General features: G+C 62.7%; 209 protein-coding genes and 1 pseudogene (2 of these 210 only partly in view). 126 read left to right on the forward strand and 84 right to left on the reverse strand.

Annotation, left to right across the window (positions count from 1 at the left end):
* Together AT302_RS10850 and AT302_RS10855 are read left to right on the forward strand one after the other, a co-directional pair.
* Positions 1 to 447 carry the 3' portion of a glutathione S-transferase gene (locus AT302_RS10850; RefSeq protein WP_058378450.1) on the forward strand. 225 nt of this gene lie to the left of the window's left edge, so the window shows 447 of its 672 coding nt (coding positions 226-672); the start codon falls outside the window, past its left edge; it ends in the stop codon at positions 445 to 447.
* A 172-nt stretch (positions 448 to 619) separates the two neighbouring features.
* The gene (locus AT302_RS10855) at positions 620 to 1,084 is read left to right on the forward strand and encodes a nuclear transport factor 2 family protein (protein WP_064675211.1); all 465 of its coding nucleotides are present in this window, start codon (positions 620 to 622) and stop codon (positions 1,082 to 1,084) included.
* Positions 1,085 to 1,110: 26 nt separating this feature from the next.
* On the opposite strand, the gene AT302_RS10860 is transcribed toward AT302_RS10855, so the two are convergent.
* Both AT302_RS10860 and AT302_RS10865 read right to left on the reverse strand, forming a co-directional pair.
* Positions 1,111 to 2,427 carry a DUF2252 family protein gene (locus AT302_RS10860; protein ID WP_058378451.1) on the reverse strand — a complete coding sequence of 439 codons (1,317 nt, stop codon included), beginning with the start codon at positions 2,425 to 2,427 and terminating at the stop codon, positions 1,111 to 1,113.
* Between the two features lie 96 nt (positions 2,428 to 2,523).
* A complete protein-coding gene (locus AT302_RS10865; RefSeq protein WP_058378452.1) occupies positions 2,524 to 3,378 on the reverse strand; it encodes an NAD(P)H-binding protein in 855 nt (284 codons plus the stop codon).
* A gap of 137 nt (positions 3,379 to 3,515) precedes the next feature.
* On the opposite strand from AT302_RS10865, the gene AT302_RS10870 reads away from it, so the two are divergent.
* The gene (locus AT302_RS10870; protein WP_058378453.1) at positions 3,516 to 4,430 is read left to right on the forward strand and encodes a LysR family transcriptional regulator; all 915 of its coding nucleotides are present in this window, start codon (positions 3,516 to 3,518) and stop codon (positions 4,428 to 4,430) included.
* A gap of 9 nt (positions 4,431 to 4,439) precedes the next feature.
* On the opposite strand, the gene AT302_RS10875 is transcribed toward AT302_RS10870, so the two are convergent.
* Positions 4,440 to 5,348, reverse strand: coding sequence for a LysR family transcriptional regulator (locus AT302_RS10875; protein WP_058378454.1), 909 nt, complete (start codon positions 5,346 to 5,348; stop codon positions 4,440 to 4,442).
* Between the two features lie 109 nt (positions 5,349 to 5,457).
* Between AT302_RS10875 and AT302_RS10880 the strand changes: the two genes are divergently transcribed.
* Positions 5,458 to 5,979, forward strand: a complete 522-nt coding sequence (locus tag AT302_RS10880; RefSeq protein WP_058380254.1) for a DMT family transporter — start codon at positions 5,458 to 5,460, stop codon at positions 5,977 to 5,979.
* A 54-nt stretch (positions 5,980 to 6,033) separates the two neighbouring features.
* Here the strand turns inward: AT302_RS10880 and dapA are convergent, their stop codons facing one another.
* Positions 6,034 to 6,978 carry a 4-hydroxy-tetrahydrodipicolinate synthase gene (dapA, locus tag AT302_RS10885; protein ID WP_058380255.1) on the reverse strand — a complete coding sequence of 315 codons (945 nt, stop codon included), beginning with the start codon at positions 6,976 to 6,978 and terminating at the stop codon, positions 6,034 to 6,036.
* 515 nt (positions 6,979 to 7,493) lie between these two features.
* Between dapA and AT302_RS10890 the strand changes: the two genes are divergently transcribed.
* Complete coding sequence (locus AT302_RS10890; RefSeq protein ID WP_237172120.1) at positions 7,494 to 8,207, forward strand: DUF4142 domain-containing protein; 714 nt, start codon at positions 7,494 to 7,496, stop codon at positions 8,205 to 8,207.
* Between the two features lie 15 nt (positions 8,208 to 8,222).
* Here the strand turns inward: AT302_RS10890 and pdxR are convergent, their stop codons facing one another.
* Positions 8,223 to 9,677 carry a MocR-like pyridoxine biosynthesis transcription factor PdxR gene (gene pdxR / locus AT302_RS10895; RefSeq protein WP_058378456.1) on the reverse strand — a complete coding sequence of 485 codons (1,455 nt, stop codon included), beginning with the start codon at positions 9,675 to 9,677 and terminating at the stop codon, positions 8,223 to 8,225.
* Positions 9,678 to 9,781: 104 nt separating this feature from the next.
* On the opposite strand from pdxR, the gene AT302_RS10900 reads away from it, so the two are divergent.
* Entirely contained in the window at positions 9,782 to 10,213 is a 432-nt protein-coding gene (locus AT302_RS10900; RefSeq protein ID WP_058378457.1) for a carboxymuconolactone decarboxylase family protein, read from the forward strand.
* Positions 10,214 to 10,223: 10 nt separating this feature from the next.
* Here AT302_RS10900 and AT302_RS10905 read toward each other — a convergent pair whose 3' ends face one another.
* Both AT302_RS10905 and AT302_RS10910 read right to left on the reverse strand, forming a co-directional pair.
* Positions 10,224 to 11,009 carry an FRG domain-containing protein gene (locus AT302_RS10905; protein WP_058378458.1) on the reverse strand — a complete coding sequence of 262 codons (786 nt, stop codon included), beginning with the start codon at positions 11,007 to 11,009 and terminating at the stop codon, positions 10,224 to 10,226.
* A 149-nt stretch (positions 11,010 to 11,158) separates the two neighbouring features.
* Positions 11,159 to 11,665: a DUF2938 domain-containing protein gene (locus AT302_RS10910; protein ID WP_058378459.1), complete on the reverse strand. Its 507-nt coding sequence runs from the start codon at positions 11,663 to 11,665 to the stop codon at positions 11,159 to 11,161.
* Positions 11,666 to 11,769: 104 nt separating this feature from the next.
* On the opposite strand from AT302_RS10910, the gene AT302_RS10915 reads away from it, so the two are divergent.
* Entirely contained in the window at positions 11,770 to 12,237 is a 468-nt protein-coding gene (locus AT302_RS10915; RefSeq protein WP_058378460.1) for a helix-turn-helix domain-containing protein, read from the forward strand.
* Between the two features lie 20 nt (positions 12,238 to 12,257).
* On the opposite strand, the gene AT302_RS10920 is transcribed toward AT302_RS10915, so the two are convergent.
* The 6 genes from AT302_RS10920 to AT302_RS10945 form a co-directional block, all read right to left on the reverse strand.
* On the reverse strand, positions 12,258 to 13,763 hold the full coding sequence (locus tag AT302_RS10920; RefSeq protein ID WP_058378461.1) for an enterochelin esterase domain-containing protein: 1,506 nt from the start codon (positions 13,761 to 13,763) through the stop codon (positions 12,258 to 12,260).
* An 8-nt stretch (positions 13,764 to 13,771) separates the two neighbouring features.
* A complete protein-coding gene (locus tag AT302_RS10925) occupies positions 13,772 to 16,237 on the reverse strand; it encodes a TonB-dependent receptor (protein ID WP_058380256.1) in 2,466 nt (821 codons plus the stop codon).
* A gap of 191 nt (positions 16,238 to 16,428) precedes the next feature.
* Entirely contained in the window at positions 16,429 to 17,439 is a 1,011-nt protein-coding gene (locus AT302_RS10930) for a FecR domain-containing protein (protein ID WP_058378462.1), read from the reverse strand.
* A complete protein-coding gene (locus AT302_RS10935) occupies positions 17,436 to 17,945 on the reverse strand; it encodes a sigma-70 family RNA polymerase sigma factor (RefSeq protein ID WP_058378463.1) in 510 nt (169 codons plus the stop codon). Before AT302_RS10935 ends, AT302_RS10930 begins: the two co-directional genes overlap by 4 nt.
* Positions 17,946 to 18,146: 201 nt before the next feature.
* Complete coding sequence (locus AT302_RS28315; protein WP_157125763.1) at positions 18,147 to 18,566, reverse strand: helix-turn-helix domain-containing protein; 420 nt, start codon at positions 18,564 to 18,566, stop codon at positions 18,147 to 18,149.
* 95 nt (positions 18,567 to 18,661) lie between these two features.
* Complete coding sequence (locus AT302_RS10945) at positions 18,662 to 19,573, reverse strand: helix-turn-helix transcriptional regulator (RefSeq protein ID WP_084656161.1); 912 nt, start codon at positions 19,571 to 19,573, stop codon at positions 18,662 to 18,664.
* Between the two features lie 230 nt (positions 19,574 to 19,803).
* Between AT302_RS10945 and AT302_RS10950 the strand changes: the two genes are divergently transcribed.
* The 5 genes from AT302_RS10950 (at position 19,804) to AT302_RS10970 (ending at position 25,666) form a co-directional block, all read left to right on the forward strand.
* Positions 19,804 to 20,556 (forward strand): crotonase/enoyl-CoA hydratase family protein, encoded by a 753-nt coding sequence (locus tag AT302_RS10950; protein ID WP_058378464.1) that lies wholly within the window; start codon positions 19,804 to 19,806, stop codon positions 20,554 to 20,556.
* A 50-nt stretch (positions 20,557 to 20,606) separates the two neighbouring features.
* A complete protein-coding gene (locus AT302_RS10955; RefSeq protein WP_058378465.1) occupies positions 20,607 to 21,539 on the forward strand; it encodes a 3-hydroxyacyl-CoA dehydrogenase NAD-binding domain-containing protein in 933 nt (310 codons plus the stop codon).
* Positions 21,540 to 21,631: 92 nt separating this feature from the next.
* Positions 21,632 to 22,552 (forward strand): BKACE family enzyme, encoded by a 921-nt coding sequence (locus AT302_RS10960; protein ID WP_058378466.1) that lies wholly within the window; start codon positions 21,632 to 21,634, stop codon positions 22,550 to 22,552.
* Between the two features lie 61 nt (positions 22,553 to 22,613).
* On the forward strand, positions 22,614 to 23,810 hold the full coding sequence (locus AT302_RS10965) for an ABC transporter substrate-binding protein (protein ID WP_084656162.1): 1,197 nt from the start codon (positions 22,614 to 22,616) through the stop codon (positions 23,808 to 23,810).
* Positions 23,795 to 25,666 (forward strand): feruloyl-CoA synthase, encoded by a 1,872-nt coding sequence (locus AT302_RS10970; RefSeq protein ID WP_058378467.1) that lies wholly within the window; start codon positions 23,795 to 23,797, stop codon positions 25,664 to 25,666. Before AT302_RS10965 ends, AT302_RS10970 begins: the two co-directional genes overlap by 16 nt.
* 98 nt (positions 25,667 to 25,764) lie before the next feature.
* On the opposite strand, the gene AT302_RS10975 is transcribed toward AT302_RS10970, so the two are convergent.
* The gene (locus AT302_RS10975; protein ID WP_058378468.1) at positions 25,765 to 27,027 is read right to left on the reverse strand and encodes an MFS transporter; all 1,263 of its coding nucleotides are present in this window, start codon (positions 27,025 to 27,027) and stop codon (positions 25,765 to 25,767) included.
* A 256-nt stretch (positions 27,028 to 27,283) separates the two neighbouring features.
* Between AT302_RS10975 and AT302_RS10980 the strand changes: the two genes are divergently transcribed.
* Positions 27,284 to 27,961, forward strand: a complete 678-nt coding sequence (locus AT302_RS10980; protein WP_058378469.1) for a cupin domain-containing protein — start codon at positions 27,284 to 27,286, stop codon at positions 27,959 to 27,961.
* Positions 27,962 to 27,991: 30 nt separating this feature from the next.
* On the forward strand, positions 27,992 to 28,864 hold the full coding sequence (locus tag AT302_RS10985; RefSeq protein WP_157125764.1) for an IclR family transcriptional regulator: 873 nt from the start codon (positions 27,992 to 27,994) through the stop codon (positions 28,862 to 28,864).
* Positions 28,865 to 28,906: 42 nt separating this feature from the next.
* Here AT302_RS10985 and AT302_RS10990 read toward each other — a convergent pair whose 3' ends face one another.
* On the reverse strand, positions 28,907 to 29,398 hold the full coding sequence (locus AT302_RS10990; protein WP_058378471.1) for a DUF2165 family protein: 492 nt from the start codon (positions 29,396 to 29,398) through the stop codon (positions 28,907 to 28,909).
* 195 nt (positions 29,399 to 29,593) lie between these two features.
* Here AT302_RS10990 and AT302_RS10995 point away from each other — a divergent pair, with 195 nt between their 5' ends.
* A complete protein-coding gene (locus AT302_RS10995; RefSeq protein ID WP_157125765.1) occupies positions 29,594 to 30,235 on the forward strand; it encodes an NMCC_0638 family (lipo)protein in 642 nt (213 codons plus the stop codon).
* Here the strand turns inward: AT302_RS10995 and AT302_RS11000 are convergent.
* Positions 30,214 to 31,212, reverse strand: coding sequence for an NAD-dependent epimerase/dehydratase family protein (locus tag AT302_RS11000; protein WP_058378473.1), 999 nt, complete (start codon positions 31,210 to 31,212; stop codon positions 30,214 to 30,216). The two genes, AT302_RS10995 and AT302_RS11000, sit on opposite strands and share 22 nt — an antisense overlap.
* A 97-nt stretch (positions 31,213 to 31,309) precedes the next feature.
* On the opposite strand from AT302_RS11000, the gene AT302_RS11005 reads away from it, so the two are divergent.
* The 5 genes from AT302_RS11005 to AT302_RS11025 all read left to right on the forward strand — a co-directional run bounded on the left by AT302_RS11005 (position 31,310) and on the right by AT302_RS11025 (position 37,239).
* Positions 31,310 to 32,200, forward strand: a complete 891-nt coding sequence (locus AT302_RS11005; protein ID WP_058378474.1) for a LysR family transcriptional regulator — start codon at positions 31,310 to 31,312, stop codon at positions 32,198 to 32,200.
* 84 nt (positions 32,201 to 32,284) lie between these two features.
* A complete protein-coding gene (locus tag AT302_RS11010; protein ID WP_237172121.1) occupies positions 32,285 to 33,040 on the forward strand; it encodes an alpha/beta hydrolase in 756 nt (251 codons plus the stop codon).
* 60 nt (positions 33,041 to 33,100) lie between these two features.
* The gene (locus AT302_RS11015) at positions 33,101 to 34,726 is read left to right on the forward strand and encodes an AAA family ATPase (protein WP_058378475.1); all 1,626 of its coding nucleotides are present in this window, start codon (positions 33,101 to 33,103) and stop codon (positions 34,724 to 34,726) included.
* A gap of 212 nt (positions 34,727 to 34,938) precedes the next feature.
* Positions 34,939 to 36,489, forward strand: coding sequence for an NCS1 family nucleobase:cation symporter-1 (locus AT302_RS11020; RefSeq protein WP_058378476.1), 1,551 nt, complete (start codon positions 34,939 to 34,941; stop codon positions 36,487 to 36,489).
* A gap of 21 nt (positions 36,490 to 36,510) precedes the next feature.
* Positions 36,511 to 37,239, forward strand: coding sequence for an aspartate/glutamate racemase family protein (locus tag AT302_RS11025; RefSeq protein WP_058378477.1), 729 nt, complete (start codon positions 36,511 to 36,513; stop codon positions 37,237 to 37,239).
* Positions 37,240 to 37,274: 35 nt separating this feature from the next.
* Here AT302_RS11025 and AT302_RS11030 read toward each other — a convergent pair whose 3' ends face one another.
* A complete protein-coding gene (locus AT302_RS11030) occupies positions 37,275 to 37,937 on the reverse strand; it encodes a dihydrofolate reductase family protein (RefSeq protein ID WP_058378478.1) in 663 nt (220 codons plus the stop codon).
* A gap of 262 nt (positions 37,938 to 38,199) precedes the next feature.
* On the opposite strand from AT302_RS11030, the gene AT302_RS11035 reads away from it, so the two are divergent.
* The 6 genes from AT302_RS11035 (at position 38,200) to AT302_RS11060 (ending at position 45,014) form a co-directional block, all read left to right on the forward strand.
* Entirely contained in the window at positions 38,200 to 39,270 is a 1,071-nt protein-coding gene (locus tag AT302_RS11035; RefSeq protein WP_058378479.1) for a PAS domain-containing sensor histidine kinase, read from the forward strand.
* On the forward strand, positions 39,270 to 39,914 hold the full coding sequence (locus AT302_RS11040) for a response regulator (RefSeq protein ID WP_058378480.1): 645 nt from the start codon (positions 39,270 to 39,272) through the stop codon (positions 39,912 to 39,914). Before AT302_RS11035 ends, AT302_RS11040 begins: the two co-directional genes overlap by 1 nt.
* A 316-nt stretch (positions 39,915 to 40,230) precedes the next feature.
* The gene (locus AT302_RS11045; RefSeq protein WP_058378481.1) at positions 40,231 to 41,502 is read left to right on the forward strand and encodes an amidohydrolase family protein; all 1,272 of its coding nucleotides are present in this window, start codon (positions 40,231 to 40,233) and stop codon (positions 41,500 to 41,502) included.
* Between the two features lie 28 nt (positions 41,503 to 41,530).
* Positions 41,531 to 42,067 (forward strand): DUF1097 domain-containing protein, encoded by a 537-nt coding sequence (locus tag AT302_RS11050; RefSeq protein WP_058378482.1) that lies wholly within the window; start codon positions 41,531 to 41,533, stop codon positions 42,065 to 42,067.
* A 189-nt stretch (positions 42,068 to 42,256) separates the two neighbouring features.
* Positions 42,257 to 43,993 (forward strand): gamma-glutamyltransferase family protein, encoded by a 1,737-nt coding sequence (locus AT302_RS11055; RefSeq protein WP_058378483.1) that lies wholly within the window; start codon positions 42,257 to 42,259, stop codon positions 43,991 to 43,993.
* Positions 43,994 to 44,123: 130 nt separating this feature from the next.
* Positions 44,124 to 45,014, forward strand: coding sequence for a LysR substrate-binding domain-containing protein (locus AT302_RS11060; RefSeq protein ID WP_058378484.1), 891 nt, complete (start codon positions 44,124 to 44,126; stop codon positions 45,012 to 45,014).
* A 113-nt stretch (positions 45,015 to 45,127) separates the two neighbouring features.
* Here the strand turns inward: AT302_RS11060 and AT302_RS11065 are convergent, their stop codons facing one another.
* From AT302_RS11065 to AT302_RS11085, 5 genes are all read right to left on the reverse strand, one after another.
* Entirely contained in the window at positions 45,128 to 45,967 is an 840-nt protein-coding gene (locus tag AT302_RS11065) for a bifunctional allantoicase/(S)-ureidoglycine aminohydrolase (RefSeq protein WP_058378485.1), read from the reverse strand.
* A 161-nt stretch (positions 45,968 to 46,128) separates the two neighbouring features.
* Entirely contained in the window at positions 46,129 to 47,355 is a 1,227-nt protein-coding gene (locus AT302_RS11070) for an amidohydrolase family protein (RefSeq protein WP_058378486.1), read from the reverse strand.
* 225 nt (positions 47,356 to 47,580) lie between these two features.
* Positions 47,581 to 48,078 (reverse strand): AidA/PixA family protein, encoded by a 498-nt coding sequence (locus tag AT302_RS11075; RefSeq protein ID WP_058378487.1) that lies wholly within the window; start codon positions 48,076 to 48,078, stop codon positions 47,581 to 47,583.
* A 91-nt stretch (positions 48,079 to 48,169) separates the two neighbouring features.
* On the reverse strand, positions 48,170 to 48,670 hold the full coding sequence (locus AT302_RS11080; RefSeq protein ID WP_058380261.1) for an inclusion body family protein: 501 nt from the start codon (positions 48,668 to 48,670) through the stop codon (positions 48,170 to 48,172).
* Positions 48,671 to 48,962: 292 nt separating this feature from the next.
* Positions 48,963 to 49,613: a GntR family transcriptional regulator gene (locus tag AT302_RS11085; protein ID WP_058378488.1), complete on the reverse strand. Its 651-nt coding sequence runs from the start codon at positions 49,611 to 49,613 to the stop codon at positions 48,963 to 48,965.
* Between the two features lie 286 nt (positions 49,614 to 49,899).
* On the opposite strand from AT302_RS11085, the gene AT302_RS11090 reads away from it, so the two are divergent.
* From AT302_RS11090 to AT302_RS11100, 3 genes are all read left to right on the forward strand, one after another.
* Positions 49,900 to 50,367 (forward strand): VOC family protein, encoded by a 468-nt coding sequence (locus tag AT302_RS11090; RefSeq protein ID WP_237172122.1) that lies wholly within the window; start codon positions 49,900 to 49,902, stop codon positions 50,365 to 50,367.
* A gap of 246 nt (positions 50,368 to 50,613) precedes the next feature.
* Positions 50,614 to 51,663, forward strand: coding sequence for a porin (locus AT302_RS11095; protein WP_058378490.1), 1,050 nt, complete (start codon positions 50,614 to 50,616; stop codon positions 51,661 to 51,663).
* Positions 51,664 to 51,745: 82 nt separating this feature from the next.
* Positions 51,746 to 53,557, forward strand: a complete 1,812-nt coding sequence (locus tag AT302_RS11100) for an LVIVD repeat-containing protein (RefSeq protein ID WP_058378491.1) — start codon at positions 51,746 to 51,748, stop codon at positions 53,555 to 53,557.
* Positions 53,558 to 53,719: 162 nt separating this feature from the next.
* On the opposite strand, the gene AT302_RS11105 is transcribed toward AT302_RS11100, so the two are convergent.
* On the reverse strand, positions 53,720 to 54,709 hold the full coding sequence (locus AT302_RS11105; protein WP_058378492.1) for a 2-hydroxyacid dehydrogenase: 990 nt from the start codon (positions 54,707 to 54,709) through the stop codon (positions 53,720 to 53,722).
* Between the two features lie 180 nt (positions 54,710 to 54,889).
* On the opposite strand from AT302_RS11105, the gene AT302_RS11110 reads away from it, so the two are divergent.
* The 9 genes from AT302_RS11110 to AT302_RS11150 all read left to right on the forward strand — a co-directional run bounded on the left by AT302_RS11110 (position 54,890) and on the right by AT302_RS11150 (position 64,078).
* Positions 54,890 to 55,846, forward strand: coding sequence for a fumarylacetoacetate hydrolase family protein (locus AT302_RS11110; protein WP_058378493.1), 957 nt, complete (start codon positions 54,890 to 54,892; stop codon positions 55,844 to 55,846).
* Between the two features lie 37 nt (positions 55,847 to 55,883).
* Positions 55,884 to 56,927: an ABC transporter substrate-binding protein gene (locus tag AT302_RS11115; protein WP_058378494.1), complete on the forward strand. Its 1,044-nt coding sequence runs from the start codon at positions 55,884 to 55,886 to the stop codon at positions 56,925 to 56,927.
* Between the two features lie 76 nt (positions 56,928 to 57,003).
* Positions 57,004 to 57,549, forward strand: a complete 546-nt coding sequence (locus tag AT302_RS11120) for a VOC family protein (RefSeq protein ID WP_058378495.1) — start codon at positions 57,004 to 57,006, stop codon at positions 57,547 to 57,549.
* A gap of 28 nt (positions 57,550 to 57,577) precedes the next feature.
* The gene (locus tag AT302_RS11125) at positions 57,578 to 58,321 is read left to right on the forward strand and encodes an ABC transporter permease (protein WP_058378496.1); all 744 of its coding nucleotides are present in this window, start codon (positions 57,578 to 57,580) and stop codon (positions 58,319 to 58,321) included.
* An 86-nt stretch (positions 58,322 to 58,407) separates the two neighbouring features.
* Positions 58,408 to 59,169: an ABC transporter ATP-binding protein gene (locus tag AT302_RS11130; RefSeq protein ID WP_218919011.1), complete on the forward strand. Its 762-nt coding sequence runs from the start codon at positions 58,408 to 58,410 to the stop codon at positions 59,167 to 59,169.
* On the forward strand, positions 59,169 to 60,116 hold the full coding sequence (locus AT302_RS11135) for an alpha/beta hydrolase (RefSeq protein ID WP_058378498.1): 948 nt from the start codon (positions 59,169 to 59,171) through the stop codon (positions 60,114 to 60,116). The genes AT302_RS11130 and AT302_RS11135 overlap by 1 nt, the downstream gene beginning before the upstream one ends.
* Positions 60,117 to 60,205: 89 nt before the next feature.
* Entirely contained in the window at positions 60,206 to 61,111 is a 906-nt protein-coding gene (locus AT302_RS11140; RefSeq protein ID WP_058378499.1) for a dihydrodipicolinate synthase family protein, read from the forward strand.
* 66 nt (positions 61,112 to 61,177) lie between these two features.
* Positions 61,178 to 62,452, forward strand: coding sequence for a porin (locus AT302_RS11145; protein ID WP_058378500.1), 1,275 nt, complete (start codon positions 61,178 to 61,180; stop codon positions 62,450 to 62,452).
* Between the two features lie 210 nt (positions 62,453 to 62,662).
* Positions 62,663 to 64,078, forward strand: a complete 1,416-nt coding sequence (locus AT302_RS11150) for an amino acid permease (RefSeq protein WP_058378501.1) — start codon at positions 62,663 to 62,665, stop codon at positions 64,076 to 64,078.
* 53 nt (positions 64,079 to 64,131) lie between these two features.
* Here the strand turns inward: AT302_RS11150 and AT302_RS11155 are convergent, their stop codons facing one another.
* Positions 64,132 to 65,595, reverse strand: a complete 1,464-nt coding sequence (locus tag AT302_RS11155) for a hypothetical protein (protein ID WP_157125766.1) — start codon at positions 65,593 to 65,595, stop codon at positions 64,132 to 64,134.
* A 405-nt stretch (positions 65,596 to 66,000) separates the two neighbouring features.
* Between AT302_RS11155 and AT302_RS11160 the strand changes: the two genes are divergently transcribed.
* Together AT302_RS11160 and AT302_RS11165 are read left to right on the forward strand one after the other, a co-directional pair.
* A complete protein-coding gene (locus AT302_RS11160) occupies positions 66,001 to 66,720 on the forward strand; it encodes a class I SAM-dependent methyltransferase (protein WP_058380262.1) in 720 nt (239 codons plus the stop codon).
* A 7-nt stretch (positions 66,721 to 66,727) separates the two neighbouring features.
* A complete protein-coding gene (locus AT302_RS11165) occupies positions 66,728 to 67,183 on the forward strand; it encodes an Rrf2 family transcriptional regulator (RefSeq protein WP_058378503.1) in 456 nt (151 codons plus the stop codon).
* A gap of 25 nt (positions 67,184 to 67,208) precedes the next feature.
* Here the strand turns inward: AT302_RS11165 and AT302_RS11170 are convergent, their stop codons facing one another.
* The gene (locus AT302_RS11170; protein ID WP_058378504.1) at positions 67,209 to 67,736 is read right to left on the reverse strand and encodes a thioredoxin family protein; all 528 of its coding nucleotides are present in this window, start codon (positions 67,734 to 67,736) and stop codon (positions 67,209 to 67,211) included.
* Positions 67,737 to 67,995: 259 nt separating this feature from the next.
* On the opposite strand from AT302_RS11170, the gene AT302_RS11175 reads away from it, so the two are divergent.
* From AT302_RS11175 to AT302_RS11190, 4 genes are read left to right on the forward strand one after another with little or no spacing between them, the layout of a single operon-like run.
* Positions 67,996 to 68,367: a GFA family protein gene (locus tag AT302_RS11175; RefSeq protein ID WP_058378505.1), complete on the forward strand. Its 372-nt coding sequence runs from the start codon at positions 67,996 to 67,998 to the stop codon at positions 68,365 to 68,367.
* Positions 68,364 to 68,555, forward strand: coding sequence for a hypothetical protein (locus AT302_RS11180; RefSeq protein WP_058378506.1), 192 nt, complete (start codon positions 68,364 to 68,366; stop codon positions 68,553 to 68,555). Before AT302_RS11175 ends, AT302_RS11180 begins: the two co-directional genes overlap by 4 nt.
* 8 nt (positions 68,556 to 68,563) lie before the next feature.
* A complete protein-coding gene (locus AT302_RS11185; RefSeq protein WP_058378507.1) occupies positions 68,564 to 69,304 on the forward strand; it encodes a response regulator in 741 nt (246 codons plus the stop codon).
* The gene (locus AT302_RS11190) at positions 69,301 to 70,623 is read left to right on the forward strand and encodes an ATP-binding protein (protein WP_058378508.1); all 1,323 of its coding nucleotides are present in this window, start codon (positions 69,301 to 69,303) and stop codon (positions 70,621 to 70,623) included. The genes AT302_RS11185 and AT302_RS11190 overlap by 4 nt, the downstream gene beginning before the upstream one ends.
* A gap of 26 nt (positions 70,624 to 70,649) precedes the next feature.
* Here AT302_RS11190 and AT302_RS11195 read toward each other — a convergent pair whose 3' ends face one another.
* The 4 genes from AT302_RS11195 to AT302_RS11210 all read right to left on the reverse strand — a co-directional run bounded on the left by AT302_RS11195 (position 70,650) and on the right by AT302_RS11210 (position 76,807).
* Positions 70,650 to 71,990, reverse strand: a complete 1,341-nt coding sequence (locus AT302_RS11195) for a DEAD/DEAH box helicase (protein ID WP_058378509.1) — start codon at positions 71,988 to 71,990, stop codon at positions 70,650 to 70,652.
* Between the two features lie 96 nt (positions 71,991 to 72,086).
* Positions 72,087 to 73,751, reverse strand: a complete 1,665-nt coding sequence (locus AT302_RS11200; protein WP_058378510.1) for an ABC-F family ATP-binding cassette domain-containing protein — start codon at positions 73,749 to 73,751, stop codon at positions 72,087 to 72,089.
* A gap of 226 nt (positions 73,752 to 73,977) precedes the next feature.
* Complete coding sequence (locus AT302_RS11205) at positions 73,978 to 75,438, reverse strand: amidase (protein WP_237172123.1); 1,461 nt, start codon at positions 75,436 to 75,438, stop codon at positions 73,978 to 73,980.
* Positions 75,439 to 75,514: 76 nt separating this feature from the next.
* Positions 75,515 to 76,807, reverse strand: coding sequence for an MFS transporter (locus tag AT302_RS11210; protein ID WP_058378512.1), 1,293 nt, complete (start codon positions 76,805 to 76,807; stop codon positions 75,515 to 75,517).
* 108 nt (positions 76,808 to 76,915) lie between these two features.
* On the opposite strand from AT302_RS11210, the gene AT302_RS11215 reads away from it, so the two are divergent.
* Positions 76,916 to 77,893: an Lrp/AsnC family transcriptional regulator gene (locus AT302_RS11215; protein WP_237172124.1), complete on the forward strand. Its 978-nt coding sequence runs from the start codon at positions 76,916 to 76,918 to the stop codon at positions 77,891 to 77,893.
* Positions 77,894 to 78,452: 559 nt separating this feature from the next.
* On the opposite strand, the gene AT302_RS27590 is transcribed toward AT302_RS11215, so the two are convergent.
* On the reverse strand, positions 78,453 to 79,148 hold the full coding sequence (locus AT302_RS27590; RefSeq protein WP_157125767.1) for a hypothetical protein: 696 nt from the start codon (positions 79,146 to 79,148) through the stop codon (positions 78,453 to 78,455).
* Positions 79,149 to 79,615: 467 nt separating this feature from the next.
* Between AT302_RS27590 and AT302_RS11220 the strand changes: the two genes are divergently transcribed.
* Positions 79,616 to 79,849: a hypothetical protein gene (locus tag AT302_RS11220; protein ID WP_058378514.1), complete on the forward strand. Its 234-nt coding sequence runs from the start codon at positions 79,616 to 79,618 to the stop codon at positions 79,847 to 79,849.
* A gap of 191 nt (positions 79,850 to 80,040) precedes the next feature.
* On the opposite strand, the gene AT302_RS11225 is transcribed toward AT302_RS11220, so the two are convergent.
* Together AT302_RS11225 and AT302_RS11230 are read right to left on the reverse strand one after the other, a co-directional pair.
* Positions 80,041 to 80,460 (reverse strand): organic hydroperoxide resistance protein, encoded by a 420-nt coding sequence (locus AT302_RS11225; RefSeq protein WP_058378515.1) that lies wholly within the window; start codon positions 80,458 to 80,460, stop codon positions 80,041 to 80,043.
* A 223-nt stretch (positions 80,461 to 80,683) separates the two neighbouring features.
* On the reverse strand, positions 80,684 to 80,971 hold the full coding sequence (locus AT302_RS11230) for a YciI family protein (protein ID WP_058378516.1): 288 nt from the start codon (positions 80,969 to 80,971) through the stop codon (positions 80,684 to 80,686).
* 470 nt (positions 80,972 to 81,441) lie between these two features.
* Here AT302_RS11230 and AT302_RS11235 point away from each other — a divergent pair, with 470 nt between their 5' ends.
* Genes AT302_RS11235 through AT302_RS11245 form a run of 3 tightly spaced genes read left to right on the forward strand, consistent with a single transcriptional unit; the run spans position 81,442 to position 86,314 of the window.
* Positions 81,442 to 83,448 carry a TonB-dependent receptor plug domain-containing protein gene (locus AT302_RS11235; protein WP_058378517.1) on the forward strand — a complete coding sequence of 669 codons (2,007 nt, stop codon included), beginning with the start codon at positions 81,442 to 81,444 and terminating at the stop codon, positions 83,446 to 83,448.
* A gap of 11 nt (positions 83,449 to 83,459) precedes the next feature.
* Positions 83,460 to 84,899: an ABC transporter substrate-binding protein gene (locus tag AT302_RS11240; protein ID WP_058378518.1), complete on the forward strand. Its 1,440-nt coding sequence runs from the start codon at positions 83,460 to 83,462 to the stop codon at positions 84,897 to 84,899.
* Positions 84,900 to 84,943: 44 nt separating this feature from the next.
* Positions 84,944 to 86,314 carry a di-heme oxidoreductase family protein gene (locus AT302_RS11245; protein WP_237172125.1) on the forward strand — a complete coding sequence of 457 codons (1,371 nt, stop codon included), beginning with the start codon at positions 84,944 to 84,946 and terminating at the stop codon, positions 86,312 to 86,314.
* A gap of 20 nt (positions 86,315 to 86,334) precedes the next feature.
* Here the strand turns inward: AT302_RS11245 and AT302_RS11250 are convergent, their stop codons facing one another.
* The gene (locus AT302_RS11250; protein WP_058378519.1) at positions 86,335 to 87,270 is read right to left on the reverse strand and encodes a LysR family transcriptional regulator; all 936 of its coding nucleotides are present in this window, start codon (positions 87,268 to 87,270) and stop codon (positions 86,335 to 86,337) included.
* Positions 87,271 to 87,500: 230 nt separating this feature from the next.
* Here AT302_RS11250 and AT302_RS11255 point away from each other — a divergent pair, with 230 nt between their 5' ends.
* Together AT302_RS11255 and AT302_RS11260 are read left to right on the forward strand one after the other, a co-directional pair.
* Positions 87,501 to 88,928, forward strand: a complete 1,428-nt coding sequence (locus AT302_RS11255) for an amidohydrolase family protein (protein ID WP_058378520.1) — start codon at positions 87,501 to 87,503, stop codon at positions 88,926 to 88,928.
* Between the two features lie 25 nt (positions 88,929 to 88,953).
* The gene (locus AT302_RS11260) at positions 88,954 to 89,430 is read left to right on the forward strand and encodes a DMT family transporter (RefSeq protein WP_058378521.1); all 477 of its coding nucleotides are present in this window, start codon (positions 88,954 to 88,956) and stop codon (positions 89,428 to 89,430) included.
* A gap of 195 nt (positions 89,431 to 89,625) precedes the next feature.
* Here AT302_RS11260 and AT302_RS11265 read toward each other — a convergent pair whose 3' ends face one another.
* The gene (locus tag AT302_RS11265; protein WP_157125768.1) at positions 89,626 to 90,135 is read right to left on the reverse strand and encodes a hypothetical protein; all 510 of its coding nucleotides are present in this window, start codon (positions 90,133 to 90,135) and stop codon (positions 89,626 to 89,628) included.
* A 585-nt stretch (positions 90,136 to 90,720) separates the two neighbouring features.
* Positions 90,721 to 91,086: a hypothetical protein gene (locus AT302_RS27595; protein ID WP_157125769.1), complete on the reverse strand. Its 366-nt coding sequence runs from the start codon at positions 91,084 to 91,086 to the stop codon at positions 90,721 to 90,723.
* A 672-nt stretch (positions 91,087 to 91,758) separates the two neighbouring features.
* Here AT302_RS27595 and AT302_RS28435 point away from each other — a divergent pair.
* Positions 91,759 to 91,920 (forward strand): annotated as a pseudogene (locus AT302_RS28435) (hypothetical protein); the annotation flags it as partial.
* A gap of 230 nt (positions 91,921 to 92,150) precedes the next feature.
* On the opposite strand, the gene AT302_RS11275 reads toward AT302_RS28435, so the two are convergent.
* From AT302_RS11275 to AT302_RS11295, 5 genes are all read right to left on the reverse strand, one after another.
* A complete protein-coding gene (locus AT302_RS11275; RefSeq protein WP_058378524.1) occupies positions 92,151 to 93,479 on the reverse strand; it encodes an NAD(P)/FAD-dependent oxidoreductase in 1,329 nt (442 codons plus the stop codon).
* 96 nt (positions 93,480 to 93,575) lie between these two features.
* The gene (locus tag AT302_RS11280; protein WP_058380264.1) at positions 93,576 to 94,343 is read right to left on the reverse strand and encodes an ABC transporter ATP-binding protein; all 768 of its coding nucleotides are present in this window, start codon (positions 94,341 to 94,343) and stop codon (positions 93,576 to 93,578) included.
* Positions 94,344 to 94,414: 71 nt separating this feature from the next.
* A complete protein-coding gene (locus tag AT302_RS11285; RefSeq protein WP_058378525.1) occupies positions 94,415 to 95,182 on the reverse strand; it encodes an ABC transporter permease in 768 nt (255 codons plus the stop codon).
* Positions 95,183 to 95,254: 72 nt separating this feature from the next.
* On the reverse strand, positions 95,255 to 96,259 hold the full coding sequence (locus AT302_RS11290) for an ABC transporter substrate-binding protein (protein ID WP_058378526.1): 1,005 nt from the start codon (positions 96,257 to 96,259) through the stop codon (positions 95,255 to 95,257).
* A 126-nt stretch (positions 96,260 to 96,385) separates the two neighbouring features.
* Positions 96,386 to 97,348: a LysR family transcriptional regulator gene (locus tag AT302_RS11295; protein WP_058378527.1), complete on the reverse strand. Its 963-nt coding sequence runs from the start codon at positions 97,346 to 97,348 to the stop codon at positions 96,386 to 96,388.
* A gap of 338 nt (positions 97,349 to 97,686) precedes the next feature.
* Here AT302_RS11295 and AT302_RS11300 point away from each other — a divergent pair, with 338 nt between their 5' ends.
* Together AT302_RS11300 and AT302_RS11305 are read left to right on the forward strand one after the other, a co-directional pair.
* On the forward strand, positions 97,687 to 98,268 hold the full coding sequence (locus AT302_RS11300) for an RNA polymerase sigma factor (RefSeq protein WP_237172126.1): 582 nt from the start codon (positions 97,687 to 97,689) through the stop codon (positions 98,266 to 98,268).
* The gene (locus tag AT302_RS11305) at positions 98,268 to 98,918 is read left to right on the forward strand and encodes an anti-sigma factor family protein (RefSeq protein WP_058378528.1); all 651 of its coding nucleotides are present in this window, start codon (positions 98,268 to 98,270) and stop codon (positions 98,916 to 98,918) included. The genes AT302_RS11300 and AT302_RS11305 overlap by 1 nt, the downstream gene beginning before the upstream one ends.
* Positions 98,919 to 98,961: 43 nt before the next feature.
* Here AT302_RS11305 and AT302_RS11310 read toward each other — a convergent pair whose 3' ends face one another.
* Positions 98,962 to 99,699, reverse strand: a complete 738-nt coding sequence (locus AT302_RS11310) for a response regulator transcription factor (protein ID WP_058378529.1) — start codon at positions 99,697 to 99,699, stop codon at positions 98,962 to 98,964.
* Between the two features lie 194 nt (positions 99,700 to 99,893).
* On the opposite strand from AT302_RS11310, the gene AT302_RS11315 reads away from it, so the two are divergent.
* The 3 genes from AT302_RS11315 to AT302_RS11325 all read left to right on the forward strand — a co-directional run bounded on the left by AT302_RS11315 (position 99,894) and on the right by AT302_RS11325 (position 102,699).
* Complete coding sequence (locus tag AT302_RS11315) at positions 99,894 to 101,393, forward strand: helix-turn-helix transcriptional regulator (RefSeq protein ID WP_058378530.1); 1,500 nt, start codon at positions 99,894 to 99,896, stop codon at positions 101,391 to 101,393.
* A gap of 152 nt (positions 101,394 to 101,545) precedes the next feature.
* Positions 101,546 to 102,253 (forward strand): response regulator transcription factor, encoded by a 708-nt coding sequence (locus AT302_RS11320; RefSeq protein ID WP_058378531.1) that lies wholly within the window; start codon positions 101,546 to 101,548, stop codon positions 102,251 to 102,253.
* Between the two features lie 44 nt (positions 102,254 to 102,297).
* Positions 102,298 to 102,699, forward strand: coding sequence for a lysozyme inhibitor LprI family protein (locus tag AT302_RS11325; protein ID WP_058378532.1), 402 nt, complete (start codon positions 102,298 to 102,300; stop codon positions 102,697 to 102,699).
* A 29-nt stretch (positions 102,700 to 102,728) separates the two neighbouring features.
* Here the strand turns inward: AT302_RS11325 and hutG are convergent, their stop codons facing one another.
* The 5 genes from hutG to hutU form a co-directional block, all read right to left on the reverse strand.
* Positions 102,729 to 103,679 (reverse strand): formimidoylglutamase, encoded by a 951-nt coding sequence (hutG, locus tag AT302_RS11330; protein ID WP_058378533.1) that lies wholly within the window; start codon positions 103,677 to 103,679, stop codon positions 102,729 to 102,731.
* Between the two features lie 53 nt (positions 103,680 to 103,732).
* Positions 103,733 to 104,950 carry an imidazolonepropionase gene (hutI, locus tag AT302_RS11335; RefSeq protein WP_058378534.1) on the reverse strand — a complete coding sequence of 406 codons (1,218 nt, stop codon included), beginning with the start codon at positions 104,948 to 104,950 and terminating at the stop codon, positions 103,733 to 103,735.
* The gene (locus tag AT302_RS11340) at positions 104,947 to 106,338 is read right to left on the reverse strand and encodes an amino acid permease (RefSeq protein WP_058378535.1); all 1,392 of its coding nucleotides are present in this window, start codon (positions 106,336 to 106,338) and stop codon (positions 104,947 to 104,949) included. Before AT302_RS11340 ends, hutI begins: the two co-directional genes overlap by 4 nt.
* 145 nt (positions 106,339 to 106,483) lie before the next feature.
* Entirely contained in the window at positions 106,484 to 108,040 is a 1,557-nt protein-coding gene (gene hutH / locus AT302_RS11345; RefSeq protein WP_058380266.1) for a histidine ammonia-lyase, read from the reverse strand.
* 8 nt (positions 108,041 to 108,048) lie between these two features.
* A complete protein-coding gene (gene hutU / locus AT302_RS11350; protein WP_058378536.1) occupies positions 108,049 to 109,728 on the reverse strand; it encodes a urocanate hydratase in 1,680 nt (559 codons plus the stop codon).
* A 156-nt stretch (positions 109,729 to 109,884) separates the two neighbouring features.
* On the opposite strand from hutU, the gene AT302_RS11355 reads away from it, so the two are divergent.
* Entirely contained in the window at positions 109,885 to 110,226 is a 342-nt protein-coding gene (locus AT302_RS11355) for a YciI family protein (RefSeq protein ID WP_058378537.1), read from the forward strand.
* A 192-nt stretch (positions 110,227 to 110,418) separates the two neighbouring features.
* Here the strand turns inward: AT302_RS11355 and AT302_RS11360 are convergent, their stop codons facing one another.
* From AT302_RS11360 to AT302_RS11385, 6 genes are all read right to left on the reverse strand, one after another.
* Positions 110,419 to 111,618 carry a porin gene (locus tag AT302_RS11360; protein WP_058378538.1) on the reverse strand — a complete coding sequence of 400 codons (1,200 nt, stop codon included), beginning with the start codon at positions 111,616 to 111,618 and terminating at the stop codon, positions 110,419 to 110,421.
* A 115-nt stretch (positions 111,619 to 111,733) separates the two neighbouring features.
* Entirely contained in the window at positions 111,734 to 112,306 is a 573-nt protein-coding gene (locus AT302_RS11365) for a TIGR00725 family protein (RefSeq protein WP_058378539.1), read from the reverse strand.
* Positions 112,284 to 113,168: an ABC transporter permease gene (locus AT302_RS11370; RefSeq protein WP_084656166.1), complete on the reverse strand. Its 885-nt coding sequence runs from the start codon at positions 113,166 to 113,168 to the stop codon at positions 112,284 to 112,286. Before AT302_RS11370 ends, AT302_RS11365 begins: the two co-directional genes overlap by 23 nt.
* 11 nt (positions 113,169 to 113,179) lie before the next feature.
* Positions 113,180 to 114,223 carry an extracellular solute-binding protein gene (locus AT302_RS11375; RefSeq protein ID WP_058380267.1) on the reverse strand — a complete coding sequence of 348 codons (1,044 nt, stop codon included), beginning with the start codon at positions 114,221 to 114,223 and terminating at the stop codon, positions 113,180 to 113,182.
* Positions 114,224 to 114,348: 125 nt separating this feature from the next.
* The gene (locus tag AT302_RS11380; RefSeq protein ID WP_058378541.1) at positions 114,349 to 115,386 is read right to left on the reverse strand and encodes an ABC transporter ATP-binding protein; all 1,038 of its coding nucleotides are present in this window, start codon (positions 115,384 to 115,386) and stop codon (positions 114,349 to 114,351) included.
* Complete coding sequence (locus AT302_RS11385; protein ID WP_084656168.1) at positions 115,383 to 116,282, reverse strand: ABC transporter permease; 900 nt, start codon at positions 116,280 to 116,282, stop codon at positions 115,383 to 115,385. The genes AT302_RS11380 and AT302_RS11385 overlap by 4 nt, the downstream gene beginning before the upstream one ends.
* Before the next feature lie 130 nt (positions 116,283 to 116,412).
* Here AT302_RS11385 and AT302_RS27855 point away from each other — a divergent pair, with 130 nt between their 5' ends.
* From AT302_RS27855 to AT302_RS11395, 3 genes are all read left to right on the forward strand, one after another.
* Positions 116,413 to 116,607: a hypothetical protein gene (locus AT302_RS27855; protein WP_167365762.1), complete on the forward strand. Its 195-nt coding sequence runs from the start codon at positions 116,413 to 116,415 to the stop codon at positions 116,605 to 116,607.
* Positions 116,535 to 117,446: a LysR substrate-binding domain-containing protein gene (locus AT302_RS11390; protein WP_058378543.1), complete on the forward strand. Its 912-nt coding sequence runs from the start codon at positions 116,535 to 116,537 to the stop codon at positions 117,444 to 117,446. The genes AT302_RS27855 and AT302_RS11390 overlap by 73 nt, the downstream gene beginning before the upstream one ends.
* 71 nt (positions 117,447 to 117,517) lie before the next feature.
* A complete protein-coding gene (locus tag AT302_RS11395; protein ID WP_058380268.1) occupies positions 117,518 to 118,498 on the forward strand; it encodes an alginate lyase family protein in 981 nt (326 codons plus the stop codon).
* 62 nt (positions 118,499 to 118,560) lie between these two features.
* On the opposite strand, the gene AT302_RS11400 is transcribed toward AT302_RS11395, so the two are convergent.
* Positions 118,561 to 119,448, reverse strand: coding sequence for a LysR family transcriptional regulator (locus tag AT302_RS11400; RefSeq protein ID WP_058378544.1), 888 nt, complete (start codon positions 119,446 to 119,448; stop codon positions 118,561 to 118,563).
* 129 nt (positions 119,449 to 119,577) lie between these two features.
* Between AT302_RS11400 and AT302_RS11405 the strand changes: the two genes are divergently transcribed.
* On the forward strand, positions 119,578 to 121,881 hold the full coding sequence (locus tag AT302_RS11405) for an aconitate hydratase (RefSeq protein WP_058378545.1): 2,304 nt from the start codon (positions 119,578 to 119,580) through the stop codon (positions 121,879 to 121,881).
* Between the two features lie 108 nt (positions 121,882 to 121,989).
* Here AT302_RS11405 and AT302_RS11410 read toward each other — a convergent pair whose 3' ends face one another.
* On the reverse strand, positions 121,990 to 122,862 hold the full coding sequence (locus AT302_RS11410) for an SDR family oxidoreductase (protein ID WP_058378546.1): 873 nt from the start codon (positions 122,860 to 122,862) through the stop codon (positions 121,990 to 121,992).
* A 10-nt stretch (positions 122,863 to 122,872) separates the two neighbouring features.
* A complete protein-coding gene (locus AT302_RS11415; RefSeq protein WP_058378547.1) occupies positions 122,873 to 123,541 on the reverse strand; it encodes an O-methyltransferase in 669 nt (222 codons plus the stop codon).
* An 80-nt stretch (positions 123,542 to 123,621) separates the two neighbouring features.
* On the opposite strand from AT302_RS11415, the gene AT302_RS11420 reads away from it, so the two are divergent.
* Positions 123,622 to 124,254 carry a TetR family transcriptional regulator gene (locus AT302_RS11420; protein WP_058378548.1) on the forward strand — a complete coding sequence of 211 codons (633 nt, stop codon included), beginning with the start codon at positions 123,622 to 123,624 and terminating at the stop codon, positions 124,252 to 124,254.
* 22 nt (positions 124,255 to 124,276) lie between these two features.
* Here AT302_RS11420 and AT302_RS11425 read toward each other — a convergent pair whose 3' ends face one another.
* The 4 genes from AT302_RS11425 to AT302_RS11440 all read right to left on the reverse strand — a co-directional run bounded on the left by AT302_RS11425 (position 124,277) and on the right by AT302_RS11440 (position 128,438).
* On the reverse strand, positions 124,277 to 125,290 hold the full coding sequence (locus AT302_RS11425; RefSeq protein ID WP_084656169.1) for an ABC transporter substrate-binding protein: 1,014 nt from the start codon (positions 125,288 to 125,290) through the stop codon (positions 124,277 to 124,279).
* A gap of 34 nt (positions 125,291 to 125,324) precedes the next feature.
* A complete protein-coding gene (locus AT302_RS11430; protein WP_058378549.1) occupies positions 125,325 to 126,416 on the reverse strand; it encodes an LLM class flavin-dependent oxidoreductase in 1,092 nt (363 codons plus the stop codon).
* Between the two features lie 181 nt (positions 126,417 to 126,597).
* A complete protein-coding gene (locus AT302_RS11435) occupies positions 126,598 to 127,746 on the reverse strand; it encodes a DSD1 family PLP-dependent enzyme (protein WP_058380270.1) in 1,149 nt (382 codons plus the stop codon).
* Positions 127,747 to 127,772: 26 nt separating this feature from the next.
* A complete protein-coding gene (locus tag AT302_RS11440) occupies positions 127,773 to 128,438 on the reverse strand; it encodes an HAD family hydrolase (protein WP_058378550.1) in 666 nt (221 codons plus the stop codon).
* A 142-nt stretch (positions 128,439 to 128,580) separates the two neighbouring features.
* Between AT302_RS11440 and AT302_RS11445 the strand changes: the two genes are divergently transcribed.
* Positions 128,581 to 129,510: a LysR family transcriptional regulator gene (locus AT302_RS11445; RefSeq protein WP_058378551.1), complete on the forward strand. Its 930-nt coding sequence runs from the start codon at positions 128,581 to 128,583 to the stop codon at positions 129,508 to 129,510.
* On the opposite strand, the gene AT302_RS11450 is transcribed toward AT302_RS11445, so the two are convergent.
* Entirely contained in the window at positions 129,499 to 130,461 is a 963-nt protein-coding gene (locus AT302_RS11450) for a LysR family transcriptional regulator (RefSeq protein ID WP_058378552.1), read from the reverse strand. The two genes, AT302_RS11445 and AT302_RS11450, sit on opposite strands and share 12 nt — an antisense overlap.
* Positions 130,462 to 130,598: 137 nt before the next feature.
* On the opposite strand from AT302_RS11450, the gene AT302_RS11455 reads away from it, so the two are divergent.
* Together AT302_RS11455 and AT302_RS11460 are read left to right on the forward strand one after the other, a co-directional pair.
* Positions 130,599 to 131,333, forward strand: coding sequence for an SDR family NAD(P)-dependent oxidoreductase (locus AT302_RS11455; protein ID WP_058378553.1), 735 nt, complete (start codon positions 130,599 to 130,601; stop codon positions 131,331 to 131,333).
* Between the two features lie 18 nt (positions 131,334 to 131,351).
* The gene (locus AT302_RS11460; RefSeq protein ID WP_058378554.1) at positions 131,352 to 131,561 is read left to right on the forward strand and encodes a tautomerase family protein; all 210 of its coding nucleotides are present in this window, start codon (positions 131,352 to 131,354) and stop codon (positions 131,559 to 131,561) included.
* 98 nt (positions 131,562 to 131,659) lie between these two features.
* Here the strand turns inward: AT302_RS11460 and AT302_RS11465 are convergent, their stop codons facing one another.
* The gene (locus tag AT302_RS11465) at positions 131,660 to 132,997 is read right to left on the reverse strand and encodes a S1C family serine protease (RefSeq protein WP_058378555.1); all 1,338 of its coding nucleotides are present in this window, start codon (positions 132,995 to 132,997) and stop codon (positions 131,660 to 131,662) included.
* 258 nt (positions 132,998 to 133,255) lie between these two features.
* Here AT302_RS11465 and AT302_RS11470 point away from each other — a divergent pair, with 258 nt between their 5' ends.
* Complete coding sequence (locus AT302_RS11470) at positions 133,256 to 134,173, forward strand: hypothetical protein (protein ID WP_157125770.1); 918 nt, start codon at positions 133,256 to 133,258, stop codon at positions 134,171 to 134,173.
* A gap of 70 nt (positions 134,174 to 134,243) precedes the next feature.
* Here the strand turns inward: AT302_RS11470 and AT302_RS11475 are convergent, their stop codons facing one another.
* The 5 genes from AT302_RS11475 to AT302_RS11495 all read right to left on the reverse strand — a co-directional run bounded on the left by AT302_RS11475 (position 134,244) and on the right by AT302_RS11495 (position 140,437).
* On the reverse strand, positions 134,244 to 136,445 hold the full coding sequence (locus AT302_RS11475; protein WP_058378557.1) for a TonB-dependent receptor: 2,202 nt from the start codon (positions 136,443 to 136,445) through the stop codon (positions 134,244 to 134,246).
* 87 nt (positions 136,446 to 136,532) lie between these two features.
* A complete protein-coding gene (locus AT302_RS11480; RefSeq protein WP_157125771.1) occupies positions 136,533 to 136,925 on the reverse strand; it encodes a hypothetical protein in 393 nt (130 codons plus the stop codon).
* Between the two features lie 161 nt (positions 136,926 to 137,086).
* Complete coding sequence (locus AT302_RS11485) at positions 137,087 to 138,067, reverse strand: aliphatic sulfonate ABC transporter substrate-binding protein (RefSeq protein ID WP_058378559.1); 981 nt, start codon at positions 138,065 to 138,067, stop codon at positions 137,087 to 137,089.
* Positions 138,068 to 138,155: 88 nt separating this feature from the next.
* Complete coding sequence (locus tag AT302_RS11490) at positions 138,156 to 139,778, reverse strand: glycosyltransferase family 39 protein (RefSeq protein WP_218918997.1); 1,623 nt, start codon at positions 139,776 to 139,778, stop codon at positions 138,156 to 138,158.
* 233 nt (positions 139,779 to 140,011) lie between these two features.
* Positions 140,012 to 140,437: a hypothetical protein gene (locus AT302_RS11495; RefSeq protein WP_058378561.1), complete on the reverse strand. Its 426-nt coding sequence runs from the start codon at positions 140,435 to 140,437 to the stop codon at positions 140,012 to 140,014.
* A gap of 56 nt (positions 140,438 to 140,493) precedes the next feature.
* On the opposite strand from AT302_RS11495, the gene AT302_RS11500 reads away from it, so the two are divergent.
* The 4 genes from AT302_RS11500 (at position 140,494) to AT302_RS11510 (ending at position 143,312) form a co-directional block, all read left to right on the forward strand.
* Positions 140,494 to 141,456: an extracellular solute-binding protein gene (locus AT302_RS11500; RefSeq protein ID WP_237172127.1), complete on the forward strand. Its 963-nt coding sequence runs from the start codon at positions 140,494 to 140,496 to the stop codon at positions 141,454 to 141,456.
* Between the two features lie 15 nt (positions 141,457 to 141,471).
* Positions 141,472 to 142,278, forward strand: a complete 807-nt coding sequence (locus tag AT302_RS11505; RefSeq protein ID WP_237172128.1) for a molybdate ABC transporter permease subunit — start codon at positions 141,472 to 141,474, stop codon at positions 142,276 to 142,278.
* Positions 142,279 to 142,406: 128 nt separating this feature from the next.
* Entirely contained in the window at positions 142,407 to 142,562 is a 156-nt protein-coding gene (locus AT302_RS28120) for a hypothetical protein (RefSeq protein ID WP_237172129.1), read from the forward strand.
* Between the two features lie 9 nt (positions 142,563 to 142,571).
* Complete coding sequence (locus tag AT302_RS11510; protein WP_257786050.1) at positions 142,572 to 143,312, forward strand: alpha/beta hydrolase; 741 nt, start codon at positions 142,572 to 142,574, stop codon at positions 143,310 to 143,312.
* Positions 143,313 to 143,405: 93 nt separating this feature from the next.
* Here the strand turns inward: AT302_RS11510 and AT302_RS11515 are convergent, their stop codons facing one another.
* On the reverse strand, positions 143,406 to 144,707 hold the full coding sequence (locus AT302_RS11515; RefSeq protein WP_058378562.1) for an aspartate aminotransferase family protein: 1,302 nt from the start codon (positions 144,705 to 144,707) through the stop codon (positions 143,406 to 143,408).
* A gap of 93 nt (positions 144,708 to 144,800) precedes the next feature.
* Between AT302_RS11515 and AT302_RS11520 the strand changes: the two genes are divergently transcribed.
* The 12 genes from AT302_RS11520 (at position 144,801) to AT302_RS11565 (ending at position 156,386) form a co-directional block, all read left to right on the forward strand.
* Entirely contained in the window at positions 144,801 to 145,721 is a 921-nt protein-coding gene (locus AT302_RS11520; RefSeq protein ID WP_174554607.1) for a LysR family transcriptional regulator, read from the forward strand.
* A gap of 161 nt (positions 145,722 to 145,882) precedes the next feature.
* Positions 145,883 to 146,011: a hypothetical protein gene (locus tag AT302_RS28260; protein WP_254916211.1), complete on the forward strand. Its 129-nt coding sequence runs from the start codon at positions 145,883 to 145,885 to the stop codon at positions 146,009 to 146,011.
* A gap of 214 nt (positions 146,012 to 146,225) precedes the next feature.
* Entirely contained in the window at positions 146,226 to 147,554 is a 1,329-nt protein-coding gene (locus AT302_RS11525) for an LLM class flavin-dependent oxidoreductase (RefSeq protein ID WP_058378564.1), read from the forward strand.
* Between the two features lie 63 nt (positions 147,555 to 147,617).
* Positions 147,618 to 148,598 carry an aliphatic sulfonate ABC transporter substrate-binding protein gene (locus AT302_RS11530; protein ID WP_084656170.1) on the forward strand — a complete coding sequence of 327 codons (981 nt, stop codon included), beginning with the start codon at positions 147,618 to 147,620 and terminating at the stop codon, positions 148,596 to 148,598.
* Between the two features lie 77 nt (positions 148,599 to 148,675).
* Positions 148,676 to 150,145: a putative sulfate exporter family transporter gene (locus tag AT302_RS11535; RefSeq protein ID WP_058378565.1), complete on the forward strand. Its 1,470-nt coding sequence runs from the start codon at positions 148,676 to 148,678 to the stop codon at positions 150,143 to 150,145.
* 41 nt (positions 150,146 to 150,186) lie between these two features.
* Positions 150,187 to 150,348, forward strand: a complete 162-nt coding sequence (locus AT302_RS27860; RefSeq protein ID WP_167365797.1) for a hypothetical protein — start codon at positions 150,187 to 150,189, stop codon at positions 150,346 to 150,348.
* Between the two features lie 212 nt (positions 150,349 to 150,560).
* Positions 150,561 to 151,895, forward strand: a complete 1,335-nt coding sequence (locus AT302_RS11540; RefSeq protein WP_218918998.1) for an LLM class flavin-dependent oxidoreductase — start codon at positions 150,561 to 150,563, stop codon at positions 151,893 to 151,895.
* 63 nt (positions 151,896 to 151,958) lie between these two features.
* Positions 151,959 to 153,011 (forward strand): ABC transporter substrate-binding protein, encoded by a 1,053-nt coding sequence (locus AT302_RS11545; protein WP_058378567.1) that lies wholly within the window; start codon positions 151,959 to 151,961, stop codon positions 153,009 to 153,011.
* Positions 153,008 to 153,823, forward strand: coding sequence for an ABC transporter ATP-binding protein (locus AT302_RS11550; RefSeq protein ID WP_058378568.1), 816 nt, complete (start codon positions 153,008 to 153,010; stop codon positions 153,821 to 153,823). The genes AT302_RS11545 and AT302_RS11550 overlap by 4 nt, the downstream gene beginning before the upstream one ends.
* On the forward strand, positions 153,820 to 154,626 hold the full coding sequence (locus tag AT302_RS11555) for an ABC transporter permease (RefSeq protein WP_058378569.1): 807 nt from the start codon (positions 153,820 to 153,822) through the stop codon (positions 154,624 to 154,626). Before AT302_RS11550 ends, AT302_RS11555 begins: the two co-directional genes overlap by 4 nt.
* A complete protein-coding gene (locus AT302_RS11560; RefSeq protein WP_167365798.1) occupies positions 154,619 to 155,449 on the forward strand; it encodes an ABC transporter permease in 831 nt (276 codons plus the stop codon). The genes AT302_RS11555 and AT302_RS11560 overlap by 8 nt, the downstream gene beginning before the upstream one ends.
* Positions 155,450 to 155,492: 43 nt before the next feature.
* The gene (locus tag AT302_RS11565) at positions 155,493 to 156,386 is read left to right on the forward strand and encodes a sulfurtransferase (protein WP_064675072.1); all 894 of its coding nucleotides are present in this window, start codon (positions 155,493 to 155,495) and stop codon (positions 156,384 to 156,386) included.
* Between the two features lie 63 nt (positions 156,387 to 156,449).
* Here AT302_RS11565 and AT302_RS11570 read toward each other — a convergent pair whose 3' ends face one another.
* A complete protein-coding gene (locus AT302_RS11570) occupies positions 156,450 to 157,427 on the reverse strand; it encodes a LysR family transcriptional regulator (protein WP_058378572.1) in 978 nt (325 codons plus the stop codon).
* Positions 157,428 to 157,640: 213 nt separating this feature from the next.
* On the opposite strand from AT302_RS11570, the gene AT302_RS11575 reads away from it, so the two are divergent.
* Together AT302_RS11575 and AT302_RS11580 are read left to right on the forward strand one after the other, a co-directional pair.
* A complete protein-coding gene (locus AT302_RS11575) occupies positions 157,641 to 160,100 on the forward strand; it encodes a penicillin-binding protein 1A (RefSeq protein WP_058378573.1) in 2,460 nt (819 codons plus the stop codon).
* 43 nt (positions 160,101 to 160,143) lie between these two features.
* Positions 160,144 to 161,178: a D-cysteine desulfhydrase family protein gene (locus AT302_RS11580; RefSeq protein WP_058378574.1), complete on the forward strand. Its 1,035-nt coding sequence runs from the start codon at positions 160,144 to 160,146 to the stop codon at positions 161,176 to 161,178.
* A gap of 48 nt (positions 161,179 to 161,226) precedes the next feature.
* Here the strand turns inward: AT302_RS11580 and AT302_RS11585 are convergent, their stop codons facing one another.
* On the reverse strand, positions 161,227 to 161,880 hold the full coding sequence (locus AT302_RS11585) for a GntR family transcriptional regulator (protein ID WP_058378575.1): 654 nt from the start codon (positions 161,878 to 161,880) through the stop codon (positions 161,227 to 161,229).
* Between the two features lie 65 nt (positions 161,881 to 161,945).
* Complete coding sequence (locus tag AT302_RS11590; protein ID WP_058378576.1) at positions 161,946 to 162,713, reverse strand: HpcH/HpaI aldolase family protein; 768 nt, start codon at positions 162,711 to 162,713, stop codon at positions 161,946 to 161,948.
* A gap of 95 nt (positions 162,714 to 162,808) precedes the next feature.
* Between AT302_RS11590 and AT302_RS11595 the strand changes: the two genes are divergently transcribed.
* Both AT302_RS11595 and AT302_RS11600 read left to right on the forward strand, forming a co-directional pair.
* Positions 162,809 to 163,684, forward strand: a complete 876-nt coding sequence (locus AT302_RS11595; protein ID WP_084656173.1) for a carbon-nitrogen hydrolase family protein — start codon at positions 162,809 to 162,811, stop codon at positions 163,682 to 163,684.
* Positions 163,681 to 164,574 carry a proline iminopeptidase-family hydrolase gene (locus AT302_RS11600; RefSeq protein WP_058378577.1) on the forward strand — a complete coding sequence of 298 codons (894 nt, stop codon included), beginning with the start codon at positions 163,681 to 163,683 and terminating at the stop codon, positions 164,572 to 164,574. Before AT302_RS11595 ends, AT302_RS11600 begins: the two co-directional genes overlap by 4 nt.
* A gap of 41 nt (positions 164,575 to 164,615) precedes the next feature.
* Here AT302_RS11600 and AT302_RS11605 read toward each other — a convergent pair whose 3' ends face one another.
* Positions 164,616 to 165,425: a hypothetical protein gene (locus tag AT302_RS11605; RefSeq protein WP_064675073.1), complete on the reverse strand. Its 810-nt coding sequence runs from the start codon at positions 165,423 to 165,425 to the stop codon at positions 164,616 to 164,618.
* A 197-nt stretch (positions 165,426 to 165,622) separates the two neighbouring features.
* Between AT302_RS11605 and AT302_RS11610 the strand changes: the two genes are divergently transcribed.
* The 4 genes from AT302_RS11610 (at position 165,623) to AT302_RS11625 (ending at position 170,981) form a co-directional block, all read left to right on the forward strand.
* On the forward strand, positions 165,623 to 166,846 hold the full coding sequence (locus AT302_RS11610) for an ABC transporter substrate-binding protein (protein ID WP_058378578.1): 1,224 nt from the start codon (positions 165,623 to 165,625) through the stop codon (positions 166,844 to 166,846).
* 2 nt (positions 166,847 to 166,848) lie between these two features.
* Positions 166,849 to 168,564, forward strand: a complete 1,716-nt coding sequence (locus tag AT302_RS11615) for an ABC transporter permease (RefSeq protein WP_058378579.1) — start codon at positions 166,849 to 166,851, stop codon at positions 168,562 to 168,564.
* Between the two features lies 1 nt (position 168,565).
* Positions 168,566 to 169,651, forward strand: a complete 1,086-nt coding sequence (locus AT302_RS11620) for an ABC transporter ATP-binding protein (RefSeq protein WP_058378580.1) — start codon at positions 168,566 to 168,568, stop codon at positions 169,649 to 169,651.
* A 226-nt stretch (positions 169,652 to 169,877) separates the two neighbouring features.
* Positions 169,878 to 170,981 carry a porin gene (locus AT302_RS11625; RefSeq protein WP_058378581.1) on the forward strand — a complete coding sequence of 368 codons (1,104 nt, stop codon included), beginning with the start codon at positions 169,878 to 169,880 and terminating at the stop codon, positions 170,979 to 170,981.
* 64 nt (positions 170,982 to 171,045) lie between these two features.
* Here the strand turns inward: AT302_RS11625 and AT302_RS11630 are convergent, their stop codons facing one another.
* Entirely contained in the window at positions 171,046 to 171,441 is a 396-nt protein-coding gene (locus AT302_RS11630; protein ID WP_058378582.1) for a RidA family protein, read from the reverse strand.
* Positions 171,442 to 171,606: 165 nt separating this feature from the next.
* On the opposite strand from AT302_RS11630, the gene AT302_RS11635 reads away from it, so the two are divergent.
* Both AT302_RS11635 and AT302_RS28320 read left to right on the forward strand, forming a co-directional pair.
* Positions 171,607 to 172,536, forward strand: a complete 930-nt coding sequence (locus tag AT302_RS11635) for a LysR family transcriptional regulator (protein WP_058378583.1) — start codon at positions 171,607 to 171,609, stop codon at positions 172,534 to 172,536.
* A 255-nt stretch (positions 172,537 to 172,791) separates the two neighbouring features.
* Positions 172,792 to 174,426: a methyl-accepting chemotaxis protein gene (locus AT302_RS28320; protein ID WP_058378584.1), complete on the forward strand. Its 1,635-nt coding sequence runs from the start codon at positions 172,792 to 172,794 to the stop codon at positions 174,424 to 174,426.
* A gap of 61 nt (positions 174,427 to 174,487) precedes the next feature.
* Here AT302_RS28320 and AT302_RS11645 read toward each other — a convergent pair whose 3' ends face one another.
* From AT302_RS11645 to AT302_RS11655, 3 genes are all read right to left on the reverse strand, one after another.
* On the reverse strand, positions 174,488 to 176,695 hold the full coding sequence (locus AT302_RS11645) for a putative bifunctional diguanylate cyclase/phosphodiesterase (protein WP_058378585.1): 2,208 nt from the start codon (positions 176,693 to 176,695) through the stop codon (positions 174,488 to 174,490).
* A 333-nt stretch (positions 176,696 to 177,028) separates the two neighbouring features.
* A complete protein-coding gene (locus AT302_RS11650) occupies positions 177,029 to 177,598 on the reverse strand; it encodes an isochorismatase family cysteine hydrolase (RefSeq protein WP_058378586.1) in 570 nt (189 codons plus the stop codon).
* Positions 177,599 to 177,743: 145 nt separating this feature from the next.
* A complete protein-coding gene (locus AT302_RS11655; protein WP_058378587.1) occupies positions 177,744 to 178,361 on the reverse strand; it encodes a nitroreductase family protein in 618 nt (205 codons plus the stop codon).
* Between the two features lie 175 nt (positions 178,362 to 178,536).
* Between AT302_RS11655 and AT302_RS11660 the strand changes: the two genes are divergently transcribed.
* Positions 178,537 to 178,938: a carboxymuconolactone decarboxylase family protein gene (locus tag AT302_RS11660; protein ID WP_058378588.1), complete on the forward strand. Its 402-nt coding sequence runs from the start codon at positions 178,537 to 178,539 to the stop codon at positions 178,936 to 178,938.
* Between the two features lie 4 nt (positions 178,939 to 178,942).
* Here the strand turns inward: AT302_RS11660 and AT302_RS11665 are convergent, their stop codons facing one another.
* Positions 178,943 to 180,178 carry an NADH:flavin oxidoreductase/NADH oxidase family protein gene (locus AT302_RS11665; RefSeq protein WP_058378589.1) on the reverse strand — a complete coding sequence of 412 codons (1,236 nt, stop codon included), beginning with the start codon at positions 180,176 to 180,178 and terminating at the stop codon, positions 178,943 to 178,945.
* Positions 180,179 to 180,256: 78 nt separating this feature from the next.
* Here AT302_RS11665 and AT302_RS11670 point away from each other — a divergent pair, with 78 nt between their 5' ends.
* Both AT302_RS11670 and AT302_RS11675 read left to right on the forward strand, forming a co-directional pair.
* The gene (locus AT302_RS11670; protein WP_058380276.1) at positions 180,257 to 180,706 is read left to right on the forward strand and encodes a MerR family transcriptional regulator; all 450 of its coding nucleotides are present in this window, start codon (positions 180,257 to 180,259) and stop codon (positions 180,704 to 180,706) included.
* A 141-nt stretch (positions 180,707 to 180,847) separates the two neighbouring features.
* Complete coding sequence (locus AT302_RS11675; RefSeq protein ID WP_058378590.1) at positions 180,848 to 181,717, forward strand: slipin family protein; 870 nt, start codon at positions 180,848 to 180,850, stop codon at positions 181,715 to 181,717.
* A gap of 20 nt (positions 181,718 to 181,737) precedes the next feature.
* Here the strand turns inward: AT302_RS11675 and AT302_RS11680 are convergent, their stop codons facing one another.
* From AT302_RS11680 to AT302_RS11700, 5 genes are all read right to left on the reverse strand, one after another.
* The gene (locus AT302_RS11680; protein WP_058378591.1) at positions 181,738 to 182,457 is read right to left on the reverse strand and encodes a Crp/Fnr family transcriptional regulator; all 720 of its coding nucleotides are present in this window, start codon (positions 182,455 to 182,457) and stop codon (positions 181,738 to 181,740) included.
* A 134-nt stretch (positions 182,458 to 182,591) separates the two neighbouring features.
* Positions 182,592 to 183,713, reverse strand: a complete 1,122-nt coding sequence (locus tag AT302_RS11685) for an amidohydrolase family protein (RefSeq protein ID WP_058378592.1) — start codon at positions 183,711 to 183,713, stop codon at positions 182,592 to 182,594.
* Positions 183,713 to 185,023 (reverse strand): MFS transporter, encoded by a 1,311-nt coding sequence (locus AT302_RS11690; RefSeq protein ID WP_058378593.1) that lies wholly within the window; start codon positions 185,021 to 185,023, stop codon positions 183,713 to 183,715. Before AT302_RS11690 ends, AT302_RS11685 begins: the two co-directional genes overlap by 1 nt.
* 91 nt (positions 185,024 to 185,114) lie before the next feature.
* Entirely contained in the window at positions 185,115 to 186,395 is a 1,281-nt protein-coding gene (locus AT302_RS11695) for a CaiB/BaiF CoA transferase family protein (protein ID WP_058378594.1), read from the reverse strand.
* Positions 186,392 to 187,378 (reverse strand): hydroxymethylglutaryl-CoA lyase, encoded by a 987-nt coding sequence (locus AT302_RS11700; protein WP_058378595.1) that lies wholly within the window; start codon positions 187,376 to 187,378, stop codon positions 186,392 to 186,394. Before AT302_RS11700 ends, AT302_RS11695 begins: the two co-directional genes overlap by 4 nt.
* A 201-nt stretch (positions 187,379 to 187,579) precedes the next feature.
* On the opposite strand from AT302_RS11700, the gene AT302_RS11705 reads away from it, so the two are divergent.
* Positions 187,580 to 188,359, forward strand: coding sequence for an IclR family transcriptional regulator (locus tag AT302_RS11705; RefSeq protein WP_058378596.1), 780 nt, complete (start codon positions 187,580 to 187,582; stop codon positions 188,357 to 188,359).
* Between the two features lie 28 nt (positions 188,360 to 188,387).
* Here AT302_RS11705 and AT302_RS11710 read toward each other — a convergent pair whose 3' ends face one another.
* The gene (locus AT302_RS11710) at positions 188,388 to 189,032 is read right to left on the reverse strand and encodes a GntR family transcriptional regulator (protein ID WP_084656175.1); all 645 of its coding nucleotides are present in this window, start codon (positions 189,030 to 189,032) and stop codon (positions 188,388 to 188,390) included.
* Between the two features lie 221 nt (positions 189,033 to 189,253).
* Here AT302_RS11710 and AT302_RS11715 point away from each other — a divergent pair, with 221 nt between their 5' ends.
* The 21 genes from AT302_RS11715 (at position 189,254) to AT302_RS11820 (ending at position 219,598) form a co-directional block, all read left to right on the forward strand.
* Positions 189,254 to 190,552 (forward strand): MFS transporter, encoded by a 1,299-nt coding sequence (locus tag AT302_RS11715; protein ID WP_058378598.1) that lies wholly within the window; start codon positions 189,254 to 189,256, stop codon positions 190,550 to 190,552.
* Between the two features lie 75 nt (positions 190,553 to 190,627).
* Positions 190,628 to 191,362, forward strand: coding sequence for a maleate cis-trans isomerase family protein (locus AT302_RS11720; RefSeq protein ID WP_058378599.1), 735 nt, complete (start codon positions 190,628 to 190,630; stop codon positions 191,360 to 191,362).
* A 4-nt stretch (positions 191,363 to 191,366) separates the two neighbouring features.
* A complete protein-coding gene (gene hydA / locus AT302_RS11725; RefSeq protein WP_058378600.1) occupies positions 191,367 to 192,800 on the forward strand; it encodes a dihydropyrimidinase in 1,434 nt (477 codons plus the stop codon).
* 23 nt (positions 192,801 to 192,823) lie between these two features.
* Positions 192,824 to 193,561 (forward strand): aspartate/glutamate racemase family protein, encoded by a 738-nt coding sequence (locus AT302_RS11730; protein WP_058378601.1) that lies wholly within the window; start codon positions 192,824 to 192,826, stop codon positions 193,559 to 193,561.
* A gap of 291 nt (positions 193,562 to 193,852) precedes the next feature.
* Positions 193,853 to 194,428, forward strand: coding sequence for a DUF4255 domain-containing protein (locus tag AT302_RS11735; protein ID WP_058378602.1), 576 nt, complete (start codon positions 193,853 to 193,855; stop codon positions 194,426 to 194,428).
* Positions 194,429 to 194,448: 20 nt separating this feature from the next.
* Positions 194,449 to 195,384 carry a hypothetical protein gene (locus tag AT302_RS11740; RefSeq protein ID WP_058378603.1) on the forward strand — a complete coding sequence of 312 codons (936 nt, stop codon included), beginning with the start codon at positions 194,449 to 194,451 and terminating at the stop codon, positions 195,382 to 195,384.
* A gap of 21 nt (positions 195,385 to 195,405) precedes the next feature.
* Entirely contained in the window at positions 195,406 to 197,175 is a 1,770-nt protein-coding gene (locus tag AT302_RS28135; RefSeq protein ID WP_058378604.1) for a phage tail sheath family protein, read from the forward strand.
* Between the two features lie 127 nt (positions 197,176 to 197,302).
* Positions 197,303 to 197,761, forward strand: a complete 459-nt coding sequence (locus AT302_RS11750; protein ID WP_039398341.1) for a phage tail protein — start codon at positions 197,303 to 197,305, stop codon at positions 197,759 to 197,761.
* A gap of 65 nt (positions 197,762 to 197,826) precedes the next feature.
* Positions 197,827 to 198,291: a phage tail protein gene (locus tag AT302_RS11755; protein WP_058378605.1), complete on the forward strand. Its 465-nt coding sequence runs from the start codon at positions 197,827 to 197,829 to the stop codon at positions 198,289 to 198,291.
* A 4-nt stretch (positions 198,292 to 198,295) separates the two neighbouring features.
* The gene (locus AT302_RS11760) at positions 198,296 to 198,490 is read left to right on the forward strand and encodes a DUF5908 family protein (protein WP_058378606.1); all 195 of its coding nucleotides are present in this window, start codon (positions 198,296 to 198,298) and stop codon (positions 198,488 to 198,490) included.
* Positions 198,491 to 198,493: 3 nt separating this feature from the next.
* Positions 198,494 to 199,177 (forward strand): CIS tube protein, encoded by a 684-nt coding sequence (locus AT302_RS11765; RefSeq protein WP_058378607.1) that lies wholly within the window; start codon positions 198,494 to 198,496, stop codon positions 199,175 to 199,177.
* Between the two features lie 4 nt (positions 199,178 to 199,181).
* Positions 199,182 to 200,972: a type VI secretion system tip protein VgrG gene (gene vgrG, locus AT302_RS11770; RefSeq protein WP_058378608.1), complete on the forward strand. Its 1,791-nt coding sequence runs from the start codon at positions 199,182 to 199,184 to the stop codon at positions 200,970 to 200,972.
* A gap of 59 nt (positions 200,973 to 201,031) precedes the next feature.
* Entirely contained in the window at positions 201,032 to 201,334 is a 303-nt protein-coding gene (locus AT302_RS11775) for a PAAR domain-containing protein (protein WP_058378609.1), read from the forward strand.
* Positions 201,335 to 201,401: 67 nt separating this feature from the next.
* On the forward strand, positions 201,402 to 201,839 hold the full coding sequence (locus tag AT302_RS11780; protein ID WP_058378610.1) for a GPW/gp25 family protein: 438 nt from the start codon (positions 201,402 to 201,404) through the stop codon (positions 201,837 to 201,839).
* Positions 201,840 to 201,888: 49 nt separating this feature from the next.
* Positions 201,889 to 205,788 (forward strand): baseplate J/gp47 family protein, encoded by a 3,900-nt coding sequence (locus AT302_RS11785; protein ID WP_058378611.1) that lies wholly within the window; start codon positions 201,889 to 201,891, stop codon positions 205,786 to 205,788.
* Positions 205,778 to 206,602 carry a hypothetical protein gene (locus AT302_RS11790; RefSeq protein WP_058378612.1) on the forward strand — a complete coding sequence of 275 codons (825 nt, stop codon included), beginning with the start codon at positions 205,778 to 205,780 and terminating at the stop codon, positions 206,600 to 206,602. The genes AT302_RS11785 and AT302_RS11790 overlap by 11 nt, the downstream gene beginning before the upstream one ends.
* Positions 206,599 to 206,940, forward strand: a complete 342-nt coding sequence (locus AT302_RS11795; RefSeq protein WP_058378613.1) for a hypothetical protein — start codon at positions 206,599 to 206,601, stop codon at positions 206,938 to 206,940. The genes AT302_RS11790 and AT302_RS11795 overlap by 4 nt, the downstream gene beginning before the upstream one ends.
* Positions 206,937 to 209,498 (forward strand): hypothetical protein, encoded by a 2,562-nt coding sequence (locus AT302_RS11800; protein ID WP_058378614.1) that lies wholly within the window; start codon positions 206,937 to 206,939, stop codon positions 209,496 to 209,498. Before AT302_RS11795 ends, AT302_RS11800 begins: the two co-directional genes overlap by 4 nt.
* A 68-nt stretch (positions 209,499 to 209,566) precedes the next feature.
* Positions 209,567 to 214,963, forward strand: a complete 5,397-nt coding sequence (locus AT302_RS27600) for a contractile injection system tape measure protein (RefSeq protein ID WP_237172182.1) — start codon at positions 209,567 to 209,569, stop codon at positions 214,961 to 214,963.
* Entirely contained in the window at positions 214,927 to 216,348 is a 1,422-nt protein-coding gene (locus AT302_RS11810) for an ATP-binding protein (protein WP_237172131.1), read from the forward strand. Before AT302_RS27600 ends, AT302_RS11810 begins: the two co-directional genes overlap by 37 nt.
* Position 216,349: 1 nt before the next feature.
* Entirely contained in the window at positions 216,350 to 219,598 is a 3,249-nt protein-coding gene (locus tag AT302_RS11820; protein ID WP_157125773.1) for a hypothetical protein, read from the forward strand.
* Between the two features lie 37 nt (positions 219,599 to 219,635).
* Here AT302_RS11820 and AT302_RS11825 read toward each other — a convergent pair whose 3' ends face one another.
* On the reverse strand, positions 219,636 to 220,199 hold the full coding sequence (locus AT302_RS11825; RefSeq protein WP_058378618.1) for a flavodoxin family protein: 564 nt from the start codon (positions 220,197 to 220,199) through the stop codon (positions 219,636 to 219,638).
* A gap of 116 nt (positions 220,200 to 220,315) precedes the next feature.
* Between AT302_RS11825 and AT302_RS11830 the strand changes: the two genes are divergently transcribed.
* Entirely contained in the window at positions 220,316 to 220,711 is a 396-nt protein-coding gene (locus AT302_RS11830) for a winged helix-turn-helix transcriptional regulator (protein ID WP_157125774.1), read from the forward strand.
* 72 nt (positions 220,712 to 220,783) lie between these two features.
* Complete coding sequence (locus tag AT302_RS11835) at positions 220,784 to 221,404, forward strand: GNAT family N-acetyltransferase (protein ID WP_058378619.1); 621 nt, start codon at positions 220,784 to 220,786, stop codon at positions 221,402 to 221,404.
* A gap of 18 nt (positions 221,405 to 221,422) precedes the next feature.
* Here the strand turns inward: AT302_RS11835 and AT302_RS11840 are convergent, their stop codons facing one another.
* Complete coding sequence (locus AT302_RS11840) at positions 221,423 to 222,331, reverse strand: LysR substrate-binding domain-containing protein (RefSeq protein ID WP_058378620.1); 909 nt, start codon at positions 222,329 to 222,331, stop codon at positions 221,423 to 221,425.
* A 180-nt stretch (positions 222,332 to 222,511) separates the two neighbouring features.
* Here AT302_RS11840 and AT302_RS11845 point away from each other — a divergent pair, with 180 nt between their 5' ends.
* The 6 genes from AT302_RS11845 to AT302_RS11870 all read left to right on the forward strand — a co-directional run.
* On the forward strand, positions 222,512 to 223,405 hold the full coding sequence (locus AT302_RS11845; RefSeq protein ID WP_084656176.1) for an amino acid ABC transporter permease: 894 nt from the start codon (positions 222,512 to 222,514) through the stop codon (positions 223,403 to 223,405).
* Complete coding sequence (locus tag AT302_RS11850; protein ID WP_084656177.1) at positions 223,402 to 224,211, forward strand: amino acid ABC transporter ATP-binding protein; 810 nt, start codon at positions 223,402 to 223,404, stop codon at positions 224,209 to 224,211. The genes AT302_RS11845 and AT302_RS11850 overlap by 4 nt, the downstream gene beginning before the upstream one ends.
* A gap of 80 nt (positions 224,212 to 224,291) precedes the next feature.
* Positions 224,292 to 225,608 (forward strand): LLM class flavin-dependent oxidoreductase, encoded by a 1,317-nt coding sequence (locus tag AT302_RS11855; RefSeq protein WP_058378621.1) that lies wholly within the window; start codon positions 224,292 to 224,294, stop codon positions 225,606 to 225,608.
* A 102-nt stretch (positions 225,609 to 225,710) separates the two neighbouring features.
* Complete coding sequence (locus AT302_RS11860; protein ID WP_058378622.1) at positions 225,711 to 226,211, forward strand: flavin reductase family protein; 501 nt, start codon at positions 225,711 to 225,713, stop codon at positions 226,209 to 226,211.
* A gap of 35 nt (positions 226,212 to 226,246) precedes the next feature.
* Positions 226,247 to 227,152, forward strand: a complete 906-nt coding sequence (locus AT302_RS11865; RefSeq protein WP_167365799.1) for an ABC transporter substrate-binding protein — start codon at positions 226,247 to 226,249, stop codon at positions 227,150 to 227,152.
* 111 nt (positions 227,153 to 227,263) lie between these two features.
* Positions 227,264 to 228,645: the 5' portion of a penicillin acylase family protein gene (locus AT302_RS11870; RefSeq protein ID WP_058378624.1), read on the forward strand. It continues 1,300 nt past the right edge of the window; only the first 1,382 of its 2,682 coding nucleotides appear in the window; the start codon lies at positions 227,264 to 227,266; the stop codon falls past the right edge of the window.

Here is a 228,645-nt window from a genome sequence, read left to right on the forward strand (position 1 = left end):
CGTTACGGAGAAGGGCGATTGGCCCCGCCGCGCGATACCCCCGAACGTCTGCGCTGGACTTACTGGCTGCACTACGCCGAAGGTTCTGCCATGCCGCCCTTGTTGCTCAAGCTTGTGGCGCTGCGCATCGCGAGCGCGCCCATGCCGTTTTTCGTCCGCCCCATTGCCCGCAAGATCAGCGGCACATTGCAGTCGAGCTTCGTCGATCCACAATTGGCGCTGCACTTCGGCTATGTGAACGACGAACTGGCGAAGACCGGCTGGTTCGTCGGCGACAGTTTCAGTGCTGCCGATGTCCAGATGAGCTTTCCGCTGGAAGCCGCAGCCGCGCGCGGCGACGCCAAGGGCCGTTGGCCGGCCATCGAAGACTTTCTCAAACGCATTCATTCACGTGAGGCTTACCAGCGCGCACTCGCGCGTGGCGGCCCCTACGAACTGTTGAGTTGACGCGGCCACGCCAAGCCGTGTCAGCCAAGCCCGAATCCGTTAGCTTTTTTCACCCCTGACATCACGACATCACTGACGTCCTACGCCACACGACATCATGAAAACCATTGTCGCTTCGTTGCTCGCCACTGCCGCCGTCGTTCTGACGCCTGTCACCCATGCGGCAGAAGGTATGCCGCCTGTGCCCGGTGCCGCGTTGTCGGCGGCCGGTGCTGAAGGTCTCAACCCGTCTGCGACGCCCGTCCCCACGGTGTCCGCTGCCCAGATGGCCGCCAACAAGCAGGCCGTCCTCGCGTTCTACGAGGCGGGTCTGAATCGCAAGGACTTCGAGGCGGCGCGTCAGTATCTGGGCACGCAGTACATTCAGCACAACCCGAACGCGGCCGACGGCGTGGAAGGCTTCGGCAAGTTTCTTGATTTCCTGCGCAAGAACCAGCCGGATTCGCACAGCGATATCGTGCGCGCCTTCGCCGACGGGGATTACGTGATTCTGCACGTGCGCAAGGTGCCGCACCCGGGCGACGCGCCGATTGCCATCGTCGACATCTTCCGTCTCGACAAAGGCAAGATCGTCGAACACTGGGACGTGTCGCAGCAGGTGCCCGCCAAGACGGTCAGCGGCAACCCGATGTTCTGATCCGTATCGCTGCGAGCGGTGACGTTTCAGGTCTCGCCTGAAATTACCCGCTTGCAGTGTTCGAGATAGGCGGCTTCGTGCTCGCTCATCAGTTGCACGACGCTATTCCATAACCATACGGGCGCGTCGATCGACTTCGAGCGGTTGCGTTGCAGTTCCGTGAGCCACGAGCGGCAGGTGGCATCGTCCATTTGCCGCGCGTGGGCTTGTCCCACCACGTGCGCGAGGTAGTGCGAAATCTCGGCGGCGTCGTTGACGGTGAGCGTTTCGATACTGAGCTTGAGATCCTGCGGCAGCAACTCGCGAATGATGATCGACCGATCCATCATGCGCGCCGCACGCATGCGGTCGCCGAGAAACGGCGAGAGATGCTGCGCCCCTTTGACGACCCGCTCGGCGTTGTCGCGCGGCATGCGAACACCGGGGTAGCGCGGCGCGGCGGCTTTCACGCCTTCCTTCAGATCCATCAGGCAAAGGTCGTCACCTTGCACGACACCGCCGTCCACATCCAGCAGCACCGCGTAGCGCAATCGTCCCAGCGAACTGCACCCCTTGACCCAATACGCAGCGTCGAGCACTTCGACATGGCCGTCGTCTGGGCGCCCACGCAACTCGGTCGCGAGACGCGCGATGGTCTCCCGCTGAAAGAGCGCGTCGATCTCGTTCGTCTCTGTCTTGCTCAGCGGCCAGAAGCGCCGGCCTAGCGGAATCGTGGGACGGATATCCTCGATACGCTCCAGCGCCAGATGTTTCCACGAGCGTTTGGTTGCCTGACGCATGATCAGATCGACCACTTTCGGGCGTTCGTAGTCATCCTCGGCGGCTGCGTTCTTCTTTCCCTTGGCGGACTTGCTGCTCGCCTTGCCGCCACGTTTTCCGTTGCGCTTGCGCCCGTTCCCACTCTCGTCATCCGGGGTATCACCGCGTTCGAACGCCGACTCGTAGCCGTGCGTGAGCGCTTCGAGCATATGGATGACGGTGAGGCCGGAGAGAGACGAACCGCGCGCAGCGCTCGCCAGCGACAACGCCAGTCGCACGAGATCGTGAACGGGGTTGCCGATGACGGTCTGATCGAGATCGCGAATATGGACTTCGACATGGCCGCGCGCGTTGGCCAGCGGCCCGAGATTGCCGGTGTGGCAGTCACCGCAGATCCAGATGGCAGGCCCCTGCGGCAAATTGACGTCCGCGTTGCTTAGCCATTCATAAAACCGGATTGTGCTGCCACGGACATAGGCGTGAGGCGAGCGCGCCATCTTGCGCGCCCGTTCGCTGGTCAGGCGCGCCAGCCGCTCGTCCGGCGTGGCCCAACTGTGCTTTTTGCGGTGCTTGCCGTTTGCCATCTCGTCAGCTCCCTGAGCGCACACCGCGCGGGCCACGGTGTTGAATCGTGGTCCCGCGCGGCGTTGCATTGCCCTCAGTGTCAGCGAAATGGCAACTCAGTGGCAAGTCACCAGCGAATTCACCACGTCGGCAAGCGTTGTGGTGCCTTGACGCGGCGTGCCCTCAAAGCTGAGCCAGCCCGCGTTGAAGCCGTCAAGCATTTGCGTGCGCGGAATCGGGTTGTGCATGCCTTGCGCTTTGAAGCGGGCTTCCCATTCGGCACGCGGCACTTCACGGGCTTCGATGGGGCGGCCGAGTGCAAGGCCCAGCGCGTCGGCCAGTATGGCTGGCGATACCAGTGCGGGGCCGGCCAACTCGATCACGCGTTTGCCCTCCCACGGCTCGCACAACAGGTGCGCCGCCGTGCTGCCGACGTCGGCGGTCGCCACCATCGGGATCGCGCGATCCAGCGGCGTGAGATAGCTTTCCAACACGCCGTCCGTGCGGGCGCGTGCCACATCCCACGCGGCGTTCTCCATGAACCATGCCGCACGCAGGAACGTGATCGGCAGCGCCAGGGCACCGAGGTGTTGCTCCAATTCCGACAACTGGGAGAGCAGGCTGGTTTGCGTGGCTTGCGCACCCACGGTCGAGAGGCAGACGACACGCGAAGGGCGAGCCGCTTGCAGTGCCTTCGATACCGCCGTGATGACGGCACGCGACTCGGCAAAGTCAGGTGACGGATCGAAGGTCGGCGGAAGCAGCACGAACACCGCCTCTGCACCGGTGAAGGCACGGGTGAGCGCGTCGGCGTCTGTCATGTCGGCGAGTGCCACATCGCAACCGCGCGCCTGCCACGCCGCACCCTTGGCGGCATTGCGCACCACGGCACGCACGGCCTCGCCTTGGGTCAGCAACGTTTCGGCGAGCGCGCCGCCGACTTGACCGGTAATTCCTGTAATGGCGTACATCTCAAATCCTCTGAACACTGCGGTCCACACCGCGTTGGACGCCATTGTCGGTATCCGCGTTACATTTCGCGATAACATGAGTGTCATTTTATTCATGCCAAAGCGGCATGTGACACAGCAGGCCGAGGAGCGACCACATGTCAGCATTCGACGAACGCATGCTCAACGGCATGAGCGTGTTCGTAGCGATCGTGGAGGCGGGGAGCTTTGCCGCCGCGGGCGAACGCCTCGATATGTCCCAGCCGGGGGTGAGCCGGGCAGTGGCCCGACTTGAAGCGCGGCTGGGCATCCGGTTGTTCGACAGAACGACGCGGGTGGTCTCGTTGACGGACGAAGGGCGGCGCTTCTATGCGCAGGTCACGCCGTTGCTGGCAGGGCTGGAAGATGCAGCGGCGACCGCGTCGGGCGGCGCCACCGCCGTGCGCGGGCGATTGCGCGTGAACATCGACCCGTTCTTCTCGCGGCTGATCCTTGGGCCGAGCCTTGAGGCGTTCCTCACGCAACACACGGCGCTTCGCCTTGAGCTGATCACGCGCGACAGTCTTGGCGATCTGATTGCCGACGGCTTCGATCTGGCGGTGCGTTTCGGTGTCCCGCCCGATTCGACGCTCGTGGCGCGCAAGCTGCTCGATACGCCCATTCGAACGGTGGCCGCGCCGAGCTATCTGAAACGTTGTGGACGTCCGCTCAAACCGCAAGACCTGTCGGGCGATGCGCACACGTGTATCGAATTCCGTGACCCGCAAACCGGCCGGCCGTATCCGTGGGAATTTCATCGCAAGCGCAAACAGCTGGTGGTTCCCACGCACGGCCGACTCGTCGTCAACGATGCCGGTACGCTGCTGAGCGCATGTCTTGCCGGTTACGGCATTGCACAGGTCATGGGGTTCGGCACCGATGTGTGGCTTGAGAGCGGCGAACTGGTCGACCTGTTTCCCGACTGGCCCGATGAACGGTTTCCGCTAAATGCCTACCATCCGTCGCGTCATCATCCACCCGCCAAAACACGGGCGTTTCTCGACCTCGTCACCTCGCTGACGGCACAAGCCTGAGTTCAGGGATCAAGCGTTGTCGCCACAAATCGTCGCGATTTGCTCGCGCAGCCAGCGATGCGCGGGGTCGACATCACGTCGCGTATGCCAGACCGCCTGAAACGCGAAGGCGGGAATCGGGAACGGCGGCGGGAAGCGTCTCAACTGCCGATCGTGACGCAGATGTGCGACCGCGCGCTCGGCGACGGTGAGCACGAGATCGGTACCGGCGATCAACTCGGTGGCAACGCTCCAATGCGGCATCGCGACGGCGACGCGGCGCGTTTGCCCCTGATCGGCGAGTGCCAGATCGATTTCGTTGGCAGTGTCCGGGCGCATCGCCACGAGCACATGAGGCCGCGCCAGCCACGCGTCGAGCGTGAGTGCGCCGCGCGCTGGCAGGGTGGCCCGATCGGCCACGCAGACGAACGATTCGTCGAACAGCGTCTGCGCCAGCAACTCGTCCGGCAGATCGTGAAACACGCCGAGCGCCAGGTCGATTTCACCATCGAGCAATTGCGTCACCATCGCCTCGCGGCTCGTCTGCGAAATCGCCAGATCCACCCCCGGTGCCTGCTCACGCAAGCATCGCGTCAACGCCGGGAGTGCCACCCGGGCACCGTAATCCGACAACGCAAGACGGAACGTGCGGCGTGCGCGCCGGGCGTCGAACGCGGGGGCATGCAGCAGCCCTTGCAGTTGGGCGAGTGCATCGTCGAGCGGGCGTTGCAGTTCCTGCGCGCGGGCGGTCAGGGCAAGGGCGCCGTCGCGCCGAACCAGCAGCGGATCGTCGAAGATTACGCGTAACTGCCCCAGCGCATGGCTGACCGCAGGCTGGCTCCGGTGCAGCCGAACCGCCGCGCGGGACACGTGGCGCTCTGCGAGCAACGCGTGCAGCGTCAACAACAGGTTGAGGTCGATCCTGCGCAGGTCATCCATTGGCTATCCATCAGACGAATAGTTTGCGTACGAATTTCGAATTTCCATTATTTGAATGGATGATGCACCCTCAAGGCAAGTCATGATTTACGCCAAAGGAGGTCACTTCATGAACGCATCCTTCGCTCCCTCGTTCTCGCCTGCGGTGTTGTTGCCGCTGGTCGTCGCCATGCTGGCGGGCGCCGTCGTGCCATTTCAGGCAGGCAGCAATGCGGCGCTCGGCCGTGCGCTGGGCCATCCGTTGTGGGCGACGGTGGCATCGTTGCTGGTGAGCCTGATCGTCATCCTGCCGGTGTTGATCGGCATGCGCGCGGGCGTGCCCGATCTCGGCCGGGCGGCCGGCGGGCCGTGGTGGCTGTGGATCGGTGGTATTGCCGGGGTCGCTTACATCACGGCAGCACTGATCCTGACACCCCGGCTCGGTGCGGCAAATTTCATCGTCTGTGTGGTGGCGGGGCAGGTCGTCGCGTCGCTCGTCATCGATCACTTCGGATTGATGGGGCTGGCGCAAAAACCTGCCAACCTTGCCCGTATCGCAGGCGTTGGCTTGATCGTCGCCGGCATGCTCGTGGTGCAGTGGGGCACGAGCGCGCCGGTGAAGTCGATGGCCGGGCAGGCCGTCGGCTCGTAAGCCTACCTGCCGCTGTCACCCATCCGCCACCCATCCGTCGTCAATCACCGGCCGTCATGCAGCATTCGCGGCGCTTGCTCCGAACTGCGCATCGACGGCCGCCACGGCATCCACCAACTGCTGTGCCAGCGCGGGCGACGCGCTGGTCATCGGTGCACGCAGTACGTCGGCCAGCAAACCCTCGCGCGCCAGCCACGCCTTCACCGGAGCGGGATTCGCCTCGGCGAAGAGCAGCCGCACCACCGGCATCAATGCGTGAAACAGCACCCGCGCCACATCGAGTTGCTGAGCCTGCACGGCGCGATATAGCGCGACGAAATGCGACGGACGGCAATGCGACGACGCGATGATCGCGCCATGGCCGCCCATCGAGAGGGTCGAGAGCAGTTGGTGATCTTCGCCTGCGAGTACCGACAAGCGTCCGTCTGCGATCAGGGCCTGCGTCGTGGTGGCATTGCCGCCGCAATCCTTGATGCCGCGAATGTTGTCATGTCCCGCCAGCGTGAGGAGGGTGTCGAGCGTCAACGTCGAGCCGGTGCGATACGGAATGTCGTAGAGCACGATCGGCGCACGCGAGCGGTCGGCCAGTGCGTGGAACCAGTCGATGAGCCCCGCCTGTGACGGCCGGATGTAATACGGTGCGGGCGCCAGCACCCCCGCGAGCGGCAGCGCATTGAAGGCATCCAGCCGCGCCAGCGTGTGTCCCAGGTGATTGCCCGCCAGTCCGGCGATCACGGGCAGGTCGCCCGCCTCAGTCAACACGGTGTCGAACACGGCGAGTTGCTCGGCGTCATCAAGCGCGGCAGCTTCGCCGGTCGTGCCGCAGATCACCAGACCGGCAATCCCAGAGCGGCGATAGTGGGCGACCAGCCGGCGCAATGCGGCGTGGTCGACCGGTGCGTCGGCGGTGTTCGCGCTACCGGGTAGAAAAGGCGTGACGAGCGGCACCCATATCCCGCGAAACGCCGGCGCTTGGCCGCGTGACGCGAGTTGTGCCATGGATTGCGAGGCCGAATGTGAAGCCGACGAGGTAGCGGCGTGCGATGTGTGTGACGGCGTGTCCTGCATGAGTGTCTCCTGACAGTTCCAAAACGACAAACGTGTGATGACCTGTACGGCAAACCGTTCAGCAGGACGACGTGAATCGCGAGACGCGTGGGGAACTACAGGGCAGGCGGGCGAGGTGCGCAAGGGCGCGGGCGGGACTGCCGGGTCCACGTGGCTATTCCGTCGCTCAACTGACGGAACAGCACGCTCCGGTCAGTTGAGCGACTGTTTTTTAGCTTTGACGAACGCGCCTGGCTGCCGCGTGGCGGCAACACTTACTGCGTTCAAGAGAAGGGCGCTGAAATTCGTCATGCGGTGACTCTATACGCAGCGCGCGGGTGACGTCAAGCGCGCCGTCTTAAAAGTTCACCGCGTGCGATGCGCCTCCCGACGCCCCGCGCAGGCACGACCCGGCATTGAAACTTTGTAGCGGCGGGCGGCACCGCATAGAAAAGTTCGATCACGTCATGACGAACGGTGCCGTTGAATACGTAGTCGAATGGGCATCTATCGTCGCCATCCGTTGTCGTCAACCTTGGGAGGACAGAATGCAGACACGACACCTCAACATGTCCGGCGCGTGCCTCGCCGCCGCAACCTTGTTGTTCAGCACCTGGACGTTTGCGCAGGAACTACCGAAAGGAGAGCCCGCACAGGGCGGTGGCGATGAGATAGGGGTCGCCGGGGGCGGCGTGGACGTAACACACGCCGCTGCACAAGCCCAACGCACCGCGCAGCCGACGGCCGGTCCTGACGCCGAGTTTGTCGACAAGGCGCAGCAGGCGGGCAAGGCCGAAGTGCAGGCCAGTCAGGTCGCGGTGCAGCGCTCCACCAACCCGGCCGTCAAGCGTTTTGCACAGCAGATGGTCACCGACCATAGCAAGGCGAATGAAGCGCTGCGGCAGCTCGCTGCGAAGAAGGGGGTGAGTGTCCCCAATGACACGGCAGTCAACCCCGACATCGAGGCGCTCAAACAGAAAAAGGGACACGCGTTCGATGTGGCCTATATGGCGCTGGCAGGGCCCGACGCGCACGAGCAGGCCGTCCAGCTTTTTTCGCTCGAAGCGGATAAGGGACAGGACGCAGACTTGCGCGGATTCGCACGTCAGACGTTGCCGACCATTCGCCATCACCTCAGCAAAGCCCGCGAAGTTTCCGCAAAAGTCGAAATGGGGAAATAAGGCGATGTCGCTGCGTCAGACACCCTGGGTAGCCGCCAGCAATTGCCCGCACAACTGCATCGCGACGTCGGGGCCAGTGATGTTGGTGAAGCCGAGGAGCAGACCCGAGCGCGCCGGAAGACGGGCACCTGATACCCCTCCCATCTGCCAATTGCTGACAGCTTGTACCGCCAGCCCCTGTTGCTGAGCGGCGGCGACCAACGCCTTGTCATCGCGTGCGCGCGGCAGGCTGGCCAAGGCATGGATGCCGCCAGCTTGCGGCGCAACGCTTAGCGTGTCGTCAAACACTTGCGACAGTGCGTCGACGAGAAAACCGCGCCGCTCGCCGTAGAGCGCGCGCATCTTGCGCAAGTGCCGGGCGAAGTGGCCTTGCGCCATGAAGTCAGCGACGGTGGCCTGCAACAGAATCGAGCCCGGGCCGGGCAGGTGCTTCGCCGCATCGCGGAAGCGGTCGATTTGCGATGCAGGCACGACCAGATACGCCAGCCGAAGTCCCGGGAACAACACCTTGCTGAAGGTGCCTGTGTAGAGCACACGGTCGTCACGGTCCAGACTCTTGAGCGCGGGCAGCGGGCGGCCATGGTAGCGAAACTCGCTGTCGTAGTCGTCTTCCACAATCCATGCATCGCGCTGGCTGGCCCACTCCAGCAGTTGGAGCCGGCGCGGCAGCGACAGCGTGACGCCCGTCGGACTCTGGTGCGTGGGCGTGACCACGGCAAAGCGTGCGTTGCCTGCCCGCTTGAGTCCTGCTGCCACGTCGAGACCTTCCTCATCGACCGGCACTGGCGCCAGACGCATACCGGCGCCTTCGAGAAAATGCCGCGCGAACAAATAACCGGGGTCTTCGTACCAGCCGGTATCGCCGGGCCTCAGCAGCGTGCGGCAGACCATTTCCAGCGTGCCAAGGTGACCTGCGGTGACGAAGACCTGCTCATGGGTGCAGGCAATGCCACGCGAGATGCCCAGATAGGTGGCAATGGCGCGGCGTAGCGGATCGTAGCCGGTGATATCCGGGTAGATCAGCGCGGCGGTGTCCATGACTCGCGCGTTGCGGCCTGCCAGTCGCGACCACGTCTTGCGCGGAAAAGCATCGAGCGCGGGCAAGCCAAGCTGGAACGGGCGGGGTGTCGCGACAGCCGGTGCGCTCCGTGGCGGGGTTGCGGGCGGCGGCGCGGCAGCGGGGCTGGCCTCCCCAAGACTCTCAAGGCGGGGCGAGATGAAAGTGCCTGCGGCGCCGCGCGCGGTGAAATAGCCCTCGCTGGTCAGCATCTGATAGGCCAGCTCGACGGTGCCTCGTGCCAGATTCAGTTCGCTGGCGAGGCTGCGCACTGACGGCACACGCTCACCCGGGCGCAGCTTGCCTGCCGCGATCACGTCGAGATAGCGCCGGTACAGTTGCAGATAAATCGGGGCGTCCTTCTCGCGGTTAGACGTCAGCCCGGTCAGCTCAGTCAGCTCATGCAGTTCCATGCGCGATGTCCTAGTCGATCAGTCGATTCTTGTATCTGTTCGACAGGACATGATTTTCCTAAAGTATGGGTTCCGCGACAAGCAAATCCCACTTGGAGTCAGTCATGAGCACCCTTCGTTTGCCGTATTACACCCTGTCCGCCGAGGCCTATCAGGGGTTCGCCGCCACCAAGAAAGCGCTGTCGAAAAGCACGCTCGGCAAGCCGCTGGTCGAATTGGTCTACCTGCGCGTTTCCCAGATCAACGGCTGTGCGTTCTGTCTGGAAATGCATTCGAAGGCGCTGCGCTCGGACGGCATGGCCGATGCCAAGATCGACAGTGTGGCCGGCTGGCGTGTGAGTTCGCATTTCGACGCGCGCGAGCGTGCCGCGCTGGCGTGGACGGAGTCGCTGGTGGATGTGGCGCATACCCATGCGCCGGATGAAGATTTCACACCGCTGAAAGCACACTTCAGCGATGCCGAAATTGCCGATCTGAGCTTTGCCGTTGCGCTGATGAGCGCGTTCAACCGTCTGGCGATCGGTATGCGTCAGTAAGTGAGGCGGCTTACCCCAGCGTCTGCGTCGGCCAGACCATCTCGATCTCGATGGCGATGGAGCGTGCCAGCCCGTCGAGATCCGGGAACAGCGAGGCGTTGGTGACGTTCATGCGGTACAGCCACTTCATCGCTTCGGCCCGCAGCGCTACGGGCAGCACGATCTTGCGCAGCAACGGCTCTTCGCTTTCGTAACCATCGAGAATGCGATGCAGCGGGCGGTCGATCACACCGGGCACGACGAACGTGCCCGATTGCGCGATCAGCCGTCCATCCATCTCTTCGGGCTCGCCGAACCACACCACCTCGTTGTCGTTACTGAGGAAGTACTTCTCCATATTGCCTTTCACGCGCGGGTCGATCGTGTCGCGCGTGAGCCACGGGGCATGACGCGGCCGGGCGCTGTCGTCATAGAGCGCGGGCGTGTTCAGCGCGAAGATGGCCGCGTCGCTGGTGGCGCGTTCCAGAGCAAAGAAGGCCGCCACGAACGGCGATTTGGTGAAGTCGAGCATGCGTGTCGGCGCGCCGTGGTGCTGCATCAGGCCGAGGCAACGCAGGTCGTCGTGCAGCATCTCCGGCAGCTTGACGTGGTTGAGCGCCTTGCGACGGAAGATGCGAATCGCCCGGGCTTCGCGGCTGCGCCATTGCTCTTTGTCGGAGACATAGGCGTGCAGATAGCGCGACAGCGAACTTTGCGGATGCCAGCGGGCGTCCTGCTGGCCGCGAAAGGCCCACCCTTCGAAGCGGGAGGACAACTCCATGAAATCCTTCCAGCTCGAAATGACGGTGGTTTCCATGGCGGACGCGATCCTTGTAGTGGCTTTCTTATTGGGGTGAAGCGCCACACCCCGGCAAGCGAGACATGGCGTCGGCCACTATAGTACGGCGCGTGTGACAGCTCAAGCGCGTTGCCTAATTTGCGTCATTTCGATGCGGCGCCCGCCCATCAGTTGCCTGCTACGGCCGAGACGATCCGCGCCCCAAGATACAGCCCGACGCCAAACACGCCGTGGGTCATCAGGCTTCGCAGACGTGCCTGCACGGGGGCGGGCGTCTTTGATGCCGCCACACCAGCGCCAAAAGCGGGCTGCATGACGAAGAACGGCACGGCGACGGTGGCGATGCCGAAAGCCAGTGCGGGCAAGATTGTCGGCACCTGAAGCCAGCCCGGCCCGGTCAGCGCAACGAGGCACACGCTAAAGCCCACGCCGATGGCGTAATGCGCGAACCATCCCAGCGCGCGCTCCCCGGTAACCGGTGTAGCTCGCCCGATACCCGCATGCGCAAATCGCCCTGCGGCCATATGCCCCAGCCAGCGCCCAACCATGGCGTAATCCAGCGATGTCATACCGAACACGCGGCGCAGCAGCCACGCCCATAAATCCACCGCGATGGTGGCGATCACACCGATCGCCACGGCTTGGACGGCCAGCGCAAGCCAAGTTGAAGTCATGTCTGAAATCTCTCTCGTAGGCGTTGATACAACGGCAACCTGCGCGCCGTGATTGAGGCACTATACGAACTCAAGTCAACTTGAAGTCAAGCGGAGTGACTGACATGACACTGGACATTGGGGAAGTGGTCGAGCGCGCGGGCGTGCCGCCGTCGACCTTGCGGTATTACGAAGAGAAGGGATTGATCGCCGCGACGGGACGTCACGGGTTGCGCCGCCAGTACGACGACTCCGTACTCCAGACGCTGGCGTTGATCGCACTGGGACGCACAGCGGGATTCTCACTCGATGAGATCGCCGGCATGTTGATGCCCAAAGGAAAAGCGAGCATCGACCGGATACGGCTGCAAGAGAAAGCCAACGAGATCGACGGCACGATCCGGCGGCTGAGTGCGTTGCGCGATGGCTTGCGTCACGCTGCGCAATGCCCGGCCACCGAGCATCTGGCATGCCCGCAGTTCCGGCGGTTGCTGAAACTGGCAGGCACGCGGCGCACGGCACATGAGCCGCAGGTACCGGCACGCGCCAAGCCCCGCGTTTCCTCCCGGGCGACAGGCACCAAGGGCGATTGATCGCCCCGGTGCCCACATCCTTATTGCATCGGGCAGACCGTCGAGAGACTCCCCGGTGCATCCGGTGCGGCATGCAATGCCTTTTGCGTGGCCGGTGTGCCAATGAGCGCCATCAACCCGCAGGCCAGCGACCCACGCCAGTGGAAGTAGTCGTGGCCCGTGGGCGTCGACGCATACATCACGCGATAGCCCTTGGCGCGCAACACGTCGCGCATGTGGCGGCCGGACGTGCCGATGCCGGTCGGCCCGCGCCGGTCTTCGAATTGCCCGGACTCCAGATAGAACGTCACCGGCAGCTTTGGCCCATTTGCATACTGACGAATCAGCCAGCCCGTCTCGCGCGTGGCTGCGTCGCCCTGCGATGGTGCCCACCAGTAGGAGCCCGACTGCGACAACACGTTGCCGAACCACTGCGGCGCTTGTGACGCCGCCCACGCCGACGCGAGGCCGCCGTAGCTCGACCCGGCCACCACTGTGCGCGCTGCGGGTGCCGACACGCCTTGCGCCTTCGCCCACGGCATCAGTTCGTCGGCAAGAAATCGGGCAAACGCCGGGTTGGGCGGCAGTTCCTTGCCACGCGTGTTGCCATCGATGACGCCGACGATCAGTGCGGCCGTGCGCGGAATCCGGCCTTCGGCAATCAGGTTGTCCAGAATCACCGGCGTGGGCACGGTGTTCACATACGCATGCGCATCGAAGACGACGAGCAGGCCTTGCGCGTCATCTCCGGCGCGATAGCCTGCCGGTCGATAGACGTAGACGTCACGTGTGTTTCCGAGCACGGCGCTGGTGAAGCGCGTCGCCTGCACCGTGCCGGCCGGCACGTCGTCACGCCGCGCGATCCACGGTTGCGGCGGCGCGCCCGGCAAGGTCACCGACGACTTGGCGTTGCGCTTGCCGTCAAAGCTCTCGACTTCGAACGGATGGCGGTTGAGCGGATCGACCTGCAACGTCTTCAGGATGGCGCGACGGCGTTCCATGGCTGTGCCCTCGATGTCCGGCTCGTCGGGCGCGAGCTGATACGACAGCCGCGTGCTGGCGGGCACGACGTAGCTGCGATACCAGACATCGCTGTTGCCGAGTTGACGCATATCGTCGTAATCGCCGGACGGCGCGCCGAGAATGCGCACGCTGCGCGGGTGGCCGCGCCAGAGGAACGTGACCAGCGACGTGTTCTCGGTCTCGCGGCCGAGCAGCGAGGCGGGTTCATCGCCAGTCACGGCGCCCGGGGGCACCGTTTCGATCAGCGGCGTTCCTTTGATGCTTACGTCCTGCCAGAAGGCATCCGTATTGGCGCCGGAGCCGCCGGCACATAGCGCCGCATTCAGCACCAGCAGACGCGGGCTCACAAGGCCCAGCCGGTATTTCGGCGCTGCCGGATCACCGGCGCAAGCACCTTGCTGCGAGGCTTGCGCCACGTTCACTGGTGCACCGTGCGCCGCATTGACGGCGAGCGAGAGAAAGAGGGCAGCGGCGGCGCTGGCGGCGAGTGCAGCACGAGGTGTCGAAGGTGTCGGATGTGTCATATCGAACCTCAGAAGTCGATGCTGGTCGAGAGCTTGACCGTGCGGGGGGCGTTCTGAATCACGTAACCGTCGTTGAACGTGCCCGACCACGCGATGCGGTTGGTCACGTTTTCAACGGCGGCACGGAACACGACGGCCTTGCCATACACGCGGGTGGCATAGCGCGCGCCGATGTCATAGCGCGTAAAGCCGCCGATGCGCTGCGTGTTCGACGAGTTCACGTATTGGGCGCTGGTCGTGATCATGCGGCCCGAGACCGTCACACCGGGCACCCACGGCAGGTCCCATTCGGTGCCGAGGTTTGCGGTCCACTTGGGCACGCCGTACGGGGTGTTGCCGTTGTAGAGATTGCCGGCCGTCTTGGTCAGCTCGCCGCGGGTGTACGCCACGCCGCCCAGCACACGCCAGTGCGGCGTGAATTCACCGAACAGATTCCATTCCACGCCCCGGTTGCGTTGTTCGCCGTCCGGGTTATAGGTGTTGGTCGCCACGTCCTTGATCATGCTTGGCTTGGTGATCTGGAAGAACGACAGCGTGTTGGAGAAGCTGCCCGCATCCCACTTCACGCCGACTTCCGCCTGCTTGCTGCGGTACGGCGCAAAGATCTCGCCGTAGTTGGCGGCGCTCACGTCGGTGACCATGCCGCCTTGGGTGAGGCCTTCGATGTAATTGGCGTAGAGCGAGACGCTCGGCCCGAACGGCTTGAGCACGACACCGAATGCCGGTGTGATGGCGTTCTCGTCATAGCTCGACGTCTGCTTGCCGGTAGCGGCCGCAAACGCCTGCGCCCGCACGCGCTGGCTGCGCACCCCGGCGATCAAGGTGACGCGGTCTTGCCAGAACGACATTGTGTCTGCCAGCCCGAAGCTCGACAGCGTGGTGGTCGAGGTCTTCGGCGCACTGCCCGGGTCTTTGGCCAGCGTCGGATTCACCGGCGCGTAGATGTTCGAGTTGTAGTTGGCGCTCGTGGTGAAGACGTTGCCGCTGGTGATATCGAGCGAGGTCGCCGAGAGCGTCAGCTCGTGCTTGACCGGCCCGGTGCGGAACTTGGTCCGCACACCCGCATCGAGCGAGAGCGTATCGGTCCAGCCGCGCTGGAAATAGGTGGCGCCGGTGTAGCTGCCGTCCGGCTTGATCGGGCCCGTGCGCGTGCCGGTAATGAACCCGGAGTAGCGGTAGCTGAGCGCCCCGACACCGGCATAGGCCGTGATCGCGTCGGTCACGTCGACTTCGCCGCGCAGTTGCACGCCGGTGCTCTCGATATCGCCGAACTCACCGCGCAGCACGTTGGTGCCGGGCGATGGCGGGGCAACGACCTTGGTCGCGAACGTCGCCATCCACGGGCTGCCGCCTCTGAACTTCTCTGTGTCGGTATAGACATCGAGGCCGAAACGCGCGCGGTCGGTTTTCAGGTCAAGCGCCAGCGAGCCGAACTGGCGTTGCTTGTTCTGGCCGTCGAGCGTAGTGCGTCCGTCGCGCAGCGAGCCGTTGAAACGGATGCCGAATTCCTCGTTGTCGCCGAAGCGGCGCCCCACGTCGGCCTGCACGCCGAACTGCGAGTCGGACAGGTAGTCGGCGGTAATGCGAGTCAGTGGCGCGCTTTCGGCCTTCTTCGTCACCACGTTGATGGCGCCGCCCACAGCGCCCGACGGCGACATGCCGTTAAGCAGTGCGTTTGGGCCCTTGAGCACTTCCACGCGTTCGATGAATTCGACGGGCAGGTGGCCGTAAGGCGACACGCCGTACATGCCGTTGAGCGAGACTTCGTCCGCCGTCAGCGGAAAACCGCGAATGCTGAAGTTCTCGTACATGTGGCCGCTCGACGTGGTGAAGCGCACCGAGGGGTCGTTATCGAGCACATCGGCGAGCGTGGTCGCCTGTTGGTCCTGAATCGTCTTCGCGGTGTAGGACGTGATGCTGAACGGCACATCCATGTAGTCCTTGTTACCGAGCAGGCCGAGGCGGCCGCCACGCGCGACCTGACCGCCGTCGTAGGCTTCCGGCAAACCGACCGCCTGCGCCACGACATGGGTGGTCGGCAGCAGCACGCCGCCCTCGGCACCGGGCGGCGCGGCGGCGGTGTCTTGGGCGGCGGCGCGCAGCGTATAGACGCCGTTGCTGCCGCGCATGGCTTGCAACTGATGCGGCGCGAGCAGTTGATGCAGCGCGTCGTTCAGCGTGTAGTCGCCGTTGATGCCCGGGCTTTGCCGTCCTTGCGTGAGTGAGGCGTCCACGGCCAGCTCGATGCCAGCCGCATTGGCGAAGCGGTTCAGCACAGCGTCAAGCGTGCCGGGCGCGACCTGCCAGGCGCGGCGCACCTCGGAGGCGGCTTGAGCCGACGGCGCAGCGGCGGGGGCCGCGCTTGCGTGTGAGGCAGCACTTGCGGCGGCAAAAGCGATGAGCAGAGCAATCGCCGGACGCAGGGCGGCGGCAGAGGCGGTAGGGCGCAAGGGAACAGCTTCGGAAATCAACATCGGCATGCCTGTTGGTTCGGATCAAGGGATACCGGCGGCGGTTGCGGTGACACGAAGTCACACGTTGCGCCGGTGCATGCTTGGTATTCCGAACGAGATCGGCAAACCCGCAATCGAAAAGGCGAAAAAGTCGAAATATTTTTTGAGAGGCGGCGCTCCCGCTCCCGCTCCCGCTTCTGCTTCTGCTCCCGCTACTTCGCCTTGACGGTCACCCAGTAGCGGGTGCGATACACCGTCTCGACGGGCAGGCCGACGGCCAGACTGGCCAGCGCGCGGTCGGTATCGGCCAGCGAGAACACGCCACTCACGCGCAGATCGGCGACGGCGGCGTCGCAGCGCAGCACGCCATGCCGGTAACGGGCAAGCGTGTCGACGAGATCGCCCAGGCGAATGCGCTCGACGATGAGCTGGGTGCGCGTCCACGCAGCCGCGTCGGCGTTGGCGGGTTCCGGCGGGTCAATCGCATCGGCCGAGAACCTCGCGAGTTGCCCGGCATCGAGTCGCTGCGTGCGACCGGTCTCGGCGGTGCGCACGAGCACGATGCCGTCATAGACGGCGACTTGCGTGCGCTCGCCTTCGTCGCGTACCGAGAAGCGGGTGCCGATGTCGCGAATTTCGCCTTGGCGCGTCGCGACGATCAGTGGCGCTCGCGAAGCGCCGGAGGCGGTCTCGATGCAGATTTGCCCCCGTCGCAACGTAATACGCCGTTCGCCCGGCGTGATGCGAACGTCTGCCGCCGATGCAGTGTCGAGCCACAGACGCGTGCCGTCGGCCAGCACGAGGCTGCGAACTTCGCCAACGCCGGTGGCGTAATCTGCGGCGGCATACTCCCAGACGGAAGACCGCTGGAGCGCATAACCAGCGCCCGCAAGCGTGAGGAAACCGCCGAACACGCGCAGTGCGCGACGGCGTCCGGCCGGGGAGACGCGCGGCGTCGGGCGGGCGGTCAGTGTGTCAAAAGCGACGCGCGGCGGCACGGCCTCGAACTTGCGGCCGATGGCGCCGAGCCGTTGCCACGCGCGCTCGTGATCGGAATGCGCAGCGCGCCAGCGCTCGCACGCGGCAATATCGTCGGCGCTTGCCGAACCGGACCAGAGTCGCGCCAGCCAGACACTCGCCCGCTCGATGACTTCTGCCGGGAGTGGTGACTGCGGGGCCTGCTGCGAAGGGGGTGTCCGGGAAGCCGGGCGTCCTGCGCTCATGCGTCGCTCCCGTATTGCACGGCGTAGCATTCGCGCAGGGCGTGCGCGATGTACTTCTCGACTGAGGAGACGGAGACCTGCAATCGTTCGGCAATCTCGCGGTATTCGAGCCCTTCGAGCTTGCATAGCAAAAAGGCGGTGCGCGCCTTCGTCGGCAGGCGATGGAGCAGGGTGTCGATTTCGATGAGGGCTTCAAGCACGAGCGCGCGGGTCTCGGGTGACGGCGCCACCGGTTCCGGCAGGGCGGCCAGCGTTTCCAGATAGGCCGCTTCGATATCACGCCGGCGAAACAGATCGATCACCAGACAGTTGGCGATCCGGGCGAGATAGCGGCGGGAGTCTTCGGGTTGCGGCGCGCGTCCGCTCGAGAGCACGCGCAGATAGGTGTCATGCGCCAGATCGGCCGCGTCGAGCGTACTGCCCAGCTTCTTGCGTAACCAGCCACGCAGCCAGCCGTGATGATCGCTATAGAGCGCACTCACCTCGCGCTGAAAATGACTTTCCATGATTCCCCGTGTTCGCATGGCGCGAATGCCTCGGACAACGCCGCAGCGTGCTCGGGACAGACCGCTTGCGCGGCCAGCCAACGGCGGGATTGCGCTTCTCTGCGAATGATAATGATTCTTATTTATTCTAATCGGGAATGACGGGGCGACGCAATAGGCGTGACAGGTGAGGCAGATGCGACGGGCGCGACGAATAGGACATTACGGCGCGATCAGGCCGAGTCCGATGGCGCGGGCGACGGCGGCGCGGCGATTGGTGGCGCCGAGCTTCTTGACCGCGTTGGTGAGGTGAAAGGTCGCCGTGCGCTCGGAGATGGCGAGAATGCGTGAGGTCTCCCATGCGGTCTTGCCCGCGGCGGCCCATTGCAGGCATTCGGTTTCACGCGGTGTGAGGTGGATCGCGGGCGGCGTACTGACGCTGGTGCCGATCATGTCCTGAAGGCGAACCAGCGTGAGGAGGGCGAGTTGTGCGAGGGCAAGGACCGGGGCGTCAGCGGTATGGGACGAGTCGGCGACACCGGACGTTTCACGCGCCAACGCCGCGATGGCTTTGTCGATGGCCGTGTCGAGCAGGCGGTATTGGGGGTATTGGCGAAGCGTCTTGCGAAGGCCGTCGGTCATGGCGTCTCACGAATCAGAGAGTGTCGATACCCTCTATTCGGAGCGATGGATGAAAAGCGGAAGCGTTTTTGCAGTGAACGTTATGTTTCTGCGCGTCACGCCGCCCGCGCCGGTGCCAACTGCTGCGTGAGCGTTGCGAGCACGTCGTCTTGCGAGAGATCTGATGTGTCCACCGTGACATCGGCCAGCTGGTACAGGGCCTCACGGGCGTCGAGCATGCGATGGATGTGGTCGAGTGCTTCTTTGCGCAGGGCTTCGGTGGCGATACGCGCGTCATTCTGCTGCATCACGCGCTGGAAGTGCACTTCGGGACGGGCCTTCATCCACACCGTTTTGAAGGTTCGAAGCACCCGTTCGTACGTGGCCGCTTCGGAGACGATGCCGCCTCCGGTGGCGAGCACCACATGCTCGTGCCCGGCAATGATTCGCTCGATGCACTGGCGCTCGATGCGACGCATGGCCGCCTGACCGTACAGCGTGATGACTTCACCGATGGCGATGCCCGCTTCGCGCTCCACTTCCTTATCCAGTTCGATGAACGGCGCGCCGATGGACGCTGCAAGCCGGGGGCCGAGCGTGGATTTGCCTGCACCGCGCAAGCCGATCAACGCGATACGGTGGCCGCGTGCGGGCACGCCGACAGGGCCGGGCGTCACGATCTGGCGTCGCAGGCGGGACAGTGCCTCGGGTGATTGCTGTCGGAGGTATTCAATCAGCATCAGCAAATCGCCGTCATAGGCCATGCGCTCGGCGACCAGCGTTTCGACGGCGACGTTCAAGGCGTCGGCCAGCTTGTGCAGCACGGTGAGCGACACGTTGCCGGTGCCGGCTTCCACGCGCGCGAGATACGGCAGCGAGACGCCCGATTGCGCCGCGAGTTGTTTGCGCGTCATGCCGCGCTGGGCACGCAACGTGCGCACGCGTTGGGCCAGCAAAGCCAGCCTTGATGCGACGGTGGCGTCGACGATTTCGTCAGTTTCGGCGGCGTCGGACAGGCGTTTGACCATGGCTAGATAAGAGGGCGATGGCCCCTCTGGGAATTTCCGATAAATATACTATGAGATATCACGCTGGCGACGCGTGATGTTACCAATAGGCGCACATGCGTTGCCTGAAAATGCATTAAATTGCCTAATATGAGAAATTATCCCTGTTAACCCTGAATTGCATTGCACAAATCGCGCAAGAGGAAAAATATCTTATAAGATACTTTTCACGATTTGGAGCTGATGCAAACATGACCTATCCCCACCTGCGAGTGCGCGTCGACGACGCCATCGCGTATGTCGAACTCGACCGCGCCGCCAAGCGCAACGCCTTGTGCAATGCCGCCATCGATTCGCTCGAAGCGGCCTTTCGCGATTTCGACGACAGTGTGCGTGCCGTTGTGCTGACGGGCGCCGGCGAACACTTCTGTGCCGGGCTCGATCTGGCGGAGAACAGCACCCGCGATCCGCTTGACGTACTGCGTGTCTCCCAGCGCTGGCACAAGGTCTTTCACGACATGCAGTTCGGTGGCCGTCCCATCGTCGCCGTGCTGCAAGGCGCCGTGATCGGCGGTGGCCTCGAACTCGCGCTGGCCGCCCATGTGCGTGTCATCGAGCGCAGCGCATTCTTCCAACTGCCTGAAGGCAAGCGCGGCATCTTTGTCGGCGGCGGCGCGTCGGTACGTGTCGCGCGTATTCTTGGTCCTGACCGGATGACGGAAATGATGCTGACCGGCCGCCGCTACGACGCCGTGGACGGCGAACGGCTCGGCCTCGGCCACTATCTGGTCGATGCGGGGGCAGGACTCGCGCTCGCATCGCAACTCGCCCGCGAGACAGCGGCCAACAGCCCGCTGTCGAACTGGGCGACGATTCACGCACTCTCGCGCATTCACGACATGTCGATGGCCGATGGCTTGTTCACCGAGTCGGTCACCAGTGCGCTGATGCTTGCCACGCCGGAAGCGCGCGAGCGGATGGAACGATTCCTCGGTGGCGCATAACGCTTGCGCCTGCCGAGCCGCCCGCACTGTGGGCGGAACGACTTCTGGAGATGAATGTGAAATACGACAGCATTGAACAGGTCGCCGTCATCGGCACCGGCGTGATCGGTGCGAGCTGGGCGGCTTACTTTCTCGCACGCGGTCTGCGTGTTTCCGCATGGGACCCGGCGCCCGGCGCGCGCGAGCGACTACGCGAAACCGTCGATGCGCATTGGCCGACGCTGGTTCGCATCGGCCTCGTCGCCGACGCGTCACGCGATGCACTCACGTTTCACGACACCCTCGAAGGGGCGCTGCAAGGTGCGGACTTCGTGCAGGAGAGCGGTCCGGAGCGCGAAGACCTGAAACAGGATCTCTTCCGTCGCATGGACGCGGCGCTGGCGCCGTCGGTGGTGATCGCATCGAGTTCGTCGGGCTTGCTGATGAGTCGTGTGCAGTCGGTGTGTCAGCACCCCGGACGCGTAGTGCTTGGCCATCCGTTCAATCCCCCGCACCTGATTCCGCTGGTCGAGGTCATTGGCGGCGAGCAATCGTCGGCCGAGGCCATCGCAACGGCGATGGCGTTCTACCTCGCGATCGGCAAGCGTCCGATCCATGTGCGCAAAGAGGTCAAGGGGCACATCGCGAATCGCTTGCAGGCGGCGCTCTGGCGCGAGGCGATTCATCTGGTCGATACCGGCGTCGCGTCGGTGGCCGACATCGATGACGCCATCGCCTACGGCCCGGGGCTGCGTTGGGCGGCATTCGGTCCGTTCCTAAATTTGCATCTCTCGGGCGGCGCAGGCGGCATCGGTCATCTGCTGGAACATCTCGGGCCGCCTATCGAATCGTGGTGGGCCGATCTGGGCGAGCCAACGCTGACCGACGAACTCAAGGCCCGCATCGTCGCTGGTGTCGACGCTGAGCTGGCCGGACGCGGCAACGCGCGCATCGAAGCGCAGCGCGACGCGGTCATTCTCGGCATTCTCGCCAACAAGCCATAAGCCGCAAGTCGAACGTGGTCGGTCAAAAACAATACGCCGTAAGCCGGGCTGCCTCGCGAAGCCGTCGCGCCCGTACACATCAGGAGACAGGCATGAGCAAACCGAAGGTCATCGTCACCATCGCCCCCACGGGCGGCATGGCGTACAAGTCGCAGAACCCCCATCTGCCCACGCAGCCAGACGAAATCGCGCGCGACGTCTACGACTGCTACAACGCCGGAGCGAGCGTCGTGGCGATTCATGCGCGGCGTCCAGGCGACGACGGCGCCACTTGCGACCCGGCGATCTATCGCGACATCAACCGCCGCATTCGCGACAAGTGCGACATCGTCATCAACAACTCCACCGGCGGTGGCGTGCACGGCGACATGATCGGGCAGCGCGACAGCGGCTATTGGGAAATCCTCTGGGAAGAGCGTCTCAAGGGCATGGATGCCGGTGCCGAAATGTGCACGCTGGACGCCACCACGATCATCGCGAGCTTCGGCGGCAAAGAGCTGCTGATGCATACCTCGCCCGAGCGCTCGAAGCATCTCGCCATCGAGATGAAGAAGCGCGGCATCAAACCCGAGTGGGAAGTCTTCAGCCCGACGCACATCGTGCAAGACCTGGCCACGCTCACGGCGGCCGGCTTCGACGATGAACCGTTCTTCGTGAATCTGGTGTTGGGCGTGCATCGCGGTTTCCAGAACGCCATGCCGTACACGCCGCGCGTGTTGCAGTCGATGGTCGATCTGTTGCCCAAGGGCAGCATCTTCTGCGTGAGCGGTATCGGTCCGGCGCAACTGCCGTCGGCGATGAACTCGCTGCTGCTCGGCGGCCATGTGCGTGTAGGGCTGGAAGACAACCTGTACTACGAGCAAGGCGTGGTCGCGACCAACCAGCAACTGACCGAGCGCGTCGTGCGTCTCGTTCGCGAGATGGGCTATGAACCGGCAACCCCGGCCGAAGCCCGCGAAATCATGGGCCTGCCGCGCAATCGCGAAGTGTTGCCGGAGTTTGCCGTGCGTTGATGTTTCGTCGCGCGTCGCACGCTGTACGGCCCCAAAAATACAAGACAAGGAGACATGTCACATGGCGGCAAACAGGTTCACACGCAGTTATTCGTTTTCGTCGGCGTTCTCGTTGGCGTTCTCGCTGAGCGCACTGTCGCTATGCGTTGCCGCGTTGACAGCGCCGACGCTGGCGCACGCACAACCTGCCACCGTCACCATCGGCGTGACGTTGTCGACGACGGGGCCGGGCGCATCGCTGGGCATTCCGGAGAAGCAGGCCATCAGCATGTTGCCACCGACACTGGGCGGCGTACCTGCGCGCTACATTGTGCTCGACGACGCCACCGATCCGACCATGGCGACGAAGAACGCGCGCCGTCTGGCGACTGAAGACAAGGCCGACGCCATCATCGGCTCGTCCACGACACCGGCGTGTCTGGCGGTGGCGGCCGTGGCGCTTGACACGCGCACGCCGCAGTTGGGGCTGTGTCCGTTCGTGCCGAGTACGGCGCAGATGCGCTATGTCTTTTCGCTGCCGCAGTCGGTGGCGGTGATGGCCGATGCCGTGCTCGACGATATGAAGGCGCACAAGGTCAAGACGCTCGGCTTCATCGGCTTCTCCGACTCGTATGGCGAGGCGTGGCTGAAGGACATTCAGACACGGGCGGCGGCGCGGCAGATTCAGGTGGCGCCGGTTGAGCGCTATGGCCGCAACGATCAGTCGGTCACGGCGCAAGTCCTCAAGCTGCAAGCGGCCAACGTCGATGCCGTGATCGTCGCCGCGAGTGGCACGCCCGGCGCGTTGCCGATGAGCACCTTGCGCGAGCGCGGCTATAAGGGACGGATCTATCAGACGCACGGCGTCGCCAATAACGACTTCCTGCGCGTGGCGGGCAAAAGTGCCGAAGGCGTGATCCTGCCGGTGGGCAACATCCTTGTCGCCGAACAACTGCCCGGCAATCACCCGGGCAAGGCCGTGGCGACCGACTTCGCCAAGCGCTACGAAGCGCAGTACGGGGCCGGGTCGCGCAACCTGTTTGCGGGCTACGCGTACGACGCTTATCTGGTGCTCGATCACGCGGTGGCGGTGGCGGCCAAGCAGGCGCAGCCGGGCACGCAGGCGTTTCGCGACGCACTGGTCACGGCCATTGAGCAGACGCGCGGGTTGGCAGCCACGCACGGCATGATCAACATCAACGCACAAGACCACTCGGCGTATGGCCAAGACGGTCGCGTGCTGGTTACGGTCAGGGGCGGCAAGTGGACGATCGACTGAGCGCACAGCAGCGGCGTCTCGCCACGCCGGACATCGAGCGCGACGTGCGTGCGGACGGCAGCTTCGTGATCCGCTCACGCGCCACGCTGGGTGAATTTTCGCGCAGTCCGGCCGACTGGCTCGTGCAGTGGGCCGGGCGCACGCCCGACGCAACGTTTGTAGCAGAGCGCTGGTTTGGCGGCGCGGACGAAGGGCGCGGGTTGTGGCGGCGTGTGACGTATGGCGAAGCCCTCACGGCCGCGCGAGGCATCGGTCAGGCGCTGCTCGATCTCGATGTGCCCCGCGACCGGCCGGTGGTGATCCTGTCGGACAACAGCGTGAACCATGCCTTGCTGGTACTGGGCGCGATGATGGCGGGCCGCCAGACGGCCATTGTGTCGTCGGTGTACTCGCGCATCGCCCGGGACATGAGCAAGTTACACGGCATTCTCGCGCGGCTCGATCCGGCGCTGATCTATGTCGAAGATGGCGAGACGTACGCCCGTGCGCTCGATGGCGCGCCGGTGCGCTGCCCGGTGGTTGCTACCCACAATGGGCGACCGGGCTGGCTGCGCTTCGACGATCTGGCGTCGACGCACGCCACCGTCGCACTCGACGCCGCCTTCGCGCAAGTCGTGCCCGACGATACCGCCAAGTTGTTGCTGACGTCGGGCTCGACCGGCAAGCCGAAGATCGTCGTCAACACGCACCGCATGCTCGCGGCGAATCAACAGATGATTGCGCAGTGCTGGCAGTTCATCGACAACGCCGCACCGGTCGTGGTCGACTGGTTGCCGTGGAGTCACACGTTCGGCGCGAATCACAACTTTCATATGGCGCTGCGCAATGGCGGGGCGTTCTATGTGGACGATGGCCGCCCGGTACCCGAGCTGATCGGCCGCTCGGTGGAAAGCCTGCGCGACGTATCGCCGACGCTGCACTTCAACGTGCCCAAGGGGTTCGAGGCGCTGGCGCCGTATCTGGAAAGCGACGACGATTTCGCCGCACGCTTTTTCGATCGCCTGCAAGTGTTGTTCTACGCGGCAGCGAGCCTGCCGCCTGCGGTGTGGCAGCGTTTCGAGCGGCTGGCGGCGCGTCATTGCCGCGAGGGCAGCGCGTTGCCGTTCTTCACCTCGGCGTGGGGCGCGACGGAAACCGCACCGCTCATCACCAGCGTGCACTTCCCGATTCCGGGGGCGGGGAACATCGGTGTCCCGGCGCCGGGCAATGAACTCAAGTTCGTCCCCAATGGCGACAAGCTGGAAATGCGCGTGCGAGGCCCATCGGTGTTTCGCCGTTATGCGGGCGACGAGCAAGCCACCGCCGACGCGTTCGACGACGAGGGCTTCTATCGCACCGGGGATGCCGGGCGTTTGAGCGACCCGGGCAATCCAAACGCCGGGGTGATCTTCGATGGCCGCGTGTCGGAAGATTTCAAATTGACGAGCGGTACATGGGTATCGGTAGGCGCTTTGCGTTTGCGCGCCGTGAGTGCGCTTGCGCCATTGGCGTCGGACGTCGTCATCACCGGTCACGACCGCGACGAAATCGGTTTGCTGATCTTTCCGTCACCCGCGCTGCGCAAGACGGCAGGCGATGCGACGGCCCAGCACACGGGCAAGTTGTTGGCGTCACACGAGGCGGTGCGGGCGCTGATACAGCAGGCGCTTGCGGGACTCGCGGAGGACGCCGGCACGTCGCAACGTGCCGCGCGCGCTGCGATTCTTTCGTCGCCGCCGTCGCTGGAGCAAGGGGAGATTACCGACAAGGGCTACGTCAATCAGCGCGCGGTGCTGAATCTTCGCGCTGAGGATGTGGCACGGCTGTATTCCGATTGCACATCGGTGATCCATCTGCCGGTGCAACTATCGGTCTGACGCAAGGTTGGGGGAAGTGGGGCGGAAGCGACAGCGCGCCGACGGCAATCTGAGCCGTCGGCGCGCGAAGTCGCTTGAAGTTGAATTAACGAAGCGTGTCAGGCCAAGGCTTCGCCGTGACTTTCCGGCAGGAAGAAGTAGACGATGATGGCCGCGAGCAGGAAGAACCCGGCCGTCGCGCCGAGGGCGGCACTCACGTTTTCACCGCGTGACAGCAGGCCGACGGCAGCCGGTGCCAGCGCACTGGCGGCACGCCCGGTGTTGTAGATGAAGCCCTGTGCCGTGGCACGCACTTGCGTCGGAAACATCTCAGCAAAGGTCGGCGCGAAACCGCTATAGAACCCCGTCCCGAAGAACGCCACGACCGGGCCGAAGGCGAGCAGCAGCATCGGTTCGCGAATCGCCACGTAAAGCGGCACCGTCACCGCCGACACCAGGAAGAAAAGCAGAAACGACTTGCGGCAACCAATGCGGTCTGCGATGTAGCCGAAGCACACGAAGCCCGCTGCCGCACCGATCTGCATGATCACGATCCACGTGGTCGAGCGCATGAGGTCGAAGCCCGGGCCGCCCTGATCAATCGGCGTCGACAAATACGCCGGAATCCACGTGAACAAGCCCCAGTAGCCGCACATGGCGGCCGCCGTGAAGGCGAGGCCGACGAAGGTACTGCGTGCATAGGGGCCGAACAACATGCTGAGCGTCTGACCGAGCGTGAGACGCACGCGCTGTTCACGCCAGATGGCGGGCTCTTCCACATGGCGGCGCACCCAGAACGCGAGCACCGTCGGCAATAGACCAAAGGCAAACACCCAGCGCCAGCCGAAGTGCGGCAGGATGACCGCCGCCACGATGGCCGCCACCGCGTAACCGACGGCAAACGCGCTCTGCACCCAAGCCATCACTTTGGCGCGATGCTCAGCAGGCCACGTTTCGGTAATGAGCGCTGCGCCGGCCGACCATTCGCCGCCAATTCCCAACCCCAGCAAAAAGCGGAACACGAGCAATTGCGTGACCGAATCGGCAAAGCCGCAAAGCGCGGTGCCGATCGAGTAGCAAAGGATCGAGAGAATCATCGAGCGCGTGCGGCCGATGCGATCGGCGAGAAAGCCGAAGAACAGGCCGCCGAACGCTGTTGCCAGCAGCGTGAGCGAGGCAATCATGCCCGCTACGCCCTTGTCGAAGTGCAGATCGACGCTGATGTAGCGAATCACCATCGCGAAAAGCATCAGATCCATGATGTCGAGCATCCAGCCGATATAGGCCGAACCGAATGCCCGCCATTGCGCCGGGCTAGCGCCGCGATACCACGCCCGGCCCGCTGCGCCCGCCGGTTTCAGGGCGGTCGTACCAGTGTCCATTCTTGTCTCCTTCATGGAACTCATCCTAATGTCATGTCTCGTGTATCGATTATCGATACGTATGGACATGATTTCGTTTGAATGGTAGCAGGTCGCTTCGAAGTGGTGTCTCGTGGTAAACCATAAATAGTGCTTTGCGTATCGATAGTCGATACTAAATGCGGAGATTGTTCCGGAAGTGGGGCAGTCAGGGTTCAGAAGGATTCAGCGCCACGCGGACGGGTTGTCTTGCGGGCAGGTCTTAGGAGATTGAGAAGTGAAGCCGTTTCAATTGCGTTTGTATGAGGATGTCATTGCGCCCAACCATCCGCCGGTTTATCTGCCGGCGGCCCGTCGGGCGATTTACGTCGTGCGTGGCGATGTGGCGATCGAATTCGACACCGGCGCGCAGCATCACGTTGCAGAAACCGCGTGGTTGGGTGAGGACGATGTCGCACTGAGCGCGGGCAGTGAGGGTGTGACGTTGTGGCGTTGGGAGTTGATGTCGGGCGATGCGCCGACGCCCGGGGAAATTGCCTCGGCACCGGGGGCGTCGTCGACGCTCAAACTCGATGCACCGATCGAGCTGGACCCGCGCCAACGCTGGCTCATGCGCTGCGACAAGGTACAATTCCCCCCCGGCGGCGTAGCGCATACGCACGTGCATCAGGGCCCCGGTGTGCGTTGCACGCTCGAAGGCGAGATCACGATCGAGACACTCGGTGCGTCGCACACGCACAAGGCGGGCGAGGCTTGGCTGGAACTTGGTCATGCCCCTGTGCTGGCGCCGACGACTGAATCGCGCGATACGACATTCATCCGCTGCTTCATCCTGCCGCGCGCGTGTCGCAATCGCAGTTCGATTCGGTACGTGCGCCCTGAGGACGCGAACAAGAACAAGCCGCAGCGCTATCACGTATTCGGCGAGCGTTTCATCTCGCTCGACGCGCAATAGCCGCCACGCGACAGTGACAAAGGACACGCAGTGAAACGATCGAAGGACACTCCGGCAGACGTCATGTCGACGCCACGCAGCACGCAATCGACGCGCCAACCCGAGCTGGGTGGTGCGATGACGGGTGTTGCCGGCGATGAACCCAACACGTCGTCGACTTCGGTCATTTCGCTGCGCATTCTGGAGTTGCTGGCTGAGCGCAATGCCGAGTGCGGCGTGACGCATCTCGCCGAAGCGCTCGGCGTGCCCAAGGCGCGCGTGCACCGGCATCTGACGGCATTGCGGCAAGAGGGCTACGTGGTGCAGAACCCGCGCTCAAGCCGGTATCGCATTGGCTGGCGTCTGTTCCTGTTGGGGCAGAAACTGGTCAAGCAGTTCGACGTGGTAGGGCTGGCGCGTCCGGTCATGGAGGAGTTGCGCGACGCGGTCGGACAGACCATCGTCATCAGCTCGTTCACCGAGACCGATGTGGTGGTGCTCGACGTGATGCGTGGGCGTAGTCCGCTGGAGATTCTGTTGCACCCGGGCACGCAGTTCAAACTGCATAGCGTGGCGCAGGGCAAGATCGCGCTGGCGTTTGGTGCGCCTGAACGGCGTGAGGCCGTGCTGGCCGGGCCGCTCGATGCTTGCACGCCGCATACGATCACCGACACGATGCGGCTCTCGCATGAGTTGGCGCTGGTGCGCGAGCGCGGCTGGGCCGATGCGCCGGAAGAGGTTTTTCTCGGCGTGAACGCGTTGGCTGCGCCGATTGTGCAGGATGATGGTTCGCTGTTCGGCACGCTCGCGATCGTGGGTTCGATCCACTATCTGCCAGCGCATCCGAATCCGCAGACGGTGGCTGCGTTGACCGACGCCGCCAAACGTATTTCACGTTTGCTGGGTGGTGAGCGCGGCGGTTGACGCTACGGCAGTGATGCGGCGCACCGGTGGCGCCGCAGTCGCTTACATCCGCAATAGGGCAGCGGTGGCAATCGTCAGCACGAGCAACATCATGTGCGTGAGTTGCAGCCCTTCCTGACGAATCCAGTACCCGAACCACAGGCCGCCGATCATCATCAGCAGCCACGCGGCAGCCAGTGCCGTGAGTCCGAACATTCCCCAATGAATTCCTGTGGCGTCCGACCCTGCGGACGCCAGCGCAATGGCCAGTTGCCCGCCGCCATAGGCGAGGCAAATCGCGGCAATCCCCTGCAAGACAATCATCGCGATCAGCGCCATTACGGCCAGCGCTTTGGCATGGACTGCGCGGCGCAATAGGGAGATGTCGATAGCGGGTGCCTCGCGCAGCGGCGACATGCTCAGCGTTCGGCCGATGGCTCCGGTGGACGCGCCGAACGCGACCAGATTATTGAGCGCCGCGATCGCAGACCAGACTGCAAGGCCGAGCGTCACTACGCATTTGAAGACGACGAAGGCATCGACGGAACCAAACATCTCAACTCACTCCTGCGGCGGGGAGGGCTCGCGCATATTGCGGCGAACGCTCGACTTTTGTGGGTAGGCCAAAGCATAGGGGAGTGATGAAAATTATGCAATACGATGCTTGGGTAATTGCTGAGGTTTGAGCATTGGGACTCAGTCCGCCTATGCCGGTGAGAGAAAAGGCGAGGGGCGTTACTAAACATCTGAATGGATGTCACAGGACGACGAGAACCGAATACGATTTGCCAAACGAATAGAAGTACAACGGGGGAGACGACGATGACTTTCGCGCGGGGTGCTCGGTGGTTGGCGGCAGTCGCTTTGATGGTGGCGACAAATGCGTTTGCAGATGCTGCATCGGATCAGGTGAGCCGATCCAATGCAGCGACGCGTTTGTTCATGGACTTTTGCCTTGGGACGACTGGTGATTTTGCGAAGGTCAACGGTCTGGCGACCCAGAATCACCTGCCGTTCGTGAGGGCGGATTTTGCACCGCACTTTTTGGGGGGGAAAGCGGGGCGCGTATGGAGTGCGACGAATTCGCTTGGCGAGTTTGTCATCATCGGGACCGAAGACAACACGTGCCAGGTATGGGCGAAGCAAGCGGATGCGCCGACCTCGATTCAACACTTCAATCGGATCGTCTCGGGGGTGCCCCGCCCGGGACTCGTCGTCAAGCTCGTTAAAGATGAAACGTTGAGTGGTAAGGACGGCGCTTATCGTGTCGTCGCGTACCTGATGCGACGCGACGATCAAGTCAATGGCATGCTCGTGAGCATCATTTCCAGCGAATCGACCACCGCCGCCGTCCAAGTGCGTCTGAAGATTCAAGCGGCTGCCGACCGGTGATTCTGCGGCAAACACCCCAACCCCTTGAGCGTCGCATGCACCGCTTCATCGAGCGGGGTATGCGGTTCACGCCCCAGCGCATTGAGAAGGTGTGTGTTGTCCATGCGCACCGGGCGCGACCACAGGTAACGCATCTCCAGCAACTCGCGCAGCGTCGTGACGAACGGCGCGGCGGCCCACACGACCCACCACGGAAAGCGGCGTGATTTGACGTCCACGCCATATCGGCGCATCACGCGTGTAATCGCCCCCGCCATTTGTGACCCGTCGCTATCCCAATGGCCGGCCATATGGAAGTTAGAAAACGTCGGCAACGTGTCGCGGCGCTCGATCAGCGCAACCATCGTGCGCGCCACGTCCGGCAGATACGACCATTGATGACCCACCCCCGGCGCATTCGGCACTTGCACGATCTTGGCCGTCTGCCCCGGCTTGACGAGCCCCTGACCAAACCAGCTATTGCCCGCGTGCGGCCCAAAGAAGTCGCCAGCGCGCACGATGATCGTCGCCACACCCTGACGGCTGGCTGCCCGCAGACGTGACTCCATTTCCACGCGAATCTTGCCCTTGCGCGTCAGCGGGCGTTGTTCTGCATCTTCACGCAGTACCGGAAAGGCATCCGGGCCGAAGTTGTAGACCGTGCCCGGCAGCACGATCGTCGCGCCATGCGCCGTGGCGGCCGCGATAGTGTTGTCGAGCATCGGCAGTACCTGTGTCGACCAGTTGCGGTAGCCCGGCGGGTTGACGGCATGCACGATCACGTCGCAATCCTGCGCAGCGCCCAGCACATCCTCGGCGCTCATGGCATCCCCGTCGGTCCATTCGATACCGAGATTCGGCGCATCGTTGTGCGGCGTGCCGCCACGACGCATGGCTCGAACTTGCCAGCCGGCCGCCAGCAATTGCACAGCCACTTCGCCGCCGATCCCGCCCGTTGCCCCCAGCACCAGTGCGCGTGACGCTTTCTCGTGGCTCATGATGTCGCTCCCAAAACGTTGTCGATGGGGGCCATTCTCCGCGCGAACGGATTCAAATAAAATTGCCTAAATACGTCCATCGGCTATACATTTTTGTATGACATCAAATCTCAGTTGGGATCTCTGCCGGACGTTTCTTACCGTGCTGACCGAAGGGTCGCTCTCGGGCGCGGCGCGCGCACTCGGTATCACGCAACCCACTGCCGGCCGTCACATTGCCGCATTGGAGGAGGCGCTTGGCCAGACGCTCTTCACGCGCTCGCAAACGGGATTGATGCCGACCGACGCGGCAGAGTCGTTGCGCCCGCATGCGCAAGCCATGCAGCACACGGCGTCAGCCTTCGAGCGCGCGGCAGCCAGTCGAGACGATGGCGTGAACGGGGTCGTGCGAATCTCCGCGAGTGAAGTGGTCGGGGTAGAGGTGCTACCGCCCATGTTGACGGCACTGCGCCGCGCCCATCCGCTGCTGTCAGTCGAACTGGTGCCGACCAACCGGATACAGGATCTGTTGCACCGCGAGGTCGACATTGCCGTGCGCATGGCACCACCGCAGCAGGACGCCCTGATTGCGCGTCGCGTCGGCAGCATCGACATCGGCCTGCATGCGCGCGACGACTATCTGGCCCGCTACGGTGCGCCGGCCACGCTGGCCGATCTGGCCAACCACACGCTGATCGGCTTCGATAGCGTGACGCCGTTCATCCGGGCCGCGACGGCGGGCGTGCCGGAATGGTCTCGCGACGCGTTTGCATTTCGTGCGGACAACGATCTGGCCCAACTGGCCATGATCCGGGCAGGGTATGGCATCGGCGGCTGTCAGGTGCCGATTGCGCGGCGTGATGCACGACTGGTGCGCGTACTGCCCAATGCGTTTCGCTTCAAGCTCGTCACGTGGGTGACCATGCACGAAGACCTGCGTCAGAGCCCGCGTTGCAAGGTCACGTTCGACGCGCTAGTGGCCGGATTGTCTGCCTACATGGCCGTTTGAGCCCAAATATCGCGTGTCAGCCGTTAAATTTGATGATATACAATATATCAATAATTTTAACGATCACGAGACACTCACTGCGCCATGTTCGATCCCGCATTGTTCGGTCGGATGTCGCCCGGGGTATTCACGCCCGGGCGTCCTTTGGCGGCGTCAGCGCAAGACGACGCCACTTCAGCCACCCCGGCGCCGGCACTCGCCGCGCCTTCATCGCTTCCCGTATCGCTACCTCCCGGACGTCATCCTCTTGGGTTGAGCGAAGTGCGTGACGCGGTGCTGTACGTGCCGCCCGATTTACCGACGGACAAGCCCGTCCCGCTTTTCGTGATGTTTCACGGCGCGGGCGGCTTTCCCGAGAAGGTGTTGCCGTTCATCGAGCCGCATGCCGACCGTCATGGGTTTCTCGTGCTCGCGCCGCATTCCACGTTTCCCACATGGGACATCGTGATCGGCGGCAACGGCCCCGATCTCGAACGCTTGCAACAGGCTTTCGGCATCGTCGCCTCGCGCTATTCGATCGACACCGCTCACGTCGCGTTTGCGGGTTTTTCGGACGGCGCAAGCTACGCGCTGTCCATCGGCGTCACCAATGGCGATATCGCCAGTCACGTCATCGCATTCTCCGGCGGCTTCATGTCGATCTTCGTGCAGGAAGGGCAGCCGCGCGTGTTCATCGCCCATGGGTTGATCGACGAACAACTGCCCATCGCTACGAGCGGGCGCAACAACGCCAACAAGCTCAAGGCATCGGGCTACGACGTCGAGTATGTCGAATTCGATGGCTTGCACATCATCGAACCGGGTGTGGTGGCACGTGCCATCGACTTCTTCCTCGCCTGATCGCACGCGGCCGGCAGGCCATGCGGGCGCGGGCTCCACGCATTACGGGGAGTGCCGTACATGGATTTCGAAATTCCGGAGTCGTTGATTCATCCACTGTTGCAGCTAATCGGTACCGACTCACCGCTCGGCAAACAGATGACCGCCTATGGCGTGTGCCGAGGCAACATTCTGGTGTCGAGCGAATGGTTCGACGCCAAGTCGCTCAACACGCTCTACGTGCTGTGCAAGTCGCAGAACGAGCGCGCGCTGATGTTCCAGATGCTGGCGCTCGATAACGTCTACAACGCCCCGCAGGCGCGCGTGATTCCGAGTCTCGACAAGTTGGTGCCGGGGCTCGTCGCCTATCTCGCGCGTGACGTCATCGACGGCTGGCTGTATCAGCGGCATCGAGATGGCGCGCTGTTGCCGTGGCTGGTGCGCCGCCTGCGTTATGTCGAGCCGGAGCAGGGCTCGCCGTATGTCGTGTTGGACATGCTGGCCAACACGATGCAATCGGCCAATTTGAATGCGTCGGAGCATCGCCCGCGTCGCTCGGGCATGACGACCTCGCTGGTGTTCACGCGCGACGACATCGTCAACCGCACCATTCCCGAGTTGCTTGCCGAGTTCGGTTTCTACAAGGAATGCGCAGAGTTCAAACACGAATACGAGCAACATGCGCAGCGCTTTCTGAAGTTGCAGCGCGCATTCGGTGCGCAGTTCGTGATGCGCCGTGCGGCGTTTTCCGTCGATCCGAAAGGGGCCACTGAACTGGTGCGCGTGGTCGAGGGCGTGACGGCCAAATGCGTGAACGACGAGGAGCGGTTGGAGCGCAATTTCGAAATGGCCTGCGATGCGGATTTCTGGCGCAATGCCGAGATCGCCTCGGCGTTCGAGACCATTCCGCTGCACTGCTATGTGCACGTCTTCCATTTGGACTGGCACCGCAATCTTTGGGTGCACGTGCAGAACATCAGCGAGTACGAATACCAGCCGGCATTGCGCGACAAGCTGGTACTGCCTGCACATCATCACGATCTGATCGACATCCTCACGTCGAACATGGACACGATGATGCCCGACTTCGTGCCGGGCAAATCGGGCGGCGCGACCATCCTGTGCCAAGGCGCGCCGGGTCTGGGCAAGACGCTCACCGCCGAGATCTATTCGGAAGTCGTCGGCAAGCCGCTGTACCGCGTGCACTCGGGGCAACTCGGCACGACGGCGGCGTCGGTGGGCGCCACGCTCATGGGCATCCTTCGGCGCGCCATGCGCTGGAACGCGATCCTGCTGCTCGATGAGGCCGACGTCTACATTCGCCGCCGCGATAACGACCTCGAACACAACGCCATCGTGGCGGAGTTTCTGCGCTCGCTGGAGTACTTCCACGGTCTGCTGTTCATGACGACAAACCGGATCGGCGACGTGGACGACGCGATTCTCTCGCGCTGTATCGCGACGATTCACTACGAGACGCCATCGCCCGCCGATGCGCGACGCCTGTGGCGCATGCAGGCGGATCAGGTCGGTGCGTATCTCGACGATGGGCTCATTGAAGTGCTGGCCAGCCGGTATCCCGACGCCAGCGGACGCGACATCAAGGAACTGATGAAACTCGCGAGCCGCTATTGCAAGGTCAGAGACCTGCCGTACACGGAGGATGTGTTCCGGCTGTGCGGGTTGTTCCGGGGATATCCGGGGTAAGCATTCAGCAGACGGGGAGGGGTGAGTGTTATCGCCGAACACTCACGCCGACCCATCCAATTTCCGAATACCTATCAACCAAACATTTAATTTCCCAATTCGAAACGCCCTGCGCATACTCCAAATCGCCAACACGCATTCAGCAGGCGAGGCAGAAAGACTGCGCCGATAAGCGGTCCGCCGATCCTGCTTCATTCAAGGAGACGATGCGGATGCAATTGGATGTTTCGAATGACGTCCTGGGCGCGATGCCCTCGACCGGGCAGGTGCACACCCATGCGCACCCTCATGTCCCTAATTCCAGCGCAAATACCCACGGCCTGAGCCCAAAGCTGCATAACGCCGATTTGGCGCCCACGAAGTCGGAGGGGCGGCGCTGGGGCCGGTACAGCATCTTTGCGTTGTGGACCAACGATGTGCACAACATCGCCAACTACTCCTTTGCCATCGGCCTGTTCGCATTGGGCCTGTCCGGCTGGCAGATGCTCGCATCGCTGGCGATCGGTGCGGCGCTGGTGTATTTCTTCATGAACCTGACCGGCTACATGGGCCACAAGACCGGTGTGCCGTTTCCGGTCATCAGCCGTATGAGCTTCGGCGTGTATGGCGCGCAGTTGCCGGCCATCATTCGTGCCGTGATTGCCATCGCGTGGTTCGGCATTCAGACCTATCTCGCGTCGGTCGTGTTGCGCGTACTGCTGGTTGCTGTCTGGCCCGCGCTCGCCGCCTTCGATCACAACGCCATCCTCGGTCTCTCGACCCTCGGCTGGGCTAGCTTTGTCGCCATCTGGCTCGTGCAGATCGCGATTCTGGCGTACGGCATGGAGATGGTGCGCAAGTACGAAGCCTTCGCCGGGCCGATCATTCTCGTCACGGTCACGTCGCTCGCCGCGTGGATGTACCACCGCGCGGGCGGGCACATCGCCATGTCCATCGGCGAGCCGCTGACCGGTGTGAAGATGTGGACCAAAGTGTTCGCGGGCGGGGCGTTGTGGCTGGCCATCTACGGCACGCTGGTACTCAATTTCTGTGATTTCACGCGGGCATCACCCAGCCGGAAAGTGATTCGCACGGGTAACTTCTGGGGCCTGCCGGTCAACATTCTGATCTTTGCCGTCATCAGCTTCGTGCTGGCCGGTGCGCAGTTCAGCCTGAACGGGCAGATCATCCACAGCCCCACGGAAATCATCGCGACCATTCCCGACAAGACGTTCCTCGTGCTGGGCTGTCTGGCGTTTCTCGTGGTGACGGTGGCCGTGAACATCATGGCGAATTTCGTTGCCCCGGCGTTCGTGCTCACGAGTCTGGCGCCGCATCGCCTGACATTCCGCCGCGCGGGGCTCATGAGTGCCACGATTGCCGTGCTGATCCTGCCGTGGAATCTCTACAACAGCCCGATCGTGATCGTGTATTTCCTCTCAGGACTCGGGGCATTGCTCGGGCCGCTGTACGGCATCATCACTGTCGATTACTGGCTGCTGCGCAAGACCTGCGTGCATGTACCGCATCTCTATACCGAAGCCCGCGAGGCGACCTATCACTACGCCCGTGGCGTGAATCCGAAAGCGATCATCGCGCTTGTGCCGTCGGCCCTTACCGCCGTCACCGTGGCGCTCGTACCTGCATTCAGCGCACTGACACCGTTCTCGTGGCTGCTGGGCGCAGCGATCGCCGGTAGCGTTTATTACGCAATTTCCGACCGTCGCCAGCCGTTCGAAGACTGCTCCGGCGAGCACTTCGCGGTCGACAGCGCTGCGCACTGAATTACCCCCAAGGAGTGCTTCATGAAAATACTCGTCGTGAACGTCAATACGACGACCGCGATCACCGACGCCATCGCGCACCATGCACGCACGGCGGCGTCTCCGGGCACTGAAATTGTCGGCTTGACGCCGCACTTCGGCGCCGAATCGGTGGAGGGCAATTTCGAGAGCTATCTCGCCGCCATTGCCGTCATGCAGCGTGTGCTCAGTTACGACCAGCCGTACGACGCCGTCATTCAGGCGGGTTATGGCGAACATGGCCGCGAGGGCTTGCAAGAGCTACTGAGTGTGCCTGTCGTCGATATCACTGAGGCGGCCGCGAGCGTTGCGATGCTGCTCGGTCATCGGTATTCGGTAGTGACGACGCTGGACCGCACTGTGCCGCTGATTGAAGACCGGCTGAAGCTGGCGGGGCTCGACGCACGTTGCGCGTCGGTACGTGCGAGCGGCATGCCGGTGCTGGAACTGGAGCGAGACCCTGTGCGCGCCGTGGAGGCTGTGGTGCAGCAGGCGGAACTCGCCGTGCGTGACGATCATGCCGAGGTGATCTGTCTGGGCTGCGGCGGCATGGCGGGGCTCGATGCGAAGATCCGCGAGCGCACCGGCGTGCCGGTCGTGGACGGCGTTTCTGCTGCCGTCGCGCTCGCCGAATCCTTGGTGCGGCTGGGACTGCGCACGTCGAAGGTGCGCACGTACGCGACGCCGCGCCGCAAGCAGATCGTCGGCTGGCCTGAAGCGTTGATGCGCTGAGCGCGCATCAGGCCCGCGCGTCCATCTTCGACCGGTCAGCCTTTCGCGGGCGCCTGTCGCCGAAGCACGACGTGCGTGGCCTTCTCCGAGGCGACAGATTTCACGCATTCGTATCCCAGCGCCCGCAAGTCCAAACCTTCGAACAGTGCTTCGCCACGGCCAAGCAAGATCGGCGAGATGGCAATGTGAAGCTCGTCGATAAGGCCCTCGCGAAGATATTGCCGAAGGGTGTCCGCGCCGCCGCCGATGCGCACGTCCTTGCCGCCGGCGGCCTCGCGTGCGCGATCCAGCGCCTCGTGAATACCGCCTGTGACGAAGTGGAACGTCGTGCCGCCTGCCATCTCGAGGGACGGGCGGGCATGATGGGTCAGAACGAAAACCGGTACGTGATACGGCGGGCTGTCGCCCCACCAGCCTTTCCAGTTCAAGTCGGGCCAGTCGCCACGAATCGGGCCGAACATGTTGCGCCCGAGAATCCATGCGCCGACATTCTCGAAGCCACGGGCGGCGAATTCATCGTCGACGCCGGTGGTCCCGCCGTCTTTGCCGAACAACTTCTGCTGGAAGGTGCGTGTCGGCAACAGCCACTGGTGCAGGTCCGTCCCGCCGATGCCGAGCGGATTGTTGATGTCCTGATCGGGCCCGGCGCCGTAGCCGTCGAGCGAAATGGTGAAACCGTTAACGCGAACTTTCGTCATCGTTTGCCTCCATTGGGCGTCTGGCAATGGCTCGCCAGCGGTGATTTGATACCTCTTTCCGGCTCATGACAATAAGTCATGAAACATCGCAACATTCTGATATGCGGGAAAACTAGAGGCGCGCGCGAGCGCAGGTCTGGATATATTGAACCCAGACCGGCGCCGGCATGACGGCCAGCTCTCGCAAGCCCCTCAGCCAGCGCCCGGACGCTCCCACAGGAGACGAGTGGCCGCCATGAGGGCGGCCCGGCGAGGAGACGCAGTGGAAACGCATGGCGAACTGCACCGGGCGATACTGAACAATATCCCGGATCAGGCGTGGCTCAAAGACACCGAGTCACGCTATATCCTCGTGAACGACGCCTTTATGGCCGCTTGCGGCCGTCCCGAGAAGGACATCATCGGCAGCACCCCCGACAAAGTCTGGTCGTCTGACTGGGGGCGTGTCTATCTGTCGACCGACCGCGCCGTGGTCATGAGCGGCGTGCGCCGCCGTTACGAGGAAAGCCGCCCCGGTGCCGATGGCGCGCCGCGCTGGTTCGATACCGTCAAGATGCCCGTGCGCGACGAACAGGGCCGCATTGTGGGCACCGTAGGCATCTCTCGCGACATCACCGACCGCAAACGCTCCGAAATGGCGTTGCTCGATTCCCGCGCCCAACTGCGGCAACTTTCGGCCTACCTGCAATCGGTGCGGGAAGCCGAGCGCACCCGGCTATCGCGCGAGCTGCACGATGAACTTGGGCAATGGCTGGGCGGACTGCGTCTCGGCCTCAATTACCTCGAAGCCCAACCGGGCACCGTGCCCCCGGATCAACCGGCCCACGTGCAGATGCTCAAGGAACTGGTCGACGCGACCATCGACGCGGTGCATCGCATTGCCGCCGACCTGCGCCCGGCCGTACTCGACGAACTTGGCCTGCATGCCGCGCTGGAATGGCTCACCGAATCGTTCACGCAGCGTCATGGTCTGCCTTGCGCACTGCATATGGCCGAAGACGTGACGACCGGGCTCGATAGCGAGTGCAGCACGGCCATCTTCCGCATCGTGCAGGAGTCGCTGACCAACGCGAGCCGCCACGGGCAGGCGTCGCAGGTGACGGTCACGCTGGATATGCGCGAAGGACACTGTCACGTCACCATTGCAGACGACGGACGCGGCATGGACACCGCTCTCGCCGGGCACAGCCAGCGACTGGGGCTGATGGGCATGCGCGAGCGCGCCCTGATGCTCGGCGGGGCGTTCGAAATTGACAGTCAGCCGGGGCAGGGCACGCGCGTCATCGCGCGCATCCCGCAGCATCCGGCGGGCGCTGACGGAGTGCCACGGTAATGCGCATCATGATCGCCGACGATCACGCGATCATTCGCGACGGCCTGAAAAAGATCATCTCAACCTCGCCCGATATGTGCGTGGTGTCCGAAGCCGTCGACGGTGCCGATGTACTCAATCGGCTTCGCCTGACCACCGTCGATGTGCTGCTGCTCGATATGTCGATGCCCGGCAAGAGCGGCATCGCTCTGATCCAGCAGATCAAGGCAACCTATCCGGCATTGCCGATATTGGTGTTGAGCATGTACCGGGAGTCGCAATACGCGGTGCAGGCCATTCGTGCGGGGGCGGCGGGTTATCTGACGAAAAACGCCGAGTCGGAGCAATTGATGGGAGCGATCCGGCGCGTGGCACGCGGCGGCACCGTCGTCTCGCCACTGGTGGCCGACAAGCTCGTGCGCCAGTTGCAGCAACCGGCGGAAGTCTTGCCGCACACGCGCCTCACAGCGCGCGAATTCCAGATCTTCCAGATGCTCGTCGAGGGCAGCGGCATCAACGACATTGCGCGTTGCCTGTCGCTCTCCAGCAAGACGGTCAGCACCCATAAGGCGAACATCCTCACCAAGATGGATATCGCCTCCACCGCCGGGCTCGTGCACTACGCCATCGAGCACGGACTGATCGTCGCCGGCACCGACGCCTGAGGGCGTTGTTCGTACGTTTTCAACGCATTGCTACGTTGCCCCGACCTCCGTCGGCGGCCAGCGTATGCACGCCCATTTCCCCCGCAAATCAATGCTGCACCGCGTCTAGGGAAATTCTTAGACGAAAACCAGCAAATCCCGATGCCCCGCGTCGAGGCACTCCCATAACCTGAGTACCAGTACAAACCCACTAAGGCCAGTCCAGTCCCGACAAGCGGGGCGAATGCCGAATGCCACCCCGGCCGCCGTTACACCGCAATTGCATCCCATATCAACAACAACATCGACAACATTCGAGACCTGAGGAGACCGCACCATGCATGTGGACCTGCTGATCAACAACGTGTGCGTGCGCGATGAAGCGCCGCTCGTGGACATCGCCATCAAAGGCGGGCGCATCGTCGCGCTGGAGCCCGGTATCGACGCCTCGGCCGACGAAATCATCGACGCGCAGGGACGGGCGGCGATCCCCGGTCTCATCGAAGCTCACCTGCATCTGGACAAGGCGCTGCTCCATCGCCGCCTGCCTGCGCGCTTCGGCACGCTCGATGAAGCCATTCGCGTGACCGGCATTCTCAAGAGCAAGCAGGAGCGCGAGGACGTACTCGACCGCTCGCGTCAGGTGCTCGACATGGCGGTGAAGCACGGCACGGTGGCCGTGCGCGCGCACCCGGACGTCGATCTGATTCAGGGGCTGATCGGCGTAGAGACGCTGCTCGCGCTCAAAGACGAGTACAACAGCCTGCTCGACTTGCAGATCGTGGCGTTTCCGCAGGAGGGCATTCTCAAGTCGAAGGGCACCTACGAGTTGATGATCGACGCGTTGCGTATGGGCGCGGATGTGGTCGGCGGGTGCCCTTACAACGAGTTGAACTGGGACGACACCAAGCGCCACATCGACATCGTGTTCGAGCTGGCGCAACGCTTCGATGCGCCCGTCGACATGCACGCCGATTTTGCCGACGACACCAGCGATCAGCGCTTCGCGGCCATCTCCTACATTGCCCAGAAGACCATCGAGACAGGCTATCAAGGCCGCGTTTCCCTCGGCCACGTCACGAGCCTGGGGGCGCTCGACAACGACACGCTCGCACCCGTCATCGAACAGATTCGGCTCGCCGGCATCAGTATCGTGACGCTGCCTGCCACCGACCTTTATCTGGGCGGCCGCAAGGACCAGCAGAACCAGCGTCGCGGGCTCACACCGGTCAAGGCACTGCACAGCGCGGGCGTGAACGTCGCGTATTCGTCGAACAACGTGCGCAACGCGTTCACGCCGTTCGGCAAGGCCGACATGCTGCTCATCGGCAACTTGCTCGCCCACGTGGCGCAGTTCGGGGTGCCGGAGCATCAGCAGGCCATCCTCGACATGGGCACGCATAACGCCGCGCGCGCCATCGGTCTGTCGCACGACTACGGCATTGCCGTGGGCAAGCAGGCCGACCTCGTCATTCTCGATACCTACAAAGTTGCCGACGCGCTGCTCGATATCCCGCCTCGCTCATGGGTGATCAAGCGCGGGCGCATCACGGTGGTGACGGAGCATCGCTGCGAAATCCACCGCCATTCATGTTGTTGTGCGCAATGAAGTTCATATAAAACTCAAGGAGACAATCATGAAGAAGCTGCCTGCGGAAGTTGTTGCCTCGCTACTTGCTGTCACAACCATCCCGATTGCCATGCTGCCGCTGCACCTGCCGCCATGGGCGATCTTCATCAGTTGGGCTGCCACGTTCGCGATGGGCGGGCCGAGTCTGGTCAATCTCAAACGCATCTGGGCCACGTTGCCGGTCGGGTCGTTCTTCGCGTTCCTGATCGTGCTCGGTTTCAAACAGGCCTCGACGCAGTTCACCGGCAACACGCTCGTGCTGGCCGAGATGGTGATTCTCTTCACCGGCAACGGCACGATGATGGCGCTCGCTCGCGTGTTCCCGGGCCTGAACTTCATTCCGGGCATGTTCTTCGGCTTTGCCACGTACTTCGCCACGCTGTTCGGCGGTTTTGGCCCGGTGCCGCAAGACCCGATGGCGGCGCTCGGTGCGGCCATCGCCATGAACGCACTCGGCCCGGTGTACGCGTGGGTGAAGGAACGCTACTCGGCCCCGGAAGTCACGCATCACCGCAACTGGAAGGGCTGGAAGGCCGAAGTCTGAAGCCCACGACTGAAGCACATCAGTCTGCATGCCATCGCATGTGGCGGCGGGGCGCTTGCCGGTGTCGGGCGCGTCTCGCCGCGAGATAACACCACGCAGGGAGGGGGTATGACGTTTGCAGGAAAAACGGCTGCAAGGCCGTCGACGACACAGGCAACGGCCGCAGGGCTGTCAGCGACACATTCAAGCATGACGGGAGACGGCGGCACCACGCGCCGCGATTTTTTGATGAGCACGGCGGCGCTGGCTGGCAGCGCAGTGTTGCCCGTCGCGACTGCCGCAACCGCAGAGGCTGCTACTGCGGCATCGGCACCGGCAGCATCCGCAGCATCCGCCACACGTGGCGATCCGCGTCTCGCGCAGTCGACGCGCGGCATGGTGACCAGCCCGCACGAACTCGCCAGCGAGGCCGGGCTTGAAGTGTTGCGCGCAGGCGGCAACGCCATCGAAGCTGCGATTGCCATCGGTGCCGTGCTGAGCGTGACGTATCCGCATTTCACCGGACTGGGCGGCGATGCGTTCATGGTCATCAGCGATCGCGATGGCAACGTGCGCACGCTCTCCGGTATCGGGCAATCGGCGGCAAAGCTGCCGGCCTATCGCGGGGAGATTCCCGTGCGCGGACCGGGCGCCGCACTGACAACGGCGGCGACCGTTGCGATCTGGGAGAAGGCGTACGAATTCGGCCGCACGCAATGGGGCGGCAAGCAGGCGTGGTCGTCGCTGTTCTCGCGGGCCACTGAATACGCGGCCAATGGCTTTCCGGTCACGCCGTCGCAGCAATTCTGGCAGACGCTGCGTGCGAACGAACTTTCGGGCTGGGAAGGCTTCGCCTCGGTGTACATGCCGAACGGCCGCATTCCGCAAGCCGGAGAACAGTTTGTCCAACCGGCACTGGCGCGCAGTCTCGACAGCATCGCGACCCACGGCGGACGTGAATTCTACGAGGGCGATCTGGCCGCGCGCGTCGCGGCGGGACTGAAACGCGTCGGCTCGCCGCTCACGCTCGACGATATCGCCAAGACGCAGGCGCGCGAGGAAGTGCCGCTGCGCGTGGCGTATCGCGACGGCGAGTTGCTGGGGCTGCGTCCGCCGACCCAAGGGGTGACGACGCTTGAGATCATGGGCATTCTCAACCGCTTCGATCTGGCGTCGATGCCGGAGGGGAGCGCGGACTATTACCACGTACTGGTCGAAGCGGTGAAGCTCGCGTTCATCGACCGCAACCGGTATGTGGCCGACCCGGACTTTGTCGATGTGCCGGTCGATCGTTTGCTGGCAAGTGCGACGCTCGACGCCCACGCGCGAAGCATCCGCATGGATCGCGCGATGCCTTGGCCGCATGTGTACAAGACGGGCGACACCGTCTATATCGGCGCCACGGACAGCGCTGGCAACTGCGTGAGCATGCTGCAAACGGTCTATTTCGACTGGGGCAGCGGCGTGGTGCTGGGCGACACGGGCGTGCTGTGGCACAACCGGGGCGCGTCGTTCAGTCTCGACGAGAGCAGTCCGAACGTGCTGCGTGCGGGCAAGCGGCCGTTCCACACGCTCAATCCGGGCATGTATCTCAAGCAGGGGCGTCCGCACCTGCTTTACGGCACACAAGGTGCCGACGGTCAGCCGCAGACGCTGGCCGCCGTGCTCACCCGCCTGATCGACTACGGCATGGATCCGTTGACCGCACTCGGCCGCCCGCGCTTTCTACTGGGCAAAACGTTCTCGGACAGTCGCGACAGCCTCAAGCTGGAACAGGATGCCGGGGCGGGCGTGTTCACCGATCTTGCGGCGCGCGGGCATGAGATGAGTCCGTTGCCCGCCCAAAGCCAACTGGCCGGGCATCCCGGTGCCATTCGGATCAGCGCGCAAGGGCAGATGAGCGGGGCGCACGACCCGCGCAGTGACGGACGCGCACTGGGGGTGTGACGCCAGACTGGTTGAGCATCAGCGGAAAGCGCAGGAATTCGTGCCCGACAACGCCGTGAAACCCCAGTTGTCGGGCACCTGCCGTGCGTGATACAAGATCGACTGCCCATCGACAATTCAAATAGCAACTATGGCTGGCAGTGCGAAATCGAATCGACCGCTTTTCGATCTGGATCTGTTGCGCTCCATCATCATGGTGGCTGACTGCGGCAGTTTTACGACGGCTGCCGCGCGGCTGCACTCGACCCAGTCCACCGTCAGTCAGAAGGTGCGCCGTCTCGAAGACATGGTCGGGCACAAGTTGCTGGATCGCGGCAATCGCGAAGTGCACGCCACCGATGCCGGTGAAATGCTGCTCGGCTACGCGCGTCAGATGCTTGCGCTCAACGATCAGATGTTCGAAGCGCTCTCCGGCGCCGTGGTCGCGGTGACGGTGCGTCTCGGGGTGCCGGAGGATTTCGCGACGGGGGCCACCACACAGGTACTCGCAGGGTTCAACCGGCAGTACCCGCAGGTCAAACTTGAAGTCACGAGCGGCCTGAGCCGCGATCTGCTCGGCAGCTACGATCACGGCGAGCTGGATCTCGTGCTGGTCAAACAACGGCGCAACAGCCGGGAATCGGTGGCATGCCGGCCGGAAAAGCTGGCGTGGATCGACAGCGCGTCCCATCCTTCGTTTCAACTCGACCCCGTACCCCTCGTCACGTTTCCGACGCGTGGCCTGTATCGCGACGACATGATCAATGCGCTCGAAGCGATGGGCCGCAACTGGCGCATCAGCTTCACGAGTTCGAGCCTGAGCGGCATTCAGGGGGCGGTGGCCGACGGCATGGGCGTGAGTCTGGTGCCGCCGCGCGCGGTGTTGCCGGGCCACGTCGTGCTGGGGCGCGCACAGGGGCTGCCAGTGGTCGATACCTTCGAGCTGGCGATCTTTCATCGGCCCACTGCGGACGCGATGGTCAAGGCACTCGCCAAGGTGCTGGTCGGTATGCTGGAATCGAAAACGCGATCCGCGAAGTAGCGCCGCAACGCATGAAAAAAAGGCCGGTGCGGCGTGTCGCCGACCGGCCTGATTCGTCGCGAGTTCGTCGCGAACTCGTTGCTAATGCGCGACGGCACCATCCTGCATGATCATTAACGCGGCTGTGCGCCCAGCGTCAGATTCATGTGGCGGTTGACATCCTTGTACAGCAGGTAGCGGAACGGGCCGGGGCCACCGGCGTAGCAAGCCTGCGGGCAGAACGCACGCAGCCACATGAAGTCACCGGCTTCGACTTCCACCCAGTCCTGATTCAGACGGTAGACGGCCTTGCCTTCGAGCACGTACAGGCCGTGCTCCATCACGTGCGTTTCGGCGAACGGGATCACGCCGCCCGGCTGGAACGTCACGATGTTTACGTGCATGTCGTGGCGCATGTCCTGCATGTCGACGAAGCGCGTGGTGACCCAGCGGCCGTCGGTGCCCGGCATGGCAATCGGTTCCACGTCCTGCTCGTTCTTCACGAACGGCTCCGGATACGGCAGACCTTCCACGGCTTGATAGTGCTTGCGAATCCAGTGGAAACGCGCCGTGCTCTGGCTGTGGTTACGCAGTTGCCAGTCGGTGGCGGGCGGGATGAACGCATAGCCGCCCGGCGTGAGCGTGTTCGCCTTGCCCTGAATCGTCACCGTGATTTCGCCTTCGACGACGAAGAGCACGCCTTCGGCCTTATCGTCCTGCTCAGGCTTGTCGCTGCCGCCACCGGCGCCCACTTCCATGATGTATTGCGCGAACGTCTCGGCGAAGCCCGAGAGCGGACGGGCCAGCACCCACAGGCGCGTGTTGTCCCAGAACGGCAGATGGCTCGTCACGATGTCGCGCATCACACCCTTGGGGATGACGGCATACGCTTCGGTGAACATGGCGCGGTCGGTGAGCAGTTCCGTTTGAGCCGGATGCCCGCCGTGCGGCGCGTAATACGTGGTCTTCGACATTGCTAGTGACTCCTGATAACGCTAGTTTTTCTCCCCATCGCTCGTCTTCGACTGCCTCGGCTACACCCTGCGCCTGGGGGCGCGCGCAGTGTGCTTCACCTCGGCGCGACGAACGCCAACGGTGCCATGACCTCGCGCAGGCCCGGCACCGCGCATGACAGTCAGGTCGGGGTGGACCCTGCTGTGTCCTTCAACAGGGCGGCGTCCAGCGCAAGCTGCGCCGGGCCACCCCAGTAACGTCCGTGGCGAATCACCGCGCGTGCGGCCGGTGCGGCGGCAACGGCGGCGGCAGCGTTGGGTGCGTCGAACACGACGAAGCTCGCTTCACTGCCCACACGAAGACCGTAGTCGGCCTTGCCGATCACGGCGGCGGCGGCATACGTGCCCATATCGAGTGCGACTTGCAGATGTTCGTCGGTGTAGAAGCCCGAGCGATAGCCGATCAGCATCGCGCGTTGCAGCATGTCGCCGTTGCCGTACGGCCACCAACTGTCCTGAATATTGTCGTTGCCCGTGAACACGCGCACGCCCGCTTCGCGCAGCCGCAGAATTGGCGGGAAGGCGCGGTCGCCGGGGGCGTTGGTCATGATCGAGACGTCTGCATCGGCCAGCGCACGGGCGATCACGTCGAGTTCTGCGGGGCCGATATCGCCCAGTCCGTAGGCATGGCTCACTGACACACGGCCTTGCAAGCCTGCGGCCTGCGTCCGCGCGGCGATGCGGTGCAGTTGCGCGAGGCCCGTTTCACCGGGCTCGTGCAGATGAATGTCGATCTTCGTGCCGTGCTTCTCAGCAATGCCGAACACGATGCTCAGTTGCCCTTGCGCGTCGCCGTCGAGCGTGGTCGGATCGATGCCGCCCACGACTTGCACGCCTTCGCGAACGGCGGCTTCGAGAACATCGGCCGTGCCGGGGCACGTCATCACGCCCGCTTGCGGGAAGGCCACGAGTTCGATGTCGAGCAGATCGCGCCATTGATCGCGCATCGCCATGACGGCGTGCAGATGCGTGAGGCCGGTGCTCGCGTCGACATCCACGTGGCAACGCATCGCCACGGTGCCGAAGGCGACGCACTGGCGCATGAGTGCGTCAGCCCGTTGGGTCATTGGCGCAGCGGCGGCGATTTCTTCTTTTTCTGCGGCCAGCCGATCGCGCAGCGTGGCGGCCGGACGATGCGGGCGCCAGCGGTCGCCGAGAAAACTCTTGTCGAGATGGATGTGACCGTCGACAAAGCCGGGCAAGACCAGCTTGCCTTGCAGATCGATGACTTGGGCACCACCGGCGTCGGGGACTTGGGGGCCGACGTACGTGAAGCGTCCGTCGCGCGTGGCGAGGTGGAGGGGACTGCCGTCGGCACCAACGGCGCCGACGAAAACGCGGTGAGTCATGGAGCGGCCTCTATGCTGCCCGGGGCCTCGCTGGCGCTGCCTTCCGTCAGGTTGGCTGGGGTTGGCGCAATGACAATGGCGCCGCGGGGTCGCGTGGGGGCGTGAAGTGCGGGGAAAGACTTACAAGATAGCGAACGGACCGCGCATCGACAAATTAAATATCAGAATGGATAGCATTCGATTTCTAAATAGATGAGTGATGCTCGAACCTCCCGGGCGATGACCTCAGCCGACAACAATGCTCAGTGGCCATTCGAACGTACCGGCGATTTCGGCGTCGCGATCCGTCACGATGGCCTTAAGCGTCAATGCCACGCTGCCTTCGGCGGCGACGTCGAGTTGCCAGAACGCATCGTGTGCGGGACGCGCCTCAACTTCGGCCGGTTCTCCCATCTGTGGCACTCGGACGGTGGCCTCCGGGTTAGTTTGCAGCGTCAGATTCGTCAGCACGTCCTCGTTAGCCAACTGCAAATTGAGCAGTACGGCGTGCTCGCCGCGTACGGCGGTCGGCGACCACCTGACGCGCACCTGTTCGCCGGCCACGGCGTTGACATGAAGTTGCCCGTCGTTGCTTGTCAGTAGCGAGTCCAAGCCGGTGCATAGTGCGTAGCAACAAGCGGGCTCGGATTCTCCGGCGAGCAGTGCGCCGGTATCGATGACGAGCAATACGTTAGCACCGGCGGTGTTCGTCTCGCGCGCGTGGGGCGGCTTGTCTTTGGCCATCGTGAATTCCTTGCCATGGGGCGTGAGGTCGCGCGATCCACCAAGCGGTGGATCGCCGCCAAATGGGGCGCAGAGGGTTCAGTCAGAGCGCTCAGTCGTTACGAATGCTGATGAACGGATCCCATTGATAGCAGCCGCAGAGATTGCCGCTGCGATCCAGAATTTGAAACTGGAAGTGATACGTCACGCGGCCGGTCTTGAGTGTTTCGCAAGACCAGAAGTAGTTCGAGACCTGTTGCTTCTTCGGCTTGGACGGGTCGTCCGGATTGGGCACGGGAATTTTGACTTCGGCCTCGCGCGGCGAGGGATCGGAGATCAACTTGACCTGACTACTCACGAATTTGTAGAAGATGCATGACTCTTCGAAGCCCAGCGAGAGCGAATTTTCCCGCCAGCGAATCACGTCGCCGATACGTGCGGCGACATCGAGCTCGCCGCCGGCCTGGCCGCTGACAACGTTCTTCTGCGTGACGATCATGAACACGTGCTTGGCGTCGATCAACGGCGGATTCGACATGCTGCTGTTCCTGCCATACCGATCGAGAACCGCCTTGGTGTCGATTGCGACGAGTACATCAGTAACTTCAGACATATAAGTCTCCACAAAAGGGTAGAGCGAGATGCCGTCGGTCCGAAAGACGACGGGCACGACGCGCGGCAAAAGCGATGCCTCGCGTTTCATTTGTGGAAGCTAGAAGGTGAGAACGAGCGCGGCAACCTCTCGGCGTTGCACTGCGCTGAGACTCATAGGTGACGATTGCGAGCAGTACGTTGAGAACGTTGGCTTCGCGAGTCGTGGCGTGAGATCCGTCAAAAACTACAAAACGGCGGATTGAAACGACGCCACCCGGACCGATGCGGCCCGGGTGGGTATTGATGAAGGATTACGGCTTGCGATTGTGTTGCAGCCGATCGAGCACATGAATGCTCAGCCGAGCCGTATGACTGCGCATGGCGTTATACGCGCCCTCGGCATCGGAGGCGAGCACCGCTTCGACGACTTTATCGTGCTCGTCGAACGACACGGTGAAACGTTCTTCGACATCCGATTGTGCGGCGCGGAACGGTGCCAGACGTTCGCGATGGCTGTCGATGAGTGCCATCAGCGTCTTGTTCTGCGTACCGGCGCTCAGCAACTGGTGAAACTCGCGGTTGAGCGCGAGATAACCGGCTTCGTCGCCGGCATCCATACACTGCTTGCTCTGAACGTGGAGCATCTCCAACTGCTTCTTCTGCATGGCGCTCATGCGTTGGGCGCTCAGACGGCAGCACAGTGCGTCGAGTTCGCACATCGCTTCGAGCATGTCGGACAGATCGTCGACGCTGATGCTGGCGACGACCCCGCCCTTATGCGGCGTGAGCTCAATCAGGCCGCGCGCGTTCAACTCGCGCAGGGCTTCGCGAATGGGCGTGCGCGAGGCCTTGAAACGTTCGGCCAGCACAACTTCTTCCAGCTTCCGTCCTGGCGGCAGGCGACCGTCGATGATCTCGTCGGTCAACTCCCGGCAGATTCGGGCGGCAATGGTTTCGGCCATGGTTAGTTATCTCGTTGCGTGGACGTGCATTATTTTTTGAATCGGCTTGCATTGGCTCGGATTGTATACATGCGGATTATAAGGGTATTTTTTCCCGAAGTTGTGGCCTGACGCCCCATTCGAAGGGAATGGCAGGGGATTTTGTTGATCGGCATCACGATGTTGTATTCAAAAATGCATTTTGGAATGCAATTCACTGAGATAGTATACATACGAGTTTGCCGGCCCCCGGCAAGCCTCTGTTCGTCACGCACGTGACCTATCGATACGAAGGAGACATTCCATCATGGCCAAACTGCGTCATATCGCGCTTTCCGTGCCCGACCCCTGGAAGGCGGCCGAGTTCTACATGCAGGCGTTCGACTTCAAGAAAGTCGGTGAAACCGACTCGTCGCTCGCCCGTGGCGTGTACCTGTCCGACGGCGTCATCAACCTCGCGCTGCTCAATTACAAGAACGATGAAGCCGCCGGCGACCGTGGCCGCGAGTTCGTGGGCCTGCATCACATCGGCATCTGGGTCGATGACGTCGAAGCCACGCGCACCAAGATCGAAGCGGCGGGCGGGCGTTACTACATGGGCGAAGTGCCGGTGAAAAGCAACATCTTCTACGAGGTCAAGTTCTTCGACACGAACGGCGTGATCTTCGACGTGACCGCCCACGGCTGGGGGGGCGCATCGAAGGACGGCACGGGCAACGATGACGCGCCCAAGCTGCGTCACGAGGGTCTGCAAGCCGACCGTAAGGGTCTTTGACCCGCGTCGCGCGCCGCCTGTTTTGGGGCGCCATTTCCCCGCCGGCCACGGTGTGCCGGCGGCGGACACCGCCTATCAGGGGTAACCCGCTATAAAAAAATAGCCCGTTTGTATAAACAAATAGCGGTAGAAATTCAATTTCTTTGCTATGTATAATCATTCGAAAGATTGTATACATACAACGGGCGAGCGGCAGACACCCAACAAGGGGCGCCGCAAATAAAACGAGAATTCTCAGGAGACGGCATGAAGAAGCGAGTGTTAGGTGCATTGCTACTGGGCGCAATGCAAGGGGGCGCATACGCGCAATCTTCCGGAGGCGTCACGCTCTCGGGTTTTGTGGACTTGAACATCGAGCAGTTGTGGCAATCGGGCGCCAACGGCGGCAAGGTCACCCGCATGTCGAGCGGCGGTCTGAACAACTCTCGCTTCAATTTGAGCGGCTTTGAAGAACTGGGCGGCGGCAATCGCGCCTTCTTCACCTACGAGCCGATGTTCTCGGCGAACAACGGCACCCAATCGGCGCAGGCGCGCCAGTCGTTTGTCGGCCTCAAGGGCCCGTGGGGTGAAATTTCGCTGGGCCGTCAATTCACGCCGTCGTACTGGATTGCCGGTTATGCCGACCCGAGCTGGGCGGCCGACTTCAGTATGGTCAACAACATGGAGTTCTTCTACGCGTCGTACCGCGTGGACAACGCCATTGCCTACAACACGCCGCGCTGGAACGGCCTGATGGCGCGCTTCATGGCGACCACGGGCGTGGGCGATACCACGCGCGCCGGGCGCTTCCTGTCGGCTGCCGTCGAATACCGCAACGGCGGCATCTTCCTTGGTGCCGTGAGCGAGCTGCAATACACGCGCGACATCTTCTCGGCGAGTCAAATCCGCTCGTCGCGAGACAACTACTTTGCCGCGACCTACAAGTTCGGCAGCGTCGAGCCGACCTTGATCTATCACACGTACAACGGCTACTACGCGTACCCGCCGTACGTCGCGTTCAACGTGCGCGGCTGGGACGTACAGGCGGGTGTTCGCTATGCGCTGACCGACCGTCACCGCTTCTACGCGAGCTTTGTCCACCGTCAGGACGACGACAACAAGGCGCTCTCGAACGCCAACGGCTTCGTGATCGGCTACATGTACGGCATGTCCAAGCGCACCACGCTTTACGCGACCTACGCGCACGTGCAGCACAGCAACGACACGACGGTGCATTACCCGGTGACGTTCCAGGTCACGCCAAACGGCAACCAGAATCCGTCGGGGGTGCAACTGGGTATCCGCCACGCATTCTGATCTACGCATCTGAATTCACCAGAATCCACGCCGCCGGCATGTGCTGTGCCGGCGAGTAGACTTTGAAACGAAGGAGGAAGACATGTTTCGCAAGCCCACACTCGGCGTATCGCTCACCGCCACGGCGGTACTTGCTGCGCTGACGATGACGCTCGCTGCCCACGCATCGGCACCGGAATCTGAACCTGCCGCGACCAATGCAGCGCCCGCAGCACAAGCCGACGCACAACCGTCGGGCACGCCCGGCACGCCGAACGTGAAAGACCCGTATCTGGCCGGCTGGCTGCGTCTGACCCCGGATCGCTCCCCCAAGCCGCTCAAGCCCGGCGTCGACTACGGCATGGACCCGGCCACCGGCAAGTTCATCTGGCCGAAGGCCACGCCCGAAGTGCACACCGGTCAGAAATTCCCGGGTGAACTGCCGTATTGGGACAAGAAGAGCTACACCAAGAACGTGAAGGTGCTCGCCTTCTACCCGGGCGTGGATTCGCCGTTCCATGCGTGGAACAACATCGCCGACTTCAACGGCAAGCGCTACCTGTACATCCACGACCGCGACTACCTGCGCATCATGGATGTGACCGACCCGGCCAACGGCAAGGTCGTCTACTCGAAGGGTGGCGTGTGGGGTCCGAAGGGTTCGAGCGAGAAGTTCGACCCGAACAACGTGCACGACTATCTGGGCGGCGCGACCATCGTCTGGAACAAGAAGCTCGGCAAGCCGATTCTCGTGGCGTCGTTCGAAATCGGCCGCTATGGCCTGATGACCGACAAGTCGAAGCAGCCGGACAAGGTTGCCGCACAGCGCAATTACAACGATCTGAAGGGCTTCAAGGTCTTCGAGATGAACGGCCCGCTGCCGTCCGACTGGAAGCTGATCGCCACGCGCACCACCGACTACACGCGTCCGAATGCCCCGGTGGGCGAACAACGCGGTTCGGGCTCGCTCGATTCGCCCGAGTTCTACGGCGGCAAGTACATGATTCTGTCGGCAGCACCCGACGACAGCTACGCGCTCACCGAATACCCGAACTATCTGTATTCGCCGGGTTATCAGGTGTGGGACATGTCGGACCCGGCCAACCCGAAGTTCGTCTCGCAGATTTCGGTGCCCGGCCAGATCCTCGGCAACGCCGAGCATGAGCAGGCGTATCTCCAGAACGCACGCGCAGGCAATCGCACGTCGTGGATGGGTTCGCGCATGCCGATCTTCCTGCCCAAACCGCTGGAGCAGGGCGGCAAGGTGGGCTTCGGTGCGATGGGCGGTCTGGGACTGTGGTCGTTTGATCTCGCCGATCCGGCGCATCCGAAGGTACTCGGCAACGTGAATACGGCGCCGAGTTTCGCAGGCACCGAATACGACAACGCGGACGTCAGCCAGTACGAGCGCACCGGTTACGTGCTCACCAGCGGCTACCCGATGAACCGCGATTGCTACGAGCCGTACAAGGACATCTTCGTCGTCGACGCGCGTAACCCCGCCAAGATGAAGGTCGCGGCCAAGCTGCCGGAGCCGGAGGTGCCCCAAGGCGCACCGTTCACCAGCTTCTGCCAGCGCGGCGGCAACTACGGTCCGAAGCGTTCGAACTCCATCGGGCAACCGGGGACGTGGCGTCAGGGCATCGTCCCGTACTCGTTCTATAGCGCGGGCGTGCAGATCTTCGACGTGAAGGACCCGGCCAAGCCGACCATTGCCGGCTACTTCGTGCCGGGACTGGCCGATGAAACCGAGCTGCCGGTGTACACGTTGGGCAAGGGCGTGTTCGCGATGTACACCGAGTACGACCGCAACATCATGTGGGCCTTCACCGAGAACGGCGCGTATGCACTGTCGAGCCCGCTGCTGGGTGAGCCGGTCATGGGCGCACCGGCCAAACCCTGGCCGGCACGGTAAGCGCAGTCTGTTTGATTGGGTGTGATTTGGCGTGACGCTGCGGCACGCGCTGGCGAAAGACTGCCAATGCGTGCCGCCACCGCTGGCGACTTCACAGGACCTCCAAGGTGAAGTGTTGAGGCGGGCAACCTCCGATGGTCTCCCGGTTGCCCGCTTCTTTTTTTATCCGGACGTTCTGTTACCTCGCACGGTGTTCACCGCAGCAGGCAACGGCAGGCGCGAGAGATGGGCGCGCACGTTGGCCAGTAATACATCGATCTGCGCTTGCAAGGCGGCAGGTGAGCGGCCCGAGATGTGCGGCGTGAGCACCACGTTCTCGAGCATGCGCAGCGCCGACGGCACCTCGGGTTCCGTCTCGTAGACATCGAGCGCGGCACCGGCGATGACGCCGTCGCACAGCGCTTCGATCAGCGCCACGGTATCGACCACGCTGCCGCGCGCCACGTTCACCAGAAAGCCTTTCGGGCCGAGTTGCGCCAGCACGTCGGTGTTGACCAGATGATGGGTCGCCGGGCCGCCGGGGCAGGCCAGTACGAGGAAGTCGCTGTCGCGGGCCAGTTCACTGACGTTGGCGTAGTGCTGCCATGCGTGGCTTGGACCGTCCGTGCGTGGCGTGCGGGTGTGATAGCCGACCGACATGCCGAAGCCTGCCGCGCGAAGGGCGATCGCCTGACCGATGTTGCCGAGACCGACGACGCCGAGTCGCGCGCCATTGAGCGTCGGACGGGGGGCGCGGTGCGATTCCCAGCCACCGGCTTTCACGGCGCGGTCGAGTGTGACGAGGCCGCGTGCCACGGCGAGCATCAGGGCCAAGGCGTGATCGGCCACCGTCTCGCCGTTCGTGTTGGGCGCATGGGCGACGGCAATGCCGCGTTCGGTGGCGGCGGCCACGTCGATGTTCTCGAACCCTGCGCCAAAGGCACAAACGAGTTCGAGCTGCGGCAGCGCCTGCATCTGTGCCGCCGTGAGTCCGGTCGTGCCGTTGGTGAGCACCAGACGTGCCGAGGCGATGGCAGCGCGATCGGCGGCATCGGTGGCATCCGCCAGCGCACGCGGATTCACGTCGTGCAGTCGCACGCCGGCGGCCAGCAATTGCGCGCGTGCCTGCGGGGCCAGTGCGATGAGATTGAGCATCAGGGGAGCGTCGTTCATGGGTGCCTTATTCGCTGGTCAATCGCAGCTTAATCGCCGCGTTGTGAAGGATTGAAAAATAAAATACAAATTAATTGCCATGTATACATATGCTATGTATTGTATGTTCATAGAGCAATCAAAAAGACAACCGATGCGCGTAAGCGACATCGAATTTCAGTAAAGAGATAGGAGGAAGGTGTGACTTGGTTTGGTATCGCAACTTATGAATCGCTGGCACCGGGGGCAGGTGCCGATCGCCGTACGGCGCTGGTGCAACATGGCCGCCTGTACGATCTGGAAGCCGTGCTGCGCCACACGGGCGCAGGCAATGACGACGGCGTACTGGCCGCGCAGAATCTGACGGCGCTGCTCTCCGACTGGTATGTGCATGGCGAGACCGTGATGGCGGCCGTGCGTCAGGCACTGGATGCCGGTGTGGTGAACAAGGTCAGCGCGCTGGAGACCAGCCAATACCGCCTGTGCGTGCCGTATCAGCCGGGCCGGATCTTCGCCACGGCGTCGAATTTCTACGAACATGCGGCCGAAATGGGCACCAAGCTCGCGCCGCGCAGCGAAAGCTCGCCGTACATGTTCATGAAAGCCGAGACCAGCGTGACGGCCACCAACACCGACGTGGTGCTGCCGCCCAATGCCGAGCGCGTTGACTGGGAGGTCGAACTGGCCGTGGTGATTGGCCGTCCGGGCCGCCACGTACCGGTAGAACAGGCCCACGAGTGGATCGCGGGTTACACGGTCATCAACGACGTGAGCGCACGAGATCTCAACCGCCGCACCGACTATCCGTTTACGCACGACTGGTTTCGCGGCAAGAGTTTCGATACCTTCGCTCCTCTGGGGCCGTGGTTTGTGCCGCGCGATGTCATTCGCGATCCCCAGAACCTGCGCATGACGCTGTCGGTCAACGGCGAGTCGATGCAGGACGACACGACGGCAGGGATGATCTTCAACATTGCGGAGCAGATCGCTTACCTGTCCGGCATCCTCACGCTCAAGCCCGGCGATCTGATCGCCACGGGCACGCCGACCGGCGTGGGCATGGGGCGTGGCGTGTATCTCAAGGCGGGTGACGTCATGGTGGCGGGCATCGAGGGCATTGGCGCCATCGAGAACCGCGTCGTGGCACAGCGCAAATAACAAAGGCCGCTAGAGCGGCGGCCAGGAGGAGGCAGCAATGCAGCAGTGGCAGTGGGCAAAGCGTTGGTGGACGGCGCTCGCATGCGTCGGATCCATTGGAACCCTCGGAAGCATCGGCGCCGTGGGCGCTGGCGCCCTGTGGGCGACGCCGGTCGCCGCGCAGGAGAAAGTGAAGTTCAACCTCTCATGGCTGCCGCAAGGCAGTACCGGCGGCGTGCTGGTCGCCATCAACAAGGGCTTTTACCGCGAGGCCGGGCTCGATGTCTCGGCCATTGCCGGTCATGGCGGTCAGCGCACCGTCAATGAAGTCGATCAGGGACTGTTCGACTTTGGCTATGGCGACCCCATCAGCGTGATGCTCAATCGCGCGCAGGGCGGCAAGACGGTGATGGTCGGTTCGGTCAACGTGGCTTGGCCCGGGGCGATCTGCTACCTCGTCAAACCCGGTCGCACGATTACTAAACCGGCCGACCTCAAGGGTCTGACGATGGGCGGCGGCGGGGCATCGCCGCTGCAAAACATCGTACCGGCTTGGCTGAAGGCCAATGGCCTGCCGCCGACGTCGGTTAAGCTGCTGCGCCTCGATCCGTCGACGATCAATCCGTCGTTCCTGCAAGGCCGAATCGACCTGACCGAGTGCTGGGAAGGGGCGAACCTGCCGGTACTGCGCGCGTTGGCCGCCAAACAGGGCCGTGAGATCGGCATGCTGCGCTATCGCGACTTCGGTCTCGACATGGTCGGCAACGGCCTCGTGACGACCGAAAAGATGGTCGCGCAGAAGCCCGACGTCGTGCGCCGCTTTGTGCAGGCGACGTATCGCGGCTATGCGTGGCTGCGTGAGCACCCGGAAGAGTCGGCCGGCATCATCGCGTCGCAATACCCGATGCTCGACAAGCAGGTCATGTTGGAACAGGTCAAGCAGATCAACGGCTTGGGCAGCGATGCGGAAACCAAGGGCCACAAGCCCGGCTGGGTGCCCGTGCCGCGCATGGAAGCCACCGCGAAGTTCGTGCGCGACGCTTTCAACCTGCCGCCTACGTTGAAGGCCACCGACATCTACACCAATCAGTTCGTCGAGTGAGGCACCGCAGCAAGCCTCTCGTAACACCGTAATACCCTTCGCAAGCCCCCGATTAGAAGCAAAGCAAGGAGTGGAGATGACAAGCCTCAAACCCAAGCGTCTCGGCCATCTGGTGTTGGTCGTGCGCGATATCCAGAAGTCGGTGAAGTTTTATACCGAAGTGCTGGGCCTGACCGTGTCCGACTGGATCGACGATCAGATGGTCTTTCTGCGTGCCGGCAGCGACCACCACGATCTGGCGCTCTCGCAAATTCCGAAGAACTCGCCCGATATCGATGACCTGCCGCGCTACAGCCGCCCGGGCATGGAGCACTTCTCGTACCTCGTCGAGAGTGTGGAGGAAATGGAGAAGGCGGTTGACGTGCTGCGCGCGCATAACGTCGAAATCGTGCGCGGTATCGGCCGCCACGGCCCGGGGGCGAACTACTTCCTCGTGTTCAAGGACCCGGACGGCAACAACGTCGAGCTGTATTGCGAGATGACCCAGATCGACGCCGAGCATCCGTACGAAGCGAAGGTGTGGGAGCGCAATATCGAGAGCTTCGACCGGTTCCGCTTCGAGCGTTTTGTGGTGCCGCCCCCGCCGGGGATGGTCAAGGATAAGTCGGGCGGCAAGTCGTAACGCGCCGGCAATCTGGAGGAGACATCACATGAAACGCATCGCACAGACGATCGTATTTTGGGGCGTACTGCTCGCCCTGTGGGAACTGGCCGTGTCGTACTTCAAGGTGCAGTCGTACCTGATGCCGCCACCGTCGGCGATCTTTCGCGCTGCTTGGGAAATCCATCCGCAGATGCTGGCCGATACGTGGGTCACGACCGTCGAAGTGCTGACCGGCTTCGTGGCAGCGGTGGCGGGCGGTCTGCTGATCGGCGTGGTGATCAGCTACAGCGCATTTGCGCGCCGCACGCTTTACCCGCTCGTCACGGCGCTGCAAAGCATGCCGAAGATTGCGCTCGCGCCGCTCATGATCGTGTGGTTCGGCTATGGCTTCGCGTCCAAGCTGGCGTCCACGTTCCTGTTCGCCTTCTTCCCGGTGGTGGTCGCCACCATGGGCGGTCTGGCCTCGGTGGCGCGCAACCTTGACGAGCACTTCCGGGCACTCGGTGCGAGCCCGTGGGACACCTTCTGGCGGCTGTACCTGCCGGCGGCGCTGCCCGCATTTGCCGACGGTCTCAAGATCGCCATGCCGCTGGCGGTGATCGGTGCCATCGTCGGCGAGTTCATCGGCTCGGAAGAAGGGCTGGGGCATCTGATCGTGTTCGCCTCGGCGGCGGCCCGCACCGACGTGATGTTCGCGGCGATCCTGATGGTGACGCTGCTGGCCGTGGTGCTGTACTGGGTGATCGAGCGTCTGGCACGCATGGTCTGGTGGCGAGGAATCAACGTATGAATACCGTGACGAAACTGCACACGGCGGCGCAGGCCGCCCCTTCGGTGGATGCCGGTCGCGCACCGGCGGCCCAAACCGATGAAGCGATGATCGAGATTCGCCACATCGACAAGACCTTCGCGGGCAAGGCGCGCAAATCGGCACCGGTCCGCATTCTCGACGACGTGTCGCTGTCGATCGCCGATCAGGAGTTCGTGTCGATTCTCGGCGCGAGCGGTTGCGGCAAGAGCACGTTGCTGCGCATCGTCGCGGGGCTGGTGCCGCACGACGGTGGTGAGATTCGCGTGGCGGGGCAGCGCGTGTCGCGTCCGGTGCCTGAGATCGGTGTGGTGTTCCAGACGAGCAACATGCTGCCGTGGCTGACCGTGCGGCAGAACCTGTTGCTTGGTACGAGCCTGCGCAAGATTCCGAAGGAGAAGAGCGAGCCGCGCGTGGCCGCGCTGCTGGAAATGCTCGGCCTGTCGCAGTTCGCCGATCACCATCCGCACGAGCTGTCGGGCGGTATGCGCCAGCGCGCGTCGATCGGTCAGATTCTCGCGCTTGAGCCGAAGGTTCTGCTGATGGACGAGCCGTTCGGTGCCCTCGACGCACTTACGCGCGACAACCTCAACGTCGAACTGCTGCGCATCTGGCAGGAGCATCGGCAGACGGTGCTGCTGGTCACGCACAGCATCGAAGAGGCGGTATTCCTGTCGGATCGCGTCATCGTGATGTCGGCACGTCCCGGCAAGATCGTGGAAGAAGTGACGATCGATCTGCCGCGTCCGCGCGCACCGCAGACGATCAAGCAGCACCCGCGCTACGCCGGCTACATCGCGCAGCTCTCGCAATTGATGGGAGTCTACTGATGTCGCAGGCAACAACCCCGGTGGCCGACTGGCAGGTCGCGCGCGAGCGGATGCGCGCCCTTGGGCCGGTCTGGACGAACGACATTGCTGCCGGCCGCCGCGCGGTGCTCGACGCTTACACGCCGCTGCTCGAAAAAGCCGACGTTGCGGCGACCGATGGCTACGACGTCGTGCGCGACGTAGCTTACGGCTCGCATACCCGTCACCGGCTCGACGTGTATCGGCCGAACCCGTTACCCGATGCGCCGATGCCGGTCGTCGTCTTCGTGCATGGGGGTGGGTTTGTGCGCGGGGACATGAACGCCAACGCGCAGATCTATGGCAACGTGCCGCGCTATTTCGCGCGTCACGGCTGTCTGGCGGTGAATGTGGAATACCGGCTCGCCCCGGAAGCGGCATTCCCGGGCGGTGCGCAGGACGTGGCCGATGCCATGCGCTGGGTGCATCGGCACCTCGGTGAGTACGCGGGAACCGCTGGTGCCGATACCTCGCGCATTCTGCTCATCGGCCATTCTGCGGGCGGCTCGCACGTCGCGAGCTATCTGTGCGATCCGCGTCTGCGTCCGGCACAACCCGAAGTGGCGGGCACGGTGTTGATCAGTGCGCGCTTGCGTGCCGATGTGCTGCCCGATAACCCGAATGCCCCGGGCGTGGTGGCGTACTACGGCGCTGACGCAGCACGTCATGAGGCGGACGCGCCCATGGCTCATGCCGATGCGTTGCCGGTGCCCGCGATGGTCGTCGTCGCGGAATTCGAGAATCCCCATCTCGATACCTACGCGCTCGAGTTTTGCCATCGACTGTCGCAGCGTGACAAGCGCGCGCCGCGTTTTGTTCAGGTGCGCGATCACAACCACACGTCGGTCGTTGCCCACATCGATACGGGGGACGACGCCCTCGGTCGCGAAATTCTGCAATTCCTGCACGAACTCAACCCATCGCCTTGATGCGGTCCGCGCCTGCCTGATGTGATGAAAAAGCGGTAGCAAACACACAGGCAGCGCAACACATCTCTCCCTACCTCCAAGGAACTGTCATGGTCGATCAAGCATTGACCGGGGCGTTTGCGCCCGTCGTCACGCCGTTTCAAGCGGATCTGACGCCGGATGCCCCCCGTTTTCTCGCGCATTGCGCATGGTTGCTGTCTCACGGCGTCGGGCTCGCCCCGTTCGGCACGAACAGCGAAGCGAACTCATTGGGCACGCAAGAGCGCATGGCCTTGCTCGATCATCTGATCGACGCTGGGCTGGACCCGCGACGCATGCTGCCGGGTACCGGCTGCTGTGCGCTGCCGGAAACCGTGGCACTGACGCGTCATGCCGTGGCACGCGGTTGTGCCGGCGTGTTGATGCTGCCGCCGTTCTTCTACAAGGGCATTACCGACGACGGTCTGTACAGCTACTACGCGCGAGTGATCGATGCCGTGGCCGACGACCGTTTGCGGCTGTACCTGTATCACATCCCCGCGCTGTCGGGCGTGCCGATCACGCTGCCGGTCATCGAGCGCCTGATTCGCGATTTCCCGAACACAGTCGTCGGCATCAAGGACAGCTCAGGCGATTGGCAGAATCTGAGCGCGATGCTCGATGCCTTCCCGGGCTTCGGCATTTTCCCTGCGTCGGAGTCGCTGGTTTCGCGTGCTTCGGCGAAGGGGGCGAAGGGCTGCATCTCGGCGACCGTCAACATCAATCCGGCCGTCATCGGTCAGCTGTGCCGCGAATGGTCTGGCGACAACGGCCCGGCACTGCAGGCGCAAGCCGATGCCGTGCGCAGCGTCGTGCAATCGTTCCCGATGATTCCGGCGCTCAAAGCTGTGCTCGCGTCACAGCGCGACGATGCCGCGTGGGCCCAACTGCGCCCGCCGCTCTCGGCGTTGAGCGAAGCACAACACGCGGCCTTGCACGCGCAATTGGCGGCGTGCGGTTTCGCGCTGCCGGGCTGAGCGGCGATGCGCGGCGCGTTGCGGTTTTCTCAAAGGCCGGGCCGGCAGCTTACGCGGCGACGGGCCATGGCCGGGCACGCGGGCGCGCGTGTGCTGGGTGTCGTGCTCGGCATGAGCGTGTATGAGATGTCGCACGCGCAGGTGCAGATCTACGGGCTACTCACACCCATGACCGATGGGGTCAGCGTGAGCGGGCGCCATGTGCCTGCCGGGACACCACGCCCGACACAAGCGCCGGCGGGCGCCATCAATGTCGGCGAGGCGACCAGCACCCGCATGATGTCGAGCATTTCGTACTTCGGCATGCGCGGCAAGGAAGACCTTGGCGACGGGTATTCGGCGATCTGGCAGATCGAGACACCGGTCGCCATCGACGGCAAGGCGTCCGGCGTCGCCATTGCGGGACGCAATACGAACGTGGGACTGGCGGGGCCGTTCGGCACGGCGTTTCTCGGCAACTGGGATACGCCGTACCAATGGTCCACGTTGTCGGTCGGCTCACCCGTGCGCAATCCGTACACGGGCGATCTGAGCACGATTCTGAGCAACCCCGGCTTCAACGTGCCCAACACGACCACGCAGTCCGGGCGCGTAAACAACGCGGCCGATGCGACCTTCAATCGTCGTCAGGGCAACAGCATTCAGTACTGGACGCCGGATTGGGCCGGTCTGCATATGCGGTTCTCGTATTCGCCGTCGCAGGGCAAGGTGGCGACACCTGCGGGGGATATCTCGCCGCAGGTGTTCGGTGCAGGCCTCGAATACCTGAATGGCCCGCTGCGCGTGCGCTACGCCTATGAACTGCACAAGGACTATTTCGGACTGGCATGGCTGGGCGCGCCCGCGTCTGGCAATCCGTCCAACGCGGGTTCGCGTGCGACGGGCTCGACCGACGACGCGCACAAGGTGCTCATCACGTTCACCTATGCGGGGACGAAATGGGTGGCCGGGTGGGATCGCCTGACGTATCGCACCGACGACGGCACCGTCGGCAACCTGAATCGCTACCGGCGCGATGCGGTCTACGCGATGGTGCAGCACTGGTTCGGTGGCGGCCAGCATTCCGTCTGGATCGGCGGTGGCTATGCGATGGACGGCGCGTGTTCACGCAGTGGCGGCGGGGCGTGCAGTACCGACGGGTTGGGCGCCACCCAAATGAATCTGGGTTATCGCTACGACTTCTCGCGCCGTACCGATGTGTATGTGGCGTATTACCAAGTGATCAACCGCGCGTGGGGCAGCTACGGATTCTCACCGCGGCCGATCTCCGGCAACGGCGGCAATGCACCGCCGGGCACGCATTATCGCGGCGTGGGTGTGGGTATCGAGCACAGTTTCTGATGGTGGAGTTTCATCCACGAAAACCATGGCGTTCAGCTATTCCCAAACCCCATACCCACCGATGATTTCTTGATTGTACATAGCGAAAACGGCTGACTAGACTTGCCAGCACGGTAGTGGGTGAATTTTGTTCGCATTCCTTATCGATGATGCGACAACCTGACGCCGCACTGGCGTGAGTACTGAAAGACAGAAGAACAGGAGACGAAATTGAGTACAACCAAACCGGGCTTCGACAGCATTGTCGAGCGGGAGAAGGGCCTGCATCGCGGCCTGACGAGCGGTCAGTTGTCGATGATCGCCATTGGCGGTGCGATCGGCACGGGGCTGTTTCTCGGCAGCGCGTTTGCCATCGGCTTTGCCGGGCCGAGCGTGCTGCTCAGTTATGCCATCGGCGGTGCGATTGCACTGTTGCTGATGGGGTGTCTGGCGGAAATGACCGTGGCGCACCCGACGTCAGGCTCGTTCGGTGCATACGCAGAACACTACATCGGGCCGCTGGCTGGCTTTCTGGTGCGTTACGCGTACTGGTCGTCGATCGTGTTCGCCGTGGGCACGGAAGTCACGGCCATCGCTGTGTACATGAAGTACTGGTTTCCCGCAGTGCCGGGCTGGTACTGGATCGTCGGTTTCTCGGCGGGGCTCATCGGTATCAATGCCGCCAGCGTGAAAGTGTTCGGCGCGGTCGAGTATGCGTTCTCGATGCTCAAGATCGTGGCCATCGTGGCCTTCCTGATGCTGGGTGCGTATGTGGTATTCCGCGCACCGGCCGAGAGCGGCATCGGTATTGCCAACTACACGTCACACGGCGGCTTCTTCCCGAAGGGCGCGTGGGGTATGTGGGTTGCCGTCATCGTGTCGATCTTCAGCTATCTGAGCATCGAAATGATTGCGGTGGCGGCGGGCGAGGCGCAGGACCCGCAGCGCGCGATCACGCAGGCATTTCGCGCGACGATGTTCCGTCTGGTGTTCTTCTATCTGCTCACGCTGGCCTTGACGCTTGCCATCGTGCCGTGGAGTGCTGCGGGTGAAGATGGCAGCCCGTTCGTGAAGGTGATGGCCGCCACGCATATCCCGGGTGCCGCAGGGGTGATCAATCTGGTGATCCTTGTCGCGGCGCTCTCCGCCATGAACAGTCAGCTCTATATCACCACGCGCATGATGTTCAGCCTGTCGCGTGCCGGTTATGCGCCGCGCCGCTTCGGTGAAGTGAGCCGCAACGGCGTGCCGGTGGCGGCACTCCTGCTCTCGACCATCGGTATCGCGCTCGCCGTCGCGCTTAACGTCATGGCGCCGCAGGCATCGTTCACGCTGATGATGTCGGTGTCGATGTTCGGCGCGATGTTCACGTGGCTGATGATCTTCGTCACGCACCTGTACTTCCGCCGCCGTCATGAGGCGAAGACGCTGAGCTTCCGCATGTGGGGCTATCCGTATGCGAGTCTCACGGGGGCCTTGTTGATGCTGGCCACGCTCGTCACGACGTACTTTACCGACGAGTTCCGTATGACGCTGGTCTACGGCGTGCCGTTCATCATCGCGCTGTCGGTGGTGTACTTCGTGTGGTATCGCGGGCGTGCTGTGGCAGCCGCGCCTGCTGCGAAGATTCAAGGGCAGGGGAACTGACCGTTCCCCTGGTCCCCGGTTTTTGCTGCTGCATCAGACAGACCCGGCAGGTCTTACGAGATCTTCGCCGGGTCGATTTCCAGCGCGATGAGTGCCTGAGCTGCCCGACGCGAGGCGTTGTCATTCTCGACGTTGGCCACGTCATTGGCCGACTTGCCTGCCTCGCGCTGCATGGCCGATTGCAGCAACGCCGTCAGGTTGCTGATGTGCGATGCCGATGCGGGCGTGGTCACGTCGCTGACCAGCTTGGCCAGTTCATAGCGTTTGACGTTCTTTGACTGGCTGGCCGAGCGGCTGGCCGTCGCGTGATCGAGCAAGCCGTCGCGATAGCCGATGTCGGTGACGCTTTGCGCCGAATCCTTCACCGTCACGTATTCGTAATTCTGCGTCTTTGGGTCCGTCGTCAGATTCAGCGGCACGCCCACCCACAACGAGCGATGGAAGCTCGCACTCAAATCCGCCTGTGTTTGCTGCTTGATCGTGCGGTTGAGCATGTCCTTCCCGCCGATCGCCGTCTGCTGCGATATCTTGTAATCGAAGCCGTCAACCTCGTTACGGTGCAGCGGGTTGGGTGAATGCTGCGTTTGCGAGATCGACGCTGTGAAGTCGGCCAAGCCGCTTAATGTGGCGCGGTCGGTGCCGCTCAGGGGAATGCGCGGCAGGGGCGGGGCAGGCGGGTAGTTGCTGTTCATCGCCGAGAAGGCCGACTTGAACATGGCCATCGTGGCCGCGTCGCCGTTACCGCGTGTCTGTGCCGTGTCGAAGCGGGTCAGCCACGCGTCGATCGCTTCGGCCTGTGCCTGCTTGCTGCCGATCACCTGAAGATTCGTCAGATCGACCTTCACATCGAACGTGCCCACTGCGCCGCTTGCGCTGAGCGAGCGCTGCGTCGCGTCGGCATGAAACGCGAACGTTTGCGGCTTACGGTTGGCGTCCAGCGTCGCATTGAGATCGACTGACGTCAGTACCGAGGTGTCGAAACCGGTCAGTCCGCTGAAATCCACTGTAGGCGGCTGCTTGGCCAGACCGGTCACAGCGCTCTGGAACGCGTCGGCGAGTTTGCCGATGGCATCGCGCTCCGCGTCGGTCAGCGTGCCGTTGGCGACCGAGAACGTTGCCGACAACCCGTCGTCGTTGCTGCCCAGATTCACAGTGACCTTGGCGCCGCTCGCGGTCATGATGGTCAGCCCGAACCGATTGTCGGCGTTGGCCTGCAATTGCGCTTGCTGCACGGCGAGATCGGTGTCGCTCGGCGGTACGGCCGAGGTCGAACGGATCACCGTCTGCGTGTAGGACGTGGTGCCCTTCGCAATGGCATTCAACATTCCCGAACCCAACTTTTCGAGGCGGTTGCCCAACGCCGACGTCGTGACGTTGCCCGACATCAGCAGCGAGAGCGAATCGGAGGGCACCTGCTGCCAGAGCAGCGTTGCGCCGTTGGCGACGGGTTGGCTGTAGGTCGGCCAGTTGGCTGCCGCCGGGGGAGGGGAAATCGTGACGCGAGTCGATTCGGACACGGAAGACGCGTTGGCATCCTGAGGGCCCGCCGTGACGGCGGTCGTGTTCGCGCGGGAAGCGACTGCGCCAGTATTCAGGGTGTTCAGTGCATTCGCGGCATTCAGCCCCGAAAGGGAAGTCAGTGACGTCATCTGGGGGGATCGTCGGAAGCGCCTCGTCTCAGCGCGCCTCACCGTGATGGTGCGGTTTTCGTAAGCTCCGGTAAGGAAACGGAGCGCCCACACGGTTTATCGACATCTCGCAGTCGTTATTTAGGGTTCGCCTGATGAAATCGATTCACTTGCGCGTGAATGCTTTGCATGAAGTTTGATGGACGGCGCGCTTGCTATGGATAATCGATGCGTGGCATTATGCAACATTCGAAGTTACGTAAACCGTACAGCGAGGGCGAAATGGACCGGACAATGCTGCAAGACGTGGATCACAAGGCCAATCAGGAGGCGACCATCGCGATGTTCGACCAGCACGCGGCGAACTACGACAACACGTGGCGCGCCATGTTGCCGTTGCGCGAGGCCATGCAACTGGTCATCGGCTACGTGTTTGCCGGGTTGCCTGCCGATGCGCATGTGCTGAGCGTGGGCACGGGGACTGGCGCCGAGATTCTTCATCTGGCCGAGCGCAATCCCGGCTGGCGCTTCACGGCGGTCGAGCCATCTGGGCCGATGTTCGATGTGTTTCGCCAGAAGGCCGAGGCGGCGGGCATTGCGGATCGGTGTGTCTTTCACCGTGGCTATCTGGACACCCTGCCGCCTAGTGAGCCGTTTGACGCGGCTACATCGCTACTTGTGTCGCAGTTCGTGACCGACCCCAGGGCGCGGCAGGGGTTCTTCCGTGGCATTGCCGAGAGGCTGCGCCCGGGAGGCTATCTGGCCAGTGCCGATCTCGCTTGCGACATGACGACAGACCCCGGGCGAAGCCTGCTGGATGTGTGGTTCAACATGTTGTCGGTGGCGCCGGAGATGCGTGAGCGCTCGCGCGAGATGTACGGTCGCCAAGTGGCGGTGGTGCCGCCCGACGTGGTGAGCGAAATCATTGCCTCGGGCGGTTTCGACGCCCCGGTGCGGTGTTTCCAGAGCGGCCTGATTCACGGCTGGTATGCCCGTCAGGCACTTGAGGCGTGATGGCACGATGAGAAGCGATAGCCGACTCTCCCGCATGTTGCACGTGCTGCTGCATATGGCGCGGCACGATGCGCCATTCACGTCCGAGCAACTCGCTCAGATGTTGCGTACGAACCCGGTGGTGGTCAGGCGGACAATGGCGGGCCTTCGCGACGCCGGTTATGTGCGCTCGGGCAAAGGGCACGGCGGCGGATGGTCGATTGCCTGCGACTTGCGCGACATCACGCTGCTCGACATTCATCGCGCCGTGGGCGGCCCGCACCTCTTTGCCATCGGCGTCGAGAGCGACAACCCCGAATGCGCCGTCGAGCGCGCCGTGAATGCGGCACTCGACGGGGCGTTGCGCGACGCGGAGGCCATCCTGATTGCGCGTCTCGGCGCGATCTCGCTGGCGGATCTGGCGCAGAACTTCGACGCCATGTGCCGTGACGGCGGCTGGACGGCCGAGGGACCAGCCGCCTAATTGGCAACCCGACTACCGGCGCGGCTTACTGCGCTGCGCTGAGTTGCGCCTTGATGGCCGCCTCGGTCTTGTCGTAATCGCCTTCGCCGAAGTGCGTGTAGACGATCTTCCCCGTCTTGTCGATGAGGTAGAAGCCCGGCCAGTACAGGTTGTCGTAGGCTTTCCACGTGGCGTAGCGATTGTCTTGCGCCACCGGGTACGTGAGACCGAAGCGGCGAATGGCATCACGCACGTTGCCGGTGTCGCGCTCGAACGCGTACTCCGGCGTGTGCACGCCGACGACGACCAGCCCCTGATCCTTGTACTTCTGATACCACTGCTGCACGTGCGGCAGCGTGTGGATGCAGTTGATGCACGAGTACGTCCAGAAATCGACGAGCACGACCTTGCCGCGCAGTTGCGACATCGTGAGCGGCGGGCTGTTGAGCCATGTGTCGATACCGGTGAACTCCGGCGCGACGGTGTTGCGTGCGGGGCCCGCAACCGAGGGCGTGCAGGCAGCGAGGCCGGTGAGGGCGAGGGCGACAAAGGCACTTCTGAGCAGGGGTAGCATGGCGTGAGCCTCCGGGGTAAGTCGGGATGAGGTGACTGCCACCGTGGATGGCAGAGCATCGATTCAGAAGAATCAGTGACGCCATTTCACCGCCCGGGCGTATCCGGCATGTGTGCGTGAGACCACGTTCCTGCAATGTCATGTATCGGGGTACCGGCCAGATACACAGTGATACAAACCGGTTTTCCGATTGGGCTATAAAGCAGACATCGAGTGCGCTGCGAGCGCACCTTCCCTATTCAACGTAAGGAGGCAAGAGATGTCGTCCCAACCGCTGCAAGGGTCCTGCCACTGCGGGGCCGTCCGTTTTGAAGTCCAGACGCCGGTCGAACCGGCCGCCCGCTGCAATTGCAGCCTTTGCCGCCGCAAGGGCGCGCTGATGTCGCCGGCCTTTCCCGAGGCGAGCCTGCGCATTCTCAGCGGCGCGGATGACTTGACCTGTTATCAGTTCAATACCCGCGTGGCCCGTCACTATTTCTGCAAACACTGCGGCATCTACACTTTCCATGCGTCGCGCACAATGCCCGGCATGTGGCGGGTGAACATTGGATGCTTGGAGGGGATCGATCCGTACGCACTCGATGCGTCCGTTGCCGATGGCCAATCGCTTTCGGTAGTGGAGGACGCATGAGACGCCTGCTGAGTCTATTCGCGTTTCTGGCGGGCGGCGTTTGCGCGGAACTTGCGCATCCGCTGCAATGCGACTTGGCACCAGCGAGCCGTGGCATGCAGCCGGTGCCAGAGCGCAGCCGTCGCCGCCTGCCGCTGGATTCGACCGGCGATGCCGACGGTCACCCGGCCGAAAACTCGTCGCTATAATCGCCCGCATGAACAAGATCGATCATGTGTTGATCGTCGACGACGATCGCGGCATTCGAGAGCTGCTCGCCGACTATCTCGAGAAGAACGGCATGCGTGTGAGCGTGGCCGCCAATGGACGCGAGATGCGCACGGTGCTGGCCGATGGCGCACCCGACCTCATCGTGCTGGACCTCATGCTGCCCGGCGAAGATGGCCTCGTGCTGTGCCGGGAACTGCGTGCGGGCAAGTTCCGCGCCGTGCCGGTGTTGATGCTCACGGCGCGCAGCGAGGAGACCGACCGCATTGTCGGGCTCGAGATGGGCGCCGACGACTATCTGGCCAAGCCGTTTGCCGTGCGCGAACTGCTCGCCCGCATCAAGTCGGTGCTGCGCCGCACGCGCATGCTGCCGCCGGGCATGCAGATCACCGAAACGGCTGAAGTGTTGGGCTTCGGCGAATGGCAACTCGACACCACGGCACGCCATCTGCTCGATACCGACGGCACGCAAGTGGCGCTCAGCGGCGCGGAATATCGGCTGCTGCGCGTGTTGCTCGATCACCCGCAACGTGTGCTGACGCGCGATCAGTTGCTGAACCTCACGCAAGGGCGGCAAGCCGATGCCTTCGACCGCTCGATCGATCTGCTGATCAGCCGTTTGCGGCAGCGCTTGCGTGACGGCGCTCGCGAGCCTCGCTATATCAAGACGCTTCGCAACGAAGGGTATGTGTTCTGCGCGAACGTCACTGTAGTCTCCGCACCGGAATGACCCAAACGACTTCGATTCGCCAGACCTTCTGGCATTGGCCGCGCTCGCTGTTCGCGCGCCTTGCGCTAATTCTCTTTGTCGGGCTGGCGTTGGCGCAGGTGCTTTCGTTCTGGCTGACGATGACCGAGCGCAATCGCGTGACGAACAACATGATGAGTATCTACATCGAGAGCGAAGTGGCCAGCTCGGTGGCGCTGCTCGATCATTTGCCAGCGGCAGAACGTGCTCAGTGGTTGCCGCGACTGGCTCGGCGTAGTTATCAGTTCGAGTTGGGGCAGGGCGTCCCGGGTGGTCACCCGGATAGCGAACTGGCTGCGCAGGTCGCACGAGTCATCGACGACGCGATTGGTGTTTCGTATCCACTGACGGTCAACAGCGTGCCGGGCGATCCTGACCGGCTGCAGGTGCATTTGCGTCTGACGGATGGCTCGCCGCTGACCATCGACGTGCTGCCGATGCCAACGATGCCGCTTTCCGGCTGGTTGCCTGCGGTGCTGGTGCTGCAACTGTTGATGATTGCCGCGTGTTGCTGGATGGCGGTGCGCGTAGCGACACGGCCGTTGAATGCGCTGGCAAAAGCGGCGGATACGTTGGGGCCCGATTTGCGGGCGGACCGATTGAGCGAGGAGGGCCCGTCTGAGGTCGCACGTGCGGCGCGAGCGTTCAATGCGATGCAGGACCGCATCGGCAGTTACATGACCGAGCGCATGCAGATTCTCGCGGCGATCTCGCACGATTTGCAGACACCGATCACTCGCATGCGCTTGCGTGTGGATACGATGGACGATCAGACGTCAGCCGTGCGATTGCAGCAAGATCTGCGCGAGATGGAAACGCTGGTCAAGGAAGGCGTGACGTACGCGCGCACGTTGCATGGTGCTTCGGAAGCACCGTGCAAGGTCGACCTCGATGCGCTGCTGGAAAGTCTCGTGTACGACTATGTCGACGCGGGCGAACCTGTCACGCTCACTGGCCAGATCGGCCGGCCGATGGTGACGCGGCCGCAAGCGTTGCGCCGTATCGTCGGCAATCTGGTCGATAACGCGCTGAAGTACGGCGGTGATGCGCAGATGGACGTCTCGACGCATGCGCAGGGTGTCGATATTGTGATTCGCGATAAGGGTCCGGGTATTCCGGACGAGATGCTCGAAGCCGTGTTTGCCCCGTTCGTGCGAATCGAGACGTCGCGCAATCGCAGTACCGGTGGCACTGGGCTGGGACTGGCCATCGCCCGGCAGTTGGCGCAGGCGATGGATGCAACGCTCACGTTGCGCAATCGCGAAGGCGGGGGGCTGGAGGCGCGGCTTTCGTTGCGTTAGTCGGGGTATTAGGGCTGTTCGGGGCGTTAGCGTTTGCCGCGCCCGCCTGCGGGTTTGCCAGCCGGTTTGCGTGAACCTGCGCCCGGCTTGCGTTGACCCTGACCAAGTTGTGGTCGCGGCTTCTTGCTCTGCACCGGTTTTGCGCTCGGCAATGGTTGCAGCACCTTGGGCTTCTTCGGCTTCTTGGGTTTCTTGATGATTTCGCCTGTCGCGCTGGTTTGCGGCACGCGGTGTTCGGCTTCGAAGCCCGGCTCTTCTTCGCGGGGCAATGTCTGCCGGATCAGTGCTTCGATCGCGGCGAGTTGCGGGGCTTCATCGGCACATACGAGGGACACCGCCACGCCGCTGGCGCCTGCGCGGCCGGTACGGCCGATACGGTGCACATAATCCTGCGCGACGATAGGCAGATCCACGTTGATCACCAGCGGCAGGTCATCAATATCCAGACCGCGCGCGGCCACATCGGTGGCGACCAGCATCGACACTTCACCCGTCTTGAAGCGCTCCAGCGCCCGCATCCGCGCGGGCTGCGGCTTGTCGCCGTGGATGGTGTCCACTGAATAGCCCGCCTCATCCAGAATGGCCGCCAGATAATCCACGCCGTTACGGGTTTTGACGAATACGAGTGCGTGCTGCCAGTTGTTTTCGGCCACCAGATGCATGAAGAGGTCCGGCTTGTTCTTCTTGTCGACCGGCACGACCCATTGCTTGATCTTGCTGGCCGTTGCATTGGGCGGACTGACGCTGATGTTGACCGGATCGCGCAGAATGCCGGCCGCCATGGTGCGAATTTCGTCGCTGAACGTGGCGGAGAACAGGAGGGTCTGGTGCTTGGCAGGAAGGCCAGCGAAGACAGCGTTGAGTTCGCGCTCGAAGCCGAGATCCAGCATGCGGTCGGCTTCGTCCAGCACCAGCGTTTGCACCTGATCGAACTGCACCGCGTTTTGGCGGTTCAGATCCAGCAGACGGCCGGGCGTGGCAACGAGTACGTCCACGCCTTTGCGCAGCTTCATCATCTGCGGGTTGATACTCACGCCGCCATAGGCCGCCAGAAAGCGCAGATCGAGGCCCTTGCCGTACTCAACAAAACTTTGCAGCACTTGTTCAGCGAGTTCGCGCGTGGGCACCAGCACGAGAACACGCGCGCGGTTACTGGCGACGGCCGGGCCGTGTTGTACCAGCCGTTGCAGCAGCGGCAGCGCGAAACCTGCTGTTTTGCCCGTGCCCGTCTGTGCCGCAGCCATGACGTCGTTGCCACCGAGCACAGCCGGAATCGCCTTGGCCTGCACCGGCGTAGGTGTCTGGTAGTTGCGTTCCTGCAAATTGCGCAGCAACGGATCGATCAGGCCAAGTGAGGCAAAAGACATGGACGTATTTCCGGCTAAAACCGTAATTCTAGCGGTTAGTCGTGGGGGCGAGCGTTCAGGCAGCTTCCACCCAGAAGCTGCCTGAAGCGTGATAACTCAGGCGAGTGCTGCCTCTTCGCGCATGCGGCGGGCTTCGTCGCGCAGGAACTGCTGGTAGTCGTCCAGATCGCCGTCGAAGGGTTCGACGCCGCCCTTGGTGACGAGCCAGAACTCATCGCACACTGCACGCAGCAGCGACCGGTCGTGGCTGACCAGCAGCACCGTGCCTTCGAATTCGTTGAGGGCCATGCCCAGCGCTTCGCGTGTGGCCAAGTCGAGGTGGTTGGTCGGCTCATCGAGCAGCAGCAGGTTGGGGCGCTGCCACACGATCATGCACAACACGAGGCGTGCCTTTTCGCCACCACTCATCGTGCCGACGGCCTGATGGACCATATCGCCACTGAAGTTGAACGTGCCGAGGAAGGTGCGAAGCGATTGCTCGGTGCCACTCTGGCCGGGGGCGCGCATGTGCGCTGGCGTATCCCGGGCGAGGCGGATCATGTGTTCCATCGGCGTGTCCAGCGGGCGCAGCACGTCGAGTTCCTGCTGGGCGAAGTAACCGATGTTCAGGCCCTTGCCTTCGCTGATTTCACCGGCAATCGGGGCCAACTGGTGCGCCACCGTTTTCACCAGAGTGGACTTGCCTTGGCCGTTGGCACCCAGAATGCCGATGCGCTGCCCAGCCAGCACGGACCGGTTGATGCCTTTGACGATGACTGTCGGCGGTGTGTTTGCCGGTGCGTCGGACGGTGCCGGGTAACCGAAGCTCGCGTCCATCATCGACAGCAGCGGGTTCGGGACGTTGAGCGGCTCCTTGAACTCGAAGGTGAACTCGGCGTCGGCAAGCACCGGCGCGATCTTCTCCATGCGTTCGAGCGCCTTGACCCGGCTCTGCGCTTGCTTGGCCTTCGAGGCCTGCGCCTTGAAGCGGTCGATAAACTTTTGCAGGTGGGCGATCTTCTCGACCTGCTTGGCCATGGCAGCTTGTTGCAACACCAGTTGCTCGGCGCGCATGTCTTCGAACTTGCTGTAGTTGCCGCCGTAACGCACGAGCTTGGCGTTATCGACGTGCACCGTCACTTGTGTCACTGCGTCAAGGAATTCGCGATCGTGGCTGATCACGACCAACGTCCCTTGATAGCGCTTGAGCCACGCTTCCAGCCAGACCAGCGCGTCGAGGTCCAAGTGGTTGGTCGGTTCGTCGAGCAGCAGCAAGTCGGATGGGCACATGAGCGCGCGCGCCAGTTGCAGACGCATGCGCCAGCCGCCGGAGAAGCTGTTGACCGGCTGGCTAAGCTGCGCATCGCTGAAGCCAAGGCCGAGGATCAGCGCTTGCGCACGGGCGGGCGCATCGTGTGCCCCGGCGTCGTGCAGTGCCATGTAGGCGTGCGCCATGCGCATGCCGTCGTCGCTGGCTTCCGCCTCGGCGACTTCGGTTTGCGCGGCCAGCAGTACGGTGTCTCCCTCGATGACGAAGTCCGTCGCGCTCTGCTCGGTCTCGGGCATGTCCTGCGCGACCTGCCCCATTTTCCATGCGGCGGGAATCGAGAATTCGCCACCGTCCTCGTGCAGCGTGCCGTTGAGCAGGCCGAAAAAGGACGATTTGCCGGCGCCGTTGCGCCCGACAAGGCCAATCTTTTCCCCGGGGGTGAAGGTGACGGACGCGCGGTCGAGCACGACGTTGACGCCGCGGCGCAGCGTGACATTACGGACGGAAATCATAGGGGGCTACTTCGAAGAGGATAGGCATGATAGCCGACTGGACGTGCAGGGCGCTGCTTTTGTGGCCGTGCGAGTGACGAGCCGGGGGGATTTTTCGGTGTCGATCGACTGGAGAGCCCCGTGGAGACTAGCGCACCGAGTGTTCCGTCTGTTGACGCCGGTTGTCGTCGTCCGGATCCTCGATGCGCTGGTTTCGACCGGTTTTGGATCGAATCAGTGCTTCTCTTTACAGTCCCCAGTGCCCCAGGTCGGGATTGACCGGCCCCGGGGCCTGCAATGCGGGTGCCAACGCGGCGGCGACAGCCAACAACTGACGGTCAGCCAGTGGCGGCGCCATCAGTTGCACGCCGACGGGCATGTGGCTGTCGTCAAAGCCCGCAGGGAGCGCAATGGCGGGCGTGCCAAGGAAATTGCCCGCCCGGCAGAAGCGACCGATGCTGACGTGAGCGCTGTCGGCCGGGTCGAGTGGCAGGGCACCGTGACCGGTGGCCGGAAGCAGCAGTACCCCTTCGGGGCCGATGGCCTCGATGAATGCAGCCGCTACCCGCGCGCGGCGGGCAATGGCCTGTTCGTACTCGGCGTGGGGAATCTTGCCGCCCGCAAGAATACGCTGGCGTACTACGTCCCACAGTGGCTGCGTGGCGTCTTCCGCCAGATGGCCGTGCAGTTGATAACCTTCGTAGCCGAGGATCACCGAGTTCGCTTCGGAGAGATCGCCGATGTCCAGTTCGGCCGGTGGCGTCCAGAATTGCAGCGTCCATCCTGCCGCGGTCAAGCGGGCGAGCGCATCGTCCCAGACACGCTGCGCACCCCCCGACAATGTTGCCGGGAAGGCGCGTTGGTCTAGTACATACAGCACAGGAAGTGTTTGCGGCGTGACGATGGGCAGCGCGTCGCGCAGGCCTTCGCTGATGGCTGAGGGAATCTGCTGCGACAGTGCATCGGCACCGTCTGGACCTGCAAGGATAGCGGTGAGTGCGTGTGCATCGGCGACGCTATGTGCGATCGGCCCGAGCACATCCAGTGTTGGCGCGAGCGGCACGACGCCCGCGCCGCTAATCACGCCGCTGGACGGTTTGAAGCCAACCAGATGATTGAGCGTGGCGGGTGCGCGTACCGAGCCGCCGGTGTCGCCGCCGACGGCAATGGGGGCGAGGCCCGCCGCGACAGCGGTGCCGCAGCCCGACGAAGAGCCGCCCGGCGCCCGATGCTGTGCGGCATCCCACGGGTTCCATGGTGTGCCACGCGTGGGATTCTGCCCGGCAAGACCAAAAGCGAATTCGGTCATGTGGGTTTTGCCAAGGACGACCATGCCCGCAGCGCACATGCGCTGCACGGCGGTGGCCGTGATGTCGCTGGTAATGTTCAGTCGGCTGAGCGAGCCGGCCGAGGCCGTGCTACCGGCGACTTCGATGCTGTCTTTGATCGCCACCGGTACGCCGTGCAGCGGGCTGCTCGGACCTGAACCACCGGGGCGCAGCGCTGCGTCGGCGGCATCGGCTTGGGCCAGTGCCTGTTCGGCGAAGACCTCCGTGAAGGCGTTGAGTCTGTCGGCGCGAGCGATGCGATCAAGGAAGTGTTGTGTAACTTCACGCGAAGTGACTTGTCCGCTGGCGATCTGACTGGCGATCGACAGGGCGCTTTGGAAATGAATAGGAGCGGAGAGTTCGCGCATAACAATTGGCATGAAATCGGAACCCGCCGCCCCGGTTTAGTGGGGCGACGGGCGGAAGGCTGGCGTCGCGATATTCGCGATGGTCGCGTTACTTCAGCGGCCGGCCGTTGGTTTCCGGCATGCGGATGAACGTGAGCAGCGTGATGACGGCGCCTGCCAGCACGTAGTAGAAGAACCAGCGCTCTTGGCCAATGCTTTGCAGCCACGTCAGCAGGTAAGGCGTTGTTCCGCCAAGCAGCGCCACCATGAAGTTGTACGGGGCGCCAATACCGACGGCGCGCACGCGGGTCGGAAATTGTTCCGACATGATGGCGGGCGCGATCGACGTATACAGTGCGTACAACACCAGACCGAACAACTCCACCGCCAAGATCGAGGCGAAGGTCGGCTGCATGCTGGTGATGACCGGGTAGAAGAACAGCAGGTAGCCAGCAGCGAACACAATCAACTGCGGCTTGCGGCCAATGCGGTCGGAGAGCATGCCGAGCAGCGGGTGCAGCAGCATGAACACGATCATCGCGATGGTGTTGGCACCGAAGGCGACCCGGGAGTCGGCGTGCAACGCGCGGATCGCATACGTCGGCACATAGGCGACAAACAGGTAGAACGCGAACGTCGTCAGCACGGAGAAGCCGATGATGCGCAGCGTCTCGCGCGGGTACTCGCGCAGCAGCGTGCGCAGCGGTTGCTTCACGGGTTGCTGCTTGAGTTGCTCGGCGGAGGCTTCCGTCTCAGGGATGGAGGTACGCAGCCACATGCCGGCCAAGCCACCCAGCGCGCCCAGCAGGAACGGGATACGCCAGCCAAACTCCTTCATCTGGTCGGCCGAGAGATAGGTGGTGAGCGTCCAGCCGATGGCCGAGGCGATAAGGATGCCGGCTGCCGAGCTGAAGAACGCGAAGCTGGAGAAGAACCCGCGGCGATTGTTGGGTGCCATCTCGGCGAGGAACGTCGAAGCCGATGCATACTCACCACCCAGCGACAGACCTTGGATCAGTCGCGCGATCACCAGCAACACGGGTGCGGCGAGGCCGATGGTTTCGTAAGTGGGTGTGATGCCGATGATCAGCGAACCGCCGGCCATCATTAGAATGGTGGCCGCGAGCGCAGCCTTACGACCGTAGCGATCCGAGAAGATGCCGAGTGCCCAGCCGCCGACGGGGCGCATGAAGAAGCCAACGGCAAAAATAGCGAAGGTTGCCAGCAGCGAGGCCGTCTCATCGGTCTTCGGGAAGAATTGCCCCGAAAAGAACACTGCGAAAGACGCATAGATGGTCCAGTCGAACCATTCCACGGCGTTGCCGATGCTGCCCGCGGCAATCTTGCGTGCGTTGGATGCCTCGGCCCGCACCGGGGGAGCCATCGAGGTTGCTTGGGTCATGGAAGGAGCCCTTGTCTCTGTTCGGTTGTTGAATTTTGTCTTTGAAATGCCAAATTACGTTTAATATCGACATTTAGTATGAATGCTACATCGAATATGGACAATCGTGTGGAGACTTTGTCAGAAGAAGGGAATGTCGAGATCGACGCCACCGATCTGGCGTGTCTGGCGGCGTTGCAGGTCAACCCGCGCGGGACGTGGCGCGATCTGAGCGCTACCTGCGACGTGCCGGAGCGCACGCTGTCGCGTCGGCTCCAGCGACTGATGGAAGGCGGTTATGCCAAGGTGATCGGCGAACTGGATCCGGTGGCGGGCGGCAGCGGCCCGGTGCTGCACGCTTGGTTGCAGGTGGAAAACGGCAAAGAGCAGCAGGTCGCCTGCCATCTCGCGAGTCTGCCGCAGACGCAGGTGGTGCTGGCGACGACTGGCGCGTCGGACTTGTTCGCGGAGATCAATACGCAGAGTCAGGATCAGTTGTCAGATCTGGTGGTGCGAGTGCTGCCGCAAGTGCCGGGGCTAAGGCAGGTGGAGTCACGCATCGTGCTGCGCTCGTTCCGGCGCGCGAGCCGCTGGCGCATTGACGGCTCGGTACCGGTGGAACCGGTGCCGCCGGGCGACGGTCGCTTCGAACTCAATGCCGAAGAGACACGTTTGCTGGCGGTGCTGGCGTCAGACGGACGGGCAAGCTTGGGCGTGTTGGCGGAAGCGTGCGGTGTTAGCGAGCCCAAGGTGCAGCGAATGATTAGCGGGCTGGTTGAACGCCATGTGCTGACGTTTCGCGTCGAGCTTGAGCCGTCGCTTGTTGGCTACGGTGTGGAAGCGATCCTGTCGGTGCAGACTCGCCCGGGACAAGCTGAATGCATTGCGATGGAACTGGCGAAGGATAAGCACACGCGCTGTTTGTTCGGCACCAGCGGCAACACGCAGCTGTTCTGGCACGTGCTGTGCCACGACATCCATGACCTTTGGACGGTTTCTACCGAGCGAATTGGTGCGCTTGAAGGCGTGCTGTCTTGTGATGTTAGTACGGTGGTTAAAGCGTATAAGCGTGCCGGGCGGTTGCGGCATGGGTTGAGGGTGGAGTAGGGGGTTATTCTTTCGAGAGGGCTTGGTGCGGCGGGTGCTGCAATTTGTATGAGATAGGCCGTGAATCGAAGCGCCGAATGCTTCTGGTTTGGAGACTGTGGAATTTTTCGTGGCTATCTGGTTTTCGGCTACAACGTTGGATTTCAAAGGTAAATTGCCGGCGTCCGGCACAGACACTTGTTGTCGGAGATGGTCTCTCGGCTGCTTTCACAGATGTGAATACGATCGGGTAAATGGAAGCAACCCCGTCTGCGTCAGTTCGTGACCGTACAGCGGTCACGAACTGAGCAAATGGGTAATGGTGGAGTCTGTGCGATTTCTGTCGTTCACCAGGATCCGTGAACGACGCACTCCGATCAATTGATTTAGTGCCGTTCGGGTGGCGATTTCCGAGGTGCGGCGACCACTTACCTTGTTTGTGATTTATGGTGGACAGAGCCGATTTACACCAAATTTCCACCAGAAATGGTGTGAATGAAATAATAATATTGCGGTGTTGTTTAAATGTAAGTGGAATAAAGCGAGATCGTGGTTGATGTGTACTGTCTTTTAGGCGGCCTCAGCTGCTGCAAGTGTCCGGCACTAAAAATTCAGGCGATTGGGGATATGTTCCAAGCTTAACGCGCGGGGCGCCGACCGCAAAGTTAACAGGAAATTTGACGGTCTCAAAAGTGAAATTAACGTCGCCAGAGAGTGGGTCGTTACGCCAAGGCGTCAAATCACCTATGAGAATTCGCTGGTGGAGAACACCTTGTGTCCTATGCACTACGTCGAAGTCGAGCATCGCTGAAAATATTGTTCTGTCAAACTCGGGGAGCGGAACTATTCGGCTATCATTTGTGTTAAAAATAACTCTATATCGAGCCATAACCGTCTCCCCGGGTTTAACTGATATTGGTTTTGTGCATTTGCCTTGCTCGAATGCTAGGGTTTGTCCAGAGCGGCGTTCTATCTGACCTATAAGCGATGTGACGCCAGCCACGATCTCCGTATAGTCACCTGCATTGCTGTAAACAACCCCGATATTAATGTATTTCCCATCTTGCTCGTAAGATGCAACCTGAATATTTAGTGCGTCGTCTTTGATTCTGAATGCGTCATAAAGCGTTTTTCCTGCCATTGGGACGGATAATATTAGACCCGCAAAGGCAGCTACAGGAGTCCATCGCTTGATTAAGCTTGGTTTTTCTGCTTTTGAAGGCCGAGTCCGATTGGATCGAAGTTTAGATGGTTGTGCTTTAATATGTTTTTTCAATTTTATTGTTGAATTTTTAGAGGTTTGTGGTAATTATGCTGTGCTGACTTATGGTGTTTGCTAGGAAGGCGCTGAAGTATGTTGGCAGGATTGAATGGCATGGCGTCCCCTTTGGGAAACTAATGTCCGTTATAAACGAGAAAGAGACCGCCCGGAAAAACTAGTGGATATCTGGTAACTGGCGGAATGTGACCGAAATCAGTCTCATGACGTCCCGCGTCGAGACTCTTTAGTCGCAACTCCAATACCATCCTGAAGGTCTTGCGTACGACACCAATCTCCCCGAATTTGTATCCCCATGTATCCCGCACGCTCTCCGGTACATACAATCACGCTCGCCAGACTCCCAGACAAACGGCAGATACCTCCCGAAGTTTAAATAGCAACAACGGCGGATCGATGCGGTGGCATCGCAAAGCAGCCCACGATCCGGGCGTTGCCCTATTTGAACCTTTTGGAGAGTCACCATGAAAGCACTGATGATCGCTGTTTCGCTTGCAACCCTTGGTACCGCAGGTGTGGCTTATGCGGCTGGCACGAACGATGTACTCACGAGCACCGGCAATGCTGTGCAAGCGGCGCATTGGACGCCGGAAAGCGGTCCGGAACTGAGCGCTTCGCAGGTTCACAATCAACTCGTCGCCGCTGAAACGTCGGGTCAGATCGATCACCTGAACATGACGCTGTACAAGGGTGCGTGAGCAACCACAGGTTTCGCAACGCAGGACATGGCTGTCGCTGACACGGCAGCCACCCGAAACAAGAAAGGGCGGGACGACATGAGAAACATGTCGTCCCGCCCTTTGTGTTTCCAACAACACTGCAATAAAACCGTCCGGTGCCGCCTCCCCATCAACCACTCAAGAGGAAGCAAGCACCGAACGATCCCACGTCACACCAGCGTAATCGTCACGTCAATATTCCCGCGCGTGGCCTTGGAGTACGGGCAGGTGTTATGCGCTGCATCCACCAAAGCCTGCGCCGTGTCCCGCGGCACGCCGGGCAAGTTCACCTTGAGACGCGCTTGCAGCGCATACCCATCGCCCACACGGCCAAGGTCGACTTCGGCATCGACCGACAGATCTTCCGGCAGCGTCACCTTGGCAGCTTGCGCCGCGAGCCCGATGGCACCGATGAAGCACGCCGACCAGCCGGCAGCGAACAATTGCTCCGGATTCGTGCCGGTGCCCTTGGTGCCCGGCGATGACAGAGCAATGTCGAGCCGTCCGTCGTCGCTGCGTGCGGTGCCGTCGCGGCCGCCCGAGGTGGTGTGGGTGCGGCCGGTGTAGAGAACTTTGTCGAGTTGGGTCATGAGGTGCCTCCGCTGAGTACTGAGTAACGAGTAGTGCGCCGTTGATCGACGCGAAACGATGTCCGTGCCGGGAAGGTCCCGGCCCTTGCAACATCGACTTCTCGCATTGAACTAAGCGGCTGTATCGGCCTTGTGTCTGCGCAACGTTCGCAGGCAACGCTTTGTGTCCGTGCCCGCGTCAGATACATGGCGATACAAACTCAGCAGGGTCAGCGGGGCTGCCTTACAGCAAATCGGTCACTTGCGGGTGCGATTTGACCGGCGAAAACTCGATGACACGGTAATCCGCCAGACCATGAATGTGGAACGGGTCCTGCGCGATGAGCGCATCGAGCTCGGCGCGAGACACCTTGCCGGAGACGATGATCACGCCGCCGTCGCGCGGGTTCTTGGGACCGGACGCGATGAACAACCCGCGCTCATATTGCGTGGCAAGAAACTCGCGATGCGCGACGAGTTGCACGTCGATCGCGCTCGTGGGTTGCAGGTAAGTCAGTTCGACGATGTACATCCTGTGATCCTGTCCGAGTGGAGGAGTGAGGTGCGGCATGGCGCCGCCGTCGGCCAGTGTATCAAGCCGGGTTGCAACGCGTGCAACCCGGGACATCATCCACCCCATGAGCCGGTTGCATTGCCCGAGCCATCGCCTCAGCACCCCAAACCGCCTTGCCTTGTTACCTTGTTAATTACTTGGCATGCCTGACGACCGTCCCGAAAACCACTATCACGGCAGATGAATGATGAACATAGGTCGTCATTCGCTTGCCAAGATTTTTACTTTCCCCTACGCTGCCTCCGCCGTTGTTTGTTTCATACGGCGCAACCGCGTTCGCGCGATCCGCTCCCGATTTGCCACCACCGGACCCCGAAGGGTTCTGGCGCGTCGTTTCGCGTCCGGCATTTCGCGCGACTATCGTTATATAAGTCGATATATAACGACTAACTACAAGACGAAGAGGGGACAAAGCAGTGCGTTTTACGATGAAGAAGTTGTCGAAGCGTAAGCTTCCGTTGATGGTGGCGGCAGCCATGTCGTCGACCATGGGGTATGCCGCAGAAGAACCGGTATTCGAGTTGGGCCGCGTCGACGTGACCGCAAAAAGCGATCGCATGCCGATCGGTACACAAACGCTCGACGCCGAGCAGATCGAGCAGGCCAACCGTGTCACGGTCGGCGCCGCCCTCGACATGATGCCCGGCGTGAACATCTCGAAGGTCGGGCCGCGCAACGAAGAGATGGTGTACGTGCGCGGTTTCGACATGCGGCAGGTGCCGGTACTCATCGATGGCATCCCCGTCTACGTCTCGTATGACGGCTACGTCGATCTCGCACGCTTTACCACCTTCGACATCGGCGCGATCGAAGTCCAGAAGGGCTACAGCACCGTGCTCGCTGGTCCGAACACGCTGGGCGGCGTGATCAATCTGGTCGGACGCCGTCCGCAAAGCACCTTCGAAGGCAACATCGGCGGTGGGCTGGTGTTCGACCGTAAGTTCGCCAACAACGGCTATCAAGGCAACTTCAACCTCGGCAGCAATCAAGGCCTGTGGTACTTCCAAGTCAGCGGCTCGTATCTGGAACGCGATTTCTACACGCTGTCCGATGCGTTCAAGGGCGCCCCCGCGCAAGCACCGGGACGCCGTAACAACTCGGATAATCGCGACAAGAAGATCAACGTCAAGATCGGCTTCACGCCGAACGCGACCGACGAATACTCGCTGAATTACATTAATCAGGTCGGCAGCAAGGGCAACCCGCCTTACGCCGGCACCGATCCGACGCAGAACGTGCGCTACTGGCGCTGGCCGTACTGGGACAAGGAAAGCCTCTACTACATCTCGCGCACGCAACTGGGCAGCGACAGCTACGTGAAAGTGCGCGCCTATTACGACCGTTACAAGAACGGTCTGAGCATGTACGACGACGCCACGTACTCGACACAGCTCAAAAAGTCGTCGTCCAACTCGTCGTATGACGATCACACGTGGGGCGCAAGCGCCGAAGTCGGCACCAAGCTCTTCACCGCCAACACGGTGAAGTTCGCGGCGCACATCAAGAACGACTTCCACCACGAAATCAATCCGGGCAAACCGGATCAGCATTTCGAAGACGCGACGCTGTCGTTCGGTCTGGAAGACACCCACGAGTTCACCGACCGGTTTGCCGTGCAGGGTGGCGTGAGTTACGACAAGCGCATCACGCGCCGCGCCGAAGACGTCAATGCCGCGAACCAGATCATCGGGTTCCCGAAGGACAACGTCGACGCGTGGAATCCGCAATTGGGCATGGTCTACAAGACCTCGCCGACCGGCAAGCTGCACCTCGGCGTCGCTGAGAAGAGCCGCTTCCCCACGATCAAGGATCGCTACTCGTATCGCATGGGCACGGCCATCCCGAATGCCAGCCTGCGCCCCGAGCACGCCACCAACGTGGAAATCGGCTACAGCGAGCGCATCGCGCCGGGCACCACAGGCGCGGTGAACCTGTTCTACAGCGACATTCGCAACCTGATTCAGGCCGCATCGCTTCCGGCCAGCGCTTGCAGCAGCCCGCCGTGCACGCAGATGCAGAACGTCGGGCACGTGGTGGCGCAGGGTATCGAAGCGTCGGTGAATAGCCAGATCGGCGACGACATCGAAGTCGGTGGCAACTACACGTACATCAACCGTCAGAACCGCAGCGATCCGTCGATTGTGCTGACCGATGTGCCGCGTCATAAGCTGTTCCTGTACGGCAAGTGGAACATCACATCGAAGGTCGCGGTGAGCGGCGATACGGAATTCACATCGTCGCGCGTCAGTTCAAGCGACGGGCGTCGCGTGGCCGCCGGGTTCGGCATCGCCAATGCGAAACTCGCGTGGAAAGTGGTGCACAACGTGACGGCCGAATTCGGCGTGCGCAATATCTTCGATCGCAACTACGCCTACACCGAGGGATACCCGGAAGCCGGTCGTAACTACTACGTGAATCTGAATTACACGTTCTGATGGAGCAGGGTATGCAGGCAGTGGCAGGCAAGACGATTCGAACGCTCGCATTCGCATCATTCGCGGCGATCACGGCATTTTCAACACTCTCGGCAACGACCGGCGTCGTGGCAACGGCCCATGCGGCCGACGCAACGGCAACGGTCGCGCCACCGAAGGCCGCGAGTGCAACACAGCGCGAAACCCTGACGGTGCTCACGAGCTATCCGGAGGAGGTGGTAGCGACCTTCGAGCGTGCGTTCGAGAAGCAGCATCCCGAGATCGCGCTGCAAATTCTGTGGCGTCAGCATCGCGACGCTTACGACTACCTGCAAGGCCCGAAGCAGGGCGGGGTCGACGTTTATTGGTCGCCCGCCGTGCGCAACTTCGCCGATCTCGGGCAGGAAGGTTCCCTGCGCAAGCTCGACGTCGATCTCACGGGCTTGCCGTCTCACGTCGGCAAGTTCCGCATCTCCGATCCGGACGGGCGATTCGTCGCGTCGGAAATTGCCGGGTTCGGCTTTATGCTCGATCCGGCGGCGCTGGCGCGGCAGGGGCTGCCCGCACCTAAAACGTGGCAGGACCTCACGCTGCCGCGTTATCGCGGACACATCATGTTTCCGGTGCCGAGCCGCGTGGGCTTCGCGCCCACGTTGCTCGATGTGGTGCTGCAAGCCGAAGGTTGGGACAAGGGCTGGGCATTGCTCTCCGAGGCCGGAGCGAACTTCGTGTTCGCGGAGACAGGCGGCGCGTTTGCCAGCTTGTCGCACGGCATGCGTGCGCCAATCTCGGTGGCCGTCACCATCGACTTCTTCGCCAGCTCCGCTATTGCGAATGGCGCGCCGCTGACCTTCGTGTACCCGCCGGGCACGGGTTATTCACCAGCGCACATCGGCATCTTGCGCGATACGCCGCATCTCGGTGCGGCGCGCACGTTTGTCAGCTTCGTGCTGTCTGACGCCGGGCAACGGCTGCTGTTCGCGCTGGACGTGCGCAAGCTACCCGTGCGCCCGAGCGTGTATCGCGATGCACCGAAGGGGACGTATGACCCGTTTGCCGCCAACGCGGCGACAGCGGGCGTGACGTATGAGGAGACGCTGGGTCTCGCGCGCTATTCACTCGACAACGCGTTGTTCGACGTATTCCTCACGCGTCGCAAGGCGGAACTGACCGAACTCTGGACGCGCTGGCATCAACTCGCGGGCACAGAAGGCAACGGTACTGCAAAGCCGGTAGCGAGCGTCGATCCCGTCTGTCTCGAGAAGGCGCGTGCGTTGCTGACGCAGCCGCCGATCGATGCCAACACCGCCGCTGACCCGGCGCTGCGAGCGATGTTCGACCGCAGACGCCAAGACCCCGCCGCACAGACGAAGGCCAGTGCGCTGGAGGCGACGTGGTCGCAGGCATTGAACGCTCGCACGGCACAAGTGCGTGAATGGCTGGCCGACGGGGCGGTATGTTCAGGCAAGTAGTGCAGGCAAAACAGCGCCGGTGGCGAGGGCGTCTGACGGCAATCGTGGCCAGCTTGATGAGTGTGATGGGCGTCGCAGGCAGTCTGATGCCGCTCGACGCCGCGTCGCAATCCGTTGCCGCGCCCATCACAGCGCCCACGGCGGCACCCGTGACACGCGAAGCGTTCGGCATGCCGATGGCGTCCGTAGTGGACGACGACGCGTCACTCGCGCAGTTTGCCGAAGGGCGCTCGCTGTTCCGTCAGAGTTGGGTGGTGTACCCGTCGGCAGATCGGCGCATTGCCGGACTCGGACCGGTCTACAACCAGATCTCGTGCATCGCGTGTCACGTGAAGTTCGGACGCGGCAACGCACCGCTTGGCCCAGACGAAGCGCCTCGCGGCCTACTCGTTCGTTTGAGCGTGCCGGGAAGCACGCCGACGGGCGCGCCGCGCGAGCATCCAAACTACGGCGACCAACTCGGCGACAAGGCGATTCCCGGCGTACCGGCGGAAGGGCAGGTGCGCGTGCAATACACAGAGCGCATCGAACGGCTGGCCGGCGGAGAAACGGTGCGCCTTCGCGTGCCGCAACTCGTGTTCAGCGATCTGGCGTTCGGACCGCTCGGGCATGGCACGATGACATCGGCGCGGGTCGGTTCTCCGGTCTATGGACTCGGCTGGCTTGAAGCCATCGACGACGCAACACTTCACGCGTTGGCGGCTCGCCGTTTGCCTGATGGGGTGCGTGGGCGCGTCAATCGCGTGTGGGACGTGGCCGCCAAGCGTCAGGTCGTCGGGCGTTTCGGCTGGAAGGCCAATCAACCGTCGATACGCCAACAGATCGCAAGCGCCTTCGTCGGCGATCTGGGCATCACCTCGCCGCTGTTTCCCGAGAAGACTTGCCCGGCAGTGCAGACCGCGTGCCGTGCGGCCCCGACCGACGGCCAGCCCGATCTGACCGCCACGCAACTCGACGCCATCGAATACTTCCAGCGCACGTTGGAAGTGCCGCCGCGTCGCGATATCGACGATGTGCAGGTCAAGCGCGGTGAACAGCTATTCGCGCAGAACGGATGCGCCGCATGCCACACGCCCAGCTTGCGCACGGGGGCGTTCCCGCCGCTGGCTGCGATGGCCAATCGCGAGATTGCGCCTTACACAGACCTGTTGTTGCACGACATGGGACATGGGCTGGCAGACGGGCGTCCGGACTTTCTCGCCGGGCCGCGCGATTGGCGTACGCCGCCGTTGTGGGGACTGGGATTGGCGGCGCTAGTGAATCCCGACGCGACCTATCTGCACGATGGCCGTGCTCGTACGGTGCAGGAAGCCATTCTGTGGCATGGCGGTGAAGGGCAGCTCGCGCGAGAGCGCTATCGTGCGATGTCGCCGCAGGCACGGGCCGATCTGCTGCGATTCCTGATGTCGCTATAAACGGCCCGGTCGCGAAGCCTTCAGGCAGAAACGGCCGGCGCCCGGTTGGCCTGCGCCATTTCCATCGACACGGTCTTCGCTACATCGATGAACGCGCGCAGTGCCGCCGGCATGCGCACGCGACTCGGGTGATAGAGGTAAAAACCCGGCGTCAGCGGTGACCACGCCTCAAGCAGCGGCACCAACCGGCCAGACTGCAAATGCGGCTTCATCCAGTCTTCGGTCCAGACGGTCACGCCAAGTCCATCGAGTGCCGCTTGCAGGGCGACCGCGCAGTCGTTGACGATCAGCGTGCCTTTGACGGAAATGTCGAACCACTGCCCGTCCTTCGCAAATTCCCAGTTGTACACGCCGCTCTGACCCGCGCGACGCCAGTTGATGCACTTGTGACGGTGCAGGTCTTGTGGCGTTTCTGGGCGGCCATGCTTGCTCAGATATTCGGGCGAAGCGACGGCAATCTGCCGCAGGTCCGGGCCAACGCGCACCGCGACCATGTCCTGATCTACGTGCCTGCCCAGTCGAATCCCGGCGTCAAAGCCACGCGCCACGATGTCGCCGAGACTCTCGTCGCTGGTCAGATCGAGCACCACGTCGGGGTACTTGTCCTGAAACACACCGAGCATTGGCTGAAGCAAATGGATGATGGCCATTTGCGGCGCGCAGACCTTGAGCGTGCCCGCCGGGCTGTCGCGATAGTGATTCACCTCGTCGAGCGCGGCGTTGAACTCGGCCAGCAACGGTTGCATGCGCTCGAACAAGGCGTTGCCCGCATCCGTGAGGCTGATGCTGCGGGTTGTCCGGTTGAAGAGACGCACGCCCAGACGTTCCTCCAATGACCGGATCGTCTGACTGAGCGCCGACGGCGAGACGGCCAGCGCATTCGCCGCGCGAGCAAACGCGCCTTGCTCGGCGACCGTCACAAATGCCCGGATATCCGCAAATTCGCTGCCTCGCATTATGTATTCCCAGCTTCACAAAGTATGAAAAGTATAGGTGATTGTCGCGCCACACGCCGGTCTTTACATTGAACCCTGTCGCCATCGCGGGACGCCGACCGATTCCCGGTGGCGCCCTCTCTCAAAGGCAAGACAGGGTTTCGCTTCTTGCAGGCCGCCACCAGTCACACAGGGTGCCACCGCCTGATGACGAAATCGCTCTCGTGCCGATTATTCGCTCAGGAAGAATAATGCCAGCCAATTCGTACCCTTCGACGTCGTGGGATGCTCTGCGTCACATCGTGGCACCGCTCACGCCGGTAGCCGCCGGTAAACGTCTCCTGATCAAGGGGGCTGCCATCGTCAGCATGGATGCCTCCGTAGGCGATCTGGCACGCGGCGATGTGTTGATCGAAGGCGACCGCATCGCCGTCATCGGTGCCGAGTTGAGCGGGGACGCGGTTGAAGGCGCTGAAGTCATCGACGCATCCAACATGATCGCGATGCCGGGTTTTGTCGACTCGCACCGCCATGCGTGGGAAGGCCAGTTGCGTCGTCTCGATCCAAACTCGCCGACGCTGCTCGACTATCTGCGCTCGACCCATTTCTCCGTGGCGACGCACTACCGCCCGGAGGACATGTACGTCGGCAATCTCCTGACGGCGCTTGGCGCACTCGACGCAGGCATCACAACGCTCGTCGACAATTCGCACAATGCGCGCAGCCCGGCGCACTCAGATGCGTCGATCGACGCGCTTCAGGATGCGGGTATTCGCGCCGTCTATGCCCCGGGCAAGCCGTTAGCCGGGGCATGGGCGCAGCACTGGCCGCAGGATCTCGCGCGCCTCAAGCAGGAGCGCTTCGAGGACGACAATGCGCTGGTCACCATGGCGATGATGTCGCAATGGGATCGCGACACATGGGCTGAAGCGCGTCGCTTGGGCTTGCGCATCGTCACCGAGTTTCTGGGCGCGGACATGGGCAAGTTGCTGCCGGAATTGCGCGACGAAGGTCTGCTTGGGCCGGACAACATCTTCAACCATTGCACCGGGTTGACCGACGAACAGTGGGAAATCTTGCGCGAGACGGGCGTGAACGTGAACGTCTGCCCGCGCTCCGACGCGCAGTATGGTCTTGAGGAAGGGCTGACGGTCTATCAGCGCGCTATCGATCACGGTATCGCGCCCGCTATCAGCATCGACGTCGAGGCGTCGTACGGTGGCGACATGTTCGGTGAAATGCGTGCCGCCTATGTCATGCAGCGCGGCTTGGTGCAGCACCGTCGATATCAGGGAGATACGTCGGCGCCGGCCCCCGTATCGGTGCGCAGCATCTTGGAGACCGCCACCATCAACGGCGCCCGCGTCGCCGGACTGTCGCACGCGACCGGATCGCTTGCGCCGGGCAAGCAGGCGGACCTCGTCCTGATTCGCGCGGACGACATCAATCTCTATCCGTCGAACAACGCTATCGGGACCATCGTCCATGCGGCGGAGCGCAGTAACGTCGACACGGTCATCGTCGGAGGCCGGATTCGCAAGTCGGGCGGCAAGCTGCTGGGACTCGATATGCAAGCGCTCAAACACGCGACGGAAGCGTCGCGTACGCATTTGTTCGCACGTGTTGGTTACGCGCCGGACATCTTTGCCGATACGCCGCCGCAACTGGCGCAGGCATGAGCTTCAGGCAAGCGAGTCAGCGACTATGAACCTCATTCTGTTTCTTCTGGCGTTTGCTGCGGGCTCGGCCATTTCCGTGCAGGCAGCCGTCAACAGCCAGCTTGCGGGTGGGCTTGGCGGCAACGTGGTAGCGGCGGGGCTCGTCTCGTTTGCCATCGGCACGGTGGCGTTGGCGGCGATTGCGATTGGCAAAGGCGGTCTTGCCGCCGCCATCGCAAGCGTGCCGTCGCAACCCGTGTGGCGTTTCGCGGGCGGGCTGTTGGGTGCGGGGGCGATCTTCTGCACCGTGCTGCTGGCGCCCCGCATCGGGCTTGCCAATATGCTGGCGCTCGTCATCGCCGGACAGTTGTTGTCGTCGCTCGCCATCGACCACTTCGGACTCATCGGCGTGGTAACGCGTCAGGTCTCCGCGATCAAGCTCGCCGGGGCGTTGGTGATGCTGGCAGGCGTGTCGCTCACGCTTTTTGGCAACACGCTAGTGCAGGCGCTGAGCAAGTCATAAAGCTCCCGCGGAAGCGCGCGTCTGACCCCCGTGCTTTTGCCGGGGCGAAAAAATAGAAGAAAGGTTTGACGCGTCCGACCAAGACAATGTCTGCCCCATACACATGATTGAGTCTAGTAACTGTCCATCGCAGAATGGATGAACCCACTCCCGGATGATCGGGATGAACAGCGAACGGCCCAAGGCAGATATGCCTCACGGGACCCCCGATTTCTTAACAACTTCCCCGCTGGCGACGCGATTGATGTCGTCAATTGACAGGCCAAACGTGTCCATCAGAAATACCACCCCGATCCAGTGCTTAGCCGACGCCGCCGTCTGCGCGCCAAAGTGGAGATAGTAGTATTTGAGCCACCACACTTGCTCATCCGCTGCCGCGTCCGCGCCGTAGTTCATTACGTGCTCTGGGTACCCACCTGGCGACGAGCTGTGATGGATAAAAGATTTCCCGGGGAGTCGTTCACATAAAAGCGCGTAGTCTTGAGTTTGAAGAATGCATTCATGCCATACTTCGTCAATCGATTTGCTGACGACAGCATATGTGTTTTTATGCTGTTTCATCCGAATTGATGCGAGAAATAGAAATTTCAAGCATTCATCAATGCGAATATTCTGCTCAATATCGGGTAGATGCGCTAGCTTGGTGTGAAGATGATTTGTAAGCGATGCCGGAGTTAGTTCTCGAATGTTTTGATTGATTTCCATAGATCCTTTTGAGATGAGAAAAGTAAAAGGCTGCCAATTTGGCAGCCTTTTACTTTCTATATTATTGGGGCGTTCGAACATTGCACGGGGGGTATTGACAATGGGACATGCTGCGGTATTCGAAGATCTTCTGGAGAACTTCTTTTTTGGCTAGCGCCGAACGCAGAGTGTCAAGGGAAATAATTCCATTCATAAATCACCTCATAGAATAAAAATCATGACCCGCCATCAATATTGACAGCGGCGACCGCCAAATCTTCCCAGAAGCTTATTGCCTTAGATGGATCCGGCAAACTCAGGCTAATGGAGTGCAGTTGGTTGAGTCAATGCCATATCTTGGTTTCGATCTATCTTGTGAATTTTGCCTTTGTAATTGCAATGATTTGTCTGGAAATATGGTGGTAACGATATGGGAAAAGTAGTGTTATAAAGAGGTGGTAATTTGACGATGGAGAATTAACGTTTCCCTAAAATTGGCGCAGGCGAGTCGGTCGCCAATCTTTGCGGAAAACGCGACATTTCGTACGCTACGTTTTGTACCCAGATGATCGGGATGAACAGCGAACGGCCCAAGGCAGATATGCCTCACGGGACCCCCGATTTCTGAACGACTTCCCCGCTGGCGACGCGATTGATGTCGTCAATTGACAGGCCAAACGTGTCCATCAGAAATACCACCCCGATCCAGTGCTTAGCCGACGCCGCCGTCTGCTCGCCAAAGTGGAGGTAGTAGTATTTGAGCCACCACACTTGCTCATCCGCTGCCGCGTCCGCGCCGTAGTTCATTACGTGCTCCGGGTACCCGCCTGGCGACGAGCTGTGATGGATAAAAGATTTCCCGGGGAGTCGTTCACATAAAAGCGCGTAGTCTTGAGTTTGAAGAATGCATTCATGCCATACTTCGTCAATCAATTTACTGACGACAGCATAAGTATTTTTATGTTGTTTCATTCGAATTGATGCGAGAAATAAAAATTTCAAGCATTCATCAATGCGAATATTCTGATTAATATCGGGTAGATGCGCTAGCTTGGTATGAAGATGATTTGTAAGTGATGCCGGCGGAAATTATCGGACATATTGATTGATCGCCATAGATCACTTTGGCATGTAAAAAGTAAAAGGCTGCCATTTTTGGCAGCCTTTGTTGTTTATATTATCGGGAGTTGGAAGCCTTGGATGGGTTGACGTTACACCAGGCCATACTGCGGTATTCGAAGATCTTCCGGAAAACTTCTTTTTGGACTAGTGCCGAATGCAGAGTATCAAGGGAAATAGTTTCATTCATAACTCGCCTCATAGAAAAAACATGATCCGCCATCAATAGCGGCGACCGCCAAATCACACCAGAAGCCCATTGCCTTAGATAGACTCGGCGAACTCAGACTACTGGAGCCCGGTTGATTGAGTCAATGCAATATCGGGTGGGCGATCGATCTTGTGAATTTTGCCTTTGTAATTTCAATGATTTGTCTGGAAATATGGTGATAACGATATGGGAAAAGTAGTGTTATGAAGAGGTCGTAATTTGACGGGGGAAGTTAATATTGCGCTAAAAGGGGCGCAGGCGAGTCGGTCGCCAATCTTTGCGGAAAACGCGACGTTTCGGACGCAACGTTTTATAAGTGGTGTAACGCTCACTGCGACCTGGAGGCCGCGCAGGCCCGGCGATTGCACCAATGGGAAGAAGCGAGCGGGGGGCTCAAACGGTTGGTCGCCGACAAAGCGCCCGACATCCAGGGCGTGATGGCTGTTCGCGGAAGCGCCGCTCCAGCAACACGGTAGCCCTGACTTGTTGTGGGCGGCAACGGCCCGGAATTCATCAGTAAAGCATTTGACGAATCGGCGCACTAACACGGCGCTAAGTTGCGATTCATCCGGCCAGTCTGCACGATGGCATCGACATCGACTCAAGGAGCTCGAAGAATTCGCTGCCCACAGTCACGCCGACTTGGGCACGTACTTCGACGAAGGCGGTTGCCCCGTTCTGGCAACCGCCGAACACCAATGCGCGATTACCGCTCCAGCCCGGCGCGATGCTTCTGATACTGGATCGCAGAGACAATCGCCACGCGCCGGATCGGCTCCGGCGGCAGCCACGAGGGGCGCTCGAACCCCAGCGCGTCGGCAAGCTCGGGCGATTGGTGTCCGCACGCCATCTCCCCCAGCAGCTTGCCGAACATGCTGCCCTTGAGCACGCCAGCGCCGTTGCAACCGAGCGACGTGTACAACCCCTTGCGTACTTCACCGAAGTACAGCGCGCCGTTGCGGGTGAGTGCCGTCACGCCGCCCCACACGTGTTCGAACTTGTGCGAGGCCATCTGCGGATATCGGCGTCGGTAAGAGTCGGTCAGCATGGCCGTTACATCGCCCATCGGGCGTTCCTTCTCGTACGAATAGGCACTGCGCACAACGAAGCGGCCGCCGAGCGTCTTGCGCAAGGTCGTACCCAGACGATTGGCCGGAATCACGCCCCATTCCTGCGCCGGACCGAGCTTTGCTAACTCGTCCGCCGCCAGCGCCGGGGTCATCGCGGCATAGGTGTAGATGGTGAAGACACGGTCGCGCGCCAAGCCCAGCTTTCGCGCAAAGCCGTTGTTGGCCACGATCACCTGTCCTGCGCTCAACTGGGTCGTTGCTGTGGTGACCGTGAACGGCCCGTTGCCGTCGAGCGCCACCACCGGCTCGTTCTCCCACAGACGCACATTCGCGGGCAAGGTGTCAGCAAGCCCGCGCACCAACGCCGCAGGCTGCACGAACACATTGTTCTCGGAGTGATAGCCGTAGCCGTAATAGTCGGTGCCGATCTCGCTGTGCAGCGCGTCGCGCGAGAGTTCGCGAAACGACACGCCCCACTCGCGATACTGCGCAAGCGTGTCGCGCAGGCGTTGCTCACCGTCGGGCGTCGCAGCCGCGTGATACTTGCCGACCGGGTTCCAGCCGCAATCGATGCCGTGTGTGGTGATCAACTCATGCAACCACTTCAGCCCGATGTCGTACAGCCGGATCTGCTTGCGCGCCACCTGTACCGGGCTGCCGTGGCCGCCCATGCCGGTGTTGTGCGGCAGGTTGATGAGAAAGCCTGAGTTGCGTCCCGACGAACCGTTGCCGGCGGTAGTGGCGTCGATCACCAGCACGCTGGCTTCGGGCCGCAGTTCGGCCACACGCCGGGCGGCAGCCAGACCAGTGAACCCGGCGCCGATGACGATGACGTCAAAACTGCGCTCGACGGGCGGTTGCGTGCGCGGGACGCGAGCGGGAAGTAAGGCATTCCAGCCGGCACCCGCCTGGTAGGCGGGAAAGCTGCTGCGAGCGGATCGGGAGGCGTTGACTTGATTAGACATGACTATACGTATGCGGGCATGCATGGGGATTCTCGCGGCAGGCCAGACTGGCCGGATGGGCCAGATAGGCCAGATAGGCCGATGAGGGCAGGCCGCCTAGGCGGCGCGACTCTCCAGACTGCGCATGACCTCCGTTTGCACGGTGTTCCAGATTTGTGATTTGAGTTCGTTGTAACGGGGCGAGAGTTGTACCTGCGCGTTGCGCGGCATCGGCAGATCATTGGGCAGATCGCAAGCCACGCGCCCGGGGCGTGCACTCATGATGACCATGCGCGTCGAGAGCATTAGCGCTTCATCGATCGAGTGCGTGATGAACACGATGGTCTTGCCGCTCTTCTGATAGATCTGCAACAGCTCTTCCTGCAACACCTGACGCGTCATCGCGTCGAGCGCGGCAAACGGCTCGTCGAGCAGAATCACGTCAGGGTCGTTGGCCAGCACGCGGGCAATCGACACTCGCTGGCGCATGCCGCCAGACAGCGCCTTCGGGTAGCGATCTTCAAAGCCGGTGAGACCGACCATTTCGATATAGCGACGCGCCGTGGCATAGCGCGTGGCCTTGTCGATGCCCTTCATCTTCAGGCCGAACGCCACGTTATCGAGCACGCTGAGCCACGGGAACAAGGCGTATTGCTGAAAGACCATGCCGCAGTGCGGATCGATGCCCTTGACCTCGCGGCCAGCGACCACGATGCGCCCGGTCGTCGGTTCATCGAAGCCGGTGATCAGGTTGAGCAGCGTCGACTTGCCGCAACCCGACGCACCGAGCAGCACCACGAACTCGCCGCGGGCGATGTTCATGTCCACACGCTCCAGCGCCTGAAAGTCGCCATAACGCTTGGAGATCCCTTCGATGGCGATCATCGTCTGCCCCCGATCGATGGCGGGCGAGGAAGAGGTCGGGGACGGGGAAACCTTCGAATCGATGCGATCGTTCATGCCTGCCACCTCAACACTTTGCGCTCGATGGCGCGAAACACCACGTCCGTCACCAGCACGGTGACACTGATCATCACCATGCCGAGCACGACGACTTCCGTCTGGAAGAACTCCTTGCCGTTCATGATGAGAAAGCCCAGCCCTTCGCGCGCGGCGACGAGTTCGGCAGAGATCACGCACGTCCACGACAGGCCGAGAATGATCTTCATGCCCGAGAGAATCTGCGGCAGGCTCGCCGGCAGAATGACTTCACGCATGACTTGCCAGTTCCCCGCGCCCAGATTGCGGGCCGCACGGATCAACAGCGGGTCGACGTTGCGTGTCGCTTCGATCACGTAGACCAGCGCCGGGGCAAACGTGCCCATGAACACGATGCTGTACTTCTGCGTCTCCGAGATACCGAACCACAGCAGCGAGAGCGGAATCCAGCTCATCGACGGCAGCGGGCGCAGGAACGACAGGATCGGATCGAACGCGGCGCGTGCATACGTCGACGTGCCGAGAATGATGCCCAGCGGAATGGCGACGACGGTGGCCGCGATAAAGCCGGTCATCACGCGACGCGTGGAGGCGAGCACGTTGGCGACGAGTGTGCCGTCGCTGAGCATGGCCATGATGCGTTCGCCGACAGCTGAGGGCGGCGGCAGAAACAGGGGGTCGATGGCCCCGGTGCGGCAGGCGAGTTCCCAGACCAGCAGGAACACCACGATGGACGCAAACCCCACGCCGAGCAACGTGGCGCGGGACGGTTGACGATGATTCACAATCAGACTCCTCGAACTTGCGCCGGCCTCGTGAGGCCCACGAACACCGGCGCGACGGCACAGCCGCAGGGCTTACAGATACGACGTGTTGATCCACTGACGCACGGCCGGCGCTTTGTCGATCTGCTTGTACGTCACGAGCATTTCCGCGAGACGCTGAAGTCCGTCGACATAGCTGCCCGGCGACTTGAGCAACTGCGTTTGCTGCGCGAGGCTGTACCACTCGGCGCCCTTGATCGTTTCGATCTGGTCGAGCGCCGACATGCCGGTCAAGCCGATCAGCGAACGGGCGGCCTCATCCGGTTTGTCGCGCAGCGTCTGGCAGGCGTCGAAATAGACCTTGAGGTATTTGCGCACCACGTCGCCATTTTTCTCGGCCCACGCGTTGCGCACGATCAGCACGTCCGGTCCGGGCGTGACGTTGTAGCGCTTGTAGAGCGAGAACTGCGTGTCGTCGGCAAGCAGCTTCATGCCCGACATGGCGCGAATACGGTTGAACTGCGGCGTCCACGCAGCGGCGGCGTCGATCTGACCCGACTGGATGGCACCGGGAAGTTCCGGGGCGGGCACGTTCAGCACCGTCACGTCGTTCGACAACCCGGCGTTGCCCAGCAGGTCGAGCACCAGCAGATGCGCGCTCGACGCGAAGGTCACACCCAGCTTCTTGCCCTTGAGGTCTTGCAGCGAATTCACGCCCTCACGCACGAACAGACCTTCAACGCGGCCGAAGCTTTCCGGCACGGCCACGATCGAGAAGTGCTTCGAACCACGCGCCATCAATGCCAGCGCCGAGACGATGCCCGTGCAGGCAATGTCAATGCCACCGGAGAGCACCGCGCTCATGCGCGCCGACGACGTACCGAACGACTGCCATTGCTGATCGATGCCGGCGGCGGTCAGTGCACCCGACTTCATCGCGAGATAGGCGGGGTAGTGACCGAGCCATGCCGAGCCCCCGTACTGGACGGTGGCGGCGTCCGCTGCGCGGCCGATACCGGGCACGGTCAGACCGGCGGTGGCGGCAACGGCTGACATGGCGGCGCTGGTGTGAAGAAACTTGCGTCGTGACGGGTTCATGCGTGTCTCCTGTTGGATATGTGTTATTTCGCGGTGAACGATGCGCGCGGGTGTTGCAGTAATGGCAGTAATGGCAGTAAGCGGTGATCGGGCGAGGGGTCGGTCAGGCGGGAACGTCAGTGCAAATCAGCACAAGGCGAGTCGCTCGCCCAGCCATGGCATGAGGCGATGCAACTCGGGGAATGCCTCTTGCGCCAGCGCGAGACGCCCGGCAAGAAAGCACTGCGAGGCCATCTCCGAGACTTCGCCTTCGCGAGAGACCTGATAAATCGTGCGCGACAACGCGGGGCCGGGCAGCGGCAGTGCGGCCACTTGCGAGAGCGACGCGCGGCCTTGCAGCAGACACAGCGGCGTGGCGATGGTGAAGCCCAGATCGGCGGCCACCATCGACATGACCACGTCGGACGTGTCGATCTCCAGATGCATGCGCGGCGAGTGACCCGTGCGGCGCAGATGGCGCTCGATGACGGCACCAAAGTGCGAGCGTCCCGAGAACCGGATCAGCGGCAGGGTGCGAATCAGTTCGCTCAGATCCGCTTGCGCAAGCTCGGCTTCGCGCGCCTTGGGCACCACGACGATGAAAGGCTCGGTGAAGATCGGACGGCGCACCAGACGCTCCATGTCGTGCATGGGATCGCTGGTGACGATCAGGTCGAGCTGGCGGGCAAGCAGCGCTTGCGCATGCCCGTTGGCGAGCCCGGACCAGAGCAGCAGTTCGCTGGTGCTGCCCGACATCTGCCGCACGATCGATGGGCCGACGGTGGCGGCAAACGAGTCGATCATGCCCACGCGCACCGCAGCACGGCTGGCGACGTCGGCGTCTTGCACCTGCGCGATGAGGCGGTCCATGTCGTCGACGATCTGGCGGGCATGACGCGAGAGCGCCAGTCCGGCGGGCGTGAGTTTGAGCGGACGGCGCGAGCGGTCGAGCACCCGTGTACCCACGGTTTGTTCGATCTGGGCGATGGCCTGCGAGATGGCCGATTGCGTGACGCCAAGCGTGTCGGCGGCGCCCGAGAGGCTGCCGGCCGACGCCACGGCTTCAAAGATCCGCAACGATCTGACGTCGAGGTCTGCACGCTTTTTCATCAACCTGTCTCCGGTCGGGCGGTGCGTGCCGGTGGCGCGAGAGGGCGTTTTCCGGTGCGCAGCGATGCATCGATATAAGAATTTCTGTGGATTGTAGGGATTAAGGCCCTAAAAACAAAAACGAATTAAGTAAAACTAATACTTTGTATTAGGCCGTGAGAATCCGGGTAGGGGAAATCGCTTAGGGGCAGCGCGGAGGGTGTCGGTGTGCGGAACGAACGCGTCCGCAGATCGGGGCGCGCGTGAGGAAGGGAACGTCAGGTGAATCTGGCGAGGGCGGCTGTTGAGGGAATCTTATTATTTCCTTTACGCGCGCACGGGAATAATCGGTGCCGTGCATGCTGCACGAGCGCTTGGTGATGACGATGCTGGACTTCGAACGCGACACGAGTTTCGCGAGCCTTTTACCCCCGATGCTGCCCAAGCTCTGGACGTTCGCATTGCGTCTGACGGGCGACCGGCACGATGCGGAAGACCTCGTCCAACGCGCCTGCGTGCGGGCGCTGGAGCGCGCAGATGCCCACTTGCGCCCTGACAGTGCGCCGCTGAACTGGCTGTATTCGATCGTCCACTCGCTGTGGGTCAACGAATTACGTGCCCGAAACGTGCGCAGCCGCAGCGGTGTGGCGTGGGACGACGAGATGCTGGAGAACGTGGCCGATGGCGTGTCGGGACTGCCCGACGAGCACGCCAGCCATCAGCAGATTGTCGACGCGGTGGAGCGCTTGCCGCAGACCCAGCGCATTGCGCTGCTGCTCGTGGCAGTCGAAGGGTTCAGCTATCGCGAAGCGGCCCAGATTCTCGATGTGCCCGTGGCGACGGTGACCGGCCGCCTGTCGGCGGCGCGTCAAACCATCGGTGCGCAGTTCGGCATTGCGCCGCGTCGCTTGCGGCCGGCGCTGGCAGAGACATCCAAGTAATGGTGATCAACGACCAGACGCTCCTGTCCTATGTCGAAGGGGCCTTGTCAGACGATGCGCGTCTACAGGTCGAAGCCGCGATTGCCCGCTCGCAGGACATGGGCGCGCGTGTGGCCGCGTTGCGGGCTTCGGCCTTGCCGTATCGCGAAGCGTTCGACGATCTCATGGCGCCGCCCGTACCGCCGGGACTGAAGGCGAGCGTGCTGGCGCTGACACGCGGACGCACCACGCATGGGTTGCCGCGCAAAGCGTCCAGCGCCAATGACGCCAGTTTCGTGCGCACACATGCGACTCGTATGTTCGGCGGCCAACTCGCGGCGGGCGCCATGCCGGGCGTGGTCCATTTCGCCGCTCCCCGTGCGCGACCGCTGGTGTGGTGGTCGGCGGGCACGTTTGCCGCCGTGGCGACTGCATGCGCCGTGTTGCTGTCGTTCGCCGGTGCGCGCTTGCTGGCCGACGAGCCATCGCCCTCGTCGTTGTCATCGCTGTTGCTGACGCCCTCGGTCGGCAATGCCGCGACGACCATGTGTAGTCAAGGACGCCCGACGCGATCGCAGTCCGGGGATTCATCCGGTCGACGATATGGACGTGGTGACATGGCGCCGCCACGGCCAGAGGTTTGCGCTGATGTCGACGGCGTGAGCGAATGATTTGCTGCCGGACGCCACCGCATCGGCGGCGTCGGCGACATAGTTATAGCAATGTGCCGATGGCACCGGGTTGGTGCGACACATGCGAGGTGTGCCGATTGCCCTGACGCTCCAGCGTGTAGCCACCACCGTAGACCGTGCGCAGCGTCAGGCCATGATCACCGCGCAACCCCAGCCGGTTGCGTAGCTTGTACACGTGCTGCTCGATACTTCGGGCGGCCACCTTTTCGTCGCTTCCCCAGATCGCTTCGGCAATTTGCTGCCGGCTGATGCGCATTTCCGGTTGGCTGAAGATCAGCCATGCCACGGCGAACTCTCGTGCCGTCAGCGGTACGTCGAGTCCGTGAATCGCAACGGTGTCGCGGCCACGATCGACGACATAGGCACCCACTTCCAGAATCTCGTTGCTACGCGCTGCGGTCGCCGTCACGCGGCGCTGCATGGCGAGCGACAGCCGGACGCTAAGCTCGCCCACATCGACCGGATACATCACCACATCGTCGCAGCCTGAGCGAAATGCGAAATCGAGCATCCATGCCGGTGTGCCGAAGCAGATGACCGGCGCCCCGTCGCCTCGCGCACCCCGGCGACGGGCCAGCACGCCCTGCATTTCATACGGGCCGAGCGCGGCGTCGATGAGGACCGCCGAATAACCGATGCGCGTCGCGGCAATCGCGTACTGCGCGGTGTCGTCGAAGTGCTGACAGGACCCGTCCGTGTTAAGGCTGGTGCGAATGGCTTCGTATAGCGCGACGTCTCTCGTCAGAATTGCAAACTTCACCGGAATCTCCAATTACCCGTCTTAAATACGTTCTTACATGCTTCGACTCACCGTGCTGTCTTGCAGCGCTCCCTACATAAACACCTGAACCGGCGATATGAAAAGTGAGGATTTCGCATCAGGTTGTTGAGAATTCAGCAGGGTATGGCGTTCTACCTTGAGTTACCTGCCATTCCCCCCGAAAAGCGAACCTCATGAACGCACGGATCTACTTCGCATTGATCGCGAGTGCGCGTATGCATAACGCAAATAACGCCATGCCACGCTGCGCCGACGCCTTGCTTGCCGGCGACTGGCCGCGTGCCTATGCGGCCATTTGCGGCACTGCCGACCAGAACGAAAAGCATTGGCAAGACGTGCAAGGTGCCAATCTCGGTGCGCTGGCCGACGTTCAGGTGTTGCGCGAACTTGAGGAGGAGGCCGAGCAGAGCTATGCGAGAGCGCAGCGCGGTTGCCGTGCCGGTGGCGATGCGCTGCGCCTGATGTCGGCGCGTAATGCGGGTTGGCAGGCGTTGCTGCGCGACCGGCTTGCCGTGGCACGCAACTGTTTCATCAGCATCATTCGTGATCGCGCGAGCGATGCCGCGCAGGAAATTGAGGCGCGTGTGGGGCTGGCCATCGTCGACTATCGGCTGGGGCGGCCGCATGCCGCCATGCAAGTGCTATTGCAAGCCGACCGGTCGGTTAATGAGCTTCTTAATGCGCTTCATCCGATCTGGGAAAGCATCGTTTCGCTATTGCTTTCGGACATCTCGCTGCATTCGCAGATTCGCCGCTCGTCGGCATTGTCCGATCATGTGTTCTGGCAATCCGCGTGGCTCAGTGCAGAGTCGGCGTCGGGCGGGGCACACCAGACCGAGGCTACGGACGGACTCGACGTGTTTGGCAATCGTGCCGCCGCGAGCGACGCTGCCTCGGCCACCGACGGCGTGCTGGTGCGCCGGTACCGCGCCTATATGCGCTATCTGGGCGAGTTGTCTGAGGGCGTGCGTGCCAATGCAGGCGCATTGAACGACTTGCTCGACGGCTTGCGTTCGTGCGGCAGCCCACAGGTGCTGATGAATCTGAGGCTGAATGCCGTGCTGGCGGCATTGGCGGGCGGACAGGGCGACGTCGCGGTGCGGCTCTTCGATGCGATCGGCGCCCGCGACGTACATCATGCCGCCCGTCACTCCGATCTCGAATGGCTGTACGTGAGCGCAAAGCTGGCGTTCCAACGCGGCCAGATCCATCAGGGCATCTCGCTGTACACCAGCTATTCATTGCAGGCGCTGTTCTGCCTGCGTTCGCAGATCGCCCCGACGCGCAGTCTCGACCCGCAGGCGGATGCGGCACAGATGGCGCGCGGCGACGATATCGCCACGCGCTTGCCCGCCAAATATCGCAAGGCGTATCGCTACATCATCGAGCACATTGCACACAGCGAACTCACCACGCGCGAAGTTGCGGCACAGGTCAACGTGACTGAACGTGCGTTGCAAATGGTGTTCAAGCGCTCGCTGGGCATGTCGCCGGGCGCGCTCATTCGCAAACTGCGTCTCGAGGGTATCCGCAACGAATTGATGGATGACGCACGCGTCATGGGGTCGGTACTGGGCACGGCGAATCGCTGGGGTGTGACGAGCCGCTCGGCGCTGGTCAAGAGCTATCGCAAGCAGTTCGACGAATCGCCTTCGGAGACGATCAACGCGTGAGCGTCATCAACGCGGGGCACTTGCGCCGTTCGGTTTCGCACAGCACCCCAATGGTGCGTGTAAGAGGACGTAATATGACGCGCTGTTGAGATTTGCGGCGTGTCCGAGGGCCTGAGGCAGACTCGCCGCTGTTTCCCTCGAAAGGCCCCGGCATGGTCATCGTGCTTTTGTCCCGCAGCAAAGCGCTTCGCGCCGTCTTCTCTGCACTTGAACAAGGAACCGGCAATTGCCGGGTCATCGATTTCGATAGCCGCGTTGAGCTGATTCGTTATCTCTCGGTGCGCGCCAATGCCGATCTGGTGGTCATCGATGCCGATACCGACGCCGAGGCGATTGCATTTCTCGCGACGTGGCGTACCTGTCACGCGCGCCATGATCTGCCCATTCTCGTCACCGGCCACTATCTGAGTGCCGCCGCCATGCGCGATGCGTTGGCTTGCGGCGGCGACGACATCGTGGCGGGCGCGCTATCGCTCGACGAGTTGCAGGCGCGGGCGTATCGCTGCGTGGCGCGGCGGCGCACGTCGGAGCTTGAGGCCACCGTCATCGAATACGGCGGCTACCGGCTGGATAAGCTGAACTGCCGCTGCACTCGGGAAGGATGTCCGATTCACCTGACCACCCGCGAGTTCGCGACGGCATGGCTGTTCTTCTCGCACCCGGGGGCGGTGCTGAGCCGCCCGCGTATCTCCGAGAAAATTTGGGGCGAGGCCGCAAAGGCTCGCGAGCCGGGCGCGCTGACGCGTTACATCAACCAGATACGCCGCAAGCTCGGGCTTTCGGGAGGTGGTCCGGTGGCACTGCGCGCCGTGTACGCCTCGGGCTATCGGCTTGACGGCCCGCAGCCCGCGAGGCTGTAAGCTTCGCTATTCGGGCTTGACCCACTGACAGGAATGGAGAACCCATGAAAAGAATCTTGATGAGCGGCGCGGCGGCGCTGATGTTGACCAGCCTGACGAGCGCCTCCGCGTGGGCTGCCGATCCCTGCGAGAACCCGCAGGATCAGACCACCATGAACGCTTGCGCGGGCAAGTCGCTCGCCGCGTCCGACAAGAAGCTCAACGAGACGTATAACGCGCTGGTCAAGAAAGTCGGTCCATCGGGCAAGAGCAAGCTCCTGAGCGCACAGCGTGCCTGGCTCGCATGGCGCGATGCCCAATGTGCGTTCGAGACCATGGGGACCGACGGGGGCAGCATTCACGCAGCGATGTACGCCTCGTGTGCCGATGAACTGACGCAGGCGCAGACCAAGCGGCTCGACGGTCAGCTTCACTGTCAGGAAGGCGACCTGTCCTGCTCGAAGTAAGACCCGCCGAGTCAGCTCACACCTGCCGGTCAAAGCAGGCGGTAGGCGAGCCGGGCCGCGACACGGGCCGCTGACCCTTGAGGGTCGAAGTGCGGGTTGTATTCCGCGAGGTCCGCCACGCGGAGTTTTCCCGAACGGCGCACGTGTGTGGCTATCGCTTCGACAACGGTCATCGGCACGCCGTAAGCTGCCGGAGCCGAGACGCCGGGCATCACCGGTGCGGGCAACACGTCCAGATCGATGGTGAGATAGACGTGATTTACATCGGCGATCAGCGCGTCGATTTGTGCGAGACGCGCGTCGAGATGCCGGTCTTGCATGTCGGTGTCTTCGACGAACGTCACGCCCAACTCGCGAGCGCGCTCGAACAGCGATGCCGTGTTGCTCAACCGGCTGACACCGAGGCAGGCATAGTCGAACAGCAAACCGGCTTGTTCGGTCGCTTGCGCAATCTGATCGAACGGCGTGCCTGATGTGCCGGGGCGGGCGGTGCGCAAGTCGAAGTGAGCGTCGAGGTTGAGAATCAGCACGCGCCCACGGTCGCCGCGAGCATCCAGATGCGCACGCAACCCTTGCCACGTTCCCCACGCGATCTCGTGGCCGCCACCAAGCACGACCGGATGTGCGGACGCATCAAGCTGCTGGCGCACGGCGGTGGCGAGGGCTTGTTGGGCGGCTTCGAGCGCATCGCCTTCACAACTGACGTCCCCCGCGTCGTAGAAGCGTTCGATCTCATGGGCGGGCAGGTTGGCGAGCGCGCGGCGGATGGCTTGCGGGCCATCCACGGCGCCCACGCGCCCCTGATTGCGTTTGACGCCGGCATCGCAGGCGAAGCCGAGCAGCACGGGCGCGCCGGCGATCGCGGCTTGCGCCGGGCCGTCGAGCACTTGCACGACATTGAAGAGCCGCCGCGTGTCACCGCGTTCGTTGGCGTCGCTGCGGCCTTGCCAGACGTTGGGCGAGGCCGTTTGCGCAGGCATTTTTGTCGTTGAAGTCAGCATGGGACGAAGGATGGAAAGTGCTGATGTGGATGTCACGCAGACGGCAAGTCGCGCCATTGCCCTTGGCGGACCGTGCGGCAGGGCAGTTCGCCGCCGAGCCAGTAGGCCAGTTCGGCGGGGCGCTCGATCTCCCACGCCACGAAGTCGGCGGCTTTGCCTGCTTCGATCGTGCCGTGGGTATCGAGCATGCCGAGTGCCTTGGCAGCGTTGCGCGTCACACCTGCCAGCGCCTCTTCAGGCGTGAGACCGAACAATGTGCACGCCATATTCATCATGAGGCGCAGCGACAGGGCAGGTGACGTACCCGGGTTCAGATCGGAGGCCACGGCAATATCGACCCCGTGCTGGCGCAGCAGATGCACCGGCGGACGGCGCGATTCCTGAAGCATGTGGAACGCGCCCGGCAGCAGCACGGCCACCGTACCGGCCCGGCCCATGGCCGCGGCATCCTCCGGTGTCATGTATTCCAGATGGTCGGCCGACAGTGCGCCTAGTTCCGCGGCAAGGCTGGCACCGCCCAAGGGCGAGAGTTGCTCGGCGTGCAGCTTCACGGGCAATTTCAGCTTCTGTGCACGCAGCAGCACGCGCATGACTTGCGCTGGCGAGAAGGCAATCGTCTCGCAGAACGCATCGACCGCATCGACCAGCCGCTCTTCGGCGAGCGTCGGCAGAATCTCCGCGCAAACGTAGTTCACATACTCGTCCGCCTTACCGGCAAACTCCGACGGCACGGCGTGCGCGGCCAGACACGTCGTCTTGACGGTAACCGGCAGCGCCTCGCCAAGGCGTCTCGCCACGCGCAGCATCTTGCGCTCGCTGTTCAGATCGAGTCCGTAGCCGGATTTGATCTCGACCGTCGTCACGCCGTCGCGCATCAGCGTGAGAAGCCGCTTGCGCGCCGACTCGAACAAGGCGTCTTCGGTAGCATCGCGTGTGTGCCGCACCGTGTACTTGATGCCGCCGCCCGCCGCCGAAATCTCAGCGTAGCTCACGCCTTGCAGGCGTTGTTCGAACTCGAGACTGCGGTTGCCGCCGAACACCAGATGCGTATGGCAGTCGATCAACCCCGGCGTAACCCACGCGCCTTGCAGATCGACGCACTCGTCGGCTGCGGTGGCGGAGCGCTCGCTGCGCGGGCCGACCCATTCGATTTGCTTGCCGTGCGTGACGATCACGGCATCTTCGATCGCGTGGTAGCGGCCGTCGCGCATCGTGGCGACATGGCAGTGCTTCCAGTGGATACGTTTCATGAGAGGCTCGTTTGGCTGGTGTCGTCGCGCGCTTCACGCGACGCCTTGGGTTTGACGCCGAAGCAGTAGGCCGCCGACATCAGCGCGATCCAGCCTGCGCCGACATACAACGCCACCCGCGTGTCTTCCATATAGCCCAGCACGCCGATCACAAACAGCATGAACGCGATGGCGAGCGCCGGGCCGACGGGCCACAAGGGCACCTTGAACTTGAGCGCAGCGACTTCTTCGGCAGACAGGCGACGACGCATGGCGACCTGCGAGAGCAGAATCATCAGCCACACCCAGACCGTTGCGAACGTGGCGATCGACGCGATGATCAGGAACACGCCTTCCGGAATCAGGTAGTTCAGCACCACGCCGCCGAGCAACGCGCCGGTCATCACCAGCACCGTTACCCACGGCACACCGTGGCGCGACGTTGCGCTGAATGCCGCCGGTGCCTGACCGTGCTCCGCCATGCCGAACATCATGCGGCCCGCGCCGAAGATATTGCTGTTGATGGCCGAGATGGCTGCCGAAATCACGATCACGTTGAGGATGGCTGCGGCCGACTTGATGCCCAGACCCGAGAAGATCTGCACGAACGGGCTGCCCTGATTGCCGATGCCGGTCCACGGGAAGATGGCCATCAGCACGCACATCGTGAGCACGTAGAACAGCAGAATGCGCAGCGGCACGGCGTTGATGGCACGCGGAATCACCTTCTCGGGGTTTTTCGCTTCGCCGCCGGTGATGCCGATGATTTCAATGCCGCCGTAGGCAAACATCACAACCGCCAGCGACGCCATCAGGCCACCCCAGCCATTCGGCAGGAAGCCGCCATGCGACCAGAGGTTGCTCACTGCCGGGGCGTGTTCGCTGTGGATATGCACGCCGGTGAACAGGATCACGGCACCGCCGACGATCATGGCCACGATGGCGAGAATCTTCACCAAGGCCAGCCAGAACTCCATTTCGCCGTACACCTTCACGTTGCACAGGTTCAGCCCGCAGATGACCATCACGATGCCGAGCACCCAGATCCATTGCGGCACATCGGGAAACCAGAACCCCATGTAGATGCCGAACGCCGTCACGTCGGCCAGACACACGATGACCATCTCGAGGATGTAGGTCCATCCGGTGAGAAAGCCGGCGAGGGGGCCGAGGTTGTCGCGGGCATAGCGGCCGAACGAGCCCGATACCGGTTGGCGCACGACCATTTCACCGAGTGCGCGCATGACCATATAGACGGCGGCGCCACCGATGATGTAGGCGAGGATGACGGCCGGACCGGCCAGTTGGATGGCGGAGGCCGAGCCATAGAACAGGCCGGTGCCGATGGCCGACCCGAGCGCCAGAAAGCGGATGTGCCGCGCGCTCAGATTGCGTTGCAGGTTTTTCAAGCTGTCTCCTGAATATGCGTAATTTGCGCAATGAACCGGCCCGCCCAAGGGGCAGGCGGCATAACGATTAGCCCGCGGTCAGGCGGGTTGCCGGTGCGCGAATCGCTGTTCGTTTCGCACCGGCAGGGCGCGAATCAAACGCGAATCAAGCGCTCGGCAGGGTGCCGGAAGGCACGAGGGCAGTCAGGTGGCGCTGCGCGATCAACACGCTTGCCCCTTCGATGTCCGGTGCGAAATAGCGGTCCTTATCGTAGAACGGGACGGCGGTGCGCAACAGGGCGCGGGCACGTTCGAGCACCGGCGTCGTCTTCACACCTTCGCGGAAGTCCAGGCCCTGACAGGCGCTGAGCCATTCGATCGCAATGATGCCCTTGACGTTATCGGCCATCTCCCAAAGCCGCTTACCGGCGTTGGGGGCCATCGAAACGTGATCTTCCTGATTTGCCGAGGTCGGGAGACTATCAACGCTGGCCGGATGTGCCAAGGCCTTGTTTTCGGAGGCGAGCGCGGCGGCGGTGACCTGCGCGATCATGAAACCGGAGTTGACCCCCCCGTTGGCGACCAGAAAAGCCGGCAACTGGGACATATGTTGGTCCATCATCAGCGAAATGCGCCGTTCGCTCAAGGCACCAATCTCAGCCAGTGCCAACGCCAAATTGTCGGCGGCCATGGCCACCGGTTCGGCGTGGAAGTTGCCACCGGAGATGACGTCGCCCTGTTCCCAGAACACCAACGGATTATCCGACACTGCGTTGGCTTCCACGCCCAGCACGTCGGCGGCCTGGCGAATCTGCGTCAGGCACGCACCCATGACTTGGGGCTGGCAGCGCAGCGAGTACGGGTCTTGCACCTTCTCGCAGTTGGCGTGCGACTGGCCGATTTCGCTGGTTTCGCCCAGCAGATGGCGATACGTGGCGGCCGCATCGATCTGACCGCGCTGGCCACGTGCTGCGTGAATACGCGGGTCGAACGGGGCACGCGAGCCGAGCATGGCTTCGACCGTCAAGGCACCGCACACGCTCGCGGCGGCGAACATATCTTCCGCTTCGAACAGGCCGCGCAGCGCATAAGCCGTGGAGACTTGCGTGCCGTTGAGCAGCGCCAGCCCTTCCTTGGCAGCTAGCGTCAGCGGTTCGAGCCCGGCGACGGCCAGTGCTTCGCGGGCGTCGAGCCATTGGCCGCGATAGCGCGCATGACCTTCGCCCAGCAACAGCAGCGACATATGCGCGAGCGGTGCGAGATCGCCCGATGCCCCCACTGAGCCTTTCAGCGGAATGCGCGGATAGACCTCCGCGTTGACCAGCGTGACCAGCGCGTCGATCACCTTGCGGCGGATACCGGACAGGCCACGGGCCAGACTGTTGATCTTGAGCACCATGATCAGGCGCACCAGTGCGTCGTCGATCGGGGCGCCCACACCGGCGGCGTGCGAGAGCACGAGCGAGCGTTGCAGGTTCTCCAGATCTTCGTGGGCGATGCGCGTTTGCGCCAGCAGCCCGAAGCCCGTGTTGATGCCGTAGGCCGTACGGCCTTCGGCGACGATGCCTTCCACGCAGGCGACGCTTTTATCGATGGCCGCGTAGGCCTTCTCGTCGAGCGTGACTTTAGTCGGCTGCTCGAAGACCGCGCGCAGTTGTGCGAGCGTGAGCGTGCCGGGCGTGATGAACAGGGAATTCAGGGGGGCGTTGTTTTGATTCGACATGGTGAGGTTCACTTCGAGGTATTCAGCATCGGCAGGTTCAGGCCGTTTTCGCGGGCGCAATTGATGGCGATGTCGTAGCCGGCGTCGGCGTGGCGCATGACGCCCGTCGCCGGATCGTTGTTCAGTACACGGGCGATGCGGGCGGCGGCGGCGTCCGTGCCGTCGCAAACGATCACCACGCCCGAATGTTGCGAGAAGCCCATGCCGACACCGCCGCCGTGGTGCAGCGACACCCACGTCGCGCCGCTGGCGGTATTGAGCAGGGCGTTGAGCAGCGGCCAGTCCGACACGGCGTCGGAGCCGTCGCGCATCGCTTCCGTCTCACGGTTGGGGCTGGCGACCGAGCCGGAGTCCAGATGGTCGCGGCCAATCACGATGGGGGCGGAGAGCTCACCCGAGCGCACCATTTCGTTGAACGCCAGACCGAGCTTGGCGCGCAGGCCGAGGCCGACCCAGCAGATACGGGCGGGCAGCCCTTGGAAGCTGATGCGCTCGCGGGCCATATCGAGCCAGCGGTGCAGGTGCGTGTCGTCGGGAATCAGTTCCTTGACCTTCGCGTCGGTCTTGTAGATATCTTCCGGGTCACCGGACAGGGCGACCCAGCGGAACGGGCCGACGCCACGGCAGAACAGTGGACGAATGTACGCCGGCACGAACCCGGGGAAGTCGAACGCCTTCTCCACGCCTTCTTCCAGCGCCATCTGACGGATGTTGTTGCCGTAGTCGAACGTCGGCACGCCCATCGCCTTGAAGGCGAGCATTGCGTTGACGTGGACGGCCATCGATTGCTTGGCGGCCTTCACGACTTCTGCGGGCTTGCTGCGGGCGCGTTCGCGGTATTCGTCCCAAGTCCAGCCGATGGGCAGATAGCCGTTGAGGGGATCGTGCGCACTGGTCTGGTCGGTAACCATATCGGGGCGTACGCCGCGACGTACCAGTTCCGGCAGAATCTCGGCCGCGTTGCCGCACAGGGCGATGGACACGGCCTTGCCGGCTGCGGTGTATTTCGCGATACGGGCCAGTGCGTCGTCGAGATCGGTAGCTTGTTCATCCACGTACCGCGTGCGCAGGCGGAAGTCGATGCTGGTTTGCTGGCATTCGATGTTCAGCGAGCAGGCACCGGCGAGGGTGGCGGCGAGCGGTTGGGCGCCGCCCATGCCACCGAGGCCGGCGGTGAGTACCCAGCGCCCGGCCAGTTTGCCGCCGTAGTGTTGGCGGCCGGCTTCCACGAAGGTTTCGTAGGTGCCTTGCACGATGCCTTGGCTGCCGATGTAGATCCACGAGCCGGCGGTCATCTGGCCGTACATGGCGAGACCTTTGGCGTCGAGTTCGTTGAAGTGTTCCCACGTGGCCCAGTGCGGCACGAGGTTGGAGTTAGCGATGAGCACGCGCGGTGCGTCGGCGTGCGTCTTGAAGACGCCGACCGGCTTGCCCGACTGGACCAGCAGCGTTTCGTCGTCACCGAGCGTCTTGAGGGTGGCGACGATGCTGTCAAAGCATTCCCAGTTGCGGGCAGCGCGCCCGATGCCGCCGTAGACGACGAGGGCATTCGGGTTCTCGGCCACGTCCGGGTCGAGGTTGTTCATGAGCATGCGCAGCGGCGCTTCAGTCAGCCAGCTACGGGCATTGAGTTGCGTGCCGCGCGGCGCGCGGATCGTCACATCGCGGTATCGGGTAGGTTGGCTCACAGCATTCCTTTCGTTCAGACCAAGTAATGACCGGTACAGTATTGTATATACAGGTAAGTATGTATTAGGGTTTGTACGAACGGTCGGTGTGAGGTGGTTGGCGGGAGTATGCGAGTGCGGCCGATGAACGCGCCGACTTCACCGAAGGACAGAGCGATGACGAAATACCTAATCTCGTTTCCCGCGCGGGCGATGGACATCCCCGCCGAGGACTTTGCTGCCGTGGGCGAAGCGGCGCACAAGGTGATACGTGAGGCGAAGGCGGCCGGCGTGTACGTGTTCGGTGGTGGAATCAACGGGCGTGTCGCCCCCCTCATGGTCGCCGCAGACGGCAGGACCACAAACGAGACGTATCCGCAGACAAGGGAGTTCGACGGCGGCTTCTGTGTCCTGCAACTCCCGTCGCGCGAAGCTGCTATCGCGTGGGCTGCGAAGATCGCCCAAGCTTGCCGCTGCTCGCAGGAACTCCGCGAGTTTGGGGACGACCCCGAGAGCTGACGGGCAGAAAAAAAACACACCACCGCACGAAACAACGTTGTGCGGGGGTGTGCCAAGGGTGAGCCGGGCCATTACGCAGTGCCACGCCATGTCGAAGGCCGAGCGCAAAGTACCGGTTCTCGCGAAGTCTCCGAGATGAGACCGATGAAACTCAAGCACCCCCTCGGCGGGCGAGGGGGGAACAACCAAAAATCAGAACGTCTGACGGATACCCATGCGCACCAGCGTTTGCGTCGAGGTGGCCGACGAGATGCCGTTGCCCACGTCGCCGACCGACGCCGTTGCGGACACCACATTGCCGAAGGTGTCGAGCGTGTTACCCGACGCCTTCTGATAGCCCACGAGCGCGTACAGCGACGTGCGCTTCGAGAACGCGTAATACGTGGCGAGGTTGACCTGCTGATACTTCGGACCGCCCGCACCCTTCACGTCGCTGCCTTGCGTGTAGTTGTACGCGGCGGCCAGTCGAATCGCCGGCGACCACTGATACGCCACCGTGGCACCGATCGAGTTGAACGTCATCGCGCTGGCAAACGTCGAGAACGAACCCGGCGTGTAGTGCACGTTGCCGTACGACAGACCCACTTGCGTGTTGCCGAACGTGTATGTACCGGCAGCGGCGAGAATGCGCTGGCTGGCGGCCGAAGCAAAGCCTTCGTTGATCGACGACGCGAACGTGCCGTCATACGCGCCGCTCCATGTGCCGCCCGTGTTGCCGTAAGCATTGGTCGCTTGCAGGTAAGCCACGCCGAGGGCGAGCGGGCCGCTGGCGTACTGACCGCCAAGACCCCATGCGTTCTGGTTCTTCACGCTGCCCGGCTGGCCACCGAAGCCATAGATCGCACCGAACTGGAAGCCGCCGTACACCGGGCTGGCCCACTTCACCGAGTTGTTCACGCGGGCTTGGTTGTCGATGTTGTCGATATCGCCCGGGTGCGCACCCATGCCGGTGACGAACGTGCCCGCGCTGATCGCGCCCACGTAATCCACGATCGGATCGTACTGACGGCCAAACGTAATCTTGCCCAGCGTGGCGCTTTGCAGACCCAGCCACGACTGACGGCCGAACTGGCGGCTGCCTTGGCCCGACTGACCCGTACCGATGTTGAAGCCGTTCTCGAGCTGGAAGATGGCCGCATTGCCGCCGCCCAGATCCTCAGTGCCTTTCAGGCCCCAACGGTCGCCCGACCACGTGCCGCTGGCAAAACCCCAGTTCGAGGCGTTGGAGTAGACGATCGGCGTGCCTACGCCACCCTTCGTGGTGGCGGTGCGCTGACCGCTGGTGTAACCCACGCCGGCGTCGACGATGCCGTACAGAGTCACGTTGCTTTGTGCTTGTGCCGCGATGGCGAAGCCGCCGAGCCCAAGCGCCGCGAGAAGAATACGCTTCATAATATTAGTAATCCTAAATATATGTGACAGGAACGTCACGAGAACGCGCCGTCGATACCCCGTTGAACCTCTTGTTTTCCGATATGGGGCGGGGGGAGGGTACCGCTGGCGTGGCTTACCGGGGGGCGTCACCTCCGGGAAGTCCGGTGACGCTGAGCCAGGTCGCAACAGCCACGACCAGCGCGTCGATATCGTCGAAGTTCTCGGCACCCGGCACGGCCGGCGCGTCGAGTACCGTGAACACCGGCTTGCGCCATTGCAGGCCAAGCGCGATTTCCGAGAGCGTGCCCAGTCCGCCGCCAATGGCGACCAGACACACCGAGGCACGCGCGATCAACGCGTTGCGCGTGATACCCAACCCCGTGGGCAACGCAACGCTCAGATGCGGGTTGGCGTCGTTCGCATGGTCTTCCGGCAACAGGCCGATTACGATGCCGCCGGCCGATGCCGCACCTGCCGACGCCGCTTCCATCACACCGCCCTTACCGCCGCACACGAGCGCAACACCGGCGGCTGCCAGCGCTTCGCCGACACAGTGCGCCGCTTCAAGTTGCGCCGCCGTAGCTTCGCGCGGGCCAATCAGCCCGACCGGCGTCACGTGCCGGTGCGTGCTTTCCTGGCGGGCCGCCAGACGATCGAGAGCGTGGCGGGCCGCAGCCGACCACTCATTGAGGATGACGCCGTACAAGACACTCTCCGAGAGCGAGCACACCGCTGCATACCGCCATCAATACGAGCGACAGCGCGGCGGCTTGTGGGAAATCCGTTTGCCCGTCCGACATCTTCAGGAACATGAGCAACGGCAGAATATTGATTTGGGTGCCGGCCAGCGCGAGCGCCGTGCCATACGTGCCCATGGCGATGGCGCTGACGAGACACCACGCGGCGGCGAGCGTCGGCCAGAGTTCGCGCAACGCCACGTCGACGATGGCCCGCAGCGGGTGCGCGCCGAGCGTGAGCGCCGCTTCGAGCGGCCGGCGGTCCAGATTGGCGATCGCCGGATAGACCATCAACGCCACACGCGGAATCAGGTAGTACGCGTAAGCCGCGATGAGCCCCGGCGCCGTGTAGATCAACGCACCGACACGTGCAGGGTCGGCACCCAGCGATGCCAGCCCGAGCGTGACGAACCCCGCACGGCCGAACGCCAGAATGAAACCGTACGCGATCACCAGCCCCGAGAACGCAAGCGGAACACCCATCGCCGCCAGCCAGAAACGGCGTCGACGCGGCGTTTGACGGGCAAGCGTGACGGCGAGCAGCGCACCGACCACCAACGACACGGTGCCTGCGCCGACCGCCAACGCTAGCGAGTTCACCAGCGCGTCGCGCACCAGCGGATCAATGGCGATGGCAAGGAACGCTTCGCCATGCCCATCGAACGCTGCCACCACAAGCGCGCCGAGCGGCAGTCCGAAACCGAGGGCAAGCAACACGGCCGCAGGCAGTCCGCCAAAGCGCCGCACCCAGCCTCGTGGGGCGAGCGCCCCACGGGGGCCTTCGGCGGCGGTCTCGTTAGCCGGGACCGGATTGGCGCGGGCGGAAGTCATCTCGTGCGATCTCACTTGGCGAGTGCCGCCGCTGCCCACAGGCGATCGACTTCCGCCTTTTGGGCCGCTGCGCGCACGACGTCGAGCGGGTGCACTTGCGGCGCGTCCGGCATGCGGGCACGCATTTCCGGCGAGAGCGGCACGCCGGGCACGGCCGGGCGCACGTAGCCTTGTGCGAACAACGCCTGACCGACCGGGCTCATGATCAGGTTCAGCCACAGCTTGGCGGCGTCCGGATTCGGGCCGTTCTTCACCAGACTGATCGCGTACGGGGCCGAGACACTGGCTTCCTTCGGAATCACGACTTGCGCTGCGTCGCCCATGCCGTCGGTGTATTTCGCCTTCAGGCCGTCGTTCTCGTAACCGATCAGAATCGGGATCTCACCCTTCACGAACTTGGCGTAGGGCGTGGTGCCCTCCACACGCATCACGTTGCCGGCTTCACGCAGCTTGCCGAAGAACTCGGCGCCCGGCTTCGGGTTGTCCACGTTGCCACCGAACGCATACGCCGCAGCAAACACCGCGACCTGTCCCTGACCCGTCGAGCGCGGGTCGAGATAGACCACCGCGTTCTTGTATTCCGGCTTGAGCAGGTCGGCCCACGACTGCGGCACATGCTTCACCAGCTTCGTATTCACGAGGAATGCGATGTTCAGCGAGTGAATCGTGAACCAGCGGCCATCGTTGTCGCGAAACACCTTGGGCAGCGTGTCGAAGTTGATCGGCTTGAACGGCGCCACCACGTCTTTCTGCACGGCATCGAGTGCGGAACCGGCGAAATAGTAGGCCGTATCGGCCTGCGGACGGCGGCGTGCCTTGTCGAGCGAGACCACCGTGGCGGCAGAACCGATGTCGTTGTAAGTGATCTCCACCTTCGGATACCGCTTGCGGAACTCGGCAAACAGCGCCTTCCAGTTGGCCCACTCGGGGCCCGTGTCGAACGACACGACGAGGCCTTCGTCGGCGGCCTTGGCGTACAACTCCGTTTCGCCGGGGTACAGCGGCGCATTGCTTTGCGTTTGCGCGTGCACGGCAGCGGTCGTGCCGGCGAGCATCGCGAACGAGACGGCCAGCGTGGAGAGTGCCGGCAGGACGGCACGAGACAGCAGGCGCGGCGAAGAGGTGAGGCGAATCATCGACATAGCTCCATCGGGGGCATGAGGTAAGGAAATCAGGGGAATCATTTCGACGCCGGGGGCAGCACCCGGAGCAGTGCCGGGTCAAGCGCTACCGCGTGCGTGGCTGGCCGACGGTGCTCGCCCAACAGCGGCGTGGTGGCGCCGTTTGGCAGAAAGTCATAGCGGCAGGTGGCACCGAAGAAGCGCACGGCACCTGCACGGCCAGCCAGCCGGTTGATCGCGTGCAGTGGCGGATCGGCGTCGATGTGCTCTGGACGAACCAGCAAGTTGACGGCATCACCCGTGCGCCACGCACCGGTATCGGCGAGCAGTTCTGCGAAGCCGACGTCGACCGCACCCGGGCGCACCACGCGCGCGGGCAGTACCGTCGACAGACCGGTGAAACTGGCGACCGTGGCACAGGCGGGGGCATCGTAGAGACGTTGCGGCGTATCGATCTGCAACAGGCGCCCGCCGTCGATGACCGCAACGCGGTCGGCAAGGCTCAGCGCTTCGTCGCGATCGTGCGTCACGATCAGCGTCGTGGCACCACTCGCCTGTTGCAGTGCACGAATTTCATCGCGCAACTGCTGGCGAATGCCAGCGTCGAGCGCGGCAAGCGGTTCGTCGAGCAGCAGCACACGGGGCGACACGGCTAGCGCGCGCGCCAACGCAACACGCTGTTGCTGTCCGCCCGATAACGACGCGGGACGGCGCAACGCACAATCCGCCAGTCCCACGCGATTGAGCATTTCCAGCGCGATACGTTGGCGCTCGGCGGCAATGATGCCACGCATGCGCAGGCCATACGCCACGTTATCGAGCACGGTGAGATGCGGGAACAGCGCGTATTGCTGAAACACCATGCCGACCTGACGTTTCCAGACCGGCACGCCCGCAACGTCTTCACCGCCGATGGCGATGCGGCCGCGATAGCCGTCGAGCAGCCCCGCGACGAGCCGAAGCACCGTCGACTTGCCCGAGCCGCTGCGGCCCATGACGGCAAGCAGTTCGCCCTGACGCACTTGCAGGCTGACGTCGTCGAGCCCCTGCGGCGCACCGGCGTAGCGGAAGCTGACGTTTTCGAGAGTAAGACTCATGAACTGACCTTCTGGCGGGATGCTGCGACGATCGATGCACCGGTCGCGATCAACGCGAGCACGAGCAGCACGACGGTGGCGGCGCAGGCAAAACCGGTGGCGCCATAAAACGCCTGAAGCAGCACCACCGGGTAGTTGCGATAGCGGAAACCCGCGATGAGATTGGAAATCTGGAACTCGCCGATCGACAGCGCGGCGACCATCACCAGCCCGGCGACGAGGCTGTGCGTGAGGTTCGGCACGGCGACGGTCAGAAACTGTTTGAGCGGCGAGGCACCGAGCGTGGCCGCGCAGTCTTCGAGACGCGCGATGTCGAGATGGCGCAGATCGGCGAGGAGCGTTTGCGTGAGATACGGCAGCGTCAGCACGGTGTGGGCCAGCACGAGCAACCAGAGCGAGCCGAGCCACGGCAACGTGTCGCCGCTGAACACAGCGATGTAACCGAAGCCGAGCGTCAGCGCCGGCACGGCCACCGGCAGCAGTGTCACGAGGCGGGCAATCGCGCCCCGGCCGCTGCGCGAACGGTGATGCAGCGCGTATGAGAGCGGCAGGCCGACCAGTGCAGTCATCACGCAGCAACTCAGGGCGACGATGAGGCTGGTGGAGAAGGCGCGCCGGAACGACGGGTCACCGGCCAGTTCGGCAAACCAGTGCAACGTGAAGCCGGTCGGCAACACCGTGTTGGTCCATGCCTGACCAAATGCGCCCACGAGCAGCAGAAGTACCGGCAGGCACAGGTAGATGAGAAACAGGGCAGCGACGGCGCGCACGATCCACAGCAATACGCTGGTGCGTGAGCGCTGCGGCGCACGTCCCGCCTGGCCGGCATCGGCAGGGGCGGGGCTGTGCCGGGATGGCACAGATCGGGCGTGGCGCTCAATGTGGACGTCGGACATCGGGTGAACTTGGTCGGCAGGTCATGACAAAAGGGTTGCTGCGACGCTGAAGCCTTTATTTCCCTTACCAAAAGGGCGAGCGACAGGTTTTGCATTGGGCGCCAGTGTCACGGGGGGACGTGTCATCGTCATGAAGAAAACACACAAATCGGGCATCGTTCTGTGCGAAAACGGAACAGTTGACGGCCTCGCCGCCGACGCTGTCATCTCTCTTTATCGCCCGCTGTTACCCGGCAAACCCACGCCAGCCCTATGCCTGCGCTACGTCATTGCTATCCCAACGTTGCTGAACTCCTCGCGTTCGCGAGTGCCGCGCGACACTTGAATTTTTCTCGTGCTGCCCGTGAGCTGGGTCTGACGCCTAGTGCCGTGAGCCGCCAGATCGCGGCGCTGGAGGCCTTGGTGGCTACACCGTTGTTCGTTCGGGAGGGCAGAAATCTGACACTGACCGATGCCGGGCGCCGCTATCATGAGCGCGTGGCCGAGCCGTTGCGCGAGATTGGCAATGCGTCGCTGGAACTGATGACTTCACGCGGGGAAAGCGACCTGCTGACCATTGCGAGCGTGCCGACGTTTACGACGAAGTGGTTGATTCCGCGACTCCCCGACTTTCTTGAGAAAACGCCGGGTGTGACACTGAGCTTCAGCCGTCATTTGTCGCATGGCGACGCGTTTCCCTTCTCGCTGGATGCCGCCATTCGTTACGGCGACGGCACGTGGGAAGGGGTGGTGAGCGACTATCTCGACGGGCGTTGCTTCGTGCCAGTGTGCGCGCCGTCGTTTCTCGAGCGTTACCCGCTGACGGATGTCGCCGACGTCGCGCGAGCGCCGCGTCTGGTGCACAGTCAGGCGGAAGATGTCTGGGGAACGTGGGCGCGTCGTCATGACGTCGGCGAACAGGCGCAACGCACCGGCCCGCGTTTCGAGCAGTATTCGGTGCTGCTTCAAGCGGCGGAGGCGGGGATGGGCGTCGGCATGGTGCCCGCGTTTCTCGCGCGCGAGGCGCTGACGGCGGGGCGTCTGGTCGAGCCGGTCGACGCCGGGGTCGACGTGCCGCATCACGGTCACTACCTGTGTTACCCGCGAGAGCGGTTGCAGCAACGCACGGCCTTGCAGCACTTTCGCGAGTGGATGCTCGCGCAGGCAGGGCAGAGTCAACGGTAAAGGGACGCATGAAACATCAACGCATCAGTCAACGACGCCTGCTCACGGCGCTCATCGCAGGCGCATTCACCATGACAGTTCACCTCAGCGCTTTCGCCGCGCCACACGAGTGCCCCGCGCCGCCGCCGGGCAACCCCGACATCCGGGCACTTGGCTACTACACCGACAAGGCAAGCTCGCAAATCGACCCGCAGCTTCAGGCGCAGAACGAAGCGGCGGTGAAGCCACTGAACGACTTTACGGCGCAAATCGCCAAGATGACCGACGCCTATGCCAACGCGGCAGGCAAGGGCGGTGAGGCTGACGGGCGTTGCACGCTTTCGTGGCTGGAGGCATGGGCCAACAGCGGTGCAATGCTCGGTCAGATGATCCATGTGAATAACGACCAGTCCGACTACATGCGCCAATGGACGCATGGGGCTGCCGCCATCGCCTATCTGCGCACGCAGGCATTGGCCACACCGCAGCAGCGGCAGGTGATCGAATCGTGGCTGCGTCAGTTGTCGAGCGCGAATCTCGCTTACTGGAACAACTCGAAGCACAAGCGCAACAATCACTACTACTGGACGGGCGTCGGCATCATGGCGACGGCACTCGCCACGCACGACGATGCATTGCTGGCGACGGCCCAAAGCATCTACCGCACCGGCATCGACGCCATTCAACCCGATGGCAGCCTGCCGATGGAGATGGCCCGCAAGCGTCGCGCGCTGCACTATCACGACTACGCTACGGCGCCGCTGGTGTTGATGGCAGAAATGGCACGGCTTCACGGCGACGACTGGTATGCCTACCGGCAGGGCGCCATCGAATTGCTGGCGGCACGCGTTGCCGATGGCTATCGCGATCCGGCGTGGTTCAACGCGCAGTCGGGTGCTGTGCAGGAGACCGCCCAACCGCGCGGATCGAGTGGCTGGGTGGAGTTTTACCGCCTTCGCTCACCGCATCCCGAGCGCTATGACGCGATGCACGCCTTCGCGCCATTCAAAGACCCGCGCATGGGTGGCAATCTGACGCTGATGGCGCAACACGGCATCGTGCCGGCGCGCTGAGGTTTTTCAAGACGTCCCCGGGCGCAACGCTTGGGGACGCTTCTCTCACGCTTCTTCCGCACCTAATGCGGAGCGGTGCTCGCGACGATCAAATCGTAAAGTGCCTGCGCCGCTGGCGATAGCTGGGCCCCCCGGCGGGTGACGAGCACGAGCGTGCGCGCAATCACCGGCTCGACCAGATCGACGACGCGTATGTGCGGGTAAGCGCCTTTCTGGATTGCCAGCCGCGGCACCACCGCCGCGGCCACACCTTCCGCCACCATCCCGACTGCTGTGGAACTGCGCTGCACTTCGAAGTGCGGTTGCAGATTCACGTCCGTCAATGCGCCATCGAGCAACGACCGATTGGCGCTCACTTGTCCGGCAAAGATCAACGGATACGACGAGAGACTGCGCCACGGCACACGCCGGCGGCGGGCGAGCGGATGTTTTTCGTGGCAGATCAGCACAAATTGATCTTCTGCTACCGGCAGACCGACCAGATCACTGTGTCCCGGTCCCGCGATATGAATGCCGAATTCGACCTCACGCCGCAGGATGGCGTCAGTCACTGCCACTGACGAGTGATCGAGCACGCGCACGCGGTTATGCGGAAATCGCTGCGCATAGGTTTGCAGAATGCTCGGCAGAAACTGCACACCCGCCGTCGGCACACACGCGATCGACACATCGCCACGCGCGGCTTGTCCGCTTTCCTTGATTTCGGTGAGCGCATCGGAAAGCTCATCGAGTAATCGTCGCGCCTGCGGCAGAAAATCCCGCCCGATCTGCGTGAGCGACACCGACCGTGTGGTGCGCTCGAAGAGCATGACGCCCAGATAGTCCTCAAGTTTGCGCAGCCGCTGGGTGATGGCGGTTTGCGTCACCGAGAGCACATCGGCTGCGCTCTGAAAGCCGCCGCGATCGGCAATCGCGACAAAGGCCTGCACGCCGAGGATGTCGATTTTCATAAGAAAAATTGAGTAATCGGACAGATAAATTCATTTTACGGGAATTGCGGAGCGTTTCAGAATCCGTCCTGCGATCGCACCCACCCACCCCACAAATGCAGTCAGAAAAGTTCAGTAAAGGAGTGATCGATGTCTCAATTCATTTCTGCGGAGACGCTCACGCGTCTCTATGCGGCCATGGACGACAAGCTTGCTATCGTCCGTCAGCGGCTTGGCCATCCGCTTACGCTGGCAGAGAAGGTGCTGCTCAGCCATCTGGCCGATCCCGACAATCAGCCGCTCGTGCCGGGTAAGAGCTATCTCGCGCTGATGGTCGACCGGGTCGTGTTTCAGGACGTGCTTGGGCAGACCGGCATGCTCCAGTTCATGCAGACGGGACGAGACCGTGTCGCCGTGGCTGCCAGCATTCATTGCGACCACCTGATTCAGGCGCGGGTTGAAGGCCGTGCCGACCTGCGGGCGTCGATCGATGAGAACCAAGAGGTCTACGCGTTTCTGCGCAGCGCTGCCGCCCGGTATGGGCTGGGCTTCTGGGAGCCCGGCGCGGGCATCATCCATCAGGTGGTGCTCGAGAACTACGCGTTTCCGGGCGCACTCATCATCGGCACCGATTCGCACACACCGAATGCCGGTGGCCTCGGTGCTTGCGCCGTGGGCGTCGGTGGTGCCGACGCCGTGGAGGCGCTGGCTGGCCTGCCGTGGGAGGTGCTCTATCCCAAGCGTATTGCGGTGTATCTCACGGGTGAATTGAACGGCTGGACCGCACCGAAGGACGTGATTCTGCGTGTCGCTGGCGAACTGACCGTCTCGGGCGGCACGAATGCCATCGTGGAGTACATCGGCCCGGGTGCCCGCACGATCAGCGCGACCGGCAAGGCGACCATCACCAACATGGGCGCTGAGTTGGGCGCGACCACGTCGATGTTCCCGGCGGACGAACGCATGCTGACGTATCTGCGTGCGAGCGGCCGCGCCGATCTGGTGCCGGTGATCGAGGCAAATCGGTCGCTGCTGGCACCGGACGCAGAGGTCGAAGCCGATCCCGAGCGCTTCTACGACCGTGTCGTGCGCATTGATCTCTCGACGCTTGAGCCTCACGTCGTTGGCCCGCATTCGCCGGATCGTGCACGCACGGTGTCGCAGCTCGCGGCGCAAATGAAGCAGGCGAAGCCGGGTGACGGACTGGCCGCACACGATGTCGAAGCCGACGCCCTGTCGGCGGCGCTCATCGGCAGTTGCACGAACTCGTCGTATGAAGACATGAGCCGTGCCGCCGACGTGGCGAAGCAGGCGCACGCGCATGGCGTGAAGGCCGCCGTGCCGTTCATGGTCACGCCGGGGTCGGAACAGGTCAGAGCGACGATTGCGCGCGACGGTCAACTCGACACACTGGCGGTGATGGGCGGGACGGTGCTCGCGAATGCTTGTGGTCCGTGCATCGGGCAGTGGCGGCGTGAGTCGGCAGTGGTGGCGGCACCCAACACTATCGTTACGTCGTACAACCGCAATTTCCCCCGTCGCAACGATGGCTCACCCAATACAGTGAACCTGATCGCCAGCCCGGAAATCGTTACTGCATGGGCACTGGCTGGCCGCATTTCGTTCGATCCGCAACACGACACGCTGACCGGTGCCGACGGCAAACCATTCCGTCTGACGCCGCCGGCCGTCGCCCCTGAAGTGCCATCGCAAGGTTTCACACGAGGCGCAACGCATTACATTGCGCCGCCCGACGATGGCACGCGCGTCGAAGTCAGCGTCGATCCGAAGAGCGAACGCATTCAGGTGCTCAAGCCGTGGCCGGCTTGGAATGGCCGCGACCCGAAGGGCATGCCCGTCCTGATCAAGACGCGCGGCAAAACCACGACGGACCATATTTCACCGGCCGGTCCGTGGTTGAAACTGCGTGGTCACCTTGAACGTTTCAGCGACAACCTGCTGAACGGCGGGACGAACGCGTTCACCGGCGCGACCGGGCGCACGATCGATCTGCTGAGCGGTGCGCAGGATGTCACCCCGGCAGAAGCGGCGCGCGCGTATCGGGCGGCAGGGGTGCCGTGGGTCATCGTGGGCGACTTCAATTACGGCGAAGGCAGCAGCCGCGAGCATGCAGCGCTCTCGCCGCGTCTGCTGGGCGGCATGGCCGTCATCGCACGCAGTTTCGCGCGGATTCACGAGACGAACCTGAAGAAGCAGGGGCTGCTGGCGTTGACCTTTGCCGACCCGGACGACTATGAGCGCGTGCGTGCCGACGACCGGATCGATTTGCTCGGATTGGCCGACCTTGCGCCGGGACGAAACGTCGAGTGCGTGCTGCATCACACGGACGGCACTCAGGAAACCGTGCAGTTGAAGCACAGCTACAGCGATGTGCAGCTTCAGTGGTTCAAGGCGGGTTCGGCGCTGAACGTCGTGCCGAAGGCAAGCAAGTAATACGAAAAAGGCAGTCGTGGGTGGCGCGGGGCATGTCGGTACGACGTTGGTGCTGCATGCCCCGCGCTTTGCTATCGAAGACAGGCTCGTGAGCCTGCAATCGCCCTGTTACACGCGGTAGTACGCCGGTTGTGCGAGATCATTGAGCAGGCCGGGGGCCGCCGGTTGCCACCCGAGGGCGGCGCGGGTGACGTCGCTGGACGCCGCCATATCCGCACTGGCGAAGTCCGCGAACCAGCCGAAGTGTTCACGCTCGCGCGAGGCGACGGGCAAGCCGAGTCCTCGTCCGATCGCTTCGGCGATGGCGCGCATGGTCACACCTTCCTCCGCGACCGCGTGATACACCGATGCCGGTGCAGCTTGTTCAATCGCCAGCCGGAACACCTTCGCCGCATCGAGACGATGCACCGCCGCCCAACGGTTGCTGCCGTCGCTGGGATAGGCTGCTACGCCTGTCTCACGCGCCAAACGAATCAGAATCGGAACAAAGCCGTGATCGCCGATGCCATGCACCGTGGGCGCAAGACGTACGGTAATGGCGCGCACACCGCGTTCGGCCAATGACCTCGCCGTAGTTTCAGACTTGCGCACGAAATCCGCGCTCGGGATGTCTGCCTCGTTGGCCAGTCTGCCGGGGGCGAGGCGAGCGAGCCCGGATGTCACGACAAGCGGACGTGCCGAACCGACCAGTGCGTCACCCATGGCTTCGATGGCGCGCTGATCCTGCGCGGCGTTCTCCGCAAATTTCGAGAAGTCGTGATTGAACGCCGTGTGGATGACGGCATCGGCGGCACCCGCTGCCGTGCGTAACACATCCAGTTCATCCAGCGATGCACGCACCACTTGTGCACCGGTTGCCGACAACGCAGCGGCCTTGTCGTCCGAGCGCGCCAGACCGGTCACATGATGACCCGCAGCGAGCAATTCCTGTACAACCGTGGCGCCGACCCAACCCGTGGCGCCGGTAACGAATACGTTCATTTGATTCACCTCATGCGCCGAGGCGCTGTGATAACTCGACGTCGCCACCGAACGGCACCGAGAGATAGCCATGCTCGGGCGAGCGCACGCGGGCCAGATACTCGGGGCTCGAGTCGGCGTTATCTGCGACGATCAACGCGCCGGGACGCAGTCGCGGCTCAAGCAGCCGAAGAATGTCGGGGTAGAGCGGTTTGGCCCCGTCGAGCAGCACCAGATCGATCTTGCCGGGCAGATCGACACTCAGCGTTTGCAGCGCATCGCCCGCGCGAATTTCCACCAGATCGTCGAGGCCACCCGCCACGAGATTGGCCTGCGCACGCGCAATTTTCGAGGGTTCGAACTCGCTGGTAATCAGGCGGCCGCCGCCGTTGTCACGCAGTGCCGCAGCCAGATGCAGCGTCGAGATACCGAACGACGTGCCGAATTCCACGATCGACGTGGCACGACAGCTCCGCGCAAGCATGTAGAGCATGCGACCGGTCTCGCGCGACACCGGCAGTGGGAAATCCTTCATGCGCGAGTAAAGCTCGAGATACTCAGTGCGGCTGCTCATCAGGCGGGAGATGCCACCGTCGGGGCCATCGAGGGCGTCCCAGTCGATGGCTCTTGCGGTGGCATCGGCTTCCGTAAAGAGCCGCTCCAGCAACGGCGCGAGCGGGCTTTCAGTCAGTGTCGTCATGGCAAACCTTCGTGTGAGAGACAGTGCGTCTATAATGCGACGAATTCGTCACATTTCCTATTCGCATTGCGATTCCGCTCATGACCGAACCCCGAAAAGCCCGTATTTCCTCGCGAAAACAGCCAAAACAGGCTCGCTCGTCGCAGCTGGTTTCTGCGATTCTCGAGGCGGCGATTCAGGTTTTGGCGAAGGAGGGCGCGCAGCGGTTTACGACCGCGCGGGTTGCCGAGAAAGCGGGGGTCAGCGTGGGGTCGCTGTATCAGTATTTCCCGAACAAGGCGGCGATTCTGTTTCGCCTGCAAAGCGACGAATGGGAGCAGACGAGCGGCATGCTGCGTCGCATTCTCGAAGACAAGACGATGCCGCCGCTGGAGCGTCTGCATGTGATGGTGCATGCGTTCATTCGCTCCGAGTGCGACGAGGCGCAGGCCCGTGTCGCACTCAACGACGCCGCGCCGCTCTATCGCGATGCCCCGGAAGCGCATGCGGCCCGCGCGTCGGGCGAGCGCCTGATCCAGACATTCATGGCGGAAGTGTTGCCGAAAGCGTCAGAAGAGACGCGGGCGTTGGCGGGCGATTTGATCGGCGACACGTTGTCCGCCGTAGGCAAGCAATTTTCCGAAACCCCGAGAACGCCGGCGGAGATCGACATCTACGCCGGCGGGGTGTCGCGCATGTTCTGCGCCTATCTCAAAGATCTCGGTTGCCGTTGAAAGGCATGGACGTATGCATGCTTCAGCGCGCAGCCGTCTGGCGTGAAGCCTGTCCCTGCGCTTGCAACACTTGCGTGAACGACGTGTCGACCACCTTGCTCACATCGAAGCGATTAGGCAAGGCACCGGTTTGCGTCAGGAAGTCGCTGGTGCCCTGATAGTCGGCCACGGCTTGCTTGTCGATCGCTTCCACGGTCATGCCCGCTTGTCCGATCCAGTGACGGGCGACGTCGCGATCCAACCCAGCTTTCTTCGCCCACTGATCGGCGTAAGCCTCTTTGTGCGTCTCGACCCACGCGCGCGCTTTTTGCAGACGCACGAGAAAGTCGGCGATGGCCGCGCGTTTCTCGGTCACTGACGGCGCGTAGGCGGCAACGCTGCTCAGACCCGGCATCAGATTGCGTGCAGTGATCACAGCGCGCGCGCCGTTATGCACCACTTGCTGCGAGATGTACGGCTCCCAGACCGGGAACGCGTCGATAGCGCCGTTCGGCAACGCCACGGCCGCATCTACCGGCATCAACTTCACGAACTGCACGTAATCCGTTGGCAGGCCCGCTTTTTCAAGCGCGCGCAGCGTCAGTTGCTGGCTCCATGCGCCGGGCCAGTAGGCGACCTTCTTGCCTTTGAGATCCTGAATCGACTTGACCGGCGAATCCTTCGGCACGAGCAGGGCGATGGTGTCCGGGTTCTGGCGCGAGACGGCAATCAGCTTGACCGGTGCGCCCTTGGCGGCGAGAAACAGAAAACCCGAATCACCGAGAAACCCGAGATCCAGTGCGCCGGCGTTCAGCCCTTCAGCGACGGGCGCTGCCGACTGAAAGTGTTTCCATTCGACCTGATAGTTCGCGCCTTCCAATGCCCCGGAGGCCTCGATGGAGGCGCGCACGTTGTAGTAGTTCTGATCGCCGATACGCAACGTGACCGGTTGTGCAGTCTGCGCGGTAGCGACAGACGCGTGCATACCGGCGAGCACGACGAGCGAAAGTGCGGGGAGGGCAAAGCGAGCGCGGCGAATCCAATGCAACAGCATCATGACACCTATGTAGAGCAAGAGTGGGGGAAGAAAATCAAGCGGCGCGACGTACGCCAGCGGGGCCGGCGAGGCTTGCGATGTGCCTGCGAATTGCCGGAATCAACGTTTCGCCGTAGCGGATCGTGTCGCCCAGCGGGTCGAAACCGCGAATGAGGAACGTGTCCACGCCAAGTTCGTAGTAGCGTCCGAGTGCGTGCGCTACCTGCTCGGGCGTGCCGACCAGCGCCGTGGAATTCCAGCGCGCACCGGTCGCTTTGGCGACACCCATCCACAGGCGTTCGTCGAGCACGTTGCCTTGTTGCGCGGCAGCCAGCAGGCGTTGTGAGCCGACGTTCTCGGGGGCTTCCACAGCGAGACCGAGACTCGCGCGGGTGGCTTTGACCTGCCGAAGCACATCGTCCGCACGCGCCCATGCTTCGGCTTCGGTGTCGGCAGCGATCGGACGGAACGAGATCGAGAAACGCGGCGTGCGGCCATATTTGTGCGCGGCGGCGCGCACACGGCCGATCAACTGCTCGACGGCGTCGAGCGGTTCACCCCATAGCATGTAGGTATCGGCATGCCGCGCAGCCACATCGATAGCGGCGTCGGAAGCGCCGCTGAAGTAGATCGGAATATGCGGCCGCCGCCAAGTTTTCACGGCAGGCGACGCTTGTTCGAAGCGGTAGTGCTTGCCTTCGAAATCGACGGGCGCGTCGGCAGTCCAGATGCGCTTCAGCGCGTCGAGATATTCGTCGGTGCGCGCATATCGCGCATCGTGTTCGAGGAAGTCGCCGTCGCGGCGCAGGTCGGCATCGTTGCCGCCGGACACTACGTTGAGCGCGACGCGTCCCCGCGAGAATTGATCGAGCGTTGCCAGTTGGCGCGCCGCCAGCGGTGCGGCAATCACACCGGGGCGGTAGGCCAGCAGGATGCCGAGGCGTTGCGTGGCGGCGGCTACGTAGCTGCTCACGATGGCCCCTTCCGGGCCGTTGGAGAAGTACCCGATGAGGGCCCGGTCGAAGCCGGCGGTCTCGTGCGCCTGCGCCATGCGTGTGACGAAAGCGGGGTCGACGGCAGCGCCGGACGGTTGGTCGACTTCGGAGCCCGGGGCCGCCGTGATCATGCCGATGATTTCTACGCTCATGGGTGCGCTCCAGTGCAAGCAAACGAAAATTGGCCGCGCATCAGACCGGTCGGCGCCATCGCATGGCGATCCGGTAGGAGGCGAAGCTAATCAGCTTGGCATCGCAGGGCAGCCTCGTGAACGAAGCAAATCGGGAAACGTTATGCGTGATGTCGGCATAAGCATCCCGATTCGCTTGAGATCACCAGCCGTGAAGCCGTGACCAAGTACCGGTGTCGGCGTGGGGATCGATGGCGTGATAGCCGGGAAATTGCGCACCTGTGGCGCAGGCGTGATTCGGCAGAATGCGCAGCAACGTGCCGATGGGAAAGCGCGACACGATATCGGGATCGGCATCGCCTTCACGCGAGAGCACGCCATGTTCCTGATTGGCGCCGCTCAGCACGTAGCCCGGCACGACGGTGCCGTCGACACGGCACACCTGTCCGTAGCCGAAATCGTGCTTCTGCTTTGAGGTGCCCCGGTCGCGGCTCATCGCCATCCAGCCCGCGTCGACAATCGCCCAGCCCTTGTCCGCCTGATGACCGATCACCGTGGTAAGCACGCTGAGCGCCAACTCGTCGGTCGTGCAGACGCCGATGTTGTGCATGACGAGATCGAAGAAGACATACACGCCCGCGCGCACTTCGGTCACGCCTTCGAGATGCGTGGCCGCCAGCGCAGTGGGTGTCGAACCGACGCTGACGACCGGGCAGGGCAAGCCCGCATCGCGCAAGCGGGTGGCGGCGAGCACGCATCCGGCGCGCTCCTGTTCCGCCATCGCGGCGAGGGCTTCGGGGGTGTCGAGCTCGTAGCTTGAACCGGCGTGCGTCATCACACCGCCCAGCGTTGCGCCGCCTTCATGCAGCACACGGCCCACGTCGAGCAGGGCGGCTTCGTCCGGGCGAATGCCGGAGCGGTGGCCGTCCGTGTCGGTCTCGATCCACACCTCGAAGGTCTCGCCGTACTCCGCGCCGAATGCGACGATGGCCTGTGCCGACGCGACGCTGTCGGTGATGATCTTCAGATCGCAGCCGCGGCGGCGCAATGCCAACGCAGCGGGGAGCTTGCTCGCCACCATGCCGACGGCATAGAGAATGTCGGTCACGCCGTCGTCAAAAAATTGCGCGGCCTCCTTGAGCGTGGAGACAGTAATGCCCGCCGCACCGGCGGCGATCTGCGCCTGCACGACTTGCGAACACTTGCTCGTCTTCACGTGCGGTCGAAAGCGCACGCCGAGTGCGTTCATCCGGTCTTGCATGCGGCGAATGTTGTGCTGCATACGCGGCACGTCGATGACAGCTGCCGGTGTTTCGAGCGTCTGCAAGGTGAGGGCCGCAGGCGTCGTCACTTGAATGGTCGTCATGACGGGTCTCCTCAAGCCGTTGCGCCGAACGTGCGCAGCCACGGCAACACGGGATCGAGTGTGGGGGCTTCGCGCTCGGGCGAAGGCGCGCCTTCGGGCAAGGTCAGGCCGATGCGGTTATGCCAGAACGTGCGCATGCCGACCACCGACGTCCCGAACAGGTCGTAACCGGAGCCCGCAACGAAGGCCGCTTCGTCGGCGGATACCCCCAATTGCGCGAGGGCCAGCCGGTACGGACGCGGATCGGGTTTGTAGAAGCCTGCTTGTTCCGAGGTCACGACCACATCCCAGTCGATACCGAGCAGCTCGGCCGCTTGCCGGCCCAGCCGGTCAGAGCAGTTCGTGACGACCGCCAGCTTGCAATGGGGGCGCAGCGCCTGAAGCAATTCGCGGGCGCCGTCCCAAGCGGGCAGCGTAGCCCATTGCGCTTCGAGGGCTTCCGGCGCGGAGGCCGGCAGGCCGACGTGTTCGGCGGCCTCGCGCACCAGTTGCTCGTAGCTCACGTAAGCCCCGCAGCCGTAGGTGCGGCGCAGATACTCGGCGCGCCACGCGCGGCCAGCGGTTTCGCTGCCTGCGGCGGTGTTCCATACGGTCCAAGAGTTGAGCAATGCAGTGAGCAGATCGAACAGGACGGCACGCGGCCAAGCGGCGGGAGCGGAAGCGTCGTGAGTGGGCATTCGGGGGCCTTTTGTCGTTGGGTTTTCGAGGAGGGATGACAGCGGATGGCACGGGGGATGGCATCCTTACTGGCCTTAAGTGTAGAAACGATACCGTTACCCGTGGTTAAATTCCGGAACATCAATGCTTAAGCACAGGTTAATGATCCAGATCGAAGACCTACGGCTCGTCGACGCGCTGGCACAGGCGCCATCGCTGAGTGCGGCGGCCCGATTGCTCAACGTGACACCGCCCGCGTTGTCGGCTCGCTTGCGCAAACTCGAAGCCACATTGGGCCTTGCGCTCGCCACGCGCACATCACGCCAACTGAGCCTGACCGCGGAGGGCGAACGCTTCGCTCGCGAGGGGGCGGCGTTACTTGCGCAACTCGACGCATTGCCCGAGTCGTTCCGGCGCGACGACAGTCGGCTGACTGGCACGTTGCGGGTTGCGGCCCCGTTCGGCTACGGGCGTCACCACGTTGCCCCGGCACTGGCGCGCTTTGCCCAGTTGCATCCCGATCTGCATTTGCAGCTGGATCTGCGCGAGACGCCGTGGCCCGACAAGCACGATTCCGATGCCGTCATTCATGTGGGTGCGGTGCGGGATTCGTCATGGATTGCACGTCCGCTGGCACCGAATGCGCGCTGGTTGTGCGCAAGCCCGGCCTACTTGCGCCGCTTCGGTACGCCCGCCGAGCCGCACGATCTGCTTCGCCATCGATGTATCTGCATTCGGGAGAACGACGAGGACGTAACGCTATGGCGTTTTCGACGCCCGGGCGTAGCGAAGGGCGTGCGCAGCCCTAGAACCACCGCACGCGACAGTGTGCGCGTGGTGCCTGCCTATACGAGCAACGACGGGAGTGTGGCGCGCGAGTGGGCGGAGCAGGGGCTGGGGCTGGTGCTTCGTTCGGAGTGGGACACGCGCGAGGCCGTCGCGGCCGGCACGCTGGTTCGTGTGCTGGCCGACTGGACCTTCGACAGCGCGCCCGTGACCTTGCTGGTGCCGACACGGCGTGGCCGGACCGCGCGGCTACAGGCGCTGATGGCATTCCTCGACGAGACGCTGGGCACGCCGTCAAGGCGTTGACCGACGTCGGCGGCTGCCGCCAGCCGCTGGGGGTTTGCGTGTCTCGGCCACGGCATCGAGCAAGTATTCGACAAAGACTCGGGCGCGCGACGGCAGGGTCTTGCCATGCGGATACATCAAGCTAACCGGGCGCGACCTGCCGCCGAGATCGGCGAGCACTTCCACCAGCCGTCCGGTGGCGAGATCCTCTTCCACGATGAAGCGGTAAGTCTGAAACAGCCCGGCACCGGCTTTGGCCAGCGTCACGCCCGAGAGCACGTCGTCAGCACACCGGTAGCTGCCTTGTGCGGCGTATTCGACATCACTACCCGCCTCGCGAAAGAGCCACGGAATCGGCCGGCCAGTACTCGGCAGATCGAACTCAATGCAATCGTGATCGGCAAGATCGGCAAGCGTCTTGGGCGTGCCCGCACGTTTCAGATAGCCGGGGTGCGCGACGACGACGAGCGCGGCGTCTTCGAGATGGCGCGCAACCAGACTCGATTCGGGCTGGGCGCGAAAACGAATCGCAAAGTCGAAGCGCTCCTCGTGCAGGTCGACGTTGTGGTTACTGACCTGCACATGGAGCTTAATCAGCGGATATTTCGCACGAAAGGCCGGGAGGAGCGGCAGCAATCGGTAGTGGCCGTAGGTGGTGGGCACGCTGATGCGTACCGTGCCCGAGGGCTGGACCTGCGCGCCGGAGACGCGTCGCTCTGCCTCGGTCAGCAGCGCGAGCGCGGCACGGCATTCCTCGAAATAGGCGGTGCCGCCTTCGGTCAGCCGAATGCTGCGCGTGGACCGCACGAACAGGCGCACGCCCAGCCGTTGCTCTAGCCGGGCAACCGAGCGGCTCACCGCCGCAGGGGTTACGCCCGCCAGATTGGCGGCCGCCGTGAAGCTGCCCGCCTCGGCGGCCAGACAGAACAGTTCGATGCTGCCGAGCAGGACGTCGTCGAATTGCCGCTGCATATTCATTACACGATGTAAAAAGACAAGTGTAGCGGCATGTGTTTTTCGCGTCCTGATTCATCAATAAAGTGGCTCTCAACCCGCGGGGCTTTCGCAAAGGGCGATGCACCGGCAGGGCATTTTTCCAGAGGGTCATCATGAGCAAGTCGGACAAGACGGTTGTCATCACGGGCGCCACCAGTGGCATTGGGCTGGGACTGGCGCAACGTTTTCTGAAAGACGGTTACAACGTAGTCGGCACGGGACGCAGCCGGGCGCGGCTGGAGCAGACCGCCGCGCTGTTGGATGCCGGTGAGCGCTTTTTGCCGGTGGCGGGCGGTGTGGCCGCACCGGGCGTAGCAAAGGCGGTGTTTGCCAGCGCCATCGCGGCATTCGGTCACGTGGATGTGCTGGTGAACAACGCCGGCATCTTCGCCGCAAAGCCGTTCGTTGACTTCACGCCGGACGAGATCGACGAGCAGATCGACACGAATCTGAAGGGCACGCTGTATTTCTCGCAGGAAGCCGTGCGCCACATGAGCGAGCGCCGTGCCGGGCGAATCATCAACATCACGGCGGCGGTGGCGATGCAGGCGAATACGGCGGTGCCGGCGCTCATGGCCGCGGTGCTCAAGGGCGGTCTCAATCAGGCGACCCGCGCGTTAGCACTCGAACTGGCGCCTTTCGGTGTGACGGTCAACGCGGTGGCACCGGGCGTGGTCGATACGCCGATGCACCCGGCGTCGACGCATGAAGCGCTCAGCCGTATCCACCCGCTGGGACGGATTGCGAAGGTCGAAGAGATTGCCGACGCCGTGGCTTATCTGGTGAAGGGCGCTTTCGTCACAGGCACGGTACTGCCGGTCGACGGCGGATACAGCGCAGGCCGTTGAGACAACCGGGAGCCAACCATGCCATTCGTAAGCATTCGGATTACCCGCGAAGGGAACACCGCTGAACAAAAGGCGCAGGTCATTCGTGAAGTGACCGAGACGCTGCAACGTGTGCTCGACAAAGCGCCGGAGAAGACGCACATCGTGATCGAGGAAGTCGACACGGATAACTGGGGCTATGCGGGCGAGACGACGACCGAACTCAGGCGGAAGTCTGGCGGTCGTTAAGCCGGCAAAGCAGAGGGGCAGGGAGGCAGGGAGGGGGCAGCGTGAGGAGGTGCGCCCGGTGCGTGATCAGCGCGCCGGGCTGCCGTACGGCAAAACGTTTAACGAAGCAATGCCCCCGGCCCCGTGACGACGGTATCGGCGTTGCCGCCGGTGGCCGACGCACGCGGTGCCACGGCACGCTGGCCACCCGGCTGGGCAGACAGCTCGATCATTTCGTTGATCTGCACGAAGGGGCCGATGCTTTGCGCCTTCATTTTCACAACACGGTTGATCTGCGGCGCATACCAGATGGTGGCCTTGTAAGCCGTGGATTGCGGCGAGCGGCCCTGATTGCGCGTGGGCGTCTCGACCAGATTGCCGTCGAAGTCGATGCGCTGCACTTCGAATTTTCCGGCGGTGGTGAACAACGACTCTTCGGGGGCGACGCGTGCGCTCAAGCGCAACGTGCGGCCGGGTGTGCCGGGCGGTGCGTATTGCAGCTCCCACGTCTGGCCCGGCTTCATGTCGGGCCTGATCCAGCCGTTGGCGGGCATGGAGTTGTCCATTTCGCCGAGGATCGGTTGCGACATTTCGAGCAACTTGCCGTCGGCCAGCTCGACACGGCTGCCATTGTTCATGTAGAGCTTGTCGCCGTCGATGCGTTCGACCACGAGCGCCACACGGCTTTTCACGCCGGTGAAGAGATCGGTGATGGTGTATTCCCATCGGGCGCCCACCGTACCGGCCGCGGCTTCGCGGGTTTCAGCGGCACGCTTCTCGGCCGCCGCCCGGGAGGTCGCCGTGTCGCGCGCGGCCATGGCGGCGCGGCTGCGCGCGGGAAGCTCGTCGAGATAGCTGGCGGGAAGGGCGTAGTTCAGGTTCTGGTTGAGGTGGCGCGAGTCGGCCAGCACCAGCGTGGTCAGGCCAAGCAGGCGGCCGTCGACATCGAACAAGCCGCCGCCGCTCGATCCCGGGGAGATCGGCGCCGAGGTCTGAATCATCTCGATACGGTCGGCGTTATCGAGGCGCAACGAAGAGACGATGCCGTCCGAGAGCGTGAGCTCCTGACCGCTGGGGCTACCCAGCGCATAGACCTTCTGACCGACGCGCAGCGAACTCATCGGCGCGCGCGCGACGGGTGGCGCCGACATGTCTTCCACCTTCAACTGACAAATATCGCGGTCGGGATCGACCAGTTCCAGTTCTGCCAGATGCGTGGTGTTGCGACGTTGCACAACCACCTTGGTGGCACTACGAAGCACGTGGCAATTGGTGGCGAGGCGCTGCGGGGCGACAACGACACCGCTGCCCTGACCGACGCGCTTGCCGTCTTTACCGAACGTGTTGACGACCCAGACGCTGGGCGAGACCTTTTCGTAGAGCTTTTCGGCATCCAGAGCAAGGGCCGGGACGCTGAGGGTGGCCGCGAGTGTTGCGGCGAAGAGACGGTTGAGCATGTGCGAGAAGCGCCGTTCTGTGTCGGCTGTCAAAAAACTTGGGGTCAGGCGTTCTCGCCAAACCCCGGTGGAATCGCGGCGCTCTGCATGGAGCGTCCCCCTGTGGCCTGTTTCATTGGTCTGGCCACGCCGGTGCGGCAGCAATTCCGTTCTTACAGAGCGCGCCCGGTTAGCGAAGTGTACCGAAACGCGAACGTGGCGGCAAAATGGCGCGCTGAGGTATGCTATGACGCACAAAAAAATACGTACACGACTGCGATGAATACACCACAACACGGGGGATGGGGGCGCGTTGCCCTCTTGTCGTTCACCACGCTCGCCTTGAGCGGTTGCATCTCGCCAACCACTCAGATCACATCGGTTCGCGCGCCGGACTACAAGGCGCAGGTTCACCGGATCTTCGTGATTTACGACGGCCAGATGCGCTTCGGGGCCGACTTCGGCAATGGCTTCCGTCAGGAAGTGACGCAGCGGCTGGCGTCTTGCGATATCGAGTCGCAGTTCGGTCTGGTCCAGACATTGATGCTCGACACGCGCGGCGTGCAGCGCGAGATCGACAATTTCCGCCCGGATGTGGTGTTGCGCGTTCGCCCCAACGGGGGCGTCGTGCAGGGAAACTTGCCGATACGCGTGGACTTCGTGGCCGACATGGCCGACAACGCCACCGACGCGTCGGTCTGGCGTGGCGTGTTTCAGGTGCACCACGTCGGCACGCTGTACGTGTCGTACTTCGAACGCGGCGGCGTGTTTGCGACGGATCTGATCAACCGGCTCATCACCGACGGGATGATCAACAATTGCCCGATTCTCCCGCTCGATCCGGGCAATCGGCTGCCAAGCCGGGGCACGATCACGATGTCACCAAAGGCTGCGACACCGGTGGCGCCCGCGGTACCCGCTTCGCCTGCGTCACCTGCATCACCCACGGTACCGGCCAAGCCGTCGGGGACATTGCCGCAAACGCCGTCGCAATCGGCCAAATCACTGCCACCGATCGCGAACGGGGTCCCGGCGTCGCCCGCCGCGCCGGGTACCGTCCCCAGTACACCAAGCACGCAGGCGAGTCAGGCAAAGCCGGAAGCTCCGCCGCCGCCTCTCACCGGCGACGCGGTTTATCGGCCCAAGCGCTCGGTGTCGCTCGATGACCTGAACGGGTTGCTGCCGCCGGCTAAGTAGCCTCGCCCGACGACATCCGCCGCCGTGTCGCCCGCTCACGAAAAGCGAAGCGACAGCGGTGGCGTCACACTCAGAACGGCTTCGACATTGCGAGATAGAACGTGCGGCGCGGCCCGAACTGCGGCGCGCCTACGCCGATTCCCGTGCCGTCGCGCAGCTCATACACACGGTCGAACAGATTGATGACCGAGAACTTCGCGTCGAACCGGCCCAGACCGGGCAGGTCGATCTTCTGGCCCACGCCAAGGTTGACCTGAAAATACGCCGGCAGGTGCCCCGTGTTCGCAAAGCCGCTACGCAGGCCCGAGCCGAACAGAACATCGGTCGACAACAGGGTCTTGCCCCATTGGTACGACGCACCGGCTGACGCCGTCAGTTGCTGGTCGTGATCCAGATGCACCCAGTGGCTGTTGATGTAGGCAAGCTCGTCGGCGTCGAAGTTGAACTGCCCCGTCTCGATGCCTTCACCCATCGCGCGCGACACCGACACATTCAGATACGCCCCCACGTTGCCCTGACGGAAGTTGACCGTGCCTTCCAGTCCGTACACGCGCCCCTTGTCGTAATTGAACGTCGAATAGATCAGCGCATTGCCGAACTGCCCTTCGTCCTGAAGATGACGCACGTGCCGGTAGTAAGCATCGAGCCCCACGGTGATCGACGACGTCAACTGATGCGAAATCCCCAGATCGAAATAGTCCGAGCGCTCCGCCTTGACGGCCGTGTTGGCATCGGACGGCAGCGCATTGGTCGTATTCAGGAATTTGGCGACTGACGTCGTATCGATCTTCTCGGTGGCCGGCGGCGTGAAGTAGCGGGCATAGCCGGCATGCACCCGGGTGCGGTTCGACAAGTCGTACGTCAGACCCAGACGCGGCGAGAGCTGCCCCTCGTCGGTGACCGTGTTGACGTGGTCGTAGCGTGCGCCGTAGTTGATCGTCAGGCGCTCGGTGGCTTTCCACTCGTCTTGCAGGTAGAGCCCGTACGTGGTGCCCCGATCGCTCGCGTTGTCCACGATGGTGAAGGGCGTGCCGCTCGATTGCTGGCCGTCCACTGCCGGAAACACGTTCGACGTGTTGTTCACGCTGAACTGTTCCTGCTGCACGAACAGACCGAAGCGCAGCGTGTGGCGATCGTTGAGCTTGTAGCTGCTGTCGGCCTGCACGCCGTAGGCTTCATTGCGCCGGGTGATGTCGGATGCGACGCCGTTGTAGGCCAGATCGCCGAGCGGGTCGGGTGTGTAATCGACACGGGTCGTGCGATGGAACAGCGAAATCTGTGTGTCCAATTGCGGCGACAGATGGCTCTGCCACGACAACACCTGAAAGTCGTTACGTTCCTGCTGATGGGCGTTCAGGCTGGCTGAGTCGGGGATCACGCCATTGTCGAGCGTGTATGACGGTGCGACGCCCGGCAGGTTGGGAATCTGGAAACGGTTGTTGGCCGTGCCGAACATGAACGACACGCGGTTATCGGCGTTGAGCAGATACGACATCATGCCGAACGCGTTGGTCTGGTTCGTGTGATCGTGAATGGCGTTGCGATCGCCGGTTGGGTTCTCGATGCCGAGATCGTTGGCCGACACGCGGGCGCTGAAGTAGTAGGACAGCGCGCCTTTCGTGCCGTAAAGCTGGGTGTTGACCTCGCGGTCGGCATGACTGCCGAAGACGACGCCGACTTCACCGCCAAAGGCCTTGGGCGGCTCGCCGCTGTCGGCCGCCTCACCGGGGGAGCCCTTCGTGTGGATATCGACAATGCCCGCCGTGCGGTAGCCGAACTGGGCCGGTAGCGCGCCCGTAATCAGGTTGATCTGCGACGCAATGCGGGCATCGATCGCCTGACCGAAGCCACTGATCGCCTCGGGAATGATCACGCCGTCGATCCGGTACTGCAAGTTGGCGTGGTCGCCTCGCACGTGAAGTTGCCCGTAGGAGTCTTGCACCACGCCGGGCGCTTGTAGCAAGACTTGGTTGAGCGGTGTATTTGCGCCCAGCGGCAGCGTCTCAATATCGGTGCGGTCGAAGTTGTAGACCGAACTGCCCGTGTCGGGGGAGAGCGCGTTGCGCGCGGCATCGAGCCGCTTGGCCGAAATCGTGGTGCCGGACAGCGAGGCGTCGGGGGCGTTCGTGGCCGTGTCGTTGCTGGCGGGCGGCGGCGTGCTTTGCGCGTGAACGTTGACGACGAAGGCCGAGGCTGCTGCGGCAGCAATGGCGTGGCGAGTGAGCGCGGCGAACCGCGCGCTTCTGAAGCTGGTTCCGGAGTTGGCAGACATGCCGATCCTCAGTGTGCGTGACGTGTGGACGCCGTGTGGTCGAACGCGGGCTACCGAAGCGTTATCGACGACGGCGAATCTTATGGTTCAGGCGAACAACACTGAGAAGGCGGGCGGGTCGCGGTTACGGGTGGGACCCGGAGAGATCCAACGCACGCGCACGGGCGGCGCTGGCGGGTAGTGCCACTCGCGCACCGCGGCAATCTGCGCGATGACAGGAAGGCTGGTCAGCGCAACATCGACGGCGATGAGTGCAAGACATTCCTCACAGACACCATCGTCGTGCTGGCTGGCGTGCTGATCGGTGCGTGGCGTATCGACGCTGGTTTCGAATGCACCGTCGAGCGCATTGTCTAGCTGAGCGCGCGCCGCGCTGATGCCCAGCGCCACGGCCGTGTGCGCGACGATATGGCGTGCGAGCGCGGCCTGCGAGACGAGCAGGCAAACGACAAGCCATAGGGGAAGCCAGCGGCGAAACATGGGGCCGGAGCGCGCAATCGAAAACGAAGACGGTGACAGAAAGGTGCTGCCCCAAAAGGGATGCACGAGATAATGCAACTCAATTGCAATGCAACTGAGTTGCGAATTCTGTCACACTCGCGCCGGCTTTGCCAAGCGGAAAGCCGTTTTATCGTGGCGTGTCAGCCGATGGCGTTGGGCAGTGTCGCGTCCGCGACACGGATCGGGCGGGGGATGAGCTTGAGTTGCAGGAACGTGTCGGCGATGCGCTGTTGTGCCTCCAGCACCGGTTTCGAGACGGGTTTGTAGATGTGGGCGTAGTGCCGCAGTCCCTTCTCGATGATCTTCGCGTCCAGCCCCTGAATGGGGGCAAGCTTGGCGGCCGCGCCGGCGTAGTCCGCGCGAATCTGCTGACCGGTTTCGCTTAACGAGTCGAGCGTGGCCTTGATGACATCGGCACGCTTCTCGGCAAAGGTCCGCTGGCTGAGGAAGAACTGATGGTGATCGGCGGCCCCTTCGGCATTGGCCAGCAAGCGCACGGGGCTTTGTTCGAGCACGGCGGAGAAGAACGGGTCCCAGATGGCCCACGCGTCGACCGAGCCCCGCTCAAGCGCGGCGCGGGCGTCGGCCGGTGCGAGATAGACCGGCTCGATGTCGCCGAAGTCGAGTCCATGTTTGCGCAGCAGGGCGATGATGAACCAATGGACATCCGAGCCCTTGTTAAACGCGACCTTGCGGCCTTTGAGATCGGCAACAGTCTTGATCGGCGAGGTGTTGGCGACGACGACGCCCTCGGCCAGCGGCGTCGGAATCTCATAGGCGCTGTAGACGAAGTCGGCCCCGGCGGCTTGCGCAAACACCGGCGGCGCTTCTCCCACGTAACCGAAGTCGATCGCGCCGACGTTCAGGCCTTCGAGCAATTGTGGCCCGGCGGCAAACTCGGCCCACGTTACCTGCACGCCCAACGGGCGCAGTTTGGCTTCCAGCGAACCGTTTGCCTTGGCGAGCACCAGCGTGCTCGCCGCCTTCTGATAGCCGATACGGAACTTGCCCGCTTCGAAGGCGGCGCGTGCCGGCAAGGCTAAGGAAGCGGTGCCGGCCGCAGCGCATGCGCCGAGCAGCGTAAGAAATTGTCGACGAGTCGGATTGCCGGAGTGCGCCATTTGCGTTGCCCGTATCAGAAGAGACTGTGGACGTCCGATTATCCATACCGGTCTCGCACGGGCAACGAAGCGATAGTGCTTTAGATATTCAGCGCTGCGGCGCAATGTAGGCAACGCACATCGTCACCGGTTCTGCGCCGCCGTGATACGAGAAAGGGACGGTCTCGTACGCGTCGATTTCCAGATTCGGCCACTGCATGAGTGTCTTGCCGAAACCGGCCCTGCGGCACGGCCGACCCGGGTGGCCCAGCAGCATCGCCCCATGAGCGCGCACCTGCGCCTCGTCGATATCCTTCGTGTAGATGTTGGGCCGGTGTTCGGGCGACCAACGCATCAGCAGATGCGGATTGCCCGGAGCATAGAACGTCACCCACTTGGCGACATTGTCATGGCCGACGTAGCGTAGTGGCGTGTGATAACGCGTCTGCCAGCGCTGTTCCAATGCGAGACTTGCGGTCTTCAGCCCCACGAATTTCTGCCCGGCATTCCGGATATTGGCGCTCAAGAATACCGAGTAACCCGCGAGCACCAGCACGCCGGCGACCGGCAGCCAGCGCGTGGTTTTCCATAAGCGTGCGTTCATGCCGGGCCACACACACGCGACCAGCAGCGCTGGCGCGGGCACGGCAAACGGTTGCAGCCATTCGGAGATGCGGCCGCCTTCGTGCCATGTGAAGTAGAGCAGGATCGGCACCAGCGGCGGCAGCAACACGCATGCGGCGATGGCGACGGGGGCACAGGCGGGGCCCGTCGTGTTCTGCACATCGTATGGCGCTCGCCAAGGCCACGTCAGACGGCCGCCCGTCAAACGCACGATCAGCGCAAGCACGATCAGCGGATAAAACGCGCTCAGCGCTCCGCACAGCGCACGCGAGTTCAGGCGTGGCTTGATCTGATCGTCGACCCAGCGAAACGCGGCGAAGTCGTGTTGCACCAGCCAGACGATATTCGGCAAGACGATCACTGTGAAGAGCGCAAGGCCCAGCAAAAACGCCGGATGCCGGTAGTGGCGGCGTGTCTGCGGCGTCCAGAGCGTGACGATGAACATCGTGCCGAGCAGCGCAAATGTCGAGTATTTCGTCATCGCAGCCAGACCGGCGACGACGGCAAAGGCTGGCCAGAGGCGCGGCGTGTCGAACAACGCCCGGATGAACAGCCACAGCATCCACGGCCAGAGCATGACCAGCAGAAAGTTGTCGTTGTACGGGAGGATGTCGATGTTGACGGCCCCCGAGACATGCAGGGTCAACATGGCGAGCCATGCGAGACGACGGCTGCCCGACAGCCTGTGCGCAAGGTGCCAGACACCGAGCATGCCGATGGCGACGCCCGCGAAATGCGACGCGTACCAATAGAGACTCAGGGCATTGCCTTCCAGTCCCAGCGCGGGCCACATTGAGAGGCCGACAAGCCACGGATTCTTGGGCGTGCCCCATTCGGCATTGCGTGCCCAATTGAACGCTTCGACGGCGTCGAAGGGCACCGTGGGGTCGAGCATCGCGCTGACCAGCGACCAGATCACGGCATAGAACGCAACGTAAGCGGCGGGCGATCTTATGGCCGCAGCAGCGAATCGTCTGATGCGACTCGGGCGGGCGGCCATTTGCCGGGGGCGTGACGACAGATCGGCAATGCCTCCCGACGCAAAGCCGGCAGCCATCGAGGCCGAAGGGAACGCAGGTTCCGAAGCGGAGATTTGGGTTTTTCGCATGGCCGCTTGGACTCCGCGCGCGAGAACCTGTTCGTGCAGTTATGTCGCAATCCGAACTAGATGCTTCGGATTAGGAGTGTCGAGAAGTGCCTTGTTCTAATTGGACTTTTTGGCGCTTCTCTTGCCGCATATTTGCCGTTTTCGCTCACGTTCGTTCACAAACGAAAACACATCAAAACGAATGAAAACCAATGGAAACAATTCTGCGCCGCGTTTTGCCGCCCGTGTGGAATTCAATGCGTATTGTTGGCGTCGACGAGGGCGTCGACCATCAGCGCAGGATTGACGAGCCGCACGCGCTGATCGACAAAGTAGCCCCCGCCTTCCTGATAGCGCAGGTACAGACGGCTGCACTCGCGGCAGCGGCACACTTGGCTTCGGTTGTAGGGGAAGTAACGCGGTGCGATCGGTGCATCGACCGCCCAGTACGACGTGCCGTTCGGATGAAACTCAGCGAACGTGGGTTCCTGCGTGTCGTTCGGCGCCATGAGTGTCGCGATGGGTTCCAACTGGGCATCGGGCAGCGAGTTGGGCAGGCTGGCCCAACCGTCGAGCGGGGTCCGGGTGCACGAGCAGGCGGCTGTCGCAGACGGGAGATTCGCTGCCGATTGGGCGAGCGTCAGCAACGCCGTGTAATCAAGGTAGGGTAGATCGCTCATCAAAATCTAATATATGATATTCGTTATATAACAACTTATATAACGGAGTTCCGGCTGTGAAGAAGAAGTGGTTTTCTGCGCGCGTCGTCGCGACGATGAAGCATACCCTGTGTCTCACGGCGGCGGCACTGGCTGTCGCACATGCCAAGGCGGACGAGACGTTCCGTGTTGCGTACGCCGGGTCGATGGGTGTCGTGATGGACAAGGCCTTGGGGCCGGCGTTCGCGCAGCGCGAGCATGTCACGTTTCAGGGGCAAGGCGAGGGGGCTTACGGGCTGGCCCGTTTGCTGGCATCGGGTCGCTCGACGGCCGATGTCTTCGTCTCGATCACCCCCGGGCCGATGGCAATCCTCAAGGACGCGGGGTTGATCGACGAGGCGGTGCCGGTCGCCAGCACGCGCATGGTGATCGCGTACAACCCGAAGGGCCGCTTTGGTGAGGCGCTGCGGCTTGCCGGCAGCGACGCTGCGCACCCGGCTTGGTGGAAGGTGTTGCAGACACCGGGTCTGCGCTTCGGCCGGACCGACCCCGCGACCGATCCGCAAGGTCAGAACATCGTCTTCACGTTGATGCTCGCGCAAAAGTATTACGACCAGCCGGGGCTTGCCCAATCGGTGCTTGGCGATATCCGCAATCCGCAGCAGGTGTTCGGTGAGGGCGGTCTGCTCACGCGGCTGGAAGCCGGGCAGGTCGATGCCGCCTCGGGCTATGAGAGTGCTACGCGCTCGGCCAAGCTGCCCTACATCGCGCTGCCCGACGAGATCAATCTGAGCAACCCCACGTTTGCCAAGGCCTGGTACGACACAGTCGATTTCTCACTGCCCGGTGCCGATGGCAAGACCAAGACCGTACGTCCGCAACCGCTCGTGTTCTACGCCGCCAAGCTGAAGAATTCGCCGCACCCCGAGGCCGCTGAGCGATTCATCACGTTCATGACATCGACACAAGGCCAGCAATTGTTTGATGCGAATGGATATGGCAAGCCGAAGGGCGACGCGCTGTACCCGCAGCACAACTAAGCGGCGTACAAACACGTGTTGAAGTGGATCCGTGGTGCGCCACGCGCCGTGGCACATCTGGGTGATGGCATCACGTGGATGTTGCTCGCGATTCCGTTTGTCGCGCTGGTGGTGGAAACGCCGTGGCGGCATTTCAGGCTCGCCTATGGCGACTGGGATGCCGTCGCGGTGTCGCTCGGGCTGTCGTGCCTGTCGATGGCGATCGTCGTCGCGCTCGGCACACGTGTGGCACTTTGGCTGGCCACTACGCGTTCACGTATGGCGCGTGTGGCGGAAGGGCTGGTGCTCGTGGCGCTGATGACGCCACCGCTCGCGATGGGCATTCTGCTCGCGTCCGCCTATGGCCCGGTCGGCACCTTTGGCTCGCTGCTGTCGCGCGCCGGCATTCTGCTCGGCAACAACGCCCCGGCCTTCGTGCTCTCGCAGGTCTACGGCGGACTGCCTTATTTCATCCTCGCGGCGCGCGCAGCTTTCGAGGCCGTGCCGCCCGTGTTGCCGATGGCCGCCAGCACACTCGGTGCGACCCCGTGGCGTGTGTTCCGGCACGTGACGTTGCCACTCGCGCGCGGTGGCCTGACTACAGGGCTGGTCATTGCGTGGGTGCGTGTCATCGGCGAGTTTGGCATCGTGATGATCTTCGCGTACTTTCCGCAGGGCATTCCGGTCAAGCTCTACGTCAACCTGCAAAACGACGGGTTGGGTGCCGTGTATGCGCTGCTCTGGTTGCTGCTGGTGGTGGCGTTGCCGCTGCCGATCGTGGTGTTGATGCGCGCCCGTCGCAGCCACCGGCGAACCACTGGCGAGGATGACACGGTGTACTGAGCATCCACACCGATCTTCGATTCCATCCCCTGACAATCATTTCAAATGTTAATCTTTCGGGCGCCCGGCATTCAGAGCTGGGTGTTCTGCATAACTAGACAAAGTCATGATTTCCCCCAGGAGGGTATGTGTTCAAGATGTTCGGTCAAACCGGTGCGAGCTTCGCACGACAAGTGGCGACGGGTGTCATCGCCGCCGCAGCACTGAGCAGTTCGTTCGCCAACGCGAGCGAGGTGCTTTCCAGCGAGGTGTACAGCAAGAACCTGTCGCGCCCGCTCACGTAAAACGTCTACCTGCCGACGGGCTATGAGTCGTCGGGCAAGACCACGTACCCGGTGCTGTATCTGCTGCACGGCAACGATGGCGTGCGTAACGACTGGGTGGTCAAGGGCCATATGCAGTCGACGATGGACAAACTGATCAGCCATGGCGACATTCCCCCAGCCATCGTGATCATGCCGGACGCCAACACCAACTGGTATGTCGATCTGAAGGAACGCATGGAAACGGCGTTCTTCAGCGAGTTGATTCCCCACGTCGAGAAAACGTACCGCACCATTACGACTCGCGATGGCCGTCTGATCGGTGGTCTGTCGATGGGCGGCTACGGCGCGCTGCGTTACGTGCTCAAGTACCCGGAGAAGTTCAAGGCCGCGGCGCTGCTCAGCCCGGCGATCTACAACCCGGAACCGCCCAAGGATTCGTCGGCCCGCTTCGTGAAGGTGTTTGCCGAACCCAACACGGGCGGCGAGTACAGCGCGCGCGTCTGGCAGGCGAACAACTACCCGGTGTTCTTCGACGCGTTTCTGAAGAAGGGCATCAAGGTGCCGATGTACATCAACTCGGGCGATGACGACGACTTCAACATCGAGTCGGAAGCCACGCGCTTTTATGAGTTGCTGCGCGCCAACAAGCAGCCGGCAGAGCTTCGCATCGTGGACGGCAAGCACGAGTGGCCGGTGTGGTCGAGCACGCTGCCCGACGCGCTGAAGTACATCTTCCGTGACGTGCAACGCCCGCAACGTCAGGACTGAGCGACCCGTCAATCAGCTTCAACAGGCTGAAGAAAAGCCCCGTGCGCTTCGATGAAGCGAATCACGGGGCTTTTTTGCGACTGAAACAACGCGTCAGAGCGATCGCTCGATGGCCTGCCCGAGCAGTGACAGGCCGAGATCGATTTCCGCTTCGCTGACCGTGAGCGGCGGGGCGATCCGGAACACGCCGCCCATGCCCGGCAACTGCACGATGTTCATGCTCAGGCCGAGGTTCATGCATTCGCGCGTGATACGCGTGCCAAGACCATCGGCGGGTTCCTTGGTACGGCGGTCCTTCACGATTTCCATCCCAAGCAACAAGCCCCGGCCACGCACGTCGCCGATGCAATCGAAGCGTTCCATCAGGTCCAGCAAGCCGGTCCGCAGGCGCTCGCCAATGACGTTGGCACGGGCAACCAGACCATCGCGCGCCACGACGTCGAGGACACGCAGACCCACCGCAGCGGGCAACGGGTCGGAGACGTGGGTCGTGTAGAACAAGTAGCCGCGCTCGTGCGCACGTTCTTCGATCTCTGCGGACGTGACCACGGCGGCGAGGGGCAACCCGGCACCGAGCGTCTTCGACAACGTGAGGATGTCGGGCGTGACGCCGTGGTGCTCGAACGCGAACATCGTTCCCGTGCGGCCCACGCCGGTCTGCGCTTCGTCGAGGATCAACAGCATGCCGCGTTCCTCGCACTTGCGTTTGAGCGCGGCCAGATAGCCCGGCGGCAGTTCGATGATGCCGCCCGAGCTGAGAATGGGCTCCGCGATAAAGGCGGCGAGATTACCGCTTGATTGCCGATCGATCAGGTCGAAGGCGTAGTCGAGTTCCGCGAGATAGTCGTATTGACCGTCGCGCAGAAAACGCGGGCGATACGTGAAAGGAGCGGGGATCGCGAAGGAACCCACCGCCGCAGGCCCGACGCCCTTGCGGCCTGCGCTGTAGGTCGCAGACGCCGCCCCGCCCGTCATACCGTGCCACGACTGAGCAAACCCCACGATTTCATATTTGCCGGTCACGAGCTTCGCCATGCGAATGGCCGCTTCGTTCGATTCGGCCCCGGTGCTGAGCAACAGCGCGCGGTCGAGGCCCGGCGGCGTAATTTCGGCCAGCCGTGTGGCCAGATCGACCACCGGACGCGACAGCATGCCGCTGAACAGGTGATCGAGCTTGCCGGCGTATTCCGTCACGACCGACACAATATCGGGGTGGCTGTGCCCGAGGACGGCACTCATCTGTCCCGAGGTGAAGTCGAGAATTGCGCGCCCGTCCGCGTCGTAGACAAAGCTGCCCTGCGCACGCTCGATGATCGCGGGTTCGAACGTGCCGCCGTAGCGGATCAGATGTTGCCGGGCGTTCTGCCAAAAGGCAGCGTCTTGGTTCTTGGACACGCGGGATCTCCGGTAGGCGAACGACGAAAGCGAACGAGAAGGGCATCAATCGCTTGCAGTCTAAGCAGCGCTCTGCTTTCATAGAAGCGAATAATGCTAATAAAAGATAGAAGGAAATCTAATATCTTGAGCCTCTCACTGGACATCGATCTGCTGCGCTCGTTTGTCGCCATCGCGCAAGCGGGCTCGCTGAGCCGCGCGGCGCAGCGCATTGCCCGCACGCAGTCGGCGCTGAGCCAGCAGATGAAGCGGCTGGAAGAAGTCGTTGATCAGCCGCTATTGCAGCGCACGGGCCGTGGCGTGGTGTTGACGGGGGCCGGTGAGCGCTTGCTCGGTCACGCCCAGCGCCTGCTTCGGTTGCATGACGAGGCGCTGGCCGACATAACGGGGAAGGGCCTGAGCGGCACTCTTCGGTTTGGGTGTCCCGACGACTACGCCGCCGCGTTCCTGCCCGATCTGCTGCGCCAGTTCGCCAGCCAGCATCCACAGGCGCTGGTCGAGGTGATCTGCGAACCGACGCCACGGCTATTGGAGCAACTGGCGCGCCACGCACTGGATCTGGCGCTGATTTCGCTGCCGGACACTTTATCTCCTGGCGCCGTTGCCGACGACATCATCCGTCGCGAGCCGCTGGTCTGGATCGGCAGTCCGGGGCTCGAAGCCGCGCTTTTTGATCCGCTGGTGCCGCGTGAGCCCGTGCCGTTGGCGTTATCCGACCCTGACACGCTGGACCACATCGCCGCCTGCGAGGCCCTGCAAGCGGCGGGCGTGCCGTACCGTGTCGCCTATGCGAGCAGCAATCTGGCCGGGTTGACGGCACTGGCGCGTTCCGGACAGGCGCTGGCGGTCATGACCCAGACGGCGGTGCCTGCGGACCTGCATGTGTTGAACGGTGTTCCCGGGCTGCCGCCGTTGCCGTCGGTCGGGATTACGGTAAAGTTCGACCGGGCCCGCCCGAATCATCTGTCGCAGGCGTTTGCCGACCACATCCGCCACACCCTGCCGATGTTGTAACCGAAGGTAAAAGACGTCGGCGATGGCCCCGGCGGGCGGCATTTGTTGGACAATTGCGGGTTGTCTCAGCGCGCGTCGGCGTGTCTGGTTGTTTTGTTGAAGCGCGAGCGTCCGTTTCCCGGAAACTCGTTCCCCATCAGTTCTGTATCGAAGAGGTCGATATGCTGTCGCGTTGCCTGGCGTTTTTCTTGTTGGTCGGTTCGTTGTTCGCGCTCGCGGGCTGCAATACGGTGGATGGCGTCGGCCAGGATATCTCGGGTGCTGCACGCACCGTGAAGAAGGCCCTCTAAGCCGTTCTGAAGCTGTTGTTGTATCTGGCGGAACGGCGATTGCCAACGTGAATATCTTAATGAAAAGCCGTTGGTTCCGTTTCGCTGAACGCATGCCTATAGTCGCTGCCACGGTTGTGTAGACGAATGCGCGAGCCCGCCGAGGTGCGGGTAGCGTCGTCTTGCTGCCGGCATCGGGCCGCCCGGCCCGGTGAGTTCACCGACGGCAGGCACGATGGCAAAACGCGCTCATCTCAATTTGTTCATTCACGGCCGCGGCCACCATGAGGCCGGCTGGCGTCATTCGGGCGCGACGCGCCTGCCGCTGACCGATATCGACTATTTCGCCGGGCTTGCGCAAACCGCAGAGGCCGGGCGCTTCGATTCGGTATTTCTCGCCGATGCGCTGGCGCTTGCCGAAGCCGCCGAGCATGTTGCCACTGCGCAACTCGAACCCATCACGACCCTCGCTGCGTTGGCTTTCGCCACGCGGCATATCGGGCTGATTGCCACAGCGTCGACCACCTACACCGAGCCGTTCAATCTGGCGCGTCAGTTCGCGTCGCTCGATCACATCACCAAGGGCCGCATTGGCTGGAACATCGTCACGTCATGGGTCGGTGCCGCCGCCAAAAACTTCGGGCTCGATCAGCCGATCAGTCATGCCGAGCGGTATGCCCGTGCGAACGAATATCTCGAGGTCGTGACCGGCCTCTGGGATAGCTGGGCCGACGACGCCATTGTCGACGACGCCGCCACCGGCCGTTTCGTCGCGCCGGGCAGGGTGCGCAGCATTGATCACCGGGGCGATTACTACCGCGTGGCGGGGCCGCTCAATCTGCCGCGTTCGCCGCAAGGCTGGCCAGTGCTGGTGCAGGCGGGATCGTCCACCGATGGCAAGGCGTTCGCCGCGCGTTATGGCGAAGCGATCTTTACCGCGCATCTGACGAAAGCATCGGCGCGCGACTTCTATCGCGATCTGAAGTCGGCGGCCGAAGCGCGTGGACGGCGAGCCGATCAGGTCGTGATCCTGCCCGGTCTGAGTGCCGCGATTGGCGCGACCGATGCCGAAGCCGTGGCGCTGCTCGAAGAACTCAACGGCCTGACCGACATCAGCGTTGGTCTGACCCGGCTTTCCGACCGCTTTGGCGGCTACGACTTTTCACGTCTGCCGCTCGATCAGCCGCTCTCGGTCGATGACTTCCCGAACCCTGCCACCGTGCAGGCGGCGAAGAGCCGGGCGGAAGTCATCGTCGGCCTCGTCGCACGCGAGCGGCCGACGTTGCGCCGTCTGCTTCATCAACTCGCGGGGGCGCGCGGGCACTTCACGTTAGCCGGCTCGCCCGAGCGCATTGCCGACGTCATCGAAGACTGGATCGACGATGGCGCGGCGGACGGCTTCAATCTCATGCCCCCGGTATTGCCTGCCCAACTCGATCTGTTCGTCGAGCACGTGGTGCCGATCCTGCAACGTCGCGGGCGGCTTCGTACGGAATACGACACGCGCACGTTGCGCGAGCACTACGGGCTCGAACGCCCGGAGAACGGTCACTTTTCACGCTGAACTCACGCTGAATTCATGAAACACCCCGTCTGTACGGGGGCCGCAAGCATTTCAAGGTTTGACATGGCAATCACTCGACGTACTGCACTCTCCTGGCTGGGCGCTACTACCGCCGCCGCGCTCGCAGCGGGGCACGTGCCGCGCGCAATGGCCGCCGTAGCATGGCCCACCGCCATTCGCATCGGCATTCAGAAAGGCGACCCGTTGGTGGCGCTGCGTGCGTCCGGCAAGCTTGAAGCGGCGCTGCGCCCGCACGGTGTGGCCGTGAAGTGGATCGAGTTTGTGTACGGCGCGCCGATGGTCGAGGCAATCAACGCAGGCGACGTCGATGTTGGCGTAGTGGGTTCACCGCCACCGATTCTCGCGCAAGCGGGCGCCGCGCCGTCAGTGGTCTACGTCGCTGCCGGCAGCCGTTATCAGAACGGTTACGCCATCGTCGTGCCCGCCAATTCCACGGTGCGCACGATTGCCGATTTGCGCGGCAAGAAGATTGCTTTCGCGAAAGGTTCGCAAGGCCACTTGTTCGTGCTGCGTGCGCTGGCAGACGCGGGCGTTTCGCCGTCGGAAGTGCAGTTTGCCTATCTCTCTTACAGCGATGCGCGCGCGGCCATCGAACGCGGTTTCGTCGACGCGTGGTCCGTGCCGGACCCGCGCTATGCCGACGCCGAGATCGCCAGTCACGTGCGCACCATTCTCAAGATCGGCGAGGTGTCGGTGCCGCAATACGCGTTCTACATCGGCACGCGCACGTTCGCCGAGAAGTATCCGGCCACGCTGCGCACGCTCTTCGACACGCTGAGTACCGACATTACGGCGCGTCTGGCAAAGCCGGACGAAACGGCCGATCTGCTCGCGCAGAACACTGGTGTGCCGCTCGACGTATGGAAGCGCGCCATCCCGCGTCTGGAATGGGGTGTGCAGTACCCGATCACCCCTGACGTCCTCAAGGCACAGCAGGCGAACGCCGATCTGGCCTTCCAGACCCGTCTGATACCGCGCGCGGTCGACGTGCGACAGGCGGTCGTGGACATTCGTAAGGGCTGAGCCCGGCAGGAGATAACAAAAGCCGGGTCACCCGGCATCGTCAAACACACGTCACGTCAATTGAAGGGGAATGCAGTATGGAGCAAGCCTCAACCACACCACAGGTCTCGGCCGCCAAGCCGGTGAGCGAAGATTGGCTCGCCGTCATCATCGGTCTGATCATCGTTATCGCCGGGCTCACGGGCGTGTCCGGGGCCGACCCGATCGGCTGGGTCGTCACCACGCGCGTCTGGACCGATCCGGCGGCGGCACTTGCGCCCGCAGCGTCGGGATACGCCCGCCTTGGCGGATTCACGGCGTTTGTCCTGACGTGGATCGTCCTGAGCGCGGTGCTCTCGCTGGGCGTTGCCGCGTTACAGCAAGACGTTCGCCGCTTTGTCGTGCGCTTTTCCGTGTTGTTCTGGCTGGCGTATGCGAGCTGGTTTCTCGGCAGCTATGCCTATCTGGCGGCGGTCACGCCCGCCGAGCAGACCAAGTTCGGCATCGACTGGTCGCTGCGCCTCACCAACGAGGGGGGCTACATCGTCGCGCTGGTGGTCGGCCTGATCATCGCCAATGCCTTCCCGCGTGTGAGCGCGTGGCTCTCGGATGCCGTGCGTCCCGAGTGGTACATCAAGACAGCGATCGTCGTGCTGGGGGCGTTTATTGCCGTCACGGTGGCCGACCGGCTGACGTTCGCGTCGTCGATTTTGCTGCGGGGTGTGGCCGCCATCGTCGAGGCGTATCTGATCTATTGGGCGGTCGTCTATTACATCGCGCGCAAGTGGTTCCGCTTCCCGCGCGAGTGGGCGGTGCCGTTGGCCTCGGGCATCTCGATCTGCGGCGTCGCAGCGGCCATTTCAACCGGTAGCGCCATTCGTGCGCGGCCGGCGATCCCGGTACTGGTGTCGTCGCTGGTCGTGGTGTTTGCGGTGATTGAACTGCTGATCCTCCCGTTCCTCGCCCAGCATTTCCTCGCGGACGATCCGCTGGTCGCAGCGGCGTGGCTCGGGCTGGCGGTCAAGACCGATGGTGCGGCGGTTGCGGGTGGCGCAATCACCGAGGCACTGATCAACGCAAAGGCGGCTGCGGGCGGCACGCATTACGCGGCAGGCTGGATCGTCGGCACGACGGCCACGATCAAGGTGTTCATCGACATCTTCATCGGCGTGTGGTCGTTCATTCTGGCTTACATCTGGACCAACCACATCAACGTCACCGACGCCTCGCAACGTGCGCGTCCGCGCGAGATCTGGGAGCGGTTTCCGAAGTTCATCATCGGCTTTGTCGTGACGTTCGCGCTTGCACTGGGCCTGTCGCTCGCGGCCGGACCGGAAGCCGCAGCGAAGATCAAGGGCGCTGTCGGTGAGGCGAATAACTTCCGCGTCATCTTCTTCGTCCTGACGTTCTTCTCGATCGGTTTGCTGTCGAACTTCCGCAAGCTGTGGTCCGAGGGCATCGGCAAGCTCGCAGCGGTGTACGTCATCAGCCTGTTCGGTTTCGTCATCTGGGTGGGCCTGCTGATCTCGTGGCTGTTCTTCCACGGGGTGAAGCCGCCGCTGGCGTAAGTCGTGCCGCCCCAACGTTCTCACATCACAGGAGTCTCACCATGTCTGATCTCGACAACCTGTCGAAAGCCATCGCGCAAGCGCCGCAGGAGCCGCTGCTGCCGATCGAAAAGAAGTTGATCGGCTGGAGTCTCGGTATCGGCATCGTGCTGCTGGTCGTGCTCGGCATCATCAATCACTACCTGCCGGTGGCGGCGGTATAGCGTCGCAAACGTGTTTCTGTTTGTGTGAATTTGCTTAGCAGATATTCGAATTTGTCATCAGGCAACCGAACTCTATACTGGGTTGCGACGGCGTGCGGGGCGGCTTGTGCCGCCTTCGCCGCCGTCACTGTGGTCCGGGAAGACAACTGAGCAGGCGCTGCCAACGAAGTTACCCGCGCCGGTCTTTTACTCTGTTTTCCCGAATACCTCGCATGCCTACGAATGCCCCGCGACAAATGAACCTGGCCGCCTACGTCATGGCGGGCCCGGTGTCTGGTCACCATGGCGGCTGGCGCTACCCCTCGGCGCAGCACGACATTCTCAACGTCAAGTTCTATCGCGACATCGGACGTCTGCTCGAAGCCGGCAAGTTCGACATGATCTTCCTGCCGGACATTCAGGCGTTGCCGCGCCGTCTCGGCGACAGCCTCGATTCGCAACTGCGTCATGGTGCACTCGGTGCCTTGCGCCTGGACCCGCTCGTCGTGCTGTCGGCGCTGGCTGCCAGCACCGACAAGCTTGGGTTGGCCGCCACGATTTCGACGTCCTACTTCACGCCGTTTCATGTGGCCCGCGCACTGGCGTCGCTCGATCATCTGAGCGCCGGCCGGGTCGCGTGGAATATCGTGACGTCGTTTCAAGATGCCGAAGCGCGCAACTTCGGTCTGGCCGAGCAACTCTCGCGCGAGGACCGTTACGACCGCGCCGACGAGTTCGTGGAAGTGGCGTGCAAGCTCTGGAATAGCTGGCACGACGACGCGCTGACGCTTGATCGCGCCACGCCGCAGTTTGCCGATCCGTCGCGTGTGGCGCCAATCTCGCACCGTGGCAAGTGGTTCGACGTTGAAGGGCCGCTGAACGTGAGCCGTCCGCCGCAGGGCCGTCCGGTGTTCATTCAGGCGGGCGCCTCGGCCCGGGGCAAGGACTTCGCGGCGAAGTGGGCCGATGTGATTTTCGTCACGCACTCGTCGCAAGAGTCTGCGCAAAACTTCTATCGCGATATCAAGGAACGTGCGGTGCAGCATGGCCGTAACCCTGATGACGTGAAGATTCTCCTCGGCATGGTGCCCGTCGTTGGCGAGACCGATGCCATCGCGCGCGATAAGCAGGCGTTGCTCGACGAGTTGTGCGATCCCGAAGCCGGGCTCTCCACGCTGTCGTATCAACTGGACATCGACCTGTCGCCATTCCCGCAGGACGGCGTGCTGCCCGATCTCGAAGTCGGCGGCGTGCAGGGTCATTACAAGGAAGTGGCAGAACTCACGCGCAAGCAGGGGCTGTCGTTGCGCGAGATCGGCAAGCGTTACGGCATCGGCCCGCTGCGCGACTTCAATGGCTCGGGCGCCGCTGTGGCCGACACGATGCAGCAATGGTTCGATGCGCGCGCCTGCGACGGCTTCATGGTGCAGATGCCGTACCTGCCGGGTGGCGTGGAGGACTTCGTGCGCCTCGTCGTGCCCGAACTGCAATCGCGCGGCAGCTTCCGCGCCGAGTACGACGGCGCCACGTTGCGCGACCACCTCGGTCTCGCGCGCCCTGCGCACTAAGCCATTTGCGCCATTTGCGCCATTTGCCAACGCACACATAACAACGACTTCTCGCACACTGCCATGTCTTCCCATTCGTCATCGCGTCAATCGTCGGCTAACGGCCGACGCAACTTTATCAAGCAGGGCGCAGCGGTGGCTGCGGCCTTGTCTTTCCCGATGATCGCCCGTGCGGCACCGCCCGTGATTCGCTACGCCAGCGCAGGCGTCGTGGGGCCGGGTGAGCTTGAAACGGTGATCTTCAGCGACTGGTTCAAGGCCAACGTGCTGAAGCGCCACGGCAAGGAATACGTCATCGAGACGACCACCGCGCGTGGTACGCCGGGTGTCGCCACGCTGCTGGCTGCCGAGCAGGCCGATCTCGGCACGCTCGCGTTCACGAGCCTTGCTACCACGATTGCGCAGGAAGCCGTGCCGGGTGGCGTGACGGCCATTGCCGAAATCCACCGCGATGCCGTGCAGGGCTATGCGTCTAACCCGTTCGTCGTACTCGCTGACAGCCCGGTTCGCACGATTGCCGATCTCAAGGGCAAGTCGGTGGCCGTGAATGCGTTCAACGGCAGCGTCGACATCATCTTGCGCATCGCGCTTCAGGCCCACGGTCTGGACCCGCGCAAGGACGTGCGTGTGGTGGAAATGCCGTTCGGCAATATCGGTCCGGCATTGCGTCAGAAGCGCATCGACGTCGGCGTACTCGCCATGCCGTTCCAAGTCGACGAGGCGAAGAAGGGCGGCATTCGCACAGTGTTCGATGCGGTGGGTGTTGTGCCGCCATACCCGGTGCTGTTCCAGAGCGCCCGCACGCGTTTCCTGAAGTCGCAGCCCGCCGCCGTGCGCGCTTGGCTGGCGGACTATGTCGATGCGCAACGCTGGATCTATGACCCGGCAAACCGCAAGCAGGTCGTGGCACTCACGGCAGATCTGGCGAAAACCCCGGCGGCATCGCTCGACGAGTATTTCCTGACAGCGAAGGATTTCTATCGCGACCCGAACGCGACGATCTCGGCAGCGAGCTTGCAGCCGCCCATCGACGCGATGGCCAAGCTCGGGTTGCTGCCCAAGCCCGTGACGATTGCGTCGTACGTCGACGCGTCTTATCTTCCGCATCGCGTATGAGCGACGCCGCCTCCCACGACAGCCTGCCGGCGATTCACGTCGCCGGATTGTCGAAGTCGTTCGACAAGGGCGGCGAATCGGTGCTCGCGCTCGATCGCATCGATCTGGACGTGCCGGCTGGCAAGCTCGTGTCGCTGGTCGGGCCGTCAGGCTGTGGCAAGAGCACGCTGCTCTACATCCTCGGCGGGTTTGTTCAAGCGTCACAAGGGGTCTGCTCGACGTTCGGCGCGACGATTACCGGCCCGGGTGTCGACCGCGGCATCGTGTTTCAGGAATACGCGTTGTTCCCGTGGCTTACGGTCTACGACAACATCGCCTACGGTTTGCGCCGCAAGGGCGTGGATGCCGACACGGTGGCCCGTACCGTTGAGCGCTACATCGCACTGATCCATTTGAAGGGGTTCGAGCGTCGCTTTCCCCGCGAGTTGTCGGGCGGGATGCGTCAGCGCGTGGCGTTGGCGCGCACGTTTGCGAGCGATCCGAAGATTCTGCTGCTTGACGAGCCGTTCGGCGCGCTCGACGCACAGACCCGCGAGTTCATGCAGGACGAACTGCTGCGTCTGTGGTCGGCGTCGGGCAAGACGGCCGTATTGGTGACCCACGATATCGACGAAGCCGTGTACCTCTCGGACACCATCTACGTGATGTCGCGCCGTCCGGGGCGGATCGTCAAACGCATCGACGTCGATCTGGACCGCACGCTGGGCCGCGAGACTGCGATGCTCTCTGCTCGTTTCGCGGCGTTGCGCAACGATGTCTGGCTGACCGTTCGTGAGCAAGTGCGGGGCACCGAGCACGAGGAGATTACATGAGCGGGGCAACGTTACCGACGCTGGCGGTCCGGCGCTTGCACGGCGCGCGCACGCTGACGGGCATGGTGTCGGTCGCACTGTTGTTCGTCCTGTGGCACGCCGCGACGCGCTGGCAATGGTTGCCGGAGGGTTTCGTGCCGCCGATGGGCGACGTCTGGCGTGCCATGTTGCATCTCGCGCGCACGGGCGAACTGTGGGACAACCTCGCCGCGACCCTTCGTGCGAGTGTCTGGGGGCTGGCGGCTGGGTTGCTGATCGGCGTGCCGACGGGCTTGCTGATGGCGACGTCGGGTGCGTTCGAGCGCATCGTATCGCCGGTGGTGCGCTCCACTTATGCATTACCCAAGACGACGTTGATTCCGCTGCTGGTGCTGTGGTTCGGGGTGGGTGGCATGACCAATATCGTGGTTATTGCCGTGACCACAACACTGCCGCTGATCGTCTACACCCTGCGCGGTGCGCAAGAGGTGCCGCATGTGCTGCTGTGGAGCGCACGTTCGCTCGGGACATCGCGTGCCGAGTTGCTCTGGCGTGTGGTGCTGCCGGGAGCGATGCCGCAGATTCTCACGGGCGTTCGCGTCGCGTTCGGCTTCACGCTGCTGGTCGCCATCTCGTGCGAGATGATCGTGGCGAATCAGGGCATCGGTAAGTTGATCTCGCAATACGGCGACCAAGGCAGTTACGACTATCTGTTTGCAGCGCTGTTGGTGACGACGGTGATTGCCTATCTGGCCGATCTCGCGCTCAACCGGGCCAGCCAGTTCTTGCTGCGCTGGCATGAAACGGCACAACATCATGACTAAGGCGACGGTATGGAATGGTCCGGTGGTACCACACGCTGCGCAGACGGGCGACGCCCCGGCGCGCAAGCGCGCTGCGGGCCCGCTTCGTTGGATTGAGCGCTGGATTGCGCTCGCCGTGCTGCTGGCGCTCTGGCAAATCTCGACGCATTACGGCTGGGTGAGAGCGGTCTTTCTGCCGTCTCCGTCGGTCGTGTTCGGTACGCTGTGGCAACTCGTCTCGACCGGGGAGTTGTTCGCCACACTGGGCACGAGCCTAGGCCGAGCTTTCGCAGGCGTTGCGCTGGCCGCGCTCGTGGGCATTCCGGCGGGCTTCCTCATGGCGGAGTCCCGGTTCTGCCGCTGGTGGCTCTCGCCATATGTCGCGTTTGGCTTTCCGCTGCCGAAGATTGCACTCATCCCGGTGCTGACCGCGTGGTTCGGTATGGATAGCCTGTCGAAGGTGATTCTGGTGTTTGCCACCTGCGTGTTCCCGTTCATCGTGGCGGCGCAGTCCGGGGCATCGCTGATTTCTCAGAAGCTGCGCTGGGCGGCGTTTTCACTCGGCACGAAGCGCAGTGAATTGTTCTGGCTGATCCTGTTGCCTGCCACGGTGCCGTCAATGTTGTCGGGGCTTCGTATTGCGCTGCCGATCGGCCTTATTACGGTGTTCACGGCAGAGATGGTCACGGGCGGCGGGCTGGGCGAAGCGATCGTGCAAGCGCAGCGATATTTCCAGTCGCCGCAGGTGTATGCCTATGTGATCGTCACGATGGTCGTCGGGTATTTGGCCGATGCGGGCATTGCGTGGTTGCAACGACGGTTTGCCGCGTGGGCTACCGAGTGAATTTTCGGTCCACCGCGACCGCATTCTGACTTTCGATTTGAAAATGACTGCTACATCCTCAACACCGGCCATCGAGCCGGGCTATCTCGTGAACACGGCGTGGCTCGCCGAGAATCTGCATCGCGCCGACCTGCGTCTGTTCGATTGCAGCGCGACGATGGTGGTCGATCCCGTCATCAAGCAACGCGTGCAGCCGGAACGTGCGGCCTTTGAGGCGGCACACATCCCGGGCGCACAGTTCATCGACATCGACGCGCAACTGTCGCACCGCGATCACCCGATTCACTTGATGCTGCCGCCGCCGGAAGCGTTCAAATCGGCAGTGGAGGCGCTGGGCATTCGCGACGACAGTCTCGTTGTCATCTACAGCACCGGCACGCCGTGGTGGGCCACGCGTGTGTGGTGGATGCTGCGTGTCTATGGATTTACCAATGCGCATCTGCTTGATGGCGGTCTGGCCAAGTGGCAGGCCGAGGGGTATCCGGTAGAGCGAGGCCCGGCGGCTGCCCCGACGCGCAGTAAGTTCACGGTGGCGCAGCCGTTGCCCTATGTGGCCGAGCGTGCCGACGTGGAGCAGGCGCTGCACGCGCCCGAAGTTCGGCTGGTGAATGCGCTGCGACCCGCGCAGTACAGCGGCGAGGAACTGCCGCGCAAGGGGCGCCCGGGGCACATTCCCGGCAGTATCAACGTCTCTGCGGCGAGCCTGCTCGACACGGCGACGGGGCAGTTGCTGGACGATACCGGGTTGCGGGAGCGCTTCGCGGCGGCAGACATCGGTCCTGAGCGCGCTGTCATCGCTTACTGCGGTGGCGGTGTGTCGGCAAGCCTCGTCGTCTTCGCGTTGATGAAGCTGGGGCATCCCAATGTGCGCCTGTACGATGCATCGCTTGGCGAGTGGGCGAGCGCGCCCGAGTTGCCGATGCAGGTCGACGTTTAAGAGCAGCGTAGCGCGAGTAGGTCGTGAGCTTGGGGGCGGTCATCGTGCCCCGGACTTGTGCGTTCACAACATCGCGTCCGCCGGGCGTGCAATCCCGAGCTTGCCGATATCGACCGCTCGACGGCGGGCAAACTGCCGGCACTCCTGCAAGAGCCAGGCGTTGAACACGCTTGCCGCCGGGGAATTCGCACTGCGCGAGATCATCCAGTACGAGGCGGGCGATCGCACTGCGACCGGTACGACAGGCACCAATCGCCCGTCACGCAACTCGTTCGTCAATAGCGACACACGGGCAATCGCAATGCCCTGATGGTTGAGCGCCGCACTGAATGCCATACTCGCGAGATTGAAATGCGGCCCGTCCACGTGGCGAATCGCTGCGGGCTGCACCGCCGTCATCCACGCCCGCCATTCGGCAGAGGCATCCGCCCCGGTCCACGCGGCGGCGTCATGCAACAACACACACGACTTGTCGATGCGGCCCTTGGCGGCTGCCGGATTGCGCAACAGATAGGTCGGTGTGGCGACGGGCAATAGCCACTCGTCGAGCAACAGCGCATGCACATCGGTCAGCGGGAAGTCATCCACCGAGTAGCGAATGGCGACGTCCACGCCGGTCGTATCGTCGTCAGGCATGCCGACCGCAGTGAACTCCGCGTTGAGCTGCACCGGGTTTCGTTCGAAGTGCTGGTGAAAGTCCGGGAGTCGCGACACCAGCCAATGCAGCGCAAACGAAGGACAACAACCGACGCGTACCGGCTCGTCGGTGCTGGCAATCCGCACGAGCGTGGTTTCTATTTCGTCGAAGGCCCGCTGCGTGCCTTCCAGCAGCATTTCCCCCTCGCGAGTGAGCGTCAGGCTGCGATGACCACGCACGAAAAGCGCATAGCCCAATCGTTTTTCCAACTGCCGGATCTGTTGACTGATGGCGCTCTGCGTCAGGCTGAGCGCATCCGCTGCGCGGGTGAAGCTCAGCAGCCGGGCGGCCGTCGCAAAGCAACGCAGGGCACCGAGCAAAGCGGCGTCGATGGGTTTTCGCATTAGCGTGATTAATGCATGAGTAAGGAAATATCGCTTGTCTGCCGTCCGGCGCTTCGCAGAGTATGGCTGCCGGGTCTGGCTGATTCTTGGCGATTCATGCGGATTGTAGAGCACCTCTCGTGCGCTCGTGTGGCGTGCCATCGGTGTTCTCGTGACATCCATACATTAGCCAGACTTGTCGATTGGTTTAGTTATTGAAGGAATGGTTCACGGATGAATGAAAGGAATTTCGACGCGAACGCGCAGGGCCCCGAACGAGGTAGCCCCACGCCGCCGCCAGCCCGCAAGCCCCGGCACTGGCTGAAGTGGTTGTTGTTCGTGATGGTGGCTGGTATCACGGCGTTCGGCGCGCTCGCGGCCTATGTGATTGTGGTCGTGTACCCGGAACTGCCACCCGTGGCCGTGCTCGGTGAATATCGCCCGGCGCAACCCTTGCGCATCTACTCGGCGGATAACCAGTTGCTTGCCGAGTATGGCATTGAGAAGCGCATTCCCTTGACCTACGACCAGATTCCCGCGCATCTGCGCAATGCGCTTCTGGCCACCGAAGACGCCGATTTCTTTGCCCACGGCGGCGTCGATTTCCCCGGTCTGATTCGGGCCAGTGTCGCCAACGCGATGCATGGCGGCAAGGCGCAGGGCGGCAGCACGATCACCATGCAACTGGCGCGCAACTTCTTTCTTACGCGAAAGAAGACCTACGCGCGCAAGCTCTACGAAATTCTGCTCGCCATCAAGATTGAACGCACGTTGAGCAAGCCGCAGATTTTGACGCTCTACATGAACCAGATTTATCTGGGTGAGCGGGCTTACGGCTTTGGCGCGGCGGCTCGCGTCTACTACGGCAAGCCGGTCGAAGAACTGACGCTTGATGAATGCGCGATGCTCGCTGGTCTTCCCAAGGCTCCGGCAGCGTTCAATCCGATCGTAGACCCCGCACGTGCACGCACGCGGCAGCTTTACGTGCTCGGCCGCATGTTGCAATCCGGTGTGATTTCGCGCGAAGACTTTGCCGCTGCGTCGGCTGCGCCGCCGTTCTCGCCACGGGTCGCGACCGGCCGCGATATTCCGGCCGATGCGGTCACCGAGACGGTGCGCCAGATGATCGTGAAGGACTACGGCGATGAAGCCTACGAGTTGGGGCTGCGCGTCTGGACAACGGTCGACACGCAACGTCAGCGCGCTGCGGCCGATGCTGTGTTGCGCGGTGTCGAGGCGTATCAGGCGCGCCAGCCGTATCCCGGCGCGGAGACGAGGGTGCCGGAAGACCTGCGCGCGCAACTCGATCTTCGCGCTGGTCTGACACCAGCGCTCGCGGCGTATCTGAAGCAGCAGCCCGACTACCCGGGCTTGAGCGTTGGCGTGGTGGCCCATGTCGACGGCGCGGCCAAAGGCGCGAACGCTGGTCGCGTCACGGTGCTGATGGAAGACGGCCAGCACGCCACCGTTGCTCAGGCTTCGACCAAGCAACGCGTCCATCTCGGCGACGTTGTGCGCGTGCGGGCGCTTGCGAACGGCACCTTCCAATTGAGCGCGATGCCCACCGTGCAGGCGGCGCTCATTTCGATCTCGCCCGAAGATGGCGCGATTCTCGCGATGATCGGCGACAACGGCATGTCGGGCCAGCATCTCAATCACGCGACGCAGGCGTGGCGTCAGCCGGGCTCGGCGTTCAAGCCGTTCCTGTATGCGGCAGCGATTGCCAAGGGATACGGGCCTTCGACGCAGGTCTTCGACTTGCCGCTAGAGATCCGGCCAGCCCCCGGCGCGCCGATCTGGCGACCCAAGGCGGGCGGCGCACCGCTTGGGGAATTGTCCTTGCAGACGGCGTTGGCCAAGTCCCGCAACCTCGTCGCGATTCGACTCGTGCAGGCGATTGGACCGGCGTATGCGCGCGACTTCGCCGTACAGACCTTCGGTTTCGATAAGGACAAGATTCCGGCCAACTTGCCGATGGCGCTGGGGGCCGGGGCCGTCACGCCGTTGCAGATGGCAGTGGGCTACGCCGTGTTCGCCAATGGTGGCGAGCGTGTGGCGCCGTATCTCGTGTCGCGCATCGTCGATAGCCGTGGGGCGGAGTTGTTCCATGTGCGGCCGGAGCGCGTACGTGTGATGTCGCCGGCGACCAGCTATCTCACATCGCAGATGTTGCGCGAAGTTGCCCAGCACGGCACGGCGTCGGCCACTCGCGTGCTCGGCCGCAGCGACATTGGCGGCAAGACTGGCACCACCAACGACTATCGAGACGGCTGGTTCGCAGGCTTCCAGCAAAGCGCGGCAACCGTGGTCTGGATGGGACACGACACGCCGCGTTCGCTGGGCCGCAGCGAATGGGCCTCGCGCACAGCATTGCCGGTGTGGATCGACTACATGAAACAGGCGCTCGATGGCGTTCCGCAGGCATCGGTCGTTGTGCCGGATGACATTACCGTTGCTGACGATGTCGCTTACGACAAGGCGTTTCGGCCGGGCAGCGGTTTTGTGGAGAAGCTGAGCCCAGACGGCGTGGCGCTGTCGCAACCGGCGAGCGGGGATGACGAGGAGGGTGATGACGCTCAGGCCGCGACTGCGGCGGGGGCGAGCGCGAATGCGCAAAAGCGCGGGGTGCCGTCGGACACGTCTGCGGCGAAGTCCGAGCGCGATCGCATCTTGCAGTACTTCATCAACGAGTGAATGACGCGTCGCGGCGCAGGTGCCGCCGTACTACGGAGACAGCATGATCGATACACAATCGCAAATCGCCAGCCACTTCCCGAGCGTTCCATTGATCGAGGGGGCGACGCCGATCCGGCGCTTGTTCAGTCTCGAAAGCCAGTGTGGCGCGGACCGGCAGAACATCGCCATCTACGTGAAGCGCGACGATCTTGGCGAGATCGGCGGCGGAGGCAGCAAGCTGCGGAAACTGGAACTGCTGTTGGGCGCAGCGCTGGCAGACGGCGCTGATACCGTCATTACGATTGGCGGCATCCAGTCCAACCATGCGCGTCTCACGGCGGCCGCCTGTGCGCGACATGGCCTTGCCTGCGAACTGATGCTGGCGGACATGGTTCCCCGGCATGACGTGGCTTATCGCAACAACGGCAACATCATGCTGGATGATCTTTTTGGCGCGAAGGTGCATCGTCTGGCGCCGAATGTCGACGCGTTCGCAGCGGCGCAGGACCGTGCCGTCGAATTACGTGAGCAAGGGCGGCGTGCGATGGTGGTCCCGTCGGGTGGCTCGTCGCCGATAGGTGCGCTGGGCTATGTTCGCTGCGCGCTGGAAGTGATTGAGCAGGAAGCGGTCCTCGGCACGACCTTCGATCGTGTGATCGTGCCGAACGGCAGCTCGGGCACGCAGGCGGGGTTGGTCGCTGGGTTTCATCTGGCGGGGCGGGGTGCGCAGACGGTCAACGCGTATTCGGTGCTGGCAGATCGAGACATGACGCATGCCCGCACGGTGCAATTGGCCGGGGAGACGTTGGCGCTGCTGGGGCATTCGGCGTCCGCACTCTCAGCGGACGATGTGGTGATCGACGGTGCGCACCGTGGCGAAGCCTACGGTATTCCGACGCCGGGGATGCTTGACGCCGTGCGCTTGTTGGCGCGCAGCGAAGGGCTGCTGCTTGATCCGGTCTATTCCGGCAAAGCCTTTGCCGGATTGCTCGCCGATATTCGAGCGGGCGCGATGCCCGCAGGCACTCGCGTGCTTTACGTGATGACGGGGGGGACGCCGGGATTGTTCGCGTATCGGGAGGCTTTTGCTGGTTAATTGCCGGTGAAGGGCCGCGCGAGTGCGGCCCTTTTCACGCTAATCACCTCACTCCGTGGCGGCCGAAGTGGAGAAGGCACGCCATTGATTCAGATGGCGATAGACGACGGCGCACAGGCCTTCGGCGTCACGATTGCGCAGCGTGTCGAGCATGGCGATGTGATCGGCATTGCTGGCGCGCAGCGAGGCGACGGTGTCCCATGTTCCCGTGCGTCCCGGAATACCGCGCTCGCGGTTCTGGCGGATTTCTTCGGCAAGCAACGTGTTGCCCGCCATGGCGTAGAACGCCTCGTGCAGGCGAAAGTTGATGACGCGCAGTTCCTCGCGGCTGCCCACTTCGACGGCGGTGTCGAACTGTGCGACCAGAACGCCAAAGCTGTCGATCTGCTCCTGTGTGGCGCGCACGACGATCAAGCGGCAGGCCGCCAACTCCATGATGGTTCTGACTTCATAGAGCTGATCGCGTTGAATCGACGAATGGCTCGCAATGCGATAACCGCGATTCTGAATGTGTTCCAGCAGGCCGCGTACCGCCAGCTCGTTGAGTGCCATGCGCACTTCGAAACGATTCGCCCCGTATCGCTGCTCGACATCCGTTTGCTTGAGCCAGTCGCCGGGCGAGTACTTCCCTGCGAATAGGTCGCTCCGGATCTCGCGACTGAGATCGTTGAGGGAATCAAATGTGAGCGGGGTCGTTTCCATTCGCCTTTAGTAGCCAATTTTGTTCGCGGATTATAGCATCGGGCCGATGCCACTCCGCGACCGGTTCAAACGTTTTGGTGTGCCAACAACATGGCACCTTTGCGCAGAAATCCGACGTCACAGCCCAGCGTGACGAAGGCGTGCCCACGGGCGTACGCGTGCGCCGGCAACTCGTTCGGACGTAATGCCGAGCCCAGATAGGCGCCACTCGTGCGCACCTGCCGCTCCACCGAGTCGATGGCATCCTGCACTGCGGCATTCGCCATGTCGCTGCCGCAGCCGAGACTTTCGGCGAGATCGAGCGGGCCGACGAAGATCATGTCGAAAACGTTCTCGGCGAGGATCTCGGGCAGGGCATCGACGCCACGGATGCTCTCGATCATGCCGATCAACAACAATTCCTGTTTCGCCTGCGCCCGATAGTCGGCAGCTTGCCCGCCCCATGCCGCTGCGCGCGACACGGTGTAGTGCGCCCCCCGTGTGCCGTCGGGCGGATACCACGCTGCGTTTGCCAACGCGCGGGTTTGTGCCGCCGATTCCACGTTCGGGAGCAAGAGGCCTTCGACCCCGGCGTCGAGCAAGGGTTTGATCACATGGGCGTCGTGCGCGGGCACTCTTGCGAGTACGGTGCTCGCCCCGGCCGCGCGAATGGCGCGGGTCTGTTCAACGGCAGTCTGAACGTGTCCGGCCGTGTGTTCGTGATCGATGATGAGTGCGTCGTAGCCCAACGTGCCGAGAATCTCCGCGGTGTCCGCGCTGGGGACGAAAAGCCACGCACCCGCGCACGAGTGTCCTTCGGACAGGCGCTGCTTCAAGCGGTTAGGGCGAAACATGGGGGACTCCTTGAAGACAATAAATAGTAGCCAAAATAGTAGCCTTTAACAATTCGGTCGTCTATCCTTGGAAACTCCTCACACCGGAGATTTCCATGTCTGTGCTTACCCCTGTGCTCTCGACTCCCCCCGGCGGCCCGGTCCCCGAGCGCCTGCGCATAGCCTGCGTGCAGGTTTGCGCCCGCAACGACGTGAAAGAGAACGTTGCCGATACCGTTGCGTGGATTCGTCAGGCAGCGCTGGGCGGCGCACAACTTATCGCGCTGCCTGAAGCGGTCGACTATCTCGATGCCGACTTCCAACGCACGCGCGACTACGCCCGTGCGCCGTCCGAGCATTTCGCACTGGCGGCGTACCGGGCTGCGGCGCTCGATCTCAGCTGCTGGATTCTCGTCGGGTCGATCACGACGCGCGACGCTGACGGCGAACTCGTCAATCGCAGCATGTTGATTTCGCCGCAGGGCGACGTGGTCTGTCATTACGACAAGATCCATCTCTTCGATGCGTTGCCGGGGTCGTCAAGTTTTACCGAATCCAAGCTGTATAAACGCGGCGCGCGCGCACAGCTTTGGGACGGTCCGTGGGGCCGTCTGGGGTTCTCGATCTGCTATGACGTGCGCTTTCCGCAGTTGTATCGGGCGCTTGCGCAGGCAGGGGCCAACCTGATCGCGGTGCCGGCGGCCTTCATGAAAATCACGGGAGAAGCACACTGGCACACGCTGCTTCGCGCGCGGGCCATCGAGACCGGCTGTTACGTCATCGCGCCGGCCCAATGCGGGCATCACTATGGCGAGCGGTATAGCTTCGGGCACTCATTGATTGTTGACCCGTGGGGCGAGATTCTTGCCGATGGCGGTCTTGAGCCCGGTATCGTGATGGCCGACATCGATCCCGCGCGGGTCGATTGGGCGCGCACGAGCATTCCGAGCCTCGGACAAGACCGCAGCTTCGACGTGGCGGTGGGTGTATGACACGGCCATTCGAAACGGTGCGTGTGCGCCTTGCCGAAGGCTATGACGTTCAGGCGTACGTTTGCGGCGATTTGTCGGCCGCCGGCACGCGCATATTGTTCGGCTTGAATGGCGGACCGGGGCTGCCCAGCGAGTATCTGCGCGAAGGCCATGCGTGGTTAGCCGACGAGGGGTTTGCGCTGGTGTTCTACGATCAGTTGGGCTGCGGGGCGTCGGATCGTCCGGAGGATGAACGGTTGTGGACGTTGGCCCGCTATGTGGAAGAAGTCGAACAAGTGCGTGCTGTGCTGGGTATCGGGCGATTCCATCTGTTGGGGCACTCCTGGGGAACGTGGCTCGGCACCGAGTACTGCCTGACATATCCCGAGCGTGTCGCCAGCTATATCGTTGCCGACGGGGCCTGCGACATTCCGCATCTGCGCACGGAACTGGAGCGCCTACGCGCAGCGCTCGGTGCGGAAACGGTCGCGATGATGCGGCATCACGAGGCGGCGGGCACGCTGACCCATCCTGAATACGCCGCTGCGTTGACCCTCCTGAACTATCGTCACGTGTGCCGCTTGCCCGTCTGGCCGGAGGCACTGACGCGTTCGCTGGCGCAGTGGAACGAAGGCCCTTACCGCACGATGCAGGGGCCGAACGAGTTCACCTATACCGGCAACATGCGCGAGTGGAACCGGGTGCCGGACATGCATGGCATCACGGCACCGGCGCTGGTGATCTGCGGCGCGTTCGACGAACTGACGCCGGCGTGCTCGCGAGCGATGTACGAGGCGATGCCGAATGCGCAACTGGAAGTACTGGAAGACGCTTCGCACATGCCTTTCTACGAAACCCCAGCGGTGTACCGCCACGTGGTCGGCATGTTCCTGAAGGCGCAGCCGGTGTAAGCATGGGCGGGGCCGTCGATTGACGGCCCCCGACACGTGGATCAGCGCGAGACCGTGGCGAAGAAAGCCTGTGCCGCATCGACCAGCGGTTCCATTTCATGACGCACGCCGGGCAACGCCTCGTATCGCGTGTCGATGCCCAGCGCGACCATAGCGTCATACAGACGGCGCAATCGCTCGACGCGTGTCTTGCCGAGGGCATCGGCACCCGGCATCCAGTACGGGTGCGACGGACTCTGGATCATGCCTTGCGGGTTGATGTCATCGGCACCGACGACCAAATGCATGACGATGCTTTTGAGCGCAGCCCAATCGACCGGCCGACCAAAGCGCTTTTCAAAATCCTGCAAGCCGACCCACCACGGATGCTCCGCATCGGGCAACGTGATCCCGCCGGGCGCTGCAATCGACGCGGCCCGCACGCGCGAGGCGTGCCCATACAGAAAGCGATGGGCGAAATGCGCGCCGCCCGAAAACCCGAACACCAGCATGCGATCCGCCGACACGTCGTAGGCATACGCCACCTCGTCGATCATGTCTTTGGCGATGAGATCGTAGCGAAGGTCGCCCTGCGCCAGATATTTATAGGCATCGATATTGTCGTCGCCCGTCATCCCCGCAGGGAACAACGGCGCCAGCACGATGCAGTTGTCGCGCTCGGCGAAGTCGGCAAAGCGATCGCGCAGCCGCTGGTTGGCGCGCTCGGTGCCGTGCACGGCGAGCAAGATCCGGCAGCGTGGCCGGGCCGGGTCGGCATAGCCGCGCGGCACATACAGACAGTATGAAAAGCGCGGGTCCAGGCGGCACGAGAACGACATCGTCGGCCCGACGTGATATGGCGTGATCTTCACGAACGGTGATCCTTTCCGTAGGGAGGGTGAAGGAAGAACAGGGCAGCGTCGCTGAGGCATGGCCATACGCGTCGTCACGTATTAGGGATACCCCGGGGTCGCATCGCTTATTGAACGGTTGTGAGTGTATCTCAAATTGGCTACTATTTGCATCAAGGTGATCTTGCGATGAAATGGCAGGGTCTCGAAGTTCTGGGATGTTCTGGAATTTGGCAGGCTATCGATTGGAGGAGCAGTTGAAAGCGAATAACGAAGGTAAGAACGGCAAGCCGCCGGAAGGGGTTGTGTGCAAGGCCATGCCCGACGCCACGCGTCGCCGTCTGTTGACGGCGGGAGTGGCGGGAATGGTGGGCGTGGCGGGCACGGTCAGCGGATTCGGCTGGGTGGGTAGCGGCACGGCGTTCGCAGCACCGGCCGCGGCCGATCTGGAGACGAAGGCGCGCGGCGAGCAGGGCGTGCTGATTTACTCGAATTTGTCGAACGCCAACATGGCGCCGTTTCTCGCCGGATTGCGCGCGAAGTATCCGTGGCTCAAGGTCGATGCGCTGCATCTGGGACCGGCCGAAGTGTTCGAGCGCTATTACAGCGAGTCGTCGGTCGGACGCCGCAGCGCCGACCTGATCATCACGGCCGCGCCGGATGCGTGGCTGCGCTTTCATGAGAAAGACGGCATCGAGCCCTACAACGTGCCCGACGCTGGCGCGCTGCCTGCATGGAGCAAGCCGCTGCCCGGGCTTTATACGTTTTCGACCGATCCGTTGGTGATGGTCTACAACAAGCTGCTGTTGCCGCCGGACAAGCGTCCCCAGTCCATGGCTGATCTCGCACGGCTGAGCCAGCAATTCCCCGGTCTGTTCAATCGCAAGATCACCACGTACGACGCTGCCAAGCATGCGTTCGCGTATGTATTGCAATGGACTTATGCACGCGAGCGCGGCTGGCCGGCGCTGGAAGGCGTGGCCCGCGCCACGCAACTGGAGAGCAGCGGGGCGACTATGATCGAGAAGGTGACCACCGGCGAGTACTCGGCGGTGTACTTCGCATCAGGCGCCACCTTCTTCGAACGGTTGCGGCAGGAAAAGCGCGGCGACATTCTCGGCTGGAACCTGATCAAGGACGGCACACCGCTCATGCCGCGCGGCATGGCGATCACGCGGCGCTCGCAGAGCAAGGCGTCCGCGAGTCTGGTGATGAACTGGCTGCTGTCGCACGACGGGCAGGTGAGCATTGCGAATGGCGGCCTCGTGCCGTATCGCAGCGACGTGAATCCGAATGAAGTGCCGGTGATTACCTACGCGCAGATCGTCGAGCAACTGGGGGCGAAGAACGTCATCCAGATTGGCTACCCCCCCGAGATGTTGCGTGAGCAGCCGGCGTTCGTCGCCAAGTGGCAAGCCACGTTCACCGGCGGGAGGAAGTGAGCATGGCATCGCTCGCCAATGTGTTGCCGGAAGGTGGCACGCGCCGCCGCATCGACCCCGAGCGCTGGGTGCCGCGATTCGTGTTTGTCGCAGTCTTGTTGCTCGTGGCAACGCCGCTGTGCCTGATCGTCTATCAATCGCTGATCGACCGCCCGTTGTACGACGGGCACGGCGTGCTGACTTCGCAGAACTACAGCGGGTTGCTGACCAGCCGCGCATTTCTTGAGGCCGCGGCCAACTCGTTCTATCTGGCGGTCGTGTCGACGATAGTCGCCACGGTCGTGGGCGTGCTAGGTGCGTTCTGTTTTACGCGGCTCGAACTGCCCGGCCAGCGCTGGCTGCGCGGCGTGATGGCGCTGCCTGTCTATCTGTCGCAGCTTGTGTTGGCGTTCGGCTGGTATGTGCTGTACGGGCCGTCGGGCTATGTGACGTTGGCCGTGCAGCGCTGGCTGTCGGATACGCCATGGAATCTGTACTCGATTCTCGGCATGGGCGTACTGGCCGGGGTATCGCAGGCACCGTACGTCACGGTGTTGTGTTCAAGCGCGTTGTCTCTCTCTAACGGTTCGCTGGAAGATGCCGCCCGCACCACGGGGGCGAGGCCGTGGCGGGTGATGACCACGATCACGTTGCCGCTCATGCGTCCGTCGATCTTCTACAGCGCGCTGCTGGCGTTCGTGGGCGGCTTGGAGCTGTTGTCGATTCCGTTGATCTTCGGCGCACCGTCGAATCTGGAATTCTTCACCACGTTCCTGTACCGCGAAGCACTGGGCCAGACATCACCGAACTACGGCATGTTGGGGGCGGCAGCGGTCTACATGCTGATCTGTGTGGCGCTGCTGGTCATCGTGCAGCAACGCATGCTGGGCAACACGCAGCGCTTTGTCACCTTGCGCGGCAAAGCGCAACGGCACCGGGCGACGCGCGTTGGCGGCTGGCGATTCGTGATCGCTGCGCTCTGGTGGCTGTACCTCGCCATTAGCGTGCTGCTGCCGATTGCCGGGTTGGTCGCGCGCTCAGCGGTGCAGTTCCTGAGTCCGTTGGTGTCACCGCTGGATTATCTGACGGCATCGAACTACCAGCAGCTCTTCACGCAGTCGGAATACTGGCACGCCATCACCAACAGCCTTTTTGTGGCCGGCATCGGTGCGGCATTGGCGACGGCGTTCGTAGCACTCGTGGTGCTTTGTGTGCAGCGCTCGAACTTCCGCTGGCGGCGTTCGCTGGAAGTGTTGTGTCTGGCGCCGCGCGCCGTGCCCGGCATTGTGGTCGGTATCGGCTTCCTCTGGCTTACCTTGTGGCTGCCCGGCATGGGCGTGCTCTACGGCACGTTGTGGCTGCTCATCATCGCGTTTTCGATGCGCAACCTGCCGACGGCCTTCGCGGCGATGGCACCCACATTCATGCAGATCGGTCGCGAACTCGATCAAGCCTCGCGTGCCTGTGGTGCCACGTGGTGGCAGACGAGCCGCAACATCGTGCTGCCGCTGGGACGCCGCGCGATGGCCAGTAGTTATCTGCTGCTGTTCGTGAGTTTTCTGAAGGAGTACGCCGCTGCCGTGTTTCTGGTCGCGCCGACGAGTCAGGTCATCGGCCCGACCATGTTGCGGCTGTGGACCAATGGCGATTTCGGACCGGTGGCGGCGCTGTCGATCGTGCAACTGTTGCTGACCTTGGCGCTGGTAATGGTCGCCAAGACGCTTGGAAAGGGTAAATAACATGGCTGCATTGCAAATCGACTCGTTGTGCAAGCGTCACGGCGATGTCGACATTCTGAAGAACGTTTCGCTGGAAGTTCGCGACGGCGAATTTCTGACGCTGCTCGGGCCCAGTGGTTGCGGCAAGTCCACCACGTTGTTCTCGATTGCCGGGCTTGAAACGCCGACGAGCGGGCGCATCACGCTTGGCCCAGTACGGCTTTTCGATCGCGACGAGAACATCGAGCTTGCCCCCGAGGCCCGCAATTGTGGCCTTGTCTTTCAGTCGTACGCGCTCTGGCCGCACATGACCGTGCGGGAGAACGTGGCGTATCCATTGCGCCTTCGCGGCGTGCGCAAGGCCGTGCTCGATCAGAAAGTGGACGACGCGCTCGGGCTGGTCGAAATGCTGTCACTGGCCCAGCGCTATCCGCACGAACTTTCCGGCGGGCAGCAGCAACGCGTCGCACTGGCTCGGACGCTGGTCTATGAGCCGACGTTGTTGCTGTTGGACGAGCCGCTCTCTAATCTCGATTCGACGTTGCGACTGCGCGCGCGGGGCTGGTTGCGGGAGTTGCAGCGCCGGCTGCGGATCACGACCGTGTATGTGACGCACGATCAGGACGAAGCGCTTTCGTTGAGCGACCGCATCGCGGTCATGAGCGCGGGCCGGATCGTACAGATCGGTACGCCGCGCGAAATCTATCAAGCCCCGCGCAACCCGTTTGTGGCGGACTTTGTCGGGCACAGCAATCTGCTGTCGTGCACCGTCGAGTCGGTCGGTGTGGCGGGCGAGCGGACCGTGCGCTTGGCTGACGGGCAGTTGTTGCGCGCGCAGACCGGCACGGTGGCACAGGGCAGTGAGGCACAAATCGCGATTCGAGCCGATCACGTGGAGATCGTCGATACGAACGACACGCTGCCGAACGTGATTCGCGGCAACGTGCTGCAACGCGACTTTCTTGGCACGCATATGGAGTATCTCGTCGCCATTGGCAGTGCCGAAGTGCGTGTGCGCGCGGCGCGCGAGATTCAGACGGACAGGGTCTGGCTGCACTTGCCGCAGGACCGCTGCATGCTTTTCGATGCGCCGTCCGTACTCGCCTAGTGGGCCCGGACGTGTTCGCGCAACAGCTATTCGCGCTTGCCGCCAGCGGTGGCGACACGCGTGGGTAGGGTAGGGGTAGTTGTTTTTGGCAGCAGGTGCCGCATGCCTTCGCTCCCGACATCAGGGCGCCCTGTCGGGGGCGTTGGCAGGCGCATTTCTCTTCTCGCTCGTGACCCGTGGTGTTTTCACGGCGATCGATTGTTTTTATCAATTAGGACTGCGTATTATGAAAAAAAGAAGTATCGCGGCTGGCGCTCTGCTCACATTCAGCGGGTATGCGGCGGCGCAGAGTCAGGTGACGATCTACGGGATTCTGGACAACGGTGTGAACTACACGACCAATCAGGGTGGATCACACAATGTTCAGGTGGCAGGCGGCGCGCTTAACGGCAACCGATGGGGGCTGCGTGGCACGGAGGATCTGGGCGGCGGGCTGCAAGCCATCTTCCGTCTGGAGAACGGGTTCGACATCACTAACGGCAAGCTCGCCAACAACAGTCGGGAGTTCGGACGGCAGGCGTTCGTCGGGCTGTCGGGTGACTTCGGCTCGGTCACGATCGGCCGCCACTACGATTCGCTGGGCACTTTCCTCGGGCCGCTGGCATCGAGCAACAAGCTGGTCGGCTTCATGAGCTCTCACCCGGGCGATGCCGATAACGTCGATTCGACCGCGCGAGTCAACAACTCGGTGCGCTTTAACAGTGCGGACTACAAGGGCTTCACGTTCGGTGGCGTGTACAGCTTCGGGGGTGTCGCGGGGTCTTACCGGACGAATCAGATCTACAGCTTGGGGGCCAGCTATCTGCGCGGGCCGCTGCATCTGGGCTTCGGCTACCTGAATGCGCAGAACCCGCTCACATCGATGTACGACGGCAGCATGACGAGCCCGGTGACCAGTGGCTATTCGAACGCGAAGTCGTTGCAGGTCATCGGCGCCGGCGGCTCGTACCAGTTGGGACCGGTCAAGTTGGGACTGCTCTACACGAACACGCAGTTCAAGGACGTCAGCTTTACGAGCACAACGCCGTTCAGAGGCACGGCGAAGATGAACAACTACGAGCTGAACGCCCAGTACACGTGGTCGCCCGCCGTGGTGATCTCCGGCGCCTACACGTACACGCGTGCGGAGAATGCACGGTATCAGCAACTGAGTGCTGTGTACGACTACTTCCTGTCGAAACGCACCGACGTCTACGCCCTTGCGATTTATCAGCGCGCGACCGGCCGCGATTCGACGGCCGGGCCTGCGGTTGCGCAAATCTATGGCGTGGCAGCGTCGTCGAGCAATGGGCAGGGGCTGCTGCGGGTCGGTGTGCGTCACCGTTTCTGAGTCTGCGGGTGACTTGTGGCGGCACCTTTGACCCTTGAGCTCACAGGTGCCGCTTGCGGGGCGGTCAAGCTGCCGGCAGTTTCGCGATCACCTTGATCTCGAACTGGAAGCCGTACAGCCACGTCACGCCCACGGCGGTCAGTGTCGGATGGGGCGCTTCGCCCCAGTACTCGGGCACGATTTTCCACACGCGCTCGAACGTCGCTGCCGGGTCGACCATGAACACCGTGACGTCGACCACGTCGTCGAAGGTGCAGTCGGCCGCTTTCAAGATGGCGTTGAGATTATCGAAAGCCCGGCGCACTTGAGTCTCAAGGTCGGGCTCCGGCGACCCGTCTTCCCGGCTGCCGACTTGTCCGGAGACGAACAGGAAGCCGTCGGCGCGAATCGCCGGGGAGTAGCGGTTACGGTCATACAGGGCCTGACGGCCGGCAGGAAATACCACGTCGCGAATCGTCATTCATCCACTCCATCGATGGGCCGCAGTCGGCCCGGGTTATGCGATGAAGGCACTCTAAGCGGGCGCGCGAACGCGATAAACGGGCAACTGCATCCTTCACTGTTTGTAAAATGCAAACAATCGCAAGCCCCGAATATCTCGATCCCGATCTGTCAGGAGGCGCCTTTGGACCGATTCGACGCCATGCAGGCGTTTGTGCGCGTGGTGGAGGCAGGCAGTTTCACCAAGGCTGCCGAGACGCTGCACATGAGCAAGACCAGCGTGACGCAACTGGTTCAGCAACTGGAAGCGCGGTTGCGCGTGAAGCTGCTCAACCGGACCACGCGCAAGGTCAACGTCACCGCCGACGGCGCGGCCTACTACGACCGTGTGGTGCGGCTTCTCGCGGATATGGACGACGCGGAGACCAGTCTGTCCGATGCCTCGACCCTGCCACGCGGACGTTTGCGCGTCGACGTGCCGAGCCCCTTCGCCAGCCTGATTCTGATGCCCGCGTTGCCGGCGTTTTATGCGCGCTACCCCGACATTCAACTCGATATGGGTGTGAGCGACCGGATGGTCGATCTGATCGGGGAGAACGTCGATTGTGTCGTGCGCGGTGGCGAACTGACCGACCAGTCGTTGATGGCGCGCCACGTCGGGGACTTGCGGCTTGGCGTGTACGCCGCACCGGACTATGTGGCCCGCGCCGGTGCGCCGTCTCACCCGGGCGATCTGGAAGACTCGCATCACAGGATCGTCGGTTTCCGCTGGTCGCGCATCGGCAAACCGCTGCCTTATGCCATGCACCGAGGTGCCGAGCAGGTCAATGTGCACGGCAAATACGCGCTGGCGGTGGATGACGGCAATGCCTATCTGGCTGCGGGATTGGCGGGCATGGGGGTGTTGTGGCTGCCGGAATATATGGCCAGGGATGCGGTCGCGCGAGGGGCGCTGGCGCCCCTTTTCGAGGACTGGACGTTGGACGCCATGCCGATGTACGTGGCGTTTGCTCCCAATCGTCACGTCAGCGCCAAGCTTCGGGTGTTCATCGACTGGATCGTCGAGGTAATGGAGACCCACGGACTGGCGCCGGTCAGGGCGGTGCGAGTTTGACGACTTCACCCCCCGAAATATGGATGTTTGCACCGTAACCGGCTGTTTTCTCAAGTTTTTTACGTTTGCGCCGTTGGAGCCCTTAGGGGCCTTTGCGGCCCTTTGACCCGTCATGGCAGCGCGGCGACGAGGCCGTCTCCGGGCTAGCCCAGCCAACAATGACACGCGTGCGTTTGTCACGCATTTCGGGCAGCATGACGGGCGGCGGATTCCGGGGTCGGATACCGCCATTCCGAAAGAAAGGCGATAGCGCAAATGTTGAAGAATTGGACGATTCGTTGGCGGTTACGGTTGGCGGTGGCGGGGCTCGCCACGCTGGTTGTGGTGGTAGGCGGCCTGACACTCGCGGGGTTGCGCGAGACGGTCGGCAGTCTGCGAGAGGTCTACAACAAGGAACTGGCCAGTACACGGTTACTCGGCGAGGCGGAAATTCAGATTGGCCGCGCCCGCGCCGTGGTACTCAGAGCGCCGCAGGCCCCCACGGCCGATCTGAAGGCCGACGATATCAAGAAGGGCACGACCTACTGGGGCGAATCGGAGAAGGCATGGCAAGCCTATCTGGCGCTGCCGGCCGACGCTGACGAGCAACGGTTGGCCGCGCAGGTGACCAGCGCCCGGCAGGCGTTGAAAGAAGCGTTCACGTTGGTGCAGAACGGCATCTCGGCCGGTCAGACCGATGTGTATTACGAGCAGGCGGCGGTACTCGGCAAGCGCTATACGTCGTACGTGAACGCCAATGAGTCGCTCAAGCAACTCTACGACGCGCGTGCAAAGACGAGCTTCGAATCGGCCGAGTCGGCCTACGACCGCCAACTGGTGCTGACGCTGTGCGCCATCGGTTTCGCGATCATCGCCGCATTCCTGACGGCGCGTGCCTTGAATCGGGCGATCACGCGACCGCTCGACGATGTGCTGGAACACTTTCAGGAAATCGCAGACGGCAATCTGCGCCGGGCGGTGCAAATCACGTCGACCGACGAGATGGGGCGGCTGCTTGAGGCGCTTGCCGCCATGAAGGCACAACTGGGCGATACGGTCGCGCGGGTGCGCAAGAGTGGCGAGGCGATTGCGGCCAGCGCTCGCGAGATCGCGGCGGGCAATCTCGATCTGTCGTCGCGCACGGAGCAGCAGGCCGCGTCGCTCGAAGAGACGGCCGCGAGCATGGAGCAACTCACCGGCACCGTGCGCCAGAACATGGAACACGCGCATCAGGCGAATCAGTTGGCGCGTCAGGCGAGCGAGCAGACGAGCGCGGGTGACAGCGCGATGGCGCAGGTGACCGACACGATGCGCCAGATCGACGCCGGCTCGGCCAAGATACGGGAAATCATCGCGCTGATCGACGGCATTGCCTTCCAGACGAATATCCTCGCGCTCAATGCCGCGGTGGAAGCGGCGCGGGCAGGTGAGCAGGGCCGGGGGTTCGCGGTGGTGGCTAACGAGGTGCGCACGTTGGCGCAGCGCTCAGCAAGCGCGGCACGCGATATCAAGACGTTGATCGAAACGTCGGCCGAACGCTCCGCCGCAGGCAGCCGCATCGTCGGCGAGGCGGGGGCCGCGATGCAGGAGATCGCCGGCAGCGTTCGCCGGGTGACCGACATCATGGCGGAGATTTCGGCGGCGTCGGAAGAGCAGACGACGGGGATCGATCAGGTGGCACGTGCGGTGACGCAGATGGACGAGGTCACGCAGCAGAACGCCGCGCTGGTCGAGCAGGCATCGGCGGCCGCGCAATCGCTTGCGGAACAGGCGGAATCGCTAAAGCAGGCCGTGGCCGTGTTCCAGTTGGCGCAGTCAGACGAGCCGCACATGGGCCACTTCGATTCGCTGGGGCAAGGCGGCGCGAGTGCTGCTGCGGCGCGCGGGCGGTTGCATTCGGTGGTTTCTTGAGTTGACGCGGGGGTGATGGGGCTCGGCACGTGTGCATGATCCCCGTTACCCTCGTCATCCCCTAGGCACGGTTCAAATTCCACTCCCCCCAGCCGCTAGTTCGCCCGACGTTGAACGTGGTGCCGAACTCAGACGCGGGCATCGGTTTTCCGAACAAATAGCCCTGTCCCTCATCGCAGCCAAGTTGGCGCAAGTTATCTCGTTGCTCCACTGTCTCAACACCTTCCGCCGTCGTTCTCAGATCGAAGCTTCGCGTCATGTCCACGAGCGCGCGCACAACTGACGCGTCTCGTTCCGACTCGACCATCGCCTGCACAAACGAGCGGTCGATCTTGATGCGGCTGAGCGGATAGCGCCTCAAGAGGCTGATCGACGCGTAGCCGGTGCCGAAATCGTCAAACGCAATGCCGACGCCATAGTCGCGCAAACGTTGCAACGCATCGAGGACCACATCGTCGTCGAGCACGATACTTTCGGTCACTTCGAGTTCGAGTGCCTGCGGTGGCAGACCATGCCGGTTGAGCACCGCGATCACTTCATCCACGACGCTCCCGATGCGGAACTGCAAACCGAACAGATTCACGCCGATCCGGAAGGCCGGCGCACCGTGGCGGCGCCAGAACGCGGCTTGCGCGCAAGCTTCGTCAAGCACCCACGCACCCACGGCCGCCGCGAGCGGCCCGCGTTCCAGCGCAGGAAGAAACGCCGCAGGGGACAGCAATCCGCGCTGTGGATGCCGCCAGCGGATGAGCGCTTCCGCGCCGGTCAGCGACCCATCGGCAAAGTCCACCTGCGGCTGATAGAACAACACGAACTCACCGTCGTTGACGGCACGGTGCAACTCGATGTTGTACACACGGCGCTCGACCGCTTCCATGCGCAATGATTCGACGAACACGAACACCTGACCCGGCCCGTGATGTTTCGCTCTCGACAGTGCGAGATCCGCGTTGCTGATCAGGCTAAGCGCCTCGTGCGCGTGCTGCGGCGAGACGGCGATGCCACAACATGCGGTCACGCGAACGTCGAAGCCGCCGATGACCATCGGTTCGGCAATGGCCGCCGCTGCTGCGTCTGCAAAGAGACGTGCGTCTGCCGTCTTCGTCACGCCCGGCAGCAAAAGGGCGAACTCGTCTGCGCCGATGCGCGCGACGGTGTCGTCGGGGCGAGCCAGCGCCGTAAGACGTCGAGAGACTTCGCAAAGAATGCCGTCACCGACCTCGTGCCCCAAGGTGTCGTTGACGTCCTTGAATCCGTCGAGATCGATAATCACCACCGCCGCGCCGGTCATGGACGCTGACGTGATTTCCGTATTTCGATAGAAGGTTGCGCGATTCGCTACGCCGGTGAGCACGTCGGTGCTGGCCAGTCGCTTGAGTGCATCCTTCTCGTCGCGCAGTGCACTCAGATCATGCACATGCGCGTTGAACGTCAGTGCGCCGTTTTCGTGCCAGCAGAACAGCGATGCGCTCAACAGAAACTCGGCACCGTCTTTTCGGAGCCCATACACCACGGACGGCATTGTGATGCCGTCGACCGACCCTGCTGCCACAACTTGTGCAATTCGATCGCGTAATGAGGGCCGGCCGTGTTCGGGTACGAGCGTCTCGAGCGTAAGGCCGGGGCCATCGGCGACGTCGTAGCCATACAGGGTGGCCGCCGCCAGATTCCACTCGAGAATCTTGCCGCTTTCGTCAAAACGGATCATCGCCGTCGGCGAACGGCGCTCGGGTTCCGCGAAAGTCCGCCGGTCGCGTTCGACGAAGAGTTCGACGCGCCGCAACTCCAGCCGGTCGGACGCCATCCTCGCCAGTTCGCGCAGGCGTTCGCCGTCAACGGCGGAGAAATGGTGATTCGGTTTGGTGTCGATGACGCACAAGGCGCCAAGCGCATGCCCGCCGACCGACATAAGCGGCACGCCCGCATAGAAGCGCACTTGCGATGGCCCGGTGACGAGCGGGTTGTCGTGGAAGCGGTCGTCGCGGCTTGCGTCGGGCACGACCAGCACGGCGTCCTGAAGGATGGCATGGGCGCAGAACGAGGCATCGCGGCTCATGTCGACGTCGCCGCCTGCAAACCCGGCCGCGGCGGCAAAGAACACGTGATCGTTGCCGACCATGTTGACCGCCGCCACCGGCACATCAAACATATGCGCGGCGATACGCACGACGACATCAAGGCTGGGCAGCGGACGGTCACTCCCCAGTCCGTATTCAGCCAACGCAGCGAGTCTCTCGGTTTCCATCGGCAATACAGGGGGACACTTCATCAGTGGTCTCCTCGCCTGAAAGCGGCTTTATCGACAAACCTCGGGCTGTATATGCATGCGTTCAGACACGAAACGTCCCGGTCTTAATGCCGGTGAGGTACGTTCGAGCAAAGGAAGCCCCGTTAATGATGCTTTTCGCTATATCGGCCGGAATAGCCGTTCGGCCGAAATCGGATAATTCGTTTCCGATTAGGCGGATTATAGTGCCAAGACAATTTCTTTTGCATCCGTGCTGATTCGGTATGCGAACCGTATTGCAATGCGATGTTGTGTAACCGCATTCCATACTGTCGTTTGAATCGTAATGATATTAATGATCAATATCAATGTGGCTTACGCAAGCCACGCTAAGGCATCGGGGAGCGACAGCACGTGAGTTCGCGATTCGAATGCGGTCGAGAACAGGTGTTCGTGCACGACTTGATCGGGATCGTAACAGCAGTCTTTCACGGTGAATAACCGGAAATCCGCATCGCTCGCATAGGCAATCGATGACAGCATCACCCCGGTCGAGGCGATGCCGGCCATGATCAACGTGTCGATCCCTCGCGCCGAGAGACGCACCTGTAGGTCGGTGCCGTGGAACACACTGGCACGATGCGCAATGATCAGCGGTTCATTAGCCTGCTGGCCCAGTTCCGGTGAAATCCGATCCTCGACGAAAAGCCCCAATTGCTTGATGCCTTGCCCGTTCTTGTTTAACGGACTGACTTCCGGATAGCCGGGACTAAAGTGGATTTTGGCAAAATAAAGCGCGACACCCTTTGCACGTGCAGCGTCACACAGCTTGCGCGTATTCGAGAGCAGCGTCGGTGCGACGGACGGGAATAACGCCAGAATATCGGTCTGATAATGCATGACCACTAGCGCGGTTTTCTCGGGAAGGATGTCCGGCATCGGCATAGTCGCGTTGGGCGCTTTGCATGCGCCTTGCAGGGAGTGATGCGCGACTCTATCACGCCGGGAATTGATTCGAAGGCAGGAACGGAATAGCAAAACGGGCGCCGAAGCGCCCGTCAGTATTTTCTATGCCGTCCGTATTGACCGTTCAGATCGAGAGGCGGCCCAGCCATTCGCGCACGTGGTCCGCGCGCTCGGCGCGCGGGTTGACCTCGGCGTCAGCAGGCGGCGAGCCAACGAACAGGAACCCCAGAATCTTTTCATTCGGCTCGAAATCGAGCACCTGATGCAGGTCGGCGTCATAAGCATCGGGGCCGGTCGCCCAGAAGCCGCCATAGCCGAGAATGTGCAGCGCATTGAGCATGTTCATCGTCGCCGCGCCCACCGACAGCAGTTGCTCGCCTTCGGGCACGCTCGTTTGCGTCGACACGGACGCCGCGATCACGATAATTGCCGGCGCGGCGAACGCCTTACGACGGCGTTGCTCGTGGGTCTCAGCAGGGGCGTCCGGATTGCGCTTGGCAGCGATCTCGACCAGTGCCTGACCCAGATCCTCACGCGCCTCGTCGCGCACGATGACAAAACGCCACGGACGCAGGCGGCCATGGTCGGGTGCGCGCAAGGCCGCATCGAAAACCAGATTCAGTTCCACATCGTTCGGTGCCGGTTCGACCAGCGGCCAGTGCGACTGGCGCGAGAGCAGGGCATCGAGCGCCAACTGACGCGATGCGGTAACCGGGGCGGCAAAATCGGTGGACGTACCCATCAAGAACTCTCCAGAAACAGATGAGCCATCATCCCCGATTCTTCGGCAAAAAGCAAAATGATTCTCATTTGCGATTATGTCTTGCGTTTATGGCAAGAACGGCTGGGGGGCGTTGTGTCAGCGCAAAAGCTTGTAATCTAGCGCTTTGCCCAGCCTCCAACTGAAAGGCCTATCCATGAGCCAAGCCCCTGTCGAGCACGCCAACGCCACGCCGGAAGTCAAGGCGGTCTTTGAAGACATCATGACGACGCGTGGTGTCCCTGACGTCAACAACTTCTGGAAATTCATCGCTCAACACCCGCCCACGCTGGCCCGCACGTGGGACAGCATCAAGGATGTGATGGCACCGGGGGCGCTCGACCCGCTGATCAAGGAATTGATCTACGTTGCGGTGAGCGTGACGAACAACTGCGGGTACTGCGTCGCCAGCCATACCGCCGCCGCCCGGCGCGCGGGCATGACGGACGAAATGTTCGGCGAGTTGCTGGCGGTGGTGGGCATGGCCAACGAGACCAATCGGTTGGCGGTCGGCTACCGGGTGCCCATCGACCCGGCCTTCGAGCTGCCAGCCAAGTAACGCGTCACCGCGCGGCGCTTCGTTCCATCCACAGGCGATAGCGCCGCGTCTGACATGCCGTTGCGATCTGCTGCAAGATCAATGCCCTGAGTGGCGAGACGTCGGGTTTCGTCGTGCGCCCGGCGCTCAGCCGGTTGAGCTGGAACTTGACGACGGCCATGTTGGCCAGCGAGCCGAGTGTCTTGCTCTTCCACGTGATCGGGCGCAGATTCGGCTCGCTGTGTTTGCCATCCCGCCAATGACGGGGCAGCGCGGGGTCGATGGACAAGGCCGTGGCAATGCCGACCATCGCCACGCCGGAATCGATCACCTGCTCGGCCACGGTGCGACGCCGCACGCCCCCCGTGACCATCAGCGGCATGCGTGCCACGGCCGTGATATCTCGTGCAAATTCCAGAAAATAGGCTTCGCGGGCCAACGTGCGCCCGTCGCGCGCTTGCCCTTGCATCGCAGGCGCTTCATAACTTCCCCCGGAGAGTTCAACCAGATCGACACCCAGCGGGTTGAGCAACTCCACCACACGCTTGGCGTCGTCCGCGCTGAAGCCGCCGCGTTGAAAATCTGCCGAATTCAGTTTCACTGCTACCGCGAAGCCCGGGGACACCACTTGTCGAACCGCCCGCACGACGTCGATCAGCAAGCGGGCACGATTCTCGAGGCTGCCGCCCCAAGCGTCCTGACGCTTGTTGGTCAGTGGCGAGAGAAACTGGCTGAGCAGATAGCCGTGTGCCGCATGAATCTGCACACCGTTGAAGCCAGCCTGCTCGGCAAGCTCGGCGCTGCGAACAAAGCGGGCCTGCACGTCGGCGATATCGGCCGGGGTCAATTCTCTAGGCACGGCGAAGCGCTTCGACAGCGAGCCGAGATCCAGCGCGACTGCCGACGGGGCAACCGTCGGCTGCCCGAGCGCCGATTGCATCTGCCGGCCCGGGTGGTTGAGTTGCATCCAGATCTGCGCACCTTGCGCGCGCGCCGTGTCCGCCCAGCGGCGAAAGCGTTCGAGGTGGGCGTCGTCTTGGAGCACAACGCCATTGGGGCCGGTCATGGCTTGCGCGTCGATCATGACGTTGCCCGTCAGGATCAGGCCCGCACCGCCGCGCGCCCACGCATCATAAAGGCGCAACAGCGCGTCGGACGGCGCGTGGTCGGCGTCGGCCATGTTTTCTTCCATGGCGGCCTTGGCCAGCCGGTTCGGAATCGTGGTGCCGTTAGGCAAGGTAAGGGGGGTGAAGAGCTTCATCGCGTCGCTTCCTCAGTTGACGATGAGGGGACGATAACCTTAAAGTAAGCTTTAATGTCAAGTGCCCGGAGGCGGATGATGAAAATTGGTGAACTGGCCAAAGTCAGCGGCTTGGCGGCGTCGAAGATCCGCTTTTACGAGGCCGAGGGGCTGCTGCCCGACGCGCAACGGCAGGCCAACGGCTACCGCGATTACGGCGACGATGCGCTCACGAGGCTCGATATCATTCGCCGCGCCCAGAATGCAGGCTTTTCGCTAGACGAGATTCGGGCGATTGTGCCGCCCGATCTCAGCGCATGGCCGCACGACTTACTGCTCGACGTGTTACGCCGCAAGGTCAGCGAGATCGAGCAGTTGGAACAGAGTCTCGCGCAGAGCAAACACAACATTTCGGCGCTAATCGCCGCGATCGAGCAGCGTGGGGAAGGGGAGGGTTGTGGGGAGGCGGCGCAGCGCGTGTTGACGTCGTTGCGCAATACCCCGGTGGAACCGCCGCTCACGAACGGACGGGCACGCAAGCGGGCATGAGACGCCTGCTGGGGGGATTGTGCCAACGCGATCGACGCCGCGACCTATGATGAATTGGGAGCTGGTTTTGCAACGGTTTCCGTTTCGCGGGTGAGCCGATACCAATTCTGATGACGAGACGCCCGCAGGAGGCGTTTTTTCATGAATCCGATCACATCGTTTCTCGTACTGGTTCTCCTGCTGATGGGCGCGGCGACAGGTGCGTATGTCAGTCCCTATCTGGCGGCGTGTTTCGTCGTCGCGGCCATGCTGCTCGCGTCCACGTTGAAGATGGCCAACGCGTGGCAGAAGTTCGTCATTTTGCGTGCCGGCAAACTTCAGAGCGTGAAGGGCCCCGGGTTGTTCATGATTCTGCCGGTCGTCGACAACGTGACCGCCATCATCGATACCCGCATTCAAACCACGGCGTTCAACGCGGAACAGGCGCTGACGAAAGACACGGTGCCGGTGAACGTCGACGCCATCATCTTCTGGCACGTGCACGACGCCGAGCGGGCGGCGCTCGCGATCACGGATTACCGGCAGGCAATCGACCGGGTCGCACAGACGTCGCTGCGCGAGATGATCGGGGCGTCGATGCTGTCGTCGCTGCTTTCGGACAGAAAGGCCTCGGACGAGCAATTGCGCGCCGATATCAGCGCTAAAACGGCAGCATGGGGGATTGCGGTGATTTCGGTGGAAGTGCGGGACGTCGCAATTCCCGTGGCGCTTCAGGATGCAATGTCCAGACAGGCGCAGGCCGAGCGGGAGAAGCAGGCTCGTATGATTCTCGGGTCGGCGGAAGCGGTTATTGCGGCACGTTTTGTCGAAGCCGCGACGATCTACGAAGGTCACCCGCAGGCGTTGCAATTACGCGCGATGAACATCATCTACGAGACCACCAAGGAGCGCGGGGCCACCATCCTGATGCCGTCATCGATGGTCGACAGCATGAACCCGGCAGTGCTGGCCTTCGCGGTTGGCAGTACCGATCCGTCTACGACCGCACCGACGTTGAAGACGGCAGCTTGATCGTTGGACGTGATGAGCGATCAGGTGGCGATCGTATCGGGGAGAAGTCGTGTGAATTCGCGTCTGACCACGCTGTAGCACTCGCAGACGCGCTTCTCGAGACCGTCCCGATCAAGCACCTTGATATGGCCGTGGCTGTATTGAATCAGCCCCGCCGTCTGGAGTTTCAGCGCGGCTTCGGTGACGCCGGAGCGGCGTACGCCGAGCATGTTGGCGATCAATTCCTGCGTCATCTGAAGCTCGTTGGACGGCAGGAGATCGAGGCTCAGCAAGAGCCAGCGGCAGAGTTGCTGATCGATGGAGTGATGGCGGTTGCAGACTGCGGTCTGGGCCATTTGCGTGATCAACGTCTGCGTGTAACGCAGCAGCAGTCGTTGCAACGGCCCGGCCCGTTTGAATTCGTCTTTAAGTACTCGCGCGCTGAGGCGGTAGGCGTAACCGGCACTTTGCACGATGGCGCGGCTCGGCGTGGTTTCACCGCCCATAAATAGCGCGATACCGATCAGTCCGTCGTTGCCCACGATGGCGATCTCGGCGGAGGCGCCGTCTTCCATGACATAGAGCAGGGAAACAATGGAGGTCGTTGGGAAATAGACGTGGGCCAACTGATCGCCGGACTCGTAAATCACCTTGCCAAGCGGCATCTCAACCAACATCAGTTCAGGCGCAATCCGGTTCCACTCGTTCGGAGGCAGCACAGCCAGCAGACGGTTCGCACCCTGATTCGGTTGCGGCGACATTCGTATTCCCCTTCATGAACGCAAGCGGGTTCATGCCTGTGCATTCTTGTCTGCCAGCGTGGGCATGTCAATCCTGCGTATACCGCCGGTCTCGCTGAACCGGCGCTGTCAACGCCGCCTCTTCCCCATGACCGTCACGCCAGCCGATAGACCTTCGCTACCGTCTCACGGAACAGTGCGGCGCGTTCCGTGGGGCTGGCTTGTGCCGTCAGGCGCTTGAAGGCGTTCCAGCCGTTGTTGAACGTGTACGACCCCTTGTCGACCGGGAAGTTGCTCTCGAACATGCAGCGATCGGCGCCAAACGCTTCGATACAGGTGTGCATCCATGGCTTCCACGCTTCGGCGAGTGCTTCCGATGACGGTGAGCGTTCCCCCTTCTCGAAATCGAAGCCGTTGATCCGCATCCCCAGCCCGCCAACTTTCACGTAGACGTTCGGCAACTGCGCCAACTCGCGCATCGAACGTGACCACCGCGTGAAGACTTCTTCACGTGCGTTCTCATAGCTGGCAATCCGCACCACGCCGCCGCAATGGTTGATGACGAAAGGCGTTTCCGGATATGCCTTTGCCAGATCGAACAACTCCGGCAACTGCGGGAAGAACAGCCACGCGTCGTACGACAAACCCAGCGGCCCCAACTGCGCCACACCGGCGCGGTAGTCCTTGTCGAGCAACAGCCCACGCGGTGCTGCGGAGAGCGGATTGACCAGCGTCTGGTCCGCGTCCCACGTCACCAGATGCCGCACACCCTTGAAGCGGCCTTGTCCCACGGCAAGGTGGGCTTCCAGTACTTCACGCACCGCAGCCCCACGTCGCAAATCGGCATACCCGACCATGCCCTGCGCCACACGCGGCGCGGCATGTTGCAATGGCGCCGTGATCTCTGCGACGTACTGCGTCTCACCGACCGGACGCAGCGCCTCCGGTCCCGACTGCCGATATCGCGTCAGCGCCTGCATGAACACCGAAGCCGTGATGTTGTGCCCGCCGCGTGCGTCTTCCAGATACTCGTCGAGCAGGTAGATCCAGCCCGGGCGCTCGTAGAAATGGTGATGCGCATCGATGATGGGCATCGCGGGCTCAAGGGCCGCTTCGTTGCCCGCGGCCAGCCATTCGGCGCGCACGGGCAGATAGTTGCTGGTCGCCGGCATGGGGCGGGATTCCTCTTTTGCGAAAACACGGGTGGCCGACAGTGCCGCCGACGCCGCTGCGACCTGCAAGAGCTTGCGGCGTGCCGGTGATTGAATACTGCGCATTATTTCTCCTCCTGCGGAAACGCGAACAATGCGAGTGTGAGCAACGTGGTGACGCCGAGCACGATCGACAGACCCAGCATGCCTGCCGTGAACGTGCCGAAGCTGTCCTTCAGATAACCCACGAGATACGGTCCCGCAAAGCCGCCCAAGGCACCGATCGAATTGATGAGGGCGAGCCCGCCCGCAGCTGCCTGACCCGACAGGAATCGTGCCGGCAGCGTGAAGAAGATCGTGCGTCCTGCGATGGTGCCGATCAGCGCAAGCGTGATGCCGGTCATGGCAGGCAGGAGCTGATTGAAATAGGTCGACACGCCCAACGCGACCGCACCGATCAGCAACCCGGCCGCCAGATTCGCGATGTGCCCGCCGCGACGGTCCACACGCTTGGCCCACCACAGCAGCGCAATCGTCGCGAAGAAGTACGGCACCGCCGAGAGCCAGCCCGTCTGTGTCACGCTCATGCCGTGCGCCTTGAGCATCTGCGGCAGCCAGATACCGATGCCGTACGAACCCATCGTGAAGCCGAACGAGATCGAGGCGAGCAGGTAGACACGCACGTCTTTGAGCGCCGCGCCAAAGTCCTTCTTTTTCTTGCTCGCCGAGCCCTCGCGTTCGAAGGCTTGTTGCAGCGCCTGTCGCTCGTCAGGTGTGAGCCACTTAGCGTCGGCAGGCTTGTCCGCGAGAAGCTTCAACACAAGATAGCCAAGCAGACACGCCGGCAAGCCCTCGATGATGAACATCCACTTCCAGCCCGCGAGACCGAGCATTCCGTCCATTTGCAGCAGCCACGTCGACAACGGGCCACCGACCAGTGACGACAGCGGTGTGGACACCGTGAACCACGCGAGCACCCGCGTGCGGTAGTTCGCGGGAAACCAGACCGCAAGGAAGAAAATCACACCGGGAAAGAAGCCGGCTTCGCCAATGCCCAGCAACAAGCGAATCACATAGAAGCTCATCGGGCCGGTAGCGAGCGCCGTGGCCGCCGCGAAGATGCCCCACGTGATCATGATCCGCGCCAGCCAGCGGCGCGCGCCGAAGCGATAGAGCGCGAGATTGCTCGGCACTTCGCAAAGGCAGTAACCGGCAAACATGATGCCCGCGCCCCAACCGAATTGCGTGGCCGTCAGGCCGAGATCGCGATTCATCGTGAGCGCGGCGAACCCCACGCTGGTGCGGTCCAGATAGTTGAAGAAATAGGCGAGGGCAAGCAACGGAATGAAGCGCCACGCGGCTTTTTGCACGGCGCGCTGTTCCAGGGAGTCGCCCAGCGGCATAGCCGCCGGTGTCGTACGGGATAACGAGGTCATGGTTGTCTCCTGCATATTGCCGGACGTGCGTGCCGCTATTGCGGTCGGCACGGCCCGGCGTTCTTGTGTGTCACTTCACGAAATCAGGGGTTCAGGCGCTGGCAAGTTCAGTCGGGGACGGTGACGCGGCCGACAGGTCGTCGGCATGCGACGTGGCGCAGCGCACGACACCGGCATCGGCAAGTCGCTCGATGTCGTCGGGCGAGTAGCCCAGTTGAGTCAGCAACGCCTGTGTGTCTTGCCCAAGCGAAGGCGGCGCGGCGCGCAGTGGCAACCGCTCGCCCGCCAGCGTGATCGGCAGCAGCGCGGTGCGCGTTGTGACCGATTCCCCTGAGGCACTCGCGTCGGGGGGCAACGTGACTTCAGCCAGACCGCCGGTGGCCAGCAAATGCGGATCGTCGAACAGCGCTTGCGGTTTCGTGATCGGCGCGTACGGCAACCCGGCGCGCTCGAAGACGGCGCCAATGTGCGCCGCGCTGAACGCTTCCATATGCTGGCGGAGTTGCGGCATCAGCCACTCACGCGCCTGCACACGCTGGTTGTTCGTGGCGAGCCGTTCGTCCGCTTTGAACGCGGGCAAGCCGAATGCGTCGCAGAACAGTGCCCATTGCGTATCGGAGACCACCGCCAGAAAGATCTGTTCGCCATCCTTGACGGTGAAGACGTCGTACACCGCCCACGCGGAAATGCGGCTCGGCATCGGTGCGGCGGGGCGCCCAGTCACGGCGAACTGCATCATGTGCTGCGCCATCAGGAAGACGTTGTTCTCGAACAGCGCGCTCTGCACTTCCTGTCCTTGGCCAGTGCGCTCGCGCTGCGCCAATGCTGCCATCGCGCCGATTGCCCCGAACATGCCGCCCATGACATCGTTGACGCTGGCACCAGCTCGCAACGGTTTGCCTTCCGGCCCCGTCATGTACGCCAGACCGCCCATCATCTGGACGACTTCGTCGAGCGCCGTGCGATGGTCGTACGGACCGGGCAAGAAGCCCTTGTGCGATACGTAGACGAGTCGCGGATTGAGCCGGGAGAGCGTGTCGTAACCCAGCCCGAGCTTGTCCATCGTGCCGCTCTTGAAGTTCTCGCTGAAGACATCGGCATTGGCGAGCAACCGGTGCACGATCTCCACGCCGCGTGGGTCTTTCAGATCGACGGCCAGACTCTTCTTGTTGCGATTGAACGTGCTGAAGAACCCCGCGCCGGACCCGCGCAGATTGCGGGTGCTGTCACCGGTGATCGGTTCGACCTTGATGACTTCGGCGCCGAGGTCGGCCAGCACCATGCCGCACGTCGGGCCCATCACCATGTGCGTCATCTCGATGACGCGCACGCCGCTGTACGGCAACGATTGCTCGTTTTTTACACCGCTCATTGCGCATCTCCCAGCAAGCAGCCTTCCGGCTGCGGCGCGCTGGGGGCGCGTCCGTCGGCGTAGTGAAAACCCTTCGGCAGTCCGGCGTCCTGAACGTGGCCGTACAACGCCTCGCCCGGCAATGCCTCGGCCAGCACGGCACGCGCTGCGGCGAGCGCATCGACGTCGATGCCGGTGTCGTAGCCCATCGCTTCGAGCAGAAACACCAGATCTTCTGTCACGATGTTGCCCGTTGCGCCGGGCGCGTACGGACATCCGCCAAGCCCGGCCTGACTCGCATCGATGGTCGTCACGCCGGCGTCGAGAGCAGCAACCACGTTGGCCAGCCCTTGGCCGCGCGTGTTGTGAAAGTGCGCGCCGCCCGCCTTGCTGCCGACTTCGGCCTGCAAGCGACGGAACATGCGGCGGACCTGCACTGGGTTGGCGTAGCCGCTGGTGTCCGACAAACCCACTTCGTCGACACCGCACTCGGCCATGGCGAGACACATGCGCAGGGTCTGGTCATCGGTGACGGTGCCAGCGATCGTGCAGCCGAAGGCCACCGAAACCCCAGCTTCGATTTCGATACCGGGGAAACGCGCGTCGCGCAGTGCCACGATTTCGCGCACGGCTTCGATCATCTGCGCCGTGGTCTTGCGGATGTTGGCCATCGAGTGCTCGTCGGTGACCGAGACGGGCAGCGTCAGCTTATGCACGCCGGCTTCGAATGCCGCTTGCGCGCCGCGCAGGTTCGGGGCGAGCACGGCCACGCGAAGGCCGGGAATCGACAGGGCATGAGCGACGACGTCGTGGATGTCGGCCATCTGCGGCAACAACTTGGCCGGCACGAACGAGCCGACTTCAATTTCCTTGAGACCGGCGGCGGCGAGCGCAGAAATCCAGCGCAGCTTGGCGGCGGTCGGCATCACGCGCTTCAGACTTTGCAGTCCGTCGCGGGGGCCGACTTCGCTCACGAGGACTCGCGGGGCGGAAGATTGTGTCATTCGAAGACTCCTGTTAGTTCTATCTGAAAGAACTACGTTCTATTTGATAGAACTATACGAGCAACATCGGCCGTGTTTAAGTTGGGTAAACCCGTATTTTCCCTATTTTATGGAACTTGTGTTCTGCCCGACAGAACTGTAGAGTGGCCGCATTCAACGAATTCATGAAAGGGAACACGAGTGGCACACGAGGCATCGGACATGACGGCGCAAGCGTCGGACGGCGGCAGCGGGGTGGCCGTGCTGGATCGTGCGTTTGCGATCCTCAACGCGTTCGGCCCGTCGGAGGATGGGTTGACGCTCACCGAAATCTCGCTGCGCACCGATCTCTACAAGAGCACGGTGTTGCGGCTGCTCGGGGCGCTTGAGCACGGCGGTTTCATTCGCAAGCTCAGCGACGGGCGCTATGCCATCGGGCCGCAGCCTCTGCGTCTGGCAGCGCGCTATCAGCGGTCGTTTCAGGTCGGGCCGGTGATCGAACCGATCCTTCAGCAGTTGAGCCGCGAACTGGGCGAAACCGCTTCGTTGTATGTTCGTCAGGGCGATCAACGACTGGTGCTGTACCGGGTGGAGCCGTCACGCGCGGTACGCGTGTCGATCCGCATCGGTGAAGAGTTTCCGATTTCGAAAGGCGCTTCGGGAAAGGTGTTGCTCGCGTTCACGGAAAGCGACGATCCGCGTTGGGCCGACGTACGCGAGCGCCTCTGGGCCGTCTCGTTCGGCGAACGCGATCCGGAAACAGCCTCGGTGTCAGTGCCGGTGTTTGGGGCGAGCGGTGAGTTCGTCGGTGCGCTGACGCTCTCGGGACCGAAGGCGCGCTTCGACATGGCATCGGCGGTCAAACAGGCGCTGACGGCGTTACTCGACGGTGCGCGCCGCGCAACGGTTGCGCTGGGGGGCATGGGGGAGCGCTACGACGCAAGCCTTGCCGCGACTCGACAAGCCGGATTCTCAGCGCCGGGGCAAGGCGAAAACGCCTGAACGCCTGCCCCCTGAACGGCCGGCGATTTTAATCGCCCTTACGAATGGCCTCCGCCACGACGGTAAGCACCTCCGTGGCCGTATTCTCCGAGTGCGCCTTGAGCACTGCGCCCAGACGCGGGCGTCCATCTTCCCTTAGCGCACGCATGATCTGCTCATGCTCTTCGTGCGATTCCTGCCAACGCAAATGATCGGCATTTGCCGCGCCACGCGCGCGGTGAACCTTGCTCATCAACGCCGCGTAAATCGATGACAGCACCGGGTTGGCCGCACCGTCGACGATCAGTTGATGAATCTCCTGATTGATGCGGAAGTAGTCGGTGCGATGGCCCTTGCTATGCGCGTCGAGCATCTGAAGATGCTTCTTTTCAAGCGTTCGTAGCGCCACATCCGTCAGGCGCATCGCGGCCAATTCGCCCGCGGTGCGCTCCAGTCCATGCAGCGTCTCGAAGGTCGCGCGCAACTCCTCCAGATCGAGCGGTGCCACGCGATAGCCGATGTACTGCCGGTGCAGTACCAGCCCTTCTGACACCAGCGTCTTCAACGCCTCACGCAAGGGCGTCTTCGAAACATCGAAAAGCTCGCAAAGCGCCTTCTCGTCGATGCGTTCGCCGGGCGGGAGTTCGCCTTCTTCAATCATCACGCGAAGGCGGGCAGCGATCTCGGCGGACATGCCGAGCGTGCGAAGTCTGGGGGAGTGCTGGAGCGGGAGGGCCACGGTGTCTCGTTATCAATTATCAGTGTCGAAAAGATCCTACCATATAGGGAAATCCCTATGTATCATCTCAATTAAATCAATTATTTACCTACGTTGTAATTACAGATTACAGATTCTATACTCACTCCCAAGTTGCGCGACGACGGTACTCAAGTCATCTAATCGGGAGATTCACCATGCAGTCGACAAGCAGGGCCGCAACGCTGACCGGCGCGAAGAGCACGGTTCGCTGGAAGATCTTTTTTCTGATGCTGTTCCTCATCGCCGTGAACTACATCGACCGCGCGTCGTTGTCGGTGGCGATGCCGTTGATCTCGAAAGAATTCGACCTCACGCCGGCGATGGAGGGGCTGATTCTGAGCGGCTTCTTCTGGACGTATGCCGTCATGCAGATTCCGGGCGGCATGCTCGCCGACAAGTACAAGCCGCGCATCGTCATTGCGCTGGCGACCGTCTTCTGGGGTCTGTTTCAGGCCGCCGCGGCGTTTTGCACCAGCGCCACCACGCTGCTGCTGACCCGCTTCGGGCTGGGCGCCGCCGAGGCACCGATCTATCCGGCGGGCGGCAAGCTTAATGCCATCTGGATGACCCAGAACGAGCGCGGGCGCGGCGCCACTTTGCTCGACGGCGGCGCGCCGCTGGGTGCCGCACTGGGCGCGATCATCATCACGTGGCTCATCACCGTGCTGGGCTCATGGCGTTTGGCGTTTGTCGTGGCGGGCGTCGGCACGATGCTCGCGGGCTATCTGGCATGGCGCTACATCCGCAATTCACCGCGTGAGCACCCGGCCGTGAACGAAGAAGAGGCCAACTACATCGAGATGGCGCAGGCGTCCGAGCATCGCGCCGAGCCGGAGAACCTGTCGGGCCGCTCGATGGACTTCTTCAAATACCGCTCGGTCTGGTGCATGGCCCTTGGATGGATGTGCTTCAACACCGTGTTCTACGGCTTGCTGACGTGGATGCCGAACTATCTGCACAAGGTGCACGGCTTCGACATCAAGCAGATGGGCGGCGCGAGTTTCATCATCTTCTTCTGCGGTTTCGTCGGTGAGTTGATCGGCGGGTGGATCGGCGACAAGTGGAAAGCCGCAGGCGGCTCGCCCAACAAGGTGATGCGCACACTCTTCGGTATTGCCGCTGTCATCGCCACCGCATCGATCTTCTCGGTGGCGTATGTCACCAGCGACGTGGTGACCGTCGTGTTGCTGTCCTCGACGCTCTTCTTCCTTCGCTGGTGCGGCCTGTACTGGTGCATTCCGTCGATTCTCGGCACCCGCAACAAGATCGGTTTCCTTGGTGGCGTGATGAATCTCGGCGGCAACATCGGCGGTATCAGCGTGCCGCTGATCGTCGGCCTGATCGTGCAGACCACCGGCTCGTACTTTCTCGCGCTGATGTTCTTCGCGGCCGCTGGCGTGGGCTTGCTCGTGTGCTCCACGTTGATCGATTACGAGAAAAAACTCCCTGTCTGATTCACCGGTTTGCCGGATCGGCCCGCGCTTGTGGCGGCCGATCCTTGCCTTTCCGCTTTTGGCTTTGAAACGACAATGACAAAAAACTCCCGCACTTTGCTTGGCATGCTTACGCCGTCCTCCAACACCGCGCTGGAACCCATTACCAGTGCCATGGTTGCCGGGCTGCCCGATGTCAGTGTCCATTTTTCACGCTTTCGCGTCACCGAGATCTCGCTGGGTTCGACGGCGCTCGGTCAGTTCGATCTCGACAAGATTCTTGACGCGGCGAAGCTGCTTGCCGATGCAGAAGTCGACGTCATCGCCTGGAACGGCACGTCGGCGGGCTGGCTCGGGTTCGAGACCGATGAAGCCCTGTGCCGCCAGATTACCGAGGCGACCGGAATTCCTGCGACGACGTCCGTGCTGGCGCTCAACGAGATTCTCGAACAAACCGGGGTCAAGGAACTCGGCCTCGTCACGCCGTATCTGGAAGACGTGCAGCAGCGGATCATCGCCAACTACGCGCGCAAGGGCATTCAGTGCACGGCGGAGCGGCACCTGAACCTGCGCAAGAATTTCGAATTCTCTGAAGTCGATCGCGACACGCTCACGCGCCTCGTGAATGAAGTGGCTGACAAGCGCCCGCAAGCGATCACCACGTTCTGCACCAATCTGCATGCCGCGCCGCTGGCACGCGCGCTCGAAGCGCAGACCGGCATTCCGGTGTACGACACGATTTCGACGGTGATCTGGAAATCGATGAAGATCGCCGGCCTCGATACCCGCGCGTTGTCCGAGTGGGGACAACTGTTCGCCTCTGGGGAGTGAAGCGATGACGAATGCGTTTTCAGGCGCGCAGCCTTTTGATCTGGTCATTCGCAATGCCGACGTCGTGACCGCGTCCGATCGGTTCCAGACCGATATCGGTGTGAGCGACGGCGTCATCGTGGCCCTCGGCCGCCGGCTCGGCCCGGGCAAACGTGAGGTGGATGCGACGGGCTTGCTTGCCATGCCCGGTGGTGTCGACGGGCATTGCCACCTTGATCAGCCGATGCCCGATGGGCTGCGCATGGCCGATGACTTTTTCACGGGGACGCGGGCGGCCGTTTGCGGCGGCACGACCACCGTGATCCCGTTTGCTGCGCAGGAGAAGGGCGGTTCGCTACGGGCCGCCGTCGAGGACTATCACCGTCGGGCGAACGGGCGCGCCGTCGTGGATTACGGTTTCCATCTGATCGTTGCCGACCCCACGGAGAAAGTGCTTCGCGAGGAGCTTCCGCAACTGATTCAGGAAGGCTACACGTCGTTCAAGATCTATATGACTTACGACGATCTGAAACTCTCGGACCGAGAGATTCTGGAAGTGCTTTCCGTGGCCCGCGAGCATGGCGCATTGGTGATGGTGCACGCGGAGAATTCGGATTGCATCGCGTGGCTGACGGACAAGCTTGTCGGGCAAGGGCGTATTGCGCCGAAGTTCCACGGGCTCGCACGCCCTGCTGCGGTCGAGCGCGAAGCCACCCATCGGGCGATCACGTTTGCCGAGCTGGTCGATGTGCCGATCCTGATCGTGCACGTGTCCGGCAAGGATGCGATCGGGCAGATTCGCTGGGCGCAGGGACGCGGCATGCCGATTCTCGCCGAGACGTGTCCGCAGTATCTCTACCTCACGGCTGACGACATGGGGCATCCGGGCGACGATGGCTATGCCGGCGCCAAATGCGTGTGCAGCCCGCCGCCGCGCGATTCCGACAATCAGGAGGCGGTCTGGAAAGCGTTGAAGCAGGGCGTGTTCTCGGTCTTTTCATCCGACCATGCGCCGTTCAACTACGACGATCCGCAGGGCAAGAAGCCGGGCGGCAACGCGCAGTCGTTCGAACACATTCCCAACGGCATCCCCGGTATTGAAACGCGCTTGCCGCTGCTGTTCGACGGCGTACGTCAGGGGCGGCTGTCGGTGCACAAGTTCGTCGAGCTGACGTCATATCGTCCGGCGCGACTGTATGGCCTGTACCCACGCAAAGGCACGATCGCCATCGGGGCCGATGCCGACATCGTGTTGTGGGACCCGGACGCCCGCGTGCAGATCACGAACGGCGCCTTGCATCACGCCGTCGACTACACGCCGTACGAGGGCAGGGAAGTGACCGGCTGGCCGGTGCATTGTTTCTCGCGGGGCGAGCAACTCGTTGCCAACCGCCAATACCTTGAACCGACGCCGGGACGCGGGCAGTTTTTGCCTGCCGACGCCCCGTCGCTGGTGTGACGCACAGACAAGGAGACGACGCGATGCGCTTGCTCGTGATCAACCCCAATATTTCCACTAGCGTGACGGCGCTGATCGAGGCGGAAGCCCGCCGGGCCGCTTCGCCTGAGACGGCGCTGTCGTTTGCCACGGCGCAATTCGGCGTGGCGTATATCGAAACGCGCTTCGAAGCGCTGACCGGAGGTTATGCGACGGCATGTGCCGCAGCCGAGCGTGCCGGGGAGTTCGATGGTCTCGTCGTGGCGGCCTTCGGCGATCCCGGCTTGGGCGGCATCAAGGAGTTGTTCGATGTGCCGGTCGTCGGCATGACCGAAGCCGCGCTGGCGAGTGCCTGCCTGCTCGGCAACCGGTTCTCGATCATTGCCATTTCTCACCGGATTCAGGCGTGGTACCGGGAGTGTGTTGCGGCGAATGGTTTGTCGTCGCGGCTGGCGAGCATTCGCAGTCTTACCTCACCACTGCGCGACATCGCCACGGTGCAGGAAGATCACGCGGCCCGGCTCATCGAGCTGAGCCAGATGGCGGTGGAGCGAGACGGTGCCGACGTCATCATCGTCGCCGGGGCACCGCTGGCCGGGCTGGCACGCCAGTTGCGCGGGCAGATTCCGGTGCCTGTCGTCGATGGCGTCTCCAGTGCGGTCAGGCACTGCGAATCGTTGATGGCGCTGCAACCGGGGGTGGCGACGGGTGGCAGCTTCCAGCGGCCACCGAGAAAAGACAACGCCGGATTGCCGCCGGCATTGCGGGCGTTACTCGAGTGACGTCAGTGACGTGAGTGACGTGAGTGACAGGAAGGAAGTGAAAGGCCGGCGCGCAAACGTTGCCGGCCTTCGTTTTTCTATCCCCGAGCAAAACGCCGTGCTCATGTGCTACAGTTCCGCAGCAAAAAATGAAAGCGAGACGCTGAAACGCTCAGGAATGCCGAACATATAGGACCTTTTGTTTCGGTAACCAAGACGGTGTAGGAAAAATAACGACAAAGCAGTGCCGGTAGTCGTAAGTGTTGTACCGAATCAGATAAGCAACTGGATTGCGAACGGTATCGGGGAACCATGATTAACGCTGCTGTGGGCCACCTGGCGGGGCGGCTCAACGAATATTTAAAACAAGCCTACACACTCACCGAAGACATCGTGACGATGTCCGGTCTCGTGGATATGCACGGGCATGCTATTGCCGACACGAACAACCGTTTGGTCGTGTTCCTCACGCATATCGAACGAGACACGGGCCCCTATCGCCAGTCTTTGCCGGGTGACGCCGGTGCGTCGCGCGTGACGACCACCGTCGCGCCGCTCTACCTGAATCTCTACGTGATGGTGGCTGCCAATTACACCGGCGGCAACTACGAAGATTCGCTCAAACTGATCTCGGGCGCGATCCAGTTCTTCCAGCGTTATCCGGTCTTCGACCATCAGTCGTCGCCATCGCTCGATGCGCGCATCGACCGGCTGGTGCTCGAGATCGAGAACCTCAATATTCGCGAACTCAGCAATCTGTGGACGATGCTTGGCGGCAAATATCTGCCGTCGGTGCTGTACAAGGTGCGCCTGATGGCCCCCGATACCGGCGACGTCGTCGGTACCGTGCCGACGGTGCGCACACCTGTACCGGCGCTCAATCACTGACCCGGCCCGGAGAGCGCCCCATGTCCGCCACGTCCACCGGGACAGCCGCGTTACCGTATGCGTGCTTGTTCACCGTTGATCTCGCTCACGCCTACTGGCCGCAGCCAAACGCTTCACTGCCATGGGCGCGTTTTGCCCTGACACCTGAGACCACGGATTGGGTGCGTCGCCGCGACCTGCTCGTGATTCCACACCGGCACGGCGTTGCGTTCTTTTGCGAAACTCGCCGTCGCGATGTTCTGCTGGGCGGTTTGAAGCCCGGCGCGGCCGTCGCCACCGTCAAGTGGTATGCGAAAGACGAACACTTTTCCCGCTACACAGCACCGGCGTTGACCGGCGGCGCAGCCGTCTATTTCCTGCAAAGCGCGGCGAGCGTGCGAATCGATGGTGCACTCATGCAGCGGCTGCATGCCGGCGAGGCCGTGGATGCCACGAATGCTTTGCCGGTCAGCGCGCCGTCGCTGGCCCCTCATCTGGAGCGCGCCGACAGACTCAGTCCTCCGGTGCTGGTCGTGCAGATCGATCTCGCCGATCAGGTGGCGAACACCGCAGTCAACAAGGCCGGCGTCGACTACATCGTCACCTTCGCCGCGCGCTCGACCCGCTGGCGCTACTACTACGTTTGCGATGCCGAGAACGATGCGTTGGCCATCGTCGATCTCGACGAGAAAGTCAGCTTTGTGGCCGTCGGCAGTGAGCCGCGCAATGGCGGGCGTCGCGCGCTGGTGTTCGAGAGCGAACAAGAAATTGCAATGCAGCAGCAATATCCGCAGCGTTTTCAGTTGCGGGAACGGGGCCGGTCGGGTGAACGCGTGTTGATCCGGAGACTGCCCAATGCCGAAGTTGGCAGCGTGATTCAGCAGGGGATGGAGACAAAGCAACGGCAGGAAGGGCAGGCGCAGCAGAAAGCGGCAATGAGCCCGGCAGTTTGGGTGTCCGAGATCTACATCAATTGATATCGTTGACCGAGGTGAACCATGGCGCAATACAAAACACCAGGCGTATACGTAGTCGAACAAAATGCGTTTCCCAACTCCGTGGTGGAAGTCGCCACGGCCGTCCCGGCATTCATCGGCTATACCCAGTTCGCCGATAACAAGGGCACGCCGCTGGCCAATACGCCGTGGCGTATCAGCTCGATGGCGGAATTCGTGACGTACTTCGGTGGCGCACCTGCCACGAGCTACTCGCTCGACGCGGTGCCGGCAGCACCGAGCGCACCGGCGGCTGCCAAGAAGGCAGACGGCGGCGACGCAGCGGCTGCCGATGCGGGTGGCGCCACGCCGCCGGCACGCCCGGTGGTGACCGATCTTTTCATCGGCGCGACCGGCGCGCGCAAGCCGTTCAAGTTCACGCCGCAGGGCACGGAATACCTGCTGTACTACAGCATGCTGCTGTTCTTCCAGAACGGCGGCGGCCCGTGCTACATCGTGTCGGTCGGCACGTACGCCGACGGCGAGATCGACCCGGGCAAGCTGACCGCCGGTATCGATACGCTCGTCAAGGAGCAGGAACCCACGATGGTGGTGGTGCCCGAAGCCGTGCGCCTGTCGAGTCAGGACTGCACGACCGTGCAGCGCGCGATGCTCATGCACTGCGGTTACACGATGCGTAACCGCTTCGCAATCGTTGATGTCTTCGACGGCTCGTGGGACCGTCAGGCGCCCGGCGGCGATGCCATCACGGCATTCCGCGATTCGGTGGGCTCGGAGTTTCTGGACTTCGGCGCGGGCTACTACCCGTGGGTCAACACGTCGATCGTGACCGAGAAAGATCTCGACTTCACGAGGATTTCGAACCCGGCACAACTGCAATCGTTGATCACGGCAGAACTGGCGGCTGTGCTCAACCCCGTGCCGGCATCGCCTGCCGCGACGGCGAAGGCCAAGCAGATTCAGGAAGTGCTGACGCAACTCGGCGGTACGGCCGCCCCGGCAGCGCCTGCCGGAGGCGATGCCGCTGCGGCGAAACCGGACGCCGCCGCTGACGCCGGTGGTGCCGATGCGAAGCCCGCCGCCGATGCGGGCGGTGCTGATGTAGCCGCAGCAGCGAAGCCTGCTGCCAAGCCAGCGGTCATGTCGCCGAACGACATCGAGACGCTGCACAAGACGCTGGCCGCGCTGAGCAATGTGTACGTGCAGGTGCTGCAATCACTGCAAAAGAAGCTCAACTTGCTGCCGCCGTCGGCTGGCATGGCAGGGCTGTACACGCTCGTCGACAACACGCGCGGCGTATGGAAGGCACCGGCCAACGTGAGCCTGAACGGCGTGGTGTCGCCCAGCGTGAGCATCTCGAATGCCGATCAGGAAGACCTCAACGCACCGACCAACGGCAAGTCGGTCAACGCCATTCGCAGCTTCATCGGCGAAGGCGTGATGGTGTGGGGTGCCCGCACGCTCGACGGCAACAGCCTCGACTGGCGATACCTGAGCGTGCGCCGCACGATGATCATGATCGAAGAGTCGCTGCGGCTCGCGTGTAAGGCCTATGTGTTCGAACCGAACACCGCCAACACGTGGGTGACGATCAAGAGCATGGTGCGCAACTTCCTCACCAGCGTGTGGAAGCGCGGCGGTCTGGCGGGGGCGAGCCCGGACGACGCGTTTCAGGTCTTTGTCGGTCTCGGCGAAACCATGACCGGTGACGACATTCTCGAAGGTCTGCTCAAGGTATCGGTGCTGGTGGCGGTGAGCCGTCCGGCGGAATTCATCGAACTGACGTTCGAACAACAAATGCAGAAGTCCTGAGGCCGGGTATCGGGGCAGGTCACCCGATGGCCCCGCTTGGCAGGTTCGTGACGATGTTGCGGCGCGCCGCAGAGTGCGCTGGCCCGGCACGGCATTTTTCGCATGCAATCTTTAGACGAGGTATGTGATGGCAGACGACGGCTCGAAACAATCCACCACAGTTTGGCCGCTTCCCAAGTTCTACTTTCAGGTGAAGTGGGATTCGCAGGTCATGTCGTTTCAGGAAGTGAGCGGCCTGGACGTGCAGTCCGAAGAAATCAAGTATCGGCACGGCGACAGCCCGGAGTTCTCGGTGATCAAGATGCCGGGCATGAAGAAGTACGGCAACGTGACCATGAAGAAGGGCGTGTTCAAGTCCGATAACAAGTTCTGGGACTGGTTCAACCAGATCAAGATGAACACCATCAAGCGGGTGCCGGTGACGATTAGCCTGCTCGACGAGGCCGGCAAGCCGACGATGGTGTGGACGCTCGCCAATGCATGGCCGACCAAAATTACGGGCACTGATCTGAAGTCCGAAGGCAACGAAGTCGCCATCGAGACCATCGAGATCGTGCACGAAGGGTTGACCATCGCCAACAGCTAACCATCGGTCACCGGCATCGGGCGTCAGCGGTACGGCGCTCCGATGCCGGCCCGCGCGCGCCCGACATGCCGTCATCGCCTTTCGATCCGTACCCGCCTGCTGCCTTCCACTTTCGCGTGATGTTCGCCACGACCGGCGGCGACGTCGATGCGTCGTTTCAGGAAGTCTCCGGCATCAGCACCGAACTCGATACCGAATCGGTCCCCGAGGGCGGCGAGAACCGTTTTGTGCACACGTTGCCGAAGGGCGTCAAACACCCCCACCTCGAACTCAAGCGGGGAATTGCGTCGCTCTCGTCGCCGCTCGTCTCGTGGTGCCGCTCGGTGTTCGAAGGCGAGTTCATCGTGCCGATAAGGCCGCAGTCGCTGATGGTGCAGTTGCTCGACGAAATGCATATTCCGATCCGCATCTGGAGCTTTGCCAATGCGTATCCGGTGAAATGGGAAATCGAGGGTTTCGGCTCGACGAAGAATCAGGTGGCGATCGAGAAGATCGTTCTGAGCTACACCTACGCGAATCGAATGGAGTGAAGCGATGTCGATTGAAATCGGCCAGTTGAGCATCAAATCGAACGTCATACAGCGAGCCGCCGGTGAGAGCGACGTCGCGCTGCCGGCCGACGATATGGCAGAAGCCTTGCCGGTACTCGACGCTCAAATGCGGGCAGAGCTGCTCGCCGAGTGCCGTGCGCTCGTGCTCGATTTGCTCGACCGCGCGAAGGAGCGTTGATCCGTGGCGACCAGCCTGAATCGCAGAAAATTCAACATCGCCCCGTGCAAAGTCTCGGGCGGTCAGATTTCGGTCGACACCAGCCGCACGGCCTTCGAAGCGTTGATCAATCCGGTTGGCTACAAGCGCAAGCTGAGCATCGAGTACAACAAGAAGCAGACGCTCGGGCAGCCGAGTGCTACGCCGCGTTTCAGCGCCATTCGCCCTGAGAACATCACCATCGAGAATCTGGTGCTCGATGGTACCGGCGTGGTCGATGGCACCGGCTCGCGCAGCGTCAAAGACATGATCGACGCGCTGCTGGCGGTCATCTACAAGTACGACGGCAAGAAGCACGAACCAAATTACATCCGGCTGCTGTGGGGTACGTTTATCTTCTTTGGACGGGTCGAGTCGATTTCTCTCGACTACACCATGTTCAAGCCGACCGGCGAGCCGTTGCGCGCCCGCGTGACGCTCGGCATCGTCGGCTGGATGAGCGCGACCGAGAGCGCGTTGCGAGCCAACCTGAGTTCGCCCGACCTGAGCCATCTCGTCGAAGTCACGGCGGGCGACACGCTGCCGTTGCTGTGCAACCGCATCTACAACGACCCGTCGTACTACCGCGAGGTCGCGCGCATCAACAACCTGACGGGTTTTCGCAAGCTGGAGCCCGGCATGATGCTGCGCTTTCCGCCGCTCGTCTGACGCTATGGCCACGTCTCCCGCCGCTAACGCCAATGGTGTCCTGACGCTCGCGATCACGAGCGCGGGCAGTCCCATTCCCGATACGGCGGGTGTGATCTCCGTCGAGATCGATCGCGCGGTGGGGCGCGTCAGCAGCGCACGCATCGTATTGCGCGACGGCGACATGCCTAACGACGACTTCCCGGTGAGCGACACAGAGGTCTTCGCACCGGGGAGTGCCATCGTCATCAAAGCGGGATATGGCGGCACGACGGCACAAATCTTCGATGGCATCGTTGTGCGGCACGGCATCAAGATCGCAGGCAATAACGACGCCAGACTAATCGTTGAGTGCAGACATAAGGCGGTGGCCATGACGATCGGCTGCAAGAACGCCAACTATGTTCAGAAGCAGGACAGCGCGATTCTCAGTCAACTGATTTCCGATGCCGGTCTCACGGCGGATGTGACCACCACGCAGACCCAGCATCAGGAGATCGTGCAGTTCTACAGCACCGACTGGGATTTCATGGCATTGCGAGCGGAAGCCAACGGGGCACTCGTGATCGCCGACGATAACGGTACGGTGAGCGTCAAACCGCCGCAGACCAGCGCGGCAGCGGTCCTCAAAGTGACTTATGGCATCGACATGATGTCGTTCTCTGCCGATGTCGATGCCCGCACGCAGTTGCAGAGCGTGGTCGCGGCCGCGTGGGACCCGGCAACGCAGGCGATGGTGCAGCAAAGTGCGCCGGCGAAAGCGCTCTACGAGCAGGGTGACCTCACCCCGGCGAAGCTCGCTCAGGTGGCCGGTCCGAGCACCTTCCGGCTGCAATCGACGGTGCCGCTGCAAAGCGACGAACTGAAATCATGGAGCGAGGCGCGTCAGATGCGCGCCGCCCTCGCGTGTATTCGCGGGCGCATGTCGTTTCAGGGAAATTCGGCGGCCAAGCCGGGCGTGATGATCGAGCTAGTGGGCGTGGGAAAACGGTTTAGCGGCAGCGTCTACGTGAGCGCCGTGCAGCATCGTATTGCCGACGGCAACTGGATTTCAGATGTCGAATTCGGTCTCTCGCCGGAGAGCTTCAGCGAGCGTCACGGGGCGGGCAACGTTCAGGCGTCGGGGCTGGTGCCGGGGGTCGGCGGGCTGCAAATCGGTGTGGTCACGAAGCTCGATGCGGACCCCGAGGGGCAATACCGGATTCAGGTGGCGGTGCAGGTGTTGCAGGCGGAGACCGCCGGTGTGTGGGCGCGGCTCGCGAGCTTCTACGGGTCGTCCGGCGTGGGGGCGTTCTTCATCCCCGAGATCGGCGACGAAGTGATACTGGGTTACCTCAATGGCGACCCGTCGCATCCGGTGGTGCTGGGCAGTCTGTACAGCAGCCAACGCAAGATGCCCTACGAATTGACGGCTGAAAACTACACCAAAGCGTTGTGGACGAAAGGGTTGCTCAAGATCATTTTCGATGACGACAAGAAGGTCATCACCGTCATTACGCCGCAGAAGAACACCATCGAGATGAGCGACGACGCCAAGTCGATCTGCCTGACCGATCAGAACAACAACAAGATCCAGATGACGCCCGACGGCATCACGCTAGACAGCCCGAAGGACATCGTGATCAACGCCAAGGGCAAAGTCAGCATCAGCGCGGTATCGAATATCGAACAGACCGCGCAGGCGGATATCAAGAGCGAGGCGCTCAACATCACCAGCACAGCGAAAGTGGGCTTTACCGCGAAGGGTTCGGCGACTGCTGAGCTTTCAGCCAGCGGCCAGACGACCGTTAAGGGCGCACTGGTCATGATCAACTGAAGCCACTGCCTTCGTACCCAATAGCTCGATAAAAAGCTCGATAACAAGGAGACAGGAACATGCCGCTCGCCGCACGACTGACCGACATGCATGTGTGTCCGATGCAGACGCCGTCCGTACCTGTGCCGATTCCGCACGTCGGCGGCCCGATTCTTGGCCCGTGCGTGCCGACAGTGCTGGTTGGCAAACTGCCGGCCGCCGTCGTGACCGACAACTGTCTCTGCGTCGGTCCGCCGGATTCTATTGTCATGGGATCGACGAGCGTGCTGATCGGCGGCAAGCCAGCCGCGCGCGTCGGCGATACCTGTGCGCATGGCGGTGCGATTTCTATGGGCTGTCCAACGGTGCTGATCGGCGGCTGACGATGGCAGCGCGGGCAACGCAAGCAATAACGAACGTAAAAGCAAATGGGACCGGGGGAAAGCACGCGTGAGCACCGACAAATCGTTTCTCGGCACTGGCTGGGCGTTTCCGCCGCGGTTCGGCGACAGCGCCGCGCGGGGGCGCACGCAGATGGTAGAGGCCGAAGCTGACATCCATGAAAGCCTGCGCATCATCCTGTCGACCGTGCCGGGCGAGCGGATCATGCAGCCGACCTTCGGATGCGGCATCAAGAGCTACGTGTTCGACGAAATCAGCGAAAGCGTGCTCACCGAGATACGCGATGCGATCGAGCGCGCCATTCTGTTCTTCGAGCCGCGCATAACGGTCGAACAGATCGTCATCGACTCGTCGGCGGCCATGGAGGGGCGTATCGACGTGCTCATCGACTACACGGTGCGCGGCACGAATACGCGCAGCAACATGGTCTACCCGTTCTATTTCCTTGAAGGGACCAACTTGCCGGACAAGCAGATGGATCGCTGAGGCCCGTACTGAAACCTGATACCGACTGAACGACCGAACCGACCACCCGATGTACAACCTCATCATTCGCGATGGCACCAGTCAGGCGATGCGGGCACTGCCCGCGTTGCAGGACGGCTATTTCCATCTCGATGAGCTGTCGTTCCACGAGTTGCTCGCGATTGTGACGGAGTTTGCTTCACTGGTGCGCTTTCACAACGCGCAGAATGTGCCGGAAGGGGACTGGACACCGTTCTTTCGCGCCGACGAAACCGTGGTCATGAGCCGCATTCTGGCGTTCGATCTGGCGCGTGAGACGGCGCGCTTCGCTCAGTGGTGGCGCAACACGCCCGAGCACGTCGGCGTCAGCGCCAACGGTGAAAGTTCGGGCTGGACGCTGCAAGCCTCGCCCGTCACCGAGCTGGTGATGACGCTCAACGACTGGTATGACGCGCTGGCGCAGGCGCAGAGCGATAACGGGCTGGGCTTGCGCACCGTGCTGCGCGCCGTGATCGTGCAGTTGAGTGTCGATCGCTCCGGCGTTCTTGGTGCCTTAAGGGCCGTGGGAGGGCACGTACCGCTCGATCCGATCTGGTCGGCTGGGATGGCAACGCCGGGCACACTGTCCGCGAGCAACGCCAGTGCCCTCGACGCCGACGGCATTGCCCGCGCGGGGGCGCGGTTGACCAAAGCCGACGTCCGCACCGATTTTCACGCATACATGAAGGCCATCGAGATGGTCCGCAAGGAGGCCCTTGCCCGGTTGCCCGCGTCGTTGCACAACGGCATCCACGATCCGGCCGTCGGCCTGTTGATTGCGTTCGTGCAGCAATTCCAGAAGCTGCAAGGCAAGCTCAACGGTTACACGCGCCGTTTCATCGATTTTTACTACGACCGCATGCTCGGCAGCACGCCGCGCGCCACGATTCCCGATCACACGTGGCTGGTTTTCAAACGCACCCCGGATGCACGCGACGTCGTCGTGCTCGCGGGGACGGAATTCCCGGCCGGGGTCGATGCCCAGAGCCGCGACATTCTCTATGTTGCCGAGAACGAGTTGCGGGTGTCCGACGCCAGTGTAGCGCAGGTGCAAACGCTCTACCTCGATCACAACGGCTACAGTGCGCCGGAAAACTTGCTGGCCGACGACGACACCGTGCCCAGAGGCGCCCCGGTAACCGGGCGGACGTGGCCCACGGCGGCCTGGTTCCAGTCGGTGCCGGTCGCACCTCCGGGTGCCGATCACACGCAAGCCTGGCCGGCGCTGGGTGCACCGAAAGCCGGCATGGGAAGCGGCCTCCAGCGTGACGCTCGCATTGGCTTCGCACTATCGAGCAAGGTGCTTTTGCTCAAGGAAGGCGATCGGCGCATCACGGTGACGATCACGTTCGCCGACGACACGCTCATGCAGCGGCTGGACCGGGTGGCCGATGCGATGCTCGGCATGAAACCGGTTAGCGCGGAAGGCGTTGCGGCGGGGCAAGGATCGGACGACGTCGATAACAGCTCGATGGCGATCGAACTGCGCCGCAACGACATCTTCCTGAAGGTCTTCCGCAGCATCTTCGTGGTCGGACTGACGGGCGAATTCGGCTGGATCGATATCCCGGGCTACGTGCCGTTTTTCGACAGCGATGTATTAAGGCTGAGCTTCGAGCTGCCGCCCGAATCGCCGAGCGTGGTGGCCTATTCACCGGCGCTGCATGGTGAGCAGTTCGACGTCGATACGCCGTTGCTGCGCTGCGTGATCAACCCGGGGGCCTATCTGTTCCCGTACGGCATGCTGCGCGATCTGGCGGTGACGGGTGCCCGGATCGACGTGGAAGCGCGAGGCTGCCGCGACCTCGTTCTGCAAAACAACATCGGCCAACTCAGTGCCGCGACGCCATTCGCTCCATTCGGGCCGCTGGCCCGGCTGGGCAGCTACCTTATCGTCGGCAGTACCGAGATGGCGTCAAAGCGCATCACCGACTTTCGCGTGGAAATCGAGTGGGCGGACCTGCCGCGCGTTACCGGCGGGTTCGGCGCTTGGTACGACGGCTACGACGTGCGGCTCGCCAACGAAGATTATCTGGCCACCGTCGCCGTATTGGCCAAGGGGGTATGGACGCCCGCCAGCGAGTTGTCCCGCCCGAGCGTGCCGATGTTCCGCACGCGGGTGCAACCCGGGCAGGGAGAGCGTATCGACACCCGGATCGTCTGGCGTGCCGGTCAACTGGCGCATTTGTTCGAACCCGACGCCGGTGTGAGCGCGGCCCAGCCGCTGACGTGGGGGCCGGGCGCGAAGAACGGTTTCTTCAAATTCACGGTCGCGGCACCGGCCTTCGCCTTCGGTCATGAGACCTATGCGCAGGCGTTGTCGACGACGATGATGGCCAACGCCCGCCGCCGGCGCTGGCGCGGCCAGCGCGCCGTGCCGCGCGCGCCTTACACGCCGCTGGTCAATGCCATCTCGATCGACTACTGCGCGACGGGGACGATTCGTGTGGACCGGCTGCCGAATGGCGACGACGACGGCCGCTTCCTGCATCTGTTTCCGTCGGGATGGGAGACGCTTGGTCTCAAGAGCTATCCAGCGCCCGCACTGCTGCCGCGTTTCGAGGCGGCCGGGAATCTTTACGTCGGCATTGCCGCCGGCGACCTCGGCAAGACGCTGACGCTGCTCTTCGAGCTTCGCGAAGACTCGCAACCGGTGCCGCCGACCGACGAAGACACCGAAGACGGACCTGCCGGCAACGCTGGGCTGCGCTGGAGCTACCTCTCGAATAACGTGTGGAAACCCCTGCCGCGTCGCTACATCGTGGCCGACGGCACGCATCACTTCATGACCTCAGGCATCGTGACGCTGCGGGTGCCGGGCGACATCGGCTGCCACAACACCGTCATGCCGGACGGACTGTACTGGCTGCGGGTAAGCGCCGATCGCGACATGGAAAAGTATTGCAGTCTGTATGCCATCCACGCGCAGGCGGTGCAGGTGCGCCGTGGGCAAGACGTGCCGCCTGAAGTGCCGATGGTTTTACCTGCCGGGAGTATTGTCCGCGGCCGCCGCCCGTTGCCGGGCATCACGGGCATCGTGCAACCGCTACCCTCTTGCGGCGGCCGGGCGACCGAGACGCGCGAGCAGATGCGCACACGCATCAGCGAGCGCCTGCGGCACAAGCAACGCGCGATCTCGCCGGCCGATTACGAATCGGTGATTCTCGAAGCGTTTGCCGATGTGTTCAAGGTCAAGTGCTTTGCCAATCTCACTACGGCGAATGGCCCGTTCGACTGCGTGCGTCCCGGTCATGCGCTAGTCGTGCCGCTGCCGTACTGGCCCGCGTTACCGGCCGACGAGCAAATGCCGATGCTCGACGGCAACCTCATGCAGGAAATCGCGGCGTTTGTGAACACGCTGTCCTCACCGTGGGCGCATGTGTCGGTAGAGAACCCCGTCTACGAGCGGATTCAGGTGCGTTGCAAGGTGCGCTTTTCGGACGTGTCGGGCAATGGGCGCTACATCGCCATGCTCAATGCGGCGATCTCTCATTACCTCACGCCGTGGCAGGACGGTGTGGGCTATCGCACGCACTTCGGCTGGCGTATCCGGCAGCACGATCTGGAAGCGTTTATCGGCTCGCTGCCCTATGTGCAGAACGTCTCCGGCTTCTCGATGCTTCGTATCGCCGCCAAACCGCCTGCCGTATCCCCGGCTTCGGCAACGTCCGGAGCCGCGCCTGCCATGTGGTCGTCGGCCGATGTGCAGACGTACTCGCTGTTCGATACGGCTGACCCTGCCAACACGGACGGCACGAAAGGCCAGACCGACATCACACCGCTCTACCCGTGGAGCATTGCCATTCCGGTCGCCCGGCACGCCATCGAAGCGGTCGACGATGGCGTTGACTACCCAGGCGTACCCACGGCGCTCAGCCGCCTCGAAATCGGCACCACTTTCATCATCTCGGACGACCCCCATGACCAATAAACCCATGGCCCGCCGTAATCGCGACACGCTCCGGAGCAAGTTCGGCAACGGTGAAATGCCGTCCGCGACGGCCTTCTCAGAGCTGATCGACTCGATGCTCAACATCGTCGATGAAGGTTTCGACAAGACGCCCGTGGATGGCCTCAAGGTGTCGCAACTCAATCAGGGCAAGCTGCTCAGCTTCTATCAGAACATCGACGTGAAGAGCCCCATCTGGTCGGTGCAGCTTGATGGGCCGGGCGGGGGGCTTGCATTTGGCAACGCTCGCAATCCCGCCGTGCTGACATTGCGTCAGTTGCCGGGCGCGGGAGGGGCTGACGCGCAGTCGATGGGGAAGGCGAGTGATGCTGCTGACTTCGAACTCGATATGGCCGGGCGCATCGTCGCCGATGGACGGCGCGGCCGCCCGGGTAGCCGAAGCGTGCCCGCCGATGGCAAGTGGCACGACATCACCGACACGCTCACCGGCTGTAATGCATTCGAGATCATGGCGGGCGTGGGCAAGCGAGGCAGCGGCAAATATGCGCTGATGCACGCGTATGCCGTCATGGCCTTCAATGGCAAAGGCGACATCGATTACCGCCAGTCCCATTTCGGCAGCAAGTGCAACCGGTTGCAATTGCAGTGGATCGACGCGCCTGATGGGGCCAAGCACAACTACATTTTGCAAATGCGTGTCGGCTGTCCTTACGACACCACGCGCGACAGCGCGGGCGCTGACCGGACGTGGGTGACCTACTACCTCACCAATCTGTGGTTCGACCCGGACATGCAGACCAGTGCCGTCGACCCCGAGCCGAAGGTGCAGGCATGAGCACGCCGTCCACCACCTTCGATATCGTGCTTGCGGCAGATGACGCGCAACTGGTTATGGCGGCGTTGGCGGAATTGCCATTTAAGCGCGTGTACGAACTTATCGGCACACTGAATCGGCAAGCCAACGAGGCGGGCGCGGGGGAAGGCATTGCGTGTGCACTGAGCGCACCAGCCTTCGCGTTGATCGTTGAAGCACTGGGGCACCTGCCGTATCACCGGGTGCATGCACTGATTGATGCCATGAAGGCGCAATTGAACAGCGCCCGCATCGCGTTGGACGAGGCAGGCGATAACGCAACGCGTGCGCGCGGCATTCGAGGCGTCGTCAGTCGATGAACGCGCCTGAGTCCATCGCCCGATTCGCCCCCGATCCGCACGGGCTAGATTTCGATGCGCTACGCCGCGCAGGCATTGCCACGCTGCAAGCCTTGTGCGGCGATCGCTGGACCGACTACAACCTGCATGACCCGGGCGTCACGATTCTCGAGCAACTTTGCTACGCGATCACAGAACTCGGCTATCGCTCGGACTTCGCACCTGAGGATTATCTGGTCGGTCCGACAGGCGAGATCGACTATCGGCGGCACGCATTGCACCCGGCAGATGAGATTCTGCCGAGTCAGGTGCTCACGGTCGACGACTACCGTAAGCTGTTCTACGACTCGATTCCCGAACTGGAGGATGTCTGGCTGAGTTGTGAGCCTGACTCGGCGGCCGGCGCGGGCGGCGCTCGCGGTCTTTACCGGGTACTGGTCAAGCTCAGTGAAACGTTGACAGGGGAACTGTCGGGCGAGGCGCAAGCGGCGATGGAGGCCGACGTGCGCAAGCGCATCTTCGAGGTCTTCAACGCGCATCGCAACCTTGGCGAAGACTTGGCCGGCGTGCGCGTGGTGCCTGCGCAGGCGGTCTACCTGAGTGGCGACGTGCAGATTCACAGCGAGCGCGATCCGGCGTCGATTTTCGCGGATATTTATTTCCGCTGTGCGCAGGCGGTGCTCTCGGGGTTTCAGGTCGAGCGCTACGTCAAGGCCTTTGCGGCAGGCGTGCCGCTCGATATCTTGTTTTCCGGGCCGCGCACGGTGCACGGATTCATCGCGAGCACTGGGGCGCAGGCGCCCGGCTCACCAATTGCTATCTCGAAACTGGTCGGGTTGGTGCAAGAGGTCGAAGGCGTAGCCCACGTGCAGCGCCTCGCCTTGTGCGATGCCGCAGGGCACCCGATCGGCACAGATATGGCAGCGGACGCGGTGCTGCGGCTGAGATTTCCGGGGGATGCCCAGAGTGCATTTCTGCGTCTGCACTTTGCCAGCAGCGCCGTGGGCACGGATACGGCACCCGCCGCGCACGCCGTCGAACAACGGCGCGACGACAAGGCCCGTGTGGTGCTGGACGATGCGCGCGTGGCACTGGCCAAGGCGCGTTTCGAATTCGACACCTTGCGTAACACGCCGCAATCGGTAGTGGGGATTGTGCCCGCACCACAAGGCGAGACGCGCGAGCTGAGCGACTATTTCTCGATTCAGCATCAGTTTCCAGCGATTTACGGCATCAACCATTTCGGCGTGCCGCCGTCGGCACCGATGGCGCATAAGGTCAGTGCGAAGCAACTGAAGGCCTATCTGTATCTGGCCGAGCAGTTGATGGCCAACTATCTGGAGAACCTGCAATCGGTCGGACGGATGTTCTCCGTCGACGATCTGCATCAGACCTACTTCTCGCAACGGATCGGCGACGATGCGCTACCGGACATCGAGTCGCTGTATGTCGAGGCGCCGGATGATGTGCGCAAAGCCCTCACGAATATTGTCTCGCGCAAGGATCGGGCGGAGGACCGGCGCAGCCGGTTGCTCGATGTGCTGCTCGCGATGTATGGCGAAACGTTCTCGCAGAAGTCGCTGCGTCGCTTCGACGACTATCAGGACAAGCACGCGACGCACTGGCTGGTGAACAACAAGCTTGAATTCTTGCGCCATATCGCGACGCTCTCGCGCGACCGGGCGACGGCGTTCGACGTGGGCGTGCCCGAGCGGCGCCCTGATGGCCGGCCCAATGTTGCGGGGGTGCACGCGAAGATCGCGATTCTGTTGGGGCTGCCTGCCGAGCCGTCAGAACACGCACTGAGCGAGACGCTGTTGCAATGGCGGCTGCGACTGCGGGCGGACAACGTGGCCACGGCTGACGACTACGAGCGTGCAGCCGCCCGGTTGGTGGTGCTGGCGGGGCGCGTTGCGCCGGCGGCGGAGACGCCGAAGGAGGAATCACGCCACGAAGACCTGCTGCCTATGGGGCTCCTTGTGCACGGCGTGCGGTTGGAAAACTACGTGCTCGAGCAACATGGCGAGGAAGTGCACATACATTTCCGCACGCATGACGAGCGCCTTGGCGATGTGCGTCTCGCGAAATTCAGACGCACCGGTGCCGTCACACATGCCGACCGGTACGTGCAAACGTTGCGCAGTTTTCTGTGCAAATTGAACGTGCAATCCGAGGGGTTCTATTTGGTCGAGCATGTGTTGCTGCGCCCGCGCTACCGCAACGGTGACGCGGCGGCGGTGCCATCGCCCGAGCGGGAGCAAGTGCCCGATGCGGCGTTCTTCGATGCCCGCGTGAGCATCGTGTTCCCGGCGTGGTCGGCGAGGTTCAGCGATCCTGACTTTAGAAATCTTGCGCAGGAGACGGTGTGCCGCAATCTGCCGGCGCATTTGCTGCCGGAGTTCCACTGGCTGGATTTCGTCACGATGCGGGACTTCGAGCATCGTTACGACTTGTGGCGGACGCGCTTGCGCGAAGACATCACGCGTACCGACTCGCGCCGCCTCGATGCCACCAGCGCGAGTCTCGCGTCGTTGCTCATGCGTCAGCGGCGTGGGCGCAATCTGACGTTGTGGGTGTGACGATGAACACGCACCATCGCATCGATCATCTGGCGTTCGACCTGACCTTCACGGCAGGCGGGCTGGACATGTCGCGAAGCGATGCGCTGCGCGCGCTGGTGGTTGAACGGCTGTTGCCGGTGGTGGTGTCGGTGTTTGACACGCGTGCGCCCGGCGATGCGGTGGTTCGCATTGACCAGCTCGACGTTGATCTTGGTGATGTGGCCGTGGCTGACTTGCCCGAGGCGCTGGCGGAAGGCTTATCCGACGCGCTTGAGCAGGTGCTGGCGGGGCGTGAGTTTTCCGCGCGCGGGCGGCGAAATTCCGTGGTGACGCGCTTTTCGTCTGCCGTGGAAGCCGACGCTGCGGAACTGGTTCGGTTCTTGAGGGACGGCCGGTTGCCGGCGCATGCGGCAACCGCACTGGCACACGACGCACGCAAGGCACCTTTGCCCGATCCGGCGTCGGGCGGGCACAGCACTGAGCAGCGAAAGGCAAAACCGGATGCGGTGGGGGCTTCGTTGGAGGCGCTGCTCGCGAGGGTAATGTCGGGCGACGTGGAGGCGGTACGACGCTTGCTGTTGGCCAGTGGGGACCGCGATGTGCAGATGGCGCGGTTGGTGCGGCAGTTCCCTGCTGCGCAGATTGAAGCGCTGCTCCACGCGTTAAGACCTGCGGAAGCGCAACGCTGGTTAGCGGACTTGCACGCGCTGGACCGGGCGCTGGCTGTCGCAGGTTGGGAGCGGGAGGCGCGGGCTTCTGCACGGGTTGCTGCGAGCGAGAAGCTGTTGACGGTCGGCCTGACGCCGCTGGACGCAGGAACGCTGCAAATGCCTTGGCACGAGGTGTGGGAGGCAGTGTTGGCGCTTTCCGTCACTGGCACCGGCGCGATGGGCAACGGTGGCAGGACGGATGGCGTTGCCGGGCGAGCTATGCACGTCTTGCAGTTGGTGAGTGAGAAACACGTCTCGGATGCACCCGCCATGCTGACGGTGCTTCGACGATTGGCGCGGGCTGGCGAGACGGAGCGTGCTGCTCGCGACGGTATGGAGCGTAGGGAGGGGGAGATACGGCGAGTAGCAGATGGCGAGATGCGTCGTCCGCGTGAAACCCAAGCTCAAGCCCAACCTCAGGATAAGCATCAGCTTCAGCCTCAACATCAGGATCAGGATCAGGATCAGCGTAAGAGTCAGAACCAGAACCAGAACCAGAACCAGAACCGACTTCGCGCCGAATCGCGTGAAGCGGTTTCAGATGTGAGCGTTGTACTGCCCACGTATCGCGCTGGTGCGACTGAAGCATCTGATGCTCCGGGTGGCTCACTTCACGATGGCGTTGTCGACCCGGCGCGTGTGGCGCGGGCCGCTGCGGAAACTGAACCATCGTCGCGGAGCGCTGCGGTGTGGGGCGAATCAGACACACACCGCGAGGCTGCGGCCACCGACATCGGCACCACCTCCGCCACTGCCATCGCTATCGCCAGTGACAATCTCGCAGCGGACGACTTCTTGCCAACCAAGAATGATGCGGTGCAGCCAACGGATGAGAACGCCGAAACGCTGCTGCCATACGGCCCGTCGGCAGCTCACTCGCTTGCCCGCATACGAAATCTGTTGGCGAACGCGTTGACGCGAGGGCAAGCGCAGGCGCTTTACGACATTTGGCCGCACTTGATGGCCGACGCACCAGCATTACTCCGGGACGCGCTACACCATTACGCGGCATACCCGGATCTACGCGACCGCATGGCGATGTCGCTGCCGGTGTCATTGCTGTCCGACATGTTGTCGCTGCTTCAGGGGGAAACGCTTGCCGTGCGTGCTGCGGGGGGCGTCCCTGAAATCGCTGTCAGCCGTGACAACGCAGGTGGGTCTGATCTGGTTGGTTACGCTGGGTACCGCAGTGCCGACGGTGTCGGTAGTACCAGCGGCCCAAGTGACAACGGCGAAAACGGTGACATCATCGATGATCCCGCATCACCCGACGGTGAGCGCATTTTCAACACGTCAGTGCGCCGCGTCAGTGACGATTCGGTATCGCCGAAGGCATGGGGCCACCGTTCGCTCACTGGTTGGGCGCGTCGGCGCGCGTGGTCTGAAGCGGTCGCAGCCGCCGTCACCGACTTATCGGTCCATACCGACCCGCTCGCCAACGACGACGAGTCCGGCGCGACACCGACAACAAACCTGCGTGTTCTCCAATCTCTGGCAGCCGACACCGAAGACGACACCGTGTCACCATCGACCGGCGCAGGGACGGATCGACTGACCTTGGGCTTGCCCGAGGATCGCACTAATCCAGAACGACTTCGGCACGCCCGAGACCTTGTCGAAATGCCTGACGTGCCCTCGCTGCCATCGTTGAGCGCCGCACCTGCATCGGCATCGGCGGCGCCGTCGGACTTCTCGGGAATGGGCGCACCTATAGCCGTCAACTTCATAAAAGACGAGCGCCCGATCCTCGCCGAGGCCGGTTCGCATCATCGCGCAGAGCGTTCGCCAAGTGCGCCGCCAATCTCCGATGGCGGAGCGAAAGCGAATACTGCTAACGGGAACGCGAGCGCGAAAGCGAAAGCGCCGGGAAGCCCATCGTCTGCGCTGACTACTACGCCGCCGACGCAAACGAGAACGCACACGCGTACATCTACTCCGATGTCGGACGGCGGGGTTCTATCCACGCACGAGGCTGAGCAATCGCCCACGGTGTCCGCGTCGTCTATCGCGGTGCACCCGAGCCAAGATGGCAGCGTCGGCGCGCGGGGCCGGTTGATCGACGCGTTGCTCAGCGGTTCACCGGCTGGACTGTATGACGACTGGCCTGTCTGGGTGACTGAACATAGCGAAATGCTTGTCGATGCGTTTCGGCACTACGGTCAACACGACGACGTGTTGAGTCGGATCGTTGCCGTGTTCCCTGAAGACATGCTGCTGGATCTGGCGGTGCTGTTGAGCCCGGGCGCGACGATGCACTGGCACAGACTCAGGGCACTCTCTCGACAGGATGCATTGACCGATCTTGAGCGTGCAGACGTTGACGCTGTCGTCGGAAACCCGCAAACCAATCACAGTGAGTCCGGCGCTGATGTATCCGTTGGCACCACGGGCACCGATTCAACCAGCCGCACGACAGGCGGACGGGCTGCTGAAGCAAGCAGCGAACCGGAAGCCGTTGCGCAACGGCCTTCATCGCAGGGCGTGTCGACGCCATTGTCCAACGCGTCCGTGGATGCTTGGAAGCGAGCGGTCTGGAAGGCGATATTCGGAAAGCTCATCCGCGAATCGTCCAATGTGTCCTCTACATCCGAAGGGTTGCATCACGTAGCACTTGGTGTGAGCCCTGCCGCATGGCAGCTTCGGTTGCTGGATCAATGGGAGTTGCGCTCAGGGTCTCACGTCGATCAGCCGATTGATGCCGACATTCGACCAATGACGCGTGTGGCCAACCGCGCCCCGGTTGAGGCTCACGAAATGCGTGCGGATATCGGAATAGACGGCTTGAGCGTTGGAGCGGTCGACGCGGGGGCTAGCGAAACAACCCAAGCGTCCCGGCCTCTCACCTCTGTCGTGCGGGAAGAGGGTTCAAGCACGGCGGATGGCGTCGATGCCAGTGTTGACTGGCACGGCACCAACGTGACCAGCGGGACAAACGAGGCAAACGAGACAAACGAGACAAACGAGACAAACGAGACAAACGAGACAAACGAGACAAACGAGACAAACGAGACAAACGAGGCCGCCGCGATCAACGAGCCCGCCGCGACTCGCGGCACCAACGCTCATGACGCAGTGCAGCGGTTATTGCGCTTCCACCAGAGCGAGGTGCCAAAGGGCGCGTCTTTGGTGAGTCGAGCGGGGCGTTTATCGCGGGAGGCGCGCACCGTTTTGCAAAGCGCGCTTGACCAGAGTCACACGCTACTGACGTCCGGGCCCGATGGCATCTCGCCAGACGCATGGGCCAGCATCGTGGATATCGTCGTCACGGTGAATGACGACATTCCGGCGGCGCATCGGGAAACCTTTTACGACGCCATCGTGGCGCACGCGCCCACTGCGCCGCCTGAACCGCATGTGCCGCATGTGCCGCATGCGCCGCATGACGCTACCCGCGCTGTTGCCCGCTACTACGCCAGCGTCGCCGCCGGATTAGTGACCGGTGCGACGCTCGATCTTGAGGTGTTGAGCGAAGAGGCGTCGGCTGGGAGCACCGATAACGCCCGCACCGCCGACAGCACCGGAAACGCCAATTACGCCGACACCACCGACACCACCGACACCACCGACACCACCGACGCCACCGACACCGCCGACAACGCCGACAGCACGGTCCCTATCACGGTACCGGCGACGCTTACCGAATCCAGCCCGCCTCCCACTCAGCCGCACGCGCTGCCTACCGCTTCGCACCCCACTCAAGAGTCTCGCCCAGACATGGCATCGACACCGCCCATCGACTACCTCGACTATCTCTCGTCGCCGGACTTCCGCAATGGCCGCGCGGCGCCTCCGGCAGGGATGGATATCTGGTTGCGGCAGGCGATGCAAGCGGGCGCGTCTGCCTTGCGCCCGATCCTTTCAGCGGCCGCCAGCGATGACACATTGGCTGGGCAATGGCTTGACCTTGTACCGACCGACATGTGGCCCGGATTCGCCCGTCTGTCGCCGCGCGATACCGCCGAGGTCGACCGGATGTTGCGCCTGTCGTCGGACGTCACCGACTTGTTTTCCCTAAGCGTCGACACAACGCCACCCGCGCAGTTGGAACGTACCCGGTGGCTATTGTTGTTCACGTGGTTGTTCGCCCCGCAACGCGCCTATGCCCCAGCGAAATTGGCGTCCGCGCTCGTCGCCCGGCTGGCACAGGTAACCGGCAGTCAAATTCCGCCCGCACTTGCGGCTCGCGTGCGAGAACAAACCGGCATCGATATCGGCATTCCTGCCGTGGGCGCATCCGACCCGTCGCTCACGCCAATGCAAGTGACACACGCGGGGGCGGTCCTTGTCTGGCCGTTCCTGCCGCGCCTTTGGGACATGCTGTCGCTCGTCGAGGCATACGGGGACGGCCATCCGAAGCGGAGCCGATTTGTCAGCGAAGCGGCGGCCGAGCGCGCCGTCCTGCTCCTGCATTACCTCGTCAGCGGCCACGACGAGGCGCCGGAACCCCATTTGACACTGCACAAACTGCTCTGCGGTGTCGCGTTGAATGCGCCGGTCGCGCGTCGTATTGACGTGACCGAGAACGAGCGCACGATCATCGATCAGTTGCTCGTCGCGATGATCCAGCACTGGTCGGTGTTGGGGAATACCTCGCCGGCGGGACTGCGCGAGACCTTTCTGCAACGCCCGGGAAGGTTGTCGATGGGGGACAACGGTTGGCATCTCGATGTGCAGCGTAGTGCCTTCGATGTGCTGCTCAACCAACTGCCGTGGAGCGTCTCGACCGTGCAGTTGTCATGGATGCCGCTTCCGCTGTGGGTGCAATGGACATGATCGATTCGACAACCCTTTCGACCATCCCGCCGACCGATGCGCTCGTGGCCAACGCCGACAGTCTTTCGCGCGAAATCGCGTGGTTCAATGCCGTGCTCGAAACGCGCATGCATGCTTATTTCATGCACGAAGGCGGTCCGCATGACATCTACGCGCACGTACCGCCGGACCTGAAAGATGACCCGTCGCCGTTTGCTGTCGCGTTGCAAGCCTTGGGGCTCGCGTCGAACTTCGATGCGCGTGTCGTGCTGATGCTCGCCTTGTTGCCGCATATCCGGCCGCAGGCGCTCGACCTGCTGTTTACGCAAAACAAGAACACCGAGCGGCAGTTCACCGAATTCGGCGGCTGGCGTGGTCAGCATCACAGTGGCCTGCTACCGACCTGCGAAACCGCAGCGTTCGTGCTTGCCGGTGACGATCTCGCGCGTCGTTTCGAGATATTGCAGTTATTCGACGCCGATCACACGTTTGCCCGAGAGTCCATCTTGCGTCTGGAACGGCGCGCCGACGGTGAACCAGCACTCGCTGCCGCCTTGCACGTGGAACGTGACTTTCTCGAGCGATGCACTTCCGGCAGTGAACACAAGCCTGACTACAGCGCGGGCTTTCCGGCCAAGCGCATCACCACGATGCGCGACTGGAACGACCTTGTTCTTGCACCTGAAGTCATCGACGAGATCGACCAGATTCGTCAATGGCTCGATGGTGGCGAAGCCGTCATGCGCCGCTGGCATCTCGATCGCATGGTCAAACCGGGCTTCCGGGCGCTGTTCTATGGGCCGCCCGGCACCGGCAAGACACTCACGGCGTCGTTGCTTGGCAAGGCGGCGCACGTTGACGTCTACCGCATCGACCTGTCGAAAATCGTCTCGAAGTACATCGGCGAGACGGAGAAGAACATGGCCAACGTGTTCGATCAGGCGCAGAACAAGCGCTGGATTCTCTTCTTCGACGAAGCCGATGCGCTGTTCGGCAAGCGAACGGAAGGCAGCAGCGCGAACGATCGTCATGCGAATCAGGAAGTCGCGTATCTGCTCCAACGGATCGAAGACTACCCCGGCGTTGTGCTGCTGGCGACCAACCTGAAGGGCAACATCGACGAAGCTTTCGCGCGACGGTTTCAAAGTGCTATCCATTTTCCGTTGCCCGACAGCGAGCAACGTCTGCGTCTCTGGAAGAACCTGTTTCCCGAGCGTCGCGGTCTGGCGGCTGATGTGGATCTCGTAACGCTGGCCGAAAACCATGTGCTCTCAGGTGGCGCACTGCTCAACGTTGCTCAGCACGCGGCCATGCGCGCGGAACGCGATGGTCGCGACACCGTTTGTCAGGCCGACCTGCTGCGCGGCGTCCGGCGAGAACTCATCAAGGAAGGGCGGACGATCTGATATGAGCATCCTGTTCTCCACCCACGGGTTCGCCCGCGCGTTTGGCCTGCATCGGCTTCCAAAGCGGGGCAGTATCGCTGCGCTATGTACCGCACTCGCCGGTGTGATGCTGCCTTTGCAGGGGCACGCAACGGCGTCGGGCGCGATCGCGGCATCAGCGCCACAGGCCGCCGCTGTGGCTGCGGCATCTTCAGCGTCGGCGTCCTCCACACCTTCGGCCGTATCTGCACCCGCGACGATAACGACGCCATCGACCTCATCGACAGCCTCTGCCGCAGTGGTCGCGCCGGCCGTTGTCCCCGTCGTTGCGCCGAAGCCTGCCACGCCGGTGACACCGACGATGCCAACTGCCCCCGTCGAGCCAGTGGCAGCCCCGGCCGCTATGTCGCCGGTAGCGCGCTCGGCCAACATGGCGCCGCCCGTGGGCAGTGATGGCAAGCCGATGACGCCTCAGGACGCGTGGCGCATCGTCAACACCGTGCAGGTCGCACCTGAGCCGACGAGCGGTGCCGCCGCCGTCCTGATCTCAGCCGACGTCGTCCGCCATCTCGCGCCGGCCACCCGTCGCGCGATTCAGCAGGCGTTGCTCACGATCTATTCTGATGACCCGGCGTACCTGCAAGCCTATCGAGAGAGCACGCGTCCTTTATCCGACAATCTGGTCGGCCCGATCACGTTGTCGTGGCTCAACCGGTTCTGGCTCGACTTCAAGATGCAGCCGGTAGGCAATCTGACCAACGCCTCGGTGCAGGCACTGCTGAAGTTCGCCACCATCGTGCGGGCACACCCGCAGTGGAAGACCGACCTTGTCGGCGCGGACCTCGGGCGCTGGATCGACGGTTTCGATCCCCGTGAGCAAGCGCGCTACTACCAGATCCGGCTCGCCGGTACCGACGACGAAATCGCGGCGATGCTGTGGCTCTACCATCTCGATACCGATGGCAAGCGCAATGCCGGACCTGACCCCGACCGTGCGCTGCTGACGATCTACAACTACACGCTTGATGCGAATGACTTCCGCCTGCTGGCGTCCAAGTCGAAGGTGATCGACAAGCTCTCGGCCCTTCAGGACAAGGTCTATCTGAACCAGCCGCTGTTCGACGCGGCGGTCCTCGACGCGCTCAAGGATCTGGGCGCGCAGGCTGACGCGTATCTGCCCGAAGCCCGCGCCGCAGCCGTCACTACCACCTATCAACTGACCGACATCTCGGTGCAGCAACTCCGGCAGGCAGGCCGTGTACCGGCGCCGATCATTGATGCCGTCTCAGGTCTGACCGAGGAATACGCCAGTCAGGCGGATTTCAACGAAGCCATTCTCGATGCCACGGCGGACATCAAGACGCCCGTCGACCCTTACGTCGCCGACATCATGCGCGCGGCGCAGACGCAAACCACCTACGTGCTGACGCAGCAGTCGCTCGCCGAGCTGGCCACGAGCCGTCGTAATGAGGCCGTGCCGCCGGTAGTGCTCGACATGCTCAAGGGGCTGCAAGGTCTGCAATACCCGCAGTTGTGGCTGTTCGACCGTGCTGTGATGGCGCGTCTGCGTCAGGGTGTCGGCGCGTGCCCGACCGGTATCCCGGGCAGCGTGGCCGACGCGCGCAAGATTTCTGCGGAGCAGATGCAACAACTGTCGGCGGTGCTGAAAGATCCGGCGCTGTTCGCACAACTCGATGCGCTCTGGAAGAAAGGCCAATGCAGCAACGTCGACGTACTGTCGCTGCCGCAACTGTTGCAGACGCTGTACGACCGGTTCCGGCCGTCGCTCGTCGCCACGGCGCGCAAGCGTCCGGCCTTCGACCCGACGCGTCAGGTGCATTGGGATGGCAACGGATGCGGCTGTGTGCTCGACCAACTGCAAGGCGAGATCTACGGCTTCTTTCCGTTCTGGATGGCAGGGCCGTCGCAGGTCGTCAATTTCAGCACGCTCACGAGCATCGGGTACTACGGCGCGACATTCGACGATACGGGCAAGCTGCAACAGGCCAACGACGGTCGTGACTTTGTCGAACTGGCGCAGGCCGGGGCGTCGTTACCCGGCGATTTCGTGAGTGTCGCCCAGCGGCATCAGAGCAACGTGCAATGGGTGATCCAGCGCAACGACTGGCGCACATGGGCGCGACTGGACAAGAACCGCAAGGAACAGGTGCTGGAGCGAGTGGGCGAAGACATCGTGCGCTTGCTCTCCACGCGGCTTCGCAATTGGACTGCAACGGTATCGAATCACCTGCCGTTCGGCGCACGCTTTGCGCCGACCAATGGCGGCGGCGTGGTGATCTTCTTCGACGGGTATCCGGACGACCCGGTATCGGTGCAGGCGTTCAACCAGTTCATCGACCAACTGCGTACCAAACTGCGCAAGGCGGGCGCGGGCGATCGCATCGACATCATGATGCGGCACGACCGGGTCGGTCACGGCGCGTACGACTACGAAAACCTGCTCAAGTTGGTGATGGAGAACGATCGCAATCCGTCGACCGATATGCTGGCGCGCGTCGAGCGCGAGCGCAATCGAAGGCCTCACTTTCTGGTGCTGCTCGACGAGCCGACCACCGATTCGAAGAAGGCGCTTCGGCTGTCGGTAGAGGGCGGGCTGCATGGGGAAGAGCGTCAGCTCGTGTTGCGCCAGATTGTGCCGGTGATTACGTTCGATAACGACAACTGGCAGCAACTTCAGGACGACATCATCTACGCGCAGGACAACTTCGGCGGCATCGGTTTCTGGCCGATGCCGATGCGAACCGACGCGAAGGCGGGAGACGCCGCAGGCGACAAGTCCGGCGGGGCGAGTGGTGCAGGGGCAGCCGACGCCACGGCTGCGACCGTGGCTGAACTTTCCCCGACGCCGGGCGTTCAGGCTTGCACGATGACACGCAGTATCAGCGAATGTCTTGCCGACTACTATCAAAAGCCCGCGGGAGCGCAGGCCTCCGCCGTCTGCAAGACCGTATGCGAGAACCTTTACGCGTTCCGGTTGGCGACGAAGATCGTGTTGTTGCTTCTGCTTGGCTGTGCGGTGGCGTACTACGTGTCGTGCCGCTGGCGCGAACTCATGGCGCGCTACCGTCATGCCCCGGCAGTCGTGATTGCAGCGGTGTGGATTCTGCTGGCGCTGGCCTTGCTCTTCTGCGACCCATTCCTGCGATGGCTGGCACGGGGCTACATGATCCCAATCTTTCTGGTGCTGTTCATCATCGCGTTGATCGCCTGGTACCAGTACCAGTTGAAGGCGCGTGATGAACAGCCATGAAGCCAGATAGACCGCCGGAAGGCGAGGGCGCTACGTTTTACTGGGCGGCGGCGTGCAGGCGGGACGCGACTTGCGCGACGCGTGCCGCATAGCGCTTGACCGTTTCGAGATCGCCGGTGGAGATCTCGTCGGTCGAGGCGTCGGACGGTGATTGCACCAGCGCGCCCACCGAGCCGCCCAGATTGTTGATGTCTTCGCGCGTGGCGGCCTTGGTGTTGGCAGGCAGCAAGCCGAGGCTGACCCAGATGCCGCCGTGCTGCGAGGCGAGCGTCTGCAAATAGATCAGCGTGACCTGCTTGTCGCCGTTCAGGCTCGCGCTGTTCGTGAAGCCGCCGAACACCTTGTCCTGCCAGCCGCGTCCGAACCACTGCTTGGACGACGCATCGGCAAACTTCTTGAACTGCCAGGGCACCGAGCCCATGTAGGTCGGCGTGCCGAAAATGATGGCCTGCGCTTGCGCCAGCGTGTCCCAACCCGAGTCGCTCACGTTACCGTCTTCGCTGATCTCGATGAGATCGGCGCCGCTGCCCTGTGCGGCCGCTTCGGCAGCACGCTTCGTATGTCCGTAGCCCGAAAAATAAACGATGGCCGTTTTTGCCATGACAACTCCTTACACATCGAGAAAATGCCGGATTGGCACTGGAGCGTCGATAGTATATTTTGTATAGCAGCCAAACAAGAAGTTACCTGGTGGTAACTGGTTACCGGAGGGATATCATGCCGCGCAATGCCGCGCTTGCGACGCCGAGCGAGATCGAGAGTCGTTACAACGTTTATATGGAAGGCTGTCCGGCCCGGCTGGTGTTCAGCCGGCTGGCGGACAAATGGTCGCTGCTGATCGTCAAGATTCTGCGGGACGACGTGCAGCGGTTCAACCAACTGCGCCGTGAAATTGGTGGCATCTCGCCAAAAGCACTTAGCCAGACGCTGCAAAAGCTGGAGCGCGACGGGCTGGTACACCGTGAGGCGTTCGCCACGGTGCCGGTGACCGTCGAGTACTCGCTGACCGAACTCGGACACACGCTCTCCGAGCTGGTCGAGCCATTGGTTGCGTGGGCGGAAAACCACATCGAGGAAGTCTTGCGTTCCCAGAACAGTTTCGATGATCATTAACACCGCCCGTCGCAACACGGGTTGTGCATCGAAAATCTGTCTTGTGAGCGTACTGAAGGATCGGAATCTGTAATGGCAACGACCGGCTTTGAAGTTGACGATTTGCGGACCACGCTGGTGGGTAACAGCGTTGAGCTGCACCCCCTGGAAGCCGGCCACCGGTCGGCACTGGTCGAGGCGGCCGCCGACGGCGAGCTATGGAACCTGAAGTTCACGGTCGTGCCCGGGCTCGGGACCATCGACGCCTATCTCGACAAGGCACTCAAGGGCAGAGAGGACGGTACCGTCATGCCGTTCGTGGTGGTGGCGCGCGACACCGGCCGGGTGGTTGGCAGCACGCGCTTCTGGAAGATCGATCGCGCCAACCGGAAGCTAGAAATCGGTCACACGTGGCTCAGTCAGTCCGTCCAGCGCTCTCCCATCAACACCGAAGCCAAGTATTTGTTGTTGACGCACGCGTTCGACGTGATGCAGTGTGTGCGCGTCCAATTCACCACCGACGAAACCAACGAGAAATCCCGCGCCGCCATTCTTCGCATTGGCGCGACGCAGGAAGGCATTGTCCGGCACGAGCGCATCATGCCCGACGGCCGTAAGCGCAACTCGGTGCGATTTAGCATCATCGACGCCGAGTGGCCTGAGGTGAAGGCCATGTTGGCGCAGAAACTGGCGGGCGGCGTGTCACCCGCCTGACGCTTGCCCGGGCCGCCTTTAATTGGCCACGACACCGTCGCCCAGCGTATCGAGCGCATACCGCCTGACATGGGCGACAAACGACTTCAACAGCAACGGCGTCGGCCGCTGTGACGGCGTGAGCACCGCCGTATCGGTCAGGATGGCGGGCTCAAACGGCTTGAACACGACGCCGGAGCCGCGATAGCTCCACGCACTGAACGCGTCGATCACCGCCACGCCAGCCCCCGCCTCAACGAACGAACAGATCGCATACGAGATCTGGCTTTCCATCTGCATCTTCACTTCGACGCCATGGGCGGCGAGCAACGCATCGATCTGCAAGCGGGCTTCCACGCTTCTCGGGTGCGCCACAAAGCGCTCGCCCGCCAGATCCGTGGGCCCGATGACGTCATGCGAACACAGCCGGTGCCCCGCCGGTAACGCACACACCATCTTCGCGGCCACCAGCCGCTCGCCGTGCGACGTCGTGCGGTTGAGCGACAGTCTGGCAAAACCCACGTCGCACCGTTGTCCCATCACCATATCCACGATCGAGCGCGTCGAGTGCATGGCCATCGAGACGTGCGCTTCTGGACGTGTCTTCAGGTAGTCCGCAATGGCGTGCGGCAGGAACGACAGCGCCAGCGCCGGTGCTGCCGCGATATGCAGCGTGCCGCGCTGCAAGTTTCTGATCTCGTCCGCCGCCCGGGCAATCCGGTCCACACCGGCCAGCGATCGCTGCACTTCCTCGAACAACGCCTGCGCTTCGACCGTCGGGTAGAGCCGTCCCTTCACACGATCGAACAGCCTGAACTTCAGCGAGCGCTCCAGATCGGCGAGCAAGCGTGTGGTTGCGGGTTGCGAGATGTGGAGCATCTCGCTTGCCTGCGTCACCGTCTGGTGAAGCATCACCGCCCGGAACGCCTCCAACTGACGAATCTTCATCCATTCACCCAATAACAAAACATTATCGATTGCCGAAAAGAAAGCATTTCACAAGGGCTTTTTGAATTTCTAACCTTTCGCTATTCCCCATTCTATTTGGATGGATGCCGGAATCGCCAGCAATAACTAATTGTGCTGAAAGCGGGGTTAACCCCAACACTTTGGAGGGTGTCTCACCATATGAATAACGAAACCGTCTATCCACTCTCGGCGGCAAGGCGCGACGACAGCACCGACGGGCCGCCGGCAACGCTGCGCATCCACGCCCGCCCCAAGAAGTCCGATTGGCTCTGGTACGGCCTGTCCGGTGTCGCGCTGGTGCTGTTCTATCAGGGGGTGATCGACAACCCGCGCTGGCAGTGGGACGTGGTCTCCCATTACTTCTTCAATGCGCGTGTGCTTGCCGGGCTGGCCAATACGCTGATCCTGACGGCGTTTGCCAGCGTGCTGGGACTCGTGCTGGGTGGCATCGTCGCGGCTTGCCGCATGGCGGAGAACCCGGTGCTTCGCGGGGCGGCGCTGACCTACATCTGGATTATCCGAGCCACGCCCACGCTGGCGATGCTGTTGTTTCTGTTCTTCATCTCCGCGCTGGTGCCCCGCCTGTATCTGCCGATTCCGCTGTTGAACGTGAACCTGTTCGATATCGATACCAGCAACGTCATCTCGCGCTTCAGTGCCGCGATGATCGGGCTGGCGATCTACCTTGGCGGGCACAGCGCCGAGATCTTCCGCAGCGGGCTGGCTGCCGTCGACAAAGGGCAGCGCGAGGCGTGCAAGGCCATGGGTATGAGCGACCTTCGCATGATGTGGCACGTGGTCATTCCGCAGGCCGTGCGCGTCATCATCCCGCCCCTCGCCAACGAGCTCATCACGATGTTCAAGAACACGTCGCTCGCGTCGGTGATCGGCTACGTCGAGTTGCTGACGACCGTGCAATTGATCTATTCGACGACCTTCGAAACCATCCCGCTGCTGACGGTGGCCTGTCTCTGGTACCTGCTGCTGACCAGTCTTGCGATGTGTGGACAGAGCCTGCTTGAGCGACGCTTCGGGAAAGGAGTCCAACGATGAGCGCGACCCCCGAAAACCATTCTCCGCACGCCATTGCGATGCATGAGCCGCTGCTTCAGATGCGCTCGGTGACGAAGCAGTTCGGCGAGTTCGTGGCACTGCACGGCATCGACTTCACGCTCTACAAGGGCGACGTCGTGGCCATCATCGGGCCGTCGGGGTCGGGCAAAAGCACGTTGCTGCGCTGCATGAACATGCTCGATCTCATCGATGCGGGCGAGGTGACGTTCAAGCGCGAAGTGCTCGGCAGCGAGTTGCGCGGCGCACGGCGCGTGCGCTTGCCGACCAAGGAGCTGGATCGCCAGCGCCGCTATTTCGGCATGGTCTTTCAGGGCTTCCACCTGTTTCCCCATTATTCGGCGCTCGAAAACGTACTGGCCGGCCCGCGCATCGTGGGTGGCGCGGCCCGCAAAGACGTGCTGGAACGGGGCAAATATCTGCTCGCTCGTGTCGGGCTTGCCGACAAGCTGCATCACTACCCGTCGCAACTCTCCGGCGGACAGAAGCAGCGCGTGGCGATTGCGCGTGCGCTGGCGATGGACCCGGAAATCATGCTCTTCGACGAACCGACGAGCGCACTCGACCCGGAGCTCGTGAACGAAGTGCTCGACGTGATGAAGGAGCTGGCGATGTCCGGCACCACGATGGTGGTCGTTACGCACGAAATGGACTTCGCCCGCAAGGTCTCGAACCGGGTGGTCTTCATGGACGGCGGCCGCATCGTCGACCAAGGTTCCCCCGAACACATCTTTCAGGGCACCGGCACCGAGCGCAGCAAGCGCTTCGTGGCGAGCATTCGCGGGTAATGCCAACCGCATGGCGCTCCCATTTCAATCTCCTGACTTCAATCCTCTGGCTTCAAACCTCTTATCCAACAGGACAAGCAATGGCACACGATGGAAAGATGAGACTCGGTCTCTCGATGCGTTATCTGGGCTATCACATGGCGGCATGGCGGCACCCCGAAGTACCCGCCGCCGGGGCCATCGACTTCAAGTATTTTCTCGACACGGCACGCAAGGCCGAAGCGGCCAAGTTCGACATGATCTTCTTCGCCGACGGGCTTGGCGTTCGTACGGCCGATAACCCCAAGGGTTCGGCGTCGCGCGATGCGAAGAATGCCGAACTCGAACCGCTCACGCTGCTGGCGGCGCTCGGCGCGTGCACGTCGAACATCGGGCTGGTCGGCACCGCTTCGACCACGTACAACGAACCCTTTCATATCGCGCGCAAATACGCGTCGATCGACCACATCAGCGGCGGTCGCGCAGGTTGGAACGTGGTCACGTCGTGGTCGCAGCAAGAGGCGTGGAACTTCAGCCGCGACGAGCATCTGGGCTATGAAGAGCGCTACGAGCGTGCCGACGAATTCGTCGATGTCGTGAAGAAGCTCTGGGATAGCTGGGAGGACGACGCCTTTCTGCGCGACAAGGCGTCCGGCATCTTCTACGACGAGGCGAAACTGCATGTGGCGAACCACAAGGGCAAGCATTTCAGTGTGCGGGGTCCGTTGAATTCGGCGCGTACGCCACAAGGCCGTCCGTTGATCGTGCAGGCGGGGGCGGCGGAAGCAGGGCGAGAGATCGCGGCGAAGAATGCCGACGTCGTCTACAGCGCATCGTTCGACATTCAGTCGGCCCGGAAGTACTACGCCGACTTGAAAGGACGCCTTGGAAAGTATGGCCGCACGCCCGATCAGTTGCTGATCATGCCGGGCCTGACGCCTTATGTCGGTCGCACGCGGCAGGAAGCGCAAGACAAGTTCGACCAGTTGCAGGAGTTGATTGACCCGCTGAGCGGGTTGTCGATTCTGTACAGCACCTTGGGTGACCTGTCGGCCTACGATCTCGACGGGCCAGTACCGGCACTCAGTTCGGGGCCGGTCAGCAGCATCGGCAACGGGCTGATCGAACTGGCGCAGCGCGAGAACCTCACGATTCGGCAACTGTACAAAATGCGCGCCGCTGGCGGGCGTCAGTTGATCGGCACGGCGCAGGACATCGTCGACGATATGGAAGCGTGGTTCCGGGAAGGCGCCGCCGATGGTTTCAACCTGTGCCCCGCGACACTACCCGGTGGTCTGGATGACTTTGTCGCACTGATTCTGCCGGAGTTGCGCCGGCGCGGCCTGTTCCGCGAGGAGTATGCGGCAAGCACGCTGCGCGGCAATCTTGGCCTCAACCCCTTGCGGTTCGGTGACTGAAAGGACTGAAGGCCGTGGGCGCGCGCTGGCTGCGCACCCTCGGCCGGATCACGCATTTGCTGACCCGCCTAATTTTGAGCAAGAGATATCAGAGGTAAGCCTATGACCGCCCAAGTTTCTGCTGACGTCTTTCGCCACGCGATGACGTGCTTCGCCAGCGGCATCACCGCCATCACCACACAAGAGGCCGGTGTGCCGTTCGGCCTGATCGCCACCTCCGTTTGCAGCCTGTCCGCAGACCCCGCTACGATTCTCGTGTGCGTCAACAAGACGGCGTCGGCGCACGACGTCATCCTGCGCACGCAACGGTTCGCCGTGAACCTGCTGTCCGCGCAACACCTGAGCGTTGCCAAGCGGTTCACCTCGCTGCGCGGTGCTGAGCGTTTCGACGCTGAACATTGGCAGGGCGGTAAGTTGAATATTCCGACGCTCGTTGACGCCGTCGTCGTGTTCGAGTGCCGGCTTGCGAAAGTCCATGACGGCTTCACTCACAGCATCATCGTCGGCCAGATTACCGAGGCAAGCGTCAACGACGAAGGCGCATCGGACTGCCTGCTCTGGCATCACCGTGACTTTGCGCGCAGCACGCAGCAGGCGGCGTGATGCGGCACCTGTCCTCACTTCTCTCGCGAGGTTCCATGCGCATGACCCCTCGAATTCCCGCCGCCACGGCGATTGCCGCTGCGGCATGTCTTCTCGCGCTATTCGGTGGCGTAAGCAACGTACGCGCAGCCGAGGCGGCTTCCATCCTGAATATCAAGGCCGACGACAAGCTCGCAGCGATGGTGCCGAAATACTATCGGGACCGGGGCACGCTCACGGCGGGCGTGAACCCAGATGTTGCGCCGATCAAGTTCGTCAATGGCGACGGCGAGATCGTGGGCTTTACGCCGGAGCTGCTGTCGGCGGCGGCGCAGGTGCTGGGTCTGAAGATCAAGCTCGCGCAATCGTCATTCGATGCGCTGATTCCGGGGCTGAGCGCGAGCCGCTTCGACGTGCTGCTTTCGCTGGCTGACTTTTCCGCACGGCAAAAGGTCGTGACCTTCGTCGACTATCTCGACATGGGGCTGACGGTGGTGACGACGCCCGCGAGCGCTATCACGGTGAAGTCGCCCGACGATCTATGCGGTTTGCAACTGGCGTTGCCGCGCGGCACGGCGTCGATGGAAAAGGCGAGGGCACTGAGTGACAAGTGTGTCGGCAATGGCAAGAAGCCGTTGACGATCGCCACGTATCCCGACTCGAACATGACGATGCTGTCGTTGTCGACGGGCGCCAGTCAGGTCGCGTGGGTCGATTCGCCGGTGGGCTACTACAACGCCACCCGATTCCCGGCAAAGTACAAGATCGTGCACTACAACCGCGAAGCGCCGTATGGCATCGGCTTCGGTGTCGACGAAAAGGGCAAGCAATTGGCCCTCGCCATTCAACAGGCGCTCATCAAGCTTCAGAAGGACGGTGTCTACGACGCATTGATGAAGAAATGGGGGCTGGATCTCAAAGATGCCAAGCCGCTGTTTCCGATCAACGGCGGGGAGCGGTGAACGGGCCGAGATACTTAACATATCAACGGTCGGTGAATTAATTAACCGACCGGTCGGTTTTTGTTGTGATAACGTCAATGTGCTCGACCCATAAGAACTACGGAGACATTGATGACTTTGCCTTCCCGCTCGCCGCGCGGTCTGTCGCTCGCGCTCGCCGTTTCCCTTCTGAGTCTGTCGTTCGCCGCGCCGGTGGTCGCCAAGACCGCGACCGGCAGCGACAATGCCGTGGGCACAAGCGGCGTCTCGCCGGCCGGCAAGGCCGTGCCGGGGCGCGCCGACGTCACGATCAAGCGTGACGAGTTCGGTGTGCCGCATGTCTATGCCGCAACGACTTACGCGCTGTTCTACGGATACGGCTACGCGGTGGCACAAGACCGTCTGTTCCAGATGGAGATGGCGCGCCGGAGCACACAGGGCACCGTGTCGGAAGTGCTGGGCGAGAAGTTCGTGGACTTCGATAAATCGATTCGTGGCAACTATTGGCCCGCGTCGATCCGTCGCCAACTGGCCGATCTGCCGCAGCGCGAGCGCGACATCGTTGAGGGATACGCCGCCGGCATGAATGCGTGGATTGCCCAAGTGCGCGCGCAACCGGACAAGCGCATGCCGAAGCAGTTCAACGACTTCGGTCTCCAGCCATCCAACTGGGATGCCTTCGACGTGGCGATGGTTTTCGTCGGCACGATGGCCAACCGGTTCTCCGACGCGACCAGCGAGATTGATAACTTGGCGCTGGTGACGGCACTCAAGGACAAATACGGTGCCGACAAGGGCATGGCGCTGTTCAACGAACTCAAGTGGATCGTGAATCCCGATGCGCCGACGACCATTCCGGCATCGGAGGGTGTTTATCCGGTCAAGGTCGGTCCGCTGTCCAAAGTGGCGGCCGCCGCAGTGCTACCTGCGACTGTGGGACAGAACGACTCGGCGCAATCGATGCAGCCGCTCGCGCGCTACGACGGACCCGCGCCGATGCTGTCTCGCCTCGCACGCGACAACGATGGTGCGTTGCTGCATCAGACGCCCCAGGCCAACGCGGCAACGATGCTCGCCCAGTTCGCTGAATACGGTCAGCCGGGGCCGGCCGGGTTCCCGACGACCAGCAATATGTGGATCGTCGGCAAGAACAAAGCCCGCGACGCCAGCGCCATCATGCTTAACGGCCCGCAGTTCGGCTGGTTTGCCCCCGCGTACACCTACGGCATCGGTTTGCATGGCGCAGGCTTCGATCTCGTCGGCAATACGCCGTTTGGTTACCCCTGCATTTTGTTCGGCCACAACGGCAAGATTTCGTGGGGCTCCACGGCGGGTTTCGGCGACGACATCGACATGTTCGCCGAGAAGATTGATCCGGCGAATCCGAATCGCTACTTCCATAACGGCCAATGGCACGACATGGAAAAGCGCGTCGAGATCATCCGCGTGAAAGGCGGTGCACCGGTCGTGCAGGAGGTCTATCGCACGGTGCACGGCATCGTCATGCAGCGTGA

Source organism: Pandoraea norimbergensis (genome assembly GCF_001465545.3).
GTDB lineage: Bacteria > Pseudomonadota > Gammaproteobacteria > Burkholderiales > Burkholderiaceae > Pandoraea > Pandoraea norimbergensis.

What these genes read in the sequence shown, in the direction of transcription:
- AT302_RS11460 (WP_058378554.1), top strand. Translation starts at nt 131,352, where the DNA reads ATGCCATTCGTAAGCATTCGGATTACCCGCGAAGGGAACACCGCTGAA.
- AT302_RS11670 (WP_058380276.1), top strand. Translation starts at nt 180,257, where the DNA reads ATGAAAATTGGTGAACTGGCCAAAGTCAGCGGCTTGGCGGCGTCGAAG.
- AT302_RS11655 (WP_058378587.1), bottom strand. Translation starts at nt 178,361, where the DNA reads ATGGGTACGTCCACCGATTTTGCCGCCCCGGTTACCGCATCGCGTCAG.
- AT302_RS10880 (WP_058380254.1), top strand. Translation starts at nt 5,458, where the DNA reads ATGAACGCATCCTTCGCTCCCTCGTTCTCGCCTGCGGTGTTGTTGCCG.
- AT302_RS11810 (WP_237172131.1), top strand. Translation starts at nt 214,927, where the DNA reads ATGGATGCCGCTTCCGCTGTGGGTGCAATGGACATGATCGATTCGACA.
- AT302_RS11690 (WP_058378593.1), bottom strand. Translation starts at nt 185,023, where the DNA reads ATGACCTCGTTATCCCGTACGACACCGGCGGCTATGCCGCTGGGCGAC.
- AT302_RS11385 (WP_084656168.1), bottom strand. Translation starts at nt 116,282, where the DNA reads ATGTCCGACGTCCACATTGAGCGCCACGCCCGATCTGTGCCATCCCGG.
- hutG (WP_058378533.1), bottom strand. Translation starts at nt 103,679, where the DNA reads ATGCCTGCGCAAACGGCCTCGCCCAACGTCTGGCAAGGCCGCAGCGAC.
- AT302_RS10875 (WP_058378454.1), bottom strand. Translation starts at nt 5,348, where the DNA reads ATGGATGACCTGCGCAGGATCGACCTCAACCTGTTGTTGACGCTGCAC.
- AT302_RS11380 (WP_058378541.1), bottom strand. Translation starts at nt 115,386, where the DNA reads ATGAGTCTTACTCTCGAAAACGTCAGCTTCCGCTACGCCGGTGCGCCG.
- AT302_RS11440 (WP_058378550.1), bottom strand. Translation starts at nt 128,438, where the DNA reads ATGCCCACTCACGACGCTTCCGCTCCCGCCGCTTGGCCGCGTGCCGTC.
- AT302_RS11620 (WP_058378580.1), top strand. Translation starts at nt 168,566, where the DNA reads ATGGCTGCATTGCAAATCGACTCGTTGTGCAAGCGTCACGGCGATGTC.
- AT302_RS11420 (WP_058378548.1), top strand. Translation starts at nt 123,622, where the DNA reads ATGACCGAACCCCGAAAAGCCCGTATTTCCTCGCGAAAACAGCCAAAA.
- AT302_RS11305 (WP_058378528.1), top strand. Translation starts at nt 98,268, where the DNA reads ATGGTGATCAACGACCAGACGCTCCTGTCCTATGTCGAAGGGGCCTTG.
- AT302_RS11650 (WP_058378586.1), bottom strand. Translation starts at nt 177,598, where the DNA reads ATGCCGATGCCGGACATCCTTCCCGAGAAAACCGCGCTAGTGGTCATG.
- AT302_RS11645 (WP_058378585.1), bottom strand. Translation starts at nt 176,695, where the DNA reads ATGAAGTGTCCCCCTGTATTGCCGATGGAAACCGAGAGACTCGCTGCG.
- dapA (WP_058380255.1), bottom strand. Translation starts at nt 6,978, where the DNA reads ATGGCACAACTCGCGTCACGCGGCCAAGCGCCGGCGTTTCGCGGGATA.
- AT302_RS11740 (WP_058378603.1), top strand. Translation starts at nt 194,449, where the DNA reads ATGTCCGCCACGTCCACCGGGACAGCCGCGTTACCGTATGCGTGCTTG.
- AT302_RS10930 (WP_058378462.1), bottom strand. Translation starts at nt 17,439, where the DNA reads ATGAGCGCAGGACGCCCGGCTTCCCGGACACCCCCTTCGCAGCAGGCC.
- AT302_RS11060 (WP_058378484.1), top strand. Translation starts at nt 44,124, where the DNA reads ATGGCTGGCAGTGCGAAATCGAATCGACCGCTTTTCGATCTGGATCTG.
- AT302_RS28320 (WP_058378584.1), top strand. Translation starts at nt 172,792, where the DNA reads ATGTTGAAGAATTGGACGATTCGTTGGCGGTTACGGTTGGCGGTGGCG.
- AT302_RS27600 (WP_237172182.1), top strand. Translation starts at nt 209,567, where the DNA reads ATGTCGCGAAGCGATGCGCTGCGCGCGCTGGTGGTTGAACGGCTGTTG.
- AT302_RS11230 (WP_058378516.1), bottom strand. Translation starts at nt 80,971, where the DNA reads ATGTACATCGTCGAACTGACTTACCTGCAACCCACGAGCGCGATCGAC.
- AT302_RS11070 (WP_058378486.1), bottom strand. Translation starts at nt 47,355, where the DNA reads ATGACTCACCGCGTTTTCGTCGGCGCCGTTGGTGCCGACGGCAGTCCC.
- AT302_RS11610 (WP_058378578.1), top strand. Translation starts at nt 165,623, where the DNA reads ATGTTCTGGAATTTGGCAGGCTATCGATTGGAGGAGCAGTTGAAAGCG.
- AT302_RS11485 (WP_058378559.1), bottom strand. Translation starts at nt 138,067, where the DNA reads ATGGCGCACTCCGGCAATCCGACTCGTCGACAATTTCTTACGCTGCTC.
- AT302_RS11140 (WP_058378499.1), top strand. Translation starts at nt 60,206, where the DNA reads ATGGTCGATCAAGCATTGACCGGGGCGTTTGCGCCCGTCGTCACGCCG.
- AT302_RS27595 (WP_157125769.1), bottom strand. Translation starts at nt 91,086, where the DNA reads ATGAAACAACATAAAAATACTTATGCTGTCGTCAGTAAATTGATTGAC.
- AT302_RS11830 (WP_157125774.1), top strand. Translation starts at nt 220,316, where the DNA reads ATGCCGCGCAATGCCGCGCTTGCGACGCCGAGCGAGATCGAGAGTCGT.
- AT302_RS11025 (WP_058378477.1), top strand. Translation starts at nt 36,511, where the DNA reads ATGAAAATACTCGTCGTGAACGTCAATACGACGACCGCGATCACCGAC.
- AT302_RS11175 (WP_058378505.1), top strand. Translation starts at nt 67,996, where the DNA reads ATGTCGTCCCAACCGCTGCAAGGGTCCTGCCACTGCGGGGCCGTCCGT.
- AT302_RS11225 (WP_058378515.1), bottom strand. Translation starts at nt 80,460, where the DNA reads ATGACCCAACTCGACAAAGTTCTCTACACCGGCCGCACCCACACCACC.
- AT302_RS11200 (WP_058378510.1), bottom strand. Translation starts at nt 73,751, where the DNA reads ATGATTTCCGTCCGTAATGTCACGCTGCGCCGCGGCGTCAACGTCGTG.
- AT302_RS11040 (WP_058378480.1), top strand. Translation starts at nt 39,270, where the DNA reads ATGCGCATCATGATCGCCGACGATCACGCGATCATTCGCGACGGCCTG.
- AT302_RS11315 (WP_058378530.1), top strand. Translation starts at nt 99,894, where the DNA reads ATGAACGCACGGATCTACTTCGCATTGATCGCGAGTGCGCGTATGCAT.
- AT302_RS11430 (WP_058378549.1), bottom strand. Translation starts at nt 126,416, where the DNA reads ATGAGCGTAGAAATCATCGGCATGATCACGGCGGCCCCGGGCTCCGAA.
- AT302_RS11085 (WP_058378488.1), bottom strand. Translation starts at nt 49,613, where the DNA reads ATGGCCGAAACCATTGCCGCCCGAATCTGCCGGGAGTTGACCGACGAG.
- AT302_RS11045 (WP_058378481.1), top strand. Translation starts at nt 40,231, where the DNA reads ATGCATGTGGACCTGCTGATCAACAACGTGTGCGTGCGCGATGAAGCG.
- AT302_RS11405 (WP_058378545.1), top strand. Translation starts at nt 119,578, where the DNA reads ATGTCTCAATTCATTTCTGCGGAGACGCTCACGCGTCTCTATGCGGCC.
- AT302_RS11190 (WP_058378508.1), top strand. Translation starts at nt 69,301, where the DNA reads ATGACCCAAACGACTTCGATTCGCCAGACCTTCTGGCATTGGCCGCGC.
- AT302_RS11135 (WP_058378498.1), top strand. Translation starts at nt 59,169, where the DNA reads ATGTCGCAGGCAACAACCCCGGTGGCCGACTGGCAGGTCGCGCGCGAG.
- AT302_RS10865 (WP_058378452.1), bottom strand. Translation starts at nt 3,378, where the DNA reads ATGTACGCCATTACAGGAATTACCGGTCAAGTCGGCGGCGCGCTCGCC.
- AT302_RS11675 (WP_058378590.1), top strand. Translation starts at nt 180,848, where the DNA reads ATGAATCCGATCACATCGTTTCTCGTACTGGTTCTCCTGCTGATGGGC.
- AT302_RS11395 (WP_058380268.1), top strand. Translation starts at nt 117,518, where the DNA reads ATGACAGTTCACCTCAGCGCTTTCGCCGCGCCACACGAGTGCCCCGCG.
- AT302_RS11555 (WP_058378569.1), top strand. Translation starts at nt 153,820, where the DNA reads ATGAGCGGGGCAACGTTACCGACGCTGGCGGTCCGGCGCTTGCACGGC.
- AT302_RS11685 (WP_058378592.1), bottom strand. Translation starts at nt 183,713, where the DNA reads ATGCGCAGTATTCAATCACCGGCACGCCGCAAGCTCTTGCAGGTCGCA.
- AT302_RS11520 (WP_174554607.1), top strand. Translation starts at nt 144,801, where the DNA reads ATGCTAATAAAAGATAGAAGGAAATCTAATATCTTGAGCCTCTCACTG.
- AT302_RS11095 (WP_058378490.1), top strand. Translation starts at nt 50,614, where the DNA reads ATGAAGAAGCGAGTGTTAGGTGCATTGCTACTGGGCGCAATGCAAGGG.
- AT302_RS11840 (WP_058378620.1), bottom strand. Translation starts at nt 222,331, where the DNA reads ATGAAGATTCGTCAGTTGGAGGCGTTCCGGGCGGTGATGCTTCACCAG.
- AT302_RS11580 (WP_058378574.1), top strand. Translation starts at nt 160,144, where the DNA reads ATGATCGATACACAATCGCAAATCGCCAGCCACTTCCCGAGCGTTCCA.
- AT302_RS11445 (WP_058378551.1), top strand. Translation starts at nt 128,581, where the DNA reads ATGATCCAGATCGAAGACCTACGGCTCGTCGACGCGCTGGCACAGGCG.
- AT302_RS10890 (WP_237172120.1), top strand. Translation starts at nt 7,494, where the DNA reads ATGACGAACGGTGCCGTTGAATACGTAGTCGAATGGGCATCTATCGTC.
- AT302_RS11410 (WP_058378546.1), bottom strand. Translation starts at nt 122,862, where the DNA reads ATGAACGTATTCGTTACCGGCGCCACGGGTTGGGTCGGCGCCACGGTT.
- AT302_RS11325 (WP_058378532.1), top strand. Translation starts at nt 102,298, where the DNA reads ATGAAAAGAATCTTGATGAGCGGCGCGGCGGCGCTGATGTTGACCAGC.
- AT302_RS11250 (WP_058378519.1), bottom strand. Translation starts at nt 87,270, where the DNA reads ATGCGAGGCAGCGAATTTGCGGATATCCGGGCATTTGTGACGGTCGCC.
- AT302_RS10855 (WP_064675211.1), top strand. Translation starts at nt 620, where the DNA reads ATGCCGCCTGTGCCCGGTGCCGCGTTGTCGGCGGCCGGTGCTGAAGGT.
- AT302_RS11275 (WP_058378524.1), bottom strand. Translation starts at nt 93,479, where the DNA reads ATGTCTAATCAAGTCAACGCCTCCCGATCCGCTCGCAGCAGCTTTCCC.
- AT302_RS10995 (WP_157125765.1), top strand. Translation starts at nt 29,594, where the DNA reads ATGGATGTCACAGGACGACGAGAACCGAATACGATTTGCCAAACGAAT.
- AT302_RS11795 (WP_058378613.1), top strand. Translation starts at nt 206,599, where the DNA reads ATGAGCACGCCGTCCACCACCTTCGATATCGTGCTTGCGGCAGATGAC.
- AT302_RS10955 (WP_058378465.1), top strand. Translation starts at nt 20,607, where the DNA reads ATGAATGTGAAATACGACAGCATTGAACAGGTCGCCGTCATCGGCACC.
- AT302_RS11680 (WP_058378591.1), bottom strand. Translation starts at nt 182,457, where the DNA reads ATGTCGCCGCAACCGAATCAGGGTGCGAACCGTCTGCTGGCTGTGCTG.
- AT302_RS11700 (WP_058378595.1), bottom strand. Translation starts at nt 187,378, where the DNA reads ATGACACAATCTTCCGCCCCGCGAGTCCTCGTGAGCGAAGTCGGCCCC.
- AT302_RS10945 (WP_084656161.1), bottom strand. Translation starts at nt 19,573, where the DNA reads ATGGTCAAACGCCTGTCCGACGCCGCCGAAACTGACGAAATCGTCGAC.
- AT302_RS11625 (WP_058378581.1), top strand. Translation starts at nt 169,878, where the DNA reads ATGAAAAAAAGAAGTATCGCGGCTGGCGCTCTGCTCACATTCAGCGGG.
- AT302_RS11125 (WP_058378496.1), top strand. Translation starts at nt 57,578, where the DNA reads ATGAAACGCATCGCACAGACGATCGTATTTTGGGGCGTACTGCTCGCC.
- AT302_RS11590 (WP_058378576.1), bottom strand. Translation starts at nt 162,713, where the DNA reads ATGTTTCGCCCTAACCGCTTGAAGCAGCGCCTGTCCGAAGGACACTCG.
- AT302_RS11525 (WP_058378564.1), top strand. Translation starts at nt 146,226, where the DNA reads ATGGCAAAACGCGCTCATCTCAATTTGTTCATTCACGGCCGCGGCCAC.
- AT302_RS11015 (WP_058378475.1), top strand. Translation starts at nt 33,101, where the DNA reads ATGGATTTCGAAATTCCGGAGTCGTTGATTCATCCACTGTTGCAGCTA.
- AT302_RS11295 (WP_058378527.1), bottom strand. Translation starts at nt 97,348, where the DNA reads ATGAAAAAGCGTGCAGACCTCGACGTCAGATCGTTGCGGATCTTTGAA.
- AT302_RS10900 (WP_058378457.1), top strand. Translation starts at nt 9,782, where the DNA reads ATGAGCACCCTTCGTTTGCCGTATTACACCCTGTCCGCCGAGGCCTAT.
- AT302_RS11730 (WP_058378601.1), top strand. Translation starts at nt 192,824, where the DNA reads ATGCGCTTGCTCGTGATCAACCCCAATATTTCCACTAGCGTGACGGCG.
- AT302_RS11455 (WP_058378553.1), top strand. Translation starts at nt 130,599, where the DNA reads ATGAGCAAGTCGGACAAGACGGTTGTCATCACGGGCGCCACCAGTGGC.
- AT302_RS11545 (WP_058378567.1), top strand. Translation starts at nt 151,959, where the DNA reads ATGTCTTCCCATTCGTCATCGCGTCAATCGTCGGCTAACGGCCGACGC.
- AT302_RS11595 (WP_084656173.1), top strand. Translation starts at nt 162,809, where the DNA reads ATGTCTGTGCTTACCCCTGTGCTCTCGACTCCCCCCGGCGGCCCGGTC.
- AT302_RS11850 (WP_084656177.1), top strand. Translation starts at nt 223,402, where the DNA reads ATGAGCGCGACCCCCGAAAACCATTCTCCGCACGCCATTGCGATGCAT.
- AT302_RS11355 (WP_058378537.1), top strand. Translation starts at nt 109,885, where the DNA reads ATGACGAAATACCTAATCTCGTTTCCCGCGCGGGCGATGGACATCCCC.
- AT302_RS11260 (WP_058378521.1), top strand. Translation starts at nt 88,954, where the DNA reads ATGAACCTCATTCTGTTTCTTCTGGCGTTTGCTGCGGGCTCGGCCATT.
- AT302_RS11600 (WP_058378577.1), top strand. Translation starts at nt 163,681, where the DNA reads ATGACACGGCCATTCGAAACGGTGCGTGTGCGCCTTGCCGAAGGCTAT.
- AT302_RS10935 (WP_058378463.1), bottom strand. Translation starts at nt 17,945, where the DNA reads ATGGAAAGTCATTTTCAGCGCGAGGTGAGTGCGCTCTATAGCGATCAT.
- AT302_RS11105 (WP_058378492.1), bottom strand. Translation starts at nt 54,709, where the DNA reads ATGAACGACGCTCCCCTGATGCTCAATCTCATCGCACTGGCCCCGCAG.
- AT302_RS10960 (WP_058378466.1), top strand. Translation starts at nt 21,632, where the DNA reads ATGAGCAAACCGAAGGTCATCGTCACCATCGCCCCCACGGGCGGCATG.
- AT302_RS11705 (WP_058378596.1), top strand. Translation starts at nt 187,580, where the DNA reads ATGACGGCGCAAGCGTCGGACGGCGGCAGCGGGGTGGCCGTGCTGGAT.
- AT302_RS11720 (WP_058378599.1), top strand. Translation starts at nt 190,628, where the DNA reads ATGACAAAAAACTCCCGCACTTTGCTTGGCATGCTTACGCCGTCCTCC.
- AT302_RS11735 (WP_058378602.1), top strand. Translation starts at nt 193,853, where the DNA reads ATGATTAACGCTGCTGTGGGCCACCTGGCGGGGCGGCTCAACGAATAT.
- AT302_RS10990 (WP_058378471.1), bottom strand. Translation starts at nt 29,398, where the DNA reads ATGTTTGGTTCCGTCGATGCCTTCGTCGTCTTCAAATGCGTAGTGACG.
- AT302_RS11280 (WP_058380264.1), bottom strand. Translation starts at nt 94,343, where the DNA reads ATGATCGCCATCGAAGGGATCTCCAAGCGTTATGGCGACTTTCAGGCG.
- AT302_RS11775 (WP_058378609.1), top strand. Translation starts at nt 201,032, where the DNA reads ATGCCGCTCGCCGCACGACTGACCGACATGCATGTGTGTCCGATGCAG.
- AT302_RS11570 (WP_058378572.1), bottom strand. Translation starts at nt 157,427, where the DNA reads ATGCGAAAACCCATCGACGCCGCTTTGCTCGGTGCCCTGCGTTGCTTT.
- AT302_RS11535 (WP_058378565.1), top strand. Translation starts at nt 148,676, where the DNA reads ATGGAGCAAGCCTCAACCACACCACAGGTCTCGGCCGCCAAGCCGGTG.
- AT302_RS11835 (WP_058378619.1), top strand. Translation starts at nt 220,784, where the DNA reads ATGGCAACGACCGGCTTTGAAGTTGACGATTTGCGGACCACGCTGGTG.
- AT302_RS10965 (WP_084656162.1), top strand. Translation starts at nt 22,614, where the DNA reads ATGGCGGCAAACAGGTTCACACGCAGTTATTCGTTTTCGTCGGCGTTC.
- AT302_RS11220 (WP_058378514.1), top strand. Translation starts at nt 79,616, where the DNA reads ATGAAAGCACTGATGATCGCTGTTTCGCTTGCAACCCTTGGTACCGCA.
- AT302_RS11550 (WP_058378568.1), top strand. Translation starts at nt 153,008, where the DNA reads ATGAGCGACGCCGCCTCCCACGACAGCCTGCCGGCGATTCACGTCGCC.
- AT302_RS11210 (WP_058378512.1), bottom strand. Translation starts at nt 76,807, where the DNA reads ATGACCCAAGCAACCTCGATGGCTCCCCCGGTGCGGGCCGAGGCATCC.
- AT302_RS11130 (WP_218919011.1), top strand. Translation starts at nt 58,408, where the DNA reads ATGATCGAGATTCGCCACATCGACAAGACCTTCGCGGGCAAGGCGCGC.
- AT302_RS11050 (WP_058378482.1), top strand. Translation starts at nt 41,531, where the DNA reads ATGAAGAAGCTGCCTGCGGAAGTTGTTGCCTCGCTACTTGCTGTCACA.
- AT302_RS11800 (WP_058378614.1), top strand. Translation starts at nt 206,937, where the DNA reads ATGAACGCGCCTGAGTCCATCGCCCGATTCGCCCCCGATCCGCACGGG.
- AT302_RS11480 (WP_157125771.1), bottom strand. Translation starts at nt 136,925, where the DNA reads ATGTTTCGCCGCTGGCTTCCCCTATGGCTTGTCGTTTGCCTGCTCGTC.
- AT302_RS10915 (WP_058378460.1), top strand. Translation starts at nt 11,770, where the DNA reads ATGACACTGGACATTGGGGAAGTGGTCGAGCGCGCGGGCGTGCCGCCG.
- AT302_RS11560 (WP_167365798.1), top strand. Translation starts at nt 154,619, where the DNA reads ATGACTAAGGCGACGGTATGGAATGGTCCGGTGGTACCACACGCTGCG.
- AT302_RS11240 (WP_058378518.1), top strand. Translation starts at nt 83,460, where the DNA reads ATGCAGGCAGTGGCAGGCAAGACGATTCGAACGCTCGCATTCGCATCA.
- AT302_RS11575 (WP_058378573.1), top strand. Translation starts at nt 157,641, where the DNA reads ATGAATGAAAGGAATTTCGACGCGAACGCGCAGGGCCCCGAACGAGGT.
- AT302_RS10870 (WP_058378453.1), top strand. Translation starts at nt 3,516, where the DNA reads ATGTCAGCATTCGACGAACGCATGCTCAACGGCATGAGCGTGTTCGTA.
- AT302_RS11695 (WP_058378594.1), bottom strand. Translation starts at nt 186,395, where the DNA reads ATGAGCGGTGTAAAAAACGAGCAATCGTTGCCGTACAGCGGCGTGCGC.
- AT302_RS11785 (WP_058378611.1), top strand. Translation starts at nt 201,889, where the DNA reads ATGTACAACCTCATCATTCGCGATGGCACCAGTCAGGCGATGCGGGCA.
- AT302_RS11470 (WP_157125770.1), top strand. Translation starts at nt 133,256, where the DNA reads ATGAATACACCACAACACGGGGGATGGGGGCGCGTTGCCCTCTTGTCG.
- AT302_RS11530 (WP_084656170.1), top strand. Translation starts at nt 147,618, where the DNA reads ATGGCAATCACTCGACGTACTGCACTCTCCTGGCTGGGCGCTACTACC.
- AT302_RS11195 (WP_058378509.1), bottom strand. Translation starts at nt 71,990, where the DNA reads ATGTCTTTTGCCTCACTTGGCCTGATCGATCCGTTGCTGCGCAATTTG.
- AT302_RS11255 (WP_058378520.1), top strand. Translation starts at nt 87,501, where the DNA reads ATGCCAGCCAATTCGTACCCTTCGACGTCGTGGGATGCTCTGCGTCAC.
- AT302_RS11265 (WP_157125768.1), bottom strand. Translation starts at nt 90,135, where the DNA reads ATGGAAATCAATCAAAACATTCGAGAACTAACTCCGGCATCGCTTACA.
- AT302_RS11360 (WP_058378538.1), bottom strand. Translation starts at nt 111,618, where the DNA reads ATGAAGCGTATTCTTCTCGCGGCGCTTGGGCTCGGCGGCTTCGCCATC.
- AT302_RS11585 (WP_058378575.1), bottom strand. Translation starts at nt 161,880, where the DNA reads ATGGAAACGACCCCGCTCACATTTGATTCCCTCAACGATCTCAGTCGC.
- AT302_RS11615 (WP_058378579.1), top strand. Translation starts at nt 166,849, where the DNA reads ATGGCATCGCTCGCCAATGTGTTGCCGGAAGGTGGCACGCGCCGCCGC.
- AT302_RS11290 (WP_058378526.1), bottom strand. Translation starts at nt 96,259, where the DNA reads ATGAACCCGTCACGACGCAAGTTTCTTCACACCAGCGCCGCCATGTCA.
- AT302_RS11820 (WP_157125773.1), top strand. Translation starts at nt 216,350, where the DNA reads ATGAGCATCCTGTTCTCCACCCACGGGTTCGCCCGCGCGTTTGGCCTG.
- AT302_RS11495 (WP_058378561.1), bottom strand. Translation starts at nt 140,437, where the DNA reads ATGAGCGATCTACCCTACCTTGATTACACGGCGTTGCTGACGCTCGCC.
- AT302_RS11030 (WP_058378478.1), bottom strand. Translation starts at nt 37,937, where the DNA reads ATGACGAAAGTTCGCGTTAACGGTTTCACCATTTCGCTCGACGGCTAC.
- AT302_RS11165 (WP_058378503.1), top strand. Translation starts at nt 66,728, where the DNA reads ATGAGAAGCGATAGCCGACTCTCCCGCATGTTGCACGTGCTGCTGCAT.
- AT302_RS11320 (WP_058378531.1), top strand. Translation starts at nt 101,546, where the DNA reads ATGGTCATCGTGCTTTTGTCCCGCAGCAAAGCGCTTCGCGCCGTCTTC.
- AT302_RS11120 (WP_058378495.1), top strand. Translation starts at nt 57,004, where the DNA reads ATGACAAGCCTCAAACCCAAGCGTCTCGGCCATCTGGTGTTGGTCGTG.
- AT302_RS11425 (WP_084656169.1), bottom strand. Translation starts at nt 125,290, where the DNA reads ATGATGCTGTTGCATTGGATTCGCCGCGCTCGCTTTGCCCTCCCCGCA.
- AT302_RS10920 (WP_058378461.1), bottom strand. Translation starts at nt 13,763, where the DNA reads ATGACACATCCGACACCTTCGACACCTCGTGCTGCACTCGCCGCCAGC.
- AT302_RS11075 (WP_058378487.1), bottom strand. Translation starts at nt 48,078, where the DNA reads ATGGCCAAAGACAAGCCGCCCCACGCGCGCGAGACGAACACCGCCGGT.
- hutH (WP_058380266.1), bottom strand. Translation starts at nt 108,040, where the DNA reads ATGTCGAATCAAAACAACGCCCCCCTGAATTCCCTGTTCATCACGCCC.
- AT302_RS10905 (WP_058378458.1), bottom strand. Translation starts at nt 11,009, where the DNA reads ATGGAAACCACCGTCATTTCGAGCTGGAAGGATTTCATGGAGTTGTCC.
- AT302_RS27855 (WP_167365762.1), top strand. Translation starts at nt 116,413, where the DNA reads ATGAAGAAAACACACAAATCGGGCATCGTTCTGTGCGAAAACGGAACA.
- AT302_RS11370 (WP_084656166.1), bottom strand. Translation starts at nt 113,168, where the DNA reads ATGACTTCCGCCCGCGCCAATCCGGTCCCGGCTAACGAGACCGCCGCC.
- AT302_RS11170 (WP_058378504.1), bottom strand. Translation starts at nt 67,736, where the DNA reads ATGCTACCCCTGCTCAGAAGTGCCTTTGTCGCCCTCGCCCTCACCGGC.
- AT302_RS11145 (WP_058378500.1), top strand. Translation starts at nt 61,178, where the DNA reads ATGGCCGGGCACGCGGGCGCGCGTGTGCTGGGTGTCGTGCTCGGCATG.
- AT302_RS11825 (WP_058378618.1), bottom strand. Translation starts at nt 220,199, where the DNA reads ATGGCAAAAACGGCCATCGTTTATTTTTCGGGCTACGGACATACGAAG.
- AT302_RS11660 (WP_058378588.1), top strand. Translation starts at nt 178,537, where the DNA reads ATGAGCCAAGCCCCTGTCGAGCACGCCAACGCCACGCCGGAAGTCAAG.
- AT302_RS11065 (WP_058378485.1), bottom strand. Translation starts at nt 45,967, where the DNA reads ATGTCGAAGACCACGTATTACGCGCCGCACGGCGGGCATCCGGCTCAA.
- AT302_RS10950 (WP_058378464.1), top strand. Translation starts at nt 19,804, where the DNA reads ATGACCTATCCCCACCTGCGAGTGCGCGTCGACGACGCCATCGCGTAT.
- AT302_RS11005 (WP_058378474.1), top strand. Translation starts at nt 31,310, where the DNA reads ATGACATCAAATCTCAGTTGGGATCTCTGCCGGACGTTTCTTACCGTG.
- AT302_RS10925 (WP_058380256.1), bottom strand. Translation starts at nt 16,237, where the DNA reads ATGTTGATTTCCGAAGCTGTTCCCTTGCGCCCTACCGCCTCTGCCGCC.
- AT302_RS11465 (WP_058378555.1), bottom strand. Translation starts at nt 132,997, where the DNA reads ATGCTCAACCGTCTCTTCGCCGCAACACTCGCGGCCACCCTCAGCGTC.
- AT302_RS28315 (WP_157125763.1), bottom strand. Translation starts at nt 18,566, where the DNA reads ATGACCGACGGCCTTCGCAAGACGCTTCGCCAATACCCCCAATACCGC.
- AT302_RS11855 (WP_058378621.1), top strand. Translation starts at nt 224,292, where the DNA reads ATGGCACACGATGGAAAGATGAGACTCGGTCTCTCGATGCGTTATCTG.
- AT302_RS11760 (WP_058378606.1), top strand. Translation starts at nt 198,296, where the DNA reads ATGTCGATTGAAATCGGCCAGTTGAGCATCAAATCGAACGTCATACAG.
- AT302_RS28135 (WP_058378604.1), top strand. Translation starts at nt 195,406, where the DNA reads ATGGCGCAATACAAAACACCAGGCGTATACGTAGTCGAACAAAATGCG.
- AT302_RS11090 (WP_237172122.1), top strand. Translation starts at nt 49,900, where the DNA reads ATGGCCAAACTGCGTCATATCGCGCTTTCCGTGCCCGACCCCTGGAAG.
- AT302_RS11860 (WP_058378622.1), top strand. Translation starts at nt 225,711, where the DNA reads ATGACCGCCCAAGTTTCTGCTGACGTCTTTCGCCACGCGATGACGTGC.
- hutI (WP_058378534.1), bottom strand. Translation starts at nt 104,950, where the DNA reads ATGAAACGTATCCACTGGAAGCACTGCCATGTCGCCACGATGCGCGAC.
- AT302_RS11710 (WP_084656175.1), bottom strand. Translation starts at nt 189,032, where the DNA reads ATGTCCGCCGAGATCGCTGCCCGCCTTCGCGTGATGATTGAAGAAGGC.
- vgrG (WP_058378608.1), top strand. Translation starts at nt 199,182, where the DNA reads ATGGCCACGTCTCCCGCCGCTAACGCCAATGGTGTCCTGACGCTCGCG.
- AT302_RS11750 (WP_039398341.1), top strand. Translation starts at nt 197,303, where the DNA reads ATGGCAGACGACGGCTCGAAACAATCCACCACAGTTTGGCCGCTTCCC.
- AT302_RS11540 (WP_218918998.1), top strand. Translation starts at nt 150,561, where the DNA reads ATGCCTACGAATGCCCCGCGACAAATGAACCTGGCCGCCTACGTCATG.
- AT302_RS11845 (WP_084656176.1), top strand. Translation starts at nt 222,512, where the DNA reads ATGAATAACGAAACCGTCTATCCACTCTCGGCGGCAAGGCGCGACGAC.
- AT302_RS11565 (WP_064675072.1), top strand. Translation starts at nt 155,493, where the DNA reads ATGACTGCTACATCCTCAACACCGGCCATCGAGCCGGGCTATCTCGTG.
- AT302_RS11450 (WP_058378552.1), bottom strand. Translation starts at nt 130,461, where the DNA reads ATGCAGCGGCAATTCGACGACGTCCTGCTCGGCAGCATCGAACTGTTC.
- AT302_RS11390 (WP_058378543.1), top strand. Translation starts at nt 116,535, where the DNA reads ATGCCTGCGCTACGTCATTGCTATCCCAACGTTGCTGAACTCCTCGCG.
- AT302_RS11180 (WP_058378506.1), top strand. Translation starts at nt 68,364, where the DNA reads ATGAGACGCCTGCTGAGTCTATTCGCGTTTCTGGCGGGCGGCGTTTGC.
- AT302_RS11715 (WP_058378598.1), top strand. Translation starts at nt 189,254, where the DNA reads ATGCAGTCGACAAGCAGGGCCGCAACGCTGACCGGCGCGAAGAGCACG.
- AT302_RS11865 (WP_167365799.1), top strand. Translation starts at nt 226,247, where the DNA reads ATGCGCATGACCCCTCGAATTCCCGCCGCCACGGCGATTGCCGCTGCG.
- AT302_RS11115 (WP_058378494.1), top strand. Translation starts at nt 55,884, where the DNA reads ATGCAGCAGTGGCAGTGGGCAAAGCGTTGGTGGACGGCGCTCGCATGC.
- AT302_RS11755 (WP_058378605.1), top strand. Translation starts at nt 197,827, where the DNA reads ATGCCGTCATCGCCTTTCGATCCGTACCCGCCTGCTGCCTTCCACTTT.
- hydA (WP_058378600.1), top strand. Translation starts at nt 191,367, where the DNA reads ATGACGAATGCGTTTTCAGGCGCGCAGCCTTTTGATCTGGTCATTCGC.
- AT302_RS11790 (WP_058378612.1), top strand. Translation starts at nt 205,778, where the DNA reads ATGACCAATAAACCCATGGCCCGCCGTAATCGCGACACGCTCCGGAGC.
- AT302_RS11000 (WP_058378473.1), bottom strand. Translation starts at nt 31,212, where the DNA reads ATGAGCCACGAGAAAGCGTCACGCGCACTGGTGCTGGGGGCAACGGGC.
- AT302_RS11300 (WP_237172126.1), top strand. Translation starts at nt 97,687, where the DNA reads ATGCTGCACGAGCGCTTGGTGATGACGATGCTGGACTTCGAACGCGAC.
- AT302_RS10975 (WP_058378468.1), bottom strand. Translation starts at nt 27,027, where the DNA reads ATGGACACTGGTACGACCGCCCTGAAACCGGCGGGCGCAGCGGGCCGG.
- AT302_RS11020 (WP_058378476.1), top strand. Translation starts at nt 34,939, where the DNA reads ATGCAATTGGATGTTTCGAATGACGTCCTGGGCGCGATGCCCTCGACC.
- AT302_RS27860 (WP_167365797.1), top strand. Translation starts at nt 150,187, where the DNA reads ATGTCTGATCTCGACAACCTGTCGAAAGCCATCGCGCAAGCGCCGCAG.
- AT302_RS11665 (WP_058378589.1), bottom strand. Translation starts at nt 180,178, where the DNA reads ATGAAGCTCTTCACCCCCCTTACCTTGCCTAACGGCACCACGATTCCG.
- AT302_RS11490 (WP_218918997.1), bottom strand. Translation starts at nt 139,778, where the DNA reads ATGCGAAAAACCCAAATCTCCGCTTCGGAACCTGCGTTCCCTTCGGCC.
- pdxR (WP_058378456.1), bottom strand. Translation starts at nt 9,677, where the DNA reads ATGGAACTGCATGAGCTGACTGAGCTGACCGGGCTGACGTCTAACCGC.
- AT302_RS11205 (WP_237172123.1), bottom strand. Translation starts at nt 75,438, where the DNA reads ATGCCAATTGTTATGCGCGAACTCTCCGCTCCTATTCATTTCCAAAGC.
- AT302_RS11160 (WP_058380262.1), top strand. Translation starts at nt 66,001, where the DNA reads ATGCTGCAAGACGTGGATCACAAGGCCAATCAGGAGGCGACCATCGCG.
- AT302_RS11415 (WP_058378547.1), bottom strand. Translation starts at nt 123,541, where the DNA reads ATGACGACACTGACTGAAAGCCCGCTCGCGCCGTTGCTGGAGCGGCTC.
- AT302_RS28260 (WP_254916211.1), top strand. Translation starts at nt 145,883, where the DNA reads ATGCTGTCGCGTTGCCTGGCGTTTTTCTTGTTGGTCGGTTCGTTGTTC.
- AT302_RS11475 (WP_058378557.1), bottom strand. Translation starts at nt 136,445, where the DNA reads ATGTCTGCCAACTCCGGAACCAGCTTCAGAAGCGCGCGGTTCGCCGCG.
- AT302_RS10910 (WP_058378459.1), bottom strand. Translation starts at nt 11,665, where the DNA reads ATGACTTCAACTTGGCTTGCGCTGGCCGTCCAAGCCGTGGCGATCGGT.
- AT302_RS11400 (WP_058378544.1), bottom strand. Translation starts at nt 119,448, where the DNA reads ATGAAAATCGACATCCTCGGCGTGCAGGCCTTTGTCGCGATTGCCGAT.
- AT302_RS11080 (WP_058380261.1), bottom strand. Translation starts at nt 48,670, where the DNA reads ATGTCTGAAGTTACTGATGTACTCGTCGCAATCGACACCAAGGCGGTT.
- AT302_RS11100 (WP_058378491.1), top strand. Translation starts at nt 51,746, where the DNA reads ATGTTTCGCAAGCCCACACTCGGCGTATCGCTCACCGCCACGGCGGTA.
- AT302_RS11630 (WP_058378582.1), bottom strand. Translation starts at nt 171,441, where the DNA reads ATGACGATTCGCGACGTGGTATTTCCTGCCGGCCGTCAGGCCCTGTAT.
- AT302_RS11010 (WP_237172121.1), top strand. Translation starts at nt 32,285, where the DNA reads ATGTTCGATCCCGCATTGTTCGGTCGGATGTCGCCCGGGGTATTCACG.
- AT302_RS11055 (WP_058378483.1), top strand. Translation starts at nt 42,257, where the DNA reads ATGACGGGAGACGGCGGCACCACGCGCCGCGATTTTTTGATGAGCACG.
- AT302_RS10860 (WP_058378451.1), bottom strand. Translation starts at nt 2,427, where the DNA reads ATGGCAAACGGCAAGCACCGCAAAAAGCACAGTTGGGCCACGCCGGAC.
- AT302_RS11235 (WP_058378517.1), top strand. Translation starts at nt 81,442, where the DNA reads ATGAAGAAGTTGTCGAAGCGTAAGCTTCCGTTGATGGTGGCGGCAGCC.
- AT302_RS11185 (WP_058378507.1), top strand. Translation starts at nt 68,564, where the DNA reads ATGAACAAGATCGATCATGTGTTGATCGTCGACGACGATCGCGGCATT.
- AT302_RS11375 (WP_058380267.1), bottom strand. Translation starts at nt 114,223, where the DNA reads ATGCTCGCCGGCACGACCGCTGCCGTGCACGCGCAAACGCAAAGCAAT.